Source organism: Streptomyces varsoviensis (assembly GCF_000718635.1).
Taxonomy (GTDB): Bacteria; Actinomycetota; Actinomycetes; order Streptomycetales; family Streptomycetaceae; genus Streptomyces; species Streptomyces varsoviensis.
Genome location: NZ_JOBF01000003.1, coordinates 343,563 through 574,248, shown reverse-complemented (window position 1 = coordinate 574,248; position 230,686 = coordinate 343,563). Strand labels below are relative to the sequence as shown.

Here is a 230,686-nt window from a genome sequence, read left to right as displayed (position 1 = left end):
CCGGCTCAAGGGGGTCAAGCGCCTGTGACGCCGCCCATGGCGCGGCCCGCCGCCGCAGGCCCGTGCGGCGCTCCGGGCCCGTACCGCGCTACGGACTCGTACGGCGCTCCGGGCCCGTACCGCGCCCGCTCGCATCACGACCAGGGTCAGGACCACGGCCAGGGCCAGGATCACGGCCGGCGACAGCGACAGGAAGGGGCATCGTGACCAACATTCCGGAGACCGGCCGGACCTCCCGCGTCAACGTCCGGCTCATCATCATCCAGATCCTGGTCTTCTCCCTCCTGCTGACCCTCGGCGGCCGCCTCTGGTACCTCCAGATCCGCAACGGCGACGAGTACACCGCCGAAGCCGCCAGCAACCACATCCAGCAGGTCGTCGACCCCGCCACCCGCGGCTCGATACTGGACGCCCGCGGCGTGCCGCTCGCCGACAACGAGACCCGGCTCGTCGTCACCGCCGACCGCACCCAACTGATGCGGATGAAGGACCGCGGCAAGGCCGTCCTCGGCCGCCTCGCCGACGTCCTCGGCCTCAAGGCCGACGAGGTCGCCGCCAAGGTCCGGCTCTGCGACGCCAAGACGCCCCGCCCCTGCTGGAACGGGTCGCCCTACCAGCCCATCCCCATCACCGACGAGGCCACCACCCAGCAGGCCCTCCAGATCCGCGAGCGCGCCGAGGAATTCCCCGGCATCACCGCCGAACCCACGCCCGTACGCCGCTACGCGGGCCCCGGCAAGTCCAACACCGCCCAGGTGCTCGGCTACCTCTCGCCCGTCACCGACGACGAGATCACCAAGGCCAAGAACACCCGCTCCCCGCTGCTGCGCTCCGACCAGATCGGCCGCTCCGGACTGGAGCGGCAGTACGACTCCGTGCTGCGCGGCACCGCCGGCGTCACCCGCTACGAGGTCGACAACCTCGGCCGCGTCATCGGCAAGGCCAAGAGCGACAAGTCGCAGCCCGGCTCCAACCTCATCACCAGCATCGACGCCCGGGTCCAGGCCATAGCGGAGAAGGAGCTGGACCAGGCGATGAAGGACGCCCGCAAGGAGTTCGACAAGAACACCGGCCGCAACTACAAGGCCGACGCGGGCTCCGTCGTCGTGATGGAGGCCAAGACCGGCCGGGTCGTCGCCATGGCCTCCAACCCCACCTACGACCCCAACGCCTGGGTCGGCGGCATCTCCGGCAAGGACTACAAGCAGCTCACCGGCAAGGACTCCAACTACCCGCTGCTCAACCGCGCCATCCAGGGCCAGTCCGCCCCCGGCTCGGTCTTCAAGGCCATCTCCGCGACCGCCGCCGTCAACGCCGGATACGACTTCGACGGCAAGTACGACTGCTCCAGCTCGTACAGCATCGGCAACGAGGTCTTCAAGAACTTCGAGTCCAAGGGGTACGGGCCGATCGACCTCGGCCGCGCCCTGGAGGTCTCCTGCGACACCGTCTTCTACGACCTGGCCTACCGCCAGTGGCAGAAGGACGGCGGCAACAACCCCAAGCACCCCAAGGACTGGTTCTACAAGACCGCCCACCAGTTCGGCCTCGGCGACGAGACCGGCGTCGACCTCCCCAACGAGGTCAGCGGCCGGGTCCCGGACCGCCAGTGGAAGAAGAAGTACTGGGAGGCCAACAAGGACTCCTGGTGCCGGCAGGGCAAGGACGACGACAGCTACGCCGGGAAGATCGCCAAGGAGAACTGCGAATCCGGCATGCGGATGCGCGCCGGTGACTCCGTCAACTACTCCATCGGCCAGGGCGACACGCTCGTCACCCCCATCCAGATGGCCACCATCTACTCCGCCATCAGCAACGGCGGCACCCTCTACAACCCCACCGTCGGCAAGGCCATCGTCAGCCCCGACGGCAAGCACGTCGAGGAGATCGCGCCCAAGTCGCACGGCAAGCTGCCGTTCAAGGGCGACACCCGCGACAAGCTCGACTCGGCGCTCGCGGGCGTCGCCACCCGCGGCAGCGCCGCCTGGCGGTTCCAGGGCTGGCCGCAGAAGCAGATCCCGATGCACGCCAAGACCGGTACCGCGGAGGTCTACGGCAAGCAGACCACCTCCTGGTTCACGACGTACACCAAGGACTACACGGTCGTCATGACCATCTCCCAGGGCGGCACCGGCTCCGGCGCCTCCGGGCCCGCCGTACGCAAGATCTACGACGCCCTCTACGGAGTCGACGACAAGGGTCACATCGACGAGAAGAAGGCGCTCCTGCCGCGCCCCGAGGCGAAGCTCCCCAAGATCGAGAGCGACGGCTCCATCGAGGCCCAGCCCATCGGCGCCGGGAGGCGGAAGCCATGACCACCTCCCCCAACTTCTCCATCAGCCGCTACGCCCCCGAGCGCTCCGCCTGGCGCAAGCTCACCGCGCGCGACTCCATCGTGCGCCGCCTCGACTGGCTCATGCTGCTGGCCGCCCTCGCGCTGTCCGCGCTGAGCACCCTGCTCGTCTACTCCGCCACCCGCGGCCGCACCGAGCTCAACCACGGCGACCCCTACTACTTCCTGCTCCGCAACGTCCTCAACATCGGCATAGGGATCGCCCTCGCCGTCGGCACGGTCTGGCTCGGCCACCGCACCCTGCGCGGCGCCGTCCCCATCCTGTACGGCGTCTCGGTGCTCCTCACCGCCGCCGTCCTCACCCCGCTGGGCGCCACCATCAACGGCGCGCGCTCCTGGATCCAGCTCCCCGCGGGCTTCTCCATCCAGCCCTCCGAGTTCATCAAGATCACGATCACCCTCGGCATGGCCATGCTGCTGGCCGCCAAGGTCGACGCCGGGGACCGCCCCTACCCCGACCACCGCACGGTCCTCCAGGCCCTGGGCCTCGCCGCGCTGCCGATCCTCATCATCCTGCTGATGCCGGACCTCGGCTCGGTCATGGTGCTCGTCGTGATCGTCCTCGCCGCGCTGCTCGCCTCCGGCGCCTCCAACCGCTGGATCGCCGGGCTGATCGGCGCGGGCATCGCGGGGTGCGTCCTGATCTGGCAGCTCGGCGTCCTCGACGAGTACCAGATCAACCGCTTCGCGGCCTTCGCCAACCCCGCCCTCGACCCGGCCGGCGTCGGCTACAACACCAACCAGGCCCGTATCGCCATCGGCTCCGGCCGCCTCACCGGCTCCGGCCTCTTCCACGGCTCCCAGACCACCGGCCAGTTCGTCCCCGAGCAGCAGACCGACTTCATCTACTCCGTCGCGGGCGAGGAACTCGGCTTCATAGGAGCCGGCCTGATCATCGTGCTGCTCGGCGTCGTCCTGTGGCGCGCCTGCCGTATCGCCCGCGAGACCACCGAGCTGTACGGCACGATCGTCGCCGCCGGGATCATCGCCTGGTTCGCGTTCCAGGCGTTCGAGAACATCGGCATGACGCTCGGCATCATGCCGGTCACGGGGCTGCCGCTGCCCTTCGTCTCCTACGGCGGCTCGTCGATGTTCGCCGCCTGGATCGCCATAGGGCTGCTCCAGTCCATCAAGGTGCAGCGACCGCTCTCCGCCTGACCGCTGCTCTCCGCCTGGCCGCTCTCTGCCTGATCGCTCTCCGCCTGATCGCTCTCCGCCGACGCGATCGTCTGCCGTCGCGCCCCCTCGTCCCACCCGCCACGCCCTGACAACGGGGCGCGGCGGGGCGAGACTTGAGGGCGTACGACCGTAGGCCGACGACCGCACAGGAGGAGCACGATGCGTCACGGTGACATCTCATCCAGCCCGGACACCGTCGGTGTCGCGGTGGTCAACTACAAGATGCCCCGCCTGCACACCCGCGCCGAGGTCCTGGAGAACGCCCGCCGGATCGCGGAGATGGTGGTGGGCATGAAGAGGGGCCTGCCCGGCATGGACCTCGTGGTGTTCCCGGAGTACTCCACCCAGGGGATCATGTACGACACCGACGAGATGTACGCGACCGCCGCCACCGTGCCGGGCGAGGAGACCGCCGTCTTCGCCGCGGCCTGCCGCGAGGCGGGCACCTGGGGCGTCTTCTCGCTCACCGGCGAGCGCCACGAGGACCACCCCCGCAAGCCCCCGTACAACACGCTCGTCCTCATCGACGACCGCGGCGAGATCGTCCAGAAGTACCGCAAGATCCTGCCGTGGTGCCCGGTCGAGCACTGGTACCCGGGGGATGCCACCTTCGTCTCCGAGGGCCCCAAGGGGCTGCGGATCTCGCTGATCATCTGCGACGACGGCAACTACCCGGAGATCTGGCGGGACTGCGCCATGAAGGGCGCCGAGCTGATCGTGCGCTGCCAGGGCTACATGTACCCCGCCAAGGACCAGCAGATCATGATGGCCAAGGCGATGGCCTGGGCGAACAACTGCTACGTCGCCGTCGCCAACGCCGCCGGGTTCGACGGCGTGTACTCCTACTTCGGGCACTCCTCGATCGTCGGGTTCGACGGCCGTACGCTCGGCGAGACGGGCGAGGAGGAGTACGGCGTCCAGTACGCGCAGCTCTCCGTCTCCGCCATCCGCGACGCCCGCGCCCACGACCAGTCCCAGAACCACCTCTACAAGCTGCTGCACCGCGGCTACTCCGCGCTCCACGACGCGGGGGAGGGCGCGGCGGGCGTCGCGGACTGCCCGTTCGACTTCTACACGCTCTGGACGACCGACCCCCGGAAGGCCGCCGAGAACGTCGAGGCCATCACCCGGGATACCGCGGGGGTGGCCGGCTGCCCCGTCGGCTCCCTGCCGGTGGAGCGCCCGCGCGAGGAGTGAGCCGCCGGGCCGGCTCCGAGCCCGCGCGGGTACTGCCCAGAACCCCGCCCCCGGACTACATTCCGGCCCATGGCGGACACCGTGCGGGAGTGCGAGCGGAAGTACGAAGCGGCCGGTACGCCCCGGCTGCCCTCGTTGACCGGCGTGCGCCGGGTCGCGACCGTGGCCGACGAGGGCGTCGTCGAACTCGACGCCGTCTACTACGACACCGCGGACCGCCGGCTGGCCGCCGCGGGCATCACCCTGCGGCGGCGCACCGGCGGCGACGACGCCGGCTGGCACCTCAAGCTGCCGGTCGCCCCCGGCGTACGCGACGAGGTCCGCGCCCCGCTCGCCGACGCCGTGCCGGGCGCGCTCGCCGCGCTCGTACGGTCGCGGGTACGGACCGCCGCCCTCGTACCGCTGCTGCGGCTGCGCACCCGCCGGGGCGTGCACCGGCTGCTCGACGGCGAGGGCCGGCACCTCGCGGAGGTCGCCGTCGACGCCGTCCTGGCGCGGCGGCTGGACGCCGGGAGCGGCGAACGGAGCGTGCGGTGGTCCGAGGTCGAGGTGGAGCTGGCCGAGCGGGGCGACGAGGCGCTGCTCGACGCCGTGGAGAAGAAGCTCCTCAAGGCGGGGCTGCGGCGGGCGGCGGACGATTCGAAGCTGGCGCGGGGGCTGCGGGAGACGGAGCCGGAGCATGAGAAGACCGAGCCGGGGGCGGCGAAGACAGAGGAGGGCAGCGGGCCGGGCCTCCCGTCGGCGGGCCTCCTGACGGGGCGCCCGTCGGACGGGCCGTCGGGCGGGCCGCACGCCGCGTGGACCGCCCCCGACTACGTCCTCGTCTACATCTGGCTCCAGGTCCTCGCCATCGTCCGGCTCGACCCGGACGTACGCCGCGACCGGCCCGACTCCGTGCACCAGATGCGGGTGGCGACGCGGCGCACCCGCAGCGCGCTGCGCTCGTACGGGAAGGTACTCGACCGGACGGTCACCGACCCCATCGGGGCGGAACTGCGCTGGCTGGCAGGCGAGTTGGGCGTCGACCGGGACCGGGAAGTGCTCACGGACCGGCTGACCGCCGCGCTCGGCAAGCTGCCGGGCGAACTGCGCGCGGGCCCGGTCCGCGCCCGGCTGCGCACCTGGTCGCGGGCGCGCCGCCACGGCTCACGGCGGCGGCTGCTCGCCGTGCTCGACGGCGAGCGCTACCTCACGCTCCTCGACACCCTCGACGCGCTCGTCGCCGACCCGCCGCTGCGCCCGAAGCAGCCGAAGAACGCGCTGGTCACGGCCGTACTGCGGGACTACGAGCGGCTGGGCCGGCAGATCTCCGAGGCCCTGGAGGCGCCGGCGGGCCCCCGGCGCGACGCCGCCATGCACGAGGCCCGCAAGTCGGCGAAGCGCACGCGGTACGCGGCGGAGGCGGCGGCCCCCGCGCTGGGCGAACCGGCCGAGCGGATCACCGCGCACGCCAAGGCGCTCCAGGGACTGCTCGGCGAGCACCAGGACAGCGTCATGGCGCGGCTCGCCTTGCGCGAGCTGGCCGCGCACGCGCAGGACGCGGGGGAGAGCGCGTTCACCTACGGGGTGCTGTACGGGCGCGAGGAGCGGGCGGCGGCGGAGTGCGAGGAGGGGCTGATGCGCAACGGGACGCGGCTGCTGCCGGAGCGGATCGCGGCCCTCAAGGGCGAGCCCCCGCCGCCCCGGCCGCGCGTGCCCCGCTGGCTCACGGAGGAGGAGGCCGAGGCCATGGCGTCGGGCGCGGACGCGCCGAGGGCGGACTTCGCGCGATGAACGGACATATCGGGGCGGTCCGGGATCGGCCGAACGGCGTGCGACGGGCCGCTCCGGGCGCGTTACGCTAGAGAGTCGCCCCCCAGCCAGCTCAGGAAAGTTCTCGATGTCTGTCGATTCGGTCTTCCCACAGCTCGAAGCTCTGCTCCCGCATGTGCAGAAGCCCATTCAGTACGTCGGCGGTGAGCTGAACTCCACCGTCAAGGACTGGGACGCCTGCGCTGTCCGCTGGGCGCTCATGTACCCCGACGCGTACGAGGTGGGGCTGCCCAACCAGGGCGTCATGATCCTCTACGAGGTGCTCAACGAGCGCCCGGACGTCCTGGCCGAGCGCACGTACAGCGTCTGGCCGGACCTCGAAGAGCTGATGCGCGAGCACAAGGTCCCGCAGTTCACGGTGGACGCGCACCGGCCCGTCGGCGCCTTCGACGTCTTCGGGCTGTCCTTCTCCACCGAGCTGGGCTACACCAACATGCTCGCGGCCCTGGACCTCGCGGGCATCCCCATGGAGTCCAAGGACCGCACGGTCGAGCACCCCATCGTGCTCGCCGGCGGCCACGCCGCCTTCAACCCCGAGCCCATCGCCGACTTCATCGACTGCGCGGTCGTCGGCGACGGCGAGCAGGCGGTCCTGGAGATCACCGACATCATCCGGGACTGGAAGGCGGAGGGCCGCCCCGGCGGCCGGGACGAGGTGCTGCTGCGCCTCGCGCGCACCGGCAGCGTGTACGTACCCCGCTTCTACGACGTCGAGTACCTGGCCGACGGCCGGATCGCGCGCGTCGTGCCCAACCGCTCGGGCGTGCCGTGGCGGGTGTCCAAGCACACCGTCATGGACCTCGACGAGTGGCCGTACCCGAAGCAGCCGCTGGTCCCGCTCGCGGAGACCGTGCACGAGCGGATGTCCGTGGAGATCTTCCGCGGCTGCACCCGGGGCTGCCGGTTCTGCCAGGCGGGCATGATCACGCGCCCGGTGCGGGAGCGGTCGATCACCGGCATCGGCGAGATGGTGGACAAGGGCCTCAAGGCGACCGGCTTCGAGGAGGTCGGCCTGCTCTCGCTGTCCTCCGCCGACCACACCGAGATCGGCGACATCGCCAAGGGCCTCGCGGACCGCTACACGGAGGACAAGGTCGGCCTGTCGCTGCCGTCCACCCGCGTCGACGCGTTCAACATCGACCTCGCCAACGAACTGACCCGCAACGGCCGCCGGTCCGGACTGACGTTCGCGCCCGAGGGCGGCTCGGAGCGCATCCGCAAGGTCATCAACAAGATGGTCTCGGAGGAGGACCTGATCCGGACCGTCTCGACGGCGTACGGCAACGGCTGGCGCCAGGTGAAGCTGTACTTCATGTGCGGCCTGCCCACCGAGACGGACGACGACGTTCTCCAGATCGGCGACATGGCCGTCAACGTCATCGCCGAGGGCCGCAAGGTCTCCGGCCAGAACGACATCCGCTGCACCGTCTCCATCGGCGGCTTCGTCCCCAAGCCGCACACGCCCTTCCAGTGGGCCCCGCAGCTCTCCGCCGAGGAGACCGACGCCCGGCTGGCGAAGCTCCGCGACAAGATCCGCGGCGACAAGAAGTACGGCCGCTCCATCGGCTTCCGCTACCACGACGGCAAGCCCGGCATCGTCGAGGGCCTCCTCTCCCGCGGCGACCGCCGCGTCGGCGACGTCATCCGCGCCGTCTACGAGAGCGGCGGCCGCTTCGACGGCTGGCGCGAGCACTTCAGCTACGACCGCTGGATGATCGCCGCCGACAAGACCCTCCCCGACCACGGCGTCGACGTCGCCTGGTACACCACCCGCGAGCGCTCCTACGAGGAAGTCCTCCCCTGGGACCACCTCGACTCCGGCCTCGACAAGGACTGGCTCTGGGAGGACTGGCAGGACGCCCTCGACGAGACCGAGGTCGACGACTGCCGCTGGACGCCCTGCTTCGACTGCGGGGTGTGCCCGCAGATGGACACGGAGATCCAGATCGGCCCGACGGGCAAGAAGCTGTTGCCGCTGACGGTGGTCAACAAGTAGCTCGGGGGAGCAGCTCAGGGGAGCAGCTCAGGCAAGGCGGTGCTCCCATCGCAGTGCCGGGCTGCCGTCGATCCAGTAGGTGTGGGACCGGGCGGTGACGCGGAGCCGTACGGCGGTGATGTCGGGGCTCCCCGCGTCCCGCCACGCGGTGAGCGCCCGCTCGATGCCGTCCCACAGAGCGACGGGGCCGCCTTGCCGAACGGTCCAGCCGTCCCCGTCCGGGGCGAACGCGGCGAACGACTCGCGCTCCGGATCGAAGAGGTGGAGCAGCCGGGAGCCGTCCCGCGCCGTGGCCCGTACGAACTGGGCCCCGGGCGCGGCGAGCTGGGCGAGGAAGGCGGGCATCCACTCCTCCAGCAGTACGGGCGGCACCTCGGCCGCCCGCTCGCTGTCGGCGTAGGCCGTACGCGCCGAGAGGTCGCCGGCCACCGGCGCCGGGACCTGGGACCGGGCCTGCATGAACGAGGACCGGCCGACGATCCTCCCCTCGGCGCTGCCGTCCTCGCCCACGGTGACCTTCGCGAGCCCGGTCCCGTACTGCCAGTCCCCGCCGACGGTCGCCAGGACGAGGCCGCCCGGCCGCGTCTGCCTGATCCAGGCGTACGGGATGCGGCGGACGGCGCAGGTAGCGATCGTCCGGTCGTACGGGGCGCGGCGCGGATGGCCGAGGAGCCCGTCCCCGCACACGGTCCACGTCGAGAACCCGGCCGCCTCCAAGGCGGCGTCCGCGCGGGCCCACACCGCCGGATCGACTTCGACGGTCGTCACATGGTCGACCCCGAGCCGGTGACACATCAGCCCCGCCGAGTACCCGGTGCCCGTCCCGATCTCCAGCACCTGATGCCCCTCCGACACCTCCAGGCTCTCCAGCATCCCGACCACGGTGACGGGCGTGGTCGACGACGACGTGGGGGAGCCCGTCACGGCCCCGTCCACCTGGTCGGCGGTCACCCGCCCGTCGAGCTGCGTGGTCAGCGACGCATCGCTATAGGCGACCCGCACCCATTCCTCCGGATCGGCCGCCCCGCCCACCACCGGCCGCCACCGGCCGCCCCCCTCGGGCAGGAACACCCCCGGCTCCAGAAACAGCTCCCGCGGCACCCCTCCCACAGCGGCCCGCCACCCCGGCGTCACCAGAACTCCGGCCTCCTCCAACCGCGTGACAAGGGCGCGCCGCGCGGACGCCGGGCCCGAGTGGGTGACCGTGGCGTGCGGGCGGCGCACGGTGCTCGGGTAGGGCGCCAGTCGGCCGGCGCCCCATGGGCGGGCGGTGGGGCGGATATCGGGGGGCGTCACGGGGGGGCTCCTCGGAGTGGGGTTTCGGGGGCGCGAACTCTGCCATGGGCGAGGGGCGTGCCGGGGCGAGTGACTTCGAGACCATCGCCCAGCACACCGGGCTCAGGACCCAGTGGGTCGCGGAGCCCGGGGGTGTCGACTGATCTTTCCGGGGGCGGCGGCGGGGGGCCGACGGGGGGCGGGGTGGGGTGGGGCACGTACCCTGGGAGGAACGTCCGGGCGCGACTGTTGTCCCCGTCCACGCGGGGGCGATCCGGACAGGACGGCGCTTGCGCCATCCGGGACGGTCCCCGCCGACGCTGGGGCGGCGTCCAGTGGCGCCCCCGCACCAAGGAGAAGTAACACTGGGCAAGCGACAGCCCGAAGGCCCGCCGCCCGCACCCGCGGTGCAGCGCATCCGCCTGCGCTACACCAAGCGCGGCCGCCTCCGGTTCACCAGCCACCGTGACTTCCAGCGCGCCTTCGAGCGCGCGCTGCGCCGCGCCGAGGTGCCCATGGCGTACTCGGCGGGCTTCACCCCGCACCCCAAGGTGTCGTACGCGAACGCGGCCCCCACCGGTACGGGCAGCGAGGCCGAGTACCTGGAGATCCAGCTCACCGCCGCGCGGGACCCCGAGAAGCTCCGCGTCCTGCTGGACGAGTCCATGCCCGCCGGGCTCGACATCATCGACGCGGTGGAGGCGCACACCTCGTCCTTCGCCGACCGGCTGCAGGCGTCCGTATGGGAGCTGCGGCTCGACGGCGTACGGGCCGAGGACGCCGAACGGGCCGTCGCGGCGTTCCTGGCGGCGGAGACCGTGGAGGTCGAGCGCCGTACGAAAAACGGGTTGCGGAGCTTCGACGCGCGTGCCGCCGTCGTCCGCCTCGAAGCGCTCGCGGCCACGGTCGATAGGCCCGACCTCACTGCCTGTGCGATACTGCGGCTGGTTGTTCGGCATTTGACACCTGCCGTTCGACCCGACGACGTCCTGTCCGGTCTCCGCGCCACGGCCGACCTGGCGCCGCCGGTCCCCGCAGCGGTGACCAGGCTGGCGCAGGGGCTGCTCGATGAGGAGACCGGCACGGTGACCGACCCGCTCGCGCCCGACCGCGACGCTGCCACGGCCGCTCCACCCACGGCCGCCGGGCTGAGTGCCGCGAAGGCGACGGCCGGGGACTCCCCGCCGAAGGCCGGGGAAGGTTCCGCGTAGGGCGGCCGTCGACGCGCCGCCGATCCACCAGGGAGCCACCCGGGTCCGGCAGGCGCACTGACCAGAAGACTTTCGCCGGTGCCGACAACTCGGACCCGGCGAGCGAGACGACAGCTCCCGTGCGGCGCCCGCGCCCCGGCGGCGGAACCGCGCACATCACGCGGGCCGCGGACCGGACACCGGCGCGGCGCCCGGGAGCGTGACGGGAGAACCGCCCGCATGTTCGAGCCGATCGAACCCAATGAGGCGGCGCGCTACAGCGCCGCCGGGGACAACACCACAGAAGACACCCCCAGCGACACCCTGCCGCCGCGCCGTCGGCGCCGCGCGGCCTCCCGGCCGGCGGGACCGCCGGCCGCGGACACGGGTGACGTCACCGCCTCGTCCGGCACCACCGCCGCGGCAGCCGCGCAGCCGGCCGCCGAGGACGCCCCGGAGCTCGCCGACGCCGCCCCCGCGCGCCCGCGCCGCCGTGCCACCCGCAAGGCGACCGCCCCGGCGGGCTCGCCCCGTACGGGTACGGGCGCCGAGGCCGCGGCCGTATCCGAGGGGGCCGCCCCGGCACCGGCCGCCGAGCCGGTCGATGCGCCCGTCGAGGCCCCCGTCGAAGAGCCCAAGCCCGCTCGTACGCGCCGCCGCGCCACCCGCAAGGCGACCGCTCCCGAAGGCGCGCCCCAGACGGCCGACGCCCAGACGGATGCTGTTCCGGCGAGCGACGCACCGGCGGAAGACCTGACGGAGGACTCGGCGGCGGAGGCCGTCGCCGAGGCGCCCGTCGAGGAGCCCAAGGCCGAGGAGCCGAAGCCCGCTCGTACGCGGCGCCGCGCCACCCGCAAGGCCGCCGCCCCCGTCGCGGAGCCCGTTGAACCCGCCGAGCCCGCTGAGACCTCTGCCGAAGAGGCCGCTGCCGAAGCTGCCGAAGCTGGTGAAGAGGCCGAAGACGGCGAAGCGGCCGTCGCCCCGGCGCCCGAAGCCCCGGCCGCCGAGAGCGCGAAGCCCGCCCGTACGCGCCGCCGCGCGTCCCGTTCCGTGAGCGCGCCGGAATCCCGTGACGAGGGCACCGGGACCGCCGAGACCGCCGCGAGCGCGGAGCCGGCCGCCGAGAAGGCCGACGAAGAGGCGTCCGCGGGCTCCGGCTCCGGCCGCGGCCGTCGCCGCGCCGTCCGGGCGCCCTCGGCCGTCTTCCAGGCGCCGGTGTTCACCGAGCCGATGTTCCAGACGCCGGAGACCGCGGCGGTCGCCGCCGCCTTGGAGGCGGAGCAGGAGGAGGCCGAGGCCGAGGCCGCGGACGAGGCCCCGGCCGAGCAGCGCCAGCCCGCCGCGGGCGGCCGGCGCCGCCGCCGTCGGCGCGGTGAGGCCGCCGAGCCCGAGCAAGCCGCCGCCCCCGCGGAGGAGGACGCCGACGCCGACGCGGAGCAGGCCGACGAGTCTGAGGACGCCGTGCAGGGCGACGACGAGTCGGGCGACCGCCCCTCGCGCCGCCGTCGCCGTGGCGGCCGGCGCCGTCGCCGCGGTGAGGCCGCGGACTCCGACGACGAGCAGGAGCAGGAGCAGGAGGGCGAGCAGCCCGACGCCGAGCCGCAGGCCGGCCGGGACGCCGAAGCCGCCGACGAGGAGTCCGACTCCGCCGACGACGACGCCGAGCAGGGTGGCTCGGGTTCGGCGAGCAGCCGCCGGCGCCGCCGTCGCCGGCGCCGCAGCGGCGACGGCCAGGACGCCGCCGAGGCCGGTGGCGACGACCCGGAGCGTACGGTCGTCAAGGTTCGCGAGCCCCGCAAGAAGGAGGCCGAGCGCGAGCCCGGCACCGGCTTCGACGAGGTCCAGTCCATCAAGGGCTCGACCCGTATGGAGGCCAAGAAGCAGCGCCGCCGCGAGGGCCGCGAGCAGGGCCGCCGCCGGGTGCCGATCATCACGGAGGCCGAGTTCCTGGCCCGCCGCGAGGCCGTCGAGCGCGTGATGGTGGTGCGCCAGAGCGGTGAGCGCACCCAGATCGGCGTGCTGGAGGACAACGTCCTCGTCGAGCACTTCGTCAACAAGGAGCAGGCCACCAGCTACGTCGGCAACGTCTACCTGGGCAAGGTCCAGAACGTGCTGCCGTCCATGGAGGCCGCCTTCGTCGACATCGGCAAGGGCCGCAACGCCGTCCTGTACGCCGGTGAGGTCAACTTCGAGGCGCTGGGCATGGCCAACGGCCCCCGGCGCATCGAGACCGCCCTGAAGTCCGGCCAGTCCGTGCTGGTGCAGGTCACCAAGGACCCGATCGGCCACAAGGGCGCCCGGCTGACCAGCCAGGTCTCGCTGCCGGGCCGCTACCTCGTGTACGTGCCCGAGGGCTCGATGACCGGCATCAGCCGCAAGCTCCCCGACACCGAGCGGTCGCGGCTGAAGCAGATCCTCAAGAAGATCGTCCCCGAGGACGCGGGCGTCATCGTCCGTACGGCCGCCGAGGGCGCGAGCGAGGACGAGCTGCGCCGGGACGTGGAGCGCCTCCAGGCGCAGTGGGAGGAGATCCAGAAGAAGGCGAAGAGCGGCGGCTCCAACGCGCCGTCCCTGCTCTACGGCGAGCCGGACATGACCGTCCGCGTCGTCCGCGACATCTTCAACGAGGACTTCTCCAAGGTCATCGTGAGCGGCGCCGACGCCTGGGAGACGATCCACGGATACGTCTCGCACGTCGCGCCCGACCTCGCCGACCGGCTGCAGAAGTGGACGTCGGACGTCGACGTCTTCGCCACGTACCGGATCGACGAGCAGCTCATGAAGGCGCTGGACCGCAAGGTCTGGCTGCCGAGCGGCGGCTCGCTCGTCATCGACCGGACCGAGGCGATGGTCGTCGTCGACGTCAACACCGGGAAGTTCACCGGCCAGGGCGGCAACCTGGAGGAGACGGTCACCAGGAACAACCTGGAGGCGGCCGAGGAGATCGTGCGCCAGCTCCGGCTGCGCGACCTCGGCGGCATCATCGTGATCGACTTCATCGACATGGTGCTGGAATCCAACCGCGACCTCGTGCTGCGGCGGCTCCTGGAGTGCCTGGGCCGGGACCGCACCAAGCACCAGGTGGCCGAGGTCACCTCGCTGGGCCTGGTCCAGATGACCCGCAAGCGGGTCGGGCAGGGGCTGCTGGAGTCCTTCTCCGAGCCGTGCGTGCACTGCAACGGCCGCGGCGTGATCGTCCACATGGACCAGCCGACCGCTGCCGGTGGCGGCGGTGGCGGTGGCGGCAAGCGCGGCAAGAAGAAGGGCAAGTCCGCGGGCGGCGCCCAGCACCACGACCACGAGCACGACCATGAGCGCGATCACGAGCACGACCACGCCCACGACCACGAGCAGCCGCTCGCGGACGAGCCGGCGGCCGTGGCCGCGGAGGAGGCCGAGGCAGAGCCCCAGGCGCGGCCCGAGCTGGAGCCCGTCGCGGTGACGGAGGCCGAGCTGCGGCCCGCCGTCGAGGCGGACGACGAGTGGTTCGGCAGCCCGGCCGAGGCGCAGGCGGCCGCCGAGTCGCGCGGCCGCGGCCGTGGGCGTCGCCGGGTGACCCGCAAGGTGTCCGCCCCGGCGGGCCCGCCGAAGCCGGAGGCCGAGGCGGAGGCCGTGTCCAGCGTGGCCGCGCCGGAGCCGGTCGCCGAGCCGGTGAGCCGCAAGGCGACCGCCCCGGCGAGCGAGCCCGAGCCCGCCGCCGAGGTCACCGCCGCGCCCGTCGCCGAGACCGCCCCCGAGCCCGTCGTCCCGCAGGACGCCGAGCCCGCCGCCGAGCCGAAGCCGGTACGTACGCGTCGTCGGGTGACCCGCAAGGCGACCGCCCCGGCGGGGCCGCCGACGGGCGCCGAGGACGCCGCGGTGGTCGTGGTCAGCGCCCCCGCGCAGGAGCCGGAGGCCAAGGCCGCCGAGCAGGTCGAGCAGGTCGAGCCGGTCGCCGAACAGGCGACGCCCGCCGAGGCGGCCGAAGAGCCGTCCGTAGCCGCCGATGCCGACGCCGTTGCCGGTGCCGATGCCGACGCCGAGGAAGCGGCTCCGGCCAAGAAGACGGCCCGTAAGAAGGCCACCACGGCGAAGAAGACCGCCGTCAAGAAGACCACGGCCAAGAAGGCGCCCGCGAAGAAGACGGCCGCCAAGAAGACCGCGGCCAAGAAGACGGCGGCGACGGCGACGGCGAAGAAGACGGCCGCCAAGAAGACGACGGCCAAGAAGGCCGCGGCGGCGGAGCAGCCGCAGTCCTCCGTCTCGGCTTCCGCCGAGGACTGAGCAGGCGAGGCGGCCGGCCCCGGCTCGTACGCGAGGGCGTACGGGCCGGGGCCGGCCGCGGGGGACCGGTTTGACCCCATGGTCAAGGGCCCCGTACTCTGGACCGTCGGCGTGTGCAACGCGCCAAACCCCTGAGCACATCCCTTCCGGCCCCGCCGGGAGAGGCCGCTCGTCCATTCGGATCTCACGGACCGTTCGCGGACCGTGTGAGCGGCTGGCATCAGAGGTCCCGTTTACTAGCGAGAGAGTGAGATCCGCGTGTACGCAATCGTGCGTAGCGGCGGTCGGCAGCACAAGGTTGCTGTCGGCGACGTCCTTGAGGTCGACAAGATTTCCACCGGCAAGGTTGGCGACGCGGTCGAGCTCTCGACGCTGCTCGTCGTCGACGGCGACGCGGTCACCAGCGACCCGTGGGTGCTGGCCGGCGTCAAGGTCCAGGCCGAGATCGTGGACCACCACAAGGGTGCCAAGATCGACATCCTGAAGTACAAGAACAAGACCGGCTACCGGAAGCGGATCGGTCACCGCCAGCAGTACACGGCGATCAAGATCACCGGCATCGACGCGGCTGCGAAGTAAGGGACTGAGGACACATGGCACACAAGAAGGGCGCATCGTCCACTCGGAACGGTCGCGACTCCAACGCCCAGCGGCTCGGCGTCAAGCGCTTCGGCGGCCAGGCCGTCAACGCCGGCGAGATCCTGGTCCGCCAGCGCGGCACCCACTTCCACCCGGGCTCGGGCGTCGGTCGCGGCGGCGACGACACCCTGTTCGCGCTGGCCGCCGGTGCGGTGCAGTTCGGCACGCACCGTGGCCGCAAGGTAGTGAACATCGTCCCGATCGCTGAGTAATCAGCTTCGGCACGACCCAGCACCTTTTTCCGAGGGCGGACCAGGCTTTCCCGGCGACGGGGAAGCGGGTCCGCCCTCGGCGTGTTAGTACAGAGAACAATTCCGTCCTTATCTGGAGGCAACCGTCATGACCACCTTCGTGGACCGCGTCGAACTGCATGTCGCCGCGGGTAACGGAGGCCACGGCTGCGCCTCCGTCCACCGTGAGAAGTTCAAGCCGCTCGGCGGCCCGGACGGCGGCAACGGCGGACGGGGCGGCGATGTGATCCTGGTCGTCGACCAGTCGGTCACCACCCTCCTGGACTACCACCACAGCCCGCACCGCAAGGCCACCAACGGCAAGCCCGGCGAGGGCGGCAACCGCTCCGGCAAGGACGGCGGCGACCTCGTCCTGCCCGTCCCGGACGGCACCGTCGTACTCGACAAGAACGGCGAGATCCTCGCCGACCTGGTCGGCGAGGGCACCACCTTCGTCGCCGCCCAGGGCGGCCGCGGCGGCCTCGGCAACGCCGCGCTGGCCTCCGCCCGCCGCAAGGCCCCCGGCTTCGCTCTCCTCGGCGAGCCCGGCGACGCCGGCGACGTGACCCTGGAGCTCAAGACCGTCGCGGACGTCGCGCTCGTCGGCTTCCCCAGCGCCGGGAAGTCCTCGCTGATCTCGGTGCTCTCGGCCGCCAAGCCGAAGATCGCCGACTACCCCTTCACCACCCTGGTGCCCAACCTCGGCGTGGTGACGGCCGGTTCGACCGTCTACACCATCGCGGACGTGCCCGGCCTCATCCCCGGCGCCAGCCAGGGCAAGGGCCTCGGCCTGGAGTTCCTGCGCCACGTCGAGCGCTGCTCGGTGCTCGTGCACGTACTGGACACGGCGACCCTGGAGTCCGACCGCGACCCGCTCTCCGACCTGGACCAGATCGAGGCGGAGCTGGCGGAGTACGGCGGTCTGGAGGACCGGCCGCGGCTCGTCGTCCTCAACAAGGTCGACATCCCCGACGGCAAGGACCTCGCCGACATCATCCGGCCCGAGCTGGAGGCCCGCGGCTTCCAGATCTTCGAGGTGTCCGCCGTCTCCCGGCTGGGCCTGAAGGAGCTGTCCTTCGCGCTCGCGGGCATCGTGGCCGAGGCGCGCGCCGCCAAGCCCAAGGAGGCGGCGACCCGCATCGTCATCCGCCCGAAGGCCGTCGACGACGCGGGCTTCACGGTCGCCGCCGACGAGGACGGCATCTTCCGGGTGCGCGGCGAGAAGCCGGAGCGCTGGGTGCGCCAGACCGACTTCAACAACGACGAGGCCGTCGGCTACCTCGCCGACCGGCTCAACCGCCTCGGCGTCGAGGACGCCCTGCTCGAAGCGGGCGCCCGCGCCGGTGACGGCGTCGCCATCGGCAGCGACGAGGACTCCGTCGTCTTCGACTGGGAGCCGACCATGGCCGCCGGCGCGGAGATGCTCGGCCGCCGCGGCGAGGACCACCGCATGGAGGCGCCGCGCCCCGCCGCGCAGCGCCGCCGGGACCGCGAAGCGGCCCGGGACGAGGCGGAGCAGGAGTTCGACGAGTTCAAGCCCTTCTGAGGGCGCGCCGCACGCCGGAGCCCGCGGCGCCGCGCGCCGCGGGCTTGGGCTCGGGCCCGCCCCGGGCGCCGTACGTGCGGGCTGCGCCGTCGGGGAAGCTCGTACGGGAAGGCCGTGCCGGAGCTCGTACAGCCTCCCCGTACGAGAGGCCGTACGGGGAGGACGTACGGGCGCGGCGTACGCGAGCGGTGTACGGGCGTGAGCGCTGCTGGGCCGTACGTACAGGGGCCGCTTACGGGGGGCGGAGCCCTGGCGAGCCCGTACGTGTACGGCCGGGTCCGCGCGGCGCGGCCGGGGCGGAGCGGATACGGGGAAGGCCCCGGAGGATGATCCTCCGGGGCCTTTCGCGTGCCGTGCCGTGCCGGGCCGGGGCCCGGCTCAGACCGTGGCGCGCTTCTCCGGTGCGTCCGGGGCCGACTGGACCTCGTCGGCGGCCGGGTCCATGTCGCGGGGCGAGGGGACGTCGCCGGGGGCGCGGGCCGCCATCCGGGCGCGGCGTTCGTCGGCCTTCTCGCACAGCGCGAGCGCGGCGGCGTTGAAGCGGGTCAGCGACGGCGGGTCCGAGGGGCCGAGCAGCTCGACCTTCAGCTCGGCGCGGGCGGTGGCGAGGCGGTCCTTGGCGGGGTTGCGGACGGCCTCCAGGAGCGCCGGCACGCCCTCGGCCTGCGGGGTGAGGATGGTGGCGGCGCTGACGGTCGGGAAGCCCGCGACGAACTCGTCCTCCGGCATGCCGCTGGTGTTGGCCACCGCGTACGGCTTCTCGCTGCTCAGGTAGTCGGAGACGACGCTGGACACGTCGCTGATGAGCAGGTCGGACTGGTTGAAGCAGGTGTAGAGGGCGGGCCGGGCGTCGGTGATGACCTGGTGCTCCCAGACCGGCAGCGAGGCCCAGTAGGCGGCCTCCCAGGCGGCGGTGGCCGCCTCCACGGTCGCGGCGCGGCCGGGCTCGGGGGTGCCCTGGAGCATCATCCGCTCCACCTCGTCGGCGCTCTCCCGGAAGGTGCTGGTGGTGAGGCGGTCCAGCTCGGCGGTGCGGCGGGCCAGTTCGGCGGCGGCCTCGGGGCCGGGGCGGGCGCCGGAGCGCTTGGTGTTGGCCTCGCGGACCATCGCCATGATGCGCTCGTTGGCGCGGCCGGCCCGAGGGTCGACGGAGCCGGTCATCGGGTGCGGCTTGTAGAGCAGGCGGACCTTGGGGTCGGCGAGGAGTTCCCGGACGATGTTCTCGCCCGCGAGCATCACGGAGGTGTTGCCGGGGTTGCCGTCCCAGCCCTCCCACGTCGGCGCGTACAGCACGGTGGTGAACTCGCCCTCGGGCGCGCCCTTGTACGGCTGGATGGGCGCGAGCTGCGGGCGGCCGACCTCGACGACGTCCTTGTCCTCGACGCCGATGTCCGCGAGCTGGTAGCGCTCGCGGGCGGCGGGGCCGGCGACCCAGACCTCGTCGTACGCCTTCGAGTACGGGTTGCAACTGGAGAGCTTGTCGCTCTCGCCGTGGTTGGTGAACGCGTGCTTGATCGAGGGCATGCGCAGCACCTGCGAGGTCTTACCGGAGTTGGCCGGGTGCAGCATCATCTTGAGCGACGACTGCTCCAGCGCCATCAGGTGGACGACCTTGGGGATGCAGACGATGGGCACGTCGGTGGCCTCGATCTTCTGCACCATGAAGCGCTCGCGGAGCACGATGATCGGGTTGCCGTCCAGCTCGGCGAGGGTGGAGAGCCACATGTTCGCCTGGTAGGCGGAGGAGGTGCCGCCGGAGAAGTACATGCCGACGGTCGGCTGGTACGTCGCCAGCCACTTGTCCAGCCAGGCCAGCGCCTGCGATTCGAGGGCGATGCGCTTCTTGGGCAGCAGCCAGGTGGCGAGGTAGACCGTGCCGCCGATGGCGAAGACCAGCGCGATGCCGAGGCCGATCTCGCCCCACAGGGCGTTGCCGGTGGCGGCGGTGGTGAGCAGGCCGGCGCTGGCGGGCACCGAGAAGCGCAGCAGCCGGCGGCCCTGCTGACGGGCCAGCAGCCGGGGCGGCGCGGCGGACAGGCGCAGCCCGGACGCGTCGATGTTGCGGGTCAGGAACGGCAGCGTACGGGCCCGGCGGACGACGACCGCGGCGGCCTGGCACGCGAAGTGCGCGCAGTAGAAGAGCAGCAGCCCGACGAAGAGCGGCGCGTGGTCGTGCGTCGGGTCGATGTCGTGGACGCGCAGCAGCCCGACCATGATCAGCATGTCGCGCAGCAACTGCCGGACCGTCACATCGAGGCGAATCCTGCTCAGCAGCGAGAGCAGCCCCGGATCGCGGTGCTGGAGGACGAGGTCGAGCGCCAGCCCGCCCGCCGAGGCGGCGACGAAGAGCGGCACATTGGGCAGCAGCGCGCCGACGAGCTGGGCGGCGAAGAACACGAGCATCGCGAGCAGCGCCGCGAGCGCCGCGGCTCGGCGGGAGGCTGTTCCGGCAGAAGGCACTGGGCGGGCTCCTGGCAGCGGGATTTGGAGGATTGAGTGCGACCGTTTTGGGGAACGGTCGACCACTGACCGTATGTCGAGCGTTGGCCCGGTAGCAATCTGCCGTGATGTGAGTCACCCCAAAAGGGATTATTTACCTGCGCTCCGCGGGATATGCTCCGCCCTCACGCTTCGCCCCCCCGCGTCCCCAGCGTCTGCCGCGTCTGCCGCGTCTGCCGCGTCCTGGGTTGGGCGCAGCCGCCGCGCCCCCGCACCCCTGTAGCCGCCGCGCCCCGTCCGGGGACCGGAACGGCTCGGCGCGCCCGTCGCCGCCTGTCGTAGATTTACGAATCGGGCAAGAGCAGACAAGGCGAGCACAGGGGTTGCAGGCGACGTGGCAGAGGCGAGACAGGACGTGACGGACGCCCGCAGGGTCGTGGTAAAGGTGGGCTCCTCCTCGCTCACCACCGCGGCCGGAGGGCTCGACGCCGACCGGGTCGACGCGCTCGTCGACGTACTCGCCGGGGCCCGCGGCCCCCGGCCCAAGGAGATAGTCCTGGTCTCCTCCGGCGCCATCGCCGCCGGGCTCGCACCGCTCGGCCTCGACCGCCGCCCCCGCGACCTCGCCCGCCAGCAGGCCGCCGCCAGCGTCGGCCAGGGACTGCTCATCGCCCGCTACACGGCCTCCTTCGCGCGCTACGGCCGGCGCGTCGGCCAGGTGCTGCTGACCTCCGACGACACCAGCCGCCGGGCCCACTACCGCAACGCCTACCGGACCCTGGACCAACTGCTGGCCATGGGGACCGTACCGATCGTCAACGAGAACGACACGGTCGCGACGGACGAGATCCGCTTCGGCGACAACGACCGGCTCGCCGCGCTCGTGGCCCACCTCGTCCGGGCCGACCTGCTGATCCTCCTCTCCGACGTCGACGGCCTCTACGACGGCGACCCCAGCACCCCCGGCACCGCCCGGATCGCGGAGGTCGGCGGCCCGGCGGATCTGGACGGCATCACCATCGGCAGCGCGGGCAAGGCCGGTGTCGGCACCGGCGGCATGGTCACCAAGGTCGAGGCCGCCCGGATCGCCGCCGCGGCCGGCATCCCGGTCGTCCTGACCTCCGCCAGCCAGGCCGCCGACGCGCTCGCCGGGCGGCCCACCGGCACGTACTTCCACCGCACCGGCCGCCGCTCCGCCGACCGGCTGCTGTGGCTCGCGCACGCCTCCGCGCCCCGCGGCGCCCTCACCCTGGACGACGGCGCCGTACGGGCCGTACTGGAGCGGCACGGCTCGCTGCTGCCCGCCGGCATCGAGGCGGTCGAGGGGGAGTTCTCGGCGGGCGACCCGGTGGAGCTGCGGGACGGCGCGGGGCGCGCGGTGGCGCGCGGCCTCGTGAACTTCGACGCCAAGGAGATCCCGCGGCTCATCGGCCGCTCCACCCGGGACCTGGCGCGCGAGCTGGGTCCGGAGTACGAGCGCGAGGTCGTGCACCGCGACGACCTGGTCGTGCTCAGTACCTGAGCCGGTCGTGCTCAGTATGTGAGCCGAGCGCCCGTGGGGGCCTGGAGGCCCCGGGCGGCGCGGTCCGGGGCGTCGGCGGGCGCCGGGGGGAGAAGTCCGGCCTTTCACCAGTCTTTGTACGGACACCTTCGCGAAAACCGCCACGCGGCCGCCCCCGGACTGGTCAACTTTGAAGAACGGGGCCGCCTCGGGCAGCGGCCCGTCCGCGACGGACATGCTGCGAGCAGCAGCGGGAAACAGCGGGACACAGCACCAACGGCTCCGCCGCACGCGCGCGCGGAGCCAGCGATCAACAGGAGGCCGCCGGTGAGACGAGGGCGTCCGGGCGCGCTGCCCCGAGGGACGGCGGAACGCGCACTGACCAGCGTCGGTACAGGCGAGGAGGCACAGCCGCCGGCGGGGGCCGGCAGCACGGAGCACGGGTCCGAACCACAGCCGCGCGGCACGGAGGAATCGCGGCTGTGGCACATCACGCTCAGCGTCTCGGGCGCCGAGTCGCCGCTCGCGGAGGTCCGGCGGGGGCTCGAACAGCTCGCGCACGACCATCCCTTTCTGCTGACCAGCCGCTACGCCGACGACCACGCCGAGATCCGCTACTGGGAGGAGGCCAGGGACCTCCACGACGCGGCGGCGGTCGCGCTCCGGCTCTGGGGCGAGCACCGCTCCACGGCCCGGCTCCCCCCGTGGGAGATCGTCGGCCTGGAGGTCATCGACCGCGAGACCTACCACCAGCGCATCGCGGAGGGCTACGGTCCGCCGCCGGCGTCCCCGGTGGGCGTGCACCCGTTCTGAGCCGAGCTTCTTACGCGCCGGAGGCCGAGGCACGGAGGTTTCGAGGGGGCCGGGGCTGAAGGGCGGAGGTTTCGAGGGGGCCGGGACTGAGGGGCGGAGGTTTCGAGGGGGCCGGGACTGAAGGGCGGAGGGTTTCGAGGGGGCCGGGGCTGAGGGGCGCGGCGGCGGCCCGTTCGGACTGCGCCGCCGTGGCCGTCCTGGCCGCCGCGGTCGCGGCCATCGTCGCGGCCGTGATCGACGTCTCGCAGTGCGGGATATGCGCCATAAGGGGTGGGACCGGGCCGCGCGCTCAGTAGGCTGCTCGGCATGAGCAGTGTCTTCCCCTCGCCCCTGGCCGACCCCATGCCGCAGTCCCCGGTGCTGCGCGCCGCCTACCGCGCCCGTGCCGCGGCCGCCGACCTCGCGCCCCTGCCGCGCTCGGTCAAGGACGAGGCGCTGCTGGCCATGGCGGACGCCCTGGAGGTCCGTACGAAGGACGTCGTCGCGGCCAACGCGGAGGACGTCGAGCGCGCGCGGGCCGCGGGCACCGCCGAGTCCGTCGTCGACCGGCTCACCCTGACGCCCGAGCGGGTCCGCGCCATCGCCAAGGACGTACGGGACGTGGTGGCCCTGCCCGACCCGGTCGGCGAGGTGGTGCGCGGCTCCACCCTGCCGGGCGGCATCGACCTGCGGCAGGTCCGGGTGCCGCTCGGCGTCGTCGGGATCATCTACGAGGCCCGGCCGAACGTGACCGTGGACGCCGCCGCGCTCTGCCTCAAGTCCGGCAACGCGGTGCTGCTGCGCGGTTCGTCCTCCGCGTCCGCCTCCAACGCCGCCCTCGTGAAGGTCCTGCGCGACGCCGTCGGCGGCTCCGGGCTGCCCGCGGACGCCGTGCAGCTCGTGCCGGGGGAGAGCCGGGAGTCCGTACGGGAGCTGATGCGCGCCCGCGGCATGGTGGACGTGCTGATCCCGCGCGGCGGCGCCTCGCTGATCCGTACGGTCGTCGAGGAGTCCACGGTCCCCGTGATCGAGACCGGCACCGGCAACTGCCATGTGTACGTGGACGCCGAGGCCGACCTCGACATGGCCGTCGACATCCTCGTCAACTCCAAGGCGCAGCGCCCGAGCGTCTGCAACGCCGCCGAGACGCTGCTCGTGCACCAGGACATCGCCGCCGCGTTCCTGCCGCGCGCGCTGGCCGCGCTCGCCGAGGCGGGGGTCACCGTGCACGGCGACGAGCGGGTGCTGGAGCTGGCCGAGGGGTCGCCCGCGACCGTGGTCGAGGCGTCGTTCGAGGACTGGGAGACCGAGTACCTCTCGTACGACATCGCCGCCGCCGTCGTGGAGTCGCTGGACGCGGCCGTCCACCACATCCGGCTCTGGTCCTCGGGCCACACCGAGGCGATCGTGACCTCCTCGCAGTCCGCCGCCCGCCGCTTCACCCGGCTCGTGGACTCGGCGGCCGTCGCGGTCAACGCCTCCACCCGCTTCACGGACGGCGGCCAGTTCGGCTTCGGCGCCGAGATCGGCATCTCGACGCAGAAGCTGCACGCGCGCGGTCCGATGGGGCTGCCGGAACTGACGTCGACGAAGTACATCGTGACGGGGGACGGGCACACGCGCTGAGCCACCGGCCGCGCGGCCCCTGCCTATGTCGCGCACGGCCGTACGCGCGCCGGGCCTCCGGGGCACGCGGCCGTACGCGCTTCGGGGCTCCAGCGCACAGGACCGTACGTGCGTCGGGGGACCGGCGCCGGGTGTGCGGGCGTGCGGTGCCGGGGGCCGCCGGGACACGGGAGCCCGGCGTACGGCCGCGAGCCCCCGCGGGGCCTCGGCACGCCCTTTCCCGCAGGTGTGAATTGCCTTACCGGCTGCCCAAATTGACCCTTCCGGGGCTACGCTGGACACGTGCCGGACGACGCGGGGGGCAGGCCGTTCCCGGACGGCGAAGAGCCCGAGAGCCAGGATCACGGCCATGGGGGCGCGGAAGACCCGTTCGCCTCCGTGGTACTCGACGAGGATTTCGTACGGTCCGCCAAGATCCACGAGCCCAGTGCGATCGAGCGGATGCTCGCGGCCGCCCAGTCCCGCCGCGCCCTCTCCCCACCCGCCGACGAGGACGCGTACGACGAGACGTGCGAGGAGGGCCGCGGCCGGCCCCGCCCCGGCGCGGGCCATGGCGCGGTGGACGCGAGCGACCTCGACCCGGACGACGCCTACGGTCCGTACGGCCGCTACGGCGCCCTGCGCCGCCCCTACCGCGGCCACGCCCGCTGGCACCGCCCGGTGGCCTGGGCGCTCGCCGTGCTGATAGGCATCGGCGTGGTCGCCCTCGCCTTCACCGCCGTCTTCCGCGGCGCCTCCTCCAACAGCCGACAGGGCCCGGCCGCCCCGCCCGCCACGAGCGGGGTGGACAGCCCCGCCAAGGAGCATCCCGCCCCACTGCCCTCGGTCTCCGCGGAGCTGGAAGCGCCCGTGGCCTCGGCCGCGCCGCGCACGCCCTGAGCGGCCCGGCGCGCCGCTCGTCGCGCCGCCCGCCGGGGCGCGGCCGCCCCCTGGCGACGCGTCAGCTTTCGTCCGAACTTGTCGTGTACCAGGGCGTTTACCTGAGCGCCCGCGGACCTACTCTTGAAGTATGGCCGGGCCTGGAGAGCCACCTGAGGGGACTCCCGAAGGTGTCCCCGGAAGCAGCGACGACGAGTACGGATCCGTCGTCTTCGACGAGTCGTTCGTGCGCGCTGCCCGGCTCCAGGAGTTCTCCGCCCGGGAGCGGATGCGCGACCACGCGCAGGCGGTGCGCAGCCGCTCGCCCTGGGCGCGCATCGGCGCCCCGCGCCAGGTGCTCGTCCTGGTGCTGCTGGTCGCCCTCGCCTTCGGCACCGCCGTCTACATGGGCGTACGCCACCCCTACAAGGAGACGCCGCCGCCCGCCGCCGACCCGTTGCGCACCACCCTCATCCCGCTCGCGCCCACCGGCCCCGTCGCCGGCTCCTCCGCCCGCGACCTCTTCGACCACAGCCCCGCCGCGCAGTTCAGCGAGGGCTCCGAGGGCGTGACGCTGCCCGCCGCCCGCAAGACCCAGCACTTCTCCGAGAGCCAGGTGCTGGGCGCGCTCGCCGCCGCCAAGGAGTACGTCGTCAAGTCCTCCCTCGACCCGCAAGTGCTCACCGGCGGCGACACCCGGGCCACGCGCGTGCTGCTCGACCCCTCCCAGCTCGCCCAGTACGACCAGAGCCTCGCCCACCCCGAGGACGACGGGCGGCACGCGGCCACCGGCTGGCTGGTCCGCTTCGACCCGGCGAAGGTCGCCCTCGCCGACGCGCCCGTACGGGTCCGGGGCACCCTGACCGTGACCGAGTCGGCCGGCGCGCTGGAGGTCACCGCCGACCACACCTTCGTCTACCCGCTGCGCCCGGCGCGGGCCGGCCACGGCGCGGCGGCCGGGGCGGACCAGGTCTCGCTCTTCACCGTCCGGCGCGAGATGCGGTTCCGCTTCGACCGGGACGACCTGCGCGACCACCACATCGAGGTGGCGCAGGCCAATGTGCAGGCCGGGCCCGAGTCCTGCGCGGCGGACGCCGCCGGGTATCTGCGGCCCCTGCTCGCCGGGGAGCGGGCGAAGGACGAGGGCCCGGCCGGTACGGACCCGTACGCGACCGGCCGGACCACGGCGTCGCTGTGCGGCGTGCTGGCGGCCGGCGCGCTGCCGACCCCGACGGGCCGCCGTTAGCGCCCGGAGCCCTCCGGGCCGTCCCCCGAGCCGCGCGGCGGGTCCTCGCGGCCGTCCCCGGGGCGCTGCCGGGTGGACGTCGAGCCCCGGCCCGTGAAGGTGTCCCGGAGCTTGCCGCCCAGGTCGCCCGCGCCGCCCGCGATGTCCCGTACGAGCCCCATCAGCGGGTCCCTGCTGGACCGCACCGAATCCGCGTAGTGCGAGGCGGACTCCTTGAAGGAGTCGGTCACCGAGGTGTCCTTGTCCTCGTCGCGGCGCGGGTAGTGGCCGTCCATGATCCGCTGGTAGTCGCGGCTCTCGGCCCACTTCTTGAGCTCGGCGGCCCGTACGGTCGTGAACGGGTGGCTGCGCGGCAGCACGTTCATGATCTTGAGCACGGAGTCCCGCAGATCGCCGCCCGACTCGTACTCCTCGGCCTGCGCGAGGAACGCGTCCACGTTCATCTCGTGCAGGTGGTTGCCGCCCGCGATCTTCATCAGGCCGCGCATCGAGGCCCGCAGGTCCTGCCCGACCAGCAGCCCCGCCCGGTCCGCGGACAGCTCCGACTTGCGGAACCACTCGCGCAGCGCCGTGACGATCGCCATGATCGCGATATTGCCCAGCGGTATCCAGGCGACCTTGAGTGCGAAGTTGGTGAGAAACAGCAGGATCGTGCGGTAGACGGAGTGCCCGGACAGCGCGTGGCCCACCTCGTGGCCCACCACCGCCCGCATCTCCTCCTCGTCGAGCAGTTCGACGAGCCCCGTGGTCACCACGATGATCGGCTCGTCCAGGCCGATGCACATGGCGTTGGGCTGCGGGTCCTGGGTGACGTACATCGGCGGGACCTTCTCCAGGTCCAGGATGTAACAGGCGTCCCGCAGCATGGTGTGCAGATGCTGGAACTGCTGGTCGCCGACGCGCACCGAGTCGGAGAGGAACAGCAGCCGCAGGCTGCGCTCCGGGAGCAGCCCGCTCAGCGCCTTGAAGACGGTGTCGAAGCCGCTCAGCTTGCGCAGCGCCACCAGCGCCGACCGGTCCGCCGGGTGCTCGTACGCGCGCGAGGAAATGCCGGGGAAGCGCTTCCGCTCCCGGCTGGGCACCTGCTCGCGCCCCCCGCCGCTGCTGTCACTGTCCGTCATGGTGACCCCCTTCACTGGGCTGATCAGGCTGATCCGAACCCGTCCCCCGCTATCCGGACCCCAGCCTAGATGTTGACAACGGGCTGGCTACCGTGGAGTCATGCCCGACATGACTGGCCTGACCGGCCACCCCGGCTTCGTGGAACTGCTCGCCGTCTCCAAGGGCGACGGCGGGCCCGGCACGCTGCTGCGCACGGTCCTCATCGTCTCGGTGCTCGGCATCGTCCTCCTCGCCTGGGTCCTGCTGCGCGGATACGGCGGCAAGGACTGACCGGCCTGCGGGCCGGGACGGCCGGGGCCGGGGCCGGGGCAGCCCGAGGCCGGGGCGTGCGGCCTCGGTAGGGCCGTCCTCGGCCGGGCCGGAACGGCCCCACCGGGACGGAACAGGCCCGACCGGTACGGACGCGTGGAGTCGCCGTGAGGTTGCCGGCCGCCGCCGCATACGATGTGTCAGAAGTCTCTGCCCGATCCCATCCCGGATAGGTCCTGCCGAAGATGACCGCATTCAGCACCGCCCACACCGCCCTGGTCACGCTCGCCGCCGAGGGCGAGCACGTGGACACCCACGAGAGCATCAGCCCCTTCATGACGGGCGGCGCGGCCCTCGTCATCCTGCTGCTCATGCTGTGGGGCGTCACCCGTTTCAACCGCGACCGCTGAACCGCCGTCCCGGTGCGCGGCCGGGCCCAGTAGGGTCTGCACGCATGGGAGAGCAGACAGAGCCCGCTAAGCGGCGACTCGGCGTGATGGGCGGGACCTTCGACCCGATCCACCACGGCCACTTGGTCGCCGCGAGCGAGGTGGCCTCGCAGTTCCACCTGGACGAGGTGGTCTTCGTACCGACCGGCCAGCCGTGGCAGAAGAGCCACAAGCAGGTGTCGCCGGCCGAGGACCGCTATCTGATGACGGTCATCGCCACCGCGTCCAACCCGCAGTTCTCGGTCAGCCGCATCGACATCGACCGCGGCGGCCCCACCTACACCACCGATACGCTGCGGGACCTGCGCGCCGAGCACGGTGACGCGGACCTCTTCTTCATCACCGGCGCCGACGCGCTCGCGCAGATCCTCACCTGGCGGGACACCGAGGAACTGTTCTCGCTGGCCCACTTCATCGGAGTGACGCGGCCCGGGCACGTACTGGCCAATCCGGGGCTCCCGGAGGACGGCGTCTCCCTGGTCGAGGTGCCCGCGCTGGCGATCTCGTCGTCCGGATGCCGGGCGCGCGTCGCGCAGGGCGATCCGGTCTGGTATCTGGTGCCGGACGGTGTGGTCCGCTACATCGACAAGCGCAGGCTGTACCGGAACGACGGCTGATTCCGGAAGACACCGGCACACGCCGGCTGAAGGGGCTCTGGTGAACGACCGACAGGACCCGTACGCACAGGAACCCCTGGTGTACGGCTACGACGCCTATGGGCAGCCGGTGTACGAGCCGAACGACCCGAGACGGGTGTACGACCAGTACGGGCAGCCGCTTCAGCAGCAGGGCCAGTCGGGGCACCCGGGTCAGTCGGGTCAGTACGGGGAGCCGGGCCAGCACGGCTCGTCGATTCCGCAGCAGCAGCCGTACCAGTCGTACCAGCCGGAGCAGGCGTACCAGCAGTCGTACGACCCGTACGCGGCCGGGGCGCAGCCGGGGTACGGCTACGACCCGTACGGGCAGCAGTCCTACCAACAGCAGCAGTACCACCAGACTCAGCAGCCCGAGCAGCAGCAGCCCCGCCAAGGGCAGTCCCTCCAGGGGCAGCCCCCCCAGGAGCAGCACCTTCCGGGGCAGTCTCAGCAGCAGGGCCGGCAGCAGGAGTGGATTCCGCAGCAGGCCGCGGCCCCGCGCGACGAGGCGCGCGCCGAGAGCGCGGCGGAGCCGGAGGCGGGGGTCCCGGAGCGGCTCAGGGCCGCGGACAAGGCCGCCGGGGCCGCTGGGGGCGGGGGCGAGGAGTACCGGACCGAGCAGTTCTCCTTCATCGAGGAGCCGGACGAGGACTCCGAGGACGTCATCGACTGGCTCAAGTTCAGCGAGAGCCGCACCGAGCGCCGAGACGAGCGCAAGCGCCAGGGCCGCAACCGCGTCGTCGTGCTCGCCGTCGTCCTCGCGCTCCTGGTGGCCGGCGGCGTCGGCTACCTCTGGTACGCGGGGATGCTGCCCGGTACGGGCGGGGGCTCCAAGGCCGCCGTGGCCTCCGGGGGCGCGCAGAAGCGCGACGTGATCGTCGTGCATCTGCGGGAGACCAAGGGCGGCGGCAGCTCCACCGCCCTGCTCGTCGACAACGAGACCGCGGGCCGGGGCACCACGGTCCTGCTGCCGAACACGCTCGCCGTGTCCCCCGACGGCACCGCCACCACGCTCGGCAAGGCCGTGAGGGACGGCGGCACCGGAGGCACCCGCGAATCCCTGAACGCGCTGCTCGGCGCGGACATTAAGGGGAGCTGGCGGCTGGACACCCCCTACCTGGAGAACCTCGTCGAGCTGGTCGGCGGCATCACGCTCGACGCGGACGTGACCATCCCCGGCGCGAAGAAGGACGACCCCCCGAAGGTCAAGCAGGGCAAGGACCGTGCGCTGAACGGCCAGGCGGCCGTCGCGTACGCCACCTATCGCGCGTCCGGAGAGGCGCAGACCAAGCAGCTCGAACGGTTCGGCCAGGTCATGCAGGCGGTCCTGAAGAAGGTGTCGACGGACACCGGCTCCGCCGTGAACACCGTCGAGTCGCTCGCCCAGATCCCCGACCCCTCGCTCTCCGAGCAGCAGCTCGGCGCCTCGCTGGCGCACCTCGCCGAGCTGGCGAAGAAGGGCTCGTACGACACCAAGCTGCTGCCGGTGCAGGGCGACGGGACACTCAGCGAGAAGACCACCGAGTCGGTGGTCAAGGACGTGCTCGGCGGCACGGTGCAGAAGACCCCCGCGGACGCGCCGCCGCGGGTGAGCGTGAAGAACGCCACGGGGAAGAAGGCGGCCGCGGGCTCCGCGCAGGTCACCCTCGTCAACGGCGGCTACACCTTCGTCGACGGCGGCACCCAGAGCGGGGGGCAGTCCGCGTCGAAGGTGACGTACCGCGACGAGAAGCGGGCGGAACAGGCCAAGGAGATCGCCAAGACGCTCGGCCTGCCGGCCGGCGCCGTGGCCAAGGGCGACGGCGCCCCGAACGCCGACGTCACGGTGGTCCTCGGGAGCGACTACAAGGGGTGAGGGCGGCGCGGGGCGGGGCGCGGGGGACGTGGCTCCCATGCCCTGGCCGGGGCCGGTACGGGCGTAGGGGCGGGGTCCCGGCGGGGCCCGGCCCCACGGGGCGGCGAGGCCCGGACGGGCGTGGCGGCGGACCTCGGACGGGCGTGGCGGCGGGGTGATGAAATGCCCGGATACGCGCGGCGGTGGGCTGGTCGGCGGAGCGTGAGACCCTTGACGGGTACCTGATTCCCGATCGAAAGCTTGGCCAGTGACCGCCACCGACCGCTCCATCGAGCTCATCCAGGCCGCCGCACAGGCGGCCGCCGACAAGCTCGCGCACGACATCATCGCGTACGACGTCAGCGACGTACTGTCGATCACCGATGCCTTCCTGCTGGCCTCGGCGCCCAACGACCGCCAGGTCAAGTCGATCGTCGACGAGATCGAGGAGCGGCTGAACAAGGATCTCGGCGCCAAGCCGGTGCGCCGCGAGGGCGACCGGGAGGCCCGCTGGGTGCTCCTCGACTACGTCGACATCGTCGTGCACGTACAGCACAGCGAGGAGCGTGTCTTCTACGCCCTTGAGCGGCTGTGGAAGGACTGCCCGCAGCTCGAACTCCCCGCCGACGCCGCCGCGACCGCCGGCAAGGCCGAGGAGCACGCCAGGACGCTCGCCGCGGAGGACGACCGGGACGGTGAGCTGAGCTGAACGGCACCAAGAGCGGCCGGGGCCGCCGCATCGTCCTCTGGCGGCACGGACAGACCCTCTGGAACCTGGAGCGCCGCTTCCAGGGCTCCACGGACATCGAGCTGACCGAGACCGGCGTCGAGCAGGCCCGCCGCGCCGCCCGGCTGCTGGCCGCGCTGCGCCCGGACGCCATCGTCGCCTCCGACCTGCGGCGGGCCATGGCGACGGCGGCGGAGCTGGCGGCCGTCACCGGTCTGGAGGTCGCCTACGACGCGCGGCTGCGGGAGACCTTCGCCGGCGAGTGGCAGGGGCTCACGCATGAGGAGATCCTGGCGCGCTTCGGCGAGCAGTACACCGCGTGGAAGCGCGGCGAGGCGGTCCGGCGCGGCGGCGGCGAGCTGGAGACCGAGGTCGCCGAGCGGGCCGCGCCCGTTGTCCTCGACCACGCCGACAAGCTGCCCGACGGCGGGACCCTCGTCGTCGTCAGCCACGGCGGCACGATCCGCACCACCATCGGCCGGCTGCTCGGCCTGGACCCGTACACCTGGGAGTCGCTCGGCGGCCTCTCGAACTGCTGCTGGTCCGTACTGGGCGAGGGCGCGCGGGGCTGGCGGCTCCAGGAGCACAACGCCGGAACGCTCCCCGAGCCCGTGCTCGGCGACGACGACTGAGCTGCCGCCGGGCCCGGATTTCACATCCGGGCAGGTCGCAGGCTAAAGTTCATCTTGTTCGCGGAACGGCGGGGAAACCCCGGGGCCGCAGGACAGCGGGGCTATAGCTCAGTTGGTAGAGCGCCTGCATGGCATGCAGGAGGTCAGGAGTTCAATTCTCCTTAGCTCCACAGTTCGGAAGATCCCGTCCCTTGATCGAGGGGCGGGATCTTCTGCTATCCCCCTTTGGATCAGATGACGAGGGGGCTCAGGGGGCGAGGGGGATCAGGTGGCGAGGGCGGCCCGGATCTCCGAGAGCGGACGCGCGTGAGCGGGGCAGCCGATGATCGGGTCCTCTACGGCGCAGAGCTTCCCGATCAGCTCGCGGCTCACCTCGTCGTGCGGCGTGTAGACCACGACCCGGGTCTCCGGCCCGCCGCCCACCGCCGGCGAGGTCGACTTCAGCCGCACCTCGCCGACGGAGGCGTGGCGGAAGACCTTTATCCGGGGCCGGCCGGGGCCATCGCCTACGCGGTGCTGCTGATCACCGGCGCGCGCGGTGCGGCGACCGGTTCGGACACGGGCGGGCGTTCCTGGCGGGGCTCGTGGTCTTCACGGCCGCGTCGCTCGCCTCCTGACGCTTCATCTGTAGAGCGGCCTCGGGGGCGCGTTCGTCCGCACGCGCTGTGGTCGACCGCTCTCGCGCCGGCCGGCACGGCGGCGGTCGCGGCGGGGGCAGGGCCGCTGAGACGGCGGCGCTGACCTCGCAACCGGCGCATGGCAGAATCGGACAGCCGGTAGGTGGACGGGGGCGAAGGTGAGGGAAGGTGACATGTCGGCGCGCATTCTTGAGGAGGACGGTGCAAGCGGTGCCCTTCTCGCGTCGGCTGCCTCCTGCCGCCCGTTCCGCCGCCGCCCCGGCCAGGCGGCCAAGTGCCCGCTGAGCGCGGCGGAGTGTCCTATGGGTGTGCGGCCCGCGGCCTTGCCTGGAGCTGACTGATGGGTGCACACAGCCGGAAGTGCGACTGGTGCGGGAGCGGAACGCCGATCGTCCGCGACATGGAGCCGCTCAACTCCTCCTACCAGTACTGGTGCGTGGAGTGCGCGCGGGCGCTGATCATAAAGGGCGACCCCATCGAGACGTACCGGGAGCTGGAGGGCGAGCCGATCTACGGTCGGCTGCTCGACGAGCACTGCGCGCTGAAGCGTTTCTACTCCTTCGCGACGGCCTGACGCGACCTCAGGCGGGGGCTCCGACGGGGATTCTGACAGGGCCTCGGGCGGGGTCTCCGGTGGGATTTCCGGCGGGGCTTCGGCGGGGCTCATGGGGAGTGGCCGGCGCTCGCTCTCGCCGGTGCCCGGCTCCGCTTTCGTGACGGTCCGGTCCTGCTTCGTGACGGTCTGCCCCGGTGCCGGGGCTTGGTCCGAAATCTCCGCGGAACCCGGAACTCCCCCTGAAACTACGCGCGTTAACGGGCCGAGAGTTGCCGCCGGAAACGGTCGGCGGCACGGGGGAAGCGACACGGGGGTCGCAAGCATGACCGATACAGAGATCCAGCCTGTCCGAAACCCGGCGGAGGCCGGGGACGCCACGGAGCCCGCGAAGCGGGAGGCCGCGGCGGAACTCACGCCGTTCATCGACGCCTTGTCCATACCGCCGGCCCTGCGCCCGGGCCGCCAGGAGGCGTTGAACGGCATCGACATCGACCTGACGACGACATGGGTCCGGCTGCACGCACAACTGCCGCCGACCAAGGTGTGGGCCTACGACGGCCACTACCCGGGACCGACCATCGAGGTCCCCAGGGGGCGGCGGCTGCGCGTCCGCTGGAACAACCGGCTCACGGGGGGCTACCCGGTGACGGCCGTCGAGGCCGTGCCGAAGCCGGGCGCCCCCTCGCCGAGCGACGTCCCGGGCCGCAGCGGCGCGGAGCCGCTCGCCGACGTCGCGGCGCTGCCGCCGTGGACGGTCACCCACCTGCACGGCGCGGTGACCGGCGGCGGCAACGACGGCTGGGCGGAAAACGCGGTGTCGCCCGGCGACAGCCAGCTCACCGAGTACCCGAACGATCACCGGGCGACGACCTGGTGGTACCACGACCACGCCATGGACATCACGCGGTGGAACGTGTTCTCGGGGCTGGCCGGGATGTACCTGGTGCGGGACGACGAGGAGCGGGCGCTGCGGCTCCCGGCGGGGGAGTACGAGATCCCGCTGATCATCCAGGACCGCAACCTCGACCAGGACGAGGACGGCCGGCTGACCGGGCGGCTGCTGCACAAGACCGTCGTCGTCGGGAAGGACGCCGCCGACAAGAATGTGACGCTGCCGTTCACCGGCCCGTACACCCTGGTCAACGGCGTCATCTGGCCGCATCTGGACGTCGCCGCGCGCTGGTACCGGTTCCGGGTGCTCAACGCGGCCAACGCCCGGACCTTCCAGCTCCGGCTGGTCGACGACGCGACGGGGGAGCAGGTGCGCGGCGCGGCCTGGCAGATCGGCTCGGACGGCGGGCTGCTGCCCCGGCCCGTACCGGTCGACGAGCCGCTGTCCGTCGCGTCGGCCGAGCGGATCGACCTGCTGGTCGACTTCGGGCGGCTGCGCGGGCGCCGGGTCCGGCTGGAGAACGCGGCGCCGGGCGTTCCGTACCCGCAGATCATGCAGGTGCGGGTGGGCGCCGAGCCGGTGCGCGACCCGTTCGTGCTGCCGCAGGTGGTCTCGGCGTCGTTCCGGCGCATCACCCATGACACCGCGCCGAAGCACGGGCACCGGATGGTGGCGCTCACCCCGCCCGGGACGGCGGGCAACGCGCACCCCGAGATCTGGGAGCTGCACGAGGTCGACCCCGGCCACGTCAAGATCCCCAGCGAGGGGATAGTGCAGATCAAGGGCGCCGACGGCAAGGTGCGTACGTACCAGCGGGGCGCCCGCACCTTCGACGACGCCCTCGGCTTCATGGTCGAGCACGACGCCTGGGAGCAGTGGAGCTTCCTCAACCTGGGCGGCGCGGGGACGCATCCGATGCACATCCATCTGATCGACTTCCAGGTGCTCAGCCGAGATGTCTACCCGCAGGGCCCGGGGAGCCCGTTCGACACCCAACTGGGCGGCACCCGCAGCCCGCTGGAGTACGGGGGCAGCGTCCCGATCTCACCGGGCGACTCGGCGTGGAAGGACGTCATCCAGGTCCCGGTGGGGCAGATGGTCAATGTGATCGGCCGCTTCCATGGGGCGCAGGGCCGGTTCATGTACCACTGCCATCTGCTGGAGCATGAGGACATGGGGATGATGCGGCCGCTGGTGGTGATGCCCGCCGAGGTCATGAAGTTCCACCACGGCGACACCGGTCACGGGCACGGCGGCCACTGAGGCAGTAGTGCCGCCAGGGGCGCCGGGGAACGGGCGGGCGCGGGGTACGGCCGTACCCCGCGCCCGTGCGCTTCAAGCATCGCCCGGGAACCGATTTGGCAAGGGGCGGGGGCACCCGTGTAATGTAGGCGACGCCGCCGGGGAAACCGGGCGGACCACAGCACGGGGCTATAGCTCAGTTGGTAGAGCGCCTGCATGGCATGCAGGAGGTCAGGAGTTCAATTCTCCTTAGCTCCACAATCACGAAGATCCCGCCCGGTCGAGTCTCGACCGGGCGGGGTTTTTGCTTGTGCTTGTGCTCTGGTGGGGGCGGGCTCTCCGGCCGGCCAGGGCAGGGCGGGCGCCGTCTCCCGGAGGCCCGCCCCGGGCGCACGCCGGGCGCGCGGCGACCCGTACGCGCCGTGCTCACTCCCTCCGCTCCAGGCGCAGCGCCAGGGCGGGGCAGCGGCGTACGGCCCGGAGCGCGCGGCCCCGCGAAGACGCCGGGACCTCTTCGGCCGCCAGGACCGGAAAGCCGTCCGTGTCGAGCCGTACGAGCTCCGGGAGCAGCCCCGCGCACAGTCCGTGGCCCTCGCACAGCGTCCAGTCGACGGCCAGCCGCTCGCCGCCCGTGGCCCCCGGGGCGCCCGGCGTGTCCGGGCCCCCGGGCGAGGGCAGGGGCAGCACCCCCGTGGTGCCGCGTCCGCAGCCGTCGCCCAGGACGTGGGCCGCGAGGTCGTCCGCGAACGCCGTCAGGGCCGACAGCACGAAGCGGGCCGCGCCGTCCGGGTGCCCGCACGCGCCCCGGCGGCGTACGGAGTGGGCGGTCCGCCGCACCGTCTCCAGGGCCTCCCGTCCGCCGCCGCCCACCACGTCCGCGAGCGCCCCGGCCAGCGCGGGCAGCCCCAGCCGGCACGGGCCGCACTGCCCGGCCGACTCCCCGGCGAGCCACAGCGCGGCGCGTACGGTCTCGCCGAGCGGGCAGGTGGCGGCGGGGAGCGGGAGGACGGCACCCGCGCCGAGCGTGCCGCCCTGGGCCCGCAGCCCCTCGTACGAGAGGGCGGCGCCGTACGCGGCCGCCTGGTCCAGCCAGCCGCCGTGGTAGCCGCCGACGAGCACCCCCGGGGGCGCCGGGTCGGCCCCGCACGACTCCAGGACGTACGGCAGGGCCACGCCGCTGGGCGCTTCGACGACGCGCGGCCGGCCGACCGCGCCGGCCACGGTCAGCAGCAGCGTGCCCGGTTCGGCGGGGGTGCCGGTCGTGGCGTAGCGGGCCGGGCCGAGGCGGGCGGCGAGGGCGAGTTGGGCGAAGGTCTCGGTGTTGGACAGCAGTGTCGGCACGCCGCCGAGCCCCTCCTCCGAGGCGTGCACGCGCCGCCCGGGCGGCAGCGGAGTTCCGCCTTCCGCCCCGCGCAGGAGGGCCGACGCCTCGCCGGAGACGAGCCGTTCGGGCAGCCGGACGACCCGCGCGCGCAGCGCCCGCCCGCGCCGATCGGCGAGGCCCTGTTCGGCCAGCGCGGCCCGTACGGACTCCTCGGTGGCCTCCCGGGTCACGCCGACCACCAGCGTGCGCGCGCCCAGCGCGCCGGCCGCCAGCAGCGCGCCGTCCAGCACCAAGTGCGGGGCGCGGCGCAGCAGTACGGCGTCCTTGCGGCACGCCGGCTCGCCCTCGCAGCCGTTGACGACCACGGCGGGCCGTACCCCGCGCCGCCGGGCGGCCTCTCCGACGGCCCGCATCTTCCGCGCGAACGGGAAGCCCGCTCCGCCCCGCCCCCGTAAGCCGACCGTATCGGCGGCCTCTGTCACCTGGTCCTCGGTGAGGGACGGCATCGAACCGTGCACCACCAGATGCGCCCTGCGCTCCAGCCGCTCCGCGTCGTCGAACCCGGACGTCAGCCGGGGCACTCCGAGGACCAGCACCTCGGGCACGTCGGGGAGCGGCCCGGCGGCGGCCTGCTCCCCGGGGGCGCCTCGCTCCCCATAGGCGGCCCGTTCTCTATCGGTGGCTCGATCCCTATAGGCGGCCCGTTCCCCACGGACGCGCTCCTCGTAGACGTGCTCCCTATAGGCCGACCGTTCCCCGGACGACGCCCTGGGGGGCGGCTGTTCCCCGGACGACGACCCGGGGGGCGGCCGATCTCCGGAGGGTGGCCGATCCCCGGTGGGCGCGTTCACGAGCCCTCACCCGTGGCCGGGTCGCGTGCCGGGTGCCCCCGGGCGGCGGGGAACGGGCCTGCCTCGGAGCGCGGGACTGCCCCCGAGCGTGGGCCGGGCTCCGAGCGCGGGTCGGGCGCGGGGCGCGGGCGGGGGAGCAGTGGTGTGCCGTCCGCCCGTCGTCGCGCCGGTGCCGACGCGTGCGGCGCCGTGCGCGGCGTGCGCGCGGGGCGCGCCGCATCGGCCTCGCGCCGTCGGGCGCGCCGGGCCCGTACGAGCCGCAGGACCAGCGCGCCCGCCACCGCAGCCAGGCACAGCCCGTAGCAGACGCTCACCCAGGCGGCGGGCGGGCGGCCGGACTTGAGGCCGTGCAGGATCGCCGCGCACCACGCCGGGTACGCGCAGGCGTGCAGCGCCCGCCAGCGGCCGGCGGCCCGGCCGCGCCCCGCGAAGACGCTGCGCAGCGTGCCCGTGGCCGCCGCGAGCACCATCAGATGACCGGCCAGGGACCCGAGCCCGATGAGCCCGCCCGCGCCCCGGACGCCGAGGGAGAACGGCAACAGGGCGGCGAGCGGCCCCACATGGGCGTCCGCGACCTTGAGGGCGACGTGCAGCAGCAGGAAGCCGAGGGCGCAGACCGCGGTCGCGCGGTGCACGGCCTGCGCGAGCAGCCGGCCGCGCGGGGACAGCAGCGCGCGGCCGGACGCGATGAGGCCCCAGACGACCGTGGCGGTCAGGCAGAGCAGCGTGAGCACGCCGCCGGTGTAGTCGAGGAACCGGCGCGGCCCGCCCCCCGCCGCGAACGGCAGCGTCAGCGCGAGGGCGATCAGGGCGAGGCTCCCGGCGGCGAGCGCCTGGCGGGGCGGTCTCAGGGGCGTGGCACGGCCCCTGCGGTGTATGTGCATGGCCCCGCACGCTAGGCACCGGGGGCGGGCGGCGCGGCGGCCTTCCGGCAACCGCGACGGCCGGCGGTGCGGCGCTGCTAACGTCGGTCCGTTCAGCCGGTCCCGCGCGGCCCGCGCGGCCGCCTCCCCGCACCCGTGACCCGCTCGCCGTCAAGAGCTGTGGACGGGCGTCCCGGGGGAGCATTCACGAGCGTCCAACGGCATGCGTGATCATGACCCTTCCTTGGGCCCTTCTTGATGAACACATGCCCCCTGTATGAACGCTTGGCCGAAAGAGTGGCGTTTTACGTGGGCGCTACATCCAGCACCTTCGTCCTAACGCGATGGATCGGACCGCAGGGGGTTCCATGAGATCAAGCCGCTCCAGAGTGCGCGCCGGACTGGCCGCGGCGGCGACGCTGCCGCTGGTCGCCGGCGCTCTCGCGCTCGGCGTGCCCACCGCAAACGCCGACTCCGGACCGCACGACCGGCACGCGCTCCAGGGCACCAAGCCCCAGTGGGCCACGCCGAAGGCCGACCGCGGTGACACGCCCCGGGCGGACAAGATCGCCGTCCGCGTCTACCTCGCCGGGCGCGACGCCCCCGGACTGGCCGCGTACGCCCGGTCCGTCTCGGACCCGAACTCGGCCTCGTACGGCAAGTACTTGAGCGCGAAGCAGGCGAAGGCCCGCTTCGGCGCCACCAAGGAGCAGATAGCCAAGGTCGGCGACTGGCTGACCTCCTCCGGCCTCAAGGTGACCGGCACCAACGGCCACTACATCTCGGTGAGCGGCGACACGGCCGCCGCCGAGAAGGCGTTCGGCACCCGGCTGCACAACTACGTGAAGGACGGGAAGACCTACCACGCCCCGTCCAGCGACGCCACCGTGCCCGCGGCGCTGAACGGCGCGGTCCTCACCGTCGTCGGCCTCAACAACGCGCCCCGGCTGGCCAAGCACGACGCGACGCTGCCGCCCCCGAGCGCCGTATACCGCAACTCCGGCCCGTTCTCCACGTATTACGGCTCCAAGGTCAACAAGAACCTGCCGTCGGCCTACGGGACGCACCAGCCGTACGCGATCAAGGGTTACACCGGCAAGCAGTTGCGGGCCGCCTATGGGGCCAAGAACTTCACCGGCAAGGACGTGACCGTCGCGATCACCGACGCGTACGCCTCGCCGACCATCGCCGAGGACGCCCAGCGCTACGCCAAGCGCAACGGCGACAAGAGCTACCGCAAGGGCCAGCTCACCCAGGTGCTGCCCGACGACTACACGCACACCGGCGAGAACGAGTGCGGCGCGGCCGGCTGGTACGGCGAGGAGACCCTCGACGTCGAGGCCGTGCACGCCGTCGCCCCCGCGGCCGACATCGTCTACGTCGGCGCCGCGTCCTGCCAGGACGACGACTTCATCGACTCCCTGAACAAGATCGTCGACAACCGCCTCGCCGACATCGTCTCCAATTCCTGGGGCGACATCGAGGCCAACGAGACCCCGGACACGGCCGCGGCCTACGACCGGATCTTCCAGATGGGCGCCGTCGAGGGCATCGGCTTCTACTTCTCCTCCGGCGACAACGGCGACAACGCCGCCAAGACCGGCACGAAGCAGGTAGACACCCCCGCCAACTCCCCGTGGGTCACCTCCGTCGGCGGCACCTCGCTCGCCGTCGGCAAGGGGAACACGTACCAGTGGGAGACCGGCTGGGGCACCCACAAGGCCGACCTCTCCAAGAGCGGCGATAGCTGGACCTCGATGCCCGGCGCGTACACCGGCGGCGCGGGCGGCGGCACCAGCAAGCTCTACGAGCAGCCCTTCTACCAGCGCGGCGTGGTCCCGGACGCGCTCTCCAAGGCGAACGGCTCCAAGCCGATGCGCGTCGAGCCCGACATCTCCGCGGTCGGCGACCCGCAGACCGGCTTCCTGGTCGGCCAGACCCAGACCTTCCCGGACGGCTCGCAGCAGTACGCCGAGTACCGCATCGGCGGCACCTCGCTGTCCGCGCCGGTGATCGCCGGCGTCCAGGCGCTCGTCCAGCAGGCGCGGCACGGCGTGCCCGTCGGCTTCGCCAACCCGGGCATCTACGACCGGTACGGCACCGGCGCCTACCACGACGTCACCGACCACCCGCTGGGCCAGGGCCGCGGCCTCGGCGTCGTGCGCGTCGACTACGCCAACGGCTTCGACGCCAAGGACGGGCTGCTCACCTCGCTGCGCAGCCTGGGCGGCGACAGCTCGCTCTCCGCGACCGTCGGCTACGACAACGTCACCGGCGTCGGCTCCCCGTCGAGCGACTACGTGACCTCGTACCGGCCGGGGAAGCGCCACTAGCACCCGGGTGCCGACAGGGCGCCCGGCGGCCGCTCAGCGGCCGCCAGGAGGCCCGTACGGCGCCGGCACGGCCCGCGCCGGGGTGGAACCTCGGTGCGGGCCTTTCGGCGGCTGCGGTAACCTGACCCCATGCGTGCCGTACGCCTTCTGCTTAGCCGGCCGCGCTGAACAGCACCGACCGGTGCATCCCACCAGGTCGGACTCGGCGCGGCGTCCCCTCCTGTGCGAGGGGATTTTGCATTTCGGGCGCGGTTGCGGAGACCGGTGGCCCCGGACGCGAGCAGCGCCGACGCAGGCAGTCCGGAAGCGGGCAGACGGGCAGAGACGATCGATGGAGCTAGGACGATGAGCGAGACCAATTCCGCCGCCGAGGTGGCCGCGCCGCACCGTTACACGGCCGCACTGGCCGCTGACATCGAGGCACGCTGGCAGGACTTCTGGGACGCGAACGGCACGTACGAGGCGCCCAACCCCAGCGGCGACCTGGCGGGCGCGCCCGAGACCGTGGCGCTGCCCAAGAAGTTCATCATGGACATGTTCCCCTACCCCTCGGGCGCGGGGCTGCACGTCGGCCACCCGCTGGGCTTCATCGCCACCGATGTGCACGCCCGCTACCACCGCATGACCGGCCACAACGTCCTGCACACCCTGGGCTTCGACGCCTTCGGGCTGCCCGCCGAGCAGTACGCCGTGCAGACCGGCACCCACCCCCGGGCCTCCACGGAGGCCAACATCGTCAACATGCGGCGGCAGCTCCGCCGGCTGGGCCTGGGCCACGACCAGCGCCGCTCGATCGAGACGATCGACCCGGAGTACTACAAGTGGACGCAGTGGATCTTCCTGCGGATCTTCAACTCCTGGTACGACGACGAGGCCCGGCGCGCCCGCCCCATCGACGAGCTGGTGGAGCAGTTCGCCCGCGGTGAGCGGCCGACCCCGGACGGGCGCCCCTGGGGCGACCTGAGCGCCGCGGAGCGCGCCGACGTCCTCAGCGACCACCGCCTCGCCTACGCCTCCGACGCGCCCGTCAACTGGTGCCCCGGCCTGGGCACCGTACTGGCCAACGAGGAGGTCACCGCCGAGGGCCGCTCCGAGCGCGGCAACTACCCGGTCTTCAAGGCCAAGCTGCGCCAGTGGAACATGCGCATCACCGCCTACGCCGACCGGCTGCTGGACGACCTGGACGGGCTGGACTGGCCCGAGGCCATCAAGCTGCAGCAGCGCAACTGGATCGGGCGCAGCGAGGGCGCGCGGGTGGACTTCCCCGTGGGCGACGAGAAGATCACGGTCTTCACCACCCGGCAGGACACGCTGTTCGGCGCGACCTACATGGTGCTGGCCCCCGAGCACGAGCTGGTCGAGAAGATCACCCCGGCCGCCTGGCCGGAGGGCACCCACGAGGTCTGGACCGGCGGCCACGCCACCCCGGCCGACGCCGTCGCCGCGTACCGCAAGCAGGCCGCCGCCAAGTCCGACGTCGAGCGGCAGGCCGACGCCAAGGAGAAGACCGGCGTCTTCACCGGCGCGTACGCGATCAACCCGGTCAGCGGCGAGCCGACCCCCGTCTTCATCGCCGACTACGTGCTCATGGGCTACGGCACCGGCGCGATCATGGCCGTCCCCGCGCACGACAGCCGCGACTTCGCCTTCGCCCGCGCCTTCGAACTGCCGATGCGCTGCGTCGTCGAGCCCGCCGACGACCGCGGCACGGACCCCGCCGCCTGGGACGCCGCCTTCGACTCGTACGACGCGAAGCTGATCAACTCCGCGAACCAGGAGATCTCGCTGAACGGCCTGGGCGTCACCGACGCCAAGGCGGCCATCACCGACTGGCTGGCCGAGCGTGGCATCGGCGAGGGCACCGTCAACTTCCGGCTGCGCGACTGGCTGTTCAGCCGCCAGCGCTACTGGGGCGAGCCCTTCCCGATCGTCTACGACGAGGACGGCGTCGCCCACGCGCTGCCCGAGTCGATGCTGCCCCTGGAACTGCCCGAGGTCGACGACTACTCACCCCGGACCTTCGACCCCGAGGACGCGGACACCTCCCCGGAGACCCCGCTGTCCCGCAACGAGGACTGGGTGAACGTCACCCTGGACCTGGGCGACGGCAACGGCCCCCAGCGGTACCGCCGCGAGACCAACACCATGCCCAACTGGGCGGGTTCCTGCTGGTACGAACTGCGCTACCTGGACCCGCACAACAGCGAGCGGTTCGTCGCCCCGGACACCGAGCGCTACTGGATGGGCCCGCGCGAGGGCCAGCCGCACGGCGGCGTCGACCTGTACGTCGGCGGCGCCGAGCACGCCGTACTGCACCTGCTGTACGCGCGCTTCTGGTCCAAGGTGCTGTTCGACCTGGGGCACATCTCGTCCTCCGAGCCGTTCCACAAGCTCTACAACCAGGGCATGATCCAGGCCTACGTCTACCGGGACAGCCGCGGCATCGCCGTCCCGGCCGCCGAGGTGGAGGAGCGCGACGGCGCGTACTACTACCAGGGCGAGAAGGTCAGCCGGCTGCTGGGCAAGATGGGCAAGTCCCTGAAGAACGCCGTCACGCCGGACGAGATCTGCGCCGAGTACGGCGCCGACACGCTGCGCCTGTACGAGATGGCCATGGGCCCCCTGGACGTCTCGCGCCCCTGGGACACGCGGGCCGTCGTCGGCCAGTACCGGCTGCTGCAGCGCCTGTGGCGCAACGTCGTGGACGAGGCCACCGGCGAGGTCACCGTCGTCGACGCCGAGCCCGACGAGGACACGCTGCGCGCCCTGCACAAGGCCGTCGACGGCGTCCGGCAGGACCTGGCCGGGCTGCGCTTCAACACCGCGATCGCCAAGATCACCGAGCTGAACAACCACGTCACCAAGGTGCGCCAGGTGCCCCGGTCCGTCGCCGAGCCGCTGGTGCTGCTGATCGCGCCGCTGGCCCCGCACATCGCCGAGGAGCTGTGGCGCAAGCTGGGCCACCAGGACTCCGTGGTCCACCACGACTTCCCGGTCGCCGACCCCGCGTACGTCGTGGACGAGTCCGTGACCTGCGTCGTCCAGCTCAAGGGCAAGGTCAAGGCGCGTCTGGAGGTCTCCCCGTCGATCTCCGACGAGGAGCTGGAGAAGCTGGCGCTGGCCGATGAGGCCGTGGTCGCGGCCCTGGGCGGCGCGGGCATCCGGAAGGTGATCGTCCGAGCGCCGAAGCTGGTGAACATCGTTCCGGCGTGACCCCGAGTTCGGGGTTCTTCCCTAAGGGCAGGTTGGGGGTTCGTTTGGAACCCCCGGCCTGCCCGCGGCGTTTACGGTGGAGGAAGGTGAGAAACCACCGTCCACCGCCTCCACCGACGGCGGGCGGCCGACGGTGTCGCCGACAACAGTCCGCCGAGCCGCTGAGGAGCGACCCATGCAGGCCGTGGCCGTGATCGTTGCGTTGTTCTTCGCGGCATTCGTGGCGCTGGGGGTGATCGCCGCCGTCAAGACCGTACGAGCGGTGAAGCGCGGCGTCGACCGCACGGTCCACCAGACCCGGCGCACGGTCGAGGACACCCGGCTGAAGGCCAAGCAGTACACCCAGCCCGGCCCCGCCGGCGAACTGGCCGAGCTGCGGCTCTCACTGCGCTCCGCGATGCGGGCGACGCAGGACGCGCTGCGCCTCGCCGCCGCGGAGGACGCCTCGCTGTCCGAGGCCATGGGCCTCTTCGACCGCCTCAGCGAGCACGGACACCAGCTCGACGACGAGCTGCGGCGGCTGGAGGGCGAGCCGGACAAGGCCCGCGTCGCGGCCCGGCTGCCGGAGCTGAGGGAGCGTACGGACCGGGTGCGGCACTCCGCGAACTCGCTGCGGTGGGCGGCACAGGACCGGGCGCGGCGGTTCGTCGACGACGACCTCGCGGCGCTCAGCGATCAGATCGACCTGGAGGCGGGGGCGCTGCGGCACTGGGTGCCGGCGGAGGAGGGCGTCGGTGGGGGTGATGGTTCTCCTGGGGCCGCTGGAACTTCTGGGGCTGCCGGCGGGGCTGCGATGACGGGGGCCGCTGGTTCGGGTGGTTCGGACGGGGTCAAGGGGGCCGGCACCGGCTCCGGCTCGGGTTTCGGCGCGGGTGCCGGCTCTGGTGCCAGCTCGGGTTCCGGTTCGGGTTCCGGTCTTGGGAGCAAGCCGTCCGCGATCTCCGGGGGCGAGCAGGGGCGGCCGCGCGTCTACCCCTGGCAGAAGACCAGCCGCCCCGAGAACAGCCTCTGACCTCACTGGCCACACGCGTAAGGTGGCACGAGCGCCCGGCGGGGTCCGCACTGCCGCCGGGAGAGCCTGACGGGTAACCTCCGGGGCATGTCCCCCCATGTCGCGATCGTCACCGATTCCACGGCCTACCTGCCGCAGCAGGCGATGGAGCGGCACCGCATCACGAGCGTGCCGCTGACGGTCGTACTCGGCGACGAGGCGCTCGAAGAGGGCACCGAGATCTCGGCCCGCTCCGTCGCGACGGCCCTCCAGAAGCGCAGGCCGGTGACGACTTCCCGGCCCAGCCCAGCGGTCTTCGCGGCCGCGTACCGCAAGGCGGCCGAGGCGGGGGCCGCGGGCATCGTGTCGCTGCATCTGTCGGCCGAGTTCTCCGGCACGTACGACGCGGCGGTGCTCGCGGCACAGGAGGCGCCCGTGCCGGTACGGGTCGTGGACACCGGCATGGTCGCGATGGCGCTGGGCTTCTGCGCGCTGGCGGCGGCCGAGACGGTGGAGGCCGGCGGGTCCCTGGACGAGGCCGTCGCGGCGGCCGAGAAGCGCGCCGAGGGCACCGCCGCGTACTTCTACGTCGACACCCTCGACTACCTGCGGCGGGGCGGCCGGATCGGCGCGGCGCAGGCGCTGCTGGGCTCGGCGCTCGCCGTCAAGCCGCTGCTGCAACTGGACAACGGCCGGATCGAGCTGATGGAGAAGGTGCGTACGGCATCGAAGGCCATCGCCCGGCTGGAGGAGATCGTGGTCGAACGGGCCGGGGCGAGCCACGTCGATGTCGCGGTCCACCACCTCGCGGCCGCCGAACGGGCCGACGCGCTCGCCGAACGGCTGCGGGGCCGCCTCCCCGACCTCGCGGAACTGCACGTCAGCGAGGTGGGCGCGGTGATCGGCGCGCACACGGGGCCGGGGCTGCTGGGGGCCGTGGTCTCGCCTCGCTGATCACCCTCGCGGGTGACCGGGTTATCCACAACTGGCGAGTTATCCACGGAAATTGGGGGCTCGCAGCGAGATCGGCCGATCGTGCCTACCGTCGTTCGACATGACGCCATCACGATCACGCACAGCGACGACGGGCCCCGGCCGCGGCCCCGACCCACGAGCCATGCGACGCCGCGTCTCGCGCCGCGCGCCGAGTCCTGCTCAGGCTGCCGCGCGGGAGCGCGCGGCCGAACTCTTCGCGGGGGCTGCGGGGCGGGGCCCGGGACGGAGCCCGGGTGTGGCGTCGAGAGGCGCGCCAGGCGCGCGAGGCGCGCCAGGCCCGTCAGGTCTGCGAGGGCGGCGGGTGGTGGTTCTCGGGGCGGGCGCGGAGGGCTCCGAGGAGCGGGACCGCTGGGGTGCGCGGGTTGCCGCGTCGGGACTGAGGGATGGGCCCGGGGCGGTGCCGGTGGCGGTGCCAGCGCCTCCGCCGGGGGCAGGGGCGTCGGGGCATCGCGAAGCGTTTCGTCGGGATGAGGAGAATGCCGCGGGTCGGGGCCCGGAGCGGGCAGCGGGGCCCGCGACCGGCCTTGTCGGCGGAGGCGACAGCGAAGGCTCCAGCGGTCCCGGGGAGCACGTCCGGAGGCGGCGGCGCGGGCACTGGGCGCGCGGGTTGGGGGAGCGGGCGCGCCTGTGGGCGCAGCTTCGTTGCGGCATCGAGCCGAAGACGCTGGCCGCCGTGGCGGCGGCGTTGTTGGCCGTGTGCGTCTTCGCGGTGCACCACTTCTGGACCGGACGTCCGCAGACGGTACGGGCGCCCGTCGCCGACGCGCCGAGCCCTCGACCCACCCCGGCCCCTCCGCCGATGGCGGGCCGGAACGGTCAGCGGGTCGTGGTCGACATCGTGGGCAAGGTACGCACCCCCGGCGTACGGCGGCTGCCGGCCGGGTCGCGGGTCGCCGACGCGCTCAGGGCGGCCGGTGGCGTTCGTGAGGGGACGGACACCAGTGGCCTGAACCGGGCCAGGGTCCTCACGGACGGTGAACAGATCGCGGTGGGCAAGCCGCCGGCCGCCGCTCCGGCCTCGCCCGGAGCCGTCGCGCCGGGCGGTACGGCGGGTGGGGCCGCCGGTGGCCCGGCCGGGCCGGTCAGCCTCAACTCCGCCACCGCGACGCAGTTGGACGCTCTCCCCGGCGTCGGCCCCGTGCTGGCCCAGCACATCCTCGACTACCGCACCCAGCACGGCGGGTTCACGTCCATCGACGAACTCCGGCGCGTCAACGGCATCGGCGCCCGCCGCTTCGCCGACCTCCGCCCGCTGGTCCAGCCATGACCGCCGCCCGCCTCGCCGTCCACGCCGCCGCGCGCTCCCCGCACGGCGCCGCCAACCCCCGCCAGGAGGGCCCGCCCGACCTGCGCCTCATCCTTCCCGCCCTCGCCACCTGGGCGGCCGCCGCCCTCGCCCTGACCGCCCCCGGCACCACCGTCGCCGTGGCCTGCGCGATCGCCACCCTGGCGGCCGTCCTCCTGCTCCTGACCGCCCGCCGCCGAGCCGCGAGGCCCGCGCCCTGCGTTTCTGAGCCACCCCCACCCGTCGAGCCGCCGGCGTCTCCCGCGCCAACTCCGCCAGGACGAACGGCGGCGGACCCGACAGCGCGCCGGGAGGTGGGGCATGCACCCGGCGCGACGGCGGACAGCGGACCGGGCGGTGCTCCGGGGATGCGAAGGGAGGAGGGGAGCGCTCCGGGCAGGGCTTCCGTGATGGGGGGAGGCGGGGGCGGGCTGTTGGGCAGGGGACCGGCACGGGAGTGGCGGGCGCAAGGAGTGAGGGTGGCGGTCGCGGGGGTGTTGTTGTGTGCGGCGGCTGGTGCGGCGTCGGCCGCGCTGCATGGTGCGGATACGCGGCGCGGGCCGCTGCCGGGGCTGGCCCGGCAGTACGGCGAGGCGGCGGTGGAGCTGACGGTCACTGGGGACCCGCGGGTGATTCGTCCGCGGGTGCGCGGGGCGGTGATGGCGGCGCCGGGCGTCATGTTCGAGGCGGAGGCGGGCCGGGTCACCACGGTGGACGGGCGTACGACGGTTACCCGGGCCCCGGTGCTGGTCATCGTCCGGCAGCTCGGTGCCAAGGCGCGGCCGTCGGCGCGGTGGCTGGGGCTGCTGCCGTCCACGGGGCTGCGGGTGCGGGGGCAGTTGGCGCCGCCTGCGCGGGAGGGTGAGCGGATCGCCGCCGTGGTGCGTGTCGGAGGGGGCGGGCCGTCGCGGGTGATCCGGCCGCCGACGGCAGCGCAGCGCGTGGCGGGGCGGTTGCGCGCGGGGTTGCGCGACGCGACGGAGGGGCTTGCCCCGGACGCCCGCGCGCTGTTGCCGGGGCTGGTGGTGGGCGACACGGCCCGGGTGTCGCCCGAGCTTGACGCGGCGTTCCGGGCGACGGATCTGACCCATCTGCTCGCGGTGTCCGGCAGCAACCTGACGATCATCCTCGTGCTGCTGATCGGGCCCGCGCATCTCGCCGGGCGCGCGGAGCGGCGCGGGCTGGCGGCGCGGCTCGGGGTGCCGCTGCGGGCGACGGCGTGGCTGGGCGGCGGGCTGACGCTGGCGTTCGTCGTCGTGTGCCGGCCGGACCCCAGCGTGCTCAGGGCCGCGGCCTGCGGTCTCATCACGCTGCTCGCCATCGGCACGGGGCGGCGGCGCACCCTGCTGCCCGCGCTGGCCGGGGCCGTGATGCTGCTGGTCTTCTACGATCCGTGGCTGGCGCGCAGTTACGGGTTCCTGCTGTCCGTGCTGGCCACCGCCGCCCTGCTGACCATCGCCCCGCGCTGGAGCGCGGCCCTGCGGCACAGAGGACTGCCGCCGCGGGCGGCCGAGGCGCTGGCGGCCGCAGCCGCGGCGCAAGCGGTCTGCGCCCCGGTCGTCGTGGTGCTGGCCGCCCGCGTGAGCCTCGTGGCCGTTCCCTGCAACCTCCTCGCGGAACTGGCGGTCGGCCCCGCCACGGTCCTCGGGTTCGCGGCGCTCGCCGTCGCGCCGCTCGCGCTGCCGGCGGCCGCGGGGCTGGCCTGGCTCGCGGGGTGGCCGGCCGGCTGGATCGCCGCGGTGGCCCGTACGGGCGCGGGGCTGCCGGGCGCGGAGTTCGGCTGGCCGGAGGGGTGGGGCGGGGGGTTGCTGTTGGCGGGGGCCACGGGGGCCGCGGTGTTCGTGGGCCGGAGAGCGCTGCACCACCCCTTGCTGTGCGCGGCGGTCGCGCTGCTGCTGCTCGTCGCCGTCGTCCGGCCGGCCCCGCTGACCCGGGCGGTCACCGGCTGGCCGCCGCCCGGCTGGCGCATGGTGGCGTGCGATGTGGGGCAGGGCGACGCGCTGGTACTGGCCGCCGGTCCCGGCACGGCCGTCGTGGTGGACGCCGGGCCCGAACCCCGCGCCGTCGACCGGTGCCTGAGCGACCTCGGCGTGGAGACCGTGCCGCTCCTGGTGCTGACCCACTTCCACGCCGATCACACCGAGGGGCTGCCCGGCGCGCTGCGCGGGCGGGCCGTCGGCGCGATCGAGACGACGACGCTGGAGGAGCCGCCCGAGCAGGTGGCGGCCGTGCGGCGCGAGGCGGCCGCCGCACGGGTGCCGGTGGTCGCCGCGGTGCCGGGGGAGCGGCGGCACGTCGGCGGCCTGTCGTGGGAGGTGCTGTGGCCCCCGGCGGCGGCCGGGCCCGCGGGGGCGGCCGTCGAGGAGGGGCCCAATGACGCGAGCGTCACACTCCTCGTCCGTACGGGCGGGCTGACCGCGCTGTTGTTGGGGGACCTCGAACCGCCCGCGCAGCAGGCCCTGTTGGCGGCGCACCCGGAGCTGACGGCGGTGGATGTCGTCAAGGTCGCCCACCACGGGTCGGCCTACCAGGACCCGGAGTTGATACGCCGGGTGCGGCCGCGGCTCGCCGTGATCTCGTGCGGGGCGCACAACGTGTACGGGCACCCGGCGCCCCGTACGGTCGCGGCGCTGCGGTCCGGTGGCGCTGCGGTGCTGCGTACCGACACGGACGGCCCGGTCGCGGTGGTGGGGGACGGCTCCGGGGTGGTCAGGGCTGGACGCAGGGGGAGCCCGGGCGGGCCCGCAGATCGGCGCAGGGCACGTGGACGTAGGCGCGCATGGTGTTCTTGGCGGTGTCGCCGCTGAGGAAGCCCTCCAGCGTGACGCGGTCCCTGGGTCCGGCCCCGGAGAGCAGGACGAGGAGCTTGAAATGGTTGCGCTTGTTGAGCGGCACGCGGGGCGGGGTGAGGCGGCTGCCCTCGGGGCGCGGTCCGCCGTTGCGCGTCAGCCTGGCGGCGAGGTTCGGCGGGTTGGCGTCCGGGACCGCCACCCCGACGAGGGTGCGGCCCGCGAAGTCGACGGTCAGCGGGCCCAGATCAGCGCGGTCACCAGGAGCCCGGCGGCGAGGATCGTCTGGGTGCTGGCAGCGTCACGGGAGACCTCGCGGGCGGCCGGTCGGGCGTCGAACGTTCGTATGTGGGCAATGTACGAACGCGCCAGGCGCCCCGGGCGCGGTTCCGCCATCTGTCACCGGAGGTTCCCGTCCGCCCGGCCACCGGCCCGTACGAGCCGGGGCGCGGCGGTCACGGTCGGCACGTCAAGGGCTGTCCGGCCGCGGGGAGCCGCCCCCTGGAGTCGGCGGGCTGGTGTGGTGCTCGCGGATCAGCCGCAGCGCGGCGTCGCGGTCCCGCCGCTCCAGCGCGTCCACGATGTCGCGGTGCAGTTCGTGGCGTTGGGCGATGTACTCCCCGAGCGGCTGCTCGCCGCCCGGCAGGACGCCCAGAGTGTGCGCCTCGATGAGGTCCAGCAGGTTGTTGTAGAGCGAGCGGAGCAGGGCGTTGGGGCTGATCGCCGCGATCTGGGCGTGGAGCCGCCAGTTGGCGCGTACGAAGGCGACGGCGTCGGCGGCGGCCACGGCCCGTGCCATCACGTCGAGCTGCCCGCGCAGCAGGGCGAAGTCGGCCGGCGAGGCGTGCCAGAGCGCGTCCTCGATCAGCAGCGGGTCGAGCGCGTCCCTGATGCGCACGGCCTCGGCGACATCCGTCTCCCGCGCGTCGAGGGCGAGGACGGAGTTGCCGAGCCTGACCATCGGCGACGGCTCGGAGGAGAAGATCCCGCCGCCCGGCCCCGGGCGGACGGTCACGAGGCCGCGCGCCTGGAGGAGCCGCAGGGATTCGTTGAACGTCCCCACGGAGACGGCGCATTGGGCGCGCAGCTCCTCCTTGGTGCCGAGGCGGGTGCCGGGTTCGGAGTCCCTGGCCAGCGCGGCGACGCGGCCCGCGGCCTGTTCGGCCCGGCTGGGTGCTGCGGGGCGGGCGGTGTTCACGGCACTCCTCGACATGGCCGGATATTCATTATGAATGTTACAGCCGTACCTACTTGACGCCGCAAACAACAGCGGCGCAGTATCTTCATAATCATCATGCTCAATTAAGGAGAAGGGTCCGCGGACAGTCGCCGGCCCGCTGTGCACGACGGACGAAGGAGCCCTGCCATGGCACTGCACCGTCTGATCTCCATCACCATGGGCGTCCCCGATGTCGCCGGGACGGCCGCGTACTACGCCGACTTCGGCCTCGCCCCGGACGGCGACGGCTGGTTCGCCACCCGCGACGGCGGCCGCCAACTGCGCGTCGTACACGCCCCGACACGCCGCCTGACCGAGGTGCGCGTCGGCGTCGACGACCCCGACGACCTCGCCGCCGCGGCCCACCGGCTCGCCCGCCTCGGCGTGCCGGCCGAGACCGCCGGCGCCTCCCTGACCGCGTACGACAAGGCCACCGGCTTACGCGCGGTCCTCGACGTCGCCCCGCGGCTCGCCCCGCCGGCGGCGGTCCCGGCCACGCCGTACAACGGGCCCGGGCGCGTCGAGCGGGTGGGTTCGCGCGCGCCGGGCACCCAGCGCACCGGGCCGGTCCGGCCGCGCAAGCTCGGCCACGCCGTCGTCGGCACCCCCGACCACGACGCCACCGCCGCCTTCTTCCGCGACGGCCTCGGATTCAAGGCCAGTGACTACATCAAGGACTCAGCGGCGTTCCTGCGCTGCTCCACCGACCACCACAACATCCTCGTCCACAAGGCGCCCGTCGTCTTCCTGCACCACACGTCCTGGCAGGTGGACGACGTCGACGACATCGGCCGCGGCGCGACGGCCATGCTGGAGGACCACCCGGAGCGGCACGTCTGGGGCCTCGGCCGGCACCACGCGGGGTCCAACTTCTTCTGGTACCTCAAGGACCCGGCGGGCAACTTCTGCGAGTACTACTCCGACATGGACTGCGTCGTCGACGACCAGGCGTGGAAACCCGAGGTCTTCGAAGGTGCCAAGGGGCTCTTCAGCTGGGGTCCGCCGCCGCCCCCGTCCTTCCTGGAGCCCGAGGACCTGGCCGCCCTCATGACCGGGAGCCACAGCGCGACGGGGTGACCGGCGCGACGGCCTGAGCGGCGACTGGCGCCTCCGGCGCGGTCGGCGTCACCGGTGCGACCGGTGCGACCGGTGCGACCGGCACCGGACCGCCGGCCGACCGGCACCCTGGCGTCGGCCCGGGAGCCGCCCCCCCCAGCAGCCCGGCTCCGGGGCTCCGGGGGCAGCCCCCGCCCCCGGAGTCGACGACGGAACGCTACGAGCGGATCAGTGGCCGGTCTCCCGCCAGCCCTCGTACTCGGCGGCGAAGGCGTCCAGCGCCATCGCGTCGAGCCGCCCCGCCGGGTCCTCGATCACCACCAGCCACTGCGCGTCCTCGGCGTCGTCCTCGCCCGCCAGCGCGTCCCGGACGAGCTGCGGCTCCTCCCGCACGCCGAAGCGGTCCTCCAGGGACTCGGCCACCTCCTCCGCGGCATCGCGGTCGGGCAGCACCAGCACATGTCGTACGTCGCTCACCCTCACATTCTCCGGCACCCCCGCGGCCTCCGGCGCACCCGGTGCTGTCAGTGCCGCATGGGATGCTGGACGGCGATGGCCAGGAAACCTTCCCCCGACGACCTGCTCGCCCCCGTCACGCTCGCGGTGGGCCAGGAGGACCTTCTCCTCGACCGAGCCGTGCAGCAGGTGGTGGCGGCCGCCCGCGCCGCCGACGCGGACACCGACGTGCGCGACCTCACCTCCGACGCGCTCCAGCCCGGCACGCTCGCCGAGCTGACCAGCCCGTCGCTCTTCGCCGAGCGCAAAGTGGTGGTCGTCCGCAACGCCCAGGACCTCTCCGCGGACACGATCAAGGACGTGAAGGCGTATTTCTCGGCGCCAGCCGAGGAGATCACGCTCGTTCTGCTGCACGCCGGCGGCGCCAAGGGCAAGGGGCTGCTGGACGCGGCCCGCAAGGCGGGGGCCCGCGAGGTGGCCTGCGCCAAGATGACCAAGCCCGCGGACCGGCTCGGATTCGTCCGCTCCGAGTTCCGCGCCACCGGGCGCTCCGCGACCCCCGAGGCCTGCCAGGCCCTCGTGGACGCCATCGGCAGCGACCTGCGCGAGCTGGCCAGCGCCTGCTCCCAGCTCGTCGCCGACGTCGAGGGCACCATCGACGAGGCCGTCGTGGCCCGCTACTACACGGGCCGCGCCGAGGCGTCCAGCTTCACCGTCGCGGACCGGGCCGTGGAGGGCAGGGCCGCCGAGGCCCTGGAGGCGCTGCGCTGGTCGATGGCGACGGGCGTCGCGCCCGTACTGATCACCAGCGCGCTGGCCCAGGGCGTACGGGCGATCGGCAAGCTGGCCTCCGCGCCGCGCGGCGCGCGCCCCGGCGACCTCGCCCGTGAGCTGGGCATGCCGCCCTGGAAGATCGACCGCGTGCGGCAGCAGATGCGCGGCTGGTCCGCGGACGGCGTCGCCGTCGCGCTGCGCGCCGTCGCCGAGGCCGACGCGGGCGTCAAGGGCGGCGGCGACGACCCGGAGTACGCCCTGGAGAAGGCCGTAGTCGCCGTGGCCCGCGCCGCCAGGGCCCGGGGTCAGTGACGCGGCGCTGGCCCGCGCCCAGAGCCAGTGACGGCGCGCCCGCCGCGTAACGCCGGCGCGTCCGATGCAGCTACGCACGTACGCCCGGTACGCCCCCGCACGTACGCCCTGCGCGCCCCCGCACGTACGCCCAGCGCAGCTACGTACGCACGCACGTACGCATACCCACGTACCCACGTACCCCCCGGACCAGAACACGCCGAAGGCCCCGGTCGCCCTGGGGAAGAGCGGCTCGGGGCCTTCGGGGTCACGCTGTGTGCGCCGCATCCGCGTGGCGAACGCAGGCTCGTGTGCGGCGCGGTGCCCCAGTCAATGGCTGGAGCTTCCGGACCGGAGCGGTAGAGAGGGTCCGCTGAGTCCTGTCCGGCGGTCCCGGGGACGCTGCCCCCGGGGGTGAAGCTATGGAGCTGGTGAAGCTATGGAACCGCTACGAGAACCACGACAAGCCGTGGAACCGCGAGTGGCCTCAGCCCTGGAGGGTGGCGACCCGCTTGGCCAGCGCCGACTTCTTGTTGGCGGCGGCGTTCTTGTGGATCACGCCACGGCTGGCGGCCTTGTCGAGCTTCTTACCGGCGAGGGCGGCGGCAGCGGTGGCCTTCTCCAGGTCACCGGCGGCAACGGCCTCACGGGTCTGACGGATCGCGGTCTTGAGCGAGGACTTGACGGCCTTGTTGCGCAGGCGCGCCTTCTCGTTCGTCTTGTTCCGCTTCATCTGGGACTTGATGTTCGCCACGAAAGAGCCTTCTCAGGTTCGTCGGATTTCGATGAGTGCCCCGCCGAAGAGGGCAGGAGGCACGGTGGACCAGGCTACCAGCAGGCTCTCCGGCCTCCCAAACCGGACCGCGGCCGCCGCGCATGGGACGATGGTGCGGTATGCCCGAGCCCCGACTAGCCGCGCCCGATCGCGCTAGCCGCGTTCAATCACCGAATGGACCCTGCGTGCCCGCGACCCCTTCGAACGTGCCGGAGCCGAGCCGTACCGACCCGGCTCTCATCCGTAACTTCTGCATCATCGCGCACATCGACCATGGAAAGTCGACGCTCGCCGACCGGATGCTCCAGCTCACCGGAGTCGTCGAGCAGCGGCAGATGCGCGCCCAGTACCTCGACCGCATGGACATCGAGCGTGAGCGCGGCATCACGATCAAGTCCCAGGCGGTCCGGCTGCCCTGGGCGCCCACGGAGGGCGCGGAGCAGGGCGTCTCCCATGTCCTCAACATGATCGACACCCCCGGCCACGTCGACTTCACCTACGAGGTCTCGCGCTCCCTCGCCGCGTGCGAGGGCTGCATCCTCCTCGTCGACGCCGCGCAGGGCATCGAGGCGCAGACCCTCGCCAACCTGTACCTGGCGATGGAGAACGACCTCACGATCATCCCGGTCCTCAACAAGATCGACCTGCCGGCCGCGCAGCCCGAGAAGTTCGCCGCCGAGCTGGCGCACCTCATCGGCTGCGACCCCTCCGACGTGCTCAAGGTCTCCGCCAAGACGGGCGAGGGCGTCGACGCGCTGCTCGACAAGGTCGTCGCCGAGATCCCGGCCCCGGTCGGCGTCGCGGACGCCCCGGCCCGCGCGATGATCTTCGACTCGGTCTACGACTCGTACCGCGGCGTGGTCACGTACGTCAGGGTCGTCGACGGCCAGCTCAACAAGCGCGAGCGGATCCGGATGATGTCCACCGGGGCCGCGCACGAGCTGCTGGAGATCGGCGTCTCCTCGCCCGAGATGACGGCCGCCGACGGCCTCGGCGTCGGCGAGGTCGGCTACATCATCACCGGCGTGAAGGACGTGCGGCAGTCCAAGGTGGGTGACACGATCACCTCCCTCAACAAGGGCGCCGAGGAACCGCTCGGCGGCTACAAGGACCCGAAGCCGATGGTGTTCTCGGGCCTGTACCCGCTGGACGGCTCGGACTACCCGGAGCTGCGCGAGGCCCTCGACAAGCTCCAGCTCAACGACGCCGCGCTGGTCTACGAGCCGGAGACGTCCGCCGCGCTCGGCTTCGGCTTCCGCGTCGGCTTCCTCGGCCTGCTGCACCTGGACGTGATCCGGGAGCGGCTGGAGCGCGAGTTCGGGCTCGACCTGATCGCCACCGCCCCCAACGTGGTCTACCGCGTGATCATGGAGGACGGCACCGAGCACACGGTCACCAACCCGAGCGAGTTCCCCGAGGGCAAGATCGCCGAGGTGCACGAGCCGGTGGTCCGCGCGACCGTGCTGGCCCCCAGCGAGTTCATCGGCTCGATCATGGAGCTCTGCCAGGCCCGCCGCGGCTCGCTGCTCGGCATGGACTACCTCTCCGAGGACCGCGTCGAGCTGCGCTACACCCTGCCGCTCGCCGAGATCGTCTTCGACTTCTTCGACCAGCTCAAGTCCAAGACCCGCGGCTACGCCTCGCTCGACTACGAGCCCACCGGCGAGCAGCAGGCGCAGCTCGTCAAGGTCGACATCCTGCTGCACGGCGACAAGGTCGACGCCTTCTCCGCCGTCACCCACAAGGAGAAGGCGTACGCGTACGGGGTGCGGCTCGTCGCCAAGCTGCGCGAGCTCATCCCGCGGCAGAACTTCGAGGTGCCCATCCAGGCCGCCATCGGCAGCCGCGTCATCGCCCGTGAGACGGTACGCGCGATCCGCAAGGACGTGCTCGCCAAGTGCTACGGCGGTGACATCTCCCGTAAGCGGAAGCTGCTGGAGAAGCAGAAGGAGGGCAAGAAGCGGATGAAGATGGTCGGCAGCGTGGAGGTGCCGCAGGAGGCGTTCATCGCGGTGCTGTCCACGGACTCCGACGGATCGGACTCCAAGACCAAGAAGTGATTCCCGGCGGGGTCCCGGCCGGGGCGCACCCGCCCCGGGCCGAAGAAACCGATCCGGAACCTCCCACCGCCGCACAGGGCGCTCTCCCCGGTACGACCGGGGGGCGCCCTGTGCGGCATTCGGGTGGTCGTACGGGCACGTGGCGCAAACGGGCCCCCGCGCGGGGTTTCCGATCGGCGCGCGGTGCCGTTACGGATACCGACAGCGACACCCGTCGCTGCGGAAAGGGAATGCGACAGTGAAGTACACGAAGGCCGCCGCAGTCGTCGCCGGTTCGCTGATGGCGCTCGGCACCGCCGCGCCCGCGTTCGCCGCCGGCGCCCAGGCGGACGCCCAGCCCGGCCAGGCCACCGCGGGTCCGCTCAAGGGCGTCGACGTCCGGGGGCTCGTCGACGCGGTCGACGAGCTGGGCAGCGCGTTCGACCGCACCAAGGGCAACGAGGGCGACCAGGGCAACGAGGGCGACGACCAGGGCGACGGGGCCGCCAAGGGCAACAACGCCACCGACCGCCCGATCACCAGCCACGGCAACCCGGCCATGGTCGGCGGCCTGCCGCTCGGAACCGCCCTGGGGAGCTGAGGGCTGAGGACAGAGGGGCGAGGGGCGAGGGCCGCGGCCCGCACCGACGGCCGCGCACCGGACCACGCGCCGGACTCCGCACAGGACCACGTGCCGGACTCCGCAGAGGACCACGCGCCGGACCGCGTGCCGGACTCCGCACCGGACCGCGTGCCGGACCACTCGCCGCCACCGCCCGCGGCCACACCGCCCCCCCCCGCGCTCCGTACGGGCACTTCGGCGGTCCGGTGAGAAGCTCGCCGGATCGCCGAATCCAGGGGGTGCATGTATTGGGCATTTACCGCATTGGCAACCGCTTCAACTGGTGTCCCGCAGCCCCTTACGTGGCGGCGGCATCGCATCTAGTCTGATCACTGCTCGAAGGTTACTCGCGAGTCACCAGCAATGAGGCGGGCCCCGGAGGATGCCGTGACCGAGACACAGGCTTTGATCGAGAACCGGCCACCGTCGGTGGCGAACCTCTTCCTCGAACGAGTCGAGGCCACGCCGGACGCCGAGGCATACCGCTACCCCGTGCCCTCCGCCTCGGGGGAGGGCCCCGACGACTGGGCCTCGCTGAGCTGGCAGCAGGCCTCCGAGCGGGTCTTCGCCATCGCCGCCGGCCTGCTCGACCTCGGCGTACGGCCCGAGGAACGCTGCGCGCTCGCCTCCAGCACCCGCGTCGAGTGGATACTCGCCGACCTCGGGGTGCTCTGCGCGGGGGCCGCGACCACCACCGTCTACCCCTCCACCAACACGGAGGAGACGGCCTTCATCCTCTCCGACTCGGACAGCAAGGTGCTGATCGCCGAGGATGCCGCGCAGCTCGCCAAGGTCCGCGAGTGCCGCGCGCAACTGCCCGACCTCGCCCATGTCGTCGTGATCGAGGAGGCGGACGCGGTGGCCGCCGAGGGCGACCCGGAGGGCTGGGTGCTCTCCCTCGCCGAGCTGGAGCGGCGCGGCGGCGCATATCTGGAGAAGAACCCCGACGCCGTACGCGACCGGGTGGCCGCCCTGGAGCGGGACCAGCTCGCCACCCTCATCTACACCTCCGGCACCACCGGCCGCCCCAAGGGCGTGCGGCTGCCGCACGACTCCTGGGCGTACATGGCGCGCGCCATCCAGGCGACGGAGCTGGTCACCCCCGAGGACGTGCAGTATCTGTGGCTGCCGCTCGCGCACGTCTTCGGGAAGGTGCTCACCGCGGGGCAGATCAGCGTCGGGCACATCCTCGCCGTGGACGGCCGGGTCGACAAGATCATCGAGAATCTGCCGGTGGTCCAGCCCACGTATATGGCCGCCGTGCCGAGGATCTTCGAGAAGGTCTACAACGGGGTCGCCGCCAAGGCGCGGGCCGGCGGCAGCGCCAAGTACAAGATCTTCCAGTGGGCGGCCGAGGTCGCGCGCGAGTACGCGAAGGCATCGCAGGACAACTTCCGCCACACCGGCAGCACCTCGGTCTCCTTCGGCCTCGCGGCCAAACACAAGATCGCCGACGCGCTCGTCTACGCCAAGATCCGCGAGGCGTTCGGCGGCCGGCTGCGCGCCTGCGTCTCCGGCTCGGCCGCGCTCGCCCCCGACATCGGGTTCTTCTTCTCCGGCGCCGGCATCCACATCCTGGAGGGCTACGGACTCACCGAGTCCAGCGCCGCCAGCTTCGTCAACCCCGGCAGGGCGTACCGCACCGGCACCGTCGGCAAGCCGCTCCCCGGCACCGAGGTCCGCATCGCCGACGACGGCGAGGTCATGCTGCGCAGCCCCGGCATCATGCAGGGCTACCACGGGCTGCCCGAGAAGACCTCCGAAGTCCTCGAATCCGACGGCTGGTTCCACACCGGCGACATCGGCGAGCTGTCGGCCGACGGCTATCTGCGGATCACCGACCGCAAGAAGGACCTGATCAAGACGTCCGGCGGCAAGTACATCGCGCCCGCCGAGGTCGAGGGCCAGTTCAAGGCGGTGTGCCCGTTCGTCTCCAACATCCTGGTGCACGGCGCCGACCGCAATTTCTGCACCGCGCTCATCTCCCTCGACGAGCCCACCCTCATGGAGTGGGCCAAGGAGCACGGCCTGGAGGGCCGGTCGTACGCCGAGGTGGTCGCCGCCAAGGAGACCGAGGAGCTGATCGACGGCTATGTGCGGCGGCTCAACGAGGGGCTCCAGCGCTGGCAGACGATCAAGAAGTTCCGGCTGCTGCCGCGCGACCTCGACATCGAGCACGGCGAGCTGACCCCGAGCCTCAAGCTCAAGCGCCCGGTCGTGGAGCGCCAGTTCAAGGACCTCATCGAGGACATGTACGCGGGCACGCGGGAGGCATAACCGGCCGCGCACGCGGAGACGCCCGTACCGGCTCGTAGGCGGATGTACGGGCGTACGGGCGCGAGCGCGGGCGTACGGGCGGGTGCGCGCGCTCTACCGCCTACCGCCGCCTGCCGCGCAGCTCCCGCAGCGACTCCTCCATGGCCGACACGCGGCGCCGCAGCTCGTCCGCGTCGGCCAGTTCCCCGCGCGCCAGCTCGTGCTCGATACCGGACAGCCGCTCCAGCATCGTGTCGATGCGCGCCTGATCGCGCAGCAGCAACTGCTGCAACTGCCGGTTCTTGCGGTACAGATCGAGGAAGACGGTGACCTTGGCGCGCAGCACCCACGGGTCGAACGGCTTGGTGAGGTAGTCGGCGGCGCCGGTGGCGTAACCCCGGAAGGCGTAGCCGGAGTTGGAGTCCGTACCGGTCAGGAAGATGATCGGCACGTCCTTCGTCTGATCGAGCCGCTTGATGTTGGCGGCCGTCTCGAAGCCGTCCATGCCGGGCATCAGCACGTCGAGGAGGACGACGGCGAACTCCTGGCGCAGCAGCGCCTTCATCGCCTCCTCCCCGGAGCGGGCGCGCACCAGCGGCTCGCCCAGCGAGGTCAGTACGGCCTCCAGGGCGGCGAGATTGTCGTCCATGTCGTCGACGAGGAGGATGCTCGCCTGGCCGGCGGCCCCGGCGGCCTCGGCGGCGATGGTGGAGCCAAAGCTCATGTGGGCCTCGCAGTGTTCTTGACGTTCTTGGCGTTATTGGGGTTCGCGACGTTCTCGGCGGTCGCGACGGCTTCGAGGACTGCGGTACTCGCGGCGTGCTCGGAGGGCGCGGTGTTCGCGGCGTCTTCGGAGCGCACGGTCTTCTCAGGGGGCGCGGCGTCTGCCGTGTCCGCCGTGTGCTGTGCGGCCTCGGCCGGCTTCGCCGTCGGCGCTACGGCGTCGGGGTCCAGCAGGTGGAGCGCCACGGTGAGCAGGTGGTCCACGTCCACCGGCTTGGGTACGTACGCCGAGGCGCCGACCGCGATGGACTTCTCGCGGTCGCCGGGCATGGCCTTGGCGGTGAGGGCGATGATCGGCAGCTCGGCGAAGCGCGGGGTGCGGCGGATGGCGTCGATCGTCTCGTACCCGTCGAGCTCGGGCATCATGATGTCCATCAGCACGAGCGCGACATCCGGGTTGATCTCCAGCCTCTCTATGCCCTCCCGCCCGTTCTCCGCGTAGAGCACGGGCATGCCCACCCGGCCCAGCACATGGGTGAGGGCGAAGACGTTGCGGACGTCGTCGTCGATGATCAGCACCCGGCTGCCGTCCAGGACCCGCCCGGTGCGGCCGGTCCGCCACTCGTCCAGCCGGGTCGCACTGGGCCAGCTCACCTCTTCCGGGGGGTCGTGCTCCTCCGGGGCCCGCTGAAGCTGCGGGGGCGTGGCGAGGCCGGGGACGTCGGACTCGGCGTCGGCCGGGTGGCCGCGCCAGTCGGGCGGTACGTACAGGGTGAAGGTCGAGCCCTTGCCCGGCTCGCTCTCGGCGGTGATGCGCCCCCCGAGCAGCCCCGCGATCTCACGGCTGATCGACAGGCCCAGGCCCGTACCGCCGTACTTGCGGTTGGTGGTGCCGTCGGCCTGCTGGAACGCCTCGAAGACGGCGGAGAGCTTGTCGGCGGGGATGCCGATGCCGGTGTCGCTGACGGCGAAGCCGATCTCGCCGCGGTCGTCGCCGTCCTGCGCGGGGACCCGGTCGACGCGCAGCACGATCTTCCCGGTGGCGGTGAACTTGATGGCGTTGGACAGCAGGTTGCGCAGGACCTGCTGGAGCCGCTGCTCGTCCGAGTACATCTCGCGCGGTACGTCCTCGCCGACCGTGACCTCGAAGGCGAGCCCCCGGTCGATGGTGACCGGCCGGAAGGTGGCGTGCACATAGTCGAGGATCTTTATCAGCGGCAGCTTCTTGGGGCGTACGTCCATCCGGCCCGCCTCGATCTTCGACAGGTCGAGGATGTCGTTGATGAGCTGGAGGAGGTCGGAGCCGGAGCGGTGGATCGTCGTGGCGAACTGCACCTCCTGGTCGGAGAGGCGGCCGTCCGGGTTGTCGGAGAGCAGCCGGGCCAGGATGAGCAGCGAGTTCAGCGGTGTGCGCAGCTCGTGCGACATGTTCGCCAGGAACTCGGACTTGTACTGCGAGGAGGTGGCCAGCAGCGCTGCCTTCTCCTCCAGTTCCGCGTTGGAGCGCTGCAACTGGGCCTGCTGCCCCTGGAGTTCGTCCGAGCGCTCCTGGAGCTGCTGGGCGAGCCGCTGGGACTCGCTCAGCAGCGACTCGGTGCGGGAGTTGGCGATGATGGTGTTGATCGCGACGCCGATGGTGTTGACGAACTGGTCGAAGAACGCCAGGTGGACATCGGAGAAGCGGGAGAACGAGGCCAGTTCGATGACGCCGAGTAACTGGTCCTCGAAGAGGATCGGGATGATGACGACGCTGGCCGGCGCCGCTTCCCCCAGCCCGGAATTGATCTTGATGTAGCCGGGCGGGGCCTCCTCCACCAGGATGCGCTTCTTCTCCAGCGCCGCCTGCCGCACCAGCCCGTGGCCGGGCATCCCCGACGTGTTCACGGTGGCGCCCTGCGCGGAGCCGTAGCCGGCGATGAAGGCCAGGCCCCGGGCGCCCGCGGCGGTCGCGCCGGAGGCGCCCTCCTCCGGCTCGGCGAGGAAGAACGCCCCGTACTGCGCGTTCACCAGCGGCGTCAGCTCGCGCAGGATCAGGTCCGCGACCTCCATCAGATCCCGGTGCCCCTGCATCAGCCCCGCCAGCCGGGCCAGGTTCGACTCCAGCCAGTCCTTGGCGCGGGTCGTCTCGCGGAGGTTGGCCACCATCAGATTGATGTTGTTCTTGAGCTCGGCGACCTCGCCCTGGGCCTCCACCGTGATCGAGCGCGACATGTCGCCCTGGGCCACGGCGCTGGCCACCTCCGCGATGGCCCGGACCTGCGTGGTGAGGTTCGACGCCAGCTCGTTGACGTTCGTCGTCAGCCGCTTCCACGTGCCGTACACGCCCTCGACGCGCGCCTGGCCGCCGAGATTGCCCTCCGTGCCGACCTCGCGGGCCACGCGGGTCACCTCGGCGGAGAACGAGGAGAGCGTGTCGACCATCGTGTTGATGGCCGTCTTCAGCTCCAGGATCTCGCCGCGCGCGTCGACGTCGATCTTCTTCGACAGGTCGCCGTTGGCGACGGCCGTGGTGACCTGGGCGATGTTGCGAACCTGGGACGTCAGGTTGTCCGCCATGAAATTGACGTTGTCGGTGAGGTCCTTCCAGACCCCGGAGACGCCGCGCACCTGCGCCCGGCCGCCCAGCCTGCCGTCCGTGCCGACCTCGCGGGCCACCCGGGTCACCTCGTCCGCGAACGCCCGTAGCTGATCGACCATCGTGTTGATGGTGTCCTTCAGCTCCAGGATCTCCCCGCGCGCGTCCACGGTGATCTTCTTCGACAGGTCCCCGTCCGCCACCGACGTCGTGACCTGCGCGATGTTGCGGACCTGGGAGGTCAGGTTGGAGGCCATGAAGTTGACGTTGTCGGTGAGGTCCTTCCAGACCCCGGAGACGCCGCGGACCTGCGCCTGGCCGCCGAGATTGCCCTCCGTGCCGACTTCGCGGGCGACGCGGGTGACCTCGTCGGCGAAGGCGGAGAGCTGGTCCACCATCGTGTTGATCGTCGACTTCAGCTCCAGGATCTCGCCCTTGGCCTCCACCGTGATGGTCTTGCCGAGATCGCCCTGCGCCACCGCCGTCGCCACCTGGGCGATGTTGCGGACCTGGGTGGTGAGGTTGTCCGCCATGAAGTTGACGTTGTCGGTGAGGTCCTTCCAGACGCCGGAGACGCCGCGGACCTGCGCCCGGCCGCCGAGTCTGCCGTCCGTGCCGACCTCGCGGGCGACGCGGGTGACCTCGTCGGCGAAGGCGGAGAGCTGGTCCACCATCGTGTTCACGGTCGACTTGAGCTGAAGGATCTCGCCTTGGGCGTCCACCGTGATCTTCTGCGACAGATCGCCGTTGGCGACGGCCGTGGTGACCTGGGCGATGTTGCGGACCTGGGAGGTCAGGTTGGAGGCCATGAAGTTGACGTTGTCGGTGAGGTCCTTCCAAACGCCCGATACGCCCCGCACCTGCGCCCGGCCGCCCAACTGGCCCTCCGTGCCGACCTCGCGGGCGACGCGGGTGACCTCGTCGGCGAAGGCGGAGAGCTGGTCCACCATCGTGTTCACGGTCAGCTTGAGCTCCAGCAGCTCGCCCGTCGCCTCGATCGTGACCTGCCGCGTCAGATCGCCGCGCGCCACCGCCGTGGTCACCACCGCGATGTCCCGGACCTGCGCGGTCAGCCGCGCCGCCATCGTGTTGACCGCCTCGGTGACATCCCGCCAACTCCCCGACAGCCCGGCCACCTTGGCCCGGCCGCCGAGCCGCCCCTCGGTGCCGACCTCGCGGGCCACCCGCGTCACCTCGCCGGTGAACAGCGAGAGTTGGTCCACCATCTTGTTGACCGCGCGGCCCAGCCGCCGCAGATCGCCGCGGAGCGGGCGGTTGCCGTCGTGCAGGTCCACGCGCTGCGTCAGGTCGCCGCCCGCGACCGCGTCGAGCACCCGTGTGGCGTTCGCGGCGGGGGTGACGAGGGCGTCGATGAGGACGTTGGCGGCCTGCACGCTCATCGCCCAATGGCCCTGCCCCGGGCTCGGCTCCACCCGCTCGTCCAGCCGGCCCTGCCGCACCACCTCCCGGCGCACCCGCGTCAGTTCGTCCGAGAAGTGTTCATTACGAGCCACAACCTGGTTGAACGCGGCGGCCAGTTCCGCCAGTACGCCGCTCTGCGCACCGGACATCCGCACCCGGAAGTCGCCATCGCTCAGGGCGGTCAGCGCGCTCAGCAGCGGGCGCAGTTCGGCCGCCCGGACCCACTGGTCCTGCGTGTCCCGCACGCCGGTCACACCCGCTGGAACTGCGGTTTCTCCACTCATGGCGACCCACTTACGTAACTCGGTGCATATGAGCGTGGCCATTCTGTCACTCTGTCGGTGTCGGAAACGGCACTATGCCGGAACTGGTCAGGAGCTACCCGGTGGGTACATCATCTTCTGTTCAATGGGGTGCGGCTGAGCCGCACGGGGTCCACTCACGCACCGTTCCCGGACACAGCCAGACGGCTGGATCCAGCCAGGTTGAGCCCGTACCGGACGAGCCCGAAGGCGGCGGAGCGGGCCCGCGGGCACCCGGATCGGGTGAACCCGGTCCGGGCGGGCGGGGCGGGCCCGGCACCGCGCTCGTCTCGCCGACGGCCCGTACGCGCCTGCCCGGGAACTCCCTCGCGCCGCTGGCGGGCCGCCAGTTCGTACGGGCCGCCGTCGCCGAATGGACCGCCTTGGCCCTCCCCGCGGCGGAGGGGATCGGCGCCCCGCTCACCGAGGACGCCGTGCTGCTGGTCAGCGAGCTGGTGACCAACGCGGTGGTGCACGCGGGCACCTCCGTCGAACTGCGCTGCACACTCGACGGCCTCGATGACGGGAGCGGCGTCGGGCGGCGGCCCTCGCTGTGCGTCGAGGTCACGGACTACCACCCCGCCCGCGTGCTGCGGGCCCGGCCGCCGTGCGCCATCGACGACGAACTGCCGCGCACCGGCCACGGGCTGCGGCTGGTCGCCGAGTGCGCCGAATCCTGGGGCGCGACGTACCACCGCACGAGCAAGACCGTCTGGTTCCGGCTGCCCGCCGCGCCCGGTGACCAGCCGCGGCCAGGGGCCTCGTCCGGCGCCGCCGTCGCCGCCGATGCCGCGGCTGCCGCCAACGCTGCCAACGCTGCCAACGCCGCCGTCTCAGCCGGCGAAACCGGCATGGGCGGCACGGGCAGCGCAGACGGCGTGGGCGGCACAGGCAGTACGGGCAGCACAGGCAGTACGGGCAGCACAGGCAGTAGTGCCAACGCTGTCACCGCCGGCGACCAGGCGCTCCTGCGCGACCTGCGCGTCGCCGAGATCCTGGCCCCCGCCCCGCGCCGCTCGGGCGACCGCACCACCGACCCCGACTGGATCAACCACGGCGCGCTCTCCTTCCTCGCCGAGGCATCCGACCTGCTCGCCGGGCAGTTCGACGAGGACATGGTGGCCTCCCTCGCCGCCCAGCTCCTCGTGCCCCGGATCGCCGACTGGTGCGCGGTCTGGCTCGACACCGACGGCCACCTACCGCGGCTCTCCCGCGTCTGGCACACCAGCGAGCGCCGCATCGAACTGCTGCGGCTCACCCTGGAGAAGGACCCGCCCCGGCCGCCCGCCGCCGCCCTCGGCAGCGCCGTCTCCTGGCCCTGGCCCGGCGAGCCCGGCGCGTACGGGCCCGGCGGCACCGCCCTCGCCTGCCGGCTCGTCGCCGGCGGCCGCGGCGTCGGCACGATGCTGCTCGGCCGGGCCGGGCTGACCCGCACCCCCGAGGAAGTCGTCGGCCTCATCGAGGACTTCGCGCGCCGCGTCGCCCACGCCGTCGCCTCCGCCCGGCAGTACACCCGGCAGCTCACCATCAGCCAGGTCCTCCAGCGCGGGCTGCTGCCCCGCCGCCTCGCCGACGTCCCCGGCGTCGAGTCCGCCATCGTCTACGAACCGCGCGGCGACACCTGTGCGGGCGGCGACTTCTACGACCTCTTCGCGGTCGCCGAGGACCGCTGGTGCTTCGCCCTCGGCGACGTGTGCGGCAGCGGCCCGGAGGCGGCAGTGGTCACCGGGATCGTACGGCCGTGGATGCGGCTGCTGGCGAAGGAGGGGTACGGGGTCGGCCAGGTGCTCGACCGGATCAACCGGATGCTCGGCGAGGACGCGGTCGAGGAGGCCGTCGACGCCGTGGGGGCCGTGGCGACGGCGACGGAGAACGGCGGGGGAGCGCCCATCGAGCCCCCGGGGGACGGCGCCCCCGACAGCGACACACCCCGCTTCCTGTCCCTCCTGTACGGCGAGCTGGCCCCGCTGGAGCCCGGCCGGGGCGTCCGCTGCACCCTCGCCAGCGCCGGCCACCCGCTGCCGCTGCTGCTCGGCCCCGACGGAACGGTCCGGCCCGCCGCCCGCTCCCAGATGCTGCTCGGCGTGGTGGAGGAGACCGCCTACGTAAGCGAAACCTTTGACCTCGCCCCCGGGGACACGCTGCTGTGCGTGACGGACGGGGTGACGGAGCACCGGCGGGAGCGGGAGCTGCCGGAGCTGTTCGACGACGGGGACGGGCTGGCGCGGGCCCTGGAGGGGTGCGTGGGGCTGAGCGCGGGCGGCGTCGCGGAGCGCATCCGGCGGGCGGTCCACGACTTCGGGGCGACTCCGCCGGACGACGACCTCGCGTTGATGGTGCTGCGGGCGCGGTAGCGGAGCGGTGAGGGGAGGGCGCTCCAGGGGGCCGGGGCGGCGCCGGTCCCGCTCTCGGGCTGCCCGTCCGGCTTCCCGCCTGCCCGTCCGGCTCCCGGGCTCCCCGCCTGCCCGTCCCGTCTCCGCGGCGGCCGGTTCCCGCTCCCCCGCGGGGCGCCGCGCCGATGCCGGACAATGGAGCCCATGCCTTCCGTACTGCCCGATGGTGAGCCCGTGCCCGACGACGGGGCGCTGCCCCCGCACGCCCTGACCGGGGCGGCGGAGAGGCCGCTGGGGTTCTACCTGCACGTGCCGTACTGCGCCACGCGGTGCGGTTACTGCGACTTCAACACCTACACGGCCGACGAGCTGCGCGGCTCCGGCGGCGCCCTGGCCTCGCGCGATAACTACGCCGAGACGCTGGCGCGGGAGATCGGCCTGGCCCGGAAGGTGCTGGGCGACGACCCGCGCCCCGTGGAGACCGTCTTCGTCGGCGGCGGCACCCCCACGCTGCTGCCCGCCGCGGACCTGGTGCGCGTGCTCGGGGCGATCCGGGAGGAATTCGGGCTCGCGGACGGCGCGGAGATCACCACGGAGGCCAACCCGGAGTCCGTGACCCCGGCGTACCTGGCGGAGCTGCGGGCCGGCGGCTTCACGCGCGTCTCGTTCGGCATGCAGAGCGCGCGGCAGCACGTGCTGAAGATCCTCGACCGCAGGCACACGCCCGGCCGCCCCGAGGCGTGCGTGGCCGAGGCGCGCGCCGCCGGGTTCGAGCACGTGAACCTGGACCTGATCTACGGCACGCCGGGCGAGAGCGACGCGGACTGGAAGGCATCCCTGGACGCCGCGATCGGGGCCGGCCCCGACCACGTCTCCGCGTACGCGCTGATCGTCGAGGAGGGCACCCAGCTCGCCCGCCGCATCCGCCGCGGCGAGATCCCGATGACCGACGACGACGTGCACGCCGACCGCTATCTGATGACGGAGGAGGCCCTGGCCGGCGCGGGGTTCCACTGGTACGAGGTGTCGAACTGGGCCACCACGCCCGCCGGCCGCTGCCGCCACAACGAGCTGTACTGGCGCGGCGCCGACTGGTGGGGCGCGGGCCCGGGCGCCCACAGCCACGTGGGCGGGGTGCGCTGGTGGAACGCCAAGCACCCCGGCGCGTACGCCCAGGCGCTCAGCGACGGCCGCTCGCCCGGCGCGGGCCGCGAGCTGCTGTCCGCGGAGGACCGCCGCGTGGAGCGCATCCTGCTGGAACTACGGCTGAGCGAGGGCTGCCCGCTGGACCTCCTCGCCCCGGCGGGAACCCGCGCCGCCGCCCGCGCGCTCGCCGACGGGCTGCTGGAGCCCGGCCCGTACGAGCGCGGCCGTGCGGTGCTCACGCTGCGCGGGCGGCTGCTGGCGGACGCCGTGGTGCGCGACCTGGTCGATTAGCGGGCGGGCTCGATCAGTGGGCGGGCTCGATCAGCGGGCGGGGTCGATCAGCGGGCGGGGTCGATCAGCGGGCGGGCCGGAAAGGCGCCCGGCTACCCCGTGACGAAGTCGATCAGCTCCTCGACGCGGCCCAGGAGCGCCGGTTCCACGTCCTTGTAGCTGCGCACCCGGCCGAGGATGTGCTGCCAGGCGGCGCCCGTGTTCTCCGGCCAGCCCAGCGACCGGCAGACGCCCTTCTTCCAGTCCTGGCCGTGCGGGACGGACGGCCAGCCGGCGATGCCGACGGAGGCGGGCTTGACGGCCTCCCAGACGTCGATATAGGGGTGGCCGACCACGAGCACGTTCGCGTCCGTGACCTCGGCCGCGATGCGGGACTCCTTGGAGCCCGGCACCAGATGGTCGACGAGCACACCGAGCCGCGCGTCGGGCGCGGGGGAGAAGTCGCGGACGATGGCGGGCAGATCGTCGATCCCCTCCAGGTACTCGACGACGACGCCCTCGATGCGCAGGTCGTCGCCCCAGACGCGCTCTACCAGCTCGGCGTCGTGGCGGCCCTCGACGTAGATGCGGCCGGCGCGGGCCACGCGCGCCCGCGCGCCCGGCACGGCCACCGACCCGGAGGCCGTACGGGCCGGGCCCCGCGCCGCCGTCTGCTGCCGCGGCCGTACGAGCGTGACGACCCGCCCCTCCAGCAGGAACCCGCGCGGCTCCATCGGGAAGACCCGGTGCTTGCCGAACCGGTCCTCCAGGGTGACGGTCGGGCCCTGGGCCGTCTTCTCGCACCGGATCACCGCGCCGCAGAAGCCCGTGGTGACCTCCTCGACGACGAGGTCGGGGTCGGCCGGCACCTCGGGCGCGGGGGCGGTCTTCTTCCACGGGGGTGTCAGGTCGGGGCCGTACTCTCTGCTGCGCATCCGCCAGACGATAGGAAAAGCGGCGGGCCGCGCGTCACGACACGCCGAAGCGGGCCCCCAGAGCGTCGCGTTGATCACGTACGAAACGGGCGTCCACCACGGCGCCGTGACCCGGCACGTACACCGCGTCATCGCCGCCGAGGGCCAGCAGCCGGTCGAGGGCGGCGGGCCACTGCCGGGGCAGGGCGTCCGGCCCGGCCTGCGGTTCGCCGGACTCCTCGACCAGGTCGCCGCAGAAGACGATCTCCGGGGGGCCCGGCACGCAGACCGCCAGATCGTGCGCGGTGTGGCCCGGGCCGACGTTGGCGAGCAGCGCCTGCCGGCCGCCGAGGTCGAGGGTCAGCTCGCCGCTCACCGTCTGGTGCGGGTGTACGAGCAGGTCGGCGGCTTCCGCGGCGGCGGAGGCGGGCACGCCGTGGCGTACCGCGTCGGCGCGCAGCGCGTCCTTCGCGCCCGCGAAATGCTCGTCGAGCCCGACCGCCCCGTACACCTGGACCCCGGCGAAGGCGGCCGTGCCCAGCACATGATCGAAGTGCGGGTGCGTCAGCGCGATATGCGTCACGGGGCGGCCGAAGAGCCGCCGCACCTCGCGGCGGATGTCCGCGCCTTCGAGGAGCGTCGACCCGGTGTCGACGACCAGTAGGCCCGTATCGCCGAGCACGGCCCCGACCGTGCAGTCCCAGCCCGGCAGCCTGCGCCGCACCACCCCCGGCGCGAGCGTCTCCCAGTGCGCCTCTTCCCAACTGCTCTCCATACCCAGACGCTAGCTGCATTGACCCGCAGCGTTGTCCACACGGCTGATGGGCGGGGGCCGGGAGTTCGCGGACCGGGGCGGGGGGCGCGATACGGTTGCCCGTCGGACCCGTCCGCCGACGGGCCCGCTCTTGCCCTGGTCGTGGCACCCGGCCGTACACTGGCTGAGGGTGGCTGGCACTCGTGACCATGGAGTGCCAAGAGAGTGCCGAGTGAGTGCGGAATGAGCGACAGGGGAAAGTCCCCGGTGGGCGGCTGGACGGGAGGTGTGCGCGATGCTGAACGAACGCAGGCTTGAGGTGCTGCGCGCCATCGTCCAGGACTATGTGGGCACGGAGGAGCCGGTCGGCTCCAAGGCGCTCACCGAGCGGCACCAGCTCGGTGTCTCCCCGGCCACGGTGCGCAACGACATGGCCGCGCTGGAGGACGAGGGCTTCATCGCCCAGCCCCACACGAGCGCGGGCCGCATCCCGACCGACAAGGGCTACCGGCTCTTCGTCGACAAGCTGGCGGGCGTCAAGCCGCTGTCGACGCCGGAGCGGCGGGCCATCCAGAACTTCATGGACGGCGCCGTCGACCTCGACGACGTGGTGGGGCGCACGGTCCGGCTGCTCGCCCAGCTCACCCGGCAGGTCGCCGTGGTGCAGTACCCGTCGCTGACGCGCTCGACCGTGCGCCATGTGGAGCTGCTGTCGCTGGCCCCGGCCCGCGTCATGCTCGTACTGATCACGGACACCGGGCGGGTCGAACAGCGTATGGTCGACTGCCCGTCGCCGGTCGGCGAGACGGCGCTCGCGGACCTGCGGGCGCGGCTCAACAGCCGGGTGGTCGGACGCCGGTTCGCGGACGTTCCGCAACTGGTGCAGGACCTCCCGGAGTCCTTCGAGACGGAGGACAGAGGAACCGTTTCGACGGTGCTGGCGACGCTGCTGGAGACCTTGGTCGAGGAGACCGAGGAGCGGCTGATGATCGGCGGCACCGCCAACCTGACGCGATTCGGGCATGATTTCCCGTTGGTGATCCGGCCGGTGCTGGAAGCGCTCGAAGAGCAGGTCGTGCTCCTCAAGCTGCTCGGCGAGGCCAAGGATTCCGGCATGACCGTACGCATCGGGCATGAGAATGCTCATGAAGGGCTGACGTCCACATCGGTCGTCGCCGTCGGCTACGGTTCGGGCGACGAGGCAGTCGCCAAACTCGGCGTGGTCGGACCGACCCGCATGGACTACCCCGGAACGATGGGAGCGGTACGCGCAGTGGCACGTTACGTCGGACAGATCCTGGCGGAGTCGTAGGTGGCCACGGACTACTACGCGGTCCTCGGCGTACGACGGGACGCCTCGCAGGACGAGATCAAGAAGGCTTTCCGGAGACTGGCGCGCGAGCTGCACCCGGATGTGAACCCCGATCCCAAGACCCAGGAGCGGTTCAAGGAGATCAACGCCGCTTACGAGGTGCTGTCGGACCCGCAGAAGAAGCAGGTCTACGACCTCGGCGGCGACCCGCTCTCGCAGTCCGCGGGCGGCGGTGGCGGCGCCGGCGGCTTCGGGGCCGGCTTCGGCAACTTCTCCGACATCATGGACGCCTTCTTCGGGCAGTCGTCGCAGCGCGGCCCCCGGTCGCGCACCCGGCGCGGCCAGGACGCCATGATCCGGCTCGACATCGACCTGGACGAGGCGGCCTTCGGCACCACGAAGGACATCCAGGTCGACACGGCGATCGTCTGCGCGACCTGCAGCGGCGAGGGGGCGGCCCCCGGCACGTCCGCCCAGACCTGCGACATGTGCCGCGGCCGCGGCGAGGTCTCGCAGGTCACCCGCTCCTTCCTCGGCCAGGTCATGACCTCGCGGCCGTGCCCCCAGTGCCAGGGCTTCGGCACGGTGGTGCCGACCCCGTGCCCGGAGTGCGCGGGCGACGGGCGCGTACGCTCCCGCCGCACTCTCACGGTCAAGATCCCGGCGGGTGTCGACAAGGGCACCCGCATCCAGCTCGCCGGCGAGGGCGAGGTCGGCCCCGGCGGCGGCCCGGCCGGCGACCTGTATGTGGAGATCCACGAGAACCCGCACCCGGTCTTCCAGCGCCGCGGCGACGACCTGCACTGCACGGTCACCATCCCGATGACCGCGGCCGCGCTGGGCACCAAGGTGCCGCTGGAGACGCTCGACGGGATGGAGGAGGTCGACATCCGGCCCGGCACGCAGTCCGGCCAGTCGATCCCGCTGCACCAGCGCGGCGTCACGCATCTGCGCGGCGGCGGGCGTGGCGACCTCGTCGTCCACGTCGAGGTGCTCACCCCCGGCAAGCTCGACCCGCAGCAGGAGGACCTGCTCCGGCAGCTCGCGAAGCTGCGCGGCGAGGAGCGGCCGACGGGCGAGTTCAAGCCGGGGCAGCAGGGGCTGTTCTCGCGGCTGAAGGACGCTTTCAACGGGCGGTAGGCGGGGCTGGTGGCGGGGGGCCTGTCGGGGGCTTCGCCCGCCGGGCCCTCGCACGGCCCCGTACGACCAGCGCCATCGGCTGGCCTTCCGGGCCGCCGATGGCCCGCTGACGGTCCGCCTGGCGACCTGCTCAATGCCCTGTCGGTGCCACGCCTGATGCCCTGCCGATGACCTGCCGATGGCGATGAATGGGCAGTGGTGGGGCACTGATTGGGCCATGGTGGGGCATAGCCGTCGATGACGAATCATCGTGCAGGGCGTGACACTATGTGGTCATGCCCTGTGCTCTGACCGATCTTTACCGATACCCGATCGTGCAGGCCCCCATGGCGGGCGGCGCTTCCACCCCCTCGCTGGCCGCGGCCGTGAGCGAGGCGGGCGGTCTCGGGTTCCTCGCCGCCGGCTACAAGACGCCGGAGGCGATGTACGAGGAGATCAAGCAGATCCGCAGTCTGACCGACCGGCCCTTCGGCGTGAACCTCTTCATGCCGCAGCCCTCCGTGGCGGACCCGGCGGCCGTCGAGGTCTACCGGGAGCAGTTGGCGGGCGAGGCCGCGTGGTACGAGACGCCGCTCGGGGACACGGAGGGCGGCACCGACGACGCATACGAGGCCAAGCTGGCGATCCTCGCCGACGACCCCGTGCCGGCCGTCTCCTTCACCTTCGGCTGTCCGCCGCGCGCCGTCTTCGAGGTCTTCGCCAAGGTCGGCACGGCGACGGTCGTCACCGTGACGTCGGCCGCCGAGGCGCAGGCCGCGCAGTGGTCGGGGGCCGACGCCGTCTGCGTCCAGGGCATCGAGGCCGGCGGCCACCAGGGCACCCACCGGGACGACCCGCACGCCGACGGCACGGGCGCGGGGCTCGGCCTCCTCGCGCTGATCACGCAGGTCCAGGAGACCGTGCAGATACCGGTCATCGCCGCGGGCGGCCTGATGCGGGGCGCGCAGATCGCCTCGGTGCTGGCTGCGGGCGCGGTCGCGGCCCAGCTCGGCACGGCCTTCCTGGTCTGCCCGGAGTCCGGCGCCCCCACGCTCCACAAGCGCGCGCTGACGGACCCCGTGTTCGTACGTACCGAGCTCACCCGCGCCTTCTCCGGGCGCCCGGCGCGCGGCCTGGTCAACCGCTTCATGCGGGAGCACGGCCCGTACGCCCCGGCCGCCTACCCGCAGATCCACTTCCTCACGTCGAGCCTGCGCAAGGCGGCGGCGAAGGCGGGCGACCCGCAGGGCATGGCCTTGTGGGCGGGACAGGGCCACCGCCTGGCGCGCGAGCTGCCGGCCGGCCAACTGGTGGAGGTGCTGGTGGCCGAACTGGAGACGGCGCGGGCGGCGTTGGCGGAAGGGCTCGTCGGGCCGGGGGGCTCGGGCGGCTCAGGCGGCCGGCACGCGTTGCCGGGGGCGAGGGGGGCGCAGGTGCCGCAGGGCGCGCCCAGGGCGCACGCGATCCGGGGCCAACAGCACGGCACGCACGGAGCACACGGCTCGCACGGTGCGCACGGCGCACAGAACTCGCAGGGACCGCAGACATCGCAGACATCGCAGGGATCGCAAGGAGAGGTCGTATGACGGCGCCGGTGTTCCTGGCCGAATCACTGGCGGGCGCGGCGGCGGGCTCCGTCGTCACGCTCACGGGCCCCGAGGGGCGGCACGCGGTGTCGGTCCGTCGCCTGCGGGTGGGCGAGGAGGTCACCCTTACGGATGGCGCGGGCGTGGGCGCGTACGGCACGGTGGCGGCCCTGGAGGGCAAGGACCGCCTGGACGTCTCCGTCACGGAGGTCCGTACGGAACCGGCCCCGCGGCCCCGCATCACCGTCGTCCAGGCCCTCCCCAAGGGCGACCGCGGGGAACTGGCCGTGGAGACGATGACGGAGACGGGCGTCGACGCCATCGTGCCGTGGGCGGCCTCGCGCTGTGTCACGCAGTGGAGGGGTGACCGCGGGGTCAAGGCGCTGGGCAAGTGGCGCGCCACGGCCCGCGAGGCGGGCAAGCAGTCGCGCCGCCTGCGATTCCCTTCCGTGTCCGACCTCATGACGACGCGTCAGGTGGCGGAGCTGCTGACGGGGGCGGACTTCGCCGCGGTCCTCCACGAGGAGGGCAGCACCCCCCTGGCCACCGCCTCCCTCCCGCACACGGGCGACATCATCCTGATCGTCGGCCCCGAAGGCGGCGTCTCCCCGGACGAGTTGGCCACCTTCGCCGAAGCCGGCGCCAAACCCCACCGCCTCGGCCCAACCGTTCTCCGCACCTCCACCGCCGGCACAGCGGCCACGGCCCTCCTCCTCTCCCGCACAAACCGCTGGAACTGACCGCCCCCAAGCCGAGCCCCGCCACCGGACCGCCTCAGCTTCGCCGCGTCACCCTTGAGCCGACTTCGCGGGAGTGGCCGATGACGGTCTGGCGTTGCTTTCGGGGTGGTGGGAGTCTGTCCTGTATGGGGGCATTCAGGTGGTTACGGGGTCGGAGGGTGTTGTGGGGGACTGGGGTGGTGGGGGTTGTCGGGGTGGGTGTGGGGGCGTTGGTGGGGTGTGAGCCGACCGCTGGGGGGCTCAGCACCATCAATGTGTCCGTCACCACCGACCAGCTCGCCACCCGGGCGCTGGAGCGCAACAACGTTCCCGTGCAGTGGCTCGCCTGTTCCGGGCAGGTCGAGGGGACGGGGAAGAAGGACAAGGGGTCGCCGCCGCCCGTGACCGCCGTCGGGGTCGACTGCCAGGGGCAGACCAAGGACGGGAAGAAGATCATCGTCTACGGGCGCGTGACCGGCATCAGCGGTGACTCCTGCGTGCGCGGCAATCTGACCGCCAAAGTCGGCGGCAAGACGGTCTTCACCGCCACCGTGCTCGGCTCCTGCGACGGTGACGGCGACAGCGACGGCGAGTCCCCCGGGCCCTCCTCGGGCGGTGGGCACACCGACGCGCCCGCCCCGCACCAGCCCACTCAGTCCCCGCAGCCCTGGCCCTCGGCCTCCGACACGTGTTCCCCGAAGCAGTCGGAAAGCGATCGGCCCGGCCCCGGCGCCACCCTTCCCGGCAAGTGACACCCTCCCGCCTCACCGATCGTCGGGCTGTCGGCCCCGGCCGGTAGCATCCCGTGCGTACGCGCGATCCCCCGCGCGTCCACACGACTCGGGAGGAGTTCACCGGTGGCGGGAGAAGCGCAGGCCGACTGCCTGTTCTGCAAGATCGTGGCGGGGGAGGTGCCGGCCACCGTCGTGCGGGAGACCGCGACCACCGTGGCCTTCCGGGACATCAACCCGCAGGCGCCCTCGCATGTCCTGGTGATCCCCAAGGCGCACTACCCGGACGCCGCCTCGCTCGCCGCCGCCGAGCCGGTGATCGCCGCCGACGTGCTGCGCGAGGCCGGGGAGATCGCGCAGGAGGACAAGGTGGACGGCACGGGGTACCGGATCGTCTTCAACACCGGCGCCGGCGCGGGGCAGACCGTCTTCCACGCGCACGCCCACGTGCTCGGCGGGCGCGGGCTCAACTGGCCTCCCGGATAGCCGGAAAACCGGAGACCTGAAACCGGAAGGCGGGCTTCCCCCTTGTCCGTGCGCGAACTCGTCGTCCTCGGCACCGCCAGCCAGGTGCCGACCCGGCACCGCAATCACAACGGCTACCTGCTGCGCTGGGACGGCGAGGGCATCCTCTTCGACCCCGGCGAGGGCACGCAGCGGCAGATGCTGCGCGCCGGGGTGGCGGCGCACGATCTGAACCGGCTGTGCGTCACGCACTTCCACGGCGACCATTCGCTCGGCCTCGCCGGGGTCATCCAGCGGATCAACCTCGACCGCGTGCCGCACCCCGTCGTCGCCCACTACCCCCGCAGCGGCCAGCGCTTCTTCGACCGGCTGCGGTACGCGACCGCGTACCGCGAGACCGTACAGCTCGTCCAGGAGCCCGTATCGGGCGGCGGCGGCACGCTGGCCGGGACCCCGGCGTACGAGTTGTGGGCGCGCCGGCTCTCGCACCCGGTCGAGGCGTACGGTTACGCGCTCGTCGAACCCGACGGGCGGCGGATGCTGCCGGAGCGGCTGGCCGCGCACGGCATCGCCGGGCCGGACGTGGGCCGGCTGCAGCGGGAGGGGAGCCTCGGCGGCGTCTCGCTCGACGAGGTGAGCGAGGTGCGGCGCGGGCAGCGGTTCGCCTTCGTGATGGACACGCGGCTGTGCGAGGGCGTGTACGAGCTGGCCGAGGGGTGCGACATGCTGGTGATCGAGTCGACCTTCCTCGACGAGGACGAACGGCTCGCCGTCGAGCACGGGCACCTGACGGCGGGCCAGGCCGCGCGCGTCGCGGCGGACGCGGGCGTACGGCATCTGGTGCTGACGCACTTCTCGCAGCGGTACGCGGACCCGGCGGAGTTCGAGCGCCAGGCCCGGGCGGCGGGGTTCGACGGGGAGCTCACCGTCGCCCGGGACCTGATGCGCGTCTCCCTCCCCAAGCGGCGCCAGGCCGTCTAGCGGCGCGGGCCACCTAGTGGTGCCAGGCCGCCTAGCGGCGCGGGCCGCCTAGCAGGTCGGTCAGCCTTGCGGGTCAGGCCGCCCAGCAGGTCAGGCGGCTCAGCGGGTCAGGCCGACCAGCAGTCAGGCGGCCCGGCGGGTCAGGCCGACCAGCAGGTCAGGCCGACCAGCGGGTCAGGGCCGTCCAGCGAGGTCAGGTCGCCCAGCGAGGTCAGCCGCCCAGCGCGTCAGGGCAGGTAGTACATCGGGTTCGGGAGCTTGACGGACTTTTCCGCGTAGCCGCCGGACAGGTCGCTGTACTGGTCGCCGAAGTTGGCGACGATCTTGTACCCCTGGGACTCGATGTGCTTGCGCGTGCCCGCCTTGTACTCGACGGTGGTGCACTTCGAGCCGCACGGCAGGTACGCCGGCGGCGTCTTCTTGTTCTGGAGGTAGAGGTGGGCGGTGTCCGTCGCCGCCCGGTAGCCGGCGTTCTTGAGGTTGCGGGCGCTCCACTCGCGCTGGTGCTCGTCGCGGCCGGTCACGAAGAACACCGTGATGCCCTTGGCCTGCGCCCGGTTGACCAGCTCCGGCATGCCGAAGACGGGCGCCATGTCCTTGTTCTTGAGGTACGCGTCCTGCGACTCGGGCGTGAAGTGGAAGCCCTGCTCCAGCTCGTAGTTGTAGGACAGCAGCGTGGTGTCGTCGAGGTCGAGCACGATCGCGGGCTTGGCGTGCTTGCCGTGCTGGCCGCCGTGGTTCCCGTTCTCGTGCGCCGCCTTCTTCGCCGCGTGGTCCAGATGGCGCTCGGCCTTCTTCTCGATGCTCGCGAGCTGCTTGGCGTAGTTGCTGTCGGGAGAGGCGTAGTGCTCGCCGGAGGCGGTCACCGTGTCCCCGTAGTACGCCTTGATCTTGTCCGTGACCTGCGTGAGGTTCGGGATCTCCTGGTCCGAGCGGGGCACGGAGTGATCGGCGGAGGCGGAGCCCGCCGCGAACAGGCCGCCGCCGGCGGCGAGGGCGACGGCCACGGCCGCGACGCGGACGCGCGTAGATGAGCGAGTGAAGGCGTTGAGGGCCACGCGGGGTCTCCAGAAGGCGCTGAGGGTGCACACGAGGGTGCGTACAGGTGCAGCGTGAAACTAAGGGCTGGATAAGGGCCCGTCAAGGGTTGTCTACGCGCGGAGAGCCCGGACGGGGCCCGAAGGGCGCGCCGGGCTCGTACGGCCGGTGCGGGGCGGCTGGGCGCGCTCGCCCCGCCCGCGTACGGTATGGGCAGTTTCCGAAGAGAAGGGCTGGCCGATCATGGCGCAGGAAGTACGCGGAGTCATCGCACCCGGAAAGGACCAGCCGGTCCGGGTGGAGACGATCGTGGTACCGGACCCGGGTCCGGGCGAGGCCGTGGTGCGGGTGCAGGCCTGCGGGGTGTGCCACACCGACCTGCACTACAAGCAGGGCGGCATCAACGACGAGTTCCCCTTCCTCCTCGGCCATGAGGCGGCCGGCGTCGTGGAGTCCGTGGGCGCGGGCGCCGGCGACCTCGCCCCCGGCGACTTCGTCATCCTCAACTGGCGCGCCGTGTGCGGCGAGTGCCGCGCCTGCCGCCGGGGCCGCCCGCAGTACTGCTTCGACACCCACAACGCGCGGCAGAAGATGACCCTCAAGGACGGCACGGAGCTGTCCCCGGCGCTCGGCATCGGCGCGTTCGCGGAGAAGACCCTGATCGCCGCCGGACAGTGCACCAAGGTCGACCCCAGCGTCTCCCCGGCCGTCGCCGGGCTGCTCGGCTGCGGCGTCATGGCCGGCATCGGCGCCGCCATCAACACCGGCGCGGTCGGCCGCGGCGACTCGGTCGCCGTCATCGGCTGCGGCGGCGTCGGCGACGCCGCCATCGCGGGCGCCCGGCTCGCCGGGGCCGCCCGGATCATCGCCGTCGACATCGACGACCGGAAGCTGGCGACCGCGAAGTCGATGGGCGCCACCCACACCGTCAACTCCCGCGCCACCGACCCCGTCGCCGCGATCCGCGAGCTGACCGGCGGCTTCGGCGCGGACGTCGTCATCGACGCGGTCGGCCGCCCCGAGACGTACGAGCAGGCCTTCTACGCCCGCGACCTCGCGGGCACCGTCGTCCTGGTGGGCGTCCCGACGCCCGAGATGAAGCTGGAACTGCCGCTGCTCGACGTCTTCGGGCGCGGCGGCGCCCTCAAGTCCTCCTGGTACGGCGACTGCCTGCCGTCCCGCGACTTCCCGATGCTCGTCGACCTGCACCAGCAGGGGCGGCTCGACCTCGGCGCGTTCGTCACGGAGACGATCGGCCTCGACGACGTGGAGAAGGCGTTCGAGCGGATGCACCAGGGCGACGTGCTGCGTTCGGTGGTGGTCTTCTGATGGCGGCCGAAGCCACCGGCCGTTCCGAGAACCGTCCCGGGAATCCTCGCGAGAACCGCCCCGAGCACCGCGCCGAGGCCACGTCCGAGTCCGGCCCCCGCGCCCGCGTCGACCACCTCGTCACCTCCGGCACGTTCTCGCTCGACGGCGGCACCTGGGACGTCGACAACAACGTGTGGATCATCGGCGACGACCACGAGGCGATCGTCATCGACGCGGCCCACGACGCCGACGCCATCGCCGACGCGCTCGGCGGCCGTACGCTCCGCGCGATCGTCTGCACCCACGCGCACAACGACCACATCGACGCCGCCCCCGCCCTCGCGGACCGTACGGGCGCGCCGATCCTGCTGCACGCCGACGACCTGCCGCTGTGGAACCAGACCCACCCGGAGCGCACCCCGGACGGCTGGCTCACGGACGGGCAGCGGCTGACGGTCGCGGGCGTCGAGCTGACCGTGCTGCACACGCCCGGCCACGCGCCCGGCGCGGTCTGCCTGTACGCGCCGGAGCTGACCGCCGTCTTCACCGGGGACACGCTGTTCAGCGGCGGGCCGGGCGCCACGGGCCGGTCCTTCTCGGACTTCCCGACGATCGTCGAGTCGATCCGGGAGCGGCTGCTGACGCTGCCCGCGCAGACCGTCGTCCGTACGGGCCACGGCGAGTCGACGTCCATCGGCGCCGAGGCGCCGCACCTGGCGGAGTGGGTGGCCCGGGGCCACTGACCACGGGGCGGGGGAGGGGCCGCGGGCCGCCCTTCCCCGCTCAGGTCGTGGACGCGCGTTCCAGGATGCGGGCGGCCACCGCCGGTGAGTCGACCAGCGGATGCAGCGCCAGGGCCCGCAGCGCCGCGTCCCGGTCCTTGTAGACCGCAGCCTCGATCGACGCCCGTTCCACCGCCTTGAGCTGGAGCATCAGCCCGAGCTGGTCCTCCCGCAGCGGCGCGCACGGCAGCGGGCGGGCCCCGTCCGCGTCGACCTCGCAGACCGTCTCGATGACGGCGTCCGGCGCGAGCTGCGGAACGGTCGTGCCGTTGGGGACATTGAGAATGAGACGGGCGTGCTCGTTCCGCGAGATCGCCCGCATCAGTGCCAGCGCCACCTGGTCGTAACCGCCGCCGTCGAGGTCGCAGGAGTCGCGCTCCCAGCCCCCGCTCGCCGCCCGGCTCTCGGACATATACGTTTCCTCGCGCTGCAGCCGGGTCCGTTCCCACAGCTCGTACGCCTGCTCCGGCCGCCGGTCCGCGGCCTCCGCGAAGAACGCGCCCTGCTGCCCGTCAAGGAACTCGCCGCGCGTCTTGACCGATTCGGCCACCGAACGCAGCGTCTCGCGCCGGAAGTAGTAGTAGTGCAGATACTCGTTGGGGAGCGCGCCGAGCGCCTGGAGCCATTCGGCGCCGAAGAGCTTGCCCTCCTCGAACGAGCCCAGCGTGGCGGCGTCGGAGAGCAGGTCCGGCAGCAGGTCGCGGCCCTCGAACCGCAGGGACCGCAGCCAGCCGAGGTGGTTGAGGCCCACGTAGTCGTAGGCGACCTCGTTCGGGTTGACGCCGAGGGCGCGGGACGCCCGCCGCACCAGGCCGACCGGCGAGTCGCAGATGCCGATGACCCGCTCGCCCAGGACGGCCGTCATGGCCTCGGTGACCATGCCCGCCGGGTTGGTGAAATTGATCAGCCACGCGTCGGGCGCCACCGCCGCGGCCCGTTCCGCGATCTCCAGGGCGACCAGTATGGTCCGCAGCCCGTACAGCACACCGCCCGCGCCGACGGTCTCCTGGCCCAGCACGCCCTCGGAGAGCGGGATCCGCTCGTCCCGCACCCGGCCCGCGGTGCCGCCCACCCTGATCGCCGAGAAGATGAAGTCCGTGCCGCGCAGCGCGTCGTCGAGCGTGTCGGCCAGGCGCACGACGGGGGCGCCCGGCACGTTCGCGGACTGCGCCGCCAGGACGGACTCGATGACCCGCAGCCGCTCGGAGTCCGTGTCGTACAGCACGAGTTCGGTGCAGCGCCCCGGCGTGTCGCGCCGCGCGTCGTCCAACAAGGCCCGGTGTACGAGCGGCACGCGGAAACCGCCACCGCCCAGAATCGTCAACCTCATGCCCGGAACGTACCGCAGCATCGGGCACACTGTCCGAACCCGTACCGCGGCGACCAGGCGAGGTCACGGGCAGGACCACGCGCGCGGCGGCGGGAGGGAGCGCCGCCGGGGCGCGGGTAGGACAGCGGACAAGACAGCAGTCGGGACCACGGACAAGACAGACGAGACGCACTGAGCGTCGGGGAGCGCACCGTGACATTTGGCGACGGAGACCGGCCGGCGAACGGCGCACGGCCCCACGAACCGAACGGGACCGCGGCGCGGGCCGGGAGCCATCCGGTCCTCGATCCGCTGGCGGAGGTCCGCTCCGACCGCGATCCCGCGACCGACGTGTATCTCACCGGCACCGTCTTCCTCGACATCATCTTCACCGGCCTGGACTCCGCCCCCGTGCGCGGCACCGAGTCCTGGGCCCGCGGCATGGGCTCCAGCCCCGGCGGCGTCGCCAACATGGCGACCGCCTTGTCCCGGCTCGGCCTGCGGACGTCGCTGGCCGCCGCGTTCGGCGACGACATGTACGGCGAGTACTGCTGGGACGCGCTCTCCCGCGGCGAGGGCATCGACCTGGCGCCGTCGCGTACGGTGCCGGGCTGGCACTCGCCGGTGACCGTCTCCATGGCGTACGAGGGCGAGCGGACCATGGTCTCCCACGGCCACGAGGCCCCGCCGCCCGAGGAGCCCGCGCCCCTCTGCCCGCCGCCCGCGCGCGCGTGCGTGAGCCTGCTGGAGCCCGGCAAGCGCGAGGAGTGGCTGGGGCACGCGGCCCGCCGCGGGAGCCGGATCTTCGCGGACGTGGGCTGGGACGACTCTGGCCGCTGGGACCCGGACGACCTCGCCGACCTGGAGCACTGCGAGGCGTTCCTCCCCAACGCCGAGGAGGCCATGCGCTACACCCGCACCGACTGCCCGCGCGCCGCCGCCCGGGCGCTCGCCGACAAGGTGCCGCTGGCCGTCGTCACGCTCGGCTCGGAGGGCGCGTACGCGGCGGACGGCCGTACGGGCGAGACCGCCGAGGTGCCGGCGATCGCCGTGGAGGCGCTGGATCCGACCGGGGCGGGGGACGTGTTTGTCGCGGGCTTCGTCACCGGGACGCTCGCCGACTGGCCGCTCGCGGACCGGCTCGCCTTCGCGGGGCTGACGGCCGCGCTGTCCGTGCAGGAGTTCGGCGGGTCGCTGTCCGCGCCCGGGTGGGTGGAGATCGCGGCGTGGTGGCAGCACGTGAAGTCGTACGACGACCAGGACCCGGCGGCGCTGCGCCGCTACGCCTTCCTGGACGGGATACTGCCGGCGGCGGCCCGGCCGTGGCCCCTGGTACGGGCGGTGCCGACGATCGGGTTCCGCAGGCAGTGAGGGGGGTCGGGCACTGGTCCCGCGGCGGCCTCCGCCGTCCGGCCCATAAAACACCTCGGCCTTGTCAGTGCACCGTCGTACCCTTGGTATCCCAAGGCTGTCGAGCACAGAAAGAGGGATGAGCAGGCCAGAGAGCCGGCCCATGACTCAGACACCTACGCAACCGCAGGCGCACGCCCACTTCACCGTTCCGGCCAAGCACCCCATGGTCACGGTCCTGGGCTCGGGGGACTCGCTCCTGCGTGTGATCGAGAAGGCGTTCCCGTCCACGGACATTCATGTACGGGGCAATGAAGTCAGCGCTACCGGGGACCCGAGGGAAGTGGCCCTCGTGCAGCGCGTCTTCGACGAGATGATGCTGGTGCTCCGCACCGGACAGCCGATGACGGAGGACGCAGTGGAACGGTCGATCGCCATGCTCCAGGAGAGCGCCGACGGGGAGGGAGCGGCGGAGACCCCGGCCGAGGTCCTGACCCAGAACATCCTCTCCAGTCGCGGCCGCACGATCCGCCCCAAGACGCTCAACCAGAAGCGCTATGTCGACGCCATCGACAAGCACACGATCGTCTTCGGCATCGGCCCCGCGGGCACCGGCAAGACCTACCTGGCCATGGCCAAGGCCGTGCAGGCCCTCCAGTCCAAGCAGGTCAACCGCATCATCCTGACCCGGCCGGCCGTCGAGGCGGGGGAGCGGCTCGGCTTCCTGCCCGGCACGCTCTACGAGAAGATCGACCCGTATCTGCGCCCGCTCTACGACGCGCTGCACGACATGCTCGACCCGGACTCGATCCCGCGCCTGATGGCGGCGGGCACGATCGAGGTCGCGCCGCTGGCCTACATGCGCGGTAGGACCCTGAATGATGCTTTCATCATCCTGGACGAGGCGCAGAACACCAGCGCCGAGCAGATGAAGATGTTCCTCACCCGGCTCGGCTTCGACTCCAAGATCGTGATCACGGGCGATATCACCCAGATCGACCTGCCCGGCGGCACGAAGAGCGGCCTGCGCCAGGTCCAGGAGATCCTGGAGGGCGTCGAGGACGTCCACTTCTCGCGCCTCACCAGCACCGACGTGGTCCGCCACAAGCTGGTGGGCCGTATCGTCGACGCGTACGAGCAGTACGACAGCCGAAACGGCCTGTGACACCCGACGAAGGTAAAAACTGAGCACCATGGCGATCGACGTCAACAACGAATCCGGTACGGACATCGACGAGCAGGCGGTGCTGGACATCGCCCGCTACGCCCTGGCCCGGATGCGGATCCACCCGCTCTCCGAGCTCTCGGTCATCGTCGTCGACGCCGACGCCATGGAGCAGTTGCACATCCAGTGGATGGACCTGCCCGGCCCGACCGACGTCATGTCCTTCCCGATGGACGAGCTGCGCCCGCCGGCCAAGGACGAGGACGAGCCGCCGCAGGGGCTCCTCGGCGACATCGTGCTCTGCCCCGAGGTCGCCAAGCAGCAGGGCGAGGAGGCGCCGACCGGCCACACCATGGACGAGGAGCTGCAGCTCCTCACCGTCCACGGCGTCCTGCACCTGCTCGGCTACGACCACGAGGAGCCGGAGGAGAAGGCCGAGATGTTCGGTCTCCAGGCCGCGATCATCGACGGCTGGCGCGCCGAGCGCGGCCTCGAAGGGCCCTCCCCGGCCCCCACGTTCACGTGACCGCTCAGCTCCTGGCCGTCGCGGTCCTGCTGGTCGTCGTCGCCTGGCTCGCCGCCTGCGCGGAGGCCGGCCTCGCCCGTACGACGCGGTTCCGCGCCGAGGAGGCCGTACGGTCCGGGCGGCGCGGCAGCGCGAAGCTGATGGCCGTCGCCGCCGACCCCACCCGCTATCTCAATGTGGCGCTGCTGGTGCGCGTCGCCTGCGAGATGGCCTCCGGGGTGCTGGTCACCTACGTCTTCCTGGGCGAATTCGACCGCACCTGGGAGGCGCTGGTCCTGGCCATGGCCGTCATGGTCCTCGTCTCGTACGTCGCCGTCGGCGTCTCCCCGCGCACCATCGGCCGCCAGCACCCGGTGAACACCGCGACCGCCGCCGCGTACGTCCTGCTGCCGCTCGCCCGCGTCATGGGCCCCATCCCGCAGCTCCTCATCCTCCTCGGCAACGCGCTCACCCCCGGCAAGGGGTTCCGCAAGGGCCCCTTCGCCTCCGAGGCCGAGCTGCGGGCGATGGTCGACCTGGCGGAGAAGGAATCCCTCATCGAGGACGAGGAGCGCCGCATGGTGCACTCCGTCTTCGAACTCGGCGACACCCTGGTGCGCGAGGTCATGGTGCCGCGCACCGACCTCGTCGTCATCGAGCGCGGCAAGACCATCCGGCAGGCGCTGACACTGGCGCTGCGCTCGGGGTTCTCGCGCATCCCGGTGACCGGCGAGAGCGAGGACGACATCGTCGGCATCGTCTACCTCAAGGACCTCGCCCGTAAGACGCACATCAGCCGCGACGCCGAGTCGGAGCTGGTCTCCACGGCGATGCGCCCGGCGGTCTTCGTGCCCGACACCAAGAACGCGGGCGACCTGCTGCGCGAGATGCAGGTCCAGCGCAACCACTGCGCCGTCGTCATCGACGAGTACGGCGGCACGGCGGGCATCGTCACCATCGAGGACATCCTGGAGGAGATCGTCGGCGAGATCACCGACGAGTACGACCGCGAGCTGCCCCCGGTCGAGGACCTGGGCGACGGCACGTACCGGGTCACGGCCCGCCTCGACATCGGCGACCTCGGCGAGCTGTACGGCCTGGAGCTGGACGACGAGGACGTGGAGACGGTCGGCGGGCTGCTGGCCAAGTCCCTGGGCCGGGTCCCGATCGCCGGGGCCACGGCGGAGGTCGACCTCACCGAGGACACCACCGACCCGGAACTGCGCGCCCTGCGCCTGACGGCCGAGTCCCCGGCGGGCCGCCGCAACCGCATCGTTACGGTCCTGGTCCAGCCCGTCCACGCGCTCCACGCCGAGATCACGGAGCAGGGGCGGCCGCAGCCGGGCGCTTGATCCGTACGTGAGGCGTACGCGCCGGGTACGTCCTGGGTACGCGCCGGGGGCCGCGGCCGCCCGCCCCGCCGGGGTGGAGCCGGAGCCGTGGAGGGCGCGGGAGGCGAGGAAGAGCGCCGGGTTCCAGGCGAGCGTGGCGAGCACGAAGGCGACGGTGAGCAGGGCGAGCCCGACGAGGAAGAGCCTGCGTAGCGGGGCGGGCGGCCCCGGCCGGAGGCCGTCCCGACCGGGGGACGGGGCGCGTGGTGTGCGCAACTATGCTCGCCGTATGACGGACAACGCGCCCTTGGACCCCGAGGACCTGAAGCTCATCACCCTGGCCCGCGCCGCCCGCGCCCGCAACGCGGTGCCCGAGGGTGCGGCCGTGCGCGACGAGACGGGCCGTACGTACGTGGCCGGGACCGTGGCCCTCGACTCGCTCGCGCTGAGCGCCCTGCGGACCGCCGTCGCGATGGCCGTCGCCAGCGGCGCGGCGTCGCTGGAGGCGGCGGTCGTGGTCACCGACGCCGACACGGTGTCCGACGCGGACCGCGCGGCCGTACGGGACCTCGGCGGCCCGGGAACGCCGGTCGTGCTCGCGGGCCGGGACGGCACGCCGCGGCTGACGGTGCCCGCCGGATGAGCGCCGCGGGCGCGCGGTCGAACGGCAACTGGGCACTGGCGGCGGGCTGGGGCCTCATCGTCTGCGGCACGATCCTGACCGTGAGCGTCATCGTCGACCTGGTGCTCGGCGACGGCTTCGCCTGGTGGACGCTGGCCTGGATGTTCGTCCTGCTCCCCGAGGGCGTGCGCTACGTGGACGCCGAGCGCGGCTCCGGGCGGATCGCCGCCCGGATCCAGTCGCTGCTGCCGTGGCGGCTCGCGGTGGCCGGAGCGATCCTGTGGGCGGGGCTGATCACGGAATGGGCGCGCGGCCGCGACACCGACTGGATCATCCTCGCCGCCGCCGTCCTGGTCCTGATCTCCACGGCCATGACGGCCGCCACCTCCGTCACCGCCAGGCTCACCCGCCGCAGGGCGCGCACCGAGGGCGCGGACGCCCTCGGCTGACCAGCGCTCCGCCGGTGGGCCGTACGCGCTCGACTGACCCGGCGCCGCACCGCCGGCCGTACGCGGTCGGCTCCCCGGGGCCGGTGTCGTCGGCCCGCTCTGGCCCGGCTGACCTGCGGGTTTCCGTACCGGGTTCGTGCGCGCCCGGTTGCCCCGGGGCCCCGCCCTCGGCCCGTACGTGCTCGGCTGATCTACAGGTCTCGGCCGCCGGGCCCGTGCGTACCCGGCTGTCCCCGAGCCTCACCGCCGGCCCGTACGCACTCGGCGGCGCGGGGCCTCGTGGTCCGGCCCGTACGCGCCGGGGCCGCCGGATCACGGACGGTCGCCGCAGGCGTACTGGTCGGCGGGGGCCGGGCGATCGGGGAGAATATCCCCCATGGATAACGCCTCATCCCCGACCCAGGCCCCCCATCGCGCGGGCTTCGCGTGCTTCGTCGGCCGTCCCAACGCGGGCAAGTCGACCCTGACCAACGCACTGGTGGGGACGAAGGTCGCGATCACCTCCAGCCGGCCGCAGACCACCCGGCACACCGTGCGCGGCATCGTGCACCGGCCGGACGCCCAGCTCGTCCTCGTCGACACCCCCGGTCTGCACAAACCGCGCACGCTCCTCGGCGAGCGGCTGAACGACGTCGTACGGACCACATGGGCCGAGGTCGACGTGATCGGGTTCTGTCTGCCCGCCGACCAGAAGCTCGGCCCCGGCGACCGGTTCATCGCCGCCGAGCTGGCCAAGATCAAGAAGACTCCGAAGGTCGCGATCGTCACCAAGACCGACCTCGTGGACTCCAAGACGCTCGCCGAGCAGTTGCTCGCCGTGGACCGGCTCGGCCAGGAGCTGGGCATCGAGTGGGCGGAGATCATCCCGGTGTCGGCGGTGGGCGACAAGCAGGTGTCGCTCCTCTCCGACCTCCTCGTGCCGCTGCTCCCGAAGAGCCCGCCGCTCTACCCGGAGGGCGACCTCACCGACGAGCCCGAGCAGGTCATGGTCGCCGAGCTGATCCGGGAGGCCGCGCTGGAGGGCGTACGGGACGAGCTGCCGCACTCCATCGCCGTCGTGGTCGAGGAGATGCTGCCGCGCGAGGGCCGCCCCGAGAACAAGCCGCTGCTCGACATCCACGCCAACGTCTACATCGAGCGGCCCAGCCAGAAGGGCATCATCATCGGCCCCAAGGGCGCCCGCCTCAAGGAGGTCGGCATGCGCTCGCGCAAGCACATCGAGGCGCTGCTCGGCACGCCGGTCTTCCTCGATCTGCACGTGAAGGTGGCCAAGGACTGGCAGCGGGACCCGAAGCAACTGCGCAAGCTCGGCTTCTGAGCCCCGGAACTCACCGGCGGCTCACGCGGGGGCCCGGCCTGGGGCCCTCAGACCACCCCGCGGATGCGGTGCACGCCCGCCGCGCCCGCCAGCACCAGCGCGCCCGCCAGGGAATACAGCACCGGGTAGCCGCCGAGGCGGGTGACGACGGGGGCCGCGAGGGCGGGGGCGAGGACCTGGGGGAGGGAGTTGGCGATGTTGACCACGCCGAGGTCCCTGCCGCGGTCCGCGGCGGCCGGCAGTACGTCCGTGATCAGCGCGAAGTCGACCGACGTGAACACCCCGTAGCCGACGCCCAGCAGGGCCGCCGCCGTCAGCGTGCCGGGCCACGCCGGCCAGCAGGCCAGCAGCGCGGCGGAACCGGCGATGAGGACCCCGGCCCCGGTCACGTACGGCTTGCGGCGGCCCGTACGGTCCGAGTGGGCGCCCGCCGCCACGACGGTGGCGAGCAGCGCCGCGCTGTTGACGGCGGTGAGGATCAGCACGCCGTCCTCGGCGTCGCCCGGGTAGCGCACGACGTCCCGCAGGTAGTACAGGAGATACAGCAGGGCGATCGAGTTGCCGAGGTTGATCAGGAACCGGGTCAGCCACGCCCACGCCAGGTCCGGGTGGGCGCGCGGGCTGATCAGGAACCCGGCGGCGAACGCCCGCGCCCCGAAGGGCGGGCGCAGCGCGCGGGGGAGCACCAGGTCGCGGTGGAGCAGCAGATACGGCAGGACGCCGAGCACGGCGCAGGCCGCGCAGGCCAGATAGCCGGCGGGGCCGCCGCCCGCGGCCGTCGCCAGCCCCGTGCCGGCCAGGACGCCGAGGATCTGCGCGGCCCCGAGCCGGCCGCCGACCGTGCCGCGCTGCCGGCGCGGCACCCGGTCCGGGACGGCGGCGGTGAGCGCGGCGAACGCGGCGTTCAGGGCGAGCTGGACCAGGCACCAGCCCGTGATCATGACGGCGAGCGTGTCGGCGGCGGCGAGCACGCCGAGCCCGGCGGCCCCGCCCAGTGCTCCGGCGGCGATCCAGGGGGTCCGGCGGCCGTACCGCGAGGCCGTACGGTCGGAGAGCGCGCCGAAGAGCGGGTTGGCGACGACGGAGACGGCCGCGCCCGCGCCGGTCACCCAGGCGAGGGCCGCCGCCTTGTGGCCGGGGGCGACCTCGGCGGCCTGGAGGGCCAACAGCACCTGGATCGGCCCGAACCAGCCCGCCCAGACGGCGCCGTTGGCGAGCGAGAGGGCGGCGGTCCAGCCGCGGCCGACGTCGCGGGTGGGCGCGGCGAGTGCGTCCGTCAACCGCGTGCCCGCGAGTTCGCCCGTATGGCGTCCCGCAGCCAGTGGTACGAGTCCTTGGGCGTACGGGCCAGGGTGGCGTAGTCGACGTGGACGAGGCCGAAGCGCTGCGCGTACCCCTCGGCCCACTCGAAGTTGTCCAGCAGCGACCAGACGAAGTAGCCCCGGACGTCGACGCCCGCCTCCATCGCCCGGTGCAGGGCGCGCAGGTGGCCGTCCAGGAAGTCGATACGGGCCTGGTCGGCGATGCCGTCGTACGAGCAGCCGTTCTCGGTGATGTGGACGGGCGGCAGCCGGTCGCCGTAGCGGTCGCGGAAGGCGGTGAGCAGCTCGGTGAGCCCTTCGGGGACGACGGGCCAGCCGAAGGCGGTGCGCGGGCGGCCCTCGATCTCCTTGAGGGAGAAGGGGAGTTCGGCGGGGATCGTGATGCCCGCGTAGGCGCTGCCGCCGTCCGCCGCGGGGCCGGGCGCGCCGACGAGGGTGGGTTGGTAGTAGTTGACGCCGTACCAGTCCAGCGGCTCCGCGATGATCTTCAGGTCCTCCGCGACCGGGCCGGGCATGGCGTCGGCCAAGCCCTGGTCGGGGTAGCGGCCGAGCAGGACCGGCTCGGCGAACAGCCGGTTCAGGAGCAGGTCGTAGAGGCCGGCGGCGGCCCGGTCGGCCGCCGCGTCGGAGGCGGCCCAGGTGGGGCCGTGCGAGTTGGCGATCCCGATGGAGTGGGCCCCGCGCGCCCGCAGCGCCTGTACGGCCAGGCCGTGCCCGAGCAGTTGGTGGTGGGCGGCGGGCAGCGCGTCGAACAGCAGGCGCTTGCCGGGGGCGTGTTCGCCCAGCCCGTAGCCGAGCAGGGTGAGTTCGGCGGGCTCGTTGATGGTGATCCACATGTCGACGCGGTCCCCGAGCCGTTCGGCGACGGCGTCCGCGTAGGCGGCGAAGCGGTGCGCGGTGTCCCGTACGAGCCAGCCGCCGCGCTCCTCCAGCGCCAGCGGCGTGTCCCAGTGGAAGAGCGTCGGCACGGGCCGTACGTCCGCCGCGCACAGCTCGTCGACGAGCCGGTCGTAGAAGTCGAGGCCGGGCTCGTTGACGGGGCCGCGGCCGTCGGGGTGCACGCGGGTCCAGGAGAGGGAGAAGCGGTACGCGCCGACGCCGAGCCCCGCCAGCAGGGCGACGTCCTCGCGGTAGCGGTGGTAGTGGTCGCAGGCGACCGAGGGGTCGCCGCCGTCCTTGATCCGGCCGGCCTCGGCGGCGAAGACGTCCCAGGTGGACGGTGTACGGCCGGCCTCGCGGGGCGCGCCCTCGATCTGCTGTGCGGAGGTGGACACGCCCCACAGGAAGTCCCGTGGGAAGTCCGGAAGCGGCCGTGGAGAAGAAGCCGGCGATGCTGACACCGTGTTGCCCCCTGCCCGATCGGAGATCGCGATCGTCGGGGGCACGCGGGGAGGTGTCAAGAGGTGAGGATGGTTCTTCTTTCCGGCCGCTCCGGGGCGGCGCCCGCTAAGCGCCTTCCTTTACGCGCCGCTACGCGCCTTCCCGCAACACGCTTTGGATGAGCTCCCGTTGGTGCTCGGTCAGATGCGGGTCCGAGCAGTGGGCCGTGCGGCCGTCGACGGTGATCTCGTAGTGGAAACCGTCCGGCACGCCGCGCGTGGGCCCGCTCGGGCACCCGCTCAGGGCCTGGTGGGCCAGGGCTTTGAGATGGTCCGCGTCGGGCCGGCCGGTGGTGTCCAGCTCGGCCTGGCGCTCGATGCCGGCGAATCCGCCGGTTCGGGTGATGGCAATCCGCATGGGGCCATCCTGTCCCGGATCGTCCGCACTTACGAGGTGGGGACCCCGACCTGGGACCACGCCTTGAGGACGGCCTGCGTCTCGTCGCCCTCGCCGAAGAGGGTGCGGGCGCTCGCGGCCGTCAGCCGGGCGAAGTCCGCGAACTGGGCCTCGGTGGACAGCTCCCCGCCGGTCAGCGTGGCGTACCAGATCTTCCCCGCCTTCTCCCAGGCGTTGCCGCCGAGCGCCGTGGCCAGCAGGTAGAAGGCGTGGTTGGGGATGCCGGAGTTGATGTGCACGCCGCCGTTGTCGCGCGAGGTCTTGACGTAGTCGTCCATCGTCGCGGGCTGCGGGTCCTTGCCGAGCTTGTCGTCGTCGTACGCGGTGCCCGGCGCCTTCATGGAGCGCAGCGCCTCGCCCTGGACGTCCGGGCCCAGCAGACCCGCGCCGATCAGCCAGTCGGCCTGGTCGGCGGAGTGCCCGAGCGCGTGCTGCTTGATCAGCGAGCCGAAGACGTCCGACAGGGACTCGTTGAGCGCCCCGGACTGGCCCCAGTACTCCAGGTTGGCGGTGTGCTGGGTGACGCCGTGGGTCAGCTCGTGGCCGATGACGTCCACGGGGATGGTGAAGTCCAGGAACAGGTCGCCGTCGCCGTCGCCGAAGACCATCCGGCTGCCGTCCCAGAACGCGTTCTCGTACTTCTCGCCGTAGTGGACGGTGGCGTTCAGCGGCAGCCCGTGGTCGTCGATGGAGCGCCGGCCGTACGCCTTGAGGTACAGGTCGAAGGTGGCGCCGAGGCCGGCGTGGGCGCGGTTGACGCTCGCGTCCTTGGAGGGCTTGTCGTTCTCGGAGTGCACCTTCCGGCCGGGCAGCGTCTCCTGGTTCTTGGCGTCGTAGATGGTGCGCTGCGGCTTGTCGGAGGGGGTGCCCGTCGGGGCCGCCGCGCCGCGGACCGTGGTGATCCGGCGGCGGGTGCGCTGGAGGGCGTCGTGCTCGATGGTGCGCGCGGCCCGGTCGGCCCGCGTGGGGTCCTCGCCTCGGGCGAGCTTGTCGAGGACATGTGGCGGCACGATGGTGCAGAAGACGGGGTTGGTTGTGGCTTCCATGCGAGGAATGTGGCACTGGGTCATCGCCTTGTCACTGCCTGGCGTCATGATTAGTGAAATCGAGTGGTTGGCCTCCTCTTGTCCGCCGCCGGCGGGCCGCTCTGTGCTGCGCCGGGGCCGGGCTTCCGCGCCGCACCGGGACCGCTCTGTGCTGCGCCGGGGCCGGGCTTCCGCGCCGCACCGGGACCGCTCTGTGCTGCGCCGCGGCCGTGCGTACGGCGCCCGGTGACGGATGTCTCGTCCCGCATACTGATACGGGACCGCCGGTTCCCGGACGGCTCGGTTAGGGTGCTGAGCATCATGCGTTTCGGGCTGCTTCTCCTTAGCTGCCGCGGCGAGGGCCTGTAGTCGTAGGCCGACCCCCTCCCCGCGGAGTTCGGTGTTGCGGTGAATTCACCCGTCGGCCGTCCCAGTGGACCCACGAGGAGCCCTCCGCAGATGTCTGTTTCCGACAACGCCATCGGCCGTCCCACGCCGATCACCGCTGCCACGGTCAAGCAGCGGCCCTCCGGCATGCCGGTGCACCGCTACGCCCCGTACGAGGCCGTCGAGATCCCCGACCGCACCTGGCCCGACAACCGCGTCACGGCCGCGCCGCGCTGGCTCTCCACGGACCTGCGGGACGGCAACCAGGCGCTGATCGACCCGATGTCCCCGGCCCGCAAGCGGGAGATGTTCGACCTGCTGGTGCGGATGGGCTACAAGGAGATCGAGGTCGGCTTCCCCTCCTCGGGCGCCACCGACTTCGATTTCGTCCGCTCGATCATCGAGGAGGGGGCGATCCCGGAGGACGTCACCATCTCCGTGCTGACGCAGGCGCGCGAGGAGCTGATCGAGCGGACCGTGCAGTCGCTCCAGGGCGCGCACCGGGCCACCGTCCACCTGTACAACGCCACCGCCCCCACCTTCCGCCGGGTCGTCTTCCGGGGCTCCCGTGAGCAGGTCAAGCAGATCGCCGTGGACGGCACCCGGCTGGTCGTGGAGTACGCCGAGAAGATCCTGGGCGATGAGACGGTCTTCGGCTACCAGTACAGCCCCGAGATCTTCACCGACACCGAGCTGGACTTCGCGCTGGAGGTCTGCGAGGGCGTCATGGACGTCTGGCAGCCCGAGGACGGCCGCGAGATCATCCTGAACCTGCCGGCGACGGTGGAGCGCTCCACGCCCTCCACGCACGCCGACCGCTTCGAGTGGATGTCGCGCAACCTGACCCGCCGCGAGCACGTATGCCTGTCCGTACACCCGCACAACGACCGCGGTACCGCGGTCGCCGCCGCCGAGCTGGCGATCATGGCGGGGGCGGACCGCATCGAGGGCTGCCTGTTCGGGCAGGGCGAGCGGACCGGCAACGTGGACCTGGTCACCCTGGGCATGAACCTCTTCTCCCAGGGCGTGGACCCGCAGATCGACTTCTCGCAGATCGACGAGGTCCGCCGCACCGCCGAGTACTGCAACCAGATGGAGATCCACCCGCGCCACCCGTACGCGGGCGACCTCGTCTACACCGCCTTCTCCGGCTCCCATCAGGACGCCATCAAGAAGGGCTTCGAGGCCATGGAGGCCCAGGCCGCGGAGCGGGGCAAGAGCGTCGACGAGCTGGAGTGGGAGGTCCCGTACCTGCCCATCGACCCGAAGGACGTCGGCCGCTCGTACGAGGCCGTCATCCGCGTCAACTCGCAGTCCGGCAAGGGCGGCATCGCCTACGTCCTGAAGAACGACCACAAGCTGGACCTGCCGCGCCGGATGCAGATCGAGTTCTCCCGCATCATCCAGAGCAAGACCGACGCCGAGGGCGGCGAGGTCACCCCGGCCGCGATCTGGTCCGCCTTCCAGGACGAGTACCTGCCGACCCCCGACAACAACCCCTGGGGCCGCATCACGCTGCGCTCCGCCCAGACCTCCACGACCAGCGAGGGCACCGACGCGCTGACGGTGGAGGCCGTGGTCGACGGCGTGGACACGGTCCTGACCGGCACCGGCAATGGCCCGATCTCCGCGTTCTTCGACGCGCTGGCCGGCGCCGGCGTCGACGCGCGGCTGCTGGACTACCAGGAGCACACGATGAGCGAGGGGGCCAGCGCCCAGGCCGCCTCGTACATCGAGTGCGCCATCGGCGGCCAGGTGCTGTGGGGCATGGGCATCGACCCCAACACCACCCGCGCCTCCCTGAAGGCCGTCGTCTCCGCGGTCAACCGGGCCTACCGCCGCTGACCTGCCCTTCGCCGGACGCGTCCGGCGACCGCCCGCCGCCCCGCACCCCGCCCGCCGGGGTGCGGGGCGGCGCGTTCGGTCCGCTGCCGTCCTCCGGGTGCGTACGAGGTGCTGACGCGGCATCATCGATGTGGCTAACATCACGTCAACGCGGCGACGGTGCCGTGGCGTTATGGAGGTGCGGCGTGATGCACACGCAAGACCGACACGAGCGGAACCGTTGCCTTGTCGGCGTACGCACCGTATGGCGCACCGTCGGCGACGGCGAGTTCTTCTGCGCCGACTGCGGCGGCGACCGCAACTACCACCGCCGCACCGGACGCCGCCGCCTCTTCGCCTTCGGCGTCCCGCTGCTGCCGCGCGGCCCCGTCGGCCCGGTCGTCGAATGCACCGACTGCCACTCCCGCTCCTCGCTGGACGCCCTCGACCACCCCACCACCACCCGCTTCTCGGCGATGCTGCGCGACGCCGTGCACACCGTCGCGCTGGCCGTGCTCGCCGCGGGCGGCACCGAGGCGCGCGGCGTCCGCCAGGCCGCGGTCGGCACGGTGCGGGCCGCCGGGTACGCCGACTGCAACGAGGAGCAGTTGCTCACCCTGATCGAGGCGCTCGCCGCCGATACGGGCCGGCTCCCCGGCACGTACACCGACGGCCGCGACGGCTTCGACCCCTGCGGCACCGCGCTGGCCATCGAGCTGCACGAGGCCCTGGAACCGCTCGCCCCGCACCTGGCGCCGGCCGGCCGCGAGTCGATCCTGCTCCAGGGCGCGCGGATCGCCCTGGCCGACGGCCCGTACCGGCCGGCGGAGCGGGAGGTGCTGGCCACGGTGGGCCGGGCGCTGCTGCTGCGCCCCGAGGACACGGACCGCCTGCTGACGGCGGCCCGTACCCCGTCCTGACCGTGCGTGCTCACGTGACCAGGGGCATGAAGAGGGTGTCGACGACCTCCTCGATGTCCGGGGTCGGCATGGGCCGCAGATTCATCAGCACGTCGTGGCGGAGCAGGTCGTAGGGGAGCCGTGTGATGCGCGGGGTCAGCCTGGCCCCGTCGATCTCGCCGCGCTCGACGGCGCGGCGCGTCACGGACTCGATCAGCGACCACCGCTCGTCGATCAGTGATGTCCGCAGCTCGGCCGGGGTCGTGCCGGTCTCCTCGAAGAAGGCGGCGAGCTGCGCGGTCATGGCCGCGGCGAACATCGTGAACGCGCCGTTGAGCTGTTCCAGCAGCGCCACGGTGTCGTCGCGCAGGGACCCGGTGTCCGGGTCGGTGAGCGTGAACTTCTCGCTGGCGCGCGTGATCGCGTCGCGTACGAGCGTGTCCTTGGCGGCCCAGTGGCGGTTCACGACCGGCCGGCTGGTGCCGGCGCGCTGGGCGACGGCCGCGAGGGTGAACGCGGCGTAGCCGCGCTCCATCAGCTCCTCCCAGGCGGCGTCGAGCAGGGCCGTTCTCAGTTCCTCGCCGTGTCTGCGGCGTCGGGGGGCGGGATCATCGGGGCTTGTAAGATGCATGCTGGCATCTTACAGTGATGGTGAAGCCAGCGGCGTTTGTGGCGATAGGCCACCTTTATGCCGTTTTCGCGAGAGTCGCGAGCAAGAGCGCGAGCAAAAGCGCCAGCGGTGACGCGTGCAGTAGCGAACGCGTGCAGCGGCGCGGAAGGAAACACCATGAGCACTGCCCCTGTGACGGTCGATGTCCACACCATGGGCCGTACGTACGACGAGACCACGGTCGACCAGTGGGAGCTGGCGGCCGCGCGGCGCGCCCTGAAGAACCTGAAGTCCCTGGCCGGCGGCCAGGTCATGATGGACCTCCTCGCCGACCAGATAGCTGCCGGCGACCGGTTCCAGAAGGAACTGATCGAGGCGTCCGCCGGCACGTACCGCGAGTCCCGCACCGAGTTCACCGTGCGCGGCCTCAGCGGCACCGGCCTGGCCACCTGGTTCCAGGCGCAGGCCGCCACCGGCCGCTTCCAGGACAAGTCGCTGCTCCTCAACGCCCACCCCGAGCACTACGTCGAGCCCCCGACGTACACCGGCGGCATGGTCGAGACCATCGGCGGCCACCTCACCCGCTTCAAGGTGTCGGTCGCCCGCGAACTGCCGCCCCTGGTCGCCGAATACCTCGACGCGTCCTACCCCGTCACCCTGATGAACGCCCTGCTCAGCCTGGACGACGGCACCCCCTTCGCGTACTGCCTGCACCAGGCGCGCGACACGGAGACCGGCGCCGATGTCGTGGTCCGCGTCATCTACCCGTCCGCCGCCCCGGACTCGATGATCGAGGGCCACTGCCAGCACCTGTCGATCGAGTTCCGTAGCTGGATCCGCAACGCGGCGGCGGCGACGAACCGATGATGTTCAAGGGGAAGACGGCCCTGGTCACGGGCGCCGGGGCGATCGGCGGCCTGGGCCACGCGGTGGCGCGGGCCCTGGCCGCCGGGGGCGCCGCCGTAACCATCACCGGCCGGGACGAGGCGCGCGGCGCCGAGGCCGTGGCGGACCTCGGCGGCCACACCCGCTTCCTGCGCGCCGACCTGATCGACAGCGAGGAGGTGCAACGCTTGGCCGAGGCGGCCGGCGACGTGGACATCCTGATCAACAACGCGGCGCTCCTGCTGGGCGCCACACGTGAACTCCCCGCCTACGACGAGGCGTTCGCCGTCAACGTCCGCGCCCCGTTCGTCCTCACCACGGCCCTGGCCCCGCGCATGGCCGCCAACGGCGGCGGCAGCATCGTCAACATCTCGTCGACGGCCGCCGGAATCGGCATGCCCGACATGGCCGTCTACGGCGCCACGAAGGCGGCCCTTGAGTCCCTGACCCGCGCCTGGGCAGCGGAGCTCGCCCCCTCGAAGGTCCGCGTCAACGCCGTATCGCCCGGCCCCATGCGCTCCGCGAAGGCGACGGCCGCACTGGGCGACGACCTCGGCGGCTTCGGCAACACGGTCCCGATGGCCCGCGCGGCGGACCCGAGCGAGGTCGCGGAGGTCGTCGCCTTCGTGGCGAGCGACCGAGCCGGCTACATGACGGGCGCGATCATCCCCGCCGACGGCGGCCGCTCGGCGATCTGACGCGGGCGCCGCGGGGCTCGGCCCGGGCCCGCGCACAGCGGACACCCACATGCGGGACAATGAGCGGCATGAGTCTGTTCCGCGACGACGGCATCGTGCTGCGCACCCAGAAGCTCGGGGAAGCGGACCGGATCATCACGCTGCTGACGCGCGGGCACGGGCGGGTGCGGGCCGTGGCGCGGGGGGTGCGGCGGACGAAGTCGAAGTTCGGGGCGCGGCTGGAGCCGTTCTCCCACGTCGACGTGCAGTTCTTCGCGCGAGGGGCGGAGCTGCTGGGGCGCGGGCTGCCGCTGTGCACGCAGAGCGAGACGATCGCTCCGTACGGTGGGCCGATCGTCACCGACTACGCGCGCTACACCGCCGGCACCGCCATGCTGGAGACCGCCGAGCGGTTCACCGATCATGAGGGCGAGCCGGCGGTGCAGCAGTATCTGCTGCTCGTCGGGGGGCTGCGCACCCTGGCGGCGGGGGAGCACGAGCCGCATCTGATCCTCGACGCGTTCCTGCTGCGGTCGCTGGCCGTCAACGGCTACGCGCCCAGCTTCGAGGCGTGCGCGAAGTGCGGAATGCCCGGGCCGAACCGGTTCTTCTCCGTCGCCGCGGGAGGTGTGATCTGCGGTGAGTGCCGGGTGCCCGGAAGCGTCGTACCCTCCTCTGAGTCGATCGCGCTGCTCGGCGCGCTGCTGACGGGGGACTGGGGGACGGCCGACGCCTGCGAGGCGCGGCATGCCAGGGAGGGCAGCGGTCTGGTGGCGGCGTATCTGCACTGGCATCTGGAGCGGGGGCTGCGTTCGCTCCGGTACGTCGAGAAGTAGCAGCACCAGCTACCGAACCTAGGAGAAGTGGCACGCATGGCACGACGCGGGATTCTGGGCCGTTCCCGACGCGAATACCTCACGCCGGAACCGCACCCCTCCGGGGCCCGGCCGCCGAAGATCCCCGGCGAGCTGGTGCCGAACCACGTGGCGATCGTCATGGACGGCAACGGCCGCTGGGCCAAGGAGCGCGGGCTGCCGCGCACCGAGGGCCACAAGGTCGGCGAGGGCGTCGTCCTCGACGTGCTCAAGGGCTGCCTGGAGCTGGGTGTCAAGAACCTTTCCCTCTACGCCTTCTCCACCGAGAACTGGAAGCGCTCGCCCGAGGAGGTGCGCTTCCTGATGAACTTCAACCGCGATGTCATCCGCCGCCGCCGCGACGAGATGGACGAGATGGGCATCCGGGTGCGCTGGACCGGGCGGATGCCCAAGCTGTGGAAGTCCGTCGTCCAGGAGCTCCAGGTCGCGCAGGAGCAGACCAAGCACAACGACGCCATGACCATGTACTTCTGCGTGAACTACGGCGGCCGGGCGGAGATCGCGGACGCGGCGGCGGCGATGGCCGCGGACGTCAAGGCGGGGCGGCTCGACCCGTCGAAGGTCAATGAGAAGACCTTCGCCAAGTACATGTACTACCCGGACATGCCGGACGTGGACCTCTTCGTGCGCCCCTCCGGGGAGCAGCGCACCTCGAACTATCTGATCTGGCAGAGCGCGTACGCGGAGATGGTCTTCCAGGACGTCCTGTGGCCCGACTTCGACCGCCGCGACCTGTGGCGCGCCTGCCTCGAATACGCGCAGCGCGACCGCCGGTTCGGCGCCGCGGAGGCCGTGGCGGCCGACGGCGCCGACGACGCGGCAAAGCCGGGCTCGGCGGGCTGACCCCGGCGCCGGGAGGCGGACGAACGGCCCTGCGGCTACTGCTTCGAGCAGTCGTCGCAGGTGCCGAAGATCTCGATGGTGTGGGCGACGTCCACGAAGCCGTGCTCGGCGGCGATGGAGTCCGCCCACTTCTCGACGGCGGGGCCCTCGACCTCGACCGCCTTGCCGCAGACCCGGCACACCAGATGGTGGTGGTGGCCGCTGGAGCAGCGGCGGTAGACGGCCTCGCCCTCGCTGGTGCGGAGCACGTCGACCTCGCCGGCGTCGGCGAGGGACTGGAGGGTGCGGTAGACCGTGGTCAGGCCCACGGAGTCGCCGCGGTGCTTGAGCATGTCGTGGAGTTCTTGCGCGCTGCGGAACTCGTCCACCTGATCGAGCGCCGCCGCGACGGCGGCTCGCTGCCTGGTGGATCGGCCGCGTACCGGTGGACCAGCGGTCACCACAGTGCCTCCTCCTGCTCGCTTGCATGCCCGTCGTCACGTGTGACCCGGCCAATTGTGCCAGGTGCGGCAGCGCCCCGGGGGATATCCCCAGGGCGCTGGCCAGGGTTCCGGGGCGGGAGCGCTCCCCCTGGCCGTAATGGGCGGGGTGCGGGCCCGCCCCGTACGCGGTCCGTCGGCGGCGCGTACGGACCGGGTCCGCTGGACTCGTACGCGACCCGCCGACGGCGTACGGGCCGGACGACTCGTACGTCCTAGACGACCCGTACGTCGTCCGCCGGCGCCCGGGCCTCCGGCACCTCCAGCGTGCACCGTTCCTCGGCCGCCGCCGTGGTGCTTCTCGCCCGCCTCCTCGCCAGCGGCGCGGCGAGCGCGGTGAACACGACGAACAGCACGATCGCCATGAGCACGATGGTCGCGCCGGCCGGTACGTCCGCGTAGTACGAGGTCGTGGTGCCGGCGAGGGAGACCAGGACGCCGAGGGCGGCGGCCAGCGCGAAGGTGGTCGCGAAGCTGCGCGCGATCTGCTGGGCGGCGGCGACCGGTATCACCATCAGGGCGGAGACCAGCAGCAGGCCGACGGCGCGCATCGCGACGGTCACGGTGACCGCGGCGGTGACGGCGATCAGCAGGTTCAGCAGCCGCACCGGCAGCCCGGTGACGCGGGCGAACTCCTCGTCCTGGCAGACCGCGAACAACTGGCGGCGCAGCCCGAGGGTGACCACGACGACGAAGGCGGCCAGCACGCACATCGTGGTGATGTCGGACGGCGAGACCGTGACGATCGAGCCGAAGAGATACGTCATGAGGTTGGCGTTGGAGCCGTTGGCGGAGAGGCTCATCAGCATCACGCCGCCCGCCATGCCGCCGTAGAAGAGCATCGAGAGCGCCAGGTCGCCGCGGGTCCGGCCGAACCAGCGGATCAGCTCCATCGCGACCGCGCCCGCCACGGAGACGGCGGTGGCCATCCACACCGGGCTGGTGTTGAGGAGGAAGCCGAGGCCGACGCCGGTCAGGGCGACGTGGCCGATGCCGTCGCCCATCAGCGCCTGGCGGCGCTGGACGAGGTAGATGCCGATGGCGGGGGCGGTGACGCCGACCAGGAGGGCGGCGAGCAGCGCGCGCTGCATGAAGGCGAGGTCGAGGATGTCCATCAGGTCAGCAACCCTGTCCGAATCGGTTCGGCCGCCGGGCCGGCGTGCGGGTGTACGTGGTCGTGGCCGGGGAGCGCGTGCTGGCCGACGGCCTCGGGCGGCGGGCCGTCGTGGACGACGCAGCCGTCGCGCAGGACGACGGCGCGGTCGATCAGCGGCTCCAGCGGGCCGAGTTCGTGCAGCACGAGCAGGACGGTGGTGCCGGCGGCGACCTGTTCGCGCACGGCGTCCGCGAGGACGGCCTGGTTGGCGAGGTCGACGCCGGCCATCGGCTCGTCCATGATCAGCAGCTCGGGCTCGGCGGCCAGCGCCCGGGCTATCAGCACCCGCTGGTGCTGGCCGCCGGAGAGCGCCGCCACCGGGTCCTTGATCCGGTCGGCCATGCCGACCAGCTCCAGGGCGCGTACGACGGCCTCCCGGTCGGCCCGGCGCGGCCAGCCCAGTTTCGTACGGGCCAGCCGGCCGGCCGAGACGACCTCCCGTACGGTCGCGGGCACCCCGCTGGCGGCGGTGGTGCGCTGCGGTACGTACCCGATCCGCGCCCACTCCTTGAAGGAGCGGTGCGGGGTGCCGAAGAGCTCCAGCTCGCCGGCGGAGAGCGGGACCTGCCCCACGACGGCCCGTACGGCCGTGGACTTGCCGGAGCCGTTGGCGCCGAGGAGGGCCACCACCTCGCCGCGCCGCACGGTCAGATCGACGCCGCGCAGCACGGGGCGCGAGCCGAGCGAGGCGGTGCCGCCGCGCAGCGAGACGACCGGTTCGGTCGGTTGCCGTTCCATGGGTTCCTCCGTGGGGTGGGCCCGGGTCACTTGGTGCCGAGCGCCGTCTGCAAGGCCTTGAGGTTGGACGTCATGACCTCGAAGTAGTCGTGGCCCTTGGACTTGTCCGTGATGCCTTCGAGCGGATCGAGCACGTCGGTCTTCAGCTTCAGGTCGCCCGCCAGCGTCTTCGCGGTGGCGGGGCTGGCGAGGGTCTCGAAGAAGACGGTGCTCACGCCGTGATCCTTGGCGAGTTTATGCAGCTCCTTGACGCGGGCGGCGCTGGGCTCGGCCTCGGGGTCGATGCCGCCGATGGCCTCCTCGACGAGTCCGTACCGCTCGGCGAGGTAGCCGAAGGCGGCGTGGGTGGTGATGAAGGTTTCGGAGGCGCGGTTCTTCAGGCCGTCGCGGTACGCGGTGTCGAGGTCGCCGAGCTTCTTGACCAGGGCGTCGGTGTTCTTCTGGTAGTCGGCCTTGTGGTCGGGGTCGGCCTCGGCGAGGGTCTTGTTCACGCCCTTGGCGACCTCGGCGTACTTCACGGGGTCGAGCCAGATGTGCGGGTCGGCGGCGGCGCTGTCGCCGTGGTCGTGCCCGCCGTGCTCGTGGCCCTCGTCTCCGTGCTCGTGCTCGTCCTCGCCGCCGGCGCCGGTGCCGTTGTCCTTGGTGGTGTGGTGGTGCCCGTCGACCTCGGTGCCGTGCGCTTCGAGGCGGGTGAGGGAGGCGGCGTCGGCGACGTGCTGCACGCCGGACTGCTTGACGGCGTCGTCGACGGCGGGCTGGAGGCCCTTGAGGTAGACGATCGCGCCGGACTCGCCGAGGGCGGCGGTCTGCTTCGGGGTGAGCTCCAGATCGTGCGGCTCGACGCCCGGCTTGGTCAGGTCGGTGACGCTGACGTGGTCCCCGCCGATCTGCTGGGCGAGGAACTCCATCGGGTAGAACGACGCCGTGACCTTCAGTTTTCCGTCCTTGCTCGTGGCCGCGGAGTCCGCGGAGGAGCAGGCGGAGAGGGCGAGGAGACCGGCCGCGGCGACGGCGGCGACGGTGACAGTGGGTATTCGGGTGAATCCGGTGCGACGTGCGTTCATGACACTCATTTTCAACAAAGTTGGAAACGATTGTCAACAACGCGCGGTGTGAGCCGGGTCGCGGCCGAGGGGCGCGGAACCGATTTGATTAGGGGGGTGGAGCCGCCGGTAACCTGAAGCATTCGCTCGCCCGTCTCCCGACCACCACCCCCCACGAGGCGCTACGCGCCGCCCCCATCCGATATCCGTCGTCGCAATGAAGAGAGCACCGTGGCCGCCGACAAGATCGACACCATCGTCAGCCTGAGCAAGCGCCGTGGCTTCGTGTACCCGTGCAGTGAGATCTACGGCGGTCAGCGCGCCGCCTGGGATTACGGACCCCTCGGCGTCGAGCTCAAGGAGAACATCAAGCGCCAGTGGTGGCGCTCCATGGTCACCTCGCGCGACGACGTCGTCGGCCTCGACTCGTCGGTGATCCTGGCCCGCGAGGTCTGGGAGGCCTCCGGCCACGTCGCCACCTTCACCGACCCGCTCACCGAGTGCACCTCCTGCCACAAGCGGTTCCGCGCGGACCACTTGGAGGAGGCGTACGAGGCCAAGCACGGCAAGCTGCCGGCCAACGGGCTCGCCGACATCAACTGCCCGCACTGCGGCAACAAGGGCAGCTTCACCGAGCCCAAGCAGTTCTCCGGCCTGCTCGCCACCCACCTCGGCCCGACCCAGGACTCCGGCGCCGTCACCTACCTGCGCCCCGAGACCGCCCAGGGCATCTTCACCAACTTCGCCCAGGTGCAGCAGACTTCGCGCAAGAAGCCGCCGTTCGGCATCGCCCAGACCGGCAAGTCCTTCCGCAACGAGATCACGCCCGGCAACTTCATCTTCCGCACCCGCGAGTTCGAGCAGATGGAGATGGAGTTCTTCGTCAAGCCCGGCGAGGACGAGCAGTGGCACGAGTACTGGATGGAGCAGCGCTGGAACTGGTACACCGGCCTCGGCCTGCGCGAGGAGAACATGCGGTGGTACGAGCACGCCGCCGAGAAGCTCTCCCACTACTCCAAGCGCACCGTTGACATCGAGTACCGCTTCAACTTCGGCGGCACCGAGTTCTCCGAGCTCGAAGGCGTCGCCAACCGCACCGACTTCGACCTCAAGGCGCACTCCAAGGGCTCCGGCCAGGACCTGTCGTTCTTCGACCAGGAGGCCGGCGAGCGCTGGTTCCCGTACGTCATCGAGCCGGCGGCCGGCCTCAACCGCGCCATGCTCGCCTTCATGCTCGACGCGTACAACGAGGACGAGGCGCCCAACGCCAAGGGGGTCATGGAGAAGCGCACCGTCATGCGCCTCGACCCGCGCCTCGCGCCGGTCAAGGTCGCGGTCCTGCCGCTCTCCCGCAACCCGCAGCTCTCCCCCAAGGCCAAGGGTCTGGCGACCGACCTGCGCCGTAACTGGAACATCGAATTCGACGACGCCGGGGCCATTGGGCGGCGTTACCGCCGCCAGGACGAGATCGGTACGCCGTTCTGCGTCACGGTGGACTTCGACACGCTCGACGACAACGCGGTGACGGTGCGCGAGCGCGACACGATGAAGCAGGAGCGGGTGTCGCTCGACCAGATCGAGGGGTACCTGGGGAGCCGGCTCCTCGGCTGCTAGTCGGCAGCCTGCTGCCCCTGCTGCCGGCTACGCCGGCCCCCCTGTTCGCCACCCCGCTAGCCCGGCTGCGCCGCGCGGACCTTTGCCCTCAATCGCCGGGCGGGCTGGAGGGGGCTGAGGCGGCGCACTCGACGTCCGCCTGTTCCTCGCCCTCAATCGCCGGGCGGGCTCTGATGAGCCCGCCCGGCGATTGGTGTCTGGGCGGGAGGCGAGCGCGGTTGGGGCCCGCCCCACCCGACGGGTGAGGGCGCGCTCTATCAAGCCCGTCCGGCGTTTGAGGACGTCTGTGAGGGATTCCCGGCGGGTGGGGCGAGCGCCCCTTCTAGCCCGTCCGGCGTTTGAGGACACTTGCGCGGGGCCCCGGCGGGCTGGGGTGCGCCCTTGTCCAGCCCGTCCGGCGATTGAGGACACCTGTGCGGCGCCCCCGCGGGTTGGGGCGGGCCCCTTCTAGCCCGTCCGGCGATTGAGGACACGTGGGTGGGGGCTATTCAGCCCGTCCGGCGATTGAGGACGTTTTTAGGGCTAGGGCGGTGCATAGGGTGGCTAGGGGGAGTTCTAGGGCTAGGGCCATGGCCAGGGCGGTGGCGAGGGCTGGGCCCGGGGCGGCGGTGGTGATGTCGAACCAGGCGTCGGCGACGAGAAGAGCCGCCGTGGCACCGGCGGCGACGGCCGCGTGGGCGCTGGCGCGGACGGCCAGGAGGCCCGTACCGATGAGGGCGAGGGCTTCGAGCGCGTCGAGGCCGATCCAGGCGGCGGTCCAGCGGGTGGCGGTCGCCGGGAGGGCGAGGACCACGAGCCAGGGGAGCAGGGCGAGGCCGCAGGCCACGAGGGCGTAGCCGAGGCGGCGGCCACGGCGCCGGTCGCGCGGGCCGGGCCCGGCGGCGGCAGCGGCGGTGGTGGGCTCCCGCAGCTCGATGATCTCGGCGGAGCCGCCGTCGTGCTCGGCGCGGGAGCGCGGCTCACGTACGTTCATGGGGGCGGGCTCCTCGTCGGCCGGTGGCTTCTGCACGGGTACCAGCCTCCGCCGCCCGAGCCGCGAAATCAGTAGCGCGGCTGTCCGTTCAGTGGTGGCACCAGCTATACCCCCGGAACGGAAAGCAGCGTCATGGTTCCGCCCCGGCCTGGCCGCATACCGTTCTTTCCATGCGCATACCCACCGCCTGCCGGCGGCATCTCCAGGGCGCCGGCGGCGCCGCGGCGTTCGCCGCCGCGGGCATCCTCAACCAGTACGTGTTCGTCTGCGTCATGGCCGTGCCGTGGATCGCCTACGTGCCGTCGTCGACGGTGGACATCCTCCTGGCGATCGCCCTCCCGCTGCCCTTCGTCGCGGTCGCCTCGCCCATGCTCACCGCCGGGCAGCGCCGCCGCTTCCGGCGCATGCGCGGCGTGGACATCCCGCGGCTGCCTCCGCGCGAGCGGGCCCCCGAAGGCGTCGGGCGGCGCGGAGCGCTGTGGCGGCGGGTCTTGGGATGGCTGCGGTCCCGGGCGACCGTGCGGGAGCTGCGCTACCACCTGCTGCTGGGCCCGGCCGTCGCCTTCGGCGGGCTGCTGACCCTCGTCACGGGGTTCGTATCGCTGGTGGCCGCCACGATCTACCTGTGGATATGGGTGCTGCCGCTGCACTGGCGGCTCAGTTGGCACGGCTACTCGACGGATGCCGCGTACATCACCGCCGCCGGCACCGCCGCGCTCCTCGGCACGGCCTGGCTGATCGGCGCGCTGGCCCGGCTCGACACCCGTAACGCGGTCGCGCTGCTCGGCCCCAGCCGGGAGGAGCGGCTGGCCCGCCGGGTCGAGGACCTCACGGAGAGCCGCGCGGGCGTCGTGGACGCCGCGGACGAGGAGCGGCGGCGGATCGAACGGGATCTGCACGACGGCGCGCAGCAGCGCCTCGTCTCCATGGCGGTCAATCTGGGCCTGGCCAGGGCCACGCTCGGCGACCGACTGTCCGACGAGGCACGCGCGGTGATCGACGAGGCGCACCGGGAGGCGAAGGAGGCGATCGCCGAGCTGAGCAATCTCGTACGGGGGCTGCACCCGGCGGTCCTGGAGGACCGGGGCCTGGACGCGGCGCTGTCCGGCATCGCGGCGCGCGCCCCGCTGCCCGTACGGCTGCGGGTGGAGCTGCCCGCGCGGCCCTCCGCCACGATCGAGGCCGTCGCGTACTTCGTCGTCTCCGAGGCCCTCGCCAACGTGGTCAAGCACGCTCAGGCGGCGGAGGCGACGGTCACCGTCGAACGGTTCGGTGCGAGACTGCTGGTGGTCATCGCCGACGACGGCGTGGGGGGCGCGGACCCGGCCGCGGGCACGGGGCTCGCGGGGCTCGCCAAGCGCGTCGCGTCGGTCGACGGCACCTTCTCTGTCAGCAGCCCCCCGGGGGGCCCGACCATCGTCACCGTGGAGCTGCCGTGCGCGCTGTGATCGCCGAGGATTCCGTCCTGCTCAGGATCGGCCTGGTGAAGGTCCTGGAAACGGCCGGTTTCGAGGTGGTCGCGGAGGTGGACGACGCCGAGGCGCTGCTGGCGGCCGTGGCGGAGCACCGGCCGGACATCGCCGTCGTGGACGTCCGTATGCCGCCGGGCTTCACCGACGAGGGTGTACGGGCCGCGCTCGTCATCCGGCGGCAGTGGCCGGGCGTGGCGGTGCTGCTGCTGTCGCAGTACGTCGAGGAGCGGTACGCCGCCGATCTGCTGTCCGCCAACACCGACGGCGTCGGCTACCTCCTCAAGCAACGGGTCGCCGACGTCGAGGAGTTCATCGACGCGCTGCGGCGCGTCGCGGACGGCGGCACGGCCCTCGACCCGCAGGTCGTCTCGCAGCTTCTGGTACGCCGCCACAGCGACCCCCTCGACCGGCTCACCCGGCGCGAGCGCGAGGTCCTGGAACTGATGGCGGGCGGCCGCTCCAACGCCGGCATCGCCGGGCAACTGGTGGTCAGCGAGAGCGCGGTCGCCAAGCACATCAACAGCATCCTCGCCAAGCTCGACCTCCCCAAGGCGGACGCCGACCACCGCCGCGTGCTGGCGGTCCTCCGCTTCCTCGGCGTGGCCTGACAGGACCCCGGAGGGGCAGCGGACCGGGGCCCCGGAGAGGGCGGTGAACCGGACCGTCCGGGAACCGGGGCTGCCACCCGAGGGCCCGGCCGGTGCCTCCGCCGCGCGCCGGTCTGCCGTGGTAGCCGCGCGCCGGTCTGCCGTGGTACGGGCCGCCGCCGTCCGGACCGCTGCGAGCCGGGCGGGCACCGGTGCCCGTCGCGATCCTCGTCCGTACGGGCCGGAGCGCTCTCCGCGCGCGGAGGCGGCCCCCTTGGACTGAACCGCCCACAGGCCGCACCGGCGCCCCGGCGGACGCGTAAGCGCGCGAGGCCCCCCACCCCGCGCGCCCGCCGCGCGATCCGTCACCGCACCGTGCGCGGCAGCCGCAGGCTCAGGACCACCGTCACCGCCACCGCGACGAGCTGCGCTGTCAGGGTGACCGTGAGGGCGTCGCGCATGCCCATGGAGGGGGTGAGGGAGAGGAAGAGCGTGCCGAGGGTGGCGACGCCGAGGGCCATGAAGGACTGCTGGGTGGTGACGAGGACGCCGCCGCCCACGCCGGCCTGGGCCACCGGCACCTCGCTGAGGACGATGCGGATGGTCGGGGGGAGCAGCAGGCCCTGGCCGAGGCCCAGGACGGCCAGCGCGGGGATGGGACCGGCGGCGCCCAGGCCCTCCCAGCCCCAGTAGAAGGTGGCCAGGAGCGCTATCAGCCCGGTCGCCTGGACCAGGGTGCCCGCCGTCACCGCGCGCCGCCCGTACCGGCTCACGAGCCGGGGGCCGACCAGCGAGCCGATGAAGAACGTCACGCACAGCGGGAGCAGCGCCAGCCCCGCCGCCAGCGGGCCGAGCCGCAGGCCGTCCTGAAGCGCCACGGCGACGACGAACATGAAGCCGCCCCAGCCGAGCGAGAACGGCACCAGCATCGAGAGGCCGCTGCGCATCGAGCGGATGCGCAGCAGGGACGGCGGTACGAGCGGGGTGCGGCCGGCGTGCTCCGCGCGGCGTTCGACGAGGATGAACGCGGCCGCCGCGAACGGGAAGACGGCCAGCAGCACCCACGACCAGACTGGCCACCCGGCGGCGCGGCCCTCCGTCAGCGGCAGCAGCAGCGAGATCAGGGTGATCGACAGCAGCGCGGTGCCCGGCCCGTCCACCCGGGTCGGGTGCGCGGAGCGGGTCTCGGGGACCGTACGCACCGCGAGCAGCAGCGCGACGGCCGCGACCGGCGCGTTGACCAGGAAGATCGAGCGCCAGCCGGTGCCGGCGAGGTCGATGGAGACGAGGACGCCGCCCAGCACCTGGCCGACCGCGCTCGCCACGCCCGCCGTGCCGCTGTACATGCTCAGCGCCTTGCCGCGGCGCTGCCCGCTGGTGGTGGCCTGGATGGTCGCCAGCACCTGCGGCAGCATCAGCGCGGAGGCCGCGCCCTGCGCCACGCGCGCCGCCACGAGCGTCCAGGCGTCGGGCGCCAGGCCGCACGCCACGGAGGTCACGCCGAACGCCACCGTGCCCCACAGGAACAGCCGCCGCCGGCCGATCATGTCGCCGAGCCGCCCGCCGAGGACCAGCAGCACGGCGTACGCGACCCCGTACCCGCCGACGACCATCTCCAGCATCGCGGGGCCGGCGTTCAGATCGCGGTCGATCGTCGGCAGCGCCACGTTGACGATAAAGAAGTCGATCATCGGCAGCGCGGCGCCGAGCAGCACGGTGAGGAGGCCGAGCGTGGTCAGGACCGGCGGGGCGGCGGCGGTTTGGCCGGAGCCGGGGCCGGAGCCGGAGTCGAGGCCGGAACCTGGGCCGGGGGACGGAACGGAAGCGGCGGATTCGGGGGACGCCGAGGGCGTCTGTGCGGTCGGAGGCAGCGGGGAGGCTCCCCGCGAGGTCGTGGTCGTCACAAGGCGAGCATCGGCGGCCCCTCAGCCAGGTACCAGAGTCTGCTTATCCTGGTACCCGCACTACCTGGCAACCCCTTGGACCCTCGGGCATCCTTGACGCCATGACCACCATGGCGCAAGAGACCGTCCGCCCGGCGAACGGCCTGGCGAAGGGCCCGGCGACCGGCACGGGGAGTAGCATGGCGGCCGGCACGGGGAATGGCCCGGCGACCGGCACGGCGGCCGGCCCCGGCACCCGCGGCGAGACCAGCGCCGATGTCCGCCGCAACGAACTCGCCGCCTTCCTGCGCAGCCGCCGCGAGCGCATCACTCCCGAGCAGGCCGGCCTGGCCCGCGGCCAGCGCCGCCGCACCCCCGGCCTGCGCCGGGAAGAGGTCGCCCACCTCGCCGCCGTCGGCGTCACCTGGTACACGTGGCTTGAACAGGCGAGGAACATCAAGGTCTCGGCGCAGGTGCTGGACTCCCTGGCCCGCGCCCTGATGCTCGACCACAGCGAGCGCTTCCACCTCTTCGCCCTCGCCGAAGTCGCCGACCCGCACCCCAACTCCGAGTGCACGGGGGTCTCCGACTCGCTGCGCGCGATGCTGCGGCAACTGGAGCCCTTCCCGGCCTGCGTGCAGAACAGCCGGTACGACATCCTCGCCTACAACCGCACGTACGGGCGGCTCCTCTGCGACCTCGACGCCCTCCCGCAGGAGGACCGCAACTGCATGCTGCTGGCCTTCACCAACGCCACCTGGTCGGCCTGCGTGGTCAACCGCGATGAGGTGGTCCGCTCGATGGCCGCCAAGTTCCGGGCCTCCATGGCCGAGCACCTCGCCGAACCCGCGTGGAAGACGCTGCTCAAGCGGTTGCAGGACGAGTCGCCGGAGTTCCGCGAGCTGTGGGCGCGGCACGAGGTCGTACGGGCCACCAAGCGCACCTGGATCTTCCGGCAGGCGCAGGTCGGCCTGTTGCGCACGCGCTACACCGCCCTGTGGACCGGCCCCAACTCCGGCCCCCGGCTGCTGACCTACACCCCCGAGGACGACGAGACCCGCGAGCGCCTGGAGCGGCTGCAGGAGCTGGTGACGGCGGACCCGTCGGGCACGCCCCCGCGGCCGGCATAGCGCCGTGACCGGCCCAGCTCGCCGGTAGCGGGTCAGGAGCTCGCTGAGGTCCGAGGGCCCGGCGACTCCTCGAAGAGGACGGCCGCGTGGCGCGCCGTGCCCTTCGCCCAGCGGCCGGTGGTCACCGCGCCCAGCAGCAGGACCGCCGTGCCGCAGCCGGTGATGATCCACCAGGCCGGGCGGCTCGCGTCCGTGAAGCCGCCCAGGCTGTAGTGGCCGCCGCCCACGCCCGACGCCAGCACCGCGCCGATCACCGCCACCCCCAGCGAGCCGCCGACCTGCCGACTGGTGGAGGCGACGGCGGCGGCGACGCCCGCCTGGCTGCGCGGCATGCCGGACACCGCCGTGTTCGTGATCGGCGCGTTGACCAGCCCGAAGCCGACGCCGAACAGCACGTACCCGGTGAACAGCAGCGGCACGTGCGACTCCCCGTCGAAGACCGCGAACACCAGCCCGCTGGCCGCCATCGCGGCCCCCGCGCACAGCAGCGACGGCCGCGGGCCGCGGCTGCCCACGAGCCGCCCGGACAGCGGCGCGAAGACCAGCGTCATGGCCGCCATCGGCAGCATCCACAGCCCGGCGTGCAGGGCCGAGAGCCCGCGCACGTTCTGGAGGTAGAGGGTGTTGAGGAAGAGGAAGCCGCTGAGCGAGGCGAAGGCGCAGACCGCGATGACGGTCGCGCCGCTGAACGGCGCGCTGCGGAAGAACCGCAGGTCGATCAGGGGCTGGACGCGCCGCCGCTCGTAGTACAGCAGCCCGGCGAGCGAGGCCGCGGCGACGGCCGCGCAGCCGATGATCAGCGGCGAGTCCCAGCCCGCGCCGGGCGTCTCGATGATCGCGTACGTGACGGCCCCGAGCACCCCGATGACCAGGAGCTGCCCCACGGGGTCCGGGCGGCGCGGCTCGGGGGCGCGCGACTCCGGCACGTACCGGATGGTCAGCAGGAGCGCGGCCAGCCCGACCGGCAGATTGATCCAGAAGATCGAGCGCCAGCCGACCGACTGCACGAGCAGCCCGCCTACCACCGGCCCCGCGGCCATGCTGATGCCGACCACGCCGCCCCAGACGCCGATGGCGCGGGCGCGCTCCTTCGGCTCCGTGAAGGTGTTGGTGATGATCGACATCGCCACGGGGTTGAGCATCGAGCCGCCCACGGCCTGCAGCATCCGGAAGGCCACCAGCCAGGACAGGCTCGGCGCCATGCTGCACAGGGCCGAGGAGACCGTGAAGACCACGAGGCCCGCCTGGAAGACGCGGCGGCGGCCGATACGGTCGGCGGTCGAGCCCGCGAGCATCAGCAGCGAGGCCAGGACGAGGGTGTAGGCGTCGATCGTCCACTGCATGCCGGAGACGCTGGCGCTCAGCTCCTTCTGCATGGAGGGGAGCGCGACGTTGAGCACGGTGTTGTCGAGGCTGACGATCAGCAGGCTCATGCAGCAGATCGCCAGGACGAGCATCCGCCGACGGTGATTCAGCTCGGACATATTCGAACGCTACAACGATCACCGTGGGACGGCCCCGGCGCGTCCCATTGTGGTACGGGCCGCGGGCCGCCGTCCCTGGGGCGCAGCCCCGGTTACGGGCCACCGCCCTTGGGGCACAGCTCCCGGCCTCCGCCCGTCGCCCCCGCCCCTGGTACGGGACCGTCGCGACCCTCGCCGCCGGTTGCGGGACAATGGGAGGTCCGCCCAGCCGCCCCCGCGCAAGGAAGCCCCTCGATGACGCAGCTCAAGATCGGTCCCCACTCGGTGCAGCCGCCGGTGGTCCTCGCGCCGATGGCGGGGATCACCAACGCCCCCTTCCGCACGCTGTGCCGGGAGTTCTCGGGCGGCAAGGGGCTGTTCGTCAGCGAGATGATCACGACGCGGGCGCTGGTCGAGCGGGACGCCAAGACGATGCGGCTGATCCACTTCGACGGGAGCGAGCGGCCGCGCTCGATCCAGCTCTACGGCGTGGACCCGGCCACCGTCGGCAAGGCCGTCCGGATGATCGTCGACGAGGACCTGGCCGACCACATCGACCTCAACTTCGGCTGCCCGGTGCCGAAGGTGACCCGCAAGGGCGGCGGCTCGGCCCTGCCGTACAAACGGCATCTGCTCCGTTCGATCCTGCGCGAGGCCGTCACGGGCGCGGGTGGGCTGCCGGTCACGATGAAGATGCGCAAGGGCATCGACGACGACCACATCACCTACCTCGACGCCGGCCGCATCGCCGTGGACGAGGGCGTCACGGCCATCGCCCTGCACGGGCGGACAGCGGCCCAGCACTACGGCGGCACGGCGGACTGGGAGTCCATCGCGCGCCTCAAGGAGACCGTCCCCGAGATCCCCGTGCTCGGAAATGGCGATATCTGGTCGGCGGACGACGCGCTGCGCATGGTGCGCGAGACGGGCTGCGACGGCGTCGTGGTCGGCCGCGGCTGCCTGGGCCGGCCCTGGCTCTTCGGCGACCTGGTGGCCGCCTTCGAGGGCGAGGGCGAGGGGGCAGGCGACGGTACGGGCGTGACGTACGCGGCGCCGACGCTGGGCGAGGTCTCGCGGGTCATGCTGCGCCACGCGGAGCTGCTGGCGCGGTGGCTGGACAGCGAGGAGCGCGGCGTCATCGACTTCCGCAAGCACGTCGCCTGGTACACCAAGGGGTTCTCGGTCGGCTCCGAGATGCGCAAGCGGCTCGCCGTCACCTCGTCCCTGGCCGAGCTGAGCGCTCTGATGAGCGAGCTGGACCTCGACCAGCCCTGGCCGGCGGGCGCGGACGGCCCGCGCGGCCGCACCTCCGGCCGCAGCCGCGTGGTCCTGCCGGACGGCTGGCTGGACGACCCGTACGACCGCTCGGCGGTGGGCGCCGAGGCGGAACTGGACACGTCGGGCGGCTGACGGGCCGGCCGGCTGACACGCCGGGGCGGTTCGGTGCTCGTACGCAGGCGGGGCCCGCGCCCGTACGCCCGTAGTGCCGGGCCCGGCCCCTGCCCATCGTCCGGATAGCGGAACGACGGCGTGCACGACGGCGTGATTCTCGCCACCTCTGATAAGGGCTACGCTCAGATGAGCGAATTCGATCGGAGTGCACTTCCCAAAGGGTGGCACTGGGTGCCACCCCCCTTGGGTTCGGGTGATCAAGGAAACGGTCACCGAGCGTCAGCGGGATCGAGGGGGCGCGTGGCTGGGCGGAGTCGTCCGTTCGACAAGTGAAGGGATCGCAGTGGGGCGGCGCCGGGCCGGGATCTTTCGATCTCGCGGCAGGAGAGTGGTTACGCCCGTATGACGGCCAAGTGGACGTACCCAGACGCCTTCGATCTGGGTATGTTCCTCGCCGTCAGGGCAGCCGTCCGCGAGGAGACAGTCCCGTGCCGGAACAAGAAGATCGCCAGAAGTTCGTTTACGACTTCACCGAGGGCAACAAGGACCTGAAGGATCTGCTCGGCGGGAAGGGGGCCAACCTCGCCGAAATGACCAACCTCGGTCTGCCCGTCCCTCCGGGCTTCACCATCACCACCGAGGCGTGCAAGGTCTACCTCGACAGCGGCAGCGAGCCCGCGGCGCTCTGCGACGAGGTGAGTGCGCACCTCGACGCGCTGGAGCGGCGGATGGGCAAGCGGCTCGGCCAGGCCGACGACCCGCTGCTGGTCTCCGTGCGCTCCGGCGCCAAGTTCTCCATGCCCGGCATGATGGACACCGTCCTGAACATCGGGCTCTCCGACGAGTCCGTGGCCGGGCTCGCGGCGCAGGCCGACGACTGGCGGTTCGCGTGGGACTCGTACCGCCGCCTCATCCAGATGTTCGGCAAGACGGTCCTCGACGTCGACGGGGACCTCTTCGAGAGCGCGCTGGAGGACGCCAAGCACGCCAAGGGCGCCGCCACCGACGTCGACCTCGACGCGGCGGACCTCGAACAGCTCGTCACGCGGTTCAAGGAGATCGTCGCCAAGGAGACCGGCCGCGACTTCCCGCAGGACCCCCGCGAGCAGATGGACCTCGCCGTACGGGCGGTCTTCGACTCCTGGAACACCGAGCGGGCCAAGCTCTACCGCCGCCAGGAGCGCATCCCCGGCGACCTCGGCACCGCCGTCAACATCTGCTCCATGGTCTTCGGCAACCTCGGCCCCGACTCGGGCACCGGCGTCGCCTTCACCCGCGACCCGGCCAGCGGCCAGCAGGGCGTCTACGGCGACTACCTCCAGAACGCGCAGGGCGAGGACGTCGTCGCGGGCATCCGCAACACCGTGCCGCTGGCCGACCTGGAGTCCCTCGACAAGCCGTCGTACGACCAGCTCATGCAGATCATGGAGACGCTGGAGACGCACTACAAGGACCTGTGCGACATCGAGTTCACCATCGAGCGCGGCAAGCTGTGGATGCTCCAGACCCGGGTCGGCAAGCGCACCGCGGGCGCCGCCTTCCGCATCGCGACCCAACTCGTCGACCAGGGGCTCATCGACGAGGCCGAGGCGCTCCAGCGGGTCAACGGCGCGCAGCTCGCCCAGCTCATGTTCCCGCGCTTCGACGACGCGGCGACGGGCGGCGCGGCCACCGGCAGCGGGACGACGGGCGGCGGGGCGGGGGGCGCCGGCGGCAAGGGCGCGAAACCGCTCGGCCGCGGGATCGCCGCCTCGCCGGGCGCCGCCGTCGGCAAGGCCGTCTTCGACTCGTACACGGCCGTCAAGTGGTCCCGGTCCGGCGAGAAGGTCATCCTCATCCGCCGCGAGACCAACCCCGACGACCTCAACGGCATGATCGCCGCCGAGGCGATCCTCACCTCGCGCGGCGGCAAGACCTCGCACGCCGCCGTCGTCGCCCGCGGCATGGGCAAGACCTGTGTGTGCGGCGCCGAGGAGCTGGAAGTCGACACCAAGCGGCGACGGATGACGGCGCCTGGCGGCACCGTCGTGGAGGAGGGCGACACCGTCTCCATCGACGGCTCGTCCGGGAAGATCTGCCTCGGCGAGGTCCCCGTCGTGCCGTCCCCGGTGGTCGAGTACTTCGAGGGCCGTACGCACGCGGGCGCGGACGACGCCGACGACCTGGTCAAGGCCGTCCACCGGATCATGGCGTACGCGGACCGGATGCGCCGGCTGCGGGTGCGGGCCAACGCCGACAACGCCGAGGACGCCTCGCGCGCCCGGCGGTTCGGCGCCCAGGGCATCGGGCTGTGCCGCACCGAGCACATGTTCCTCGGCGAGCGCCGGGAGCTGGTCGAGCGGCTGATCCTCGCCGACACCGAGGACGAGCGGGAGGAGGCACTGGGTGCCTTGCTGCCGCTCCAGAAGGCCGACTTCATCGAGCTGTTCGAGTCGATGGACGGGCTGCCCGTGACCGTACGGCTGCTGGACCCGCCGCTGCACGAGTTCCTGCCCGACATCACCGAGCTGTCCGTGCGGGTCGCGCTCGCCGAGTCCCGCAAGGACCACAACGAGAACGACCTGCGGCTGCTCCAGGCCGTGCACAAGCTGCACGAGCAGAACCCGATGCTGGGGCTGCGCGGCGTCCGGCTCGGCCTGGTCATCCCCGGCCTGTTCACCATGCAGGTACGCGCCATCGCCGAGGCCGCGGCGGCCCGTATCGAGGCCAAGGGCGATCCGCGCGCGGAGATCATGATCCCGCTGGTGGGCACCGTCCAGGAGCTGGAGCTGGTCCGTGAGGACGCCGAACGGGTCCTGGCCGAGGTCCGCGAGGCCACCGGCGCGGACCTGAAGCTCGCGCTCGGCACGATGATCGAGCTGCCCCGAGCTGCCCTGACGGCCGGTCAGATCGCGGAAGCCGCCGAGTTCTTCTCCTTCGGCACCAACGACCTGACCCAGACCGTCTGGGGCTTCTCCCGCGACGACGTGGAGGCGAGCTTCTTCACGGCCTACCTGGAGAAGGGCATCTTCGGGGTCAGCCCCTTCGAGACCATCGACAAGGACGGCGTCGGCACGCTCGTCCGCGACGCCGTAACGGCCGGCCGCGCCACCCGCCCCGACCTCAAGCTCGGCGTCTGCGGCGAGCACGGCGGCGACCCGGAGTCGGTGCACTTCTTCCACGAGGTGGGCCTCGACTACGTCTCCTGCTCGCCGTTCCGCATCCCGGTCGCGCGCCTGGAGGCGGGCCGGGCGGCGGCGCGTTCGAAGGGCAGCGACAGCAGGTAGCTCCACAGCGGCGCGCATGCGCGCGAGCAGACCACCGAGGCCGCCACCGGGCTCTGAAACCCTCACTCCGAGGGTGGCTTCGGCTCCCATGAAGGGGCGGCGTCCGTGCGGGGACGCCGCCCCTTCTGTCTCCCCCCACCGGGAGTTGTCACAGCCCGCATCGGCTCGGGCCGCGACGCGCGTACCGGTCGGCCGCCTAATTACTCGTCACCCCCCACGGGAACGAGCGGGGGCGGCCCCGGTCGCAGGAATAGAATTCCGCTTCTGAGATGTTCGCCGCGAGTCCTTTCAACTGTGGCTAAAAGGGCATGGTGACCGCCTGTGTCGGCGTGCATACTCAGGGAGCCGGGGGTGGTTCGTATGTCGCATGTGGGGGTTTGGTGTTACGTGTCCACTTCACTGGACTCGATCTGGCCCGGTTACGCCTGGCGGGCGGGCCGGACGCGCTGTGGGAAACCGTTTTAAGTCTGCACCGACTTCGGGACAAACAAGGCGAGTCGATCTTCGGGGATTGGCGCTCGGAAACCCGGACCCGGTTGAATGGTGAAACGAGGTTACTCGGCCCGCTGGTCCCCTCGCGCGGCTATTTCCCGGACTTTCTGACGCCGCCCGAAGGCGTTCTCGGGCTCGAATCCGGGATGGCCGCGGTACGCGCCACCCCGGCCGAACGGGTGCACAGTGAACTGAACCGGCTCACCACCGCCCGTACGCTCCCTGGCTGGATCCGTTCCATGGCCGAGGGCGAGCCGCGCGCGTTCCAGAAGCTGATCGGCGCGCTCGACGCCTACCACCACGCCGCCGTCGCCCCGTACTGGACGCACGTACAGGCCCGTATCGAGGCGGACCGGGCCGTACGGGGCCGGGCGCTGCTCGCGGGCGGGGCGGACGCGCTGCTCTCCTCGCTGCCGCCGATGCTGCGCTGGCGACCGCCGGTCCTGGAGGCGGACTACCCGGTGGACCGCGATCTCCACCTGAACGGACGGGGGTTGCTGCTCCTGCCCTCGTTCTTCTGCCGCCGCACCCCGGTGACCTTCCAGAACCCGCAGCTCACGCCCGTACTCGTCTACCCGGTCCGGCACCCGTCCCGGGCCACGCCGGCCGTCACCACCGCCCCGCGCTCGCTCGGCAAGCTGGTCGGCCAGACCCGCTCCGCCGTGCTCGGCTCGATCGGCGGCGGCTGCACCACCAGCGAACTCGCCCGCCGGGCCGGGGTGTCGGCGGCCTCGGCCAGCCAGCACGCCGGGGTGCTGCGCGAGGCGGGGCTGGTGCTGACGCTGCGGCACGGCAGCGCGGTCATGCATACGCTGACGCCGCTGGGGGCGGCGCTGCTGCGGGGGGCCGACCCGTCGTCGGCCCAGCCTTCGATGGGGCCGTCGGCCCAGCCTTCGATCGTGTCTTCGGCTCAGTCTTCGGTTCGTTCTTCGGCTCAGTCGTCGATGGGGCCGTCGGCCCAGCCTTCGATGGGGTCTTCGGCCCGGGCCGCGGCTCAGTCGTCGATGCCGGAGCGTTCGACGCCCGCGACGATGTAGCGCTGGAGCAGGACGAAGACGAGCAGCAGCGGAACGATCGAGACGGCGGCGGCGACGAACAGCTCGTGGATGTTGACGGTCTGCGAGGTCAGGAACGTGGAGAGGGCGACCTGCACGGTCCACGCGTCCTTGTCCTGACCGATGACCAGCGGCCACAGGAACGCATTCCAGGCGCCGATGAAGACGATCGTGCCGACGGCCGCGAAGACGGGGCGCGAGTTGGGCACCACGATGCGCCAGTACGTACGCCAGTGGCCGAGCCCGTCGATGTGGGCCGCGTCCTCCAACTCCTTGGGGAAGCCCAGGAAGTACTGGCGGAAGACGAAGCACGCGAAGGCGGAGAACAGCGTCGGCACGATCAGGCCGCGCAGCGAGGAGACCCAGCCCAGCGAGGAGACCAGCACGAACGTCGGCACGAAGGTGACGGCGGCCGGGACCATCAGGGTGCCCAGGATCGCGTAGAAGACGGTGTTGGCGAAGCGGTACGGGATGCGGGCCAGGCCGTAGCCGGCGAGGGAGGCGAGGAGCAGGGTGCCGAGCGTCGTGGCGACGGCGATCAGCGTGGAGTTGAGCAGCGCGTGCGCCATGGGGACGGCGGGATCGTCGAAGAGTTCCCGCAGGTTGGACCATTTCAGCTCGGAGGGGAAGAAGGTCCAGTCGGCCGAGGTGATGTCCTGCTCGGTTGCGAGGCCGTTGCGCAGGAGCAGGTAGAACGGGATGAGGAAGAGGGCGGCGAGGGCGATCAGCAGGACGAGGCGGAGGGCGCGCCCGGCGCGGACAAGGGCGTCCTCGTTCCCGCGCGGCCCCTGTGCGGACTTCACGTGACTCACGCCTCCTTCCGGCCGAGCCCGAACCAGCGGGCCTGCGCGACGGTCACGACGGCGACGATCAGCGCGAGGATGACGGCGCCGGCGCTGCCGAGCCCGAGGTTCTGCCCCTGGCCGAGGGCTGTGTAGTAGAGGTAGACCAGCGGCGGACGGGCGTACGGGGGGTAGCCGCGGGAGTCCGAGAGCAGGTTGTAGAACTCGTCGAACGCCTGGAAGGCGTTGATGACCAGCAGCAGGACGACGGCGACGGACGTGGCGCGCAGGGCGGGGAAGGTGATGTGCCGGAACGTCTGCCAGCCGGCGCGGGCGCCGTCCACGGCGGCGGCCTCGTAGAGCTGGATCGGGACGCGCTGGAGTCCGGCCAGGAAGAGGATCATGTAGAAGCCCGCCTGGAGCCAGAGCCGTACGGTCACGATGACCAGCCAGTACCAGGGCGGATGGGTGGTCGACAGCCACGCCGTCTGATCGCCGCCGAACCAGCCGAGCACGGTGTTCGCCAGCCCGAACCGCACCCCGTTGAAGATCGACAACTTCCAGACCAGGGCCGCCACGACGTACGAGCAGGCGGCCGGCAGGAAGAACACCGAACGGAAGAACGCCTGCGCGAAGCGGAGCCGGTTGACCGCGAGCGCGAGCCCGAGGGCCAGCGCGTAGGTCGCCGGGACGATGAAGAGCGTGAAGACGACGAAGGTCCACAGGCTGCTGGTGAACGCCGAATCGCCCAGCATCGAGAGGTAGTTGTCGAGGCCGACGAAGTGGGTGGGGGAGACGGTGTTGTGCGCGTCGAAGAAGCTGAGGTAGACGCTCCAGGCGAGCGGTACGTACGTGAAGAGGGCGAGGCCGATGGCGAACGGGCCGACGAAGACCCAGAACCAGAGGTTGCGGTTCTGCGGCCCGAGCAAACGGGCGGTCAGGGAGCGCTGTGTGCGCTGCATTCAGGCCGACTTCCGCACGCGCCGCAGCTCGGCGTCGGTCTTGCGGACGACGGCGCGCAGCTCGCTCTCCGGGTTCGCGCCGTCCTTGATGACGCGGCTCAGGGCGTCCTGGTAGGCCACTTTGGCGGCGGGCGTCCACAGCAGCGGCTCCGCGTACCCGTACTCGGTCGCCAGCCGCACGGCGTCGGCCGCCGGGCCCTCCCGGAGCCGTTCCGCTTTCTCGGCGAGGGAGGTACGGGCCGGGATGTGGAAGCCGTACGACAACGCGAAGTCCTCCTGGTAGTCCGTGCGCTCGACCCACAGCCACTTGGCGTACGCCTTGGCCGCCGCCTTGTCCTTGCTACGGGCGCTGACGGCCGTGGCGTACGCCCCGACCGGCACGGCGGGCTTGCCGTTCGGCCCGTCCTTGGGGAACGGCAGCACCCCGAAGTCGTCCCCGAGCGCCTTCTTGATCTGCGGGAGCGCCCAGAGCCCCGACCACTGCATCGCGGTCAGCCCCTGGATGAAGGCGGAGGGGTCCGGCCAGTCGGCGGGCGCGCCGAGCAGCAGCGACTTCTCCGCGTGGAGCTGATGGACCTTGCCGAGCGCGCGGGCGGCGGCCGGATCGTCGAAGCCGACCCTCCCGTCCTCGGTGATGAGAGCGAGCCCGGAAGCGAACAACGGCGTCCCGCCGAGCACCCCCGCCCCGCCGTCGTTGCCGAGGAAGAGCCCCTTGGCCTTCTTGCCTTTGAGCTTCTCGGCCAACTGCTTCGCAGCATCAACGAGCGCGTCGAGGGACTGCGGCGGCTCGACCCCGGCGTCGGAGAGGAGGCCCTTGCGGTAGTAGAGGAGCTGGGTGTCTATGACCTGCGGAATGCCCCACACCTTGCCGTCGTGGACCTTGGGCGCCAGCACGGTGGGGTTGAAGTCGCCGCGTACGTCGTTCGAGACCAGGTCGGTGAGGTCGACGACTTGCCCGCCCCGGATCTGGTCCAGCGTCGGCCCATTGACCTCGAACACATCGGGCCCGGAGTCGGTGAGCAGGGCGGCAGCAGTCTGCTGATCGTAATTCCCGGGCCGCCACTGGACGGTGACCTTCGCTTTCCGATACGCCGCCGCATACCGCTTAACGGCCTGCTCGGCCCCGGGCTCGCCGTACTGGTGATACCACTGAGAGATGACGGGCGCACCGCTCGCCCCTCCGCCCTCCCGCCCGGTATTGGACCCACACGCGGTGGCGAGCCCCCCGGTCAGGACAAGCCCGGCCAGACTCCCACCACTTGCCATGAGCCGCCTGCGACTGATCGGCATAGCACGTACCCCCTCGTTTCAGCACGCTTCCGCTCACTCCGTCGACCGCCTGCGATCGTATGGCCCAACGATCAACGATGGAGGGACTTTGTGATAGGGGGATTGCGGGAGTGTGGCGGGCGGTCGGGGTGGGGCGGGGGCTTGGTGCCTGGTGCCTGGTGCCCGGGCGCTTCGGCCCGTGGCCGGCTTGGGCGGCGGGGGGTGGTGAACGCGGTGGGGGATTCCGGCTGGTGAGGGGGGAGAGGGGTGTTTGCGGCGTATGTCGGACTCTGCGGAAGTGAGTAAAAACCTGGGTATGCCGTCATGAAGCAGCAGGTCGCGGTCTGTGGTCCCCGCGTAGGCGGGGGTGGTCCCTCGCGGCACAGGCGGTCGACTCCGGCGGCGACGTGGTCCCCGCGTAGGCGGGGGTGGTCCCCGAGAAGGGACCACGCGGCGGGGTGCGGGTCAGTGGTCCCCGCGTAGGCGGGGGTGGTCCCCCCTACAGCGCGTACCTGAGCGGCGGTGAGCTGTGGTCCCTGCGTAGGCGGGGGTGGTCCCAGCAACACCCCTGCCGCCTCGGCCACGGCTGCGTGGTCCCCGCGCGTGCGGGGGTGGTCCCCGGCTGTACCGGGGGAGCACGATCCTGTGGCGGTGGTCCCCGCGCGTGCGGGGGTGGTCCCCCGAACAACTGGCTGAGGGTGTTGGAGGTGATGTGGTCCCCGCGTAGGCGGGGGTGGCCCCTCTGCGACCGCTGTACGCCCGGCATGCGAGGAGTGGCCCCCGCGTACGCGGGGGGTGTGTCTCGTTGGAGGCCCGTCTGCACCACACCTGGGCGAGGGAGACTCCGGCCTACAGTTCTGGGGTGAGGCCGGAGCGGCGGGCGAGGTTGACGAGGTCGGGGCGGCTTCGTTGGTGGAGGATGAAGAGGACGCGGAGGACTTCGCGGGCCATGGGGTGGATCTCTGCCATTTGCGGTGCGACCTCGTGGGCGCGTTTGAGGGCCTCTTCCGCGCCTCGGATGTCGTTGAGGTCGAGACGGGCCCGAGCCGTGTCGATGCAGAGTCGTCCGATGCGGTTCGCGCCGAGCCCGGGGACGGGTTGTCCATGAGGGGCTGCGCCATTTCAGAAGCCCCGGTCGGGGCGGGCCAGTTCGACGTGGGCGGCCAGCTCGTACAGCGCTTGATTGCCCGGCCCAAACGTGAGGTTGTGTCGCAGTACGTCGCGCGGGAACCGCGCCGCAAGGGCCAGAGCCCGCTCGTTGTGGGCCGCCCACGCGTTCTGGTCCTTCGCCCTGCTGGCCAGCACGACACCCCGGAGGTGGAGCGAGCCGAGCGATATGGCCGCTTCCGGAGTGTCCGTTGGGTGCGCCTGCTCGTACTGGACGATGGCCCGGTCCACGATGACGAGCCCGTCGCCGTACTCGCCCGCGCTCTGGTACGTACCGGCCTCGTTCCACGCGGCCCCGGCCACGGCGTCCGGGTTCCACGTCTGCATGGCCGCCCACTGCTGGCGGGACACGATCATGTCGGCCAGACCCGCCTGCGAGAGCCGGTGAGCGACGGCGTACGCGCACCCGTACAGGTCGGCGAGCTGCCCCCACGCCTGCGCGTCCCCGCCTGCCGTCAGTGCGACGGCCGTCGCTTGGCCGAGAAGCTTCGGCAGCCTGCGGAGGAGTTCCAGGTACCGCGTGTCTGCGCGGAGTTGGTTCGCCTCGCGCAGGTTGGCGGTCAGTTCGTCGAGGGGCGGCACGTCTTCCTTGGGGAGGGTGTGCCGACGCACGGTCGCCCGCAACTCGTCCAGCAGGACGCGCTGTTCGCTCGGATCGCTGAACGGCGTCCCGTAGATGCGGGCCGTCGTGCCCTTCATGGCCTTGGCCGCCGCGGCGACCGTTGGGGGCGTGGCGGTGCGCGTGCCGTCCTCCACTTTGCGGAGCAGCGACGCCGAGACGCCCATCCGGCGGGCGAGCTGCCCCTGGCCCCACCCCAGGGCTTTGCGCAGGACCGCGATGTTCTGACCTGCGGCGGGTGTCGAATCGCTCATGCGGACCACTGTTCCCCCAACTGCCTTTGCTGAGAAAGGAACTTTGTTGCTTTTGTGTCAACTGATCTTGGTTGGGGCGCGTTGGCTGGCGCATGTACGGGTCGATGCGAAACGGGGCGGCGCCGAGGCCGCCACTGAGGTGGAGGCCACCGCCTGCCTCTGAGGGCGCGAGCACCAGGCATGAACGGCGTTGGCTGAACGCATGAAGGGTATGGGGCGGGCGGAGTTGTCCCGACACATGGCCGAGCGGGGCGTCGACGGGGTGTTCGTCGCCGGTATCGGCGTCCGGGCTGTGGGCGCCCCCTCGCCTCTTGGGGCGATTCGACCACGAGGCGGCGACAGTGTTGAGCGGTATCTACCAGTAGGTACCGGGGGCTATCGAGCGGGACCCGGCGACGTGCCCCGAATACCGCGCCGACTGCATTACTGGCGAGGACGGGGGCGGAGGCTGCGGCGAGATGATCCGTTCCGGGGGCCCTGATTGGGTCGAGGAGTGGATGCGTCGCCACACCCAGGCCACCGGGCACAGGGCTTACCGCCGTACGGTCACCGACTACGCGCTCCTCGAACCGCCAGATGAGCTTCGTGGACGGATGGCCATCGACGAGGCAGGGTCGCTGCGCGCCGGGTCGGCACTGCCTTACGGGGGCTTGGGGTGGGGTGACGGGTGAGTCGGGTGTGCGCGTACGCCGTGACGGTGGCGTCGTTTGTCGGCGTGTTGGTGCTGGTACTGGGTGCCGCCATTCGCCCCTGACGAAGCTGTCGAGGAGTCTGCCTATTGGCCGGCGGCTGCTCCGCTCTTGCGGAAGGACGGAGGGCAGCGCCCGGCTCGGGCCTTTGCGCGAGACGCGGGGCGGGGCGCTGCTTGCAGCGGGCCTCAGGCCCGCCGGTCCGGCTGCCGCGGTCCGCAGTCTCCTGGCGGGGTGGGCGTCACCGCAAGGACCCTGACTGGCCGCACGTATGCGACAACTGCTCGCACCGTCCTGCGATGTAGGCACGCAGACCCGTGAACCAGCGACGCCGAGATGCGCTACCGCGCGGGCCGCGACGTACGAGGCGTTGCCGTTCCCACTCGGCACGCCGACTTCGTGCGCGGCCTCAATGCCGCATTAGAGACCAGCGCGCGATCCGCCGGCCGAGAACAGCACTTCCGCGACATCCGGGGCGGTGCCGACTGCCCGTTGCCCGTGAGCCCCGCTGGCTCCGCGACGAGGTCGCGGGCACTTTGGCCGGACTGCTCGCGTTGTCCCAGCGATACGTCATCGACCATGGAGAGTTTTGTGCCGTATGCCGGAGTCAGCACCAGTGAGTAAAAACCCAGACCGGCCGACCTGAAACAGCAGGTCCCGCCCTGTGCTCCCCGTGCCCGCGGGGGTGGTCCCCTGGCGGCGAGCCCGGAGCAGATGGGCCGCTGGTGCTCCCCGCGCCCGCGGGGGTGGTCCCTGAAGCCTCGCCGACAGAATGTCAGCGAGCGGGTGCTCCCCGCGCCCGCGGGGGTGGTCCCTGGTCCATGATGTCGCCCTCGATCTTCGCGGCGTGCTCCCCGCGCCCGCGGGGGTGGTCCCGGGTCCACCATCCGGTGGACCGTGGGGCCGGTGTGCTCCCCGCGCCCGCGGGGGTGGTCCCACCTCGTAGAAGTCCGGAAGACGCCGCACCCCGTGCTCCCCGCGCCCGCAGGGGTGGTCCCGTCGAAGGCCACAGGGGTCCTTCCGGCTCAGTGTGCTCCCCGCGCCCGCGGGGGTGGTCCCCGCCTCAGCCGCCAGTGGAAGGTCCATATCCTGTGGTCTCCGCGCCTGCGAAGGTGGTCCCGCCAGCGCCGTGCCTTCGGGCGCCTGGCCGTGGTGGTCCCCGTGCCCGCGGGGTGGTCCCTCCATCAGCGTGGGGTGGCATATCGCCGGTGTGTGGTCCCCGCGCCCGCGGGGGTGGTCCCGGCATCGTCGGAGACATCCGTTGGGCCCTCTTGTGGTCCCCGCACGCCGGGCGCCCGGATCGCCGAAGCGGTCCCAAGCGCACGCGGGGATGCTCCGAACTGGGGCCCCGCGATGGAATCGCCGACCGGTGGTCAGTTCCCGCCCACGGCCGTCTGCGGGAGGCCGCATTCACGCCGAGGGTGGTTGGTGGCCCGGGCGCGGAGGGGGTCTCAGGTCGCTGCTTTCGAAGCCGCGCCCTGCGCACGTACCGGCGCGAGTCGGCATGCGGCGATGCTTCCGCCGCCCGGCGCCGGGTGCCGGGGAGCCGGTGACGGAGCACCAACCGCCGGAGGCCCCGGCGTAGCGTTCGTGGCATGGTGAGTGGACAGCACTTGGGCGCCAGGGTCCGGCGGTTGCGTCGGCTGGCGGGCCTCACGCAGGAAGGGCTGGCGGAAGCCTCAGACGTGTCGGTCGATGTGATCCGCAAGCTGGAGCAGCAGCGTCGAGGGTCCGTCTCCCTGCCAACCCTGCACGCGCTCGCGCACGGCTTGGGCGTGGAGTTGACCAGCCTTATCGGCGACCCGCCCGGCGCGCCGTCCACAGGGGAAGCGGACTCCCCGCAGATGGTGGCCGTGCGCCGTGCCATCATGCCTCCGCTGTTCGCCCCGCCGGCGGAACCCGTTTGCCCCGAGAGGCTGACCCCGCCGCTCTTGCGAGCCCGGATCACCGACGGCTGGACGCTGTACCACGACGCGAAGTTCGGCCCGCTGATGGAACTTCTCCCCGGCATCATCGCGGACGCGCGGTTCGTGGCCTCCGTCGGCAGCCCCGACGAACGCGCTGCGGGCCAGGCGGCCCTGGGCAAGGCCCTGCAACTCGGCGGGCACCTGGCCATCCGCATGGGCAAGACCGACCTGGCGCTGTCCTCACTGGAGCGCGCCATGGCCGCCGCCGACGCCTCGTCGGCCCCGCTCCTCGCCCCGATGATCTCCAACTCCGTGGCGTGGGCCTACCAGCGGCAGAACCGGCTCGACGACGCGAAGGCCCTCGCCGTCCACGCCGCCGACACCGTCGAGTACGGCCGTACGGGCGAGGTCGAAGGTACGCGCGTATGGGGCGGGTTGCTGATGTCCGCCGCGACCAGCCACGCCAGAGGTGGTGACTACGGCCGCGCCGACGAACTGATGCGTACCGCCGAGACGGCCGCCAAGCGGCTGGCGCGGCTGCCGAAGCCCGCGAACGGCAAGCTGTTGAGCATCTTCAGCACCTCGTCCGTCCGCGTCGAGCGAGTACGGCTGGCGGTCCAGCACGAACGCCCCGAGGAAGCGTTGACCTTGGCCAAAGGGATGCGTCTGTCCAAGGACACGCCCCCTTCGTGGCGTACGTGGCTGCTCCTGGACGTGGCGCGGGCGCACACGGATGTCGGGGATGCCGAAGGCGCGGTGAAGGCCCTGGAATCGCTCAAACGGCAGGCTCCGACGTGGATGCGGCATCACACGCTGGCCGTGTCGATCGTCTCTGACCTGTGGGACGGCGCTGCCCGCCCGGCGGGGCTACGGGCACTGGCGGCGTTCCTGGGCGTTGACGAAAGCGTTGGAAAAACTGGGGCGTTGTGCCCCTGGAGCTGCGCTCGCCGTGACGGGATGCTCCCCGCATGAAGCCGGAGACCCAGTCGAGTGTGGCCGCCCGACACGTCAGTAGGGCCACCGGAGCGCTCATACGGTTGAGTGGCCGGACGGGGCCCCGTACAGCCGGAGGCTCTTGGCGGCTTGTCTCGGAGTCGGCTCCGATGCCGTACGGGCTCGCCGAGCACACACGGAAGTCGGCCTCGTGAGGAGCGCGGCGCGGGCAGCGCTGTCCCAGCTCATGGCTGAAGGGGGCGTCGACGGGACGCTCATCGTTCACAAGCGGCCGGGCTCGGCGCCCGGATTGCGGGAATCTCCACTCCTCTTGGGGCGGATCGATCACGAGGAGACGTCAGCGTTGAGCCGTATCTACCGGTACGTGCCGTGGACGATCGTGCAGGACCCGGCGGCGTACCCCGAGTATCGCGCCGACTGCGTTACGGGTGAGGATGCGGACTGCGGCGAGATGATCCGTTCCGGGGGCCCTGACTGGGTCGAGGAGTGGATGCGCCGCCACACCCAGGCCACCGGCCACCGGGACTACCGCCGTACGGTCACCGACTACGCGCTCCTCGAACCGCCGGATGAGCTTCGTGGGCGTCTGGTCATGGGCGAGGCAGGTTCGCTGCGCGCCGGGCCGGCGCTGCCTGCCAGGGGCTTGGGGCGGGATGAGGAGGGGTGAGCCGGGTGTGCGCGTTCGGGGGGAGGACGGTGGCGTCGTTTGTCGACGTGCTGTCGCTGACCGCTGCCGTCCGTTCCTGGTGAAGCTTGCGTCTCTTCGTTGGTGGCTGCTCTGCTCCGCTCCGGCGGGAGGACGGAGGGCGGCACCCCGCCGCCTGGGCCTTTCGGCGAGATGTGGGGCGGGTCGCTGCTCCCGGTGGGGCTCAGGCCGCCGTTTCCGCCGCCGCGTGCATCGCACGGTCCACAGTTCCCCTGCGGGGTACGTGGCATCGCAACGACCCTGACCGGACGCGCACACGGCAACTGGTCGCACGGGCCTGCCATGTGGGCACGCGGGGCCGTGGGCCAGTAACGCCGGGGTGTGGCGTTGTTCGGCGTACGGTACCGAGCGGGCCGCGACGTACGAGGCGCCGCGGTTCCCGCTCGGCATACCGGCTGGCTTCGTGAGCGGTCTCCATGCCGCTCGCGAGACCGGCTGGCCTTCAACGGCGTCCGGGCTCGTGCCGGCTGGCCGGTGCTCATGATGCGCGCTGGCTCCGGGGCGGGGTGAGGTTGCGGGCACTTTTGGTCGGGCTTTCCGCGTTGTTCCAGTGGTGTGTCATCGGTCATGGGGAGTTTTGTGCAATATGCCGGAGTCTGCACAAGTGAGTAAAAACCCAGATCCACGAACCTGAAGCACCAGGTCACGCCCTGTGGTCCCCGCGCCCGCGGGGGTGGTCCCCGCAGATAGCGCAGTGGGGGACAGCCAATCCCGTGGTCCCCGCGCACGCGGGGGTGGTCCCAGGGCGTGGCGCGCGCTCACCTCCTCCGGCGTGTGGTCCCCGCGCACGCGGGGGTGGTCCCGTGGGGTTCCCCCGCCCGTAGGTCGCGCTCCGGTGGTCCCCGCGCACGCGGGGGTGGTCCCGGCTGTGGTGGAACGTACGAGCCTGCCAGCCGGTGGTCCCCGCGCACGCGGGGGTGGTCCCGTGCCAACGTTGTATTTCAGCGCCGACAGCACGTGGTCCCCGCGCACGCGGGGGTGGTCCCGGAAGCTTCCGCGCGAACGCCATGCGCCACTGGTGGTCCCCGCGCAAGCGGGGGTGGCCCCTACGTCGCGGTCCGGGGAGCCTCGGCGTACGAGTGGTCCCCGCGCACGCGGAGGTGGTCCCAAACGGCCGAACCCGCAGATGAGCGCCCGCACGTGGTCCCCGCGCAAGCGGGGGTGGCCCCCGGAGCCAGTGATAGAAAGAGCCGAGCTCATTGTGGTCCCCGCGCACGCGGGGGTGGTCCCCAGTCCAAGGCCGACCGCGACCCGGCCGAATGGTGGTCCCTGCGTGCGCGGGGGTGGTCCCGCGATGCACGGCAAGACCGTGACGGTCCGGGTGTGGTCCCCGCGCCCGCGGGGCTCCCCCCTCACCCCAACCGAAACCGCAACCGGCAAATCACGGCATCCGTGTCCCGCCGTACCGCATGTGCCATTACCGCGCCCCGCTGGTTCTGGAGCAGTCGCTGCCAGACGTGCGCGGGCTCGACCTCTGGGATGAGTACCGTGACGCGGTTGGAAGGATGGCGGTCGGTCATGGTTTGGACGTAGTCGACTATGGGGCGGCCCAGGGCCCGGGTAGGGGCCGGGAGTTCGATCAGATCCACCCCCGGTTGCCATAGTTCCCAGTCGCGGCGTAGGGACTCGGCTGCTCGGCGGCCGTCCGCGTCGGGTTGGGTGACCGTTACCGCGCGTACTTCGTCACCCAGCGACACAGCGGCCGTCAGGGCCTCGCTGGTGAGGCGGGAGAGGTGGGAGACCGGGACGATCACGACCGAGTGGCAGCGGTGCGGGGGCTCCGGGACCCGGCCGAGGCCGAGGCGTTCGCCGATGCGGGTGTATGCGCGGTGGACGGTTTCGAAGGCCAGGACCAGTACCGGCAGCATGAGGACGATCAGCCAGGCGCCGTCCGTGAACTTGGTGGCGGTCACCACGACCGCCGAGACGCCGGTGAGGAGCGCGCCGAGGCCGTTCAGGAGCGCCTTGGCGCGCCAGCCGGCGGAACGTTCCTGTCGCCAGTGGCGGACCATGCCCACCTGGCAGATGGTGAAGCCGACGAACACGCCGATCGCGAAGAGCGGCACCAGCGTGTTGGTGTCGCCGCCGGAGAAGACCAGGAGGGCGGCGGAGACCGTGGCCAGGGCCAGGACGCCGTGCCGGTGGACCTGGCGGTCGGCCTTGAGGCCGAAGACGTGGGGGAGGTAGTTGTCGCGGGCGAGCAGGCCCATGAGGACGGGGAGGCCCCCGAAGGAGGTGTTCGCGGCGAGGGCGAGCAGGATCATCGTCGCGAACTGCACCACGTAGAACGCCCAGTTGTGGCCCAGCGACGCGTCCGCCAGTTGTGCCAGTACCGTCACGCCCTCCGCCGGCTGGAGGTGGAAGCGGCCGATGAGGACCGAGAGGCCGATCAGCATGATGCCGAGCAGCGCCCCGAGGGCGATCTCCGTGCGCTGCGCGCGCTTCGCGGCCGGGGCGCGGAAGCTGGGAACCGCGTTGGCGACGGCCTCGACGCCCGTCAGCGCCGAGCAGCCGGAGGCGAAAGCTTTCAGCAACAGCAGCGCGCCCACCCCCGTCGCGCTGTCGCCGAGCACCGACGCGTGCCCCGCCGACGCGGCCGTACTCACCGGAGAGGAGCGGAACAGCCCCACCGCCACGATCGTCAGGATCGAGCCGACGAAGACGGCCGTCGGCACGATGAACGCCTTCGCCGAGTCCACGATCCCGCGCAGGTTGACGCCCGTGACCAGGGCGAGCACCCCCAGGCAGAGCCACACCCGGTCCCCGTACAGCGCCGGGAAGGCCGAGGTCAGGGCCGCGACGCCGGCCGTCGTCGACACGGCCACGTTCAGTACGTAGTCCAGGACCAGGGAGGCCGCCGTGACCAGGCTGGTCCGGCGGCCCAAGTGGCGCTTGGCGACCGCGTACGAGCCGCCGCCGTCCGGAAAGGCCGCGATGACCTGCCGGTACGAGGCGACCAGCACCGCGAGCAGGGTGGCTATCGCCAGCGTCACGGGCAGCGTGAAGCCGAGGCCGTGCGCCCCCGCCGCCGCCAGTACGAGGACGATGGCCTCCGGCCCGTACGCCACCGACGCCATCGCGTCCAGGGACAGCGCCGCCAGTCCCTGAGTGGCCGTCAGCCGATGTCGGTCCTCCGCCGCGGGGCCGCCGTCAGCGGGGCCGCCGTCCGCGGCACCGCCGTCCGGCGCTCCCGCCGCGCGCCCACCGTCCGGGGGCTCCTCGGCGGTCCCGGCGGCCCGCTGCAGCTTCTTGGCCAGCGTGGACATCTCTTCGCATACCTCCGTGAAGTGGGAGGACCAGCGTGAGCACCATCAACGGGGTAGCCGCCGGGCCTTGGCGGGGTCTTGGCGCGCCGCACCGAGATCTTCACGCCTTCTTGACGCGGCCGGGCGCCGGTGAAAGCGGGCCAACACCGCCGGACGCCGCCGGACGCCGCCGGACGCCGCCGGACGCCGACGCACACCGCACCCGTGTCAGAAGCCCGTCAAGCTCCCCGCCCCGCTCGTCAGCGATGTGTCAAGTTCGCCGTACGGGGCGGCGCGGCAGTCCTACCGTCCCGCCATGGGACGGCGACGAGGGCTCGGTTCGACACGGCAGCGGCACCAGCACCGGTATCAGTACCGGCATCAGCATCAGCACCGGCACCAGCACCGGAGGCGCCCCGAACGGGCCCGCCCCCTCGTCACCGACCGGAACTGGGCCGGCGACCTGCGCGCCGCCGTCTCCTGCTCCGTCGCGCTCGGCGCGCTGCTCCTCCTCATCGACCTCGCCCGCCACGCCCTCGACGCGCCCCGCGCGGGCTGCTGGACGGGCATCGCGCTGCTGCTCTTCGTCGTGCTCTTCCCGCCGCGCGTGCGCGCGGGCGACGGCTGGCTGGCCGTACGCGGTCTGCTGCGCGAGCGGCGGGTACGGACCGACGTGCTCACCCTCGTACGTTCCGCCGACGGCATGGCGCCCCGGCTGATCCTGCGCGACGCGGGCGGCCGCCGCGTCGAACTGGACCCCAAGGTCCTCGCCGCCAACCCCCTCCTGTGGCACCTTCTGGACACCGGCGCCCGCCGGTCCATGGCGCACGGCTTCCTCCGCGACGGCGCGGCGGAACTGCGCGCCCTGGCGGACCGCATCGACGGAGAGGCGGCCGAGCGGCTGCTGAGGGAGGCGGGGCTGGACTGAGCACGGAGCCTTGAAGGCTGAGCACGGAGCCTTGAGGGCTGAGCACGGCGCTGTGAAGGCTGAGCACAGCGTCTTGAAGGCCGTCACACGCGACCACGGGCCCCCTCACCCCGCCCTCACCCCTCCAACAGCCCGTACGAAACCCCCGTCAGCCGCTCCGACACCGCCCACAGCCCCGCGCTCGTCCTGTCGTTCACCGTCCACCGTGCCCGCAGCGAACGCCCCGGCGCGCCCCGCACCTGGTTGCGCGGCCCGTAGAAGCCGTCCTGGACGACGCCCGGGGCCGTGGCCGCGTACAGGGTGGGGAGGGCGCCGCGCTCGGGGCTCTGGCCGATGATGCCGTTGGCGGCCTCGACCACCCGCTCGGCCGTGGCGCGGCCCTCTATGCGGACGCCGGCCGTCTGGAGGTTCGTGGCGGCGTAGCCGGGGTGGGCGGCGACCGACAGGATGTCCGTACCGGCCGCCGTCAGCCGTCGCGCCAGTTCGTGGGTGAAGAGGAGATTGGCGCTCTTGGAACGGCCGTAGGCGATCCAGCGGCGGTAGCGGTGCTCCATGTCGAGGTCGCGCGGGTCCACGCAGCCCAGGAAGTGGAAACCGCTGGAGAGAGTGACCACGCGCGCGCCCGCGCGCGTGGCGAGCAGAAACGGCAGCAGCAGCCCCGTCAGCGCGAAGTGCCCCAGATGGTTGGTGCCGAACTGCATCTCGAAGCCGTCGACCGTCCTGCGCGGTGGCAGCGCCATCACGCCCGCGTTGTTGATCAGCAGGTCCAGCCGGCCCTCGCCGTCGCCGCCCGCGTGCTCCGGGAAGGCTGCGGCGAAGTCCCGTACGGACGCGAGGTTCGCGAGGTCCAGCGGCGCGAACCGCACGTCCGCGCCGGGCACGCGGTCCTTCACGCGCCGTTCGGCGGCCCGGCCGCGCGTCTCGTCGCGGCAGGCCAGCACCACCTTGGCGCCGTGCCGGGCGAGTTCGCGGGCGGTCACCTCGCCGAGGCCGCTGTTGGCGCCGGTCACCACCGCGACGCGGCCGCTCTGGTCGGGGATGTCGTGCGCGCTCCAGCCCGTCACGTGCTCTCCTCACCTCGCTGTTCCGGTCAAGGTAGCGAGCCGGGACGCGCGGGGCGGGGCGTTCAGGGGGTGAGTCGCACCGGCAGGCTCTGTGTGCTGTTGCCGACGAAGCTCGGCAGCGGCGCCAGCTCCGCGTCCGGGACGGCCTGTGCCAGCTCGGGGTAGCGGGTGAAGAGCCGGTCGAGGGCGATGGTCGCCTCCAGCCGGGCCAGCGGCGCGCCGAGGCAGAAGTGCGGGCCGTGGCCGAAGGAGAGGTGGCGGCCGGCGAGCCGGGTCACGTCGAAGCGGTCCGCGTCCGGCCCGTACGTCCGCGGGTCGCGCCCGGCGGCGGAGTAGGAGGCGAGTACGGGCGTGCCCTCGGGGATGACCGCGCCGCCGACCTCCAGGTCGGTTGTGGGGTAGCGGAACGGGAAGTGGCTGACGGGGCTGTCGTAGCGGAGGGTCTCCTCGACGACGGCCGCCCAGGTGGCGTCCCCGGTCCGGACGAGCGCCAACTGGTCGGGGTGCGCGCATAGCGCCCGTACCGCGTTGTTGATGAGGTTCAGGGTCGTCTCATGGCCGGCGATGATCATCAGCAGCAGGGTGCCGACCAGCTCCCGCTCGCTGAGCCGGTCGCCGTTCTCCTCGCGGGCCGCGATCAGCGCGCTCGTCAGGTCCTCGCCCGGGTCCGCGCGGCGGACCTCGGCGACATGGGTGAGGATCGCGACCATCTCGCGGTTGGCGGACAGCACCTGGGCGGGCTCGACGACCGTGCTGACTATCAAGTTGGACAGCTCGTGCAGCCGGTCATGCAGGTCGGCGTCCACGCCGAGGAGTTCGCAGATGACGCTCATCGGCAGCGGATAGGCGAAGTGCTGCCGCAGGTCCACCACGCCGTCCGGGTCCGCCGCGGCGGGCAGCCGGTCCAGCAGGTCCTCGGTCAGCTTCTCGATCCGGGGGCGCAGCGCCTCCACGCGGCGCGCCGTGAACGCCTTGGTGACCAGGGAGCGCAGCCGCCGGTGGTCGGCCCCGTCGGCGGTGGTCATGCCCTCGACGGTGGCGAAGGTGGCGAGCGGCCAGCCCGGCGGTATCTCGCCCGCGCGCATCGCCGCGAAGTGGCAGGCGTTCTTGGCGACGTCCGGGTGGCCGAGGAACTCCTTCAGCTCCTCATGACCGGTGACGGCGAAGCCGGCCACGCCGCCGGGGAGCGTCACCGGCACCGCGGCGCCCAGGGCGCGCAACCGCTCGTTGACGGCGTGCTGCCCGCCGGCGGGGTCTAGGAGGTGCGGCGCGGACGCGGACGTAGAGGAAGATGCGGACGCGGGTGTGGACGCAGGCTCGGACGCGGATGCGGACGCAGGCTCGGACGTGGATGCGGATGCGGACGCAGGCTCGGACGTGGATGCGGACGTGGGTGCGGCTGAAGGAACAGTCATCTGGGGTCTCCAAGGGCCGTGGCGGCGAGGGCGGGCCGGCTGAACCGTACGGGCAGGGCCGCCAGCTCCTTCGTCCAGGGTGACGCGGCCCACGTCAGCGCGGACTCCGGCACGGCGAGTTCGAGGTCGGGCAGCCGGTGCCGCAGCGTGTCCACGGCGGTACGGGCGATCAGGCGGGCCGGGTCCTGGGCCGGGCAGGTGTGCGGGCCCGCGCCGAAGGCGAGGTGCGAGCGGTTGCCGACGACGGGCCGGCCGTCGGCGGGCAGCACCTCGGGGTCGGCGTTGGCGCCCGCCAGGCCGAGGACGAGCATGTCGCCCGCGCGCACGTCCTGGCCGCCGAAGGACAGGTCGCGGGTGGCGTAGCGGGCGGGGAAGTTCTGGGTCGGCGGGAAGCGCCACAGGACCAGGTCGAGCGCGTCGTCGACGGTGAGGTGGCCGCGGGAGAGGGAGGAGCGGAAGGCCGGGTCGGTGAGCAGGATCAGCAGGGTGGTGGCGATCCAGTTACCGGTGGTCCGGTTGCCCGCGACGATGGTCACCACGATGTTGTGCAGCAACTCCTCGTCGCTGAGCCCCGCGTCGTGCCCGAGCAGCCAGGAGACCAGGTCCTCGCCGGGCGCGCGGCGCTTCTCCTCGATCAGCTCGCTCAGCATGGCGGACATCCGGCGGCTGGCCGCCGGGGACTCCGCCGTGGCGGCGACGGTCGTGGTGATCGCCTCGACCAGCGGCGGTCCGGCCTCCGCGCCGATGCCCAGCAGCCCGGTCACCACGTGCAGCGGCAGGGCGCGCGCGTACTGGCCCACCAGCTCCGCCTCGGTGGCGCCGCCGGTGGCGAACTCCGCGATGAGCCGCTCGGCGGTGGCCCGTACGGACCGGATCAGCTCGTGCCCGTTCACGCGGGCCAGCGCGTCGGCGACCGCCCCGCGCATCCGCCGGTGCTGCTGCCCGTCCGAGTACAGCAGCGCGGGCCGCCAGCCGACCATGGGCAGTACGGGCGAGTCGCGCGGCACCCGGCCCTCGCGCAGCGGAGTCCAGCGGCGCGGGTCGTGCGAGAAGTACTGCTCGTCGCGGGTGAGATGGAGCAGTTCCCGGTGGCCGACCACCAGCCAGGCGTCGAGCCCCGGGGCGAGCGATACGGGCACGACCGGGCCGTGTTCCGCGCGCATCCGCTCGTACAGGGCCGCCGCGTCGCCGTCAATCGTCGGCCCGTACAGCGGAATGCGGGCGGCGGTGCTGGTCATGACGGCTCCGGGGCGAGCGGCGCCGCGGTCGCGGCGGGGGAGACGGACGAGATGGGGGAGGTGGGGGAGGGAGCGGTGTTGAGCGCGATGAGGTGTGTGACCAGCGAGATCAGCGCCTTCAGCGACGACCGGTACTCGCGCGCGTCACAGATCACCAGCGGCGTGCGGGGCAGCAGGTCGAGGGCGGTGCGCAACTCGCCCTCGTCGTGCAGGGCGCTGTCCGGGAAGGCGTTGACGGCGACCGTGAAGGGCACGTCGAGGTCTTCGAGGTGGCCGATGGCGTCGAACGAGGCCGACAGGTCACGGGTGTCGACGAGGGCGAGCGCGCCGAGCGCGCCGCGCGCCAGGTCCTTCCAGGCGGGCAGAAAGCGGTGCTGGCCGGGCGTGCCGAAGAGGTAGAGCACCAGCTCGCCGCCGAGGGTGATGCGGCCGAAGTCGAGGGCGACGGTCGTGGTGGTCTTCGCGGAGGGCGGCGCGGTGTCCACGCGGGCGCCCGCCTGGGTCATGGTCGCCTCGGTGGACAGCGGCTTGATCTCCGAGACGGTGCTGATCAGCGTGGTCTTGCCGACGCCCATGGGGCCGACGACCAGGATCTTGGCGGCGCCGGAGACGCTGGGGCTGACGTAGACGTCGGAGGAGTCGGCGGGGCCCTCCGGGCTCTCCGGGCCGGCCGGGTCGGAGGAGTCGGCCGTGGGCGCGCCGGCGCCGGTGCCAGCACCGGCGGAGTGCCCGTCGCCTGGTCCGTCCGCCGCGCCCGGCCCGTCCGCCGCGCCCGTTTTGCCCGCTGCATCCGGCCCATCCGCGGCGCCCGGTCCACCCGTTGTGCCGACGGCCGCCGCATCGCTGCTGCTCACTGTCGTCCCACCCGCCACGCTCACCACGTCAGAGTTTCGCTTCGAGCCCATCAAGCACCTTTCTCAGCACGTCCATATCGGCGTGCTCGGCGACCGGTACGGGCGGCCTCGCCCGGATATGGCCCCAGTCGATGAGGTCCGCCAGCAACACCCGCACCACGGCGGGCGACTGTCCGAGGTGGGCGGCGACCTCCGCCACCGACAGCAGCCCCTGGCAGCGTTCCACGATCCGCCGGTACTCGGGTTGGAGGGACGGGTCGGGGGCGCTCCCCGACGCGCTCACGAGCGTCTCCAACGCCAGCTCCGCCCGTGCGGAGCCCACGCGTCCGCCCGTGATCACATAGGGCCGTACCGCGTCGGTGGTCCGCTCCTCCCCGGGCCCGATCATGACTCGGGGTTCACCGGTTCCCGTGGCTGACTGCTCAGGTGCGCCCCGATCTTGGCCACCAGCAACTGCATCTGCTGGGCGACCAGGCCGACATCGGCGTCCGCCTCCGTGGCCACGCCGAGGGACGCGCTCACCCCGGCCGAGGTGAAGAGGATGAACCCGCTCTCCGACTCGACCATCAACTGCCGTACGCCCGCGCTCTCCCCGAACAGCAGGGCCGCCGCGCTCCGGCTGGTCACCGTCATCGCCGCACAGGCGGCGGCCAGCGACTCGGCCTCGTCCAGGCCCAGCCGCGGCACGTCGCCGGAGAGCCCCTCGGCCGACTCGTGCCCCATCCGCAGGCCGTCCTCGGAGACCACGACCGCGTGCCGTACGCCCGGTATCCGCGTCAACGGCCGGAGCATCCAGCCCACATCGGGGAGTTTGGAAATCGTGCCGGCCATCAACGGCCTCCTTCTTCCTCAGCGGTGGGGGAGGTGGGGGAGTCGGCTTCGGGCGCGGCGGCGCCGGGCGGCGCGGCGGCCTCGCCGAGCTGGGCCCGGCCGCGCCGAGTGCCCTGGACCACGCTGGCCACGGACGCGCCGGCCGCCTCGGGGGTCCACGGCCGTTCCGCGGCCCGCGGCACGGCCGGCGACGCGGGCGGCCCCTGCCTGGGGGGTTGCGCCGGTGCGTACGCCGCGCCGGGCTGCCGACGGCGGCTCCGACGCTGGGGCAGGCCGCCCGGCGTCGACTGGGGGGCGGCGCCGGCGGAGGGCTCTTGGCCTCCGTCGGCCATCGCCCCCGCCCCGTCGCGTACGGGCGTCCCCGCCCCGTCTCGTACGGCCGAGGCCCCCGTCCCCGCGCGTACGGCCGGGGCCCCGGCTTCCCCATGTACGGGCGTACGGGCCGGGGCCGGGGCCGAGCCAGGCACGGCCGGCGTCGCCGGAACGGTCGGAGCCGTCGGACCCGTCGGAACTGTCAGAGCCGCCGGAGCCGTCGGAACCGCCGCCGGACGCGGCGGGGCGACGACCGGAATCGGCTCCTCCAACGTCGGCTCGGTCAGCAGCCGGTGCGGTACGAACACGACCACGCGCGTCCCGCCGTACGCGGACGCCGTCGACAGCTCCACCCCGAACCCCAGCTCCCGCGACCAGCGGCCCACGCACGCGAGCCCCAGCCGCGGCACCGCGCCCAACTGCGCGAGGTCCAGCTCGTCGCGGAGTTGTGCGGTGGCCTGGCGCAGTACGTCCGGCGGCATGCCGAGCCCCGCGTCGTCGATCTCGATGACGGCGCCGGCGGCGACCTCCCGGACGGAGACGGCGACCTGGGTGCGGGAGGGGGAGAAGACCGTGGCGTTCTCCAGGAGTTCGGCCACGGAGTGCATCAGCCCCTCGACGGCGGGCGCCATCGCGTACAGCGACTGGCCGCCGTGCACGTCCACCCGCCCGAACTCGACGATCCGCGACTGCGCGCCGCGCACGCAGTCGAAGAGCGTGACGGGCCGGGTCTCGCGCCGGGCCGGCCAGATCCCGCACATCACGAGGAGCGTCTGCGCCTTGCGGGTCATCTGGGCGGCGGCGTGGTCGGCCGCCATGACCTGGGCCATCAGCGGGGCCTCGGAGACCGCGCGGCCGAGCCCGTCCAGCACCTGCTGCTGCACCGTCGCCATCGCGTGCACGTTCCGGGCCACCGACTCGAACGACGCCTGGACCGAGTCGCGCAGCGAACGCTCCCTGCGGGCCGCCTCGTCGAAGTCCGCCCGTACGGCCGCGAGCCGGGCCGCCTCGGCGGCGTGCCCGTCCGCCACCTCCGCCAGCCGCGCGGCCTCGGCCGTGAGGCGCGCGTTGTCGGCGGCGAGGCGGGTGGAGTCGGTGGTCAGGCGTGCCGCGTGGGAACGGGCGGTGCTCAGGGCGCCGCGCAGCCGCACCGCCCAGGCGGTGAGCAGCACCGCGCAGACCGCCAGCAGGGCCGCGACGACGATCGTGGTCACGGCGGCGGCACCGGTGACCGAGAACGCTTGGGTCATGGATTTCCTCGAACGGTGTACGGCGGAGGCAGCCAGGAGCCCGGGGCGCGACCGTGGATCAAAGGATGAGGCGGACCAACGGATGAGGCGGATCAAGGGATGAGGGGGCAAGGGATGAGGGGGATCAAGGCCGGCAAAATACTACTGATCAAGTGGGCGAAATCGAGGGGCTGTCGGACAACTAACAGTTAAAACAAGCCATAAATCTTCCACTTGGGGACGGTGGAGGGTTGAAACCCGTGTCACTGGCCGAGCGGCAGTGGGGCGGGATCAACCGGTTTCGAATCCAATGCCGGAATCGCGTACGGGTCGAGGGCGGGTCGCGGACGGGGCGCGGACGGGTCGCGGGGGCCGCGGGCGAGTCGAGGACGGGTCGCGGGGACCGCGGGCGAGTCGAGAACGGGTCGAGGACGAGTTCGAAGACCGGATCGAGGGCGGCCCGTACGATCACGCCGGTGATCCATGACATATCCGCGACAACGCTGCTCCTGCTCTGCCTGGCCGCCGCCGCGGCCGGCTGGATCGACGCCGTCGTAGGCGGCGGGGGCCTCCTCCAACTCCCGGCGCTGCTCGTCGGCCTCCCCCATGTCGCCCCCGCCTACGTGCTGGGCACCAACAAGGCCGTATCGATCGTCGGCACGTCCGCCGCCGCCATCACCTACACCCGCAAGGCCCCGCTGGACGTACGGACGGCGGTGCGCATCGGGCTCGCCGCGGCGGGCGGCTCACTGGCCGGGGCCTTCTTCGCGGCCGGCATCGACAGCGCGGTGCTCCGGCCACTGATCATGGTCGTCCTGCTCGCCGTGCTCGCCTTCGTCCTGCTGCGGCCCGCCTTCGGCACCGCGCCGGCGACCGGCCCCGCCACCCGCGCCCGCGTGCTGACCGCCATCCTCGTCGCGGGCCTCGGCATCGGCTTCTACGACGGGCTGATCGGCCCCGGCACCGGCACCTTCCTCGTCCTGACGCTCGTAGCGATCCTGCACATGGACATGGTCACGGCCTCCGCGACCGCCAAGGTCGTCAACGTCTGCACCAACGCGGGCGCCCTGATCACCTTCTCCGCGCAGGGCACGGTGCTCTGGCAGCTCGCCGCGCCCATGGCCCTGTTCAACCTCATCGGCGGCGCGACGGGCGCGCGGATGGCGCTGAAGCGGGGGAGCGGGTTCGTGCGGGTGGTGCTCGTCGTGGTCGTCGTCGCGCTGGTCGCCAAGCTCGGCTACGACCAGTGGGGCGGGTAGCGGGGACGGCGGGGGGACAGCGGGGGGTGTCGGGGCAGGGAACCCCGGGCCGAAACGGCGGACTGTTTCGCAGCAGTTCGCCGATTGTTGGGACGCGATCCGCCGTACGGGGCATGTACGAAAAGACGGTGAGGAAATCGTTTTGATACGGGAGGGAAGCAGGTGGCTGCGGCTAGCCTGTCGGTGACCTTCCAGAAGCGGCGGGGGTGTACGTGCGTCTTTCCCGATGGAGCCGGGCCCGGTGGGGCCGGGCCGTGCTCGCGGGACTCTATGTCGTCACGCTCGCCGCGGCCGTGCCCAGACCGGGCGGCGACGACCGGGACGCCGACTGGACGAGCGCCAGGGCCCAGCGGTTCTGGGGGCCCTCGCGGATGTCCGCCGCCACTCCGCCGCAGGAGGGGCCGGACGCGGACACCGCCGGCAAGGACGCCAAGACGGATAACGCCAATAACGCTGGCAACACCGACAACGCTGACAGCGCGGACAAGACCGGCAAGGCCAGCAAGGACAGCAACGCCAGCAAGGACAGCAAGACCGAGAAGGCCTCCAAGGACGCCCCGGCCGACGAGGACGGCAAAGAGGCCGACGACCCGGCCCAGCGCATCACGGGCAGCGCCCGCCACTTCGACGGCATCCCCACCGTCGGCGTCCTCTTCTACGTCGGCGACGACATGAAGAACCACCACTGCACGGCCAGCGTCGTGCACAGCCCCAAGGGCAACCTGCTGGTCACCGCCGGGCACTGCTCGATGGGCGACCAGGCCGCGTTCGTACCGGACTACCAGAAGGGCGAGGAGCGCCAGCCGTACGGGGTGTGGGCCGTGGACCGCACCTTCACCGACCCCCGCCGGGACGACTACGGCGACGGCTCCGACCTCGACTTCGCCTTCGCCACCGTCAAGAGCAACGCCGACGGTCGGCAGATCGAGGCCGTCACGGGCGCGAACGTCCTCACCCGCACCCCCGGCTACGACAACCGCGTCACCGTCATCGGCTACCCCGACTCCGACGACGACCCGGCCGACCGCGCCATCCGCTGCACCGCCATGACCAGCCGCCTCAAGGACTACCGGCAGCTCCGCATGGACTGCGACGGCTTCTACTCGGGTACCTCGGGCAGCCCCTGGCTGGCACACTTCAACGAGAAGACGAAGACCGGCGAGCTGATCGGCGTGCTCGGCGGCCTCAACGGCGGCGGCCCGGACGGCGACGACGCGTCCAAGGTCTCCTACAGCCCGATCGACGACGACGAGATCTTCAAGCTCTACGACGACGCGGTGCACGACCGCGACCCCGACCGAGGAAGCGACGACTGACGGTGTCCGATCCCGATCCCGTACCCGATCCCGAACTCGCCCCTTCACCCGCACCCGCACCCGCCCCCGTACCCGGCGACCAGTTCCTGGCCGTCCTGACCACCACCGACAGCGAGGCCGCCGCCCAGTCCCTGGCCCGCGGCGCCGTCGAGGCCAGGCTCGCGGCCTGCGCCCAGATCAGCTCGCCCATCGCCTCCGTGTACCGCTGGGAGGGCCGGGTCGAGACCGCCCGCGAGTGGCAGGTCCTGCTGAAGACGACGGCCGCGCGGTACGAGGCCCTCGCGGCCCACCTCCGCGGCGCGCACGGCTACGACACCCCGGAGATCATCGCGACGCCGATCACGCACGGCGGCGCGGAGTATCTGGCCTGGGTGGCGGCCGAGGTGGAGCCGGGGGCGTAGCCCGGACCCGGGGCCGCACGGAGGGCCTGGTTACCCTGGGGGATTCCCCTCAGCCGCGGCGGAACGCGCAGATCGCAGTACGCGCAGACCGCGGAAGGCGTAGCCCAGCAGACCAGCAGAACAGGTGTGATCCTCCCCGTGCCCCCGATACCCAAAGCAGAGCTGCACCTCCACATAGAGGGCACGCTGGAGCCGGAACTGGCCTTCGCGCTGGCCGCGCGCAACAGCGTCGAGCTGCCGTACCTCTCCGAGGCCGAGCTGCGCGCCGCGTACTCCTTCAGCGACCTCCAGTCCTTCCTGGACCTCTATTACGCGCTGATGGCCGTGCTCCGCACCGAGGACGACTTCGCGGACCTCGCCGACGCCTATCTGGCCCGTGCTCGCGCGCAGGGCGTCCGGCACGCGGAGATCTTCTTCGACCCGCAGGCGCACACCGCGCGCGGCCTGGAGATCGGCACCGTCATCGAGGGCCTGACCCGCGCGCTCGACGCCGCCGAGGAACGGCACGGCATCTCCACCCGCCTGATCATGTGCTTCCTGCGCGACGAGAGCGCCGAGTCGGCGCTGGCGACGTTCGAGGCCGCCCGCCCGTACCTGGACCGCATAGCCGCCGTCGGCCTCGACTCCGCCGAGGTCGGCAACCCGCCGTCGAAGTTCCGCGAGGTCTACGCGCGCGCCCGCGAGGCGGGGCTCAAGTGCGTCGCGCACGCGGGCGAGGAGGGCCCGCCCGCGTACATATGGGAGGCGCTGGACCTCCTCGGCGTGGACCGCGTCGACCACGGGGTGCGCTGCATGGAGGACGACGCGCTCGTCGCCCGGCTCGCCGCCGAGCGGACCCCGCTGACGCTGTGCCCGCTGTCGAACGTACGGCTGCGCGTCATCGACAAGCTGGCCGACCACCCGCTCCCCGCCATGCTCGACGCCGGGCTGCTGGTCACGGTCAACTCGGACGACCCCGCCTACTTCGGCGGCTACGCCGACGACAACTTCACCGGCGTACGGGACGCGCTCGGCCTCGACGACGAGACGCTGCGCACCCTGGCCCGCAACTCCTTCCACGCCTCGTTCCTGGACGAGGAGACCCGCGCGAAGTACCTCGCGGAGGTCGACGCGCACTGATCCGACGTTCCCCGAGCCGATGTGGGGGCGGATCGTGGGCCGGGGGCCTCGGGGCGGTACGAGCGGTACGGGCCGTACGAGCGGTACGGGCCGGGGGCGCGGAGTGCGCTGCGGGACGGCGGTACGTACCGGCGTGGCCGCGCGGACGGTACGAGCAGCACGGACCGTACGGGCCGTACGAGCCGGGGCGGGGCAGCCGCACGGACCGTACGAGCCGGCCGGCCCGGGGCGCGGGGCAGCAGCTCCGGCGGGCCTTCGCGTCGGCAGCCGGCGGCCGGGGGCAGGCGGCCAGTGGCCGGCGGCCCCCAGGGACGGAATCCGGTCGTCATGTCCGCGCGGCGGCCCGGCGGCGGACGCGCGTGGCCCCGGTGGCGGCGCGGTGGACCGGCCCCGGCGGACGCGGAGGGGCGCGCGGCCACCGCCGGGAACCGGTCACCGCCCCGCGCACGCCGTCGCTCGTGTCACAGGCGGCGGTTACCGTCGGGGGTATGAACGGCACAGCGCGTACCGCGTCCGAAAATCCCGGCATCGGCGGATACGAACCGTCGGACCTGGAGCGGCGTGCGGCCGAGCCCGACAAGCGGCCGGGCCGCACCGCCTTCCAGCGCGACCGCGCGCGCGTGCTGCACTCCGCCGCGCTGCGCCGGCTCGCCGGGAAGACCCAGGTGGTCACGCCCGGCATCAGCGACCAGGCGTGGGACGCCAGCCCCCGTACGCGCCTGACGCACTCGCTGGAGTGCGCCCAGGTGGGCCGCGAGCTGGGCGCCGCCCTCGGCTGCGACCCCGACCTGGTGGAGGTGGCCTGCCTCGCGCACGACCTCGGCCACCCGCCGTTCGGCCACAACGGGGAGCAGGCGCTCAACGAGGTCGCCGAGGACTGCGGCGGCTTCGAGGGGAACGCGCAGTCGCTGCGGCTGCTGGCCCGCCTCGAACCGAAACGATTCACCACCGACCCGGACAGCGGCGAACCGGTCAGCGTCGGCCTCAACCTCACCCGCGCCGCCCTCGACGCCGCCACCAAATACCCCTGGACGCGCGGCGGCCATCCCACGGACCCCGCCTCGCCGAAGTTCGGGGTCTACGCCGACGACGTGCCGGTCTTCGAATGGCTGCGCCGGGGCGCGCCCGAGGCCGGCAAGAGCTTCGAGGCGCAGGTCATGGACTGGTCCGACGACGTCGCGTACTCCGTGCACGACGTCGAGGACGGCCTGCACGCCGGCCACATCGACCCCAACTGCCTGCTCGCCGAGCCCGAGCGGCGCGAGATCTTCACCATCGCCGCCGACCGGTACGCGCCCGGCGCCGGCCCCGAGGAGCTGGCCGCCGCCCTCGACCGCCTCCTCGACCAGGAGTGGTGGCCGCACGGCTACGACGGCACGGCCATCGCCCAGGCCCGCCTCAAGGACGCCGCCAGCCAGCTCATCGGCCGCTTCTGCCTCGCCGCCGAGAACGCCACCCGCGCCGCGTACGGGCCGGGCCGCCTCACCCGCTACCGCGCCGAACTGGTCGTACCGCACGGCACCCGTCTCGAATGCGCCGTGCTGAAGGCCGTCGCCGACCGGTACGTCATGCAGCGCCCCGCGCAGCAGCGGCTCCGCGCCGACCAGCGCGTCGTCATCGCCGAACTCGCCGAGGCGCTGATCGCCCGCGCCCCCGACGGCCTCGACCCGCAGTTCCACTCCCTGTTCACGGCCGCCCCGAACGACGCGGCCCGGCTGCGCGCCGTCATCGACCAGATCGCCGCCCTCACCGATTCCTCCGCCCGCTCCCTGCGCACCCGCCTCACGGGCTCCACCCGCGCCCCTCGCACCACGCCCCGGCGCTGAGCCCCGCCGTCCAGCCCCACCGGTCACATTTCCCCGGCGCGCTCCGTCAGCCCCATGGCACGGACGGAAACGACGCGACGAGGAGAACGACGCCCGATGAACCCGCACCACCCGCACCACCCGAGCACTGATGATGCCCAGCCGCTGCTGCGGCCGACGAGCATCGGGGAACTCCGGCTGCCCAACCGCGTGGTGATGGCGCCCCTCACCCGCGCCCGCGCGACCAATCCGGAACGGGTGCCCACGGAGCTGCACGCCGCCTACTACGGGCAGCGGGCCGCCGCCGGGCTGATCGTCGGCGAAGGCGTCTGGGTCGGCGAGCAGGCCATCGGCTTCGGCGGCGTCCCCGGCCTCCACACCGAACGGCAGGTCGCCGCGTGGCGCCAGGTCACCGGCCTCGTACACGCCCTCGGCGGCCGCATCGTGGCGCAGCTCTGGCACACCGGCGCCGTCTCGCACCCCGACCACCTCGGAGGCGCGCTGCCCGCCGGGCCCTCGGCCGTCAACCCGCAGGAGACGGTCCACACGCCGTACGGGCGCCAGGGGACCGTCACCCCGAGGGCGATGACCGGCGCGGACATCGAGCGGACGATCGAGGCGTACGCGGCGGCGGCCGGGAACGCGCGCCGCGCCGGGTTCGACGGCGTCGAGATCGCCGCCAATGGCATCTATCTGCTCGCGCAGTTCCTCAACCGGCGGCTGAACCGCCGCACCGACCGCTACGGCGCGGACCCGACCCGGCTGCCGCTCGACGTCGTCGACGCGGTGAGCGCCGCGTGGAGCGCGCGCCGCGTCGGCGTGCGGCTGTCGCCGTACTGGACCGCCGCCGACCGGCCGCCGTCCGCCCCGCCGTGCGGCGCCTACCCCTACACGGCGGACGCCCGTACCCTCGCCGACCACGACGCCCTCGTCGCCGAACTCGGCCGGCACCGGATCGGCTACCTCCACCTGCGCGGGCGCGCGCCGGGCGCGGGGGGCCGGGCGCACGCCGCCTGGTTCGCCGAGTTCGCCCGCTACCGGCGGCTCTTCGACGGCCCGCTGATCGCCAACCACGGCTTCGACCGGGCCGGCGGCAACGCCATCATCGAGGCGGGCATCGCCGACGCCGTCTCCTTCGGCCGACCCTTCATCGCCAACCCCGACCTCGTCAGCCGGTTCGCCCTGGGCCACGAGATGGCCGCCTCGGACCGCGCCACCCACTACGGCGGCGGGGAGCGCGGCTACGTCGACTATCCGGTGTGGGCGGGGGCGGAGACGGGGTCAGAGACATGGCCGGGGCCGGGGCGGGGCTGAGGTCGGGGGCTTCCTCGGCCTCCGGAGGGTCCCGACAGTCCGCCGGAGCCCGTTGTGGTGGGCCGGTCGCGCCGCTGTCACAAGGACCTGACACCCTGTAACCAGCAAGGGCCGGCGCATCGCCGTCCGCCGTGTGTCATCGCTCTGAGCCGTCCGGCGCAGTCCCTCTTCCGGCATCACGCTCCGTGCGGGACGCTCGGCTTTGGCGATTGGGACCGGGGGGCGGAAGGCGCGGACGTACCGCGCGAGCTAGGAGGCACGAAGTGGTGGATGCACACCGGACGTTCGTCATCGTCGGAGGGGGCCTGGCCGGGGCCAAGGCCGCCGAAACCCTCCGATCGGAGGGTTTCACCGGCCGGGTGATACTGATCTGCGACGAACGCGAGCACCCTTATGAGCGTCCGCCGCTCTCCAAGGGCTACCTCATCGGCAACGAGGCGCGCGACAGCGTCTTCGTGCACGAGCCGTCCTGGTACGCGCAGGCCAAGATCGAACTCCACCTCGGCCAGCCCGCGGTCCACCTCGACCGCGCCGCCAAGTCCGTCCGGCTGGGCGACGGCACCAGCGTCCACTACGACCGGCTGCTGCTGGCCACCGGCGCCGAGCCCCGCCGCCTCGACGTCCCCGGCACCGACCTCGCAGGCGTCCACCACCTGCGCCGCCTCGCCCACGCCGAGCGGCTGCGCGGCGTGCTCGCCTCCCTCGGCCGCGACAACGGCCACCTCGTCATCGCCGGGGCGGGCTGGATCGGCCTGGAGGTCGCGGCGGCCGCCCGCTCGTACGGCGCCGAGGTGACCGTCGTCGAATCCGAGCCGACCCCGCTGCACACCGTCCTCGGCCCCGAGCTCGGCGCGCTCTTCACCGACCTGCACCGCGAACACGGCGTGCGCTTCCACTTCGGCTCCCGGCTCACCGAGATCGTCGGCCAGGACGGCCTGGTGCTCGCCGTCCGCACCGACGACGGCGAGGAGCACCCCGCCCACGACGTGCTCGCCGCCATCGGAGCCGCCCCGCGCACCTCCCTCGCCGAGGCCGCGGGCCTGACGCTGATCGACCCCGCGTACGGCGGCGGCATCGCCGTGGACGCCGCGCTGCGCACCAGCGACCCGGACATCTTCGCGGCGGGCGATGTAGCCGCCGCCGAACACCCCCTGCTCGACTCCCGGCTCCGCGTCGAGCACTGGGCCAACGCGCTCAACAGCGGCCCGGCCGCCGCCCGCGCCATGCTCGGCCAGGAGGTCTCGTACGACCGGGTGCCGTACTTCTTCTCCGACCAGTACGACGTCGGCCTCGAATACTCCGGCTACGCGCCGCCCGGCTCGTACGACCAGGTGGTCTGCCGCGGTGACGTCTCCAAGCGCGAGTTCATCGCCTTCTGGCTCAAGGAAGGCCGGCTGCTCGCGGGCATGAACGTCAACGTGTGGGACGTCACCGACCCCATCCAGCAGCTCATCCGCGCCGGCGCCCGCCCCGACCCGGAGGCCCTCGCCGACCCGGGGGTCCCGCTGGCCTCGCTGCTGGCATAGCTTGGGGCGCATGTCCAATCCCACCCGTATCCGCACCGCGGTGGTACCGGTCGCGGAGATCTTCGAGCTGCGCCGGTCGGTGCTGCGGCCGGGGCTGCCGCCCGAGTCCGCCGTCTTCCCCGAGGACGACGCCCCGGCCGCCCGCACCTTTCACGTCGCCGCATACGACGAGGAGGGCGCGGTACGGGCCTGCGCCACGTTCTTCGCGGAGCCGCTGCCGGACGGGGTTGGGGCCGGGGCCGATGGGGCGGCCGGGTCCGACGGTGCGGGCCCCGCCCGCAGTGCGGGCCCCGGCCACGCGGCGTACGGCGCCCATGCCCCGTACGGCGTCCATGCCCCGGACGGCGCCGACCGGGCGTACCGCTTCCGCGGCATGGCCAGCGATCCGGCCGTCCGGGGGCTCGGCTACGGCGTCGCCGTGCTGCGGGCGGGCCTCGCCGAGGCCGCCGCCCGCGGCGCGGAGACCGTCTGGTGCAACGGCCGCACGTCGGCCCGCGGCTTCTACGAGCACCAGGGCTTCACCGCCGTCGGTGAGGAGTTCGACATCGAGTCGGTCGGCCCGCACCACGTCTTCGTGATCAAGGTCGGGTGACGGGGCGACCGGGGCGCGGGGGAGGGGCCGGCGGTTCGGGAGTGTCGGACCCCGGCCGTAGACTTCACGCGTGGCAGGCAGGATCAACGATGACGATGTGAAGGCGGTCCGGGACGCGGTCCCGATCGACGCCGTGGTCTCCGAGTACCTGCAATTGCGCAACGCGGGCGGCGGCAATCTGAAGGGCCTGTGCCCCTTCCACGACGAGAAGTCGCCGTCCTTCCAGGTCAGCCCGGCCAAGGGGCTCTTCTACTGCTTCGGCTGCCAGGAGGGCGGGGACACCGTCGACTTCGTCATGAAGATCGACCACCTCTCCTTCGCCGAGACCATCGAGCGGCTCGCGGGCCTGGCCGGCATCACCCTGCGCTACGAGGAGGGCGGCTACACCCCCGGCCGCCAGCAGGGCGAGCGCATCCGCCTGGTCGAGGCGCACCGCGCCGCGGCCCTCTACTACGTCGAGCAGCTCGACAGCCCCGAGGCCGAGATCGGCCGGAAGTTCCTCGCGAGCCGCGGTTTCGACCAGGCCGCCGCCCAGCACTTCGGCGTCGGCTACAGCCCGGCCGGCTGGGACCACCTCACCCGCTTCCTGCGCGGCAAGGGCTTCAGCGACAAGGAGCTGATCCTCTCCGGGCTCGCCCAGGAGAGCCGGGGCGGCCGCCCCATCGACCGGTTCCGCGGCCGCCTCATGTGGCCGATCCGCGACATCACCGGCGAGTGCATCGGCTTCGGCGCCCGCAAGCTCCGCGACGACGACAACGGCCCCAAGTACCTCAACACCCCCGAGACCCCCCTCTACAAGAAGTCGCATGTGCTGTACGGCATCGACCTCGCCAAGAAGGACATCGCCAAGACCAGCCGCGCCGTCGTCGTCGAGGGCTATACGGACGTCATGGCCTGCCACCTCGCCGGGGTCACCACCGCCATCGCCACCTGCGGCACCGCCTTCGCGGGCGACCACATCAAGATCCTCCGCCGGCTGCTGATGGACAACGCGTCCGCCGAGGTCGTCTTCACCTTCGACGGCGACGCGGCCGGGCAGAAGGCCGCCCTGCGGGCCTTCGAGGACGACCAGAAGTTCGCCGCCGAGACGTCCATCGCCATCACTCCGGGCGGCATGGACCCGTGCGAGCTGCGCCTCGCGGAGGGCGACGAGTCCGTGCAGCGGCTGGTGGAGTCCCGTACCCCGCTCTTCGCCTTCGCGATCCGGCAGGTCGTCGGCCGGTACAACCTCGACACCGCCGAGGGCCGCGCCGCCGCCCTGGAGGCCGCCGCGCCGATCGTCGCGGGCATCAAGAACGGCTCCATCCAGCACGAGTACGCGGTGGCGCTGGCCGGCATGCTCGGCATCCTCGACACGCAGTTCGTGGTCCGCCGCGTCGGCCAGCTCGCCCGCTGGGCCCGCGAGCGCGGCCGGCGGCCCGGCGCCGACCAGGGCGGCCGTGCGCAGCACGGCGGCGCCGCGCCCGTACCGCAGGCCGCCGCCGCGCAGTCCGGCCCGCCCGTCCAGCGCGGCCCGGCCCTGAATCTGCGCAGCCCCGCCCACCGCACCGAGCGCGAGCTGCTCAAGCTGGCCCTCCAGCGCCCCGAGCTGGTCGCCCCGGCCTTCGACGCGTACGGCGAGGACGAGTTCACCGCCGATCCGTACGTGGCCGTGCGGCGCACCATCGAGGAGGCCGGGGGCGTGACCCAGGCCGCCGACGACTACCTCGCGCGGGTGCGCGAGGCGGCCCCCGACAACACCGTGCGCGCCATGGTCACCGAGCTGGCCGTCGAGGCGATCCACAGCCGCACCGTCGACGAGGCGTACGCGGGCGTCCAGCTCGTCCAGGTCCGGCTGCGGGCCGTGGAGCGCCGCGTCGCCGACGTGACGGCGAGCATGGTGCGCCTCGGCGCCCAGGCCGCCCCGGACCACCTCGCCGCCGTCCAGAACGAGCTGTGGGTCCTCCAGCAGTACGGCCAGGCGCTCCGCGAACGCGGCGCGGACGCGCTCTAGCCACGCCGAGCTCCTCCCGCGCTGTTCCACTCAGCGGAAGGAACGCCCCCGCGCTGTAGCCGACCGGTCACGCAACGGCCCCAGAAAGTGGGCGCACGCCCCTCGTGGCGGGCGTGTGTCGTGCCCCACACTGGCTTGTGGTGCCTGAGTCCTCGGAGCGCGGGTCCGGTCCATCTCATCCGGAGTCCCCCGCGGAGCCGCTCTTGATGTCCGGGACGGACGGCGGCTCGGCCGCAACCGTGCCCGATCCTTCTGCCGCCCGTGCAGCGATCACCCTGGAGGTCGCCCCCGTGCAGACCCAGACCCTGACCGACGCGGCACCGGCCGTCGTGCGACAGGCCGACCCGCCCGCGTCCGAGATGTTCGGTGAGGAAGCACTCCCCGATCTCCCCGCACGGCCCGACACCAGTGGACCTTCCTCCGACCTGTTCCGCCAGTACCTCCGCGAGATCGGCCGCATCACCCTGCTCACCGCCGCCGAGGAGGTCGAGCTGGCCCGCCGCGTCGAGGCGGGGCTGTTCGCCGAGGAGCGGCTGAGCACGGCCCCCGACCTCGACTCCCAACTCGCCCTGGATCTCGACAAGTTGGTGGTGCTGGGCCGGATGGCCAAGCGCCGGCTCATCGAGGCCAACCTCCGGCTCGTCGTCTCCGTCGCCAAGCGCTACGTCGGCCGCGGGCTGACCATGCTCGACCTGGTGCAGGAGGGCAACCTCGGCCTGATCCGCGCCGTCGAGAAGTTCGACTACGCGCGCGGCTACAAGTTCTCGACGTACGCGACCTGGTGGATCCGCCAGGCCATGTCCCGCGCGCTGGCCGACCAGGCCCGTACGATCCGGGTCCCGGTCCATGTCGTCGAGCTGATCAACCGCGTCGTGCGCGTCCAGCGCCGCATGCTCCAGGAGCGCGGCTACGAGCCCACCCCCGACGAGGTGGCCGCCCACCTCGACCTGACCGAGGAGCGGGTCAGCGAGGTACTGCGCCTCGCCCAGGAGCCCGTATCGCTGCACGCGCCCGTGGGCGAGGAGGACGACGTCGCGCTCGGCGACCTCATCGAGGACGGCGACGCCGCGTCGCCCGTCGAATCGGCGGCGTTCCTGCTGCTGCGCGAACACCTCGAAGCGGTCCTCTCCACGCTCGGCGAGCGCGAACGCAAGGTCGTACAGCTCCGCTACGGACTGGTCGACGGCCGCCCACGCACCCTGGAGGAGATCGGCCGGATCTTCGGCGTCACCCGCGAACGCATCCGCCAGATCGAGTCCAAGACCCTCAACAAGCTCCGCGACCACGCCTTCGCCGACCAGCTCCGGGGCTACCTGGACTGACGGGCGTACGGCCTGACGGGCGTTCAGCCGACTGCCCGGCGCTCAGCCGAACGCCGGGGCCGAGCCCCGGGTACCTCCTCCACGGCCGCGGCATTGCCGTTGCCGCTGCCGCCGCCGCCGTCCGCCGGCTCCGCGTCGCCCGCTCCGTCTGCCAGCTCCGCACCGTCCGCAAGCTCCGCGCGGAACTTCTCCACCATCTCCCGCGCGTGATGCAGCCCGATACGGTCGAACACCCGGTGCAGCTCGTCGAGGTCCCGCCGGGTGCGCGCCACGTCACGCCCCATCCGCGCCCGCGCCTTGACCAGCCCCAGCCGGGCCAGCGACTCGCCGCGCGGCTCCCGCATGGCGTGGAACCGCCGCCGGGCCCCGGCGTACGCCTCCTCGGCCTCGGCGTACCGCCCGGCGCGGAAGAGGACGTTCCCGCGCATCTTGAGGTTGTAGGCGAGCGCCCCCGCCAGTTCCAGCTCCGCGCAGATCTCCGCCGCCCGCGCCAGCAGCGCCAGGGCCCGGTCCGTGTCGCCGCGCACCGACAGCACGTCCGCGACCCCGCGCAGCGCCCAGGCGTGGCCGCGCGCGTCGCCCGCGCCCTCGGCTATCAGCGCCGCCTCCTCGAACTGGGCGAGCGCCGTGTCGTACGCGCCGGTGTTGCGGTTCATCTGCGCGATGCCCTCCAGCGCCCACACCGTGTGCCGCGCCTCGCCGTGCGCCCGCGCCTCGGCCAGTAACCGCTCGTGCAGTTCCGTGACGGCCGCGTAGTCGCCCTGTATCCGGCCGGTCTCCGCGAGCCCGGCGAGCGCGTAGCCGCGTGCGGTACGGTCCCCGGCCCGGGCGGCCAGTTCGGCGGCGGCGGCCAGCAGGCGACGGGCGAGCCGCAGCCTGCCGCACTGACGGGCCAGCGTCCCGCCGCTCCACAGCGCCCACGCCATCGCCGCCGGCTCCTCGGCGCCACGGGCCCGGCGGTAGCTCTCCCGCCACGCGCGCCCGGCCTCCTCGACGCGCCCCAGCCGCCGGTTGGCCTCGGCCACCGCGAGACCGGCGCGCGCCCGGTCCAGCTCCGTCCGCGCCCGCCGCAGTTCGTCGGTCGCGCCGGTGAGCACTTCCTCGTAGGAGGTGTTGACGGACAGCCGGGAGCCGAGGGCCCCTTGGTACTCGGGGGCAAACGCCTTGCCGTACGTCGTGCCGTAGGTCGAGGCGTACGCACTGTGCATATCGGGACCGTCTTCCTGGTCGTCGCCGCGGTTGACGATCAAGAAGCTATCGACGCGAGGAGCGGGGCGAATCCGTCCCTGTGCTGGTCATCGGGTCCGTCTGAAGTGGACGGCGGCGATCCGCCGTCCTCCTTCAGATGTATGGGATATGCGTACGGGACGTGCCGGGAGTGTGGAGCCGGGGCGGACCCGCGGCCGGGGACCTGGAGCTTCCTGCGCAGCCGGCCGGGGCCCGGAGCCTCTTCGCCGTCGGCCGAGGTGTGGGCCTACGCCGCCCCGCCGCCGTGCAGGCTGTCGTCGAAGGCGCCCGGGTGGATCTCGTCGCGTACCGCCGCGTACTGCTGGCGCACCGCCCGGCCGACCGCCAACTCCTCGCCCGGGTCGAAGACTTCACTGGTGGCGGCGGGCCAGCGCGGCGGCTCGTGCGGCGAGAGGGTGCCCTGCTGCGCGCCCAGCGCCCACGCCGCCTGCCGGGCGGCGCCGATCGCGGTGTAGTCCGCGGGCTGCGGGACGACGACCTGCGCGCCGAAGAGCGCGGGGGCCACCGCCCGTACGGCCGGCAGCCCGGCCGCCGCGCCCAGCAGGAACACCCGCCGCACCTCGACGCCCCGGCCGCGCAGTACGTCCAGCGCGTCCGTGAGCCCGCACAGCATGCCCTCGAAGGCGGCTCGGGCCAGGTGCTCCGGCTTCATGCTCTCGCGGCGCAGCCCCGCCAACGTGCCCGCGGTGTGCGGGAGATGGGGGGTGCGCTCGCCTTCGAGGTAGGGGAGCAGGACGAGGCCGGAGGCGCCGGGGGTGGAGGCGAGGGCCAGTTCCGAGAGGCCGTCGAGGTCGGTGCCGAGGAGTTCGGCGGTGCCGCGCAGCGCCCGTACCGCGTTGAGGGTGTGCACGACGGGCAGGTGCATGCCGGTCGCGTCGGCGAACGAGGTGATGGTGCCCGTCGAATCCACCAGCGCCTCGTGGTGCACGGAGAAGACCGAGCCGGAGGCGCCCAGCGAGATCACCGCGTCGCCGGGCCCGACGCCGAGCCCGAAGGCGGCGGCCATCGTCTCGCCGGTGCCGGCGGAGATCAGCAGCCCTTCGGGCGTGTGCCCGGCGGGCTCGCACGGGCCGAGGACCTCCGGGAGGGCGGCCGAGTGCCCCAGCGCCAGCTCCACCAGGTCGGGCCGCCACTGGCCGGTCGCCGCCGACCAGTAGCCGGTACCGGAGGCGGCGCCCCGGTCCGTGGTCCGCCGCACCGGCCGCCCCAGCAACTGCCACACCAGCCAGTCGTGCGGCTGCAGCAGCATCGCGGCCCGCTTCGCGGCCTCCGGCTCGTTGCGCGCCAGCCAGCGCAGCTTGGCGACCGGCTGGCCCGCCTGCGGCACGGAGCCGACGGCCTGCGCCCACGCCGCGCGCCCGCCGAGCGCGTCGGTGAGGTCGGCGGCCGCCGACTGCACCCGCTTGTTGTTGCCGAGCATGGCCGGGCGTACGAGCACCCCGCCGGCGTCCAGCGCGAGCAGCCCTTGCTGCTGCGCGGCGACCCCGATGGCCTGCACACCCTCCAGCAACCCGCCCGCGGCGGCCTCGCCCAGTGACATCAGCCACGCCTGCGGGTCCCCGTCGGAGTCGGCGGGGTGCGGCGCGTAACCCTGCTTCAGCACGGCGCCCGTGTCCGTGTCGCAGACGACGATGCGCGTGCTGTCGGAAGAACTGTCCAATCCGGCGACTATGCCCATGGGGCCCGATTTTGCCTTATGGCCCGAGCGTCACGTGTTGCTGGTGCCCCAGTCGTCGCCCGCCGGGGTCCGCTGCTCCCGCAGCGAGCGCACCCGCTCGCTCACCGGGCCCGGCAGCCGGTCGCCGACGGCGCCGAACGCCTTGGCGGCCACGGCCCGGCCGTTCTGCGCGGCGGACTCGGCGGTATTGCGCACCGCCGGGTTCTGCGCGACCCGCTGTGCGGCCTTGCGCAACTGCTCGTACCGTTCCCGTCCGGCTCGCGTGCCGAGCACGTACCCGACGACTGCTCCGGTGATGAATGTCAGCCGGTAGCGCATCGCTCCACCCTTCTTCGCGTCGAACCGCATTCGATCATGCCCGAGACGCCCGGGACACCCGGGATACTCGGCTACTCAGACACCCAGACACTTAGGTACCTCGTATACCGAGACCCCTTCCGGGTCCTGGACCGCCTCCGGGCGACGACGACCCGCGTCGGCGGTGCTGCGCGCCTACCCGTCGTGGCCGTAGGTCACTCACGGATACCGATTGGCGGAGCACCCCCCTGCTTGCGCTAATGTATGTGTCGCAGCGAGCGCACGCCGTCCGGAAGCCCGGACCCGGGTGCATTCGAGGCACACAGAGCAATCCCCTGTAGCTCAATTGGCAGAGCAGCCGGCTGTTAACCGGCAGGTTACTGGTTCGAGTCCAGTCGGGGGAGCTCGATCCCCTGTAGCTCAATTGGCAGAGCATTCGGCTGTTAACCGGAGGGTTACTGGTTCGAGTCCAGTCGGGGGAGCAGGACGGAGAGGACCCCTCAGGGGTCCTTTTTCGTATGCCGTGGAACCGCCGCGGCCCTGATCGGCATCCTCAAGGACAGGCTGGTCACACGATGCGGACCCTCAGGGGCAGCAGATCGTATGACCGGCTATGCTGCGGCAGACGGCGCGCACAGATGTACGCGACGCGCCGTTACGGGGCGGTAGCTCAGCCGGTTAGAGCAGCGGACTCATAATCCGTCGGCCGTGGGTTCGAGTCCCACCCGCCCCACCGCTTCTTTGCGGTGCAGAAACGTTCTGACCTGCACGAACGTCACCACGAGGGCCGCCACGCACAGCGTGGCGGCCCTCGTTTTCGCCCCCGAGCAAGATCGGGTGGCCGTCCAGGGGCCGCGGAGACCGTTCAAGGGTCGGCAAGTCCCTCGGTAATGGCCGGCCGCTCAGTCCGTTCGGTCGCGCCGCGTGCCGCCGCGAGCGGGGCTCCCGTACTGACCTGGCCGGCCGCCCGCCGCACCTGCGGCGCCCAGGCCGGGCATCTGGAGCAGGTGCGTCGGCTTTCATGGCCAAGCTCCGCCAGGCCCCCCACATGATCATCGCCGTACTCGGTCACGGACACCAGGCCGTGAACAGTTCTGGAGCGGCGCGGTGTCGCGGTAGCCGGCCAGACCGGTTCGGCCCGCCGCGTCAGCGATGCGATCACTGAGCGTCCTGCGTCTTGCGTCCTGCGCCGTGCGTTCTGGAGGTCGGCCAGTAGCGCGGGCAGCGGGTGCCGCTGCTGCCTCTCAACCGTTGCCCCTAACCACCTTGTTTCATTTGACAGGTTAGATCGCCTCGTGCTTGTGCGGCTGTAGGTTAACCGGGTCAAGTAAGCGAAGGGTGACACCCGCCCGTTCCAGTCCCTGCCGCGTGGCCCGCGTTCCAGCCGCTGTGGCGGCGGGGTGGGGGGCCGGCCTCTGACGGCGCGACATCACGTGTCATTACATGTCGACACATGTCAACAGTTTCAAAAGGCGCAGCGGAAGGCGACCAGCTTCTATGAACGGTGCCGAGACGGTTCTGCGCACGCTGCTCAACAACGGCGTGGACGTCTGCTTCGCCAATCCCGGTACGTCGGAGATGCAGTTCGTGGCGGCGCTCGACCGCCATCCGGCCATGCGGGGCGTGCTGTGCCTGTTCGAAGGGGTGGCGACCGGGGCCGCCGATGGCTACGCCCGTATGACCGGCCGACCGGCCGCGACCCTGCTCCACCTCGGCCCCGGCCTGGCCAACGGGCTGGCGAACCTCCACAACGCCCGGCGGGCGCGCACGCCCGTGGTCAACGTCGTCGGCGACCACGCCCGTTCGCACAAGCCGCTCGACTCGCCCCTGGAGTCCGACATCGACGCCGCGGCCACGACCGTCTCCCACTGGGTGCGCCGGCCGATAACCTCGGCGGATATCGGACCCGACACCGCTGCCGCCGTGGCGGCGGCGCTGAGCGCCGGGGGGCCGGACGTCGCGGACCGGTCCCGTACTGGCACCTCCGGTGCGATCTCCACCCTCATCATGGCGGCCGATCTCTCCTGGGGGGAGAGCACCCCGCCCGCGCCGCGCCTCCCGGCGCCGCCGCTGCGGTCCGTAGCCCCCGCCGACGTGGAAGCCGCAGCGGCACTGGTCGCCGGGCCCGAGCCCGTCGCGCTGCTGATCGACGGCGCCGGACTGAGCGAGCGCGGCCTGCGCGCCGCCGCCCGAATACGGAAGGCCACCGGAACCGCCGCCTTCTGCCCCACCTGGCCTGCCCGGTTGCGGCGCGGTACGGGCGTACCGGCGATCCAGCCCCTCGGCTACCGCGCCGAAGCCGTCAACCAGCAACTGGCAGGCATCAAGCACCTGATCCTCGTCGGAGCGCGCGAACCAGTGGCGTCGTTCGCCTATCCGGGCCGCCCGGGCCTGCTCACTCCGCCGGGAACGCGCGTGCACCGGTTCGTACCGGACGCGGGCTTCGATGTCGTCGGCGCGTTGATGGAATTGGCAGAGGTCGTTGCGCCGGATGTCGTCGAGTCGGATGTCCTCGCGTCTGATGGCGTTGGGGCGGACGCCCTCGGGGCGGGTGGCGTTGAGCTGGGCGCCGTCGCCGGCCTGCCGGCGGCGCAGGGTGCTTCGCCTTCCCTCGTGAACGAGCCGTTGTGCACGGGGAATTGGGCGCGCTTCATCGGCTCCCTGCTTCCAGAGGAAGCGATCGTCGTCGACGAGTCCATCACCGAGGGGATGAACACCCTCGCCCCGGCGACCGCCGACTCCGCGCCGCACGACGTACTCGGGCTGACCGGCCTCGCCATCGGGCAGGGCATCCCCGTGGCCGCCGGCGCGGCCATCGCGTGCCCCGAGCGGCCCGTCGTCTGCCTGCAAGCCGATGGCAGCGCGCTCTACACCATCTCGGGGCTGTGGACCCAGGCCCGCGAGAACCTCGACGTGACCACCGTCATCCTCAACAACCGCTCCTACGCGATCCTCCGCGCCGAACTGGACCGTGTCGGCGGCAATCAGGCGGGCCCGGCCGCCAGTGCCCTCTTCGACCTCAGCCGCCCGGACATCGACTTCACCGCCGTAGCCACCGGCATGGGTGTCCCCGCGACCCGCGCCACAAGCACGACCGAACTAGCCGAACAATTCACCGCCGCACTGGCCACCCCCGGCCCCCACCTCATCGAAGCGATCCTCCAGCCATCCTGAACGGTGGACTCGACGGCAGCGACGGCAGCGCCGGCAGCGCCGGCAGCGCCGGCAGCGCCGGCAGCAGCGGCAGCAGTGGTAGCGACACCGGCAGCGACGCTTGGGTGAGCGCTATGTGCGGCCGCTGTTGTCGAGGTCCGGGTCCGTCGCGATTCGGTTGTGTGACCAGGAGGGGGCGAGCGACTTTCTGTCGCGCAGGAACAGAGTGGCGATCACCGTCCCCAGGTAGAGCCACAGATACAGATTTCCGTAGATCACGTCGAGCGGCGGCACGACGGGCAGCGCCAGCGCACCGAGGATGGGGCCGAGCCGGTCATGTGTGAGGTAACCCAGTGGCCATGCCGCCAGACATATCGCCGTCGAGGCCACGGTGAGGAAGAGGTACCGGCGGGAGCGACCTGTCGCGTGAGTCACCAGGATCAAGGTGGCGGGCACCAGCCAGACCCAGTGGTGACTCCACGAGAACGGTGAGACCGCCTCGGCCGTGAGTCCGCACAGAGCGAGCCCCAGCAGGGTGTATCCCCGTCGATGCGCCCTTGCGGCCGCCGCGAGCCCCACCGCCCCGAGCAGGCAGGCCAGGATCAGCCAGAGCGCTGTGGGCGGCTGGTCGCGGTCCAGCAGCCGGGACATGGTCGCCGCCAGCGACTGGACATCGCGGTCGTGGTTGTCGCCGTCGATATGGTGGACGTCTGCGAAGTGCCCCTGCCAGTACCAGAGGGACTGATGGGGCAGCGCGACGAAGCCCACCGCGACGGTCCCGAAGAAGCCGGCACACGCCATGAGGGCGGTACGCGTCCTTCTGATCGTCAGCAGGTAGACGATGAAGAGCCCGGGGGTCAGTCTGATGCCGGTGGCGACGCCGATCATGATGCCCCGGTACCACTTGTGCGACGCGGAGTCCGGAGCGGTCTTGCCGTCCCAGAGGAGCACGGCGGCCAGCACCACGTTCACCTGTCCCAGGACCATGCCCCAGGTGACCGGCTGGAGCCACAACATGAGCCCGGCGAGCCCGATCGAGGCCCGCAGCAGCCGACTGCCCAGTCTTGTTCCGATCAAGGAGAGCGCGGTGGCGATGATGTAGACGAGCAACGCCATATTGAGGACGAGCCACAGGACGCGCAGCGCCTCCGGCGGAACCACGGTCATCGGTACGAACAGCAGCGCCGCGAACGGCGTGTAGTTGTAGTTCAGATCGGTCACCGGGTCGGCGTACAGCGAGCCGCCGTCGCGTACGACCTGCCCTGCGGCCCGGTAGACGTCGAGGTCCATGCCGTTGTTGCGCGCCAGAGGGTTGAAACAGTTGAACGCGGCGTATGCGAGCAGCGGCAGGACCAGGAGCAGCGTGGCGTTACGGGCCGCCCAGGCGACCAGACGGTCTGCGGGGGCATCGGCCCGGGCGGCTTCGGGGGCATCTGGACGGAGACTCACCTTGTTGCGCTCCTTGCGCTGATGGGGGCGGGGCGGGGCAGACGGGTGTGCCGGCCGCCTTCAGCTGAAGCCGAGCGAGCCGTCCCGCCTGCCTGCCGCGACGATGCGCTCGAACAGCAGCAGGGTCAGCCCGGCCCACAGCGCGGCACAGCCGATCTCCAGGCCGGCCTGGAGCAGGACGGAGGAGGCGGCGCCGCCATTGAGCAGATGGCGCACTGCCTCCAGCCCGTGCGTCAGCGGCAGGAGTTGCGCGAGCCAGTGCAGAGGTTCCGGCCAGAACGAGGTGGAGACGTTGACGCCGCAGAACGCGGTCAGCAGAAGGGCCCCCGTCTCGGGGTAGAGCGTCCGGAACTTGACGTTGCGCAACGACAGGGCGGCGATCAGACAGGCGTAGCAGTAGGTGCTGACGGCGACGAGGACCAGGAGCGGGAGGGCGAGGACAACCTGCCACCAGTGCCATGGCGAGGAGAACACGAGCGAGAGGGCCGACAGGACGGCGAAGGAGCTGGCGAGACCGGAAGCCGGCCAGTGCAGTCCGCGCCCCAGATAGACCAGTCCCATGTTGGCGGGCGAGACCACCAGTAAGGGGAAGGTTCCCTGGAATCGCTCCGTGACGGCCGTGGCCGAGACGAACATCGTCTCCATGGCTACCACCGCCACGCTGTTGCCGACCAGCATGTACTCCAGCCGTCCCGTAGCCCCGGTCAGCCGGCCCAGCAGGACGAAGAACAGCGCTTGGGACCCCAAGCGGATGACCCAGCCGACCGTCCACGAGCGGAGGGTGTAGGTCGTCGGGAGTTCCGCGAAACTCATCCGTGCCGAGCGGGATACGACGTGTGGACGGTTCACGCCAGACTCACCGCCCCGGTGGCACGGGCGCGGTCGCTGACCTTGCGGAGCAGCAGAACCCCGATGACCAGGGCCGCCGCGCCCATCCCCGCCACGGTCGCGATCCGTCCCCACGCGTTGTCGACCGTGCCCCGGGTGACGCTGTCGCGCAGGAGGTCCGCCGCCCACGAGAGATAGAAGAGCCGGCCGGTGAATTCGACCTGGTCGGGCAGGGACGACAGGGGGAAGACCAGTCCGCCGAGTACGTAGAACGGGTAGCTGAGCGCAGCCTGGATCATCTCGGTGTTCCGGCTCATGACGAACAGCGCGGCGAGCATGGTCGCGGTGCACGCGCTGGCGGCGAGGGTGACGAGCAGGGCTACGAGCGCGAGCAGCGGGTGCCGTACGGGCAAGTCGACGTCGAACGCGAGCGTGGCCACTATCCAGGATTCGCCCAGGGTGAGGCTGCCGATCAGCATCACCGGCAGAATCCGGCCGCACATGATGAGGGCCAGCGGCCTGGGCGCGACCAGCACCAGTTCGAGTGTGGACATCCACCGCTCGTTCTGGATGACCCCGCCGGCGACATTCACGGCCACGAACCAGATGCCGAGCAGGCCGGTGCCCAGCACCGCGTTCGCCACCAGGTCCGGCCGGCCGGTGTCGCGGAAGACGGAGAGGAAGATCAGCGTGAACAAGGGGGCGGTCGCCAGCACGAGCAGGTGTTCAGGGGCACGGATGCTGGTGTGCCACTGGACCTTGGCGGCGGCGAGCAGGACATGCGTGCTCATACGGTGAGCCCCCGTTTCCCGATCAGCCGCACATAGACCTCTTCCAGGGTCGGCGGCCGGACCTGGAGCGAGAGAACGCCGTGGTCCACCAGCCACCTCATCACCGTCTCCACCGACGCGGGGGGCTCGGTGTGCACGCGGAAGGCGTGCGCCCCGGACAGGCGCTCCACGGAGCGGACTTCCGGCAGCTTCGACAGGCTCTCCAGCGTCTCGCTCTGGTGGGGGGCCAGGACGATGTCGATGCCCTGGGGCTCCCCGAGGGTTCTGCCGACGTCCGCGGTGTTCTCCGTGACGAGGACGCGGCCGTGGTCGACGAGGGTGACGCGGTCGCACAGCGCCTCCGCCTCCCCCATGTCGTGGGTGGTGAGCAGGATGGTGCGTCCTTCAGCGCGCAACTCACCGACCAGCGAACGGAATTCCCTCGCGGCCACGGGGTCCATGCCTACGGTCGGCTCGTCGAGAAAGAGCACCGAGGGGTCCCCCACGAGGCCTCGGGCCAGATGGAGTCTCTGACGCATGCCTCGGGAGAACCGTTCCACGGGCTCGTCGGCCCGGTCCGTGAGTCCGACGCGTTCCAGCAGCATGGCGGCGCGGGCGTCCACCCGCCGGGGGTCGACTCGGTAGAGCGTCGCCCAGAAGGCCAGGTTCTGCCGGGCGCTGATGCGGTCGTACAGCCCGCGGTCCCCGCCGAAGACCATGCCGATGCGCCGGCGTACGACGTCGGTCTGCGAGACGACGTCATGGCCGGCGACGACGGCCCGCCCCGAGGTGGGCACCAGCATCGTGCTGAGAATCTTGATCAGCGTGGTCTTGCCCGCACCGTTGGGGCCGAGGATGCCGTGGGTCTCCCCGGTGGGTACGGAGAAGCTCACCCGGTCCAGGGCGGTGACCGTGGGGTGCTCCGTCCGCCTGAGCCTCTTCCCTTTGGAGAAGGTACGGCACAGCTCTGTCACCTCGATCATTGCGGTCGCTCGCTTCCTGCGGTGCTTGGTTCACGCCGCTGTGCTGGAGGGGCCCGGGGGTAGCGCAGCCTGTTCCTTGATCAGGCGGGTGACCCGGGACGAGGCCATTCCGTCGCCGTACGGTGAGGGGAGACGTACGAGTCGCTCGCGCCGCTCCCCGGCGGTGGCGAGCCATTCCCGCAGCACCGCCCCCAGGCCCGGCCCCGGAGGGGCGAGCGTGCCGAACACGCCCTCGATCTCCGGGCGTTCGGTGCTGCGGCGCACGACGACGATCGGGCGTTTCAGGACGGTGACCTCCTCCTGTAGCCCCCCGGAGTCGGAGACGACCAGCGCCGCGCCGTGCGCGAGGGCCACGAAGTCCCGGTAGACGAGCGGTTCGGTGCAGGTGAGACGGCGGAGCAGGTGCTCAAGTCCGAATTCCGCCACTTGCCTCTGGGTGCGTGGGTGCAGTGGCAGAACGACCGGTGCCGGCAAGGACGCCAGCTCCGTGAGGAGGTGCCGCAGGGTGGTCTCGTCATCGACGTTCTCGGGACGGTGCAGCGTGGCGAGTACGTACTGGTTCTCCACCAGTTCGAACCGCCGCGCGGTAGCCAGCCGCGCCGTCCGGTCCGGCAGTGCCGAACTCACGGCCTCCACCACGGTGTTGCCCGTCACGACGATGCGTTCAGGCGGTATGCCCTCGCGCAGGAGGTTGCGCCGGTTCAGTTCGGTGGGGGCGCAGCACATGTCGGCGAGGTGATCGGTCAGCACGCGGTTGGACTCCTCGGGCATGCGCCGGTCGAAGCTGCGCAGCCCCGCCTCCACGTGGATCAGAGGTATGGCGTGGGCGTTGGCGGCGATCGCTCCCGCGAGCGCCGAGTTGGTGTCTCCTTGGACGACCACGGCTGTCGGCCGTTCGGCGGCGAACAGATCGTCCAGCGAGGCGATGGCCACCCCCAGTTGGGAGCCGCGCCGAGTCCCGCCGATGCCGAGCTTCATGCTCCACGGCGGCATGTTGAGGCCCGTTCCGATGTGCTCGGACATCGTGGAATTGAAGTGCTGTCCGGTGTGGACCGTAGCGGCCTGTACGCCCAGCAGCGCTATCACCGAAGCCAGCTTGATCATCTCTGGTCTGGTGCCGAGTACGATTGCGATACGGCCGGATATCTTCGTTTCCCGGTGCGCGGAGTCCTCATCGGACTCGGCTGTAGTGGGAGTGTCTACTGCCAGAAAATTACTCAATGTTCGGTAGCCAATTGTGTCCTCCTGCACAGGAGTCGCCGACTGGTGCGCCACGGAGTGAATCTCTGTCGGCTCGGTAATGCCGTGCGATTCGGGAGATCTCGGCGCGCATGCGCCCAATAGGCAGGCCGATATTTCAAGCGCAAGGCCGCTGGAGCCTTGGAGCGCAGGGGGGAGCCGAAGTGAGCCGTAACAGTACTCAAGTGTCCGGCGCTGGTCCAGACCGGGTTGTGGGTAATTGATGGATGGCTGAAACTGTGCGCGCGGAGTGGGTTTCGCGGAGTGGGTTCGAGTGCTGTCTTCCGAGCGGCCGGCTTCAGGTCGGCGCCCGTATGTCTTCCCGTCCGATCTGTTGGTTGTGTGCTGCGGACGGAGCGAAGCCGGTAGGGTGAAGAAGCGGCGATATGCGGCCGTGAGGCGGGCAGTCGGGTCGGCGCGGCAGCGGCGTGGCCATTTCGCCGGCCTGCCGCATAAGGCCGAATGCCGTCGCGCACAGCCCGATCGGCGCCCGTTCGGTGTGGTGCGTGACATGGATATTGGGCGGCCGTGTGGATGCCGGAAAAGGGCCCTGAAACCGTGTGGTTCGAGCCAAAAATGCCAGCGGTGCGGCAAAAAGTTTGGTCGCAGAAAGAAAGTGGGCAGAATGTTGCCTGCGGGGCGGCTGAGGCGACGGCTGAAACTCTCGCCCGGCACTTCCCTGTGATGTACCTCTTTTTCTGGCGGTTCCCGCAAGGAGGTATCCAGTCCCCGATGGATGAACGCGTCAGTGTTGATGTGGCAGTGGTCGGCGACGGCCTGATCGGATTGAGTTCCGCGTTGCACCTACAACAGTCCGGGCGCCGAATCGTTGTATTGGGAGGCCCGGCAGCGGGACGGGCCTCGACGGCTGCGGCCGGAATGCTGACCCCCGCCTGCGAGTACGACCCTTGGATGTGCCGGCAGTTTCTCGATCTCCTTAAATCCGGCCTCTCCTATTACAAGACTTTTCTGCATTCCGACTGGACGACGCCGGAGCAGGTGGATTACCGGAGCAGTGAGTTCACGCTGACCGACCTGGGCGAGAGCGAGGAGTCTCTCCGCGACCGTATGGACTGGATGCCCGGGCTGGGATTCGACTGCGACTGGTGGGACACCAGCGAGGTCTGCGCACGGGAGCCCCACCTCTCGCCCACCGCCGTACGGGGAGCGATCAGGATCCGGAACGAGGCGGTCGTCAACCCCATCGCGCTGTGGGAGGAGATGGGCCGCGCGATGGCCGCACGCGGCGGGAAGACGTACTCGGAAGGGCTGGTCGGGGTTGAGGAACAGGGGGAGCGCGTCTCGCTGGTCACCGGCGGCGGCGTCCAGGTCGTCGCCGACCGCGTGGTGCTGGCCGCTGGAGCCTGGACGGCGGACGTCGCGCGGCTGGCCGGGCTGGAGGTTCCCCTGTGCCCCGCCAAGGGACAGATGGTGCTGCTGCGAGGTACGCCCCACGCGATCGGCAGTGTGGTCTTCATGCCCACCGGCGGTTGCGGATCCATAGTGGAACGCCGGCCCGGAAGCTACGTCGTGGGCACCAGCGAGGAGTACCTGGTACCCGACGAACACAACACCGCCGGGGTCGTGGGCACGGTGCTCTCCCGGCTCTGCGGGGTCGTCCCCGACGCGGCCCACTGGCGGATCGAGGGGATGTGGGCCGGTTTCCGGCCCATGACCTCGGACGAGCTCCCCGTCCTCGGCGTCGCGGACGACCGTCGTTTCCTGGTGGCGACCGGCCATCACCGCAACGGAATCCTGCTCGCGCCCCTCACCGGGCGGCTGATCGCCGACGCCGTGAACGGCGACGTCCCCTTCGACGGCCTCGACCTGTCTCCTTTCCGCTACGGTCGGCCGCTCCGCCCGCACGCCAGGTTCGCGGCCAAGTACTGACGCCTCGCGCGTACGCGGTGAGCAAGCGCGTATGACAAGCGCGTAGGCGGTAAGCAAACACGCCCGCGGTGAGCACGCACGCGGCCGGCGGCCGGACCGTGCCGCCGGTGAGCCCGACGGGCGACGGCGCCGGCGCGTCGCCCCGCAACGGCACCCACCCCCGTACGGGCCGCGACAACGAGCCGCTTCGCGATGACGAACCGCTTCGAAGGCCCTGCCCCGCACCACGCGAACCACGGAGACGACCATGACGCACTTGGCGACCTTTCCGATCGAAGACGCGGCTCCGCTGCCCGCCGCCGACGGCGACGTGCTGCTGCGCTGGACCAGCTTCTATCTACGGGACTGCGAGAAGTGGCTGGTCAGGCGGCATCCTCTCGCACCCCCGGCGGACCTGCTCGCCCGCGCCCGCCGCCGTCACGCACAGCCGCATGACGACACGTCCCTCTCCGGGGCGCTCGCGTCGCTCACGCGACGCCGCGCGCGGATCAGAGCCCGCGGAACCGGGGACGGCGCGCACTCCGCGCTCGTCGACCGCCTCTCCCACGACCTCGCGCTCTACTCGGCGTCCCTGAGCGCGGGAGAGCTTCATAAGGTGCGCGTCGTGCCCGCCGGGAGCGCCATCGTGCCGCTGTTCCTGCCGGGGCCCGATGAGCTGTTCCTGCCGCCCTACCTGATGTCGGACATCCCCGAGAACCTCTTTCCCGCGGACTCGCTGTTTCCCGAGCCCCCCAAGGCCACCACGTCCTGGCTGCTGTTCCAGAGCCTCGTCCTGGTCGCCGACCGGCCGCGGATACCCACGCTCGCCTCGTTCTACGACATACGCGAATCCGACTGATCCGTGATCCCCCACCTGCCGGGAGGCACCCGTATGCAGGCTCCTTCGACCAGTACGAGACCTTGGCTGCTCCCCTTCGGGCGACCCCGCTACGGCCGCGAGGAGATCGCGGCCGTGACCGCCGCGATCGAGTCCGGCGACCTGGCTACGGGGCGCATCGTCCGCGAGTTCGAGGAAGCGTTCGCGGCCGAGTTCGGCTTCCGCCACGCGGTGGCAGTCAGTTCCGGCAGCATGGCCAACCTCGTGGCCCTGGCAGCCGTCGTCGAACGCGACGGACTGCGGCCCGGTGACAGAGTCGTGGTGAGCGGCGCCACCTTCATCAGCGCCGTCACACCGGTCGTCCAACTGGGCCTCGTACCGGTCTTCGCCGACATCGAACCCGACGGCGTCAACGTCGACCTGGGCCTCGTGGAAGAGGCGGCCCGCCGCTCCGAGGCGCGGGCCCTGCTGCTGCCCCACACGCTGGGGCAGGCCCTGGACACCGACGTCCTTCGCGGCCTGCGCCGGCGGTTGGGCGTCGCGGTGCTCGAAGACTGCTGCGAGTCGCTGGGCGCCGCCCACGAGGGCACCCCCGTAGGACGGGCGGGCGACGCCGCCACCTTCAGCTTCTACGCCGGCCACCACCTGACCACGGGCGAAGGCGGCATGGTGGGCTGCGACAGCCCGGAATACGCGGACCTGCTGCGGAGCCTGCGCGCGTTCGGACGCGACCCGCGGTACGACGGCAGCCGGTTCGGCTACCCCGTGGCCCACCGGGCCATCGCGCCCGAAGAACGCTATGTGCACCTGCGCATCGGATACAACGCCAAACTCACGGACCTGCAGGCGGCCTTCGGCCTGGCACAGCTCCCACGCCATACGGGCATGGCCGCGGAGCGCCGGGCAGCCGCCCACGCCGTACGCGAGGTCGTGGAAGGGTTCGAGGGCTGGCGCGTACTCGGCCGCCCCGACGCCCCCGGCGCCTCGCCCTTCGCCGTGGTGTGCCGTATCCCCGCGGAACACGACCTCGCACGGGTCGTGACCGTACTGGCCGCACACGGCGTGGAGGCGCGTGGCTTCCTGGGCGCGTCCCTGCCCGAGCAGCCGTGTTTCGACCAGACGCCCTACCTGGTGCACGAGCCGTACCACCGGGCGAGCTCCGTGGCACGCGACACGGTCCTGCTCGGCTGCCCGCCAGGAGTCGACCTCTCGATCGCTGCCGACGCGCTCGCCGCGGCCCTTGGGGAGATGGTGTGAGAATCCTTCTGATAGCCGAGAAATACCCTCCCGTCGTCGGCGGGGGAGAGACGCACGTCCACCAGCTCGCCGAAGGGCTGGCGGAGCGAGGGAACGAGGTGACCGTCCTCACCGAGGCCGTGCCGTCCGGCCCCGAACGGGACAGGTACCGGACCGGCAAGGTGACGGTCCGGGAGATCACGGGCCTCGTCGCGGCCTGTCAGCGGCTCGACTGCAAGGACGCGGTGGAGGCGTTGCACGCCGAGGTGGCGAACACCGAAGCCGATGTGGTCCATGTCTTCAACTACGTACCGGCGCTGCTGCTCTCCTGGCTGCGGCCCGCCGTCACCACGAAGCTGGCCGTCTCCCTCTTCGAGACCTTCGTGCCCGGCGTCCGGGTATTCGATCTCTGGTCCAACTGGGAGCTGGAACGCGCCCTGCAACGCGGACTCGTCGCCGGCCTCCATCCCGACCTGCACATCTGCGGATCTCAGGCGTACCAGCGCTGGCTCCGGGAAGCCGGGTTCACCGAACCGGCCCAAGTCGTCGAATTCGGCACCGACTTGTCCGTCTTCACCGACGACGTGGCCACCCGCGCCCACTGGCGGGAGACCCACGGATTCGGCGACGAGCCGCTGTTCCTCGTCCCGGCGCGCCCGGTGCCGCGCAAACGCATCGAGGACGCGATCAGCGCACTCGCGGAGGTGCGGCGCACCCATCCGCGCACACGTCTCGTGCTCACCGCCCCCTCCGGCAGGACCAACACCGACTACGTGCAGGGGTTGTGGGCGCTCGCAGCGGAACTGAGAGTGGACGACCGCGTGCACTGGATCGGCGGCACCAGTTGGCAAGAGATGCCCGCCCTGTACTGCGCGTCCGACGCCGTGGTCCTCCCCTCCTCGCACGAGGGCTGGGGCATAGCGCTGAACGAGGCCATGGCCAGCCGACGGCCGGTGATCACCACCGATGTCGAGGGACACGACGAGGTGGTCCACCACGAGGAGACCGGCCTGCTCTACCCGGCCGGGGACGTGCCGGCACTGGCCGAGGCCATGCGCAGGGTCCTCACCACCGATGTGGCACCCCTGGTCGAGGAGGCCCACCGCCGGACCCGCCGGCGCTTCTCCTCCGAGGCGATGGTCGAAGGCCACGCGCGCGCCTACGCCGGCCTGGTCGCGGGCGAGGCCCGCCGATGAGCGCCCCCGCGCCCGGCGCGCGCCGGCGGACGGGCCCCGGCACGGAGCGACAGGCTCCCTCTCGCGCTCCGCTCGACACCGCCGAGGCGCTCTCGCGGTGGGTGCGCCAAGGGGGCACTCAAAGCCCCTCGGGGGCCTACTGCGGATGGCGAAACCGGGACAGCGAGGAACTGTCGCCGCCCTACCCGGAGATCACTGGATACACCCTGGGGTTCCTGTCGTGGCTGTGGCCGCTGGACGACGCCGACGCCGCGCGGGCCGCGGCCGGATGCGCCTGGCTCGCCTCCCGCAGCGAGGCGAAGGACTTCTCCGCCCGCCCGGAGAAAACCGGCCGTGCCGTCTACACGTTCGACCTGGCCATGGCCGCCCACGGGCTCATCCGCTACGGCCTCGCCGCCGATGACGACCGGGCCGTCTCCGCCGGACTGCGCAACGCCGAGGCGCTGGTCGCCGCGGAGCAAAGCCACGGCTCGCTGCCGTGCGTCGTGCCGGGTACGGCCGACGGGCCGCTCGAGGAGTCCTGGTCCACTCAGGGCCACGCGCACCTGCTCAAGTGCGTACAGGCGCTGCTCTCCGCCGCGTCCCTGGGCCTCGAGCCGGCAGCCGCCCTCGCGGAACGCCTGATCAAGGACACGCTCGACAGGCAGGAGAACGTCCTCGGCGCCGTGCTCGACGGTTGCCGCAGCGGGAGCCGGACCAGCCTGCACGCGCTGTGCTACGCCGCCGAGGGACTGTGGGTGTGGGGCGCGCACCACGCGGATCCGGCCGCCACGGACCTTTCGCGGCACATCACCGAGTGGGTTTGGCGACACCGCCTGCCCGAAGGCGGCTTTCCGGGCTTCGTACCCGTCCGGGGCCGCACGACGACGCGTCCCGTGCGGCAGTCCGACGTGCTGGCCCAGGCCCTCCGGCTCGCCGCACTGCACCGACTCCCCGCCCCCGGCCTGGAGCGGACGGTCACCGTCCTGCTCGAATCCGTCCACCGGCAGGGGGACACGGCTGCCGTCTGCTACTGGCCGCAAGCGGACGAACCCCATCTGAACTGCTGGGCTTCCCTGTTCGCGGTCCAAGCGCTCCGCCTCCACGCGGACGGCCGGCACACCCTGCGCTGGTTCGAACTGGTGTGAAGGGAAGGAGACCCGTGACACCGCCCTCCCGATTGCTGGCTGCCCGGCAGCCACTGCCGTCCCTGCCCTTCGACCACGCCGAAGGCTGCTGGCTGTACGGCCCGGACGGCCGACGCTTCATGGACGCTTCCAGCGGACTGATCTGCGTCAACGTCGGCCACGCCCACCCCGCCGTCCTGCGGGCCCTCACCACGCAGGCCGGCAAGGGAACGTTCGCTTCCCCCGGCTCGCTGGACCCGCGTCTCCAGGAAGGGTTCGCGCGAGCGGTCACGGCGGCCGTGGGCCGCCCCGAGGACCGGGTCGCCTTCGCGTGCACCGGGACCGCGGCCGTGGAGATGGCCATCGCCCTCGCCCGCTCCGTCCAACGAGCCAGAGGGGAGAAACGCCGGCACAAGGTGCTCACCGCGTCACTGAGCTATCACGGCAACAGCGCCTTGAACCTGGCTCTCTCCGGCCACCGTCGCCGCCGCCCGCACCCCGATGACGGATTCGGCCTCGGCCCCGCCTTCGATCCGCCCTACCCGGGCCACCACCGCGGCTGCCGCCTCGACGCGTGCGACGCGACGTGCGCCGCCGAGGTGGGCACGGCGATCGAGGAGGCGGGAACCGACACCGTCGCCGCGGTACTCGTCGAACCCGTGAACGGCACCACTGGGGGCGGTTACTGCCCTCCGGACGGCTACCTGCGAGCACTGCGCGACATCTGCGCCGCACACGGAGTACTGGTCATCCACGACGAGGTGCTGACCGGCCTCGGCCGTACGGGCCTGCCGCTCGCCGCGCACCAGTGCCCTGCCTCCGACGCGGACCTCACGGTGCTCGCCAAGGGGCTCGGGGCCGGATATCTGCCGATCTCGGCGGTGCTGATCGCGCCGGACGCGGCGGAGGAACTGCTGTCCTCCGGGAGCCCGCTCCCCTTGATGGGCACCATGTCGGCGACGCCGCTGCAGGCCGCCGTCGGAATGGCCACCCTCTCGGTGCTCGATGACATCGGCGCTTTGGACCGCGAGTCGGCCCGCGGCGCCACGGTCACCGACGCCGTGCGCGAAGCCGCCCGCGGCCTGCCCGTCGTCACCGGAACCCGAGGACGCGGCTACTTCCTGGGGGTCGAGCTGGCGCCCGGCACGCAGCGCAGGGCGCTGGCCATCTCCCGAGAGCAGGGGCTGCTGCTCTACCCCTTCAACGGCTTCCAGCCGGACGGCGGCGGCGAGGGCGTCATCGTGGCCCCGCCGCTCAACATCTCCGACGAGGAGACAGCGTTCCTCGGGTCCGCGCTGCGCGCCACGTTCGAGCAGCTCGCCTCCGAAACCACCAGCACCGATCGAACCAGAGGAGCCGCATGAACTGGCGAGACCGTACCGTCCTCGTCACCGGAGCCGACGGGTTCATCGGCTCCCACCTGGTCGATGAACTGCTGCTGCGCGGCGCTCGCGTGCTGGCAGTCGTACGACGCACCTCCCGCTCCCAAGTGACGCGGCGCTTCCACAACCTGTCACCGCAGGCGGTGGGCAAGCTGCGGACCCTCATCCAGACCGACCTGGCCGACCCCTCCGCCATCGCCGAGCTGGCCGCCGTCCAGGCGGACACGTGGTTCCACCTCGCGGCCGACGCGTACGTTCCGGCTTCCCTGACGCAGCCCTCCTCGGTCATCCGGACCAACATCACCTCCACGGTGAACGTCCTGGAGGCCGCCCGGATCGCCAAGCCCCGGCACCTGTTGCTCACGAGTTCGAGCGAGATATACGGCTCGCACGACACCGCGATCACCGAACAGTATCCGCTGCGGCCGGCCACTCCATATGCCGCCTCCAAAGTGGCCTGCGACAGAATCGCCTGGTCGTACCACAACTCCTTCGGAGTGCCCCTGACCATCGTCCGGCCATTCAACTGCTACGGCCCCAGGCACGTTTATGACGTCGTGCCGATTTTCCTCGTCAGAGCATTGAGGGGTGAGCCGATCCTCGTCAACGGAAAGGGTTCCCAGACCCGCGACCTGACCTATGTGCAAGACACTGTCAACGCGTTCCTGAGCCTGGCCGAGCTGGCGCCCGTCGGCGACTCCTACAACATCGGCACGGGAGTCGACCACGACATCCTCGGCCTGGCCGAACTCGTCCTGCGTATCACCGCGTCGAAGAGCGAAATACGAATGGGCCCCCCGCGGGCCGGCGAGGTCGACATGTTGCGAGCGGACTCCACGAAGCTGCGCCGGGCGACCGGCTGGGCCCCTCAACACTCCCTGGCAGAAGGGCTTGCGAAGAACCTCTCCTGGCTGCGGGAACACCTGGAGGAACTGTGACCCGAGCGTTGCTCGTGGACGCTGGGGGAGTACTTTTCAACAACGTCACCGAGGAAACCGACTTCCTTCTTCTGCTGGCCCGCAAACACGGCGCCGACCCCGACGAGCTACGGCGCCATCTCGATCAGCGGGACCGCGCGTACGAAATCGGGCGACGGCACGTGCACGAGGTGCTGGCCGACTGCCTCAACGCGGCAGGCGCGAACCTCGTCTCCGTGGAACGGGACTGGACCGACGCGCTCTACCTGGACAGCGTCCGCGCCTACGATGCGGCGTTCACCGCCCTGCGGCTCCTACGGGAAAGCGGGACCGACCTGGTACTGGCACTGGCGAACAATGAAGCAGAGCATTGGGACGACCTGAAGAACGCCCACTACGGCCACTTGAAACTATTCGATGTCATCGGCTCCTCGTGGCGCCTCGGCACGGAGAAACCCCGCCCTGAGTACTTCCGCCGACTCCTCGCGGCATGCGACTGCCCTCCCGGCGACGCCCTGTTCATCGACGACAACCCCGAAAACGTCGACGCGGCCCGCCGCTACGGCGTGCGGGCGCTGCACATAACCGGCCCTTCCGGGCTCCCCGCCGCTCTGTCACTTCTCGACCGTGACCGTGACCAGGGCCGGGCCGCATGCGAGTGAACCCCGCGGCCGACCGGAACCACGCGCCGGCACAGAGCGGCCACCGAGAGCCAGGGGCCGTGACCGCGGCCGCCGAAGAGCCGGCCCAGGCGACACGGGTGTCCTTGACCGAGATCGTGGTGCCGGTGCGCAACGAGGAGAGGACACTCGTCGCGAGCATCCACCGCCTCCACGACTACCTCGTCCGGAACTTCCCGTATCCGTTTCTGATCACCATCGCCGAGAACGGCAGCGTCGACTCGACCCGTGAGGTCGCCGCGGCCCTGGCCCGCAGGTTCCCCGAAGTCAGCTTCGTCAGCTTCGACGGGCGGGGGCGCGGTCTGGCGCTGCGCCGCGCCTGGGCCGCGAGCCGGGCCGATGTGGTCAGCTACATGGACGCCGACCTGTCGATCGACCTCGACGGCTTCCTGCCCCTCGTCGCACCGCTCGCCTCGGGCCACAGCGACCTGGCGATCGGCACTCGGCACGCCCGAGGCGCGAGCGTGCGGCGGTCCCTGCACCGTTCCGTACTCTCGCGCACCTACAACCTGATCCTGCGCATCGTGCTCGGAGTGAGCTTCTCCGACGCCCAGTGCGGGTTCAAGGCGGGGCGCCGGGAGGTGGTGCAGGCCATCCTGCCGACCGTCCACGACGATCAGTGGTTCTTCGACACGGAGCTGTTGTGCGTGGCACAACGCCAGGGGCTGCGCATCCACGAGGTCCCGGTCGACTGCCTCGACGACCCTGACACCTCGGTCGACATCAGACGCACGGTCTGGGACATGCTGCGGGGCGTCGTCCGCGTGGCCGGCCGCAGAATGCGGGGATCGCTCGTCAAACCGCTGCCGCCGCACCTGGAGCGGCCGAGGCTGCCCACCGGCCGGATCCACCGCTTCCTGCGCTTCGCCGCCGTCGGCACGGTCACCGGAGTCCTGCACCTCCTGCTCTACCTCGGATTCAGGACGATGATGCCGGCGCTGGCGGCGAACGGGCTCGGGCTGCTGCTCGCCACCGTGCTCAACACCGCGGCGAACCGGCGGATCACCTTCGGGGTGCGGACCCGTCGCGACATGCTGCGGCACCAGGCGCGAGGGGCCGTCGCGTTCCTGCTCGGTCTCGTGTGCATCAGCGCCAGCCTGCTCGCCGTCGGCCCCGGAGCCGGCCGGGCCGTGGAACTGTGCGTACTGCTCATCGGCGACGCCTTCGCGTCCCTGCTGCGCTTCGCGCTCATGCAGCACTGGGTCTTCGCGCGATCCAGACCCGAGGAAGGCGAGGAGGCCGCCCGGTGAGGCCCCGGCTGCTCATCTTCAGCGCCGACGACTACGGGCTGAGCGAGGACATCTCGCGAGGCATCCTGCGAGCTCATGACACGGGCTTGGTCAGCAGCGTCTCGGTGCTCGCCGTCGGCCCCGCGGTGGTGCGCGCCGCCGCGGGGTTGAGAGACCGCCCCGGACTCGGAGTCGGCGCGCATCTGGCCGCGGTGGGGGAGGACCCTCCGCTGCTCAGCCAGCGCGAGATCCCCACGCTGGTCGACCGCCGCGGCGCGTTCAAGACCGGGTGGCGGTCGTTCATGACCGCCGCGATGGCGGGCCGCGTCGACATGGCGGACGTACGACGCGAGTACGACGCACAGCTCGAACGGTTGGTGCGGGACCTGAGGCTGCGGCCGGGCCACATCGACACGCATCAGCATCTGCACCTGTACCCGCCCATCGCACGGGTCGTGACAGAACTCGCCACGAGATGGGGGATCACCGCGGTGCGGGTGCCCACGAGCGCCGTACCCGGCCCGCGAGGCATGGTGATCCGCCGCTGGAGCCGGTCGCTGTCGACTCGCCTCCGGGCCGCCGGCCTGGCCTTCCCCGCCGGATACGGCGGACTCGACGAGGCCGGATCCCTGACGCTGTCCAGCGCGGAGCGCCTTCTTGAGCGCCTCGCGCGCGGTCCGGCCCGCACCATCGAGGTCAACTTCCATCCCGGTGAGCCCAGCGCTGCCGATCGGCTCCGCTACGCATGGGGTTACCGGTGGGAGGAAGAGCTCGCCGGGCTCACCTCTCCCGCCCTGCGCGAGACGCTGCGCCGACTGGATCTGCGCCTGGGACGGTTCACCGACCTTCCGGCCCCGTGACCGGCGCCTGGACGGGGCCTCAGCGCGGTGCGGCGCGGGGCCCGTGCGCCCCGGAGAGAGTCCGGGCCACTACGCATACCGAGGGGGTTGGACCGTGCACGCAGTGATCCTGGCCGGGGGCGAGGGCGTCCGGCTGCGTCCGTACACCACAGCACTGCCCAAGCCGCTGGTGCCCATCGGCGACCGGCACGCGATCCTGGAGATCGTCCTGCGCCAGCTCGCCGCGGCCGGGTTCACCAGTTGCACGATCGCCATCGGCCATCTCGGCGAGATCATCCGGGCCTACGTCGGTGACGGCACCCAGTGGGGCCTGGAGATCGGCTACTCCGCCGAGGAGAGCCCGCTGGGGACGATGGGGCCGCTGGTCGCCATGCGGGAGCGGCTGCCCGACCACTTCCTGGTGATGAACGGTGACATCCTCACCGACCTGGACTACGCCGACGTCCTCCGGCGGCACCGCGATTCGGACGCGCCGCTGACGATCGCCACCTACGCCCGGCGGGTGCGCATCGACTTCGGGGTGCTGACCACCGAGGCCGGCAGAGTCGTCGGATTCGCCGAGAAGCCCAGCCTGGACTACAACGTCTCCATGGGCGTGTACGGCCTCGCCCGGGCTACGCTCGACGGATACACCGCCGGACTCCCTCTGGGCTTCGACGAGTTGGTGCTCGACCTGCTCAAGGCGGGTGCTCAGCCGCACGCCTACCCCTTCGACGGCTACTGGCTCGACATCGGCCGCCCCGACGACTACGACCAGGCCAACGCGGAGTTCAACAGCCGCAAGGCCCTTCTGTTCAAGTGACCTCGACCGGCCGTACGCGCGTCCCCCGAGGACGACGAGACCGTGGTGTCCAGGGGGCGGGATGCGCGCCAAGGGCTCTTGCGGTGCGGTGAGTCAGCCCTCTGGAGCCGCCGTGGTCGCCGCCGAGCTGAGGATCTGCTCGATGCCGAACCGGAAGCGGCCCCCGAAGTCGACGGACATGAAGTCGTCCAGCGCCGGGGTCAGCCCCGGGAAGCGGCCCTCGTCCACGAAGTCGCGCAGTCGCCCGCGGTCCTGGGTGAGGGCCGCCTGTTCCTCCTGGACGAGGCCGAGGGTGAAGTAGAAGAGGTTCCAGGTCGTCCAGGCGGCCGTTCTGACGGTGGGGCAGCCCCGGCGGAGGGCGCCCGCCATGCGGTCGCTGAAGGCCACGGTGCCGGAGGCCACGGGGAAGGTGCCCGCGACGAGCGAGGCGCCGTCGCGGTGGCCGAGCATCGCCCGGCGCAGCCGCTGCAGCAGCTCGATCACCTGCTCGTCCCATTCCTCGGGCAGGTTCTCCAGGTCGACCTCCTCAAGGACCGCGTTGGCCAGCGCGTCCAGGAGCCGGTCCTTGGTGCGGATGTGCCACATGACGGTGTTCATGCTCACCCCCAGCTCGCCCGCGATCGCGCGGGTGGAGAGCTTGGCGAGGCCGCCCTTGGCGAGCACGTCGAATGCGGCGTTGATCACGTCGTCGAGGGTGATCCCGACCTTTGCACGGCCGGCGGCTTGCTTCTTGGTCACTGAACAAGTATACCTGCGTGGTGGCCTTCTTGGTCAGCGATAGAGAAACAGGGTGCGGACGACTGACCGCGAGGCGAGGGCCGACGCGGCTGGGGTTTGAGGGCACGCACCGTCGCGGCCGTCCAGCCGTCCACGACCCGCAGTTCACACAGTTCGAAAGGCACCACGCATGACCATGACCATCCATCCCGTCGACCGGGCATTCGCCCAGGTCGGTGGGGCATTCGCGCTGGGGGGTGGGCTCGGACCGTCCGTCAGCGGCTGGGAGCTCGTACGGGGCGGTCGTCGGCGACAGGGGTTCGTATGGGCCGGCGGTGAGCCGGAGCTCGTATGGGGCGGTCACCGGCGGCAGGGGTTCGTATGGGCCGGCGGTGAGCCGGAGCTCGTACGGGCCGGTCACCGGCGGCAGGGATTCGTATGGGCCGGCGGTGAGCCGGAGCTCGTACGGACCGGTCGGTCGCTGGAGCTCGTACGAGGCGGTCGTTGGCAGGGACTCGTACAGGCCGCCCGGCGGCAGGAATTCGCAGACGGCGACAGAGGACAGGAGGTCGTACGATGACCGGCACTCGGGGCCGTACCGTCCGGCCCGGACTGGCGCTGTGCGCCCTTACGCTCGCGGTCTCGGCCGTACTGCTCGGCAGCACCATCCTCAACGTGGCGCTCCCGACGATGCAGCGCGACCTCGGGGCCAGCAACACCGAACAGCAGTGGTTCCTGAACTCCTACACCCTCACCTTCGCCGGCTTCCTGCTGGTGGGAGGCAGCGCGGGCGACCGGTTCGGGCTGCGGCGGCTGCTCGTCTGGGGGACCGCGGCCTTCGCCGTGACGACCGCGGTGGCCGGTTTCCTCGACTCGCCGCTCGCGATCATCATCGTCCGCGCCCTCATGGGCATCGCCGCGGCGTTGATCATGCCGACCACCCTCGCGGTGATCCTGCGCGTCTTCCCGGCCGAGAAGCGCGCCCAGGCCATCGCCTCGTGGGCGGCGGCCTCCGGGCTCTCCATCTCGCTCGGCCCGCTGCTCGGCGGCGCGCTGCTGAGCGCGGGCATGTGGTGGGGTTCCGTACTGGAACTCGTCGCCCTGCTCACCCTCGTCGCGCTCCTCGCCACGCTGGTCTGGGTCCCCACGATCCCGGCGAGCGGGGCCGGTGAGATGCGCGTGATGCCGGTCGCCGGGTCCCTGGGCGGCATCGGCCTGCTCGTATTCGGTGTGGTGCACGCCACCGACAAGGGCTGGGGCTACCTCGGCACCTGGCTGCCCGCCGTGATCGGCCTCCTCGTGCTGGCCGTCCTCGTACTGGTCGAGGTGCGGCACCGCGAACCGCTCGTGGACGTCGGCCTCTTCAAGCACGCCTCGTTCACCGTCGCCGCGGTGGCGCTGACGCTCGGCTCGTTCGTCGTCTTCGGCTACCTGTACTTCATCACCTTCTACCTGCAAATCCTGCGCGGCTACACGCCGTTGCAGACCGGACTGCTGCTCATCCCGCTGTCCGTGGGCCTCGTGGTCGGGGCGCCGCTGTCGCGGCTGGCGACCGACCGGTTCGGGCCGCGCGCCACCATCGCCGCCGGTATCGCGCTCATGACCGTGGGGTTCGTCGGCGTCATCGGCCTCGGGGCCGGTACGGCGGTCGCCTGGTTCGTGGTGGACGCGTTCGTCCTGCAACTCGGCTTCGCGCTCGTCCTCGCGCCCGGCATGACCCTGGCCTCCTCCTCCGTACCCACCGAGCGCGCGGGCGCCGGCTCGGCGCTGCTGAACACGCTGCGCCAGCTCGGCAGCGCGCTCGGGGTCGCGGTACTCGGCTCGGTCCTCTGGTCGCGGTACTCGGGCCTCGTGCTCGACCGGCTCGCCGACGCCCCGGACGGCGTACGCCAGGCGGCCTCGGGCTCCCTCGCCTCGGCGCTGGCCACGGGCGACCCCGCGGCGATCTCGGCCGCCGGGCCGGCGTTCCTCAGCTCCATGCACACGGCCGCGATCGTCGCCGCCGGGGTGAGCGCGCTCGCCCTGCTCATCACCTTGGTCGTACGGACGTCCCGGCGGGGAGAGGCGGGGACGCTGGTTTCGTCTTCTGCCGCTGATTCTGCCTCTGATTCCGGCTCGGCTTCTGGGGCTGACTCCGGGGTCGGGGTCGTGTCCGAGCTGCCGGTTCGGGGGCAGGTTTCCGCTGATCGTGACTGATCTTGACTGATCGCGGCTGATTGTTGCTGATCGCGGTTGGTGGCGGCCGGTGGTGGCTGCGGCCGGTGGTGGCTGATGGCGGCCGTTGGTGACTGATGGCGGCCGGTGGTGGCCGGTGGCTGGTGGCGGCTGATTGCTGCTGATAGCGATTTGTGACGACCAATGACGGCCGGCCCCGGCCGGGAACGCGGCATCGTTCCCGGCCGGGGCCGGCTTTGTTACGGGGGCAGGGGCCTGATACGGGGGTTCCAGGAGGCAGGGTTCAGGCCCCCGGCCGGGCGAAGCGGGGGAAGAGGGCCTCGGCGTTGCCGCGGTCGATCGCCGCCGCCTGGCCCGGGGCGAAGCCGGTGTAGGTCTCCAGGAAGCGGTTGTAGTACGTGCCCGCCTCCTGCGGCGCGAAGGGCCAGTCGCTGCCGTACAGGACGTGGCCCGGCTCGGCGAACTCCATGAGGGTCGGGAGCGAGCTGGGGCTCGCCGCCAGCGCGGTGTCGAAGTAGAACCGCTTGAGGTCGCGGATCACGTCGTCGCTCGTGCGCTCGGGGTCGAGCACGGTGGAGGTCAGGCCGGAGAAGCGGTAGGCCGCGTACGGCAGGTAGCCGCCGCCGTGCGACAAGATCACCTTCACTCGGCGGTAACGGCTCAGGACGCCGTTGAGCACCATGTTCACGGCCGTACGGGTGGTGTCGAAGACGTAGTCGGCGAGGGGCGCCGGCGTGCCGGGGAGCAGCGGCATCGGGGGCTGCGCCGGGTGTACGAACACCACCGCCGCGCGCCGGTCGAGCTCGGCCCACAGCGGTTCGTACGCGGGGTCGCCGAGGTAGCGGCCGGCTGTGTTGGACAGGAGCACCACCCCGTCGGCGCCGAGGGTGTCCAGCGCGTAGGCGGCTTCTTCCAGGGCGGCGTCGACGTCGGGGAGGGGGAGGGAGGCGAAGGAGCCGAAACGGGTGGGGTGGTCCTTCGCCACCTCGGCGCCGTACTCGTTGACGGCGCGGGCCAGGGCTTGGGGGAGGGGGGCGCCGCTGATGCCGCTTCCGCTGCTGCCGCTTCCGCTGATGCCGCTTCCGCTGTTGGGGCTGTTGCTGGTGGTGCCGGTGAGGTGGACGCCGGGTGCTGTGACCGACAGGACGCCGGTGGCTATGCCCTGCTCGTCCATCATCGCGATCGCGTCGGCCACGCTCCAGGCCGGGATCGCCCAGCCGCCGGAGTCCAGGCCGAGATCGCCCAGGACCTTGGCCCATACGGGCGGAACGATGTGCTGGTGGACGTCGATGCGGCGCGGGGAGTTCATCTCGCTGCCCTCCTAAAGATTAGCTTGCTAACGAGTTCATTTAGTAAGCTAACAAATGTGGGGAGCAGATGACAGGGCGGGGGCGAAGGTGGAGGGTGCGGGGAGCGTGGAGGGCGCGTGATGTCGGACGTGGGAGTGGGTGGCGAGGTGGATGCCGGGATGGTTGGCGAGGGAGGCGCCGAGGGGGTTGCCAAGGGCGCTGCCGGGGTGATTGCTGAGGTGGGGGCGGACTCGGAGGCCTCGGGAGTGTCGGGAGCCTCGGGGGCCTCGGAAGCCTCGGGAGTGGAGGAGCTGGCGCAGGCCGCCGACGCGCTCTTCTACGCGATGCGCCGCGCCCGTGCGGTCGCCGGCCAGCAGGGCTCCGGCCTGACCCTCGCCCAACTGGCCCTGCTCAACCCGTTGGCGGAGGAACGGGAGCTGCCGGTGGGGCAGTTGGCTGCGGCGGCCGATGTGAGCGTTCCCACTGCCACGCGGATGCTTCAGCAGTTGGAGAGCAAGGGGAGCGTGGTCCGCCGGCGGTCGCCGGCCGACGAGCGCCGGGTGCTGGTGAGCCTCACCGACGAGGGGAACGAGCAGCTCGCGGCCGTACGCTCCCTCCTCCGCGAACGCCAGGCCCGCCTGGCCCGCTTCTCGCCGGCCGAACGGGACCAGTTGGTCGGTCAGTTGAGGAGGCTGACCGATCTGATCGCCGAGCCGGGGGACGACTGAGCGGCTGCGTCTGGCCGGGTGTGGGTTGGTTAGGTGGGGGGTTGGTTGGTTGGGTGAGTGGGTCAGTGAGTGGGTGGGTGGGTGGGTGGGTGGTGAGTTAAGTTGCTGGCTTCATCAATTCGAGAGTTGAGGGGGCCTCTCCTATGCCCATCACGCTGAATCACACCATCGTCCCGGCCGTCGACCATGAGGCGGCCGCGCGGTTCTTCGCCTCGGTTATGGGCTTGGAGTACAACGGCCCGGACCGGCATTTCGCGCCGGTGCGGGTCAATGACTCCCTGACGCTGGACTTCATGCGCGTCGAGAACCCTGACGGCCACCACCTGGCGTTCGACGTCGACGCGTCCACCTTCGACGGCATCTTGGAACGGCTCCGCGCCGCCGGTATCCCGTACGGCAGCGACCCCAACGAACCGGACAACGGCCGGATAGACCACCCCTTGTGCCCGCGCGGCCTGTACTTCGCCGACGACGCCCACAACCTCTACGAGGTCATGGCGTCCGGGTGACGGGGGTTGCGCTGCGGCCGGGTGGGGGACCGCGCTGCGCCGGGTGGGGGTCGGGGGTGCTGGTGGGTGGGTGGGGCGGTATTGCCGGTGGGTGGGCGCGGGTTTCGTCTCGGGCCCTCCGGACCCAAGGCGCCAGCAGCGACGGGGGAGGGGGCCGGGCTGGGGTTGGGTTCGCTGCCTGCGGGTCGGTTTGCGGCTGGGCTCAGAGAGGGCTCGCTGCGCTTCGCCGCTGGCTGCTGCCGCGAAGTGGCCGTGGTGAGGGCTTTTGGTGCGGTGGGGGCGGGTTACCGCCTGTGATTCAAGGGCGGGGGCGGTGGTGGCTTGGGGCGGGTCCTCTGCCTCAGGCTCCGCTGCGCTCGGTTCACGCCAGGGACGGTGGGGGCGAGTTGAGGTTGATTTGCTGACTGCGGGCCGGAGGGTGCTGGTGGGTGGGGCGGTATTGCCGGTGGGTGGGTGCGGGTTTCGTCTCGGGCCCTCCGGACCCAAGGCGCCAGCAGCGACGGGGGAGGGGGCCGGGCCGATGCCGGTTCGCTGCCTGCGGGCGGGTTTGTGTCTGGGGTCAGGGAAGGCTCGCTGCGCTTCGCCGCTGGCTGCTGCCGCGAAGGGGCCGTGGTGGTGGCTCGTGGTTCCGGTTGGGGCGGGTTTCGGCCTGTGATTCAAGGGCGACTGGCAGCGGGTGCGGCGCGCTGCGCTGCGCCTGGGGGTGTTCGGTGTCTGGGGGCGGTTTGGGCCTGCGGGACGAGGGGCTGAGGGTGGGGCAACCCCCCTTTGAGGGTCGGCTAGCCCGATATGCCCGGTTCGCTAAGTTGAATGAGCAACGGGGCGGGGTTAGGGCCGGATTGTGCGTCCGGTATGGCGCTTTTGTCGGGCGGGAACTCCACCCTACCTGTGGGTAACGGCTGATCCCGCGCCCTCGCGGCAGTGGTGGCGTAGCGCAGCGGAGCCGTCTCTGGCCTCAGCTGCCAACCGGCGAGCAGGGGACAAGCGGCCGGGGATTGCGCCCCGCCGTCCTTGGATCCTTGGGCCGCGACCCCCGAGCTCGTGCACCCGAACAAGCGCAACGGCCACTTCGCGGCAGCAGCCAGCGGCGAAGCGCAGCGAGCCCTCTCTGACCCCAGCCCCACCCCACCCGCAGGCAGCGAACCCGACCCCAGCCCGGCCCCCTCCCCCGTCGCTGCCAGCGCCTTGGGTCCGGAGGGCCCGAGACGAAGCCCGCGCCCACCCACCGGCAATACCGCCCCACCCGCCCACCAGCACCCTCCGGCCCGCAGTCAGCAAATCAACCTCAACTCGCCCCCACCGTCCCTGGCGTGAACCGAGCGCAGCGGAGCCTGAGGCAGAGAACCCGCCCCAAGCCACCATCGCCCCCGCCCTTGAATCCTTGGGCCGCAACCCCCAGGTCCCGCACCCGAACAAGCGCAACGACCCCTTCGCGGCAGCAGCCAGCGGCGAAGCGCAGCGAGCCCTCTCTAACCCCAGCCGCAAACCGACCCGCAGGCAGCGAACCCGACCCCAGCCCGGCCCCCTCCCCTCCCGCTGCTGGCGCCTTGGGTCCGGAGGGCCCGAGACGAAACCCGCACCCGCCCGCCGGTAATACCGCCCCACCCACCAGCACCCACCCGGCGCAGCGCAGTCCCGCACCCGACGCAGCGCGGTGCGGCCTTGCCTCAGCCGCACCCCCACCCGCCAGCACGAACCCGCACCCGGCCGGGTGCGTTGGCGCGCGGTCGCTCGTCGAATGGTGGGCAATTGGTGGAAGGGGCCGAGCGGGGGAGGGGCGGGCGTTACCGTGGTTGCTTTCTGTAGTGGGGTGGATACGCTCCACTCGGCTGTCCTGAGGAGCCGCACATGTTCGATTCTCTGGAGCTGGAAACCCGTGGACTGATCCTCGACTTCGGCGGGGTGCTCACTACGTCCGTCGCCGAGTGTGCCCGTGCGTTCTGTCTGCGGGAGGGGCTGGCGCCGGATGCGTTTACGCGCGTGATCTCGGTCGATCCTGTGGGGCGGGCGCTCTTCGCCGACCTGGAGTGCGGCGCCATCGAGCAGGCGGAGTGGAACGAGTGCACCGGCCCCCTGCTCGGCGTCGACGGGACCGATCTCCTCGGCCGCGTCCTCGCCGACCTGCGCCCCGAACCCCTCGTCGTCGATGTCGCGCGGGCCGCTCGGGAGGCCGGGGTGCGGGTGGGTGTGCTCTCCAACAGCCTCGGCCGGGCGCCGTACGACCCGTACGCGGGGTATGGGCTCGACACCGACTTCGACGCGGTCGTGCTCTCCGGTGACTACCGCCTCCGCAAACCCGACCCGGAGCTGTACCCGATCATGCTGGGCCTGCTGGGGCTCCCCGCCGCCGCATGCGTGTTCGTCGACGACTCCGCCCGTAATCTGTCGCCCGCCCAGGATCTCGGCATGGCCGTCGTCCTCGACGCCGAACCCGCCGCCACCGCCGCCGAGATCCGCAGGCTTCTTCTCGGCGGCGCCGCGAGCGCGGCAACCGACATGGCCACGGCCGTCGACACGGCCACGGAAGCCGACGCGGTCACCGACGCCGACACGGTCACCGACACCGACACGGTCACCGACACCGGCGCGGTCACCGACACCGGCACGGCCACGGCTACCGCGTTCGTCGCGCCCGTCGTGCCCGCCGCGCCCGAGGAAAACCGCCCCTCCGCCTCGCCCGCCGCATTCCGTTCCGTCGTCGAATAGGGCACGTGCGCACGGGAGTTGACGAACCTGTCTCCTATTTCGTCAACATTCCGTCAACCGTGGCCGGGCGCGCGTTCACCGTTCAGGTGGCATTCGGTACGACACCCTCTCAAGCTCCCCGCGCCCGGCCTCCGCGCCGCCAAAGTGGCCAGCACCGGGGCGCGCGCCGCGCGCCCATAAATGGAAGGTGATCGCATGCGAGCGTTCACGCGCGCCGTCGTGGTGGCCGTCTGTGCGGCCGGTGCCGCCCTGTCCGTCGTTCCGGTGGCGGAGGCCGCCCCGAACGCGGCCGGCTGCCGCTACTACTACACGAGCTGGGGCCGTGGCCCGAACGGCGAGACCACCGGTTCGGGAGAGTACGCCGAGGGCGCTCGGGACCCCGAGGGCCGCGTCTGCCAGAACGGCTGGTGGGTCGACCCGAACCCGCAGGGCGGCTACCAGTACTAGGAGCTATTGGGAGCGGTCACTAGGAGCCGTCCCTGACGGCATTCCGGTGATATCCGGGTGACATTCCGGGTGTGGCGATTCTTCGTGCCGCGCCCGGAATGTTTGGTTTCAAGGGGCAGGCGCCGCTTGGCTCCCGTCTCCGAAGAGCCCACGGCGCGTACGTGTGCGGGGGCACCGTACCTGGTCGGTCGCGGTGGACGAGCCCCCGGGGCTTCGGAATACGGTGGGGGAAAAGCTGGTTTCCCGGCTGGGGATCCGGAACGCATCCGCGAGCTGAGAGGCAAGCATGAGCAGCACGGTTGAGCTCACCAAGGACAATTTCGACGAGATCGTGTCCGGGAACGGTTTCGTACTGATCGATTTCTGGGCCGACTGGTGCGGGCCCTGCAAGCAGTTCGCGCCGGTGTACGAGAGCGCCGCCGAGCGCCACGACGACCTGGTCTTCGCGAAGGTCGACACCGAGGCGCAGCCGGAGCTGGCCGCCGCCTTCGAGATCCAGTCGATCCCCACGCTGATGATCGTGCGCGACAACATCGCCGTCTTCGCGCAGCCGGGCGCCCTCCCCGAGGCCGCCCTGGAGGACGTCATCGGCCAGGCCCGCGGTCTGGACATGGACGAGGTGCGCGCCTCCGTGGCCGAGCAGCAGGCACAGGCACAGGGTCAGCAGGGCGACGGGCAGGGGCCCGCCGACCGTGGCTGACCTGCTGCTGATCCGGCACGGCGAGACCGAGTGGAGCCGGTCGGGTCAGCACACGAGCTTCACGGACCTCCCGCTGACCGGTCGCGGCGAGGAACAGGCGACGGCCCTGCGGCCGCTGCTCTCCGGGCTGACGGTCGTACGGACGCTGGTGAGCCCGCTGCAGCGGGCCCGGCGGACCGCCGAACTCGCCGGGCTCGGCGACGTCGAGATCGAGCCCGACCTGCACGAGTGGGACTACGGCGCGTACGAGGGCATCTCCACCGCCCACATCCACCGCACCCGGCCCGACTGGGACCTGTGGCACGACGGTGTCGCGCCCGGCCCCGCCGAGCACCCGGGCGAGTCGCCCGACCAGGTGGGGGCGCGCGCCGACCGCGTACTGGCGGGGATCGAACCCCTGCTGAAGGCCGGCAAGGACGGGGACGACGGCACGGGCGACGTGGTGCTCGTCGCGCACTCGCACTTCCTGCGGGTACTCACCGCGCGCCGGCTCGGGCTGCCAGCCTCCGACGGCGCGCTGTTCCGGCTCGACACCGGGACGATCAGCCGCATCGGCACCGAGCACGGCCGTCCGGCCATCGTCGCCTGGAACGTCTCCTCGGAGTCGTTCCCGGGGTAGGCGGGGCGGCGGGACTCCTGCGAACCGGCCGCTGGGCCGGGCGGGCGCCTGCGGTGGTGGGGCGGTGCACGTGGCCTTTACGGCCGTGCGCCGCCCCTTCGCCTTCGCCTCTTCGCCTTCGCCCCTTCGCCTTCGCCCGTTCGCCTTCGCCTCTTCGCCTTCGCCTATGCCGCCCCCGCCGTCACCCGTTGCAGCAGCCCCCACGTGAACTCCGCGACGTACGGCCGGCCCGGCGCATCCGGTGCATCCACCGCCCCCATCCCATCCACCGCCCTCGTCGCATCCACCGCCCCCGCTGCCCCCGGTGCCGTGAACGCCAGGCGGAAGCGGGTGGGGGCCGTGCCCTCCATGGGGCGGGCCGGGGCGAAGGCGCGGGCCACCTCGTCGACCGTGCAGGTCCAGGGGCGCAGGTCGGCGGCGGTGCGGAGAGTGGGGCCCGGGGCGCCGGGGGCGCGGACCAGCCATTCGTTCCACACGCCGCCGCCCGGCGCGGTCAGCACCTCGAACCGCAGGTCCGGCCAGAGCGGCACCGGCCAGCTCAGCGCCTCGCAGCTCAGGTCGCCGACGCGCCGCCCGGTGACGGACTCGGGCGGGCCGAGCACCGAGCGGTAGCGGGCCTGGGCGCCGCGTCGCCGGGGCGCGTGCAGCATGGCCTGCCAGCGGCGGTTCGCCTCGCGCATCTCCGGGCGCTCCACGCCCAGTTCGCGTAGCGCGTCCTCGACCAGGCCCGGTTGGTGGTCGGCCATCCGGCGCAGCAGGACGAGTTGGAACTGGAGCGGCCCGAACGGCGGCGGGGCGGCAGCGGCGTCACGCGTGGAGCTCATGCCTCCCATCGTCGCGCACGTCCGCCGCGCCCGGGCGCTCGGTTCCGGGGAGGAACAGCACCGAGTTCACGTAACGGGCCCGGCGCGGCGCGAGGGAGCGGCGCAGCAGCCCGTCGTCGGCGACATGGGCCGTACGGGCCTGGTGGGCGGCCAGGTCGAACTCGGCGAGCGGCACCCAGTCCCCGGCGGGCAGCACCCACCCCCGGTAGCCGTACTCGGCCAGCGCCGCGAGCACCGGGCCGGGCGGCTGGACGCGGTGCTCCAGCTCGATGAAGAGCGCGGGCCGCTCGCGGCACAGCAGTTGCCGGGCGCCGCGCAGCACGGCCGCCTCCCCGCCGTCCACGTCGATCTTGAGCAGGGTCACGCCGGTGAGGTCCAGGTCGTCGAGGGCCAGGCAGGGCACGGCGAGGGTCGTGGCGTGCACGGGGCGGCGTACGAGCGAGGCGAGGCCCCGGTCGCCGCGCCCGCCGGGCGGCAGCCAGAGCGTGGCCACGCCGGACCGGTCGGCGGCCGCGGCCTGTACGACCTCGACGTTGCGGGGCGCGGTGGCGGCCAGCGCGCGGGCCAGATGCGGTACGGGCTCCACCGCGACGACCCGCTCGGCGCGCCGGGCGAGGGCCCGCGACCACGGGCCGTACCAGCCGCCCACGTCGACGGCGGTGCCGCCGCGCGGGCAGAAGTCCGGCAGCCGGCGCAGCTCGGGTTCGAAGCGCGGGTAGAGGCGGGCGGCGGCCGCCGCGACCAGCCGGGGCGGCAGGCGCCGGGCGCAGCGGGCGGCGAGGGTCATGAGGCGCCGATCCGCTTCAGCAGCCGTTCGTGCTCGTCGTCGGAGACCTGCTCGCCGCTGGTGGGGAGGAGCTGCGGGATGCCGTCGACGATGGGGTAGCGGCGGCGCAGCCGCGGGTTGTAGAGGAGGTTCTCCGCCTCGACGACGGAGAGCGGGCCCTTGTCGAGCGGGCAGGCGAGGATTCTCAGCAGGGGGTCGTCGGGCTTCATGGCGTACGTCCTTTCCGGTCAGGTGTCAGGCCCTTTGCTTCGGGCCGAGATTGACGAGATTGCCGAGATTGCCGAGATTGGCGAGGTGGCCGGGGGTGCCGGGGTTGCCGAGGATTCCGGGGTCGCCGAGGCTGATGTGCTGAGGGAGCGTTCTCGCGCGGCAGGGCCAGGAGTACGGCCACGGCCAGCGCGGCGCCGCCCAGGCGGAGCGCGAGGCGTACCGGATCGGCGGGCAGCGGCTCGCCGAACGCGAACGTGCCGCAGGCGATGGTGAACACGGAGGTGACCGTCGTGCAGACGGGCACGATCAGGGAGGCGCGGCAGCGTTGCAGGGCCGTCTGCGACAGGACCAGACCGGCGGCCCCGGTGAACAGCAGGAGATACGGGTACGGCGAGGCCAGCAGGGCCAGGGCGGCGTCGCCGACGCCGTGGGTGGTCAGCCGGCCCGAGACGCCCTTGATGGCCAGCGAGCTGACCCCGTACAGCAGGCCGACCGCCGTTCCGTACCCCACGCCCGTGGGTCGCCGCCCGCGCCCGGCGCGGCGTTCGGCGGCCCCGTACAGCAGCAGCCCCGCCGCCAGCGCGGGCAGGCAGACGGCGAGCAGCGGGCCCGTCGGCGCGGAGCGGCTGACCGGGTCGGACGCCCCCTGGAGCGAGGCCACGACCATGAGGAGCGCGCAGAGGATGCCGGCGATGGACCGCCGCTCGCGGGCGCTCGTACGCTCCCCGAGCACGACGGAGGACAGCAGGAGCAGCAGCACCATCCCGGAGACGAACAGGCCCTGCGCGGCGGCGATGGGCAGCGTGCGGTAGACCGCGAGCTGCGCGGCGAAGCCGAGCGCGAGCGCGCACGAGCCGCCGAGCCACAGGGGGCTGCCGAGCAGCAGCCGCACCGCGCGCAGGGGGCGGCCGGAGCTGAGCGCCGGAAGCCCGGTGAGGGCGCGTTTCTCCAGCACGAAACCCACGCTGTAGAGGACGTTGGCGAGCAGCGCCGCCAGCACGCCCCACAGCACGGCTACACCCTCCGCGCGTGCGCCAGCAGGATCGAGGCGAGCGACGGTACGCCGCAGGCTGCGCGGTCCAGCGGGCGCAGCGGCCGGGGCACGTCGTGGTACGGGGCCCCCGCCAGCTCCACGGTCACGAAACCGCGCGCGGTGAGCAGTCCGCGCAGCGCCCGCGCCGTGAACAGCCGCAGGTGTCCCACGACGGCGCTGCCCGGCCGGCCGTGGACCTGACGCAGGCTCACCTCAGAGAAGACGGGCTGCACTCCGGCGAGCAGCAGGGCGCGGTTGTACCAGGCGGCCAGGTTGGGCGTGGACAGCAGCAGATGGCCGCCGGGCCGCAGCACGCGGTGGATCTCCGCCAGCGCGCCGTCCGGGTCCACCAGGTGCTCGATCACCTCGCTGAACAGCACCGCGTCGGCGGCGCCGGACGCGAACGGCAGCCCCTCGCCCGTCACCTCGCCCCGCACCGCGTACGGCACGCCCGCCGCCGCCCGCCGCAGCGCGCCCTGCGACCAGTCGACGCCGACGAACCGGTGGCCGGGGGCCGCTGCCGCCGCGATGGCCGCCGCCGTCCCGTCGCCGCAGCCGATGTCCAGAACGGTGGCCGGACCGGCCGCCCCCGCCGGGCCCAGCGCGCGGGCGAGCATACGGGCCTGGCGGCGGCTCCGGTCCGGGCCCGAGGCGACGGGCACGGCCGGGCCCTCGTAGAAGTCCCGCAGCCGGGGCGCGGCGGTGGCGGTGGAGCTGCTGCTCTCGCTCATGTGCCCTCCGTTCCTCCTGCCCTTCTTCTCTTCTTCTCTTCTTCACTCGTCACTGGTCCGCGGCATACGGGGCTGCCGCGTACAGGGCCGCCGCGGACGTCGCGTCGAGCGCGCGCGTGAAGAGTTGCGCGAGCCGCGCGCCCGCCGCGTCGTCCAGCAGCGCGCGGGACCAGCGCAGCGCCACATGCAGCCGACCGCCGGTGCTCGCCGTGGTGACGGTCAGGCCGCGCGGCGTACGGGCCGGGGCCGACAGCCACACGGCGCCCGCCCGCCCCGCGTCGCCGAAGTCCAGCGGGTAGGGGACCCGGCCGATGTTGCTCAGGAGCGTCGTGGAGGTCCAGGGCGCGGCGACCCGGCGCAGCCCCCGCGTCGCGGCCGCCCGTACGCCCACCGGCAGCACGGGAGCGGTCAACACGGCGGCCTCGAGGCCGAGTTGGGGTCCGGATGACGACTTGAGCGTACGGGTACGGGCCGCCGTGCGGCGCAGCAGACGGGCGACGGCGGCCGGGTCGGGGCGCTCGGCGGTCAGCGCCGCCTCGTCCAGCCGCTCGCCCGCCCCGAAGCCGACGTCGACGAGGCGGGTGCCGTTGCCGATGGGCATGTCGCCGCCGTGCGGACGGTCGTCCACCGGCATGGTGATGCGCACGGGGCGGGTGGGGGCGGAGTGGAGCAGGTTCCAGCGGGCGACCATCAGCCTGGTGGCGACGAGGAGTTGATCGTTGACGGTGTACGGGACGGTGTCGCCCGTACCGCGTGACGGGCGGGCCGGTACGGGCAGTTCGACGAGCAGCATCCCGTTGCCGCCCCCCGGGGCGGCCGTCGAGGCGGCGACGCGCACCGGGCGGCCCCGGCCGGGCCCATCGGCGGCGGGCTTCGCGTACCGCTGGGCCTTCGGCTCCGCCCGCGGAGGTGAATTATCCCGCCCGCCGTACAGCTCGGCGGCCGTCGCCAGCACCCGCAGACAGGACGGGCCGTCGAGCGCGGTGTGGTTGATGGCGAGCAGCAGCACACACCCGCCGTCCGACGCGCCCGTCACGACCTCCAGCCGTACGGGCGGCGACGCGGACAGCGGCGGGCACCCGGCGAGCGCCCGCTCCCGCGCCCGTACGAGCGCGTCCGGGCCCGGCGCCGGGAAGGCCACCGGGTCCACGTCCGGCCCGCCGGTCAGCTCCCACTCGTACCGCCTCCGCCACCACGCCGACGGTGCCTGCCGCACAAGGATGCGCGGATGGCGCAGCAGCGCCCCGTGAAAGGCCGCACGCAGCCGCGCCGGGTCGAGGCGGCCGGGCAGATGCACCTCGATATGGACGGTCTCCGGCTCCTCGTCCTGAAGATGCCGCGCGATCTCGTCCACAGTAGGAAACGGAACGCGCTGCTCCACCCCCGACCGCCCACCGGCCCCTCGGCCCACGGCCGTCACGCCCTCTCCGCCGGCGGCTCGGGAGGCGGCTCGGGTTTGGGGGCCGGGGGCGCGGCGGGCGGCTCGGCCGCCGGGCCAGGCCGCGCTCGCTGTCGCGAGCCGCGCGGCAAGGTCACGACCGCCGCCGCCAGCGCGGTGACGGCGAGCACTTGCGCCGCGCCGCCGAACGGGCCCTCGCTCATGGCGGCCGGGTCTCCGGCCCCCGTGGTTGCCGCGATCATGGCGCCGGTCATGGCCAGGAGCGCTGTGGGCACCAGGAGCCAGGGGCGGGCCCGTGCGATGAGGGCGAGTACGGGCGCGACGACGGCAACCGGGCCCGCTACCACCACCAGGACGGCGGTGAGGGCGACGGTGCCCAGGAGCCAGCCGGGGGCGGGCGGCGGCGGAGGCGGTGTGGCGAGAGGGCGGCGGCGGACGACGGCGAGGAGGGCGAGCAGCACGATGCCCGCCGCGCCGCCGATCAGCGCCGCGTCGTAGGTGGTCGACGGAGCGTACGAGAGCTTGACGGTGCCGCCCTGTCCCGCCGGGATGAGGAAGCCCTGCTGCCAGCCGTCCATGCGCAGCGCCGCCAGCCGTTTGCCGTTGAGGGTGGCGTGCCAGCCGGAGTTGGCGTTCTCGTAGGTCTGGAGGTAGGCGGCCTGGCCCGCGTCGACGTGAACGGAGCGGTGGTCGCCCGCCCAGTCGAGGGCCTTGGTGGGGCGCGCCGCCGCCGGGGCCGGGGCCTTGCCGCGGGTCAGGGTGACGTCGGTCAGGGCGAGCGGCCCCTGGTCCCCGGCCTCGACCGTATGCGCGCCGGGCCGCAGCGGCAGCGCGCCTCGGCGCGCTTCGGAGCCGCACAACTCGACCTTGACGGGTCGGCGTTCGGTCAGGTCCCGGACGCGGCCCGCGGCCTTGGTGGCGTGCAGGGTGCCGTCCACGGCGAGCGCCGGGCCCTGGCCGCAGGGCAGGGAGAAGCGGGCGGAGGGGGCGGGCGCGGGGGTGCGCAGGTCGTCGAGGGCGGGTACGTACACCTCGCTGAGCCCCACGGGGAGCTGCAACTGCCGTCCGGCTATGGGGTTGTGGACGGTGAGCGGGGCGACCTTGCTGATGGTGATGTCGAGCTGGTCGGTGACGATGGGCTCGAAGCGGGCCTGCCCGTTCTCGTCGACGCCCGCGGTGGCCGCGCCGTAGGGGGAGTTGATGAGGATCTGTTCGGGGCGGGTGGAGATGCCGCCCGCCGCGGCGAGGACGAGGCTGTCGATGCTCCGCCGGCCGGGCCAGCGCAGATGGATGACGGGCCGGTCCCCGGCGATCCAGGCGGTGGTGAGGTCGCCGTCGACGAGGTTGCGGGCGCTCAGCGCGTTTCCGGTGCGGGCGGTGGAGTCGGCGGTCGCGGTGAGCCGCCGCCGGCTGCCCGGCGCGACGAGGTCGAGGAGGCGGTCGAGCGCGTCGCCGGGCACGGGAAGCGCGGAGGCGCTGACGGAGAAGCTCTCGGCGGCGGAGGCGGCGGAGGCGACCGACGCGGCCGATGCGCCGGGCGCGGCGGAGGTGCCTGCCACGCCTGACGCTCCGGGCGCGTCGGAGGTTCCTGACGTCGCGGACGTGGCAGCCGTGGCAGCCGTGGCGGACGCCGCGGAAGTGGCCGACGTGGCGGACGTACCAGACGTGCCGGCCGTAGTGAACCTGCGGTGCAGGCCGGCCTCGGCGGCGGTCGGGGAGAGGCCGCCCGGGTCGCTGCCGCGGTGCAGCGCGTACGTCTCGCTCGTGGCGTCGCTGTCCTGCGCGTCCGTCGGCAGCTTGAGCAGCCGGGCCACCTGGACGCCCGGAATGGCGATCTCGGAGAAGCCCGCGCCGGAGAGGCCCGGCTTGGGGTCCTGCGCGTCCAGAATGGTGACCTTCAGCCAATTGGCCTGCCCAGCCGGGGCCTTGACGGGCTGGGGGAGCCCGTTCGGCTGGAGGGGGCTCTCCGCCGAGCCCTTGTCGGTCTGTACGCGGACGAGCGTCGGCGCGGCCCGCGTCCCGTCCCCCGGCAGCGGCGTGACCTGGATCGAGGCGGGGATCGCGGTGGGCGTGTCGAAGCCGACGCGCAGCCACTGGCCGACGGGGCGGCCGGGGGTGCCCTCGGCCCACGCGGTGTTCGGGTCGCCGTCGAAGGCGTTCACGGGGTCGTACTGCGGGAGCTGGAAGAGCCAGTTGCCGCTGCTGGAGGCGGTGACGGACGCCGCGCCGCGCAGCACGGCCGTCGTCTGGTGCCGTACGCCGTCCACCGGCAGGATCTGCTTGGGCGGCCGTCCCGCGTCCTGGAGGGCGTCGGGCGGGTTCCGGTCCTCGGGCCCGTACGTGTACGAGGTGTTGGTGTTGACGAGCCCGAAGCGGGTGTCGGCGCGGCGCAGGCCGTCGCCGACCGCCTGGAGCGGCGGTGTGCCGATCCCCGGGTGGTTGTCGCCGGTCAGGACGGTGGGCCGGCCGCGCAGCGAGGGGTCGGCGGAGAGCGGGAGCAGCGTTTCGGGGCCGCCGCTGACGACGGCCGTGCCGGAGACGGGCTTCGCGGTGACCGGGCCGGGCCGGGGCGTGCCGACGGGTTCGTAGATCTCGACGGCCTGCTGGCGCGGGTAGATGCCCTGGACCTGTACGGGCGTCTCGGCGGGGATGCGGCCGCCGGTCAGCAGCGGGCCGAAGGCGGCGACCCGGCGGTAGCCGGAGGCTTCCAGGGTGCGCCGCACGGTCTGCGGCGGTACGTAGCCGATCTGGTCCGGGTCGAGGTCGTTGCGCACGACCACGTTGAAGAGCCCGGCCCGGCCCAAGTAGTCGCGCAGACCGGGGACTTCCGTGCCGGTCATCAGGGCCTGCTCGACCGCGTCCATCGCGCGGCGGGAGCCGGGGGTGCCGAACGGCACATAGTCGCGCTGCGCCCAGCGGGATTCGGCGAGGACGTCGAGGGGCTGGTCGATGGGGGAGCCCCAGGTGTAGATGCCGTGCGCGGTGGCGGGGACGACGAGGGCGCGGCTGTCGGGGGAGTGCTTCTTCAGCCAGTCGGCGGTCTGCGACCAGTGCGCGGGCAGTTTGGTGAAGGAGCCCGGCTGGAGGACGGTGCCGTTCAGATACGGCCAGGCGAGCCCCGGCAGGAGCAGCAGCGCGGCGAGCGCCGGGGCGAGCCGGCGGCCGGGCACGTGGCGGGCGCCGCGCCGTTCGGCGGCGACGGCCGTCAGATGCGCGAGGCCGAAGGCCAGCGCGAGGGCCAGGCCGGGCTGGAACTTGTAGATGTTGCGGAACGGCCGCAGCCAGCCGTCCAGCCAGCCCTGGACGGTGGCGTGGAAGGGAGCGCCGTACGCGCCGCCGTACCCGGCCAGCGCGATGAGCACCACGCTCAGTACGGTCAGCAGCAGCCAGCGCCGCTCGGGCAGGTCGCGCCGGGCGAGCCCGGCCAGGCCGAGGGCGGCGGCGAGCCCGGAGCCGATGATGGCGACGAGGGCGGTGGCGGCGGCCCAGCCGGCGGGCAGCCAGGGCTCGCCGAAGTTGAGGTAGGCGACCCAGTTCCCGGCGCCGCGCAGCAGTTCGGTCGCGGACATGGTGGCGGTGGTGGTGTCCGCCTGCTCGATGTACGGCATGAAGTTCTCGCCGTAGTGGCCGAGGAGCAGCAGCGGCACCGTCCACCAGGCGGTGGCGAGGACCACGCCCGGTATCCACCACGCGAGCAGCGCCCGCTGCCGACGCCCGCGCGGCCGGGAGAGCAGGTACAGCGCCACGGGCAGCAGCGCGGCGAGCGTGGAGGCGGCGTTGACGCCGCCCATGAACGGGACCAGCAGCGCGGACCGGGCGGCGGCCGTCCGCGCGCCCGACGTCCGCGACGCCAGCGGCAGCAGCACCCACGGCAGCACCGCGCCGGGCAGCGCCGCCGCGGCGGTGGACCCGATGACGATGGTGAACGTCGGCCACAGCGCGTACCCGACGGCGCCGAGCAGCCGGGTCGCGGGCGAGCCGACGCGCAGCCGCTCGGCGAGGCGCAGCGCGCCCCAGAACGCGGCGGCCACGATGAGCGACATCCACAGCCGCTCGGCGAGCCACACCGGCAGCCGTGCGAGGTGGGCGAGGGCGTAGTACGGCAGGGTCGGGAACGCGTAGCCGATGTACTGGTCCGCGATGCCGCCGAAGCCGCCGCGGTCCTGCCACAGCGTCCCCAGGTCGTGCAGGAACCCGAACGGGTCGGCGACGACGCCCAGCTTCGTCTCGAACGTCATCCGCCCCGGCGCCCGGACCAGGAACGCGACGAACGCGAGCGCCCAGAACCCCAGCAGCCACCGCCGGCCGCGCGGCGGCTCGGGCCTGTCGCCCGCCCGCCGGCCGGCGCGCGTCGGGCCGGGCCCCGCCGGGGAGGTGACGAGCGTCGCCTCAGCCACGTCCATCACCCCGCCGCGGCCGGCGTCGTCGCAGGGGCAGCGGACCGCGAACCGTCATAAGGAGACCGCCTCAGTATCAGCAGCAGATTCCAGGTGGCGAACTCCCGCACCCCCGGCACCCGGACGACCGCCTCCGCGAGGAACGGCGCGTAGCGGGAGCGGGCCGTGACCACGGTGACGCCGGGCAGGGCGCGCACCTGGCGGAGGGTGGGGCCGATATGGAGGGGGAACAGGTTCTCGCCCACGGTGTGCTTGGCGGGGCGGCCGGTGCGCCGCCGGTAGCGGGCACGGGCGCGGTCCGCGCCGAGGTAGTGCCAGGGGCTCGTCTCGTGACCGCCCCAGGGGGAGAGCCAGTTGGTGAACGCGACGTAGAGAAGCCCCCCGGGCCGGGTCACGCGGACCATCTCGCTGAGGAACGTGCGCGGGTCCGCCACGTGCTCCAGGACGTTGGAGGAGAAGCAGACGTCGGCCGCGCCGTCGGCGAGCGGCAGCAGGCAGCCGTCGGCGAGCACCGCGCCGGCGGGCGGCGGGCCGTGCGCCGTCAGCTCCCGTACGTCCGGTTCGAAGAGGTAGCAGCGGGCGCCGCGGCGCCGGAACTCGGCGGTGAAGCACCCGCTGCCGCCCCCGACGTCCACCACCAGCCGCCCGCGCAGCGGCTCGTACCGCTCGATCTGCCGGGCGGCGTCGCACGCCAGGAGCGCGTAGCACCGCTCGGGCTCGGTCTGCTCGTGCCGGAAGGCGCGGAAGAGGGCGACGGACCGGGCGACGGAGGGGTCCCGCACCACCGCGCTCACCGCCCGTACGGGGCCGGCGCGGCCATCCGGCACGCCTCCGCCGCGACGGCCCCGAAGCCCCGGACCGTACCGCTCCAGGGGAAGCGTTCGGCGCGCAGCCGCGCGGCGCGGCCCAGCGCCGCGCGCCGCTCCCGGCTGAGGGCGAGCGCGCACCAGGCGGCCGCGAAGGCGGAGTCGCCGGAAGCGAGGAGGCCCGTACGGCCGTGGTCGACGGAGTCGCGCAGGCCGGGGACGTCGAAGCCGAGCGTGGGCGTCTCCCGCACGGCGGCCTCGGTGACGACCAGGCCCCAGCCCTCGACGAGGGAGGGGTGCAGCAGCAGCCACGCGGCGCACAGCAGCCGGTGCTTCCCGGCCTCGTCGACCCGCCCGGCGAAGGTCACGCCGGGGCCCGCGAGCGCCTGGAGCCGGGGCCGTTCGGGGCCGTCGCCGACGATGACGAGCCGGCCGCCGGTGACGGGCCGCACCCGCTCCCAGAGCCGCAGCAGCAGATCGACGCGCTTGTACTCGACGAGCCGGCCCATGGCGACGAAGAGCGGCTCGGGGGCCTCGGGGAGCAGCGCCGGGGGCCGTTCGACGCCGTTGTGCACGACGCGGATACGGTCCTGGGCGACGCCCAGGCGCAGCAGCGCGGCGGCGGTGGAGCCGGACACGGCGACGACGAGGCCGCGGCGGTGGGCGGAGGCCAGCGCCCAGCGTTCGAGGCGGGCGCCGAGCCGGCCGGCGGGCGGCGGGTAGCGCAGCCGCCACAGGTCGGTGTGGACGTGGTTGACCAGGCACAGGGTGGGGCCGGGGTGCCACAGGGGCGCGAGGTAGGGCATGCCGTTGCAGACCTCGACGAGGAGGTCGCAGGGGCCGGCCCGGCGGCTGAGCGCGTGGGGCGCGCGCAGGAAGTGGGCGGCGTCGCCGCCCGCGGAGACGGCGCGGTAGTCGTGGCGGGCGACGGGGCCGCCGCACACCAGGGTGACCTGGTGGCCCAGGGCGGTCAGGCCGGTGGCGAGGCGGTCGACGAGGATCTCGGAGCCGCCGGCGGCGGGGTTGCCGAGGTCGCGGCGGGCGAGGAAGACGATCCGGCGGGGCGGGTGCGGTACGGGGGCGGGGCTCGGCGTCATGGTGGGGGGTCTCGGAGCCGGGCCGGGGAGCGCCGGGGGAGGGCCCGCGGCGGGGGCCGGGGACGGCCGTACGTGCTGGGGCATCGCCACTCCAACTCGTCGTGGGGTGCGGAGCCTTGTGGGGGAACGGTGCCGGGCGGTGCGCGGGGTGAGGTGTCAGTGTTCGCCGAGGCGTTCGGCGCGGCTACTCACCGAGGTGACAATTTCCGCCCTTCCTGGAGCTGACGGTTCGTCACTTCATGCTCCGTCAGTCGACCCTCAGCCGACCCTCAGTCGACCCGCGTGGTCCGGCGCACCAGCAGCAGCACACCCCCCGCCGTCGCGAACCCGCCGATGACCACCGCGGCGAGCGGCGCCGTCTCGCCGAGCAGCCGCAGCTTGCGGTTCTCGCGCCGCGCGGAATCGACCTGTTCGCGCTGGGTGCCCGGGGTGAACGCGACCCCGTCCCCGGCCAGCAGCGTCACCGCGTCCCGCCGCCCGCCGGGCGCGCGCAGCGTCACCCGCGGCGACAGCGAGGCGTTCAGCACCCGGCCCGTACGCCGATCGACGACCAGGTCGATCCGGTCGTTGGCGTACCACTCCTCGGCCTGCACCTGACCGCGCCGCGGCTGCCCCACGATCGCGCCCGGCACCTGCCGGCTGCCGGTCCGGGTCGCCTTCACGGCCCCCGAAAAGCGGTAGCCCTGATAGCCCCGCACCCGCTCCACGCCCGCGAAGCGGAGCGGCACGGTCGCCCCCAAGGTGTTGTCCCACCAGCGGTACGTCCGCTTCCCCACGTCGAAGGGGAACTTCAGGTACGCGTCGCCCTCGAACGGGCCGGGGGACTCGCCGCAGCAGTGCACGGGCGCGTTGGTCCGGCGGTCGGTGACCCAGCGCTCGGTGGTCCACTTGAACGACCGGCGCGGGTCCTTCAGCTTCAGCGTCGCCGGGGTGTCGATCGTCGTGGACACGTCCCAGACCGCCCGGCCGCTGCGGTCCGACGCCGCCACGTCGCCGAGCACCCGCCGGGTGATGGTGATCGTCCGGCCGCTCCGGACGGCGGCCGCCCCGGCGTCGTAATAGCGGCCCTCACCGGCGAAGACCGTGGTGACGTTCACGTCGACGGTCGTGCGTTTCGCGCGCGGCTCCACGTACCAGGTGAGCATCGGCGCGAGCACCAGCAGGAAGACGCCGGCGCCGAGCAGGATCAGCGGAACCGGCGGGGTCGAGCGACGCATGAGGGCACTCCTCGGGGGAGGGCGGGGCGATCCGGGCGCGCACATCTCGTACGGGCCGGGAACCGTAGGCGGCCCTTGACGGAGTGTCAATGCTCCAACGATCCTTCACCCGTTCGCAGTTAGCGGGGGCCGGGTCGGGGCGCAGCCATCGGAAAGGGGCTCGACGCGCCATGTCCAGACTGCTCGCCGCCGCTGTGACCGCCGCCGGCGCCGCCGCCCTCGCCGTGGGCGCGGCCTTCGGCATCGTCGCGCTGCTCGGCATCACCCCGGACCAGCCGAACGATCCGCTCGTGACGTTCCCGGAGGTGACGGTGTCGCCACCCGCGCCGTCGAGACCGTCACAGTCGCCGTCCTCCGGCGCGCGACCCCCGTCGAGCGCGGCACCCTCATCGAGCCCATCGAGCCCGCTGCGCCCGCCGCCGTCCTCCAGCGCCTCGCCGGGGGGCCGGTGACCGTGGCCGCGCCGCGCTCCGCCTGGCAGGACGTGCCCCGCGCACAGGTCCGGCGGTTCTCCGCGCTCGCCCTCGCCGAGGTGCCCGAACTCGCCGACGACATCCTCCGCCAGATCCGCCGCGAATTCCCCCAGCTCACGCTCGTGCCCGACGAGTCCGGCGAACCCATGGCGCTCGTCGGCATCCGCCACGCCATCGAGCAGTTCGTCCGGCAGCTCACCACCGGGCCGGACCGGCCGCCCGCGCACCCGCCCGTCTTCCAGGAGTTCGGCCGCGGCCAGATGGCCCACGGCCGCAGCCTCGACTCGCTCCAGGCCATCTACCGGCTCGGCGTGAAGCTCGCCTGGCGCCGCCTCGCCGAGATCGGCGGCCAGGCCGGCATCCCCGCCCCCGCCATGTACGAACTCGCCGAATCCGGCTTCGACTACCTCGACGGCCTCGTCGCCGAGACCATGCGCGGCTACGCCGAGGCCGTCGCCCGGCAGACCGGCGAACGGCTGCGCCTCCAGCGCCGCCTCCTCGACCTGCTGCTCGCCACGCACCACCGCGGGGACTTCGCCGACGCGCTGGCCGAGCACGCCGCCCGGCTCGGCTGGCCGCTCCCGGCGTACGTCGCCGTCGGCGTGCTGCTGCGCCCCGCCCGCGAGGCCGTCGCGCCCGCCGTCGGCCACGGCGTCCTGCTCGACATGGAGTGCGAGCAGCCCCGCATGATCGTCCCCGACCCGGACGCCGCCGGCCGCCCCGACCTGCTGCGCCGCGCCACCGCGGGCTGGTCCGGGGCGATGGGCCCGCCCGTGCCGCTGGCCGAGGCGGCGAAGTCGCTGCGCTGGGCCGGCGCGGCCGTACGCCTGATGGAGCTGGGCCAGCTCCCCTCCGGAGCGGTGCTGCACTGCACCGAGCACACCGAGGCGCTGGTCCTCCTGCCGCCCGCCGAACTCATCGAGGACCTCGCCCGCCGCCGCCTCGCTCCGCTGCTGCACTGCGGCCCCACCCAGGGCCGCCGCCTCGCCGAGACCCTGCTGGCCTGGCTGGAGACGCGCGGCGGCGCCCCCGAGATCGCCGCCCGCCTCGGCGTCCACCCCCAGACCGTCCGCTACCGGCTCCGCCAGATCAGGGAGCTGTGGGGCGACGAGGTCGACGACCCCGACCGCCGCTTCGAACTCGAACTGGTGCTGCGGGCCAGGCGGCTGCGCGGCGAACTCCCGGCCCCCGGGCGCTGAGCCCGCCCGCCGCGCGCCTCCGGCCGCCGACCCGCCGTCCCCGGCCGACAAGCTGTCTCCCCCCTCGGCCACCGCCCCCGGCCGCCGGTCCGAAGGCCGCGTCACGTACCCGGCCGAGCCCGCCGCCGGGGGCCGATTCGGCCATCACTTAGGGTCTGGTGAGAATTCCCCGCGCATACGGAGGGCCGATGGCCGCGAAGACCGACCCGGCGCTGCTGCAGTTGCGCAAGGTCAGCCGGTCGTACGGCGACCGGAAGGCGCTGCACCCGATCGACCTGAGCCTGGCGGCGGGCACGTGCACAGCGCTGTTCGGGCACAACGGCTCCGGGAAGTCCACGCTGCTGCGCATCGCCAGCGGCCGGGACACCCCGACGAGCGGCAGCGCGCTGTTCGCGGGCCGTACGGTCTCGGAGGACGACCCGGTCGTACGGGCCAGGGTCGCGGTGGTCGGCGACACGGTCGCCTGCTACCCGGACCTCACCGTCCGCGAGCACCTGGAACTGGTCACCGTGGCGCACGCCGTCGAGGACGCCGACGGCTGGATCGACGAGGTGCTCGCCGACCGGCGCCTCGCCGACCACGCCAAGGCGCTGCCCGGCTCGCTGTCCTCCGGGCAGATGCAGTCGCTGCTGCTGGCCGCGGCCCTCGTACGCCCCCGGGACCTGCTCGTACTCGACGAGCCGGAGCAGCGGCTCGACCCTGACGCCCGGCAGCGCCTCGCCGAGCTGCTGATCGGGGAGAAGGAGGACGGCGTGGCCGTGCTCCTCGCCACCCACCAGGCGGACCTGGCCGAGGCGGTCGCGGACCGCATGATCGCGCTGGAGGACGGCGCGGTCATCGCCAAGGGCACCCCGGCCGCGGTCCTGAAGAAGCTCGGTGTGCGGTCATGAGCGTGCGGGAGGGGGACCTGAGCGAGGCGGCCGAGGCGGCGGCGGAGGAAGAGGACGACGTCTGGAGCGAGGAGCACGACGACCGCACCGACGAGACGCTGCGCTGGCTGCGGGACAAGCGCCGCGCGCACCAGCGTCAGCGCCGCCGCGACACGGCCGTCCTCATCTACTGCGTCATCCTCGCCGTCCTCGGCTACGGCAGCGGCTACGTCATCCGCTTCCTCAAGGAGCTCCAGGTCAGCGCCGACTACAGCGGCGTCGGCGACGATGTGCGGCACACCCTGCCCGCCGTCTTCGTCGGCGTGAGCGTCGGCCTCGCCCTGCTGGCCGCCCGTGACGCGCTGTGGCGCGGGCCGGTCGTCGTGCCCGGCCCGAACGTCGGCTGGGTGCTGGCCCACCCGGTGCGCCGCGCCGCCGTACTGAAGCCCCGGTTCCGGTTCTCCGCCGCGCTCGCCCTGCTCCCCGGCGTCCTGGCGGCCCTCGCGGCGGCCGTCGTGCTGCGCGTCATCGACCTGGCGTCCTTCGGCGGCGCGCTGCTCGCCGCCCTCCCCGCCGCGCTCTGCCTGCCGCTGCTCGCCGTCACCCTCGGCATGGTCGTCGAGGGCCGCCCCCCGCTGGCCCGCCGGGTCCGCCGGCTGACGGCCCCCGCCGTGCTGCTGCTCGCGCTCCTGGCCGTACAGATCGGCCTCGCGAGCGGCGGCCACCGGCTCGCGGCCCTGGAGTGGATCGAGCTGTGGTCCGGCCCCTGGGGCTGGGCCGCGCAGCCCTTGATCGCCGCCACCGGCGGGTCCGCGCCGGGCTGGCCCGCCGCCGTCGTGCTGCTCGCGGCCGCCGCCGCCATCGCCCTGCGCTACGGGCACCAGCAGGCCGCGCACGTGCCCACCGCGCAATTGCGCGGCCGGGCGGCGACCTCTTCCGCCGTCTCCGCCGGCATGTGGTCCCTGGAACTGCGCGCCGCCAAGCTCGCCGTGCTGGAGGCGGGCGGCGCCGAGCCCACCTGGCGCGTCAGCGCGCGGGCGCCCCGCAACAAGTACCTGGTCGTGCTCTGGCGCGACCTGCTGGCCCTGGCACGCACCCCCGGCCGGCTGGGCCGGGCCCTGACCTGGACGGGGTGCGCCGCCGTGACGTCCGGCCTGGGCGTGGAGCTCGGCGGCGAGAAGCGGGTCATCGGGCTCGTCCTGGGCCTGCTCTTCGGCTACTTCGCGGTCGGCGCGCTCGCCGAGACCGCGCGGCTGGAGACGGACGACGTACGGCGCGCGTCCTGGTCCCCGTTCCGCTTCCGGACGCTGATGCTCCAGCACGCGATCGTGCCCGCCGTACTCGGCGCCCTTCTGGGGCTGCTCGCGGCCGTGCCGTACGCGGTCGCGGGCGAGTGGTGGCCGCTGCTGCTGATGCCGGTGTGCGCGCTGCCGTTCGCGGCCGCCGCCGTCTTCGCCGCCTGCCGCGGCCCGGCCCGCACGGACCTGATGTTCGTCGGCGGCGGCCTGCCGACCGGCGGCGCCGGGCCCTTCCTGTTCATGGCCTGGTACGCGGCCGGGCCCCTGGTCTCGGTCGGCGGGCTGACGCTCGTACTCAACGCCGCGCTCTCCCGCGGCCTGGACGGGCGGGGCGTGCTCGACGCGGTCTGGATGGCGGCGGCGCTGACGGCTGGGCTGCTGTTCTTCGCGGCCCGCTCGGCGAACAAGCTCATTCGCCGCTAGGCGCTCCGCGCCGGTACGTTCGCTGGGTGCTCCGCGCCGGTGCGTCGTCTGCGGGTGCGTTGTGGCTGGTCGCGCAGTTCCCCGCGCCCCTTTGGGGCGCTGGCTGACCGCGTCGGTCAGGGGTGGTGCTCGGCGGGTGCCATGGTCCGGTGCGTCGCCCGCGGGCGCGTCGTGGCTGGTCGCGCAGTTCCCCGCGCCCCTTTGGGGCGTCGGCTGACGGCGTCGGTCAGGGGTGGTGCTCCGCGGGCGCGTCGTGGCTGGTCGCGCAGTTCCCCGCGCCCCTTTGGGGCGTCGGCTGACCGCTTCGGTCAGGGGTAGTGCTCGGCGCGTGCCGCCGTGATCAGGGCGGAGACGTCGCCCCATTCCAGCCCCGCGACGCGCGCCCGACGCATCCAGTCGTCGAGTTCGCCGCGGAGCGGCGAGTCGGCCAGGGGCCTCGCCTTCGCCTGCTCGGCCGCCGCCCGGCTCACGAACGTGCCGACGCCGGGGCGGGGCTCCACGAGCCCCTGGTGCTCCAGCTCGCGGTAGGCCTTGAGCGTCGTGTTCGGGTTCAGCTTGGTGTCGCGGGCGACCCTGGCCGCGGTGGGCAGTTGGTCGCCCTCCATCAGGATGCCCAGGCGCAGCGCCTCTTGGACCTGCTGGACGATCTGGAGGTAGGCGGCCATGCCGCTGTGCCGGTCGATGCGGAACTCGACCACTAGCGCCCCCTCTCCGTCTCTTCCCCTGCGCCGGATTTCCCCGCCGTACGTCCTGGTGTACGTCTCGGCGTGCTCACATCGGCCTGCGTCGGACCCACCACAGGACGAAGACGGTGATGGCCGCCGCCAGCGCCAGCAGGATTCCAGCGCCCAACCACTGCATACCGCGCATCTGGTCGTAGCCGAAGTATTCTACGTAGTTGTTCACGATTCCGAGCTTGGCCCGGCAGGCGTCCGGGTGGGCGTCGTTGACGCACGTGCCGAAGCCGTAGAGCTTGCCGTCGGCGGTGGAGATCCAGTTGTCGACCTGCACCGCGCCCTGGGGGAGCTGGTCGATGCCGTGGTCGTCGCCGTACGGGTAGGTGAGGACGCGGGGGGTCGCCAGCATCGGCCGTACGTAGTCCCAGGCGACCTGCGCCGCGAAGCCGGCCACGAGGGTCACCGCCATGGCCGTGACCACCCGCCGCAGGAGCATGCCGATCGCGACGCCCGTGACGAGCATGAGCAGCGAGAAGGCCACGGGCATCGGCCCGGTGATGTCGAAGACGCCGGCGCCCAGCCAGTCGCCGCCGAAGAGCAGCAGGTGCGCGGGCTCCCACAGCCAGGTGAAGGCCGCCGCGAGCGCCACCGTGCACACCAGCGTGACCGCCGCCGCCATGCCGAGCTTGGTCGCGATCCAGCGGTTGCGGCCGGTCGACTGGGTCGTCACCAGCCGCGCGGTGCCGCGCTCCCGGTCCGCGGCGACCAGCGGGGCGCCGAGGAAGACGCCGATCAGGGCGGGCAGGGACTGCAGGAAGTCGGAGGCGTCCTGGAAGAACGGGTCGTAGTGGGTGCGGAACGCCTGGTCGGCGCCTTCCTTGCCCGGCTGCGCGGCGTGGTGCAGGAGGTCCGTCAGCCCCGCGCGCTGATAGATCATCACCGCGGAGCCGACGACGGCCATGGCGATGCCGATCCAGAAGGCGGTCCGGTGCTGACGCCAGACCAGCCAGGGCAGCCCGCGCAGGACGCGCGGCCGGCGCTCGGCGGGGGCGGTCCGCTGCTCTGCCTGTGCTGTCGCGCTCATGCCGCCGCTCCCTCTCCCCGGCCCAGTCCCTCGCGCTGCCCCTCGCTCTGCCCTTCTTCCGCCACGCGGGCGCTGGGGGTCAGCAGGGGCGGGGCGTCGGGCGTCCGCAGGTATCCCAACAGGACTTCCTCCATCGTCGGTGTGCTGAGCCGCCAGTCCTCGCCGACCCGGCCCTCGGGGCGGATCAGGGCGGTGAACTGGCGGCCGGTGGTGTGGGATTCGATGACGGTGTGCCGGGCCAGCTCCGGCGGCACGCCCTCGGCGGACCGCGCGCCGGTCACCAGGGAGTGCGCGGGCAGCAGCGCGTCGACCTCGCCGGCCAGCCGGACGCGGCCCCCGGCGACGACCACGAGGTAGTCGCACATGGTCTCCAGCTCGTTGAGCATGTGGGAGGACATCACCACCGTCGTGCCCTGCTCGGCGGCCTCGGCCATCAGCAGGCCCGCCATCTCATGGCGGGCGAGCGGGTCCAGGTCGGCCATCGGCTCGTCCAGGAGCAGCAGTTCGGGGCGTTTGCCGAAGGCCAGCGCGAACGCGACGCGGGTGCGCTGGCCGCCGGAGAGCGTGCCGATCCGCGCGTCGAGGGAGAGGTTTCCCGCCCGTACGATCCGCTCGGCGAGCGCCTGGTCCCAGCCGGGGTTCAGCTCCTGCCCCATGCGCAGCGTCTCCGCCACGGTGAACCGCGTGAACAGCGGCTTGTCCTGGGCGAGGAAGGAGCTCTTGGCGAGTACGGCCGGCTCGGAGACCGGCGTCCCGAACAGCCGCAGCGTCCCGGCCGTGGGCTGCACGAGCCGGGTCGCCATGCCGAGGAGCGTGCTCTTGCCCGCGCCGTTGGGCCCCACGAGTCCGCAGATCCGCCCGGCCGGCAGCCGGAACGAGCAGTCCCGTACGGCCCACTTGCGGCCGTACCGCTTGCCCAGTCCGCGCGCCTCGATCGCGTCAGTCACACGCTCTCCCTACCTCGCTAATTAGCTAGTCGGCTAGTGGAATGAATAGTGGAGGCCGGGCGGGCGCGGTGTCAAACATGAGGCCGGATCGGGACGGAGGGGACGTCGGGGGTGGCCGGGAGGGGGTGCCGGGGTGGGCCCCCGCGGCGACGCGGAGTGAGGTGTGGCCGACGTCACGTGACCGTCGCGGTCGGCTATCGGGCGCGTTCCGCGTCGGAAAGGGCGCGCGGTGTCTTCCGGGTGAACTGGGTGAACGAAAGGCCGCCTCGGCCTTTATGCGACCGGAATTGGCGGCCCCAGGCGGAGCGGAATGAAAAGGTCCGCGGCGGCCGTGCGGATTCCGCTTATTGATTGCCCGTCGGCCCGGAGGGTGCGGAATGAAATAGTCCGCCGCTCTTCCCCCAAGTCCGCCGAGCGCGGAGTGATATGTTCCCGACAGTTCTCGGACTCGGCTTTGCGCGGCCGCCGTTGGCGTCGCCGCGCGACATGTGGGGGGAAAGCTGTGGTGTGGTTCGAACCCGGGCGCGGATTATCCGCAATCCCGGCCGAGGCCCCGTTCCCCCCGATGCGGGGATAATCCGCCGACGCCGCGCGGGCGCACATGAATTCACGCACGGCGTGGATCCGGGGTGCTGTACGAACGACAACGGAGGACACATGATCAAGGGAACTTCCCATGGCCGGCGCGCCGCCTCGGCGCTGCTGACCGCGGCCGCCGCGGGCGTGGCCCTCGCCGCGTCGCCCGCGAACGCGGCGGCGCCGGCCTGGGAGACGCTGCCCCAGCCGGTCAAGAACGCGGCCTCGGCCATACTCCCCTTCGACGGGGGCAACGCCGTCGTCACCACCCGGCAGGGGGAGTGCGGCGACTGCGACCTCGACCAGCGGCTGTGGCAGCGCGACGGGGCGGCTTGGAAGGAGCTGAAGCTCCCCGCCGACGGCGTGGCCGACACCGTGACCGGCACGTCCCCCGACGACCTGTGGGCCATCGGCCGCAAGGACGGCGACGACGGCACCTGGCGGGTCCACCACTACGACGGCGCCAAGTGGTCCGCCAACCTCAGCCCCGACACGAAGCACGTGGAGATCATCGACGCCGAGGCCGTCAGCCGCACCAGCCTGTGGGGCGTCGGCAACACGCGGGTCGACACCTCCTTCGTGCCGACGGTGACCCACTGGAACGGCAAGACGTGGAACACCACCAAGTTCGACGGCCTCGAAGGGAATCTGAACTCCCTTCAGGTGAAGTCGGAGAACGACATCTGGGCCGTCGGCAACACCAGCGCGGGCGGGGTCGCCAACGACCGCGATCAGGCGCTCGCCCTGCACTACGACGGCGCCAAGTGGACGCGAATTCCGGTGCCTTCGATACCGAAGGTCAGCACGTTCCTCGACGCCGTCATCAGTAATGGGCCGAACGACGTATGGGCCTCCGGAACCGTCCGGGACGAGCGCGGCCAGGAGCCGAAGCGGACCGGCGCGTACGTCATTCACTGGGACGGCAAGAGCTGGACCCACCGCGATGTCCCCGGCAAGGAGGCGGCCACGGTCAAGACCTTCGCCCATTACGGCGGAAAGCTCTACGCCGGACTCTCCGGCAACCAGAAGCTGGTCCGCTGGACCGGCGCCGCCTGGGAGCAGGTCGCCGGGGTGGACCCGCAGATATTCGGCGTCCGCGACCTGACCACCGCGAAGGACGGCTCCCTCTACCTCACCGGCGCCAGGGGCACCTTCTTCGGCCCCCTCTACTACCAGCAGCGCCTGGCCCCGCCCGCCGCGCGCTGACCATCCGCCAGACGGCCGCCGCGCGCTGACGACCACCGGCCCGACGGACGCCCCGGACGGACCGCCGTCCGGGGCTCCTCGCGTCCCCGGGCTTCTCGCGTTCGCGGGCTTCACGCGCCCGCGGCCCCTCAGGTCGGGTCGATGCCCAGTATCCGCTGGAGCAGCCCGCGCAGGACCGTGCGCTCCGCGACCGAGAGGCCGGCCAGCGGCTCGCGGGCGAAGTTCAGTGAGGATTTCAAGTGGCCGGCCGTGCGCCGGCCCTCGGCCGTGGCGGCGGCCAGCTTCACGCGGCGGTCGTCCGGGTCCGGGCGCCGCTCGACGAGGCCGCGGCTCTCCAGGCGGTCCACGATCCCGGTGACGTTCGACGGCTCGCACTTGAGCCGCATCGCGATCCGCCGCATGGGCAGGGGCTCGTGGGCGAGCAGCGCCAGGACGCGCGCCTGCGCGCCGGTGAGGGAGTGCTGGGCGGCCGCGTCCTCGTACTCCTCGTGGTAGCGGGCCACGACGGTGGCTACGAGGTCCACGACCTCCAGGGTCAATGCGTCTGTACGAGTGGCCATGGGCACCAGGATACCGTTTTGCTTGACATGCTGAAATATCGAGGTGCATGGTTCTTTCAGGGTCTGAAACATTAGGAGGCTGCGCTACATGTCATTGCCCACGACCGGTCGCGAATGGCACCTCGTCGCCCGCCCCCAGGGCTGGCCCAAGCCGGAGGACTTCGCGCTGCGCGAGAGCGCGGTGACCGAGCCCGCCGACGGCCAGCTCCTGGTGCGCAACCTGCACATCTCGGTGGACCCGTACATGCGGGGCCGCATGAACGACGTCAAGTCGTACGTGCCGCCGTTCCAGCTCGACGAGCCCATGGAAGGCGGCGCGGTCGGCGAGGTCATCGCCTCCAAGGCGGACGGGTTCGCCGTCGGCGACCACGTCCTGCACGGACTGGGCTGGCGGGAGTACGCGCGGCTGGACGCCGAGAAGGTCACCAAGGTCGACCCCGACGCCGCCCCGCTCACCGCCTACCTCGGCGTGCTCGGCATGACGGGGCTGACCGCCTACGCCGGGCTGCTGGAGGTCGCCTCCTTCCAGGAGGGCGACGCCGTGTTCGTCTCCGGCGCGGCCGGCGCGGTCGGCAGCCAGGTCGGGCAGCTCGCCAAGCTCAAGGGCGCCTCCCGCGTCATCGGCAGCGCGGGCTCGGAGGACAAGGTCAGGCTCCTCACCGAGGAGTACGGCTTCGACGCCGCCTTCAACTACAAGAGCGGCCCCGTGAAGCAGCAGCTCAAGGAGGCCGCCCCCGACGGCATCGACGTCTACTTCGACAACGTCGGCGGCGACCACCTGGAGGCCGCCATCAGCTCGTTCAACGTGCACGGCCGGGCCACGATCTGCGGCATGATCTCGCAGTACAACGCCACCGAGCCGCCCGCCGCGCCCCGCAACCTCGGCCTCGTCATCGGCAAGCGGCTGCGCCTGCAGGGCATGCTCGTCCAGGACCACAAGGCGCTCCAGCCGCGATTCGTGGAAGAGGTCTCCGCCTGGGTCCGCTCCGGCCAGCTCAAGTACCGCGAGACGGTGGTGACCGGCATCGACAACGCGGTGGAGGCGTTCCTCGGCATGCTGCGCGGCGAGAACACGGGAAAGATGATCGTCAGCCTCAACGACTAGGCTCATCGGTATCTACGACGCCGTGGTGGCGCGGGCGCGCGACCTGCGGCGAACCAGCAGGAGGAACTCAGCATGAGCATTCAGTCCGTGGACGTCCTCTACACCGCCGTGGCGACCGCCGAGAACGGCCGTGACGGCCGGGTGTCCAGCGACGACGGCCAGCTCGACGTGGTCGTCAACCCGCCCAAGGAGATGGGCGGCAGCGGCGCCGGCACCAACCCCGAGCAGCTCTTCGCCGCCGGTTACAGCGCCTGCTTCCAGGGCGCGCTGGGCGTCGTGGCCCGCAAGGAGAAGGCCGACATCTCCGGCTCGACCGTCACCGCCAAGGTCGGGATCGGCAAGACCCCCGAGGGCGGCTTCGGCCTCAAGGTCGAGCTGGTCGGCTCCATCCCGAACGTGGACGCGGACCGGGCCAAGGACCTCCTGGAGAAGGCCCACCAGGTCTGCCCGTACTCCAACGCCACCCGCGGCAACATCGAGGTCACGCTGACCGTCGCCTGACCCCGGGCCGCCCGAGGGCCGCACCCCGCGCCGGGGTGCGGCCTTCCGCGCAGGCGTAGCCGTACGTCCGTACGGCCCCCTCCGTACGTCCGTACGGCGCCGTCCCGGCCGGCGGCTACGCTTGCCCGCCATGCGAGATCTTGTGGCGGGGGCGGGCTACCTCATCAAGGGGCAGCGCTGGATGGCGGGGCACCGGCGGCTGTGGGGGCTCGGGATGCTGCCCGCGCTGATCACCCTCGTCGGGTACGCGGCCGCGGTCGCCGCGCTCGGCTTCTGGGCCGGCGACGTCATCGGCTGGGCGACCCCGTTCGCCGACGGCTGGTCCGAGCCCTGGCTCGGCCTCTTCCGCGGGGTGCTCGCCGCGCTCTTCTTCGGCGCCGGGCTGCTCCTCGCCCTCCTCTCCTTCACCGCCGTCGCCCTCCTGGTGGGTGAGCCGTTCTACGAGGTGATCTCCGAGCGGGTCGACCTCGCCGAGGGCGGCACGGCGCACGAATCGGGGCTGCCGCTCTGGCGCGAGCTGTGGATCGGCACCGTGGAGTGCGTCCGCGTGCTGACCCGCGCCGCCTGCTGGGGCGTGCTGCTCTTCGCCCTCGGCTTCCTGCCGGTCATCGGCCAGACCCTGATCCCGGCCATCGGGTTCTGCGTCTCCGGGTTCTTCCTCACCGAGGAGCTGACGGCCGTCGCGCTCCAGCGGCGCGGCGTGGCGCTCCCGGACCGGCTGCGGCTGCTGCGCGGCCGCAAGCTGCTCGCCTGGGGCTTCGGCGTGCCGCTGACGCTCCTCTTCCTCATCCCGGTGGTCGCCGTCTTCGTGATGCCGGGCGCCGTGGCCGGCGCGACCATGCTCGTACGGGACCTCACGGGCGAGGCGACGGCGGACGACGACGGCACCGACGACCCGGCCGCGTCCGGCGGCCCCGACGACGACAGCGCCGACGGCCGTACGAGCGGGAGCGCCGGCGGTCCCGACGACGGCCGTACGAGCGGCAGCGCCGACGGCAATACCCGCAGCAGCCCGGACGGCGGCGCCCACGGCCCCGCTCACGACCCCGCCCCCCGCCCCACGAGTTGACGCCCTGTCCGGAGTGTGGCGTTCCGGCCCGGTTTCTCGCGGGGCGACAATAGAGGGATGTCCTTCGTCCACTTGGCCTCCGCCCCGTACCCCTTCGCCGCCCCCCTGTTCGCGAGCACCGGACAGGGCACCCGGCAGTTCGCGGAGCTGGGGATCGCGCTCCTGCTCTCCTCCCTGATCGGACTGGAGCGGGAGGTACGGCAGAAGAGCGCGGGACTGCGCACCCACACCCTCGTGGGGGTGGGCAGCGCCCTCTTCATGGAGGTGTCGATACACGGCTTCGGGTCGATGACCGGGCTCGACGGCGTGGCGCTGGACCCCTCGCGGGTGGCCGCGCAGATCGTCTCCGGCATCGGCTTCATCGGCGGCGGCCTGATCTTCGTGCGGCGCGACGCCGTGCGCGGCCTGACGACGGCCGCCACGATCTGGCTGACCTGTGCCGTGGGCATGGCGTGCGGCGGCGGGCTGCCGCTGCTCGGGCTCGCGGCGACGCTGGTGCACTTCCTCGTGGTGCGCGGCTTCCCGAAGGTGACGCGGCGGCTGGCGTCGATGCCGTCCGTGGAACAGGTGGAGCTGCGGCTCTCCTACCGGACCCGCAGCGGCCTGCTGGGCCGGGTGCTGGAGCTGTGCACGAGCCGGGGCTTCCTGGTGACGGACGTACAGGTGGACTCCGCCGAGGGAGAGGCGGGCGGCCAGGCGGCCGTGGTGCTGCGGCTGGAGGGCAAGGGGTCCGCGCATCCGCTGGTGGAGGAGTTGACGGACTGGGACGGGGTGTTCGAGGTCGGGCTGCGCTCCCACCGCGAGAGCACCGAGTGACGGTTCGTCGGGCCGGCGGCTCGACGGGCGGCGCCACGAAGGCGGTGACTGCCCTTCGGGCCGGCGGCTCGACCGGCCGCGCCACGAGGACGGTGGCGGCCCCTCAGGCCGGCGGCTCGCCCAGCAGCGTCACGAAGGTGCGGAACGCCGCCGCCATGTCCACGGCCTCCGGGTCCAGCAGCCACTGGTACTGGAGCCCGTCCAGCACCGCCACCAGCAGCGGTGCCACCGCCTCCGGGGCCATGCCGCCCGGCAGCCGCTCGCCGTACTCCGTGCGCAGGGAGGCGGCCATGTCGGCGCGGACCCGCTCGTAGCGCCGGGTGAAGAACTCGCGCGCCGGGTGCTCCTCGGTGACGCTCTCGCCGAGCAGCGCGGAGAAGGTCTGTACGACGCCGGGGCGCATCGCGTTGTACTCGACGAGCGAGGCGAGCAGGCCGAGCGGCCAGCCGCCCGCGCCGCCGCTCGGCCCGGCGCCGGTGTCCCAGCGGTCGCGGTCCGCCAACACGGCGAGCAGCAGCGCTTCCTTGGTGGGGAAGTGGTGCAGCAGCCCCTGCTGGGTGAGGCCGACGCGCTCCGCGACGGCGCCGAGGGTCGCGCCCCGGTAGCCGCGTTCGGCGATCACTTCGAGGGTGGCGCGGAGGATCTCCGCGCGCCGTTCCTCGCCGCGCGCCCTGGCTGCCATGGGCCGCTCCTTCGAGTTCTTCGAACTGTATTGCGATCGGATAACGACACCTACCGCCCTACAGGCGGGGCCTGGGGTCATAGTGTCATTATTCGCGTAATCGGGCTTTTGGTGTCGATGAGAGCCGAAGAGAGCCGATGAGATCCCACGAGAGCCGACGACGGTCGGCGAAGGAGGCCGCGGCCATGGCGGACGCGAACCGGGACACGGCGGCGGTGGTGGAGGACGCGCTCGCCCGCCTCGACCTCGACACCAAGGCGCGGCTGCTCGCCGGGCAGGACATGTGGTCGCTGCCCGCGGTCCCCGCCATCGGCCTGGCCTCCGTGGTGATGTCGGACGGCCCGATCGGGGTGCGCGGCGTCCGCTGGAGCGCCGACGACCCCTCCATCGCGCTGCCGAGCCCCACCGCGCTCGCCGCCGCCTGGGACCCGGCCCTCGCCCGTACGGCCGGCCGGCTGCTCGCGCAGGAGGCCCGCCGCAAGGGCGTGCACGTGCTGCTCGCCCCGACCGTGAACCTGCACCGCTCGCCGCTGGGCGGCCGGCACTTCGAGGCGTACAGCGAGGACCCGTATCTGACGGGCGCGATCGGCGCCGGGTACGTGGCCGGGGTGCAGGACGGCGGCGTCGCCACCACCGTGAAGCACTTCGTGGCCAACGACGCCGAGACCGAGCGCTTCACCGTCGACAACAAGGTCTCCGCGCGCGCCCTGCGCGAGCTCTACCTCGCGCCCTTCGAGGCCATCGTGGCCAAGGCCCGCCCCTGGGGCGTCATGTCCGCCTACAACAGCGTGAACGGCTCCACCATGACCGAGCACCGCGCCCTCCAGCAGGGGGTGCTGCGCGGCGAGTGGGGGTTCGACGGCTTCCTCGTCTCCGACTGGCTGGCGGCCCGGAACACCGTACGGGCCCTCGCCGGCGGCCTCGACGTGGCGATGCCCGGGCCGCGCACCGTGTACGGGTCCGCGCTCGCCGCCGCCGTACGGGCGGGGGAGGCCGCCGAGTCCGATGTCGACGACGCCGTGCGGCGCGTGCTGCTGCTCGCCGCCCGCGTCGGAGCGCTGGAGGGCGCGCCGCCCGCCGTGGCCCCGGCGGACCTGCCCGACCCGATCGACGGCGTGGCGCTCGCCCGCGAGATCGCCCGCCGCTCCTTCGTGCTCGTGCGCAACGCCGTATGCGACGGGGCGCCCGCCCTGCCGCTGGACCCGGCCGGGGTGCGCCGCGTCGCCCTGCTCGGGGCCGCCGCGCGCGATGCCCGCGTCCTCGGCGGCGGCTCGGCCCAGGTCTTCCCCGACCACGTCGTCTCGCCGCTCGACGGGCTGCGCGCCGCCCTGCCCGAGGGGGTGCTCGACTACGCCGTCGGCGCGGAGTCCGGCGACGAGCTGACCATCGCCGACCAGGGGTTCGCGCTGCGCGCCGTCTGCCGGGACGCGGCCGGACGGGTCCTGGGGGAGCGGTCCCTGCCGACCGGCCAGGTGCAGTGGATGGGCGACCTGCCCGACGGCGTCGCCTTCGACGCGCTGCACAGCGTCGAGGTCGTCGGGACCCTCACCCCGCGCGAGAGCGGGCCGCACGCCTTCGGCACGAAGGGGGTGGGTGCCTTCGCGCTGACCGTGCGCGGCGAGCGGGTCTTCGACGGCGACCAGGGCGTGGCGCACGGCGACCTCTTCGACGCGGTCCTCGGCTCGCCCGTGGAGCGCGGGCGCGTCGAGCTGACGGCGGGCGAGCCGGTCGACGTCAGCCTCCGCTACACCGTGCCGAAGTCCCCGGACGCGCCGATCGCCGCCGTCGCCTGCTGCCTGATGCACCGCGAACCCCGGCGCGATCCAAGGGAGTTGATCGAGGAGGCGGTGGAGCTGGCCGCCGCGGCGGAGGCGGCGGTCGTCGTGGTCGGCACCACCGAGCGGGTCGAGAGCGAGGGGTTCGACCGCGACAGCCTGGCCCTCCCCGGCCACCAGGACGAGCTGGTCGCGCGCGTCGCCGCCGTCAATCCGCGCACCATCGTGGTGGTCAACTCCGGTTCCCCGGTGGAGATGGCGTGGCGCGAGGACGTGGCCGCCGTGCTGCTCGGCTGGTTCCCCGGCCAGGAGGCGGGGGCCGCGCTCGCGGACGTAATCCTCGGGACGGCGGAGCCCGGCGGCCGGCTGCCCACCACCTGGCCGGCCCGGCTCGCCGACGCGCCGGTCGTGCGCGTCACCCCGACGGGTGGCGAACTCCCGTACGAGGAGGGCGTGTTCATCGGCTACCGGGCCTGGGAGAAGTCCGGCGCCCGCCCCGCGTACGCCTTCGGGCACGGCCTCGGCTACACCGACTGGTCGTACGACGCCATCGAGGTGAGCGGCGCCACCGTCACCGTCCGCGTCCGCAACACCGGGGCCCGGCCCGGCCGCGAGGTGGTGCAGATCTATCTGGCCGTACCGGACGGCGACGCCGTCGAGCGCCCCGCGCGGGTCCTGGCGGGCTTCGCGGCCGTCGAGGCGGAACCGGGGTGCGGCGCCGAGGCGGTCGTCGAACTGCCGCGCAGGGCCGCCGAGATCTGGGACGAGGAGGCGGGCGGCTGGCGGCTCGTGCCCGGTACGTACCGCGTGGAGGCGGGCCGCAGCGTCGCGGACCGCCGCCTGAGCGCGCCGCTGACGCTCGGGTGAACCAGCGTCCCGATCCGGCGGTGCCGCCCTACGCCGCCGGCTCGCGCTCCGTGATCTTCCGGTACGCCATCGCCGCCAGCTCCCGCTGCCCCTCCTTGCTGGGGTGGAACCAGTCCCACTGGCTCAACTCGGCCCCGGTGAAGCGGAAGTCGTTGACCGCGCCGTCGTAGCGGCACAGCGGGTCCTTGCCGCATACCTCCTTGAGCACGGCGTTGTACGCGGCCACCCGCTGCTCGACCTGTCCGCGCCGCGCGGTCGAGGCCGCGTCCACCGCGTCCGCGTCCCCCAGCATCGAGGGGCAGATCCGGGCCAGCTTCCAGACCTGCTTGCCGAGCGGGTCGGCGCGCCCCTCGGCCCAGAGCCGCTTGAGGTCCGGCACGCTGGCCACGTACACCTGCGTCTTGGGCAGCGAGCGCCGCAGGTTCTTCAGCGCCGCCGTGAAGTCCGCCCGGTACTGGTCCACGGAGGTCATGGCGGCGACGTCCGCGCGGCAGGCGTCGTTGGCCCCCATCTCCACCGTCACCAGCTCCGGCTCGCGGGGGAGGGCCTGGGCGAGCTGGCCGGGCAGATCGGCCATTCGGGCGCCGCTCTTGGCGTAGTTCCAGCTCTTCCCCGCGGGGGACGGCAGCAGCCGGCGCGCCAGGCTGTCGACGGCGGTGCCGGTGGCCCAGGACGCCTCGGGGCAGTCGGACAGCGGTGAACAGGCGTTGAAGCCACGGGTGATGGAGTCGCCGAGGGACGCGAGGGAGGCGGGGCGGGTGTTCCACGCGGACGTGGGGGTGGGCTTGGGCGTCGGCTTGGCCGCGGAGCCGCCCGCTCCGCCGGCCTCCTTGTCGTCGCACGCGGCGGTCCCGGCGACGACGAGGGCCGCCGTGAGGGCGGCGACGGCGGCCCGTACGGGACCGCGGCGACTTCGGGCGGCGCTGTCGGGCATCCCTGTTCCCCCTCGGGCCGATGGGTGATATCTCTTCTTGACCGACGGTACGTCACCCGTGCAGTGTCGCCGCACGATAGTTTTTCCTGTGGCCGCTGGGCTCTGCCCCGTTCGGGCGCGTACTCCGGTACTGTTCGGATCACAGCACGTCACATCCTGTCCCTTTTCGGGATAATTGCTCCCAATAGTGTTTACTGTTGGTAACCTCGTTGGCTGGTGCGGGAGTGATCATTGGGGCAGAATGGCCGATGCTGCCCCAGGCGGGACCGGCACAGGCGCGAGGCCGCTGGGGAAGGCGTACCTCGAACCGCACTGGAGGTCCCGGTGACGACACGTGGAGTTCTGTACGTGCACTCCGCGCCACGCGCGCTGTGCCCGCACGTCGAATGGGCCGTCGCGGGCGTACTCGGCGTACGCGTCACGCTCGACTGGATCAGACAGCCGGCCGCGCCGGGCACCTGGCGGGCCGAATTCTCCTGGCAGGGCGAGGCGGGTACCGCCTCCAAGCTCGCCTCCGCGCTCCGCGGCTGGCACCTGCTGCGCTTCGAGGTGACCGCCGAACCCTGCCCCACCGCCGAGGGCGAGCGCTACAGCTCCACCCCCGACCTGGGGATCTTCCACGCCGTCACCGGCATCCACGGCGACATCCTGATCCCCGAGGACCGGCTGCGCGCCGCCCTCGCCCGGTCCGCCCGCGGCGAGACCGACCTCCAGGCCGAGGTCGCCAAGCTGCTCGGCAAGCCCTGGGACGACGAGCTGGAGCCCTTCCGCTACGCGGGCGAGGGCGCCCCCGTGCGCTGGCTCCACCAGGTGGTCTGACGCCGACCCGCTGTGCAGCACGCGCGAGGGCCCGCCCGGTCCAGGAGACCGGGCGGGCCCTCGTACGTAACGGCTACCGCGGGATCACACGGTGCGGAAGGCGAGCACCACGTTGTGGCCGCCGAACCCGAACGAATTGTTCAGCGCGGCGATCGGACCCTCCGGCAGCGCCCGGGCCTCGTCCCGCACCACGTCCGCGTCCGCCTCGGGGTCGAGGTTGGCGATGTTGATCGTCGGCGGAGCGATCCGGTGCTTCAGCGCCAGCACCGACGCCACCGTCTCGACGCCGCCCGCGCCGCCCAGCAGATGACCCGTCATCGACTTGGTGGCCGAGAGCGCCATGTGGTCCACGTCGTCGCCGAAGACCTTGCGCAGCGCCTTGATCTCCGCCACGTCGCCCAGCGGCGTCGACGTCGCGTGCGCGTTGATGTGCGCGATCTCGGCGGGCTTGATGTCGGAGGAGTCCATCAGGTTCTGCAGCGCGTGCGCGATGCCGCTCCCGGAGGGCTCCGGCTGGGTGATGTGGTGGCTGTCCGCCGAGATGCCCTGGCCGACCGCCTCGCAGTAGACCGTCGCGCCGCGCCGCGCGGCGTGCTCGGCCGACTCCAGGACGACGACGCCGGCGCCCTCGCCCAGGACGAAGCCGTTGCGGTCCGCGTCGTACGGGCGGGAGGCGCCCTGCGGGTCGTCGTTGCTCTTCGACATCGCCATCATGTTGCCGAACGCGGCGATGGGCAGCGGGTGGATCGCCGCCTCCGTGCCGCCCGCGACGACCACGTCGGCGCGCCCGGTACGGATCATCTCGATGGCGTAGCCGATGGCCTCCGCGCCCGAGGCACAGGCGCTGACCGGGGTGTGCACGCCCGCACGGGCGCCGACCTCCAGGCCGACGTTGGCCGCCGGGCCGTTCGGCATCAGCATCGGCACGGTGTGCGGGGAGACCTTGCGGACGCCCTTCTCCTTCAGCACGTCGTACTGGTCGAGAAGGGTGATCACGCCGCCGATGCCGGAGGCCACGACGGCGCCGAGCCGGTGCGGATCGACGCTCGCGTCCTCACCCGCCTTGGCGGTGAACCCCGCGTCCGCCCACGCCTCCCGGGCCGCGATCAGCGCGAACTGCGCCGACCGGTCCAGCTTGCGGGCCTGCGGACGGGGGATGCGCTCACCGGGGTCGACCGCGCTGGGGGCGGCGATCCGGACGGGCAGGTCGGCCCACCGCTCGCCCTCCAGGGCCCGCACGCCGGACCGGCCGGCGAGCAACCCTTCCCAGGTCGATGCGCTGTCGCCACCCAGGGGTGTGGTTGCGCCGATACCGGTGACGACCACGGTGCGATTGGTCGCGTTCACAGGAATTCTTTCTCCACGTGTAGAGGGGTCTGAATCAACGGCGCCACCGCCGGGTGGCGACAAACGCGTCGGTGTCGATCAGTCCTGGTGCTTGAGGATGTACGAGACGGCGTCGCCGACCGTCTTCAGGTTCTTGACGTCGTCGTCCGGGATCTTGACGTCGAAGCGCTCTTCGGCGGCGACGACGACCTCGACCATGGACAGCGAGTCGACGTCGAGGTCGTCGGTGAACGACTTCTCCGACTTGACGTCCTCGGTGGGGATACCGGCGATCTCGTTGACGATCTCCGCGAGACCTTCGGTGATCTCTGCCTCAGTGGCGGCCATTGCGGCGCTCCTTCGATTTTCTACGGTGTGACTGGTCGGTGGTGAAGCCCTGTGCCGCGCCCGGTGGCTCCGGGAGCTGCGCAGATCCTGCCTAGGGGAGGGTAACGACAGTGGCGGCGTAGGCGAGACCCGCCCCGAAGCCGATGACGAGCGCCGTGTCCCCGCTCTTGGCCTGGCCCGTCGCCAGCAGCCGCTCCATGGCGAGCGGGATGGAGGCGGCGGAGGTGTTGCCGGTGGTCGCGACATCGCGGGCCACCGTGACGTGCTCCGGCAGCCCCAGCGTCTTGACCATCGAGTCGATGATCCGCATGTTCGCCTGGTGCGGAATGAATACATCCAGGTCGTCGGCGCGCACCCCGGCCCGGTCCAGCGCCTCCTGGGCGACCTTCGCCATCTCGAAGACGGCCCAGCGGAACACCGCCTGGCCCTCCTGGGTGATCGCCGGATACCGCACATCGCTCACGTCGGTGCGGCCCCGGTAGATCTCCCAGGACTCGGTCTGCTTGATGGCCTCGGCCTTGTCGCCCTCCGAGCCCCAGACGGTCGGGCCGATCGCGGGCTCCTGCGCGGGGCCCACGACCACGGCGCCGGCGCCGTCACCGAACAGGAAGGCCGTCGCGCGGTCCTCCAGATCGGTCAGGTCCGAGAGCCGCTCCACGCCGATGACCAGCGCATACTCCGCGCTGCCCTCGACGATCAGCCCCTTGGCGAGGGTCAGGCCGTAGCCGAAGCCCGCGCAGCCCGCCGAGATGTCGAACGCGGCCGGCTTGCCCGCGCCGACCCGGTCGGCGATCTCCGTGGCGATGGCCGGGGTCTGCTTGAAGTGCGAGACCGTCGAGACGATCACGGCGTCGATCTGGGCGGGGTCGATACCGGCGGCGGCGATGGCCTTGCCGGACGCCTCCACCGACATCATGGCCACCGTCTCCTCGGGGCCCGCCCAGTGCCGGGTGGCGATGCCGGAGCGCGAACGAATCCATTCGTCCGAGGAATCGATGTGCTTGAGGATCTCGTCGTTTCCCACCACCCGCGTCGGGCGGTAGCCGCCGACGCCGAGGATGCGCGCGTACGGGGAACCCTGGCTGGGCTTGATCTTCGCAGTCATGCTCTCGGGGCTCCTTATTCGGCCGTGGCCGAGTGCTCGGCGATCAGCTCACGGGCGGCGTCGAGGTGGTCCGGGGTCTTCAGCGCGAGGGTCTTGACGCCGGGCAGGGCGCGCTTCGCGAGGCCCACGAGGGTGCCCGCCGGGCACAGCTCGATGATCGCGGTGACGCCCAGGTCCTTGAAGGTCTCCATGCACAGGTCCCAACGGACCGGATTGGAGACCTGGTTGATCAGCCGCTCCAGGATCTCCACGCCGGTGGCGACGGACCGCCCGTCCTTGTTGGAGACGTAGCGGGTCTCCGGGTCGCTCGCGTCCAGGGTGGGGACCAGCGCCTCCAGCGTCGCGACCGCCGGGGCCATGTGGTGCGTGTGGAACGCCCCGGCCACCTTCAGCGGCACGACCTTGCGGGTGCCCTCCGGCTTGTCCTCGGCCAGCGCGGCCAACTGCTCGGCGGTGCCCGCGGCCACGATCTGGCCCGCGCCGTTCACATTGGCCGGAGTCAGGCCCAGCTTCTCCAGATGCGGCAGGACCGCGTCCGGCTCGCCGCCCAGCAGCGCGGCCATGCCGGTCTCGGTGACGGCCGCGGCCTCCGCCATCGCCAGCCCCCGCTTGCGGACCAGCGCCATCGCGGAGTGCTCGGACAGCACGCCCGCGGCGGCCGCGGCGGTGATCTCGCCGACGCTGTGCCCGGCCACGGCGCCGGCCCGGCGGGCCAGCTCGGCCGGGGACGCGAAGAGTTGCCGCGCGGTGAGCAGACCGGCGGCCACCAGCAGCGGCTGGGCCACCGCGGTGTCACGGATCTCCTCCGCGTCGGCCTTGGTGCCGTAATGGACGAGGTCCAGGTCGACGACGGCCGACCACTCCGCGAGGCGTTCGGTGACGCCGGGAAGGTCGAGCCAGGGGGTCAGGAAGCCGGGCGACTGAGCGCCCTGGCCGGGAGCGACGAGTACGAGCACCCTCACACTCTCTCTTGCGGACGGCCTCGCCCACCCGTGGGGACAGGGACGAAGAACCGTCGGGCTAATTGTGGGTTTCCGATAAAAGCCTACGACCGCGTTCCCGCGTCGGCCAGGCGCCCCAGGATCAGCGCGATACGCAGCGTGAACGCGGACCGCACATCGGACGGTGACCATCCAGTGACGTCTGTCACACGTCGGAGGCGGTATCGCACGGTGTTGGGGTGCACGAAAAGCATCCGCGCCGCCCCCTCCAAACTGCTTGCCTGTTCCAGATAGACGCTCAGTGTTTCCAGCAGAGCAGACCCCGCCTCCTCCAGCGGTCTGTAGATCTCCTCCACCAACTGCTCGCGCGCCGCCACATCCCCGGCCATCGCCCGCTCGGGCAGGACATCGTCCGCCAGCACCGGACGCGGCGCGTCCGGCCACGCCGCACACGCCTTCAGACCGGCCGCGGCCGCCGCCGCCGAACGGTTCGCGGCCAGCAGGTCCGCCACCACCGGACCCGCCACCACCGGACCCGGCGCGAACGGCCCGATCAGCGACTTCGCCGTCTGCAGCGGATTGTCCGAACCGCCCGCGATCACCACCAGCCGGCTGCCCAGCACCCCGGTCAGCACCTGGAGCTTCGCGTGCCGGGCCGCGCGCCGGATCGCCTCCACCGTCAGCTCGCTGTCCCCGTCCGGGGCCGTCCCCAGCACCACCGCCACATGCTCCGGCGACGACCAGCCCAGCGCCGCCGCCCGCGACAGCGCCCCCTCGTCGGCCTCCCCGGACAGCACCGCGTTGACCACCAGCGACTCCAGCCGCGCGTCCCACGCGCCGCGCGCCTCCGCGGCCTGCGCGTAGACCTGGGCGGTCGCGAACGCGATCTCACGGGCGTAGACCAGCAGCGCCTCCCGGAGCACCGACTCGTCGCCGGGGGCCGCCACCTCCTCGATGGCCGCCTCCATGACCTCGATGGTCGTACGGACCATCTCCACGGTCTGGCGCAGCGTGATCGCCCGGGTCAGCTCGCGGGGCGCGGTCCCGAAGACGTCCGTACTGATCGCCTGCGGCGTCTCCGGGTGCCGGAACCACTCCGTGAAGGCCGCGATACCGGCCTGGGCGACCAGCCCGATCCACGAGCGGTTCTCCGGGGGCATCGCCCGGTACCACGGCAACTGCTCGTCCATCCGGGCGATGGCGTTGGCGGCCAGCTTCCCGGAGGACTTCTCCAGTCGGCGCAGGGTGGCACTGTGCGGATGCGGGGTGTTAGCGGCGGGTTCAGGCACGGGACAAGCCTGCCCTATTCGCGCGCCGTCCGGAGCGGCCGGGCTACCGTAGCCGGATGACGCGGGTTCAGCGCAGCGACGAGCGGTACCGGGGCGGCGACCCGGCGGCCGGGATCGAGACCCGGCACGCCTTCTCCTTCTCCGGCTTCTACGACCCGGACAACGTGCGCTTCGGACTCCTCGAAGCCTGCAACGAGGAGCGGCTGCCGGGCGGCGCCGGGTTCGCCGAGCACCCGCACCGCGATGTGGAGATCGTCACCTGGGTCGTCGAGGGCGAACTGACCCACGAGGACTCCACCGGCCACGCCACGGTCGTACGCCCCGGCGACGTCCAGCGGCTCAGCGCCGGCACCGGCGTCCGGCACACGGAACGCAACGCCGGGAGCGTCCCGCTGCGGTTCGTGCAGATGTGGCTGACCCCCACCGAGTTCGGCGGCGACCCCGCCTACGAGGTCGTACGCGGCATCGCCGACGGCACTCCGTACGCCCTGCGCCGCGCCGAAGCCGTCCTGCACGTCCGCCGGCTCGCCTCCGGCGAACGCACGGCCATGCCCGCGGCGCCGTGGACGTACGTCCATGTCGTGCACGGGGCCGTGCGCCTCGGCGGCGACGTTCTCCACGCGGGCGACGCGGCCCGCCTGGAGAACACCGCCCCGGACGAACCGGGCGAGGTCCAGTCCATCGGCCGGTCGGAACTCCTGGTGTGGGAGATGCACCGGGAACCGTCGTTCGGCTGACCCTGACGGGCTGGATTCGGCCCGGCTGTGCGGGCCCGGAATCAGCGGGCCTGAATCAGTGGCCCAGTTCCGCGAGGATGGCATCGGTGAGCGGAGGCCAGACCTCCACCGCCCACGGGCCGAACGCCCGGTCCGTCAAGACCACACACGCGGCCCCGGCCTCGGGGTCGACCCACAGGAACGTGCCGGACTGGCCGAAGTGCCCGAACGTACGCGGCGACGAAGCCGCGCCCGTCCAGTGCGGAGACTTGTGGTCGCGGATCTCGTACCCGAGCCCCCAGTCGTTCGGCCGCTGGTGCCCGTAGCCCGGCAGCACGCCGCTCACGCCCGGGAAGACGACCGACGTCGCCTCGGTCAGCGTCTGCCGCGACAGCAGCCTCGGCGCCTGGAGCTCGGCGGCGAAGCGGGCCATGTCGTCGATGGTCGAGACGCCGTCCTTGGCGGGCGACCCGGCCCCGGCCAGCTCGGTGGCGGCCATGCCGAGGGGTTCCAGCACCGCCTGCCGCAGGTACTCGGGGAAGTCGATGTCCGTCACCTTGGCGATGTGGTCGCCGAGCACCTCGAAGCCGGCGTTGGAGTAGAGCCGCCGGGCGCCGGGCTCGGCCATGGTGCGGTGTTCGTCGAAGGCGAGCCCGGAGGTGTGGGCGAGGAGGTGGCGGACGGTGGAGCCGGGCGGCCCGGCGGCCTCGTCGAGTTCGATGGCGCCCTCCTCGACGGCGAGCAGCGCGGCGTACGCGGCGATCAGTTTGGTCACCGAGGCCAGCGGGAAGCGGCGGTCGGTGGGCCCGTACGCGCCGGCCCGCGTACCGTCGGCCCGTACGACCACGGCCGCGGCGTTCTCGACCGGCCAGTTCTCGATCTTGTTCAGGCTCGCCATGCTCTCCATGGCGATGAGCCTAACCCGCTCAAAATCCGGTCAAGGATGAGCTTGCCTGGAGTGCGCTCGAAGTCTCTAGCGTTGAAGTGTCCGGAGCAACAGCAGACGCGGAAGGGGGAAGCGGCATGACGGTGACCGGGACGGAGACCAGGACAGGGACCGGGACGGAGACCGGGGCGGCCGGGGCCGTGCCGCCGGCCGTGTGCCGGGTGGCGCGCGAGCACCCCCGGCCCGCCGGGCAGGGCGACTACACGATCAGCGAGGTGGCGACGTACACCGGGCTGTCCGCGCACACCCTGCGCTGGTACGAGCGGATCGGGCTGATGCCGCACGTGGACCGCTCGCACACGGGTCAGCGGCGCTACAGCGACCGCGACCTGAGCTGGCTGGACCTGGTGGCCAAGCTGCGGCTGACCGGCATGCCGGTCGCCGACATGGTCCGCTACGCGGAGCTGGTCCGGACGGGAGAGGAGACCTTCGCGGAGCGCGAGCGGCTGCTGGCCGCCCACCGGGAAGACGTGCGCGGCCGCATCGCGGAGCTGCGGAGCGCCCTGGAGGTCCTCGACTACAAGATCGAATTCTACGGCGCCCGCCGGGCGTCCGAAGGGGCTTGATGCCTGTATGAGCACGGAGCAGACGGAGAAGATCGCACGCGTCGCCCTCGGCGCCGACGGCCCCGGCGTCGGGGTCCAGGGGCTCGGCTGCATGGGGATGAACCACGCGTACGGGCCGGCCGACGCGGAGGAGTCGCGGGCCACCCTGGAGCGCGCCCTCGAACTGGGCGTCACCCTCTACGACACCGCCGACCTGTACGGCGCCGGGGAGAACGAGAAGTTCATCTCGCCCTTCATCCGGGCGCACCGCGACGAGGTCGTCCTCGCCACGAAGTTCGCCATCTCCGACGACCCGTCGGGGAAGCGGACCATCGACAACTCTCCCGAGTACATCCGCGCGGCCATCGACGCGAGCCTGGGACGGCTCGGCGTCGAGCGGATCGACCTCTACTACATGCACCGCCGCGACGTGAACGTCCCGATCGAGGAGACCGTCGGCACCATGGCGGAGCTGGTCGAGGCGGGCAAGGTCAAGTACCTCGGGCTCAGCGAGGTGACCGGCGCCGAGCTGCGCGCCGCGCACGCCGTGCACCCGATCACCGCGATCCAGTCGGAGTGGTCGCTCTTCAGCCGCGACGTGGAGCGCAGCGCCGTGCCCGCCGCCAAGGAGCTGGGCGTCGGCTTCGTCCCGTACTCGCCGCTCGGCCGCGGCTTCCTGACCGGCTCCTTCGCCAACGCCGACCAGGACCTGCCCGAGGGCGACTGGCGCCGCACGCAGCCCCGCTTCACCGGCGACAACGCGGCGGTCAACGCCGCGCTGCTGGAGCCCGTACGGGCCATCGCCCGCGACCACGAGGCGACGCCCGGCCAGATCGCGCTGGCCTGGGTGCAGCAGCGGGCGCGGGTGCACGGGCTGACCGTGGTGCCGATCCCCGGCACGACCAAGCGCAAGCGTGTCGACGAGAACACGGCCGCGACGCGGATCGTGCTCGGCGACGACGAGCTGGCCCGGCTGGAGCCGATCGCCGGCAAGGTCGCCGGCGGGCGCTACGCGGACCTCTCGTTCTCGTCGGCGGGCCGCGAGTAACCGCCGTCGCGTTCGTTGGCGGGCCGCGGGTAGCCGCCGTCGCGTTCGTCGGCGGGCCGCGGGTAGCCGCCGTCGCGGGGCGCGGCCGTCCGCCGCGCCCCGCTACCGCTCGCCCGGGGCCACCAGCCCCGACTCGTACGCGAAGATCACGGCCTGCGCCCGGTCCCGGAGCTGAAGCTTGGCGAGGACGCGGCCGACGTGCGTTTTCACCGTCTGCTCGGCGAGGAAGAGCGTGCCGGCGATCTCCTGGTTGGAGAGCCCGCGCGCGATCAGCTCCAGCACCTCCGTCTCACGGGGCGTCAACTCCTGCGGGCGCGATACGGGCGTCCGGCGCGGTGCCGGGCGCTGCCGCGCGAACTCCTCGATCAGCCGCCGGGTGACCGAGGGGGCGAGCAGCGCCTCGCCCGCCGCCACGACCCGTACGGCCGAGATCAGGTCGGCCGGCGGCGCGTCCTTCAGCAGAAAGCCGCTGGCCCCGACGCGCAGCGCCTCGTACACGTAGTCGTCGACGTCGAAGGTGGTGAGCATCAGCACCTTCGGGCGGTGGCCGGTGTCCTCGTCGGCGGTCAGGAGCTGCCGGGCCGCCTCCAGGCCGTCCGTCTCGGGCATCCGTACGTCCATGAGCACCACGTCGGGGCGGGTACGGCGGCTCAGTTCGACGCCCTCGCGGCCGTCCGCCGCGTCGCCGACGACCTCGATGTCGGGCTGCGCGGCGAGCAGCGCGGCGAACCCCGCCCGCACCATGGCCTGGTCGTCGACGATGATCACCCTGATGGTCATGGGGCGGGGGGCTCCTCTGCGGTGTCGGAGTCGGCCGTGTCGAGTGCTGTGGGGGCCGTGGCTGTTGTGGGGGCTGCGGGGGCTGCGGCTTCTGTGCGGGCTGCGGCTTCTGTGGTTTCTGTGGGCGCCGCGTCGGTCGGGAAGCGCGCCGCCACGCGGAAGCCGCCGTCCGGCAGCGGGCCCGCGTCCAGGGTGCCGCCGAGCAGCCGGACGCGTTCGCGCATCCCGACCAGGCCATGGCCCGTGGAGGCGCCGGTCTCCAGCGGCGCGCCGGGCGCGGCGGCCGGGGCGTTGACGATCAGGGCACTCACGCCCGTACGGTCCGAGGCGACCGACACGCGGGTGGCGGCGCCCGGCGCGTGCCGCACCACATTGGCCAGGGCCTCCTGCACGACGCGGTACGCGGACAGGTCCACCGCCCCCGGCACCGGGGCCGGGCCCAGCTCGACGGAGAGCTCCACGGGCACCCCGGCCCGTACCGTCGCCTCCACCAGCCGCTCCACCTCGCCCAGCCCGGGCTGCGGCGCGCGTTCGCCGCCGCCCGCGCCCGTACCGTCCGTGCCGCGCAGTGCGCCCAGCAGCCGGCGCATCTCGGTGAGCGATTCGCGGGCGGTCGCGGCGATGGCGGCGAACTCCTCGCCCGCCTCGGGCGACACGCCGCCGAGCCGGTACGGCGCGCTGTCGGCCTGCACCGTGATCACGGACATGTGGTGCGCGACGACGTCGTGCATCTCCCGCGCGATGCGGGCGCGCTCCTCCAAGAGGGTGCGCCGGGCCCGCTCCGCCTCGCTGACCTCGCGCTGCGCGGCCAGCGCCCGGCGCGCCTCGCCGCGTTCGCGCACCGCGCCGGTCAGCAGCAGCACGGCGCCGGTGAGGAGGAAGAGCAGGAGCTGGGTGGCGTTCTCCTGGCCGGTCGGGAACAGCGCGGGCAGTACGGCCGTGGCGCCGGTCGCCGCCCACACGGCGAGCAGCCGGCGGCGCCCCTCGCGCAGGCCGACGGCGGTGGCCGCCAGGAGGTAGCCGATCATCGCGGGCGGCGTCCACGGCCAGGCCCGGCCGTCGACCCCGTCGGCCGACAGCAGGGCGAAGCCGCCCACGAGGTCGGCGGCGAAGACGATCGCCCAGGCCGGCAGCGGCCGGCGCGGGGCGAGCAGCAGCGGCACGGTCTGCGCGGCGGCGAGCGCCAGCGAGGCCGCGACGCCCAGCCGGTAGTCGTTCGCCAGCACGTTGTACGTGGACTGGAGCAGCCCGGCCACGACCGCGCACGCCGCCACGGCGGGCAGCCACCGGGCCGGACCCCGCCGGGCGCGGGCGGCAGCGGGGGGAGGGGAAGACGAAGGGGACATGACCAGGTCAGCCTATGTGCTGCGGCCGACGCCCAGCCCGCTCGCGCGTCCCCGGCCCGGCTACAGCTCCGCGAGCAGTTCGGTCTTCTTGTCGCTGAACTCGTCGTCCGTGAGCAGCCCGGCTTCGCGCAGCGCGCCGAGGTGGCGGATGCGGTCGGCGATGTCGGCGGGGTCCGGGCGGGCCGCGGGGACGCGCTCCGGCACGAGCGCGGGGGTCGCGGCCTGCACGGCCTCCAGGACCGCCGCGGCGAACGGCAGCGACTCATGGGCGAGGCCGTAGCCCATGCCGAAGACGACGGCCGCCGGGTCCTGGTCGGCGGCGCCCGGCCGGTCCTGGGCGGTCGTGCCGCGCGGCAGCAGCCGCAGATGGCCGTTGAACACCTCGGGGGAGCGCCACTCGACGCCGGACAGCCCGGCCACCGGGAAACGCTGGTCGCCCGCCTTCCACTTGGCGGTGGACGCGCCCGTCCAGAACCAGCGGAAGGCGACGGCCTCGCCGTCGAAGAACGCCTTGGCGTCGTACGCCTTGAAGGACGCGGGCGGCGGGGGAGCGGCCACCAGATACCGCTCGGCGGGGGCGCCGGCGTCGGGGCCGAGCCGGGCGCGCAGCTCGTCCGCGTAGTACTCGGCGAGCGTCTCCCGCTCGGCGGGCAGCACCAGCCGGTAGGGGTCGCTGCCCTCCTTGAGCTGTCCGTCGGCCGCGTCGGCCAGCGGGTCCGCGCCGGGCCGCGGCGTGGCCCGCAGCACGACCGTGCCGCGCTTGCCGGGGGTCAGCTCGACGGCGGCCAGCGCCTCGTAGGGCACCCGGCGCTCACCGAGCGCCTGAAGCAGTTTCGGCGTGCGCAGCCCCCGTTCGAATCGGATGAGCACGGAGTCGGCGTCGAACTCCCAGACGGCGTGGAAACCGGCCAGCACATCACCCATGTCGTTCATCGTAGGCGGCGGTCGCCCGCCTGTCCCCCCTCCGGTGCTACGCGCGTAAAACCTCGTGACTCGTACGTACGCGCGAAGAGACGTGTGTCCTGAAACGTGCGTACGGGGCGTGGTGGCGCGTACGAATTCGGGTCCGCCCGGCTCGGGTCCGTCCGCGCTCAGGTCGGTCTAGCTCAGATCGGCGGCGCAGCTCGTGTTGTGCGACGCGCACTGTACGGACGCGGCGGCGCCGACGCCGATCCGCGCGAAGTTCTCCAGGCTGGTGGTGCCCGGGCGGAAATAGCCCGGGTGGCCGACCGCGCCGGCGGCGGACAGGACGCGGGCGCCGAAGCCGCCGGAGACCGGGTCCGCGCCGTGCCCGAGGCCGCCCCACTCCATGTGCGGGACGTCCCGGATCCAGTCGTCGCCGTCGCGCGTCGCCCAGATCCGGGCCGCGGTGCCGAGGTCGGCCGCGCGGTCGGCGCGCATGCCGGGGCTGCCGGCCACCGCGATGTCGGAGACCTTGGCGGACAGGTCGCGGGCGGCGACGCCGCACACCACGGAGCCGTAGCTGTGGCAGAACAGCGCGACGCGCGCGTCGTTGGGCAGCCCCCGGACCATGGCGCGCAGCCGCAGCGCGCCCTCGGCGGCGAGCTTGCCGGTGGCCGCGTCCATGCCGAGCCCCGAGGGCGAGGTGTAGTCGGCCCAGGCGATGACGGCGGTCTTCGCCGCGGGCCGGGTCCGCCGCTCGGCCTCGTACAGCGCGGTCGCCATCCCGGCCGGGGCGGTGTACGACCGGGCCGTCTTCTCGTAGGTCAGCGCGGTGGTGTCGACGCCGGGCACCACGACGGAGACCCGGTCGGCGTGCGGCAGATCGCCGAAGACCTCGGCGACCCGGCCCGCTCCGGCGGGGTTGAACGCGAGGATCTGCCGTCCCTCGCGCATCAGCGAGGTGAAGCGGTGCATACGGCGGTTCGCCTCGCCGCGGCCGAGCGGGGTGAGCCGCTGATCGTGCGCCCGTTTCTCCTCGATCGCGCGGGCCCGGCCGAGCGCGACGCGGTTGGCGCGGTAGCGCAGGGGCGCGGGCGCGCCGTTGAGGTTGCCGACGACGAGCGGATAGCGGTTGACGAGATAGTCGAGCTGGCCGCCGGTGAGGGAGGCGAAGAACCGCGACAGCGCCGCCGGGGGGCCGTTCGGATCGGGCAGCCGGTGGCCGGCGAGGGAGCCGTGCAGCCAGGCGTTGAGCGACGCCGATCTCGGGTCGGGGTCCCCTCTGTGGCTCCGGATGGCGGTCCAGCCGGTCGTGGCGAGCATGACGAAGACCACGGCCAGGGCGAGCAGCGCGCGCCAGACGGTGGCCGAGTTCGTCCAAGGCAAGGGGGAGGGAGCGCCGAGCTCCGGGAAGGAAGTCACCGCGGGACACCCTAGGAGAAACCCGACGGCGGTCGCCAAGCGCGTGAGTCATCTCACGTTTGATAGTGGACAATTGCGCACACTAGTGCGGGACGCGATCAGTTGCCGGACGGAGTCCGCCAATTCTGGGCCAGTGCGGGTTCGAGGGCGGCGAGATACCTGTCGGAGAGCTTCCGCATCGCGTCCGAGGTCCAGTCGTCCCCCTCGCCCCAGACCTTGCCCGCCACCCGCATCGCCCCGGCGAACGCCGCCACCAGGACGCGCGGCCGCGGGTCGGCGTCGATGTCCAGGCCCTCCCGGCGGGCGATCTCCTGCGCGATCCGCTCCTCCGTCTCCTGCTGGCGGCGGAGATGGACCGCGAGCAGCGCGGGCGTCGACTCGATGATCTGGTACATCCGCATGTGCAACTGCGGCGGCGCGACCGCCTTCATCTCCTCGTCGATGGTGAGCCACGCCTTCGTGACGGCGCGGCGCAGCGCGGGCATCGGCGGCTCGCCGGCGGGCCGCGCCCGGACCTCCGTGAGGAACCGCGTCTCTATCAGCTCCTGGAGGGCGAAGGCGACCTCCTCCTTGTTGGAGAAGTAGCGGAAGAAGGTGCGCTGGGAGACGTCGACGGCGTCGGCGATCTCGTCGACCGTCGTCCGCTCGTACCCCTTCGCCACGAACAGCTCCAGGGCGGCGCGGACGAGCGCGTCGCGGGTCCGCCGCTTCTTGCGTTCGCGCAGTCCGCCGCAGAGCCCCGACGGCCGCCCGGCCGTCTGCTCGGTCTCCTGTTCGGTCTTCACCGCTCGGCCCTCTCCTCGGCGGGTTTCCGCTGCTCACGATATCTGTGAGCGACATGACAGTTACCGACTCATGGACTGGTTTGTCAATTGTCAGCCACTGCCATAATCTCCCCATATGACGTCTCAGACCACCGTCGCCGACGCGGCGCCGGAACAGCCCGTACCGGAGCCCCGGAAGGGGCTGCGGGGCCATCCATGGCTGACCCTCATCTCCGTCGCGATCGGCGTGATGATGGTCGCGCTCGACGGCACGATCGTCGCCATAGCCAACCCCGCCATTCAGAAGGACCTCGGCGCCTCGCTCGCCGACGTCCAGTGGATCACCAACGGCTATCTGCTCGCCCTCGCGGTCGCGCTGATCACCGCCGGCAAGCTCGGTGACCGCTTCGGCCACCGCCAGACCTTCCTCATCGGCATAGCCGGCTTCGCGCTCGCCTCCGGCGCGATCGGCCTCTCCGGCAGCGTCGCGCTGGTCATCGTCTTCCGCGTGCTCCAGGGCCTCTTCGGCGCGCTGCTCATGCCGGCCGCGCTCGGCCTGCTGCGCGCCACCTTCCCGGCCGAGAAGCTCAACATGGCCATCGGCATCTGGGGCATGGTCATCGGCGCCTCCACCGCCGCCGGCCCGATCGTCGGCGGGCTGCTCGTCGAGCACGTCAACTGGCAGTCGGTCTTCTTCATCAACGTCCCGGTCGGCGCCATCGCGCTCGTCCTGGGCCTGGTGATCCTCAAGGACCACCGCGCCAAGAACGCCGCCAAGTCCTTCGACATCCCCGGCATCGTGCTGCTCTCCGGGGCCATGTTCTTCCTCATCTGGGCCCTCATCAACGAGCAGAAGTGGGGCGGCTGGGGCGAGACCAAGACGCTCCTCTTCCTCGGCCTCGCGATCGTCGCCTTCGCGGTCTTCGCCTTCTGGGAGACCAAGGTCAAGGAGCCGCTCATCCCGCTGAGCATGTTCCGCTCCGTGCCGCTCTCCGCGGGCACGATCCTGATGGTGCTGATGGCCTTCTCCTTCATGGGCGGTCTGTTCTTCGTCACCTTCTACCTGCAGAACGTGCACGGCATGAGCCCCGTCGACAGCGGACTCCACCTGCTGCCGCTCACCGCGATGATGATCGTCGCCTCGCCGATCGCGGGCGCCCTCATCACCAAGCTCGGCCCGCGCGTCCCGCTGGTCGGCGGCATGGTGCTGACCGCCGTCGCCTGCTTCGGGATGTCCAGCCTGTCCTCGGACTCCGGCAACCTCGGGATGTCCATCTGGTTCGCGCTGCTCGGCCTCGGCCTCGCCCCCGTCATGGTCGGCGCCACCGAGGTCATCGTCGGCAACGCGCCGCTGGAGCACTCCGGCGTCGCCGGCGGCCTCCAGCAGGCCGCCATGCAGGTCGGCGGCTCGCTCGGAACGGCCGTCCTCGGCGCCGTCATGGCCTCCCGCGTCAACAACGACCTGCCCGGCAAGTGGGCGGGGGCCGGACTGCCCAAGCTCCCGCCGGAGCAGATGTCCAAGGTCTCCGACGCGGTCGCCGTGGGCGTCGGCCCCGTGCCGCCGAAGACGCCGCCGCAGATCGCCCAGCAGATCACGAGCGTCGCGCATGACACGTTCGTGTCGGGCATGGGCTTCGCCTTCACCGTCTCCGGCATCGTGGCGGTCATCGCCGCCGTCGTCGCGCTGTTCACCAAGCGCGGCGCGAACGCCGAGGCGGGAGCGGGCGTCGGCCACATCTGAGCCGCCCCCTACCAGGGCCGAACCGGTTGCGGAACCGGTTCGGCCCTTTCGCTGCCCGCACGCCCCCTCGCGTGCGGCGCCCCCTATCAAGGTGAACCAATGCCCTAGTAGCTCCGCTACGAGGACCTTCCGGCGCCTTGCGATCGCACGCACCAGACGCCGTGCGCTGTTCCGACCAGGGATATGACACAGGCTCTAAGAGACCGCGCGCCGCCGGGGCGCGCCTGACGGGGGAGTAACCATGAACAAGACCGCAGCCGCCGTGACGCTGGCCGCCGCCACGGCGGCCGTCCTCCTTCAGCCGACCGCCACGACAGCGGCCACCGCCCCCGCCTCGGGCCCCAGGCTCGGCGCCTGCGCCGCCGGCCAGCTCTGCCTCTGGCCCAAGACCGGCTTCCACGGCCCCCGCCAGGCCCGCGAACTCGCCGACACCGACATCGCGAGCTGCGAACCCCTGCGCCCCGGCACCTCCGCCGCCTCCCTCGCCAACCGCACCGGCCGCCCCGTCACCACCTACCAAAGCCCCGAGTGCGCCGAATCCGCCGAATTCTCCACCTACCCCCACGGCGCCTACACCCCCGAATCCCCCTACCGAGTACGCGCCTTCAAAATCTGGGAGAACTGAGCCCGCCCCAGGGACGCGCCCAAAGGGGCGCGGGGAACCGCGCGACCAACCACGTACGACCGTGAGCCGGCCGACAAGAGCAGGCCCCC

At 72.4% G+C, this 230,686-nt stretch carries 192 protein-coding genes, 5 tRNA genes, 1 pseudogene and 2 CRISPR repeat arrays (1 of these 200 running past the window's edge); of the genes and pseudogenes, 121 read left to right on the top strand and 77 right to left on the bottom strand.

What is annotated here, in order from left to right; all coding sequences use genetic code 11:
• The 6 genes from mreD to IF55_RS06970 all read left to right on the top strand — a co-directional run.
• Nucleotides 1-28, top strand: partial view of a rod shape-determining protein MreD gene (mreD, locus tag IF55_RS06995; protein WP_030890131.1) — the final stretch only. Its footprint begins 668 nt before the window's first position; only the last 28 of its 696 coding nucleotides appear in the window; its start codon lies beyond the left edge, outside the window; its stop codon occupies nt 26-28.
• Between the two features lie 175 nt (nt 29-203).
• Complete coding sequence (gene mrdA, locus IF55_RS06990; protein WP_030890135.1) at nt 204-2,315, top strand: penicillin-binding protein 2; 2,112 nt, start codon at nt 204-206, stop codon at nt 2,313-2,315.
• Nucleotides 2,312-3,511, top strand: coding sequence for a rod shape-determining protein RodA (rodA, locus tag IF55_RS06985; protein WP_030890137.1), 1,200 nt, complete (start codon nt 2,312-2,314; stop codon nt 3,509-3,511). Before mrdA ends, rodA begins: the two co-directional genes overlap by 4 nt.
• Nucleotides 3,512-3,691: 180 nt before the next feature.
• Nucleotides 3,692-4,729 carry an aliphatic amidase gene (locus IF55_RS06980; protein ID WP_030890140.1) on the top strand — a complete coding sequence of 346 codons (1,038 nt, stop codon included), beginning with the start codon at nt 3,692-3,694 and terminating at the stop codon, nt 4,727-4,729.
• A 69-nt stretch (nt 4,730-4,798) separates the two neighbouring features.
• Nucleotides 4,799-6,502, top strand: a complete 1,704-nt coding sequence (locus IF55_RS06975) for a CYTH and CHAD domain-containing protein (protein ID WP_063763900.1) — start codon at nt 4,799-4,801, stop codon at nt 6,500-6,502.
• A gap of 106 nt (nt 6,503-6,608) precedes the next feature.
• Nucleotides 6,609-8,537, top strand: coding sequence for a TIGR03960 family B12-binding radical SAM protein (locus IF55_RS06970; RefSeq protein ID WP_030890145.1), 1,929 nt, complete (start codon nt 6,609-6,611; stop codon nt 8,535-8,537).
• A 27-nt stretch (nt 8,538-8,564) separates the two neighbouring features.
• Here IF55_RS06970 and tgmC read toward each other — a convergent pair whose 3' ends face one another.
• Complete coding sequence (gene tgmC / locus IF55_RS06965) at nt 8,565-9,761, bottom strand: ATP-grasp peptide maturase system methyltransferase (protein ID WP_030890148.1); 1,197 nt, start codon at nt 9,759-9,761, stop codon at nt 8,565-8,567.
• Between the two features lie 458 nt (nt 9,762-10,219).
• Between tgmC and IF55_RS06960 the strand changes: the two genes are divergently transcribed.
• The 5 genes from IF55_RS06960 to obgE all read left to right on the top strand — a co-directional run bounded on the left by IF55_RS06960 (nt 10,220) and on the right by obgE (nt 17,680).
• Nucleotides 10,220-11,023, top strand: coding sequence for a TIGR03936 family radical SAM-associated protein (locus tag IF55_RS06960; protein ID WP_030876906.1), 804 nt, complete (start codon nt 10,220-10,222; stop codon nt 11,021-11,023).
• A 219-nt stretch (nt 11,024-11,242) separates the two neighbouring features.
• Entirely contained in the window at nt 11,243-15,265 is a 4,023-nt protein-coding gene (locus IF55_RS06955) for an Rne/Rng family ribonuclease (RefSeq protein WP_030876904.1), read from the top strand.
• A gap of 258 nt (nt 15,266-15,523) precedes the next feature.
• Nucleotides 15,524-15,844 (top strand): 50S ribosomal protein L21, encoded by a 321-nt coding sequence (rplU, locus tag IF55_RS06950; protein ID WP_030876900.1) that lies wholly within the window; start codon nt 15,524-15,526, stop codon nt 15,842-15,844.
• A gap of 14 nt (nt 15,845-15,858) precedes the next feature.
• Entirely contained in the window at nt 15,859-16,116 is a 258-nt protein-coding gene (rpmA, locus tag IF55_RS06945) for a 50S ribosomal protein L27 (RefSeq protein ID WP_030876897.1), read from the top strand.
• Between the two features lie 127 nt (nt 16,117-16,243).
• A complete protein-coding gene (obgE, locus tag IF55_RS06940) occupies nt 16,244-17,680 on the top strand; it encodes a GTPase ObgE (protein ID WP_030876894.1) in 1,437 nt (478 codons plus the stop codon).
• A gap of 378 nt (nt 17,681-18,058) precedes the next feature.
• Here obgE and IF55_RS06935 read toward each other — a convergent pair whose 3' ends face one another.
• Complete coding sequence (locus tag IF55_RS06935; RefSeq protein WP_030876892.1) at nt 18,059-20,140, bottom strand: hypothetical protein; 2,082 nt, start codon at nt 20,138-20,140, stop codon at nt 18,059-18,061.
• 394 nt (nt 20,141-20,534) lie between these two features.
• On the opposite strand from IF55_RS06935, the gene proB reads away from it, so the two are divergent.
• The 5 genes from proB to IF55_RS06910 all read left to right on the top strand — a co-directional run bounded on the left by proB (nt 20,535) and on the right by IF55_RS06910 (nt 26,142).
• A complete protein-coding gene (gene proB, locus IF55_RS06930; RefSeq protein ID WP_030876889.1) occupies nt 20,535-21,641 on the top strand; it encodes a glutamate 5-kinase in 1,107 nt (368 codons plus the stop codon).
• Between the two features lie 306 nt (nt 21,642-21,947).
• Entirely contained in the window at nt 21,948-22,433 is a 486-nt protein-coding gene (locus tag IF55_RS06925; protein ID WP_030876886.1) for a hypothetical protein, read from the top strand.
• Between the two features lie 306 nt (nt 22,434-22,739).
• Nucleotides 22,740-24,038, top strand: a complete 1,299-nt coding sequence (locus tag IF55_RS06920; protein WP_030876884.1) for a glutamate-5-semialdehyde dehydrogenase — start codon at nt 22,740-22,742, stop codon at nt 24,036-24,038.
• Between the two features lie 282 nt (nt 24,039-24,320).
• Nucleotides 24,321-24,917 (top strand): SCO2584 family spore wall biosynthesis protein, encoded by a 597-nt coding sequence (locus tag IF55_RS06915; RefSeq protein ID WP_030876874.1) that lies wholly within the window; start codon nt 24,321-24,323, stop codon nt 24,915-24,917.
• Between the two features lie 130 nt (nt 24,918-25,047).
• Complete coding sequence (locus tag IF55_RS06910; protein WP_030876872.1) at nt 25,048-26,142, top strand: SCO2583 family membrane protein; 1,095 nt, start codon at nt 25,048-25,050, stop codon at nt 26,140-26,142.
• Here the strand turns inward: IF55_RS06910 and IF55_RS06905 are convergent.
• Nucleotides 26,139-27,263, bottom strand: coding sequence for a M48 family metallopeptidase (locus IF55_RS06905; RefSeq protein ID WP_030876870.1), 1,125 nt, complete (start codon nt 27,261-27,263; stop codon nt 26,139-26,141). The genes IF55_RS06910 and IF55_RS06905 overlap by 4 nt on opposite strands.
• 100 nt (nt 27,264-27,363) lie before the next feature.
• Between IF55_RS06905 and IF55_RS39230 the strand changes: the two genes are divergently transcribed.
• The 7 genes from IF55_RS39230 to IF55_RS06875 all read left to right on the top strand — a co-directional run bounded on the left by IF55_RS39230 (nt 27,364) and on the right by IF55_RS06875 (nt 31,960).
• The gene (locus tag IF55_RS39230) at nt 27,364-27,534 is read left to right on the top strand and encodes a hypothetical protein (protein ID WP_157854273.1); all 171 of its coding nucleotides are present in this window, start codon (nt 27,364-27,366) and stop codon (nt 27,532-27,534) included.
• A gap of 224 nt (nt 27,535-27,758) precedes the next feature.
• Nucleotides 27,759-27,923: a hypothetical protein gene (locus IF55_RS39690; protein WP_030876867.1), complete on the top strand. Its 165-nt coding sequence runs from the start codon at nt 27,759-27,761 to the stop codon at nt 27,921-27,923.
• Between the two features lie 44 nt (nt 27,924-27,967).
• Nucleotides 27,968-28,579, top strand: a complete 612-nt coding sequence (gene nadD, locus IF55_RS06895; protein ID WP_037962838.1) for a nicotinate-nucleotide adenylyltransferase — start codon at nt 27,968-27,970, stop codon at nt 28,577-28,579.
• A 40-nt stretch (nt 28,580-28,619) separates the two neighbouring features.
• Nucleotides 28,620-30,452 (top strand): LCP family protein, encoded by a 1,833-nt coding sequence (locus IF55_RS06890; protein WP_030876861.1) that lies wholly within the window; start codon nt 28,620-28,622, stop codon nt 30,450-30,452.
• Nucleotides 30,453-30,699: 247 nt separating this feature from the next.
• On the top strand, nt 30,700-31,140 hold the full coding sequence (rsfS, locus tag IF55_RS06885; RefSeq protein WP_030876859.1) for a ribosome silencing factor: 441 nt from the start codon (nt 30,700-30,702) through the stop codon (nt 31,138-31,140).
• Nucleotides 31,137-31,790 carry a histidine phosphatase family protein gene (locus IF55_RS06880; protein WP_030876856.1) on the top strand — a complete coding sequence of 218 codons (654 nt, stop codon included), beginning with the start codon at nt 31,137-31,139 and terminating at the stop codon, nt 31,788-31,790. Before rsfS ends, IF55_RS06880 begins: the two co-directional genes overlap by 4 nt.
• Before the next feature lie 97 nt (nt 31,791-31,887).
• Nucleotides 31,888-31,960 (top strand) — tRNA-Ala (locus IF55_RS06875).
• Between the two features lie 94 nt (nt 31,961-32,054).
• On the opposite strand, the gene IF55_RS06870 is transcribed toward IF55_RS06875, so the two are convergent.
• Nucleotides 32,055-32,240, bottom strand: coding sequence for a hypothetical protein (locus IF55_RS06870; RefSeq protein WP_030876853.1), 186 nt, complete (start codon nt 32,238-32,240; stop codon nt 32,055-32,057).
• A gap of 528 nt (nt 32,241-32,768) precedes the next feature.
• Between IF55_RS06870 and IF55_RS06865 the strand changes: the two genes are divergently transcribed.
• From IF55_RS06865 to IF55_RS06855, 3 genes are all read left to right on the top strand, one after another.
• The gene (locus IF55_RS06865; RefSeq protein ID WP_030876850.1) at nt 32,769-33,002 is read left to right on the top strand and encodes a hypothetical protein; all 234 of its coding nucleotides are present in this window, start codon (nt 32,769-32,771) and stop codon (nt 33,000-33,002) included.
• A gap of 304 nt (nt 33,003-33,306) precedes the next feature.
• Nucleotides 33,307-35,139, top strand: a complete 1,833-nt coding sequence (phsA, locus tag IF55_RS06860; RefSeq protein ID WP_030876846.1) for an O-aminophenol oxidase PhsA — start codon at nt 33,307-33,309, stop codon at nt 35,137-35,139.
• A 164-nt stretch (nt 35,140-35,303) separates the two neighbouring features.
• Nucleotides 35,304-35,376, top strand: a tRNA-Ala gene (locus IF55_RS06855).
• Nucleotides 35,377-35,544: 168 nt separating this feature from the next.
• Here IF55_RS06855 and IF55_RS06850 read toward each other — a convergent pair.
• Entirely contained in the window at nt 35,545-37,047 is a 1,503-nt protein-coding gene (locus tag IF55_RS06850) for an NADH-quinone oxidoreductase subunit NuoF family protein (RefSeq protein ID WP_030876843.1), read from the bottom strand.
• A 242-nt stretch (nt 37,048-37,289) separates the two neighbouring features.
• The gene (locus tag IF55_RS35920) at nt 37,290-38,177 is read right to left on the bottom strand and encodes a hypothetical protein (RefSeq protein WP_051776077.1); all 888 of its coding nucleotides are present in this window, start codon (nt 38,175-38,177) and stop codon (nt 37,290-37,292) included.
• 347 nt (nt 38,178-38,524) lie between these two features.
• Between IF55_RS35920 and IF55_RS06840 the strand changes: the two genes are divergently transcribed.
• The 6 genes from IF55_RS06840 (at nt 38,525) to IF55_RS06815 (ending at nt 49,781) form a co-directional block, all read left to right on the top strand.
• On the top strand, nt 38,525-40,489 hold the full coding sequence (locus IF55_RS06840) for a S53 family peptidase (RefSeq protein ID WP_030876838.1): 1,965 nt from the start codon (nt 38,525-38,527) through the stop codon (nt 40,487-40,489).
• Nucleotides 40,490-40,834: 345 nt separating this feature from the next.
• Nucleotides 40,835-43,702 carry a leucine--tRNA ligase gene (gene leuS / locus IF55_RS06835; RefSeq protein WP_030876824.1) on the top strand — a complete coding sequence of 956 codons (2,868 nt, stop codon included), beginning with the start codon at nt 40,835-40,837 and terminating at the stop codon, nt 43,700-43,702.
• A gap of 175 nt (nt 43,703-43,877) precedes the next feature.
• Nucleotides 43,878-44,714, top strand: coding sequence for a hypothetical protein (locus IF55_RS06830; protein WP_030876820.1), 837 nt, complete (start codon nt 43,878-43,880; stop codon nt 44,712-44,714).
• Between the two features lie 87 nt (nt 44,715-44,801).
• Nucleotides 44,802-45,647 (top strand): DegV family protein, encoded by an 846-nt coding sequence (locus IF55_RS06825; RefSeq protein ID WP_030876816.1) that lies wholly within the window; start codon nt 44,802-44,804, stop codon nt 45,645-45,647.
• 649 nt (nt 45,648-46,296) lie between these two features.
• Nucleotides 46,297-46,956 (top strand): ComEA family DNA-binding protein, encoded by a 660-nt coding sequence (locus tag IF55_RS41325; RefSeq protein ID WP_342668277.1) that lies wholly within the window; start codon nt 46,297-46,299, stop codon nt 46,954-46,956.
• Between the two features lie 386 nt (nt 46,957-47,342).
• Nucleotides 47,343-49,781: a ComEC/Rec2 family competence protein gene (locus IF55_RS06815; protein WP_245661105.1), complete on the top strand. Its 2,439-nt coding sequence runs from the start codon at nt 47,343-47,345 to the stop codon at nt 49,779-49,781.
• On the opposite strand, the gene IF55_RS36850 is transcribed toward IF55_RS06815, so the two are convergent.
• On the bottom strand, nt 49,684-49,965 hold the full coding sequence (locus IF55_RS36850; protein ID WP_030876810.1) for a hypothetical protein: 282 nt from the start codon (nt 49,963-49,965) through the stop codon (nt 49,684-49,686). The two genes, IF55_RS06815 and IF55_RS36850, sit on opposite strands and share 98 nt — an antisense overlap.
• Before the next feature lie 267 nt (nt 49,966-50,232).
• Nucleotides 50,233-50,961, bottom strand: coding sequence for a FadR/GntR family transcriptional regulator (locus IF55_RS06805; RefSeq protein ID WP_245661080.1), 729 nt, complete (start codon nt 50,959-50,961; stop codon nt 50,233-50,235).
• 168 nt (nt 50,962-51,129) lie between these two features.
• Between IF55_RS06805 and IF55_RS06800 the strand changes: the two genes are divergently transcribed.
• Nucleotides 51,130-52,059: a VOC family protein gene (locus IF55_RS06800; protein ID WP_030876807.1), complete on the top strand. Its 930-nt coding sequence runs from the start codon at nt 51,130-51,132 to the stop codon at nt 52,057-52,059.
• A 207-nt stretch (nt 52,060-52,266) separates the two neighbouring features.
• On the opposite strand, the gene IF55_RS06795 is transcribed toward IF55_RS06800, so the two are convergent.
• Nucleotides 52,267-52,515 (bottom strand): hypothetical protein, encoded by a 249-nt coding sequence (locus IF55_RS06795; RefSeq protein WP_030876805.1) that lies wholly within the window; start codon nt 52,513-52,515, stop codon nt 52,267-52,269.
• A gap of 75 nt (nt 52,516-52,590) precedes the next feature.
• On the opposite strand from IF55_RS06795, the gene holA reads away from it, so the two are divergent.
• The gene (gene holA, locus IF55_RS06790) at nt 52,591-53,580 is read left to right on the top strand and encodes a DNA polymerase III subunit delta (protein ID WP_030876803.1); all 990 of its coding nucleotides are present in this window, start codon (nt 52,591-52,593) and stop codon (nt 53,578-53,580) included.
• A 466-nt stretch (nt 53,581-54,046) separates the two neighbouring features.
• On the opposite strand, the gene rpsT is transcribed toward holA, so the two are convergent.
• Entirely contained in the window at nt 54,047-54,313 is a 267-nt protein-coding gene (gene rpsT, locus IF55_RS06785; protein ID WP_030876800.1) for a 30S ribosomal protein S20, read from the bottom strand.
• Nucleotides 54,314-54,519: 206 nt separating this feature from the next.
• Here rpsT and lepA point away from each other — a divergent pair, with 206 nt between their 5' ends.
• The 3 genes from lepA to IF55_RS06770 all read left to right on the top strand — a co-directional run bounded on the left by lepA (nt 54,520) and on the right by IF55_RS06770 (nt 59,272).
• Complete coding sequence (lepA, locus tag IF55_RS06780; RefSeq protein WP_030876796.1) at nt 54,520-56,394, top strand: translation elongation factor 4; 1,875 nt, start codon at nt 54,520-54,522, stop codon at nt 56,392-56,394.
• Nucleotides 56,395-56,632: 238 nt separating this feature from the next.
• A complete protein-coding gene (locus tag IF55_RS06775; protein ID WP_048831610.1) occupies nt 56,633-56,974 on the top strand; it encodes a hypothetical protein in 342 nt (113 codons plus the stop codon).
• A 384-nt stretch (nt 56,975-57,358) separates the two neighbouring features.
• Nucleotides 57,359-59,272, top strand: coding sequence for an AMP-dependent synthetase/ligase (locus IF55_RS06770; RefSeq protein WP_398242718.1), 1,914 nt, complete (start codon nt 57,359-57,361; stop codon nt 59,270-59,272).
• A gap of 100 nt (nt 59,273-59,372) precedes the next feature.
• On the opposite strand, the gene IF55_RS06765 is transcribed toward IF55_RS06770, so the two are convergent.
• Together IF55_RS06765 and IF55_RS06760 are read right to left on the bottom strand one after the other, a co-directional pair.
• The gene (locus IF55_RS06765; protein ID WP_106980320.1) at nt 59,373-59,975 is read right to left on the bottom strand and encodes a response regulator; all 603 of its coding nucleotides are present in this window, start codon (nt 59,973-59,975) and stop codon (nt 59,373-59,375) included.
• Nucleotides 59,972-64,156 carry a HAMP domain-containing protein gene (locus IF55_RS06760; RefSeq protein ID WP_078643905.1) on the bottom strand — a complete coding sequence of 1,395 codons (4,185 nt, stop codon included), beginning with the start codon at nt 64,154-64,156 and terminating at the stop codon, nt 59,972-59,974. The genes IF55_RS06765 and IF55_RS06760 overlap by 4 nt, the downstream gene beginning before the upstream one ends.
• Before the next feature lie 173 nt (nt 64,157-64,329).
• Here IF55_RS06760 and IF55_RS06755 point away from each other — a divergent pair, with 173 nt between their 5' ends.
• Both IF55_RS06755 and hemW read left to right on the top strand, forming a co-directional pair.
• Nucleotides 64,330-66,627: a SpoIIE family protein phosphatase gene (locus tag IF55_RS06755; RefSeq protein WP_078643766.1), complete on the top strand. Its 2,298-nt coding sequence runs from the start codon at nt 64,330-64,332 to the stop codon at nt 66,625-66,627.
• A gap of 183 nt (nt 66,628-66,810) precedes the next feature.
• On the top strand, nt 66,811-68,043 hold the full coding sequence (gene hemW, locus IF55_RS06750) for a radical SAM family heme chaperone HemW (RefSeq protein ID WP_030876780.1): 1,233 nt from the start codon (nt 66,811-66,813) through the stop codon (nt 68,041-68,043).
• 92 nt (nt 68,044-68,135) lie between these two features.
• Here the strand turns inward: hemW and IF55_RS06745 are convergent, their stop codons facing one another.
• Nucleotides 68,136-68,957 carry a DUF3097 domain-containing protein gene (locus IF55_RS06745; protein WP_030876776.1) on the bottom strand — a complete coding sequence of 274 codons (822 nt, stop codon included), beginning with the start codon at nt 68,955-68,957 and terminating at the stop codon, nt 68,136-68,138.
• Nucleotides 68,958-68,991: 34 nt separating this feature from the next.
• Entirely contained in the window at nt 68,992-69,711 is a 720-nt protein-coding gene (locus IF55_RS06740; protein WP_030876773.1) for an MBL fold metallo-hydrolase, read from the bottom strand.
• A 274-nt stretch (nt 69,712-69,985) separates the two neighbouring features.
• Here IF55_RS06740 and hrcA point away from each other — a divergent pair, with 274 nt between their 5' ends.
• The 7 genes and pseudogenes from hrcA to IF55_RS06705 all read left to right on the top strand — a co-directional run bounded on the left by hrcA (nt 69,986) and on the right by IF55_RS06705 (nt 76,603).
• On the top strand, nt 69,986-71,002 hold the full coding sequence (gene hrcA, locus IF55_RS06735; protein WP_030876770.1) for a heat-inducible transcriptional repressor HrcA: 1,017 nt from the start codon (nt 69,986-69,988) through the stop codon (nt 71,000-71,002).
• Entirely contained in the window at nt 71,003-72,142 is a 1,140-nt protein-coding gene (gene dnaJ / locus IF55_RS06730) for a molecular chaperone DnaJ (RefSeq protein WP_030876768.1), read from the top strand.
• A gap of 275 nt (nt 72,143-72,417) precedes the next feature.
• Nucleotides 72,418-73,479, top strand: a pseudogene (locus IF55_RS06725) (nitronate monooxygenase); the annotation flags it as partial.
• 224 nt (nt 73,480-73,703) lie between these two features.
• A complete protein-coding gene (locus tag IF55_RS06720) occupies nt 73,704-74,447 on the top strand; it encodes a 16S rRNA (uracil(1498)-N(3))-methyltransferase (RefSeq protein WP_030876763.1) in 744 nt (247 codons plus the stop codon).
• A 254-nt stretch (nt 74,448-74,701) separates the two neighbouring features.
• Nucleotides 74,702-75,178, top strand: a complete 477-nt coding sequence (locus IF55_RS35915) for a hypothetical protein (protein ID WP_051776075.1) — start codon at nt 74,702-74,704, stop codon at nt 75,176-75,178.
• Nucleotides 75,179-75,283: 105 nt separating this feature from the next.
• Complete coding sequence (locus IF55_RS06710; RefSeq protein ID WP_030876757.1) at nt 75,284-75,643, top strand: histidine triad nucleotide-binding protein; 360 nt, start codon at nt 75,284-75,286, stop codon at nt 75,641-75,643.
• A 42-nt stretch (nt 75,644-75,685) separates the two neighbouring features.
• Nucleotides 75,686-76,603, top strand: a complete 918-nt coding sequence (locus IF55_RS06705) for a ribonuclease Z (RefSeq protein ID WP_030876755.1) — start codon at nt 75,686-75,688, stop codon at nt 76,601-76,603.
• A gap of 227 nt (nt 76,604-76,830) precedes the next feature.
• Here the strand turns inward: IF55_RS06705 and IF55_RS06700 are convergent, their stop codons facing one another.
• Nucleotides 76,831-77,661 (bottom strand): HAD family acid phosphatase, encoded by an 831-nt coding sequence (locus IF55_RS06700; protein ID WP_030876751.1) that lies wholly within the window; start codon nt 77,659-77,661, stop codon nt 76,831-76,833.
• Between the two features lie 223 nt (nt 77,662-77,884).
• Here IF55_RS06700 and IF55_RS06695 point away from each other — a divergent pair, with 223 nt between their 5' ends.
• Both IF55_RS06695 and IF55_RS06690 read left to right on the top strand, forming a co-directional pair.
• On the top strand, nt 77,885-78,970 hold the full coding sequence (locus IF55_RS06695) for an S-(hydroxymethyl)mycothiol dehydrogenase (RefSeq protein ID WP_030876749.1): 1,086 nt from the start codon (nt 77,885-77,887) through the stop codon (nt 78,968-78,970).
• The gene (locus IF55_RS06690; protein ID WP_078643763.1) at nt 78,970-79,695 is read left to right on the top strand and encodes an MBL fold metallo-hydrolase; all 726 of its coding nucleotides are present in this window, start codon (nt 78,970-78,972) and stop codon (nt 79,693-79,695) included. Before IF55_RS06695 ends, IF55_RS06690 begins: the two co-directional genes overlap by 1 nt.
• Before the next feature lie 40 nt (nt 79,696-79,735).
• Here IF55_RS06690 and IF55_RS06685 read toward each other — a convergent pair whose 3' ends face one another.
• A complete protein-coding gene (locus tag IF55_RS06685; protein WP_030876743.1) occupies nt 79,736-81,064 on the bottom strand; it encodes a 6-phospho-beta-glucosidase in 1,329 nt (442 codons plus the stop codon).
• 291 nt (nt 81,065-81,355) lie between these two features.
• Here IF55_RS06685 and IF55_RS06680 point away from each other — a divergent pair, with 291 nt between their 5' ends.
• The 7 genes from IF55_RS06680 to era all read left to right on the top strand — a co-directional run bounded on the left by IF55_RS06680 (nt 81,356) and on the right by era (nt 87,783).
• Nucleotides 81,356-82,414 carry a carbohydrate kinase family protein gene (locus IF55_RS06680; RefSeq protein WP_030876740.1) on the top strand — a complete coding sequence of 353 codons (1,059 nt, stop codon included), beginning with the start codon at nt 81,356-81,358 and terminating at the stop codon, nt 82,412-82,414.
• 142 nt (nt 82,415-82,556) lie between these two features.
• Nucleotides 82,557-83,558, top strand: a complete 1,002-nt coding sequence (locus IF55_RS06675; protein ID WP_030876738.1) for a PhoH family protein — start codon at nt 82,557-82,559, stop codon at nt 83,556-83,558.
• A 28-nt stretch (nt 83,559-83,586) separates the two neighbouring features.
• Entirely contained in the window at nt 83,587-84,084 is a 498-nt protein-coding gene (gene ybeY / locus IF55_RS06670) for an rRNA maturation RNase YbeY (protein WP_030876735.1), read from the top strand.
• The gene (locus IF55_RS06665) at nt 84,081-85,415 is read left to right on the top strand and encodes a hemolysin family protein (protein ID WP_048831608.1); all 1,335 of its coding nucleotides are present in this window, start codon (nt 84,081-84,083) and stop codon (nt 85,413-85,415) included. Before ybeY ends, IF55_RS06665 begins: the two co-directional genes overlap by 4 nt.
• A gap of 268 nt (nt 85,416-85,683) precedes the next feature.
• On the top strand, nt 85,684-86,037 hold the full coding sequence (locus IF55_RS06660; protein WP_030876730.1) for a cytidine deaminase: 354 nt from the start codon (nt 85,684-85,686) through the stop codon (nt 86,035-86,037).
• Nucleotides 86,034-86,465, top strand: coding sequence for a hypothetical protein (locus IF55_RS06655; RefSeq protein ID WP_030876728.1), 432 nt, complete (start codon nt 86,034-86,036; stop codon nt 86,463-86,465). Before IF55_RS06660 ends, IF55_RS06655 begins: the two co-directional genes overlap by 4 nt.
• A gap of 376 nt (nt 86,466-86,841) precedes the next feature.
• A complete protein-coding gene (era, locus tag IF55_RS06650; RefSeq protein WP_030876724.1) occupies nt 86,842-87,783 on the top strand; it encodes a GTPase Era in 942 nt (313 codons plus the stop codon).
• Nucleotides 87,784-87,830: 47 nt separating this feature from the next.
• On the opposite strand, the gene IF55_RS06645 is transcribed toward era, so the two are convergent.
• From IF55_RS06645 to IF55_RS06630, 4 genes are all read right to left on the bottom strand, one after another.
• On the bottom strand, nt 87,831-89,063 hold the full coding sequence (locus IF55_RS06645; RefSeq protein ID WP_030876720.1) for an MFS transporter: 1,233 nt from the start codon (nt 89,061-89,063) through the stop codon (nt 87,831-87,833).
• Entirely contained in the window at nt 89,060-90,388 is a 1,329-nt protein-coding gene (locus tag IF55_RS06640; protein ID WP_106980336.1) for a GH1 family beta-glucosidase, read from the bottom strand. The genes IF55_RS06645 and IF55_RS06640 overlap by 4 nt, the downstream gene beginning before the upstream one ends.
• A 187-nt stretch (nt 90,389-90,575) precedes the next feature.
• Nucleotides 90,576-90,842, bottom strand: a complete 267-nt coding sequence (locus IF55_RS06635; protein WP_030876715.1) for a protealysin inhibitor emfourin — start codon at nt 90,840-90,842, stop codon at nt 90,576-90,578.
• 29 nt (nt 90,843-90,871) lie between these two features.
• Nucleotides 90,872-91,927 carry a M4 family metallopeptidase gene (locus IF55_RS06630; protein ID WP_030876713.1) on the bottom strand — a complete coding sequence of 352 codons (1,056 nt, stop codon included), beginning with the start codon at nt 91,925-91,927 and terminating at the stop codon, nt 90,872-90,874.
• 438 nt (nt 91,928-92,365) lie between these two features.
• On the opposite strand from IF55_RS06630, the gene leuA reads away from it, so the two are divergent.
• Both leuA and IF55_RS06620 read left to right on the top strand, forming a co-directional pair.
• Entirely contained in the window at nt 92,366-94,138 is a 1,773-nt protein-coding gene (leuA, locus tag IF55_RS06625; RefSeq protein ID WP_030876711.1) for a 2-isopropylmalate synthase, read from the top strand.
• 188 nt (nt 94,139-94,326) lie between these two features.
• Complete coding sequence (locus tag IF55_RS06620) at nt 94,327-95,037, top strand: TerB family tellurite resistance protein (RefSeq protein WP_030876708.1); 711 nt, start codon at nt 94,327-94,329, stop codon at nt 95,035-95,037.
• A 10-nt stretch (nt 95,038-95,047) separates the two neighbouring features.
• On the opposite strand, the gene IF55_RS06615 is transcribed toward IF55_RS06620, so the two are convergent.
• Nucleotides 95,048-95,647: a TetR/AcrR family transcriptional regulator gene (locus IF55_RS06615; RefSeq protein ID WP_030876706.1), complete on the bottom strand. Its 600-nt coding sequence runs from the start codon at nt 95,645-95,647 to the stop codon at nt 95,048-95,050.
• Between the two features lie 156 nt (nt 95,648-95,803).
• Here IF55_RS06615 and IF55_RS06610 point away from each other — a divergent pair, with 156 nt between their 5' ends.
• The 4 genes from IF55_RS06610 to IF55_RS06595 all read left to right on the top strand — a co-directional run bounded on the left by IF55_RS06610 (nt 95,804) and on the right by IF55_RS06595 (nt 98,906).
• The gene (locus tag IF55_RS06610; protein ID WP_030876702.1) at nt 95,804-96,493 is read left to right on the top strand and encodes a dsRNA-binding motif domain-containing protein; all 690 of its coding nucleotides are present in this window, start codon (nt 95,804-95,806) and stop codon (nt 96,491-96,493) included.
• Complete coding sequence (locus IF55_RS06605) at nt 96,493-97,209, top strand: SDR family NAD(P)-dependent oxidoreductase (protein WP_342668275.1); 717 nt, start codon at nt 96,493-96,495, stop codon at nt 97,207-97,209. The genes IF55_RS06610 and IF55_RS06605 overlap by 1 nt, the downstream gene beginning before the upstream one ends.
• Before the next feature lie 68 nt (nt 97,210-97,277).
• Nucleotides 97,278-98,024 (top strand): DNA repair protein RecO, encoded by a 747-nt coding sequence (gene recO / locus IF55_RS06600; RefSeq protein ID WP_030876695.1) that lies wholly within the window; start codon nt 97,278-97,280, stop codon nt 98,022-98,024.
• Nucleotides 98,025-98,060: 36 nt separating this feature from the next.
• Entirely contained in the window at nt 98,061-98,906 is an 846-nt protein-coding gene (locus IF55_RS06595) for an isoprenyl transferase (protein WP_030876691.1), read from the top strand.
• A 35-nt stretch (nt 98,907-98,941) separates the two neighbouring features.
• Here IF55_RS06595 and IF55_RS06590 read toward each other — a convergent pair whose 3' ends face one another.
• From IF55_RS06590 to IF55_RS06575, 4 genes are all read right to left on the bottom strand, one after another.
• On the bottom strand, nt 98,942-99,349 hold the full coding sequence (locus IF55_RS06590; RefSeq protein WP_030876688.1) for a Fur family transcriptional regulator: 408 nt from the start codon (nt 99,347-99,349) through the stop codon (nt 98,942-98,944).
• Nucleotides 99,350-99,600: 251 nt separating this feature from the next.
• Nucleotides 99,601-100,500: a metal ABC transporter permease gene (locus tag IF55_RS06585; protein ID WP_030876684.1), complete on the bottom strand. Its 900-nt coding sequence runs from the start codon at nt 100,498-100,500 to the stop codon at nt 99,601-99,603.
• Complete coding sequence (locus tag IF55_RS06580) at nt 100,500-101,279, bottom strand: metal ABC transporter ATP-binding protein (RefSeq protein WP_030876682.1); 780 nt, start codon at nt 101,277-101,279, stop codon at nt 100,500-100,502. Before IF55_RS06580 ends, IF55_RS06585 begins: the two co-directional genes overlap by 1 nt.
• A 26-nt stretch (nt 101,280-101,305) precedes the next feature.
• Nucleotides 101,306-102,343 (bottom strand): metal ABC transporter substrate-binding protein, encoded by a 1,038-nt coding sequence (locus tag IF55_RS06575; protein ID WP_030876679.1) that lies wholly within the window; start codon nt 102,341-102,343, stop codon nt 101,306-101,308.
• 210 nt (nt 102,344-102,553) lie between these two features.
• On the opposite strand from IF55_RS06575, the gene IF55_RS06570 reads away from it, so the two are divergent.
• The gene (locus tag IF55_RS06570; protein ID WP_030876676.1) at nt 102,554-103,936 is read left to right on the top strand and encodes a glycine--tRNA ligase; all 1,383 of its coding nucleotides are present in this window, start codon (nt 102,554-102,556) and stop codon (nt 103,934-103,936) included.
• A 484-nt stretch (nt 103,937-104,420) separates the two neighbouring features.
• On the opposite strand, the gene IF55_RS06565 is transcribed toward IF55_RS06570, so the two are convergent.
• Nucleotides 104,421-104,909 carry a hypothetical protein gene (locus IF55_RS06565; protein ID WP_078643902.1) on the bottom strand — a complete coding sequence of 163 codons (489 nt, stop codon included), beginning with the start codon at nt 104,907-104,909 and terminating at the stop codon, nt 104,421-104,423.
• A gap of 170 nt (nt 104,910-105,079) precedes the next feature.
• Here IF55_RS06565 and IF55_RS06560 point away from each other — a divergent pair, with 170 nt between their 5' ends.
• Together IF55_RS06560 and IF55_RS06555 are read left to right on the top strand one after the other, a co-directional pair.
• Nucleotides 105,080-106,357, top strand: a complete 1,278-nt coding sequence (locus IF55_RS06560) for a sensor histidine kinase (RefSeq protein ID WP_030876671.1) — start codon at nt 105,080-105,082, stop codon at nt 106,355-106,357.
• The gene (locus tag IF55_RS06555; RefSeq protein WP_030876668.1) at nt 106,345-106,989 is read left to right on the top strand and encodes a response regulator; all 645 of its coding nucleotides are present in this window, start codon (nt 106,345-106,347) and stop codon (nt 106,987-106,989) included. Before IF55_RS06560 ends, IF55_RS06555 begins: the two co-directional genes overlap by 13 nt.
• Before the next feature lie 344 nt (nt 106,990-107,333).
• Here IF55_RS06555 and IF55_RS06550 read toward each other — a convergent pair whose 3' ends face one another.
• Nucleotides 107,334-108,872 carry an MFS transporter gene (locus IF55_RS06550; RefSeq protein WP_048831607.1) on the bottom strand — a complete coding sequence of 513 codons (1,539 nt, stop codon included), beginning with the start codon at nt 108,870-108,872 and terminating at the stop codon, nt 107,334-107,336.
• A gap of 101 nt (nt 108,873-108,973) precedes the next feature.
• Between IF55_RS06550 and IF55_RS06545 the strand changes: the two genes are divergently transcribed.
• Nucleotides 108,974-109,981 (top strand): helix-turn-helix transcriptional regulator, encoded by a 1,008-nt coding sequence (locus IF55_RS06545; protein ID WP_078643757.1) that lies wholly within the window; start codon nt 108,974-108,976, stop codon nt 109,979-109,981.
• A 32-nt stretch (nt 109,982-110,013) separates the two neighbouring features.
• Here the strand turns inward: IF55_RS06545 and IF55_RS06540 are convergent, their stop codons facing one another.
• Nucleotides 110,014-111,465: an MFS transporter gene (locus IF55_RS06540; RefSeq protein WP_030876661.1), complete on the bottom strand. Its 1,452-nt coding sequence runs from the start codon at nt 111,463-111,465 to the stop codon at nt 110,014-110,016.
• A 234-nt stretch (nt 111,466-111,699) separates the two neighbouring features.
• Between IF55_RS06540 and dusB the strand changes: the two genes are divergently transcribed.
• The 3 genes from dusB (at nt 111,700) to IF55_RS06525 (ending at nt 117,631) form a co-directional block, all read left to right on the top strand.
• Entirely contained in the window at nt 111,700-112,854 is a 1,155-nt protein-coding gene (dusB, locus tag IF55_RS06535) for a tRNA dihydrouridine synthase DusB (protein WP_030876659.1), read from the top strand.
• A 470-nt stretch (nt 112,855-113,324) separates the two neighbouring features.
• The gene (gene ppdK / locus IF55_RS06530) at nt 113,325-116,102 is read left to right on the top strand and encodes a pyruvate, phosphate dikinase (RefSeq protein ID WP_030876657.1); all 2,778 of its coding nucleotides are present in this window, start codon (nt 113,325-113,327) and stop codon (nt 116,100-116,102) included.
• 380 nt (nt 116,103-116,482) lie between these two features.
• Nucleotides 116,483-117,631 (top strand): ArsR/SmtB family transcription factor, encoded by a 1,149-nt coding sequence (locus tag IF55_RS06525; protein ID WP_106980335.1) that lies wholly within the window; start codon nt 116,483-116,485, stop codon nt 117,629-117,631.
• Here the strand turns inward: IF55_RS06525 and IF55_RS06520 are convergent.
• The 4 genes from IF55_RS06520 to IF55_RS06505 all read right to left on the bottom strand — a co-directional run bounded on the left by IF55_RS06520 (nt 117,589) and on the right by IF55_RS06505 (nt 122,702).
• Nucleotides 117,589-118,452, bottom strand: coding sequence for a carbohydrate ABC transporter permease (locus tag IF55_RS06520; RefSeq protein ID WP_030876654.1), 864 nt, complete (start codon nt 118,450-118,452; stop codon nt 117,589-117,591). The two genes, IF55_RS06525 and IF55_RS06520, sit on opposite strands and share 43 nt — an antisense overlap.
• 5 nt (nt 118,453-118,457) lie before the next feature.
• Complete coding sequence (locus IF55_RS06515) at nt 118,458-119,393, bottom strand: carbohydrate ABC transporter permease (protein WP_030876651.1); 936 nt, start codon at nt 119,391-119,393, stop codon at nt 118,458-118,460.
• Entirely contained in the window at nt 119,394-120,683 is a 1,290-nt protein-coding gene (locus IF55_RS06510) for an ABC transporter substrate-binding protein (protein WP_030876650.1), read from the bottom strand.
• A 325-nt stretch (nt 120,684-121,008) separates the two neighbouring features.
• Nucleotides 121,009-121,403: a CRISPR direct-repeat array (repeat unit 29 nt; unit sequence GTGGTCCCCGCGTAGGCGGGGGTGGTCCC).
• Between the two features lie 381 nt (nt 121,404-121,784).
• Nucleotides 121,785-122,702: a helix-turn-helix domain-containing protein gene (locus IF55_RS06505; RefSeq protein WP_030876648.1), complete on the bottom strand. Its 918-nt coding sequence runs from the start codon at nt 122,700-122,702 to the stop codon at nt 121,785-121,787.
• Nucleotides 122,703-123,079: 377 nt separating this feature from the next.
• On the opposite strand from IF55_RS06505, the gene IF55_RS41570 reads away from it, so the two are divergent.
• From IF55_RS41570 to IF55_RS36835, 3 genes are all read left to right on the top strand, one after another.
• Entirely contained in the window at nt 123,080-123,373 is a 294-nt protein-coding gene (locus tag IF55_RS41570; RefSeq protein WP_449657820.1) for a DUF7848 domain-containing protein, read from the top strand.
• Nucleotides 123,374-124,055: 682 nt separating this feature from the next.
• Nucleotides 124,056-124,511: a CRISPR direct-repeat array (repeat unit 29 nt; unit sequence GTGCTCCCCGCGCCCGCGGGGGTGGTCCC).
• A gap of 478 nt (nt 124,512-124,989) precedes the next feature.
• Nucleotides 124,990-126,270, top strand: coding sequence for a helix-turn-helix domain-containing protein (locus IF55_RS06495; RefSeq protein WP_078643899.1), 1,281 nt, complete (start codon nt 124,990-124,992; stop codon nt 126,268-126,270).
• Between the two features lie 325 nt (nt 126,271-126,595).
• A complete protein-coding gene (locus IF55_RS36835; protein ID WP_211269950.1) occupies nt 126,596-126,919 on the top strand; it encodes a DUF7848 domain-containing protein in 324 nt (107 codons plus the stop codon).
• A 1,391-nt stretch (nt 126,920-128,310) separates the two neighbouring features.
• Here IF55_RS36835 and IF55_RS06485 read toward each other — a convergent pair.
• Nucleotides 128,311-130,224 (bottom strand): APC family permease, encoded by a 1,914-nt coding sequence (locus IF55_RS06485; RefSeq protein WP_030876644.1) that lies wholly within the window; start codon nt 130,222-130,224, stop codon nt 128,311-128,313.
• 295 nt (nt 130,225-130,519) lie between these two features.
• Between IF55_RS06485 and IF55_RS06480 the strand changes: the two genes are divergently transcribed.
• Nucleotides 130,520-131,131, top strand: a complete 612-nt coding sequence (locus tag IF55_RS06480) for a hypothetical protein (RefSeq protein WP_245661077.1) — start codon at nt 130,520-130,522, stop codon at nt 131,129-131,131.
• Between the two features lie 116 nt (nt 131,132-131,247).
• Here IF55_RS06480 and IF55_RS06475 read toward each other — a convergent pair whose 3' ends face one another.
• The 7 genes from IF55_RS06475 to IF55_RS36825 form a co-directional block, all read right to left on the bottom strand.
• Nucleotides 131,248-132,195: an oxidoreductase gene (locus tag IF55_RS06475; protein WP_030876641.1), complete on the bottom strand. Its 948-nt coding sequence runs from the start codon at nt 132,193-132,195 to the stop codon at nt 131,248-131,250.
• Nucleotides 132,196-132,257: 62 nt separating this feature from the next.
• Nucleotides 132,258-133,415: a cytochrome P450 family protein gene (locus IF55_RS06470; RefSeq protein WP_245661076.1), complete on the bottom strand. Its 1,158-nt coding sequence runs from the start codon at nt 133,413-133,415 to the stop codon at nt 132,258-132,260.
• Between the two features lie 191 nt (nt 133,416-133,606).
• The gene (locus IF55_RS06465; RefSeq protein ID WP_048831605.1) at nt 133,607-134,848 is read right to left on the bottom strand and encodes a cytochrome P450; all 1,242 of its coding nucleotides are present in this window, start codon (nt 134,846-134,848) and stop codon (nt 133,607-133,609) included.
• The gene (locus IF55_RS36830) at nt 134,845-135,423 is read right to left on the bottom strand and encodes a GTP-binding protein (RefSeq protein ID WP_106980334.1); all 579 of its coding nucleotides are present in this window, start codon (nt 135,421-135,423) and stop codon (nt 134,845-134,847) included. The genes IF55_RS06465 and IF55_RS36830 overlap by 4 nt, the downstream gene beginning before the upstream one ends.
• A 307-nt stretch (nt 135,424-135,730) precedes the next feature.
• Nucleotides 135,731-136,090, bottom strand: a complete 360-nt coding sequence (locus IF55_RS06455; RefSeq protein WP_030876635.1) for a DUF742 domain-containing protein — start codon at nt 136,088-136,090, stop codon at nt 135,731-135,733.
• Entirely contained in the window at nt 136,087-136,533 is a 447-nt protein-coding gene (locus tag IF55_RS06450; protein ID WP_030876633.1) for a roadblock/LC7 domain-containing protein, read from the bottom strand. The genes IF55_RS06455 and IF55_RS06450 overlap by 4 nt, the downstream gene beginning before the upstream one ends.
• Nucleotides 136,533-138,095: an ATP-binding protein gene (locus IF55_RS36825; RefSeq protein WP_048831604.1), complete on the bottom strand. Its 1,563-nt coding sequence runs from the start codon at nt 138,093-138,095 to the stop codon at nt 136,533-136,535. The genes IF55_RS06450 and IF55_RS36825 overlap by 1 nt, the downstream gene beginning before the upstream one ends.
• 458 nt (nt 138,096-138,553) lie before the next feature.
• On the opposite strand from IF55_RS36825, the gene IF55_RS06440 reads away from it, so the two are divergent.
• From IF55_RS06440 to IF55_RS06395, 10 genes are all read left to right on the top strand, one after another.
• Nucleotides 138,554-139,333 (top strand): sulfite exporter TauE/SafE family protein, encoded by a 780-nt coding sequence (locus IF55_RS06440; RefSeq protein ID WP_037962982.1) that lies wholly within the window; start codon nt 138,554-138,556, stop codon nt 139,331-139,333.
• Nucleotides 139,334-139,587: 254 nt separating this feature from the next.
• On the top strand, nt 139,588-140,649 hold the full coding sequence (locus IF55_RS06435) for a trypsin-like serine peptidase (RefSeq protein WP_030876627.1): 1,062 nt from the start codon (nt 139,588-139,590) through the stop codon (nt 140,647-140,649).
• 86 nt (nt 140,650-140,735) lie between these two features.
• On the top strand, nt 140,736-141,050 hold the full coding sequence (cutA, locus tag IF55_RS06430) for a divalent-cation tolerance protein CutA (RefSeq protein WP_030876624.1): 315 nt from the start codon (nt 140,736-140,738) through the stop codon (nt 141,048-141,050).
• A gap of 138 nt (nt 141,051-141,188) precedes the next feature.
• Complete coding sequence (locus tag IF55_RS06425; RefSeq protein ID WP_037962979.1) at nt 141,189-142,169, top strand: adenosine deaminase; 981 nt, start codon at nt 141,189-141,191, stop codon at nt 142,167-142,169.
• A 488-nt stretch (nt 142,170-142,657) separates the two neighbouring features.
• Nucleotides 142,658-143,995 carry a deoxyguanosinetriphosphate triphosphohydrolase gene (locus IF55_RS06420; RefSeq protein WP_030876613.1) on the top strand — a complete coding sequence of 446 codons (1,338 nt, stop codon included), beginning with the start codon at nt 142,658-142,660 and terminating at the stop codon, nt 143,993-143,995.
• Between the two features lie 96 nt (nt 143,996-144,091).
• Nucleotides 144,092-145,288 (top strand): oxidoreductase, encoded by a 1,197-nt coding sequence (locus IF55_RS06415; RefSeq protein ID WP_048831603.1) that lies wholly within the window; start codon nt 144,092-144,094, stop codon nt 145,286-145,288.
• A 263-nt stretch (nt 145,289-145,551) separates the two neighbouring features.
• Nucleotides 145,552-146,814 carry an NAD(P)/FAD-dependent oxidoreductase gene (locus IF55_RS06410; protein ID WP_030876608.1) on the top strand — a complete coding sequence of 421 codons (1,263 nt, stop codon included), beginning with the start codon at nt 145,552-145,554 and terminating at the stop codon, nt 146,812-146,814.
• 10 nt (nt 146,815-146,824) lie between these two features.
• Nucleotides 146,825-147,406 carry a GNAT family N-acetyltransferase gene (locus tag IF55_RS40405; RefSeq protein WP_030876605.1) on the top strand — a complete coding sequence of 194 codons (582 nt, stop codon included), beginning with the start codon at nt 146,825-146,827 and terminating at the stop codon, nt 147,404-147,406.
• A gap of 70 nt (nt 147,407-147,476) precedes the next feature.
• On the top strand, nt 147,477-149,399 hold the full coding sequence (dnaG, locus tag IF55_RS06400; protein ID WP_030876603.1) for a DNA primase: 1,923 nt from the start codon (nt 147,477-147,479) through the stop codon (nt 149,397-149,399).
• Nucleotides 149,400-149,539: 140 nt separating this feature from the next.
• Nucleotides 149,540-150,721: an RNA polymerase sigma factor gene (locus IF55_RS06395; protein ID WP_030876599.1), complete on the top strand. Its 1,182-nt coding sequence runs from the start codon at nt 149,540-149,542 to the stop codon at nt 150,719-150,721.
• A gap of 23 nt (nt 150,722-150,744) precedes the next feature.
• On the opposite strand, the gene IF55_RS06390 is transcribed toward IF55_RS06395, so the two are convergent.
• From IF55_RS06390 to IF55_RS06380, 3 genes are all read right to left on the bottom strand, one after another.
• Entirely contained in the window at nt 150,745-151,929 is a 1,185-nt protein-coding gene (locus IF55_RS06390) for a tetratricopeptide repeat protein (RefSeq protein WP_078643891.1), read from the bottom strand.
• Nucleotides 151,930-152,195: 266 nt separating this feature from the next.
• The gene (locus IF55_RS06385) at nt 152,196-153,647 is read right to left on the bottom strand and encodes an FGGY family carbohydrate kinase (RefSeq protein ID WP_030876593.1); all 1,452 of its coding nucleotides are present in this window, start codon (nt 153,645-153,647) and stop codon (nt 152,196-152,198) included.
• A gap of 30 nt (nt 153,648-153,677) precedes the next feature.
• On the bottom strand, nt 153,678-153,965 hold the full coding sequence (locus tag IF55_RS06380; RefSeq protein WP_030876590.1) for a hypothetical protein: 288 nt from the start codon (nt 153,963-153,965) through the stop codon (nt 153,678-153,680).
• A gap of 310 nt (nt 153,966-154,275) precedes the next feature.
• Between IF55_RS06380 and IF55_RS06375 the strand changes: the two genes are divergently transcribed.
• From IF55_RS06375 to IF55_RS06360, 4 genes are all read left to right on the top strand, one after another.
• Nucleotides 154,276-154,348, top strand: a tRNA-Asn gene (locus tag IF55_RS06375).
• Nucleotides 154,349-154,353: 5 nt separating this feature from the next.
• Nucleotides 154,354-154,426 (top strand) — tRNA-Asn (locus IF55_RS06370).
• A gap of 177 nt (nt 154,427-154,603) precedes the next feature.
• Nucleotides 154,604-154,677: transfer RNA gene (locus IF55_RS06365), tRNA-Ile, on the top strand.
• A gap of 764 nt (nt 154,678-155,441) precedes the next feature.
• Nucleotides 155,442-157,118 carry an acetolactate synthase large subunit gene (locus IF55_RS06360; RefSeq protein ID WP_030876588.1) on the top strand — a complete coding sequence of 559 codons (1,677 nt, stop codon included), beginning with the start codon at nt 155,442-155,444 and terminating at the stop codon, nt 157,116-157,118.
• Between the two features lie 111 nt (nt 157,119-157,229).
• Here the strand turns inward: IF55_RS06360 and IF55_RS06355 are convergent, their stop codons facing one another.
• From IF55_RS06355 to wecB, 5 genes are read right to left on the bottom strand one after another with little or no spacing between them, the layout of a single operon-like run.
• Nucleotides 157,230-158,546 carry a glycosyltransferase 87 family protein gene (locus IF55_RS06355; RefSeq protein WP_048831602.1) on the bottom strand — a complete coding sequence of 439 codons (1,317 nt, stop codon included), beginning with the start codon at nt 158,544-158,546 and terminating at the stop codon, nt 157,230-157,232.
• Nucleotides 158,547-158,606: 60 nt separating this feature from the next.
• Complete coding sequence (locus tag IF55_RS06350; RefSeq protein WP_030876583.1) at nt 158,607-159,359, bottom strand: ABC transporter permease; 753 nt, start codon at nt 159,357-159,359, stop codon at nt 158,607-158,609.
• A gap of 32 nt (nt 159,360-159,391) precedes the next feature.
• Nucleotides 159,392-160,165: an ABC transporter permease gene (locus IF55_RS06345; RefSeq protein WP_030876581.1), complete on the bottom strand. Its 774-nt coding sequence runs from the start codon at nt 160,163-160,165 to the stop codon at nt 159,392-159,394.
• A complete protein-coding gene (locus IF55_RS06340) occupies nt 160,162-161,127 on the bottom strand; it encodes an ABC transporter ATP-binding protein (RefSeq protein ID WP_030876578.1) in 966 nt (321 codons plus the stop codon). Before IF55_RS06340 ends, IF55_RS06345 begins: the two co-directional genes overlap by 4 nt.
• A gap of 30 nt (nt 161,128-161,157) precedes the next feature.
• Complete coding sequence (gene wecB, locus IF55_RS39960) at nt 161,158-162,255, bottom strand: non-hydrolyzing UDP-N-acetylglucosamine 2-epimerase (protein WP_281180935.1); 1,098 nt, start codon at nt 162,253-162,255, stop codon at nt 161,158-161,160.
• Between the two features lie 645 nt (nt 162,256-162,900).
• Between wecB and IF55_RS06330 the strand changes: the two genes are divergently transcribed.
• From IF55_RS06330 to IF55_RS06280, 11 genes are all read left to right on the top strand, one after another.
• Nucleotides 162,901-164,256, top strand: coding sequence for an NAD(P)/FAD-dependent oxidoreductase (locus tag IF55_RS06330; RefSeq protein WP_342668289.1), 1,356 nt, complete (start codon nt 162,901-162,903; stop codon nt 164,254-164,256).
• Nucleotides 164,257-164,503: 247 nt separating this feature from the next.
• Nucleotides 164,504-165,094 carry a hypothetical protein gene (locus IF55_RS06325; RefSeq protein WP_030876558.1) on the top strand — a complete coding sequence of 197 codons (591 nt, stop codon included), beginning with the start codon at nt 164,504-164,506 and terminating at the stop codon, nt 165,092-165,094.
• Between the two features lie 33 nt (nt 165,095-165,127).
• Nucleotides 165,128-166,330 (top strand): DegT/DnrJ/EryC1/StrS family aminotransferase, encoded by a 1,203-nt coding sequence (locus IF55_RS06320; protein ID WP_078643740.1) that lies wholly within the window; start codon nt 165,128-165,130, stop codon nt 166,328-166,330.
• A complete protein-coding gene (locus tag IF55_RS06315; protein WP_030876553.1) occupies nt 166,327-167,505 on the top strand; it encodes a glycosyltransferase family 4 protein in 1,179 nt (392 codons plus the stop codon). Before IF55_RS06320 ends, IF55_RS06315 begins: the two co-directional genes overlap by 4 nt.
• Nucleotides 167,502-168,632 carry a hypothetical protein gene (locus tag IF55_RS06310; protein WP_030876552.1) on the top strand — a complete coding sequence of 377 codons (1,131 nt, stop codon included), beginning with the start codon at nt 167,502-167,504 and terminating at the stop codon, nt 168,630-168,632. Before IF55_RS06315 ends, IF55_RS06310 begins: the two co-directional genes overlap by 4 nt.
• Nucleotides 168,633-168,646: 14 nt before the next feature.
• Nucleotides 168,647-169,975 carry a class-III pyridoxal-phosphate-dependent aminotransferase gene (locus tag IF55_RS06305; protein ID WP_030876549.1) on the top strand — a complete coding sequence of 443 codons (1,329 nt, stop codon included), beginning with the start codon at nt 168,647-168,649 and terminating at the stop codon, nt 169,973-169,975.
• Nucleotides 169,972-170,931: an NAD-dependent epimerase/dehydratase family protein gene (locus IF55_RS06300; protein WP_030876546.1), complete on the top strand. Its 960-nt coding sequence runs from the start codon at nt 169,972-169,974 to the stop codon at nt 170,929-170,931. Before IF55_RS06305 ends, IF55_RS06300 begins: the two co-directional genes overlap by 4 nt.
• Entirely contained in the window at nt 170,928-171,572 is a 645-nt protein-coding gene (locus tag IF55_RS06295) for an HAD family hydrolase (RefSeq protein WP_157854270.1), read from the top strand. The genes IF55_RS06300 and IF55_RS06295 overlap by 4 nt, the downstream gene beginning before the upstream one ends.
• Nucleotides 171,573-171,670: 98 nt before the next feature.
• Nucleotides 171,671-172,840 (top strand): bifunctional glycosyltransferase family 2/GtrA family protein, encoded by a 1,170-nt coding sequence (locus IF55_RS06290; protein WP_245661075.1) that lies wholly within the window; start codon nt 171,671-171,673, stop codon nt 172,838-172,840.
• Nucleotides 172,837-173,679 carry a ChbG/HpnK family deacetylase gene (locus IF55_RS06285; RefSeq protein ID WP_051776072.1) on the top strand — a complete coding sequence of 281 codons (843 nt, stop codon included), beginning with the start codon at nt 172,837-172,839 and terminating at the stop codon, nt 173,677-173,679. The genes IF55_RS06290 and IF55_RS06285 overlap by 4 nt, the downstream gene beginning before the upstream one ends.
• 94 nt (nt 173,680-173,773) lie before the next feature.
• Nucleotides 173,774-174,481, top strand: a complete 708-nt coding sequence (locus IF55_RS06280; RefSeq protein WP_030876535.1) for a nucleotidyltransferase family protein — start codon at nt 173,774-173,776, stop codon at nt 174,479-174,481.
• A gap of 93 nt (nt 174,482-174,574) precedes the next feature.
• Here IF55_RS06280 and IF55_RS06275 read toward each other — a convergent pair whose 3' ends face one another.
• Nucleotides 174,575-175,219 (bottom strand): TetR/AcrR family transcriptional regulator C-terminal domain-containing protein, encoded by a 645-nt coding sequence (locus IF55_RS06275; protein WP_030876532.1) that lies wholly within the window; start codon nt 175,217-175,219, stop codon nt 174,575-174,577.
• A gap of 169 nt (nt 175,220-175,388) precedes the next feature.
• Here IF55_RS06275 and IF55_RS39225 point away from each other — a divergent pair, with 169 nt between their 5' ends.
• The gene (locus tag IF55_RS39225) at nt 175,389-175,778 is read left to right on the top strand and encodes a hypothetical protein (RefSeq protein WP_157854269.1); all 390 of its coding nucleotides are present in this window, start codon (nt 175,389-175,391) and stop codon (nt 175,776-175,778) included.
• Nucleotides 175,775-177,394, top strand: a complete 1,620-nt coding sequence (locus IF55_RS06270; protein ID WP_048831597.1) for an MFS transporter — start codon at nt 175,775-175,777, stop codon at nt 177,392-177,394. Before IF55_RS39225 ends, IF55_RS06270 begins: the two co-directional genes overlap by 4 nt.
• A 262-nt stretch (nt 177,395-177,656) precedes the next feature.
• On the opposite strand, the gene IF55_RS06265 is transcribed toward IF55_RS06270, so the two are convergent.
• Nucleotides 177,657-178,682 (bottom strand): amidohydrolase family protein, encoded by a 1,026-nt coding sequence (locus tag IF55_RS06265; RefSeq protein ID WP_030876525.1) that lies wholly within the window; start codon nt 178,680-178,682, stop codon nt 177,657-177,659.
• Between the two features lie 282 nt (nt 178,683-178,964).
• On the opposite strand from IF55_RS06265, the gene IF55_RS06260 reads away from it, so the two are divergent.
• The 6 genes from IF55_RS06260 to IF55_RS06235 all read left to right on the top strand — a co-directional run bounded on the left by IF55_RS06260 (nt 178,965) and on the right by IF55_RS06235 (nt 184,371).
• The gene (locus IF55_RS06260; protein ID WP_245661074.1) at nt 178,965-179,390 is read left to right on the top strand and encodes a MarR family winged helix-turn-helix transcriptional regulator; all 426 of its coding nucleotides are present in this window, start codon (nt 178,965-178,967) and stop codon (nt 179,388-179,390) included.
• 143 nt (nt 179,391-179,533) lie between these two features.
• On the top strand, nt 179,534-179,899 hold the full coding sequence (locus IF55_RS06255) for a VOC family protein (RefSeq protein ID WP_030876520.1): 366 nt from the start codon (nt 179,534-179,536) through the stop codon (nt 179,897-179,899).
• A gap of 1,848 nt (nt 179,900-181,747) precedes the next feature.
• Nucleotides 181,748-182,605, top strand: a complete 858-nt coding sequence (locus tag IF55_RS06250; protein WP_063763895.1) for an HAD-IA family hydrolase — start codon at nt 181,748-181,750, stop codon at nt 182,603-182,605.
• A gap of 195 nt (nt 182,606-182,800) precedes the next feature.
• Nucleotides 182,801-183,052, top strand: a complete 252-nt coding sequence (locus IF55_RS06245) for a hypothetical protein (protein WP_030876515.1) — start codon at nt 182,801-182,803, stop codon at nt 183,050-183,052.
• 286 nt (nt 183,053-183,338) lie between these two features.
• A complete protein-coding gene (gene trxA, locus IF55_RS06240) occupies nt 183,339-183,752 on the top strand; it encodes a thioredoxin (protein ID WP_030876510.1) in 414 nt (137 codons plus the stop codon).
• The gene (locus IF55_RS06235) at nt 183,745-184,371 is read left to right on the top strand and encodes a histidine phosphatase family protein (protein WP_030876507.1); all 627 of its coding nucleotides are present in this window, start codon (nt 183,745-183,747) and stop codon (nt 184,369-184,371) included. The genes trxA and IF55_RS06235 overlap by 8 nt, the downstream gene beginning before the upstream one ends.
• 164 nt (nt 184,372-184,535) lie before the next feature.
• Here the strand turns inward: IF55_RS06235 and IF55_RS06230 are convergent, their stop codons facing one another.
• The 10 genes from IF55_RS06230 to pgfA all read right to left on the bottom strand — a co-directional run bounded on the left by IF55_RS06230 (nt 184,536) and on the right by pgfA (nt 196,872).
• On the bottom strand, nt 184,536-185,195 hold the full coding sequence (locus IF55_RS06230; RefSeq protein WP_030876504.1) for a hypothetical protein: 660 nt from the start codon (nt 185,193-185,195) through the stop codon (nt 184,536-184,538).
• Nucleotides 185,179-185,982 (bottom strand): FkbM family methyltransferase, encoded by an 804-nt coding sequence (locus tag IF55_RS06225; protein WP_030876502.1) that lies wholly within the window; start codon nt 185,980-185,982, stop codon nt 185,179-185,181. Before IF55_RS06225 ends, IF55_RS06230 begins: the two co-directional genes overlap by 17 nt.
• Nucleotides 185,979-186,191, bottom strand: a complete 213-nt coding sequence (locus IF55_RS06220) for a Trm112 family protein (RefSeq protein ID WP_030876499.1) — start codon at nt 186,189-186,191, stop codon at nt 185,979-185,981. Before IF55_RS06220 ends, IF55_RS06225 begins: the two co-directional genes overlap by 4 nt.
• Nucleotides 186,188-187,204: a DMT family transporter gene (locus tag IF55_RS06215; RefSeq protein ID WP_211269948.1), complete on the bottom strand. Its 1,017-nt coding sequence runs from the start codon at nt 187,202-187,204 to the stop codon at nt 186,188-186,190. The genes IF55_RS06220 and IF55_RS06215 overlap by 4 nt, the downstream gene beginning before the upstream one ends.
• Nucleotides 187,205-187,206: 2 nt before the next feature.
• Nucleotides 187,207-187,956 (bottom strand): class I SAM-dependent methyltransferase, encoded by a 750-nt coding sequence (locus IF55_RS06210; protein WP_030876493.1) that lies wholly within the window; start codon nt 187,954-187,956, stop codon nt 187,207-187,209.
• A 49-nt stretch (nt 187,957-188,005) separates the two neighbouring features.
• Entirely contained in the window at nt 188,006-189,376 is a 1,371-nt protein-coding gene (locus tag IF55_RS06205) for a condensation protein (protein WP_048831596.1), read from the bottom strand.
• A complete protein-coding gene (locus IF55_RS40400; protein ID WP_398242758.1) occupies nt 189,373-193,752 on the bottom strand; it encodes an alpha-(1->3)-arabinofuranosyltransferase domain-containing protein in 4,380 nt (1,459 codons plus the stop codon). Before IF55_RS40400 ends, IF55_RS06205 begins: the two co-directional genes overlap by 4 nt.
• Before the next feature lie 5 nt (nt 193,753-193,757).
• Entirely contained in the window at nt 193,758-194,534 is a 777-nt protein-coding gene (locus IF55_RS06195) for a class I SAM-dependent methyltransferase (protein ID WP_037962949.1), read from the bottom strand.
• A gap of 8 nt (nt 194,535-194,542) precedes the next feature.
• Nucleotides 194,543-195,739 carry a glycosyltransferase family 4 protein gene (locus tag IF55_RS06190; protein ID WP_030876484.1) on the bottom strand — a complete coding sequence of 399 codons (1,197 nt, stop codon included), beginning with the start codon at nt 195,737-195,739 and terminating at the stop codon, nt 194,543-194,545.
• 185 nt (nt 195,740-195,924) lie between these two features.
• Complete coding sequence (gene pgfA / locus IF55_RS06185) at nt 195,925-196,872, bottom strand: cell envelope lipid trafficking protein PgfA (protein ID WP_037962828.1); 948 nt, start codon at nt 196,870-196,872, stop codon at nt 195,925-195,927.
• A gap of 170 nt (nt 196,873-197,042) precedes the next feature.
• Between pgfA and IF55_RS06180 the strand changes: the two genes are divergently transcribed.
• From IF55_RS06180 to IF55_RS06165, 4 genes are all read left to right on the top strand, one after another.
• Nucleotides 197,043-197,324: a hypothetical protein gene (locus tag IF55_RS06180; protein WP_037962823.1), complete on the top strand. Its 282-nt coding sequence runs from the start codon at nt 197,043-197,045 to the stop codon at nt 197,322-197,324.
• A gap of 2 nt (nt 197,325-197,326) precedes the next feature.
• Nucleotides 197,327-198,544 carry a PucR-like N-terminal domain-containing protein gene (locus tag IF55_RS06175; RefSeq protein ID WP_030876478.1) on the top strand — a complete coding sequence of 406 codons (1,218 nt, stop codon included), beginning with the start codon at nt 197,327-197,329 and terminating at the stop codon, nt 198,542-198,544.
• A gap of 188 nt (nt 198,545-198,732) precedes the next feature.
• The gene (locus IF55_RS06170) at nt 198,733-199,434 is read left to right on the top strand and encodes an ABC transporter ATP-binding protein (RefSeq protein ID WP_030876477.1); all 702 of its coding nucleotides are present in this window, start codon (nt 198,733-198,735) and stop codon (nt 199,432-199,434) included.
• Nucleotides 199,431-201,134, top strand: a complete 1,704-nt coding sequence (locus IF55_RS06165; RefSeq protein ID WP_157854268.1) for a hypothetical protein — start codon at nt 199,431-199,433, stop codon at nt 201,132-201,134. The genes IF55_RS06170 and IF55_RS06165 overlap by 4 nt, the downstream gene beginning before the upstream one ends.
• Before the next feature lie 308 nt (nt 201,135-201,442).
• Here the strand turns inward: IF55_RS06165 and IF55_RS06160 are convergent, their stop codons facing one another.
• The 3 genes from IF55_RS06160 to IF55_RS06150 form a co-directional block, all read right to left on the bottom strand.
• Nucleotides 201,443-201,799 carry a GntR family transcriptional regulator gene (locus tag IF55_RS06160; protein WP_048831742.1) on the bottom strand — a complete coding sequence of 119 codons (357 nt, stop codon included), beginning with the start codon at nt 201,797-201,799 and terminating at the stop codon, nt 201,443-201,445.
• Between the two features lie 106 nt (nt 201,800-201,905).
• Complete coding sequence (locus IF55_RS06155) at nt 201,906-202,895, bottom strand: ABC-2 transporter permease (RefSeq protein WP_030876471.1); 990 nt, start codon at nt 202,893-202,895, stop codon at nt 201,906-201,908.
• Entirely contained in the window at nt 202,892-203,842 is a 951-nt protein-coding gene (locus tag IF55_RS06150; RefSeq protein ID WP_048831594.1) for an ABC transporter ATP-binding protein, read from the bottom strand. Before IF55_RS06150 ends, IF55_RS06155 begins: the two co-directional genes overlap by 4 nt.
• A gap of 657 nt (nt 203,843-204,499) precedes the next feature.
• On the opposite strand from IF55_RS06150, the gene IF55_RS06145 reads away from it, so the two are divergent.
• On the top strand, nt 204,500-205,624 hold the full coding sequence (locus IF55_RS06145) for a hypothetical protein (RefSeq protein WP_030876468.1): 1,125 nt from the start codon (nt 204,500-204,502) through the stop codon (nt 205,622-205,624).
• A 128-nt stretch (nt 205,625-205,752) separates the two neighbouring features.
• On the opposite strand, the gene IF55_RS06140 is transcribed toward IF55_RS06145, so the two are convergent.
• A complete protein-coding gene (locus IF55_RS06140) occupies nt 205,753-206,184 on the bottom strand; it encodes a MarR family winged helix-turn-helix transcriptional regulator (protein WP_030876465.1) in 432 nt (143 codons plus the stop codon).
• 88 nt (nt 206,185-206,272) lie between these two features.
• Here IF55_RS06140 and IF55_RS06135 point away from each other — a divergent pair, with 88 nt between their 5' ends.
• The 4 genes from IF55_RS06135 (at nt 206,273) to IF55_RS06120 (ending at nt 209,675) form a co-directional block, all read left to right on the top strand.
• Complete coding sequence (locus IF55_RS06135) at nt 206,273-207,289, top strand: NADP-dependent oxidoreductase (protein WP_030876462.1); 1,017 nt, start codon at nt 206,273-206,275, stop codon at nt 207,287-207,289.
• A 72-nt stretch (nt 207,290-207,361) separates the two neighbouring features.
• On the top strand, nt 207,362-207,790 hold the full coding sequence (locus IF55_RS06130) for an organic hydroperoxide resistance protein (protein ID WP_030876460.1): 429 nt from the start codon (nt 207,362-207,364) through the stop codon (nt 207,788-207,790).
• A gap of 130 nt (nt 207,791-207,920) precedes the next feature.
• Nucleotides 207,921-208,859: an EI24 domain-containing protein gene (locus tag IF55_RS06125; protein WP_048831593.1), complete on the top strand. Its 939-nt coding sequence runs from the start codon at nt 207,921-207,923 to the stop codon at nt 208,857-208,859.
• Nucleotides 208,860-208,916: 57 nt separating this feature from the next.
• Nucleotides 208,917-209,675, top strand: coding sequence for an MgtC/SapB family protein (locus IF55_RS06120; RefSeq protein WP_048831592.1), 759 nt, complete (start codon nt 208,917-208,919; stop codon nt 209,673-209,675).
• Nucleotides 209,676-209,778: 103 nt separating this feature from the next.
• Here the strand turns inward: IF55_RS06120 and IF55_RS06115 are convergent, their stop codons facing one another.
• Complete coding sequence (locus IF55_RS06115) at nt 209,779-210,357, bottom strand: TetR/AcrR family transcriptional regulator (protein WP_030876451.1); 579 nt, start codon at nt 210,355-210,357, stop codon at nt 209,779-209,781.
• A 185-nt stretch (nt 210,358-210,542) separates the two neighbouring features.
• On the opposite strand from IF55_RS06115, the gene IF55_RS06110 reads away from it, so the two are divergent.
• Entirely contained in the window at nt 210,543-212,999 is a 2,457-nt protein-coding gene (locus IF55_RS06110) for a beta-glucosidase family protein (protein WP_030876447.1), read from the top strand.
• A 28-nt stretch (nt 213,000-213,027) separates the two neighbouring features.
• Here the strand turns inward: IF55_RS06110 and IF55_RS06105 are convergent, their stop codons facing one another.
• A complete protein-coding gene (locus IF55_RS06105; protein WP_030876444.1) occupies nt 213,028-213,933 on the bottom strand; it encodes an SGNH/GDSL hydrolase family protein in 906 nt (301 codons plus the stop codon).
• 324 nt (nt 213,934-214,257) lie between these two features.
• On the opposite strand from IF55_RS06105, the gene IF55_RS06100 reads away from it, so the two are divergent.
• Nucleotides 214,258-214,752, top strand: coding sequence for a DUF3145 domain-containing protein (locus IF55_RS06100; protein WP_030876442.1), 495 nt, complete (start codon nt 214,258-214,260; stop codon nt 214,750-214,752).
• Between the two features lie 84 nt (nt 214,753-214,836).
• Here IF55_RS06100 and fabF read toward each other — a convergent pair whose 3' ends face one another.
• The 5 genes from fabF to IF55_RS06075 all read right to left on the bottom strand — a co-directional run bounded on the left by fabF (nt 214,837) and on the right by IF55_RS06075 (nt 219,761).
• The gene (gene fabF / locus IF55_RS06095; RefSeq protein WP_030876440.1) at nt 214,837-216,099 is read right to left on the bottom strand and encodes a beta-ketoacyl-ACP synthase II; all 1,263 of its coding nucleotides are present in this window, start codon (nt 216,097-216,099) and stop codon (nt 214,837-214,839) included.
• Between the two features lie 78 nt (nt 216,100-216,177).
• A complete protein-coding gene (locus tag IF55_RS06090; protein ID WP_030876438.1) occupies nt 216,178-216,426 on the bottom strand; it encodes an acyl carrier protein in 249 nt (82 codons plus the stop codon).
• A 91-nt stretch (nt 216,427-216,517) separates the two neighbouring features.
• Entirely contained in the window at nt 216,518-217,531 is a 1,014-nt protein-coding gene (locus tag IF55_RS06085; protein ID WP_030876436.1) for a ketoacyl-ACP synthase III, read from the bottom strand.
• Between the two features lie 14 nt (nt 217,532-217,545).
• Nucleotides 217,546-218,487, bottom strand: a complete 942-nt coding sequence (locus IF55_RS06080; RefSeq protein WP_030876433.1) for an ACP S-malonyltransferase — start codon at nt 218,485-218,487, stop codon at nt 217,546-217,548.
• A gap of 89 nt (nt 218,488-218,576) precedes the next feature.
• Nucleotides 218,577-219,761 carry a PucR family transcriptional regulator gene (locus IF55_RS06075; protein WP_030876430.1) on the bottom strand — a complete coding sequence of 395 codons (1,185 nt, stop codon included), beginning with the start codon at nt 219,759-219,761 and terminating at the stop codon, nt 218,577-218,579.
• A gap of 56 nt (nt 219,762-219,817) precedes the next feature.
• Here IF55_RS06075 and IF55_RS06070 point away from each other — a divergent pair, with 56 nt between their 5' ends.
• A complete protein-coding gene (locus tag IF55_RS06070) occupies nt 219,818-220,498 on the top strand; it encodes a pirin family protein (protein WP_030876429.1) in 681 nt (226 codons plus the stop codon).
• Between the two features lie 55 nt (nt 220,499-220,553).
• On the opposite strand, the gene IF55_RS06065 is transcribed toward IF55_RS06070, so the two are convergent.
• Complete coding sequence (locus tag IF55_RS06065) at nt 220,554-221,375, bottom strand: serine hydrolase domain-containing protein (protein ID WP_030876426.1); 822 nt, start codon at nt 221,373-221,375, stop codon at nt 220,554-220,556.
• 125 nt (nt 221,376-221,500) lie between these two features.
• Here IF55_RS06065 and IF55_RS06060 point away from each other — a divergent pair, with 125 nt between their 5' ends.
• Both IF55_RS06060 and IF55_RS06055 read left to right on the top strand, forming a co-directional pair.
• The gene (locus tag IF55_RS06060) at nt 221,501-221,989 is read left to right on the top strand and encodes a MerR family transcriptional regulator (RefSeq protein WP_078643725.1); all 489 of its coding nucleotides are present in this window, start codon (nt 221,501-221,503) and stop codon (nt 221,987-221,989) included.
• A gap of 7 nt (nt 221,990-221,996) precedes the next feature.
• The gene (locus IF55_RS06055) at nt 221,997-223,016 is read left to right on the top strand and encodes an aldo/keto reductase (protein WP_030876419.1); all 1,020 of its coding nucleotides are present in this window, start codon (nt 221,997-221,999) and stop codon (nt 223,014-223,016) included.
• Nucleotides 223,017-223,118: 102 nt separating this feature from the next.
• Here IF55_RS06055 and IF55_RS06050 read toward each other — a convergent pair whose 3' ends face one another.
• The 5 genes from IF55_RS06050 to IF55_RS06030 all read right to left on the bottom strand — a co-directional run bounded on the left by IF55_RS06050 (nt 223,119) and on the right by IF55_RS06030 (nt 228,252).
• Complete coding sequence (locus tag IF55_RS06050) at nt 223,119-223,796, bottom strand: response regulator (RefSeq protein WP_030876417.1); 678 nt, start codon at nt 223,794-223,796, stop codon at nt 223,119-223,121.
• Nucleotides 223,793-225,142 carry a sensor histidine kinase gene (locus IF55_RS06045; RefSeq protein ID WP_078643722.1) on the bottom strand — a complete coding sequence of 450 codons (1,350 nt, stop codon included), beginning with the start codon at nt 225,140-225,142 and terminating at the stop codon, nt 223,793-223,795. Before IF55_RS06045 ends, IF55_RS06050 begins: the two co-directional genes overlap by 4 nt.
• A gap of 60 nt (nt 225,143-225,202) precedes the next feature.
• Nucleotides 225,203-226,066 carry a DUF4429 domain-containing protein gene (locus IF55_RS06040; protein ID WP_030876412.1) on the bottom strand — a complete coding sequence of 288 codons (864 nt, stop codon included), beginning with the start codon at nt 226,064-226,066 and terminating at the stop codon, nt 225,203-225,205.
• A 177-nt stretch (nt 226,067-226,243) separates the two neighbouring features.
• Nucleotides 226,244-227,467 carry an alpha/beta hydrolase gene (locus IF55_RS06035; protein ID WP_245661073.1) on the bottom strand — a complete coding sequence of 408 codons (1,224 nt, stop codon included), beginning with the start codon at nt 227,465-227,467 and terminating at the stop codon, nt 226,244-226,246.
• Nucleotides 227,468-227,565: 98 nt separating this feature from the next.
• Nucleotides 227,566-228,252 (bottom strand): TetR/AcrR family transcriptional regulator, encoded by a 687-nt coding sequence (locus tag IF55_RS06030; protein WP_030876405.1) that lies wholly within the window; start codon nt 228,250-228,252, stop codon nt 227,566-227,568.
• Between the two features lie 115 nt (nt 228,253-228,367).
• Between IF55_RS06030 and IF55_RS06025 the strand changes: the two genes are divergently transcribed.
• Together IF55_RS06025 and IF55_RS06020 are read left to right on the top strand one after the other, a co-directional pair.
• The gene (locus IF55_RS06025) at nt 228,368-229,972 is read left to right on the top strand and encodes an MFS transporter (RefSeq protein ID WP_030876402.1); all 1,605 of its coding nucleotides are present in this window, start codon (nt 228,368-228,370) and stop codon (nt 229,970-229,972) included.
• Between the two features lie 241 nt (nt 229,973-230,213).
• The gene (locus IF55_RS06020; protein WP_030876399.1) at nt 230,214-230,597 is read left to right on the top strand and encodes a peptidase inhibitor family I36 protein; all 384 of its coding nucleotides are present in this window, start codon (nt 230,214-230,216) and stop codon (nt 230,595-230,597) included.
• The last annotated feature ends 89 nt before the right edge of the window (nt 230,598-230,686 follow it).

Bases quoted from the DNA above. Each gene is read 5' to 3' on its own strand.
- rodA (WP_030890137.1), top strand. From the start codon at position 2,312: ATGACCACCTCCCCCAACTTCTCCATCAGCCGCTACGCCCCCGAGCGC.
- IF55_RS06980 (WP_030890140.1), top strand. From the start codon at position 3,692: ATGCGTCACGGTGACATCTCATCCAGCCCGGACACCGTCGGTGTCGCG.
- IF55_RS06975 (WP_063763900.1), top strand. From the start codon at position 4,799: ATGGCGGACACCGTGCGGGAGTGCGAGCGGAAGTACGAAGCGGCCGGT.
- IF55_RS06970 (WP_030890145.1), top strand. From the start codon at position 6,609: ATGTCTGTCGATTCGGTCTTCCCACAGCTCGAAGCTCTGCTCCCGCAT.
- IF55_RS06955 (WP_030876904.1), top strand. From the start codon at position 11,243: ATGTTCGAGCCGATCGAACCCAATGAGGCGGCGCGCTACAGCGCCGCC.
- rpmA (WP_030876897.1), top strand. From the start codon at position 15,859: ATGGCACACAAGAAGGGCGCATCGTCCACTCGGAACGGTCGCGACTCC.
- obgE (WP_030876894.1), top strand. From the start codon at position 16,244: ATGACCACCTTCGTGGACCGCGTCGAACTGCATGTCGCCGCGGGTAAC.
- IF55_RS06920 (WP_030876884.1), top strand. From the start codon at position 22,740: ATGAGCAGTGTCTTCCCCTCGCCCCTGGCCGACCCCATGCCGCAGTCC.
- IF55_RS06910 (WP_030876872.1), top strand. From the start codon at position 25,048: ATGGCCGGGCCTGGAGAGCCACCTGAGGGGACTCCCGAAGGTGTCCCC.
- IF55_RS06905 (WP_030876870.1), bottom strand. From the start codon at position 27,263: ATGACGGACAGTGACAGCAGCGGCGGGGGGCGCGAGCAGGTGCCCAGC.
- IF55_RS39230 (WP_157854273.1), top strand. From the start codon at position 27,364: ATGCCCGACATGACTGGCCTGACCGGCCACCCCGGCTTCGTGGAACTG.
- IF55_RS39690 (WP_030876867.1), top strand. From the start codon at position 27,759: ATGACCGCATTCAGCACCGCCCACACCGCCCTGGTCACGCTCGCCGCC.
- nadD (WP_037962838.1), top strand. From the start codon at position 27,968: ATGGGAGAGCAGACAGAGCCCGCTAAGCGGCGACTCGGCGTGATGGGC.
- IF55_RS06865 (WP_030876850.1), top strand. From the start codon at position 32,769: ATGGGTGCACACAGCCGGAAGTGCGACTGGTGCGGGAGCGGAACGCCG.
- phsA (WP_030876846.1), top strand. From the start codon at position 33,307: ATGACCGATACAGAGATCCAGCCTGTCCGAAACCCGGCGGAGGCCGGG.
- IF55_RS35920 (WP_051776077.1), bottom strand. From the start codon at position 38,177: ATGCACATACACCGCAGGGGCCGTGCCACGCCCCTGAGACCGCCCCGC.
- IF55_RS06840 (WP_030876838.1), top strand. From the start codon at position 38,525: ATGAGATCAAGCCGCTCCAGAGTGCGCGCCGGACTGGCCGCGGCGGCG.
- leuS (WP_030876824.1), top strand. From the start codon at position 40,835: ATGAGCGAGACCAATTCCGCCGCCGAGGTGGCCGCGCCGCACCGTTAC.
- IF55_RS06830 (WP_030876820.1), top strand. From the start codon at position 43,878: ATGCAGGCCGTGGCCGTGATCGTTGCGTTGTTCTTCGCGGCATTCGTG.
- IF55_RS06825 (WP_030876816.1), top strand. From the start codon at position 44,802: ATGTCCCCCCATGTCGCGATCGTCACCGATTCCACGGCCTACCTGCCG.
- IF55_RS06815 (WP_245661105.1), top strand. From the start codon at position 47,343: ATGCGAAGGGAGGAGGGGAGCGCTCCGGGCAGGGCTTCCGTGATGGGG.
- IF55_RS06800 (WP_030876807.1), top strand. From the start codon at position 51,130: ATGGCACTGCACCGTCTGATCTCCATCACCATGGGCGTCCCCGATGTC.
- holA (WP_030876803.1), top strand. From the start codon at position 52,591: ATGGCCAGGAAACCTTCCCCCGACGACCTGCTCGCCCCCGTCACGCTC.
- IF55_RS06770 (WP_398242718.1), top strand. From the start codon at position 57,359: ATGAGGCGGGCCCCGGAGGATGCCGTGACCGAGACACAGGCTTTGATC.
- IF55_RS06765 (WP_106980320.1), bottom strand. From the start codon at position 59,975: ATGAGCTTTGGCTCCACCATCGCCGCCGAGGCCGCCGGGGCCGCCGGC.
- IF55_RS06755 (WP_078643766.1), top strand. From the start codon at position 64,330: ATGCCGGAACTGGTCAGGAGCTACCCGGTGGGTACATCATCTTCTGTT.
- hemW (WP_030876780.1), top strand. From the start codon at position 66,811: ATGCCTTCCGTACTGCCCGATGGTGAGCCCGTGCCCGACGACGGGGCG.
- IF55_RS06745 (WP_030876776.1), bottom strand. From the start codon at position 68,957: ATGCGCAGCAGAGAGTACGGCCCCGACCTGACACCCCCGTGGAAGAAG.
- IF55_RS06740 (WP_030876773.1), bottom strand. From the start codon at position 69,711: ATGGAGAGCAGTTGGGAAGAGGCGCACTGGGAGACGCTCGCGCCGGGG.
- hrcA (WP_030876770.1), top strand. From the start codon at position 69,986: ATGCTGAACGAACGCAGGCTTGAGGTGCTGCGCGCCATCGTCCAGGAC.
- IF55_RS06720 (WP_030876763.1), top strand. From the start codon at position 73,704: ATGACGGCGCCGGTGTTCCTGGCCGAATCACTGGCGGGCGCGGCGGCG.
- IF55_RS06695 (WP_030876749.1), top strand. From the start codon at position 77,885: ATGGCGCAGGAAGTACGCGGAGTCATCGCACCCGGAAAGGACCAGCCG.
- IF55_RS06690 (WP_078643763.1), top strand. From the start codon at position 78,970: ATGGCGGCCGAAGCCACCGGCCGTTCCGAGAACCGTCCCGGGAATCCT.
- IF55_RS06685 (WP_030876743.1), bottom strand. From the start codon at position 81,064: ATGAGGTTGACGATTCTGGGCGGTGGCGGTTTCCGCGTGCCGCTCGTA.
- IF55_RS06675 (WP_030876738.1), top strand. From the start codon at position 82,557: ATGACTCAGACACCTACGCAACCGCAGGCGCACGCCCACTTCACCGTT.
- ybeY (WP_030876735.1), top strand. From the start codon at position 83,587: ATGGCGATCGACGTCAACAACGAATCCGGTACGGACATCGACGAGCAG.
- IF55_RS06660 (WP_030876730.1), top strand. From the start codon at position 85,684: ATGACGGACAACGCGCCCTTGGACCCCGAGGACCTGAAGCTCATCACC.
- IF55_RS06655 (WP_030876728.1), top strand. From the start codon at position 86,034: ATGAGCGCCGCGGGCGCGCGGTCGAACGGCAACTGGGCACTGGCGGCG.
- era (WP_030876724.1), top strand. From the start codon at position 86,842: ATGGATAACGCCTCATCCCCGACCCAGGCCCCCCATCGCGCGGGCTTC.
- IF55_RS06635 (WP_030876715.1), bottom strand. From the start codon at position 90,842: ATGCGGATTGCCATCACCCGAACCGGCGGATTCGCCGGCATCGAGCGC.
- IF55_RS06630 (WP_030876713.1), bottom strand. From the start codon at position 91,927: ATGGAAGCCACAACCAACCCCGTCTTCTGCACCATCGTGCCGCCACAT.
- leuA (WP_030876711.1), top strand. From the start codon at position 92,366: ATGTCTGTTTCCGACAACGCCATCGGCCGTCCCACGCCGATCACCGCT.
- IF55_RS06620 (WP_030876708.1), top strand. From the start codon at position 94,327: ATGCACACGCAAGACCGACACGAGCGGAACCGTTGCCTTGTCGGCGTA.
- IF55_RS06615 (WP_030876706.1), bottom strand. From the start codon at position 95,647: ATGCATCTTACAAGCCCCGATGATCCCGCCCCCCGACGCCGCAGACAC.
- IF55_RS06610 (WP_030876702.1), top strand. From the start codon at position 95,804: ATGAGCACTGCCCCTGTGACGGTCGATGTCCACACCATGGGCCGTACG.
- IF55_RS06605 (WP_342668275.1), top strand. From the start codon at position 96,493: ATGTTCAAGGGGAAGACGGCCCTGGTCACGGGCGCCGGGGCGATCGGC.
- recO (WP_030876695.1), top strand. From the start codon at position 97,278: ATGAGTCTGTTCCGCGACGACGGCATCGTGCTGCGCACCCAGAAGCTC.
- IF55_RS06595 (WP_030876691.1), top strand. From the start codon at position 98,061: ATGGCACGACGCGGGATTCTGGGCCGTTCCCGACGCGAATACCTCACG.
- IF55_RS06585 (WP_030876684.1), bottom strand. From the start codon at position 100,500: ATGGACATCCTCGACCTCGCCTTCATGCAGCGCGCGCTGCTCGCCGCC.
- IF55_RS06580 (WP_030876682.1), bottom strand. From the start codon at position 101,279: ATGGAACGGCAACCGACCGAACCGGTCGTCTCGCTGCGCGGCGGCACC.
- IF55_RS06575 (WP_030876679.1), bottom strand. From the start codon at position 102,343: ATGAACGCACGTCGCACCGGATTCACCCGAATACCCACTGTCACCGTC.
- IF55_RS06565 (WP_078643902.1), bottom strand. From the start codon at position 104,909: ATGAACGTACGTGAGCCGCGCTCCCGCGCCGAGCACGACGGCGGCTCC.
- IF55_RS06560 (WP_030876671.1), top strand. From the start codon at position 105,080: ATGCGCATACCCACCGCCTGCCGGCGGCATCTCCAGGGCGCCGGCGGC.
- IF55_RS06545 (WP_078643757.1), top strand. From the start codon at position 108,974: ATGACCACCATGGCGCAAGAGACCGTCCGCCCGGCGAACGGCCTGGCG.
- IF55_RS06540 (WP_030876661.1), bottom strand. From the start codon at position 111,465: ATGTCCGAGCTGAATCACCGTCGGCGGATGCTCGTCCTGGCGATCTGC.
- dusB (WP_030876659.1), top strand. From the start codon at position 111,700: ATGACGCAGCTCAAGATCGGTCCCCACTCGGTGCAGCCGCCGGTGGTC.
- IF55_RS06515 (WP_030876651.1), bottom strand. From the start codon at position 119,393: ATGCAGCGCACACAGCGCTCCCTGACCGCCCGTTTGCTCGGGCCGCAG.
- IF55_RS06510 (WP_030876650.1), bottom strand. From the start codon at position 120,683: ATGCCGATCAGTCGCAGGCGGCTCATGGCAAGTGGTGGGAGTCTGGCC.
- IF55_RS06505 (WP_030876648.1), bottom strand. From the start codon at position 122,702: ATGAGCGATTCGACACCCGCCGCAGGTCAGAACATCGCGGTCCTGCGC.
- IF55_RS06485 (WP_030876644.1), bottom strand. From the start codon at position 130,224: ATGTCCACGCTGGCCAAGAAGCTGCAGCGGGCCGCCGGGACCGCCGAG.
- IF55_RS06480 (WP_245661077.1), top strand. From the start codon at position 130,520: ATGGGACGGCGACGAGGGCTCGGTTCGACACGGCAGCGGCACCAGCAC.
- IF55_RS06465 (WP_048831605.1), bottom strand. From the start codon at position 134,848: ATGACCAGCACCGCCGCCCGCATTCCGCTGTACGGGCCGACGATTGAC.
- IF55_RS36830 (WP_106980334.1), bottom strand. From the start codon at position 135,423: ATGGGCGTCGGCAAGACCACGCTGATCAGCACCGTCTCGGAGATCAAG.
- IF55_RS06455 (WP_030876635.1), bottom strand. From the start codon at position 136,090: ATGATCGGGCCCGGGGAGGAGCGGACCACCGACGCGGTACGGCCCTAT.
- IF55_RS06450 (WP_030876633.1), bottom strand. From the start codon at position 136,533: ATGGCCGGCACGATTTCCAAACTCCCCGATGTGGGCTGGATGCTCCGG.
- IF55_RS36825 (WP_048831604.1), bottom strand. From the start codon at position 138,095: ATGACCCAAGCGTTCTCGGTCACCGGTGCCGCCGCCGTGACCACGATC.
- IF55_RS06420 (WP_030876613.1), top strand. From the start codon at position 142,658: ATGAACGGCACAGCGCGTACCGCGTCCGAAAATCCCGGCATCGGCGGA.
- IF55_RS06415 (WP_048831603.1), top strand. From the start codon at position 144,092: ATGAACCCGCACCACCCGCACCACCCGAGCACTGATGATGCCCAGCCG.
- IF55_RS40405 (WP_030876605.1), top strand. From the start codon at position 146,825: ATGTCCAATCCCACCCGTATCCGCACCGCGGTGGTACCGGTCGCGGAG.
- IF55_RS06390 (WP_078643891.1), bottom strand. From the start codon at position 151,929: ATGCACAGTGCGTACGCCTCGACCTACGGCACGACGTACGGCAAGGCG.
- IF55_RS06385 (WP_030876593.1), bottom strand. From the start codon at position 153,647: ATGGGCATAGTCGCCGGATTGGACAGTTCTTCCGACAGCACGCGCATC.
- IF55_RS06380 (WP_030876590.1), bottom strand. From the start codon at position 153,965: ATGCGCTACCGGCTGACATTCATCACCGGAGCAGTCGTCGGGTACGTG.
- IF55_RS06360 (WP_030876588.1), top strand. From the start codon at position 155,442: ATGAACGGTGCCGAGACGGTTCTGCGCACGCTGCTCAACAACGGCGTG.
- IF55_RS06350 (WP_030876583.1), bottom strand. From the start codon at position 159,359: ATGAGTTTCGCGGAACTCCCGACGACCTACACCCTCCGCTCGTGGACG.
- IF55_RS06345 (WP_030876581.1), bottom strand. From the start codon at position 160,165: ATGAGCACGCATGTCCTGCTCGCCGCCGCCAAGGTCCAGTGGCACACC.
- IF55_RS06340 (WP_030876578.1), bottom strand. From the start codon at position 161,127: ATGATCGAGGTGACAGAGCTGTGCCGTACCTTCTCCAAAGGGAAGAGG.
- IF55_RS06330 (WP_342668289.1), top strand. From the start codon at position 162,901: ATGCCGGAAAAGGGCCCTGAAACCGTGTGGTTCGAGCCAAAAATGCCA.
- IF55_RS06325 (WP_030876558.1), top strand. From the start codon at position 164,504: ATGACGCACTTGGCGACCTTTCCGATCGAAGACGCGGCTCCGCTGCCC.
- IF55_RS06320 (WP_078643740.1), top strand. From the start codon at position 165,128: ATGCAGGCTCCTTCGACCAGTACGAGACCTTGGCTGCTCCCCTTCGGG.
- IF55_RS06310 (WP_030876552.1), top strand. From the start codon at position 167,502: ATGAGCGCCCCCGCGCCCGGCGCGCGCCGGCGGACGGGCCCCGGCACG.
- IF55_RS06300 (WP_030876546.1), top strand. From the start codon at position 169,972: ATGAACTGGCGAGACCGTACCGTCCTCGTCACCGGAGCCGACGGGTTC.
- IF55_RS39225 (WP_157854269.1), top strand. From the start codon at position 175,389: ATGACCATGACCATCCATCCCGTCGACCGGGCATTCGCCCAGGTCGGT.
- IF55_RS06270 (WP_048831597.1), top strand. From the start codon at position 175,775: ATGACCGGCACTCGGGGCCGTACCGTCCGGCCCGGACTGGCGCTGTGC.
- IF55_RS06265 (WP_030876525.1), bottom strand. From the start codon at position 178,682: ATGAACTCCCCGCGCCGCATCGACGTCCACCAGCACATCGTTCCGCCC.
- IF55_RS06255 (WP_030876520.1), top strand. From the start codon at position 179,534: ATGCCCATCACGCTGAATCACACCATCGTCCCGGCCGTCGACCATGAG.
- IF55_RS06250 (WP_063763895.1), top strand. From the start codon at position 181,748: ATGTTCGATTCTCTGGAGCTGGAAACCCGTGGACTGATCCTCGACTTC.
- IF55_RS06245 (WP_030876515.1), top strand. From the start codon at position 182,801: ATGCGAGCGTTCACGCGCGCCGTCGTGGTGGCCGTCTGTGCGGCCGGT.
- trxA (WP_030876510.1), top strand. From the start codon at position 183,339: ATGAGCAGCACGGTTGAGCTCACCAAGGACAATTTCGACGAGATCGTG.
- IF55_RS06230 (WP_030876504.1), bottom strand. From the start codon at position 185,195: ATGAGCTCCACGCGTGACGCCGCTGCCGCCCCGCCGCCGTTCGGGCCG.
- IF55_RS06225 (WP_030876502.1), bottom strand. From the start codon at position 185,982: ATGACCCTCGCCGCCCGCTGCGCCCGGCGCCTGCCGCCCCGGCTGGTC.
- IF55_RS06220 (WP_030876499.1), bottom strand. From the start codon at position 186,191: ATGAAGCCCGACGACCCCCTGCTGAGAATCCTCGCCTGCCCGCTCGAC.
- IF55_RS06210 (WP_030876493.1), bottom strand. From the start codon at position 187,956: ATGAGCGAGAGCAGCAGCTCCACCGCCACCGCCGCGCCCCGGCTGCGG.
- IF55_RS06190 (WP_030876484.1), bottom strand. From the start codon at position 195,739: ATGCCCCAGCACGTACGGCCGTCCCCGGCCCCCGCCGCGGGCCCTCCC.
- pgfA (WP_037962828.1), bottom strand. From the start codon at position 196,872: ATGCGTCGCTCGACCCCGCCGGTTCCGCTGATCCTGCTCGGCGCCGGC.
- IF55_RS06180 (WP_037962823.1), top strand. From the start codon at position 197,043: ATGTCCAGACTGCTCGCCGCCGCTGTGACCGCCGCCGGCGCCGCCGCC.
- IF55_RS06170 (WP_030876477.1), top strand. From the start codon at position 198,733: ATGGCCGCGAAGACCGACCCGGCGCTGCTGCAGTTGCGCAAGGTCAGC.
- IF55_RS06165 (WP_157854268.1), top strand. From the start codon at position 199,431: ATGAGCGTGCGGGAGGGGGACCTGAGCGAGGCGGCCGAGGCGGCGGCG.
- IF55_RS06160 (WP_048831742.1), bottom strand. From the start codon at position 201,799: ATGGCCGCCTACCTCCAGATCGTCCAGCAGGTCCAAGAGGCGCTGCGC.
- IF55_RS06155 (WP_030876471.1), bottom strand. From the start codon at position 202,895: ATGAGCGCGACAGCACAGGCAGAGCAGCGGACCGCCCCCGCCGAGCGC.
- IF55_RS06145 (WP_030876468.1), top strand. From the start codon at position 204,500: ATGATCAAGGGAACTTCCCATGGCCGGCGCGCCGCCTCGGCGCTGCTG.
- IF55_RS06140 (WP_030876465.1), bottom strand. From the start codon at position 206,184: ATGGCCACTCGTACAGACGCATTGACCCTGGAGGTCGTGGACCTCGTA.
- IF55_RS06135 (WP_030876462.1), top strand. From the start codon at position 206,273: ATGTCATTGCCCACGACCGGTCGCGAATGGCACCTCGTCGCCCGCCCC.
- IF55_RS06130 (WP_030876460.1), top strand. From the start codon at position 207,362: ATGAGCATTCAGTCCGTGGACGTCCTCTACACCGCCGTGGCGACCGCC.
- IF55_RS06125 (WP_048831593.1), top strand. From the start codon at position 207,921: ATGCGAGATCTTGTGGCGGGGGCGGGCTACCTCATCAAGGGGCAGCGC.
- IF55_RS06120 (WP_048831592.1), top strand. From the start codon at position 208,917: ATGTCCTTCGTCCACTTGGCCTCCGCCCCGTACCCCTTCGCCGCCCCC.
- IF55_RS06115 (WP_030876451.1), bottom strand. From the start codon at position 210,357: ATGGCAGCCAGGGCGCGCGGCGAGGAACGGCGCGCGGAGATCCTCCGC.
- IF55_RS06110 (WP_030876447.1), top strand. From the start codon at position 210,543: ATGGCGGACGCGAACCGGGACACGGCGGCGGTGGTGGAGGACGCGCTC.
- IF55_RS06105 (WP_030876444.1), bottom strand. From the start codon at position 213,933: ATGCCCGACAGCGCCGCCCGAAGTCGCCGCGGTCCCGTACGGGCCGCC.
- IF55_RS06090 (WP_030876438.1), bottom strand. From the start codon at position 216,426: ATGGCCGCCACTGAGGCAGAGATCACCGAAGGTCTCGCGGAGATCGTC.
- IF55_RS06085 (WP_030876436.1), bottom strand. From the start codon at position 217,531: ATGACTGCGAAGATCAAGCCCAGCCAGGGTTCCCCGTACGCGCGCATC.
- IF55_RS06070 (WP_030876429.1), top strand. From the start codon at position 219,818: ATGACGCGGGTTCAGCGCAGCGACGAGCGGTACCGGGGCGGCGACCCG.
- IF55_RS06065 (WP_030876426.1), bottom strand. From the start codon at position 221,375: ATGGCGAGCCTGAACAAGATCGAGAACTGGCCGGTCGAGAACGCCGCG.
- IF55_RS06060 (WP_078643725.1), top strand. From the start codon at position 221,501: ATGACGGTGACCGGGACGGAGACCAGGACAGGGACCGGGACGGAGACC.
- IF55_RS06055 (WP_030876419.1), top strand. From the start codon at position 221,997: ATGAGCACGGAGCAGACGGAGAAGATCGCACGCGTCGCCCTCGGCGCC.
- IF55_RS06050 (WP_030876417.1), bottom strand. From the start codon at position 223,796: ATGACCATCAGGGTGATCATCGTCGACGACCAGGCCATGGTGCGGGCG.
- IF55_RS06045 (WP_078643722.1), bottom strand. From the start codon at position 225,142: ATGTCCCCTTCGTCTTCCCCTCCCCCCGCTGCCGCCCGCGCCCGGCGG.
- IF55_RS06040 (WP_030876412.1), bottom strand. From the start codon at position 226,066: ATGGGTGATGTGCTGGCCGGTTTCCACGCCGTCTGGGAGTTCGACGCC.
- IF55_RS06025 (WP_030876402.1), top strand. From the start codon at position 228,368: ATGACGTCTCAGACCACCGTCGCCGACGCGGCGCCGGAACAGCCCGTA.
- IF55_RS06020 (WP_030876399.1), top strand. From the start codon at position 230,214: ATGAACAAGACCGCAGCCGCCGTGACGCTGGCCGCCGCCACGGCGGCC.